Annotated in this window: 227 protein-coding genes, 1 tRNA gene and 1 riboswitch (1 of these 229 cut by a window edge); of the genes, 106 read left to right on the forward strand and 122 right to left on the reverse strand. The window is 55.3% G+C overall.

What is annotated here, in order from left to right:
- Positions 1 to 101: 101 nt before the first annotated feature.
- The 3 genes from ACFQPC_RS10795 to apaG form a co-directional block, all read right to left on the reverse strand.
- Entirely contained in the window at positions 102 to 878 is a 777-nt protein-coding gene (locus tag ACFQPC_RS10795; protein WP_382271908.1) for an enoyl-CoA hydratase, read from the reverse strand.
- Positions 879 to 933: 55 nt separating this feature from the next.
- Positions 934 to 2112, reverse strand: coding sequence for a murein transglycosylase A (mltA, locus tag ACFQPC_RS10800; RefSeq protein WP_382271909.1), 1179 nt, complete (start codon positions 2110 to 2112; stop codon positions 934 to 936).
- 163 nt (positions 2113 to 2275) lie between these two features.
- Positions 2276 to 2650 (reverse strand): Co2+/Mg2+ efflux protein ApaG, encoded by a 375-nt coding sequence (apaG, locus tag ACFQPC_RS10805; RefSeq protein WP_382271910.1) that lies wholly within the window; start codon positions 2648 to 2650, stop codon positions 2276 to 2278.
- A gap of 172 nt (positions 2651 to 2822) precedes the next feature.
- Between apaG and rpe the strand changes: the two genes are divergently transcribed.
- The 6 genes from rpe to trpC all read left to right on the forward strand — a co-directional run bounded on the left by rpe (position 2823) and on the right by trpC (position 8343).
- Positions 2823 to 3488 carry a ribulose-phosphate 3-epimerase gene (rpe, locus tag ACFQPC_RS10810; RefSeq protein ID WP_382271911.1) on the forward strand — a complete coding sequence of 222 codons (666 nt, stop codon included), beginning with the start codon at positions 2823 to 2825 and terminating at the stop codon, positions 3486 to 3488.
- A 26-nt stretch (positions 3489 to 3514) separates the two neighbouring features.
- The gene (locus ACFQPC_RS10815; protein WP_382271912.1) at positions 3515 to 4186 is read left to right on the forward strand and encodes a phosphoglycolate phosphatase; all 672 of its coding nucleotides are present in this window, start codon (positions 3515 to 3517) and stop codon (positions 4184 to 4186) included.
- A 183-nt stretch (positions 4187 to 4369) separates the two neighbouring features.
- Complete coding sequence (gene trpE / locus ACFQPC_RS10820) at positions 4370 to 5866, forward strand: anthranilate synthase component I (protein WP_382271913.1); 1497 nt, start codon at positions 4370 to 4372, stop codon at positions 5864 to 5866.
- Complete coding sequence (locus ACFQPC_RS10825) at positions 5867 to 6430, forward strand: aminodeoxychorismate/anthranilate synthase component II (protein WP_076592547.1); 564 nt, start codon at positions 5867 to 5869, stop codon at positions 6428 to 6430.
- A gap of 43 nt (positions 6431 to 6473) precedes the next feature.
- Complete coding sequence (gene trpD / locus ACFQPC_RS10830; RefSeq protein WP_382272926.1) at positions 6474 to 7508, forward strand: anthranilate phosphoribosyltransferase; 1035 nt, start codon at positions 6474 to 6476, stop codon at positions 7506 to 7508.
- 34 nt (positions 7509 to 7542) lie between these two features.
- Positions 7543 to 8343: an indole-3-glycerol phosphate synthase TrpC gene (gene trpC, locus ACFQPC_RS10835; RefSeq protein WP_382271914.1), complete on the forward strand. Its 801-nt coding sequence runs from the start codon at positions 7543 to 7545 to the stop codon at positions 8341 to 8343.
- 48 nt (positions 8344 to 8391) lie between these two features.
- Here the strand turns inward: trpC and ACFQPC_RS10840 are convergent, their stop codons facing one another.
- The 3 genes from ACFQPC_RS10840 to ACFQPC_RS10850 form a co-directional block, all read right to left on the reverse strand.
- Positions 8392 to 10191 (reverse strand): M61 family metallopeptidase, encoded by a 1800-nt coding sequence (locus ACFQPC_RS10840; protein ID WP_382271915.1) that lies wholly within the window; start codon positions 10189 to 10191, stop codon positions 8392 to 8394.
- Positions 10192 to 10333: 142 nt separating this feature from the next.
- Positions 10334 to 11056 carry a DsbC family protein gene (locus tag ACFQPC_RS10845; RefSeq protein ID WP_382271916.1) on the reverse strand — a complete coding sequence of 241 codons (723 nt, stop codon included), beginning with the start codon at positions 11054 to 11056 and terminating at the stop codon, positions 10334 to 10336.
- Between the two features lie 43 nt (positions 11057 to 11099).
- Complete coding sequence (locus ACFQPC_RS10850; protein ID WP_382271917.1) at positions 11100 to 12290, reverse strand: UbiH/UbiF family hydroxylase; 1191 nt, start codon at positions 12288 to 12290, stop codon at positions 11100 to 11102.
- A gap of 128 nt (positions 12291 to 12418) precedes the next feature.
- Here ACFQPC_RS10850 and ACFQPC_RS10855 point away from each other — a divergent pair.
- Positions 12419 to 12494: transfer RNA gene (locus ACFQPC_RS10855), tRNA-Phe, on the forward strand.
- A 334-nt stretch (positions 12495 to 12828) separates the two neighbouring features.
- Here ACFQPC_RS10855 and ACFQPC_RS10860 read toward each other — a convergent pair.
- The 5 genes from ACFQPC_RS10860 to ACFQPC_RS10880 form a co-directional block, all read right to left on the reverse strand.
- On the reverse strand, positions 12829 to 13755 hold the full coding sequence (locus ACFQPC_RS10860) for a hypothetical protein (RefSeq protein WP_382271918.1): 927 nt from the start codon (positions 13753 to 13755) through the stop codon (positions 12829 to 12831).
- Between the two features lie 165 nt (positions 13756 to 13920).
- Positions 13921 to 14886 carry a PDR/VanB family oxidoreductase gene (locus ACFQPC_RS10865; protein ID WP_382271919.1) on the reverse strand — a complete coding sequence of 322 codons (966 nt, stop codon included), beginning with the start codon at positions 14884 to 14886 and terminating at the stop codon, positions 13921 to 13923.
- 27 nt (positions 14887 to 14913) lie between these two features.
- Positions 14914 to 16263 (reverse strand): nucleobase:cation symporter-2 family protein, encoded by a 1350-nt coding sequence (locus ACFQPC_RS10870; protein WP_382271920.1) that lies wholly within the window; start codon positions 16261 to 16263, stop codon positions 14914 to 14916.
- A gap of 128 nt (positions 16264 to 16391) precedes the next feature.
- On the reverse strand, positions 16392 to 17465 hold the full coding sequence (locus tag ACFQPC_RS10875) for a sugar phosphate isomerase/epimerase family protein (RefSeq protein WP_382272927.1): 1074 nt from the start codon (positions 17463 to 17465) through the stop codon (positions 16392 to 16394).
- Between the two features lie 39 nt (positions 17466 to 17504).
- Positions 17505 to 18632, reverse strand: a complete 1128-nt coding sequence (locus ACFQPC_RS10880; protein WP_382271921.1) for a Rieske 2Fe-2S domain-containing protein — start codon at positions 18630 to 18632, stop codon at positions 17505 to 17507.
- A gap of 116 nt (positions 18633 to 18748) precedes the next feature.
- Between ACFQPC_RS10880 and ACFQPC_RS10885 the strand changes: the two genes are divergently transcribed.
- Positions 18749 to 19459: a GntR family transcriptional regulator gene (locus ACFQPC_RS10885; protein WP_382271922.1), complete on the forward strand. Its 711-nt coding sequence runs from the start codon at positions 18749 to 18751 to the stop codon at positions 19457 to 19459.
- A gap of 22 nt (positions 19460 to 19481) precedes the next feature.
- On the opposite strand, the gene ACFQPC_RS10890 is transcribed toward ACFQPC_RS10885, so the two are convergent.
- Positions 19482 to 20519, reverse strand: coding sequence for a GlxA family transcriptional regulator (locus ACFQPC_RS10890; RefSeq protein ID WP_382271923.1), 1038 nt, complete (start codon positions 20517 to 20519; stop codon positions 19482 to 19484).
- Positions 20520 to 20744: 225 nt separating this feature from the next.
- Here ACFQPC_RS10890 and ACFQPC_RS10895 point away from each other — a divergent pair, with 225 nt between their 5' ends.
- The 4 genes from ACFQPC_RS10895 to ACFQPC_RS10910 all read left to right on the forward strand — a co-directional run bounded on the left by ACFQPC_RS10895 (position 20745) and on the right by ACFQPC_RS10910 (position 23785).
- Entirely contained in the window at positions 20745 to 21851 is a 1107-nt protein-coding gene (locus ACFQPC_RS10895) for an S-(hydroxymethyl)glutathione dehydrogenase/class III alcohol dehydrogenase (RefSeq protein WP_195876418.1), read from the forward strand.
- A gap of 19 nt (positions 21852 to 21870) precedes the next feature.
- Positions 21871 to 22722 carry an S-formylglutathione hydrolase gene (gene fghA, locus ACFQPC_RS10900; RefSeq protein ID WP_382271925.1) on the forward strand — a complete coding sequence of 284 codons (852 nt, stop codon included), beginning with the start codon at positions 21871 to 21873 and terminating at the stop codon, positions 22720 to 22722.
- Between the two features lie 176 nt (positions 22723 to 22898).
- Positions 22899 to 23318 carry a YidB family protein gene (locus ACFQPC_RS10905; RefSeq protein ID WP_382271927.1) on the forward strand — a complete coding sequence of 140 codons (420 nt, stop codon included), beginning with the start codon at positions 22899 to 22901 and terminating at the stop codon, positions 23316 to 23318.
- Positions 23319 to 23470: 152 nt separating this feature from the next.
- A complete protein-coding gene (locus ACFQPC_RS10910) occupies positions 23471 to 23785 on the forward strand; it encodes a PsiF family protein (protein ID WP_011979444.1) in 315 nt (104 codons plus the stop codon).
- A gap of 100 nt (positions 23786 to 23885) precedes the next feature.
- On the opposite strand, the gene ACFQPC_RS10915 is transcribed toward ACFQPC_RS10910, so the two are convergent.
- The gene (locus ACFQPC_RS10915) at positions 23886 to 24050 is read right to left on the reverse strand and encodes a hypothetical protein (RefSeq protein WP_187148345.1); all 165 of its coding nucleotides are present in this window, start codon (positions 24048 to 24050) and stop codon (positions 23886 to 23888) included.
- A gap of 438 nt (positions 24051 to 24488) precedes the next feature.
- Here ACFQPC_RS10915 and ACFQPC_RS10920 point away from each other — a divergent pair, with 438 nt between their 5' ends.
- From ACFQPC_RS10920 to prmC, 7 genes are all read left to right on the forward strand, one after another.
- Complete coding sequence (locus ACFQPC_RS10920) at positions 24489 to 25178, forward strand: response regulator transcription factor (protein ID WP_011979443.1); 690 nt, start codon at positions 24489 to 24491, stop codon at positions 25176 to 25178.
- 32 nt (positions 25179 to 25210) lie between these two features.
- Positions 25211 to 26641, forward strand: a complete 1431-nt coding sequence (locus ACFQPC_RS10925; protein ID WP_382271928.1) for a FecR family protein — start codon at positions 25211 to 25213, stop codon at positions 26639 to 26641.
- A 16-nt stretch (positions 26642 to 26657) separates the two neighbouring features.
- Positions 26658 to 29036, forward strand: coding sequence for a CHASE2 domain-containing protein (locus ACFQPC_RS10930; RefSeq protein ID WP_382271929.1), 2379 nt, complete (start codon positions 26658 to 26660; stop codon positions 29034 to 29036).
- 73 nt (positions 29037 to 29109) lie between these two features.
- Positions 29110 to 30399, forward strand: coding sequence for a glutamyl-tRNA reductase (hemA, locus tag ACFQPC_RS10935; protein WP_382271930.1), 1290 nt, complete (start codon positions 29110 to 29112; stop codon positions 30397 to 30399).
- Between the two features lie 106 nt (positions 30400 to 30505).
- Positions 30506 to 31588 (forward strand): peptide chain release factor 1, encoded by a 1083-nt coding sequence (prfA, locus tag ACFQPC_RS10940; protein WP_382272928.1) that lies wholly within the window; start codon positions 30506 to 30508, stop codon positions 31586 to 31588.
- A 68-nt stretch (positions 31589 to 31656) separates the two neighbouring features.
- The gene (locus tag ACFQPC_RS10945) at positions 31657 to 32130 is read left to right on the forward strand and encodes a disulfide bond formation protein B (protein ID WP_382271932.1); all 474 of its coding nucleotides are present in this window, start codon (positions 31657 to 31659) and stop codon (positions 32128 to 32130) included.
- On the forward strand, positions 32130 to 32972 hold the full coding sequence (gene prmC / locus ACFQPC_RS10950; protein ID WP_382271933.1) for a peptide chain release factor N(5)-glutamine methyltransferase: 843 nt from the start codon (positions 32130 to 32132) through the stop codon (positions 32970 to 32972). Before ACFQPC_RS10945 ends, prmC begins: the two co-directional genes overlap by 1 nt.
- 14 nt (positions 32973 to 32986) lie before the next feature.
- On the opposite strand, the gene ACFQPC_RS10955 is transcribed toward prmC, so the two are convergent.
- The 8 genes from ACFQPC_RS10955 to ACFQPC_RS10990 form a co-directional block, all read right to left on the reverse strand.
- Positions 32987 to 33508 carry a TlpA disulfide reductase family protein gene (locus tag ACFQPC_RS10955; protein ID WP_382271934.1) on the reverse strand — a complete coding sequence of 174 codons (522 nt, stop codon included), beginning with the start codon at positions 33506 to 33508 and terminating at the stop codon, positions 32987 to 32989.
- An 88-nt stretch (positions 33509 to 33596) separates the two neighbouring features.
- Complete coding sequence (locus ACFQPC_RS10960) at positions 33597 to 35576, reverse strand: M48 family metallopeptidase (RefSeq protein WP_382271936.1); 1980 nt, start codon at positions 35574 to 35576, stop codon at positions 33597 to 33599.
- 78 nt (positions 35577 to 35654) lie between these two features.
- Entirely contained in the window at positions 35655 to 36245 is a 591-nt protein-coding gene (locus tag ACFQPC_RS10965) for a LemA family protein (RefSeq protein ID WP_382271937.1), read from the reverse strand.
- Between the two features lie 107 nt (positions 36246 to 36352).
- A complete protein-coding gene (locus tag ACFQPC_RS10970) occupies positions 36353 to 37870 on the reverse strand; it encodes a BCCT family transporter (protein WP_382271938.1) in 1518 nt (505 codons plus the stop codon).
- 84 nt (positions 37871 to 37954) lie between these two features.
- Complete coding sequence (locus tag ACFQPC_RS10975) at positions 37955 to 38605, reverse strand: BON domain-containing protein (RefSeq protein WP_382271939.1); 651 nt, start codon at positions 38603 to 38605, stop codon at positions 37955 to 37957.
- The gene (locus tag ACFQPC_RS10980) at positions 38598 to 39194 is read right to left on the reverse strand and encodes a phosphoheptose isomerase (protein WP_011979431.1); all 597 of its coding nucleotides are present in this window, start codon (positions 39192 to 39194) and stop codon (positions 38598 to 38600) included. Before ACFQPC_RS10980 ends, ACFQPC_RS10975 begins: the two co-directional genes overlap by 8 nt.
- 54 nt (positions 39195 to 39248) lie before the next feature.
- Positions 39249 to 39620 (reverse strand): YraN family protein, encoded by a 372-nt coding sequence (locus tag ACFQPC_RS10985; protein WP_382271940.1) that lies wholly within the window; start codon positions 39618 to 39620, stop codon positions 39249 to 39251.
- Between the two features lie 8 nt (positions 39621 to 39628).
- Positions 39629 to 40909 (reverse strand): penicillin-binding protein activator, encoded by a 1281-nt coding sequence (locus tag ACFQPC_RS10990; RefSeq protein ID WP_382271942.1) that lies wholly within the window; start codon positions 40907 to 40909, stop codon positions 39629 to 39631.
- Between the two features lie 12 nt (positions 40910 to 40921).
- Here ACFQPC_RS10990 and rsmI point away from each other — a divergent pair, with 12 nt between their 5' ends.
- Positions 40922 to 41845, forward strand: a complete 924-nt coding sequence (gene rsmI / locus ACFQPC_RS10995; RefSeq protein ID WP_382271943.1) for a 16S rRNA (cytidine(1402)-2'-O)-methyltransferase — start codon at positions 40922 to 40924, stop codon at positions 41843 to 41845.
- On the opposite strand, the gene ACFQPC_RS11000 is transcribed toward rsmI, so the two are convergent.
- The 6 genes from ACFQPC_RS11000 to ACFQPC_RS11025 form a co-directional block, all read right to left on the reverse strand.
- On the reverse strand, positions 41842 to 42852 hold the full coding sequence (locus ACFQPC_RS11000; protein ID WP_382271944.1) for a septal ring lytic transglycosylase RlpA family protein: 1011 nt from the start codon (positions 42850 to 42852) through the stop codon (positions 41842 to 41844). The two genes, rsmI and ACFQPC_RS11000, sit on opposite strands and share 4 nt — an antisense overlap.
- A 64-nt stretch (positions 42853 to 42916) precedes the next feature.
- Positions 42917 to 44032: a rod shape-determining protein RodA gene (gene rodA, locus ACFQPC_RS11005; RefSeq protein WP_382271946.1), complete on the reverse strand. Its 1116-nt coding sequence runs from the start codon at positions 44030 to 44032 to the stop codon at positions 42917 to 42919.
- Positions 44029 to 45936 (reverse strand): penicillin-binding protein 2, encoded by a 1908-nt coding sequence (gene mrdA, locus ACFQPC_RS11010; protein ID WP_382271947.1) that lies wholly within the window; start codon positions 45934 to 45936, stop codon positions 44029 to 44031. The genes rodA and mrdA overlap by 4 nt, the downstream gene beginning before the upstream one ends.
- A gap of 43 nt (positions 45937 to 45979) precedes the next feature.
- On the reverse strand, positions 45980 to 46495 hold the full coding sequence (gene mreD, locus ACFQPC_RS11015) for a rod shape-determining protein MreD (RefSeq protein WP_382271948.1): 516 nt from the start codon (positions 46493 to 46495) through the stop codon (positions 45980 to 45982).
- Positions 46492 to 47484 carry a rod shape-determining protein MreC gene (gene mreC, locus ACFQPC_RS11020; RefSeq protein ID WP_382271949.1) on the reverse strand — a complete coding sequence of 331 codons (993 nt, stop codon included), beginning with the start codon at positions 47482 to 47484 and terminating at the stop codon, positions 46492 to 46494. Before mreC ends, mreD begins: the two co-directional genes overlap by 4 nt.
- Positions 47485 to 47638: 154 nt before the next feature.
- Positions 47639 to 48682, reverse strand: coding sequence for a rod shape-determining protein (locus ACFQPC_RS11025; protein WP_382271950.1), 1044 nt, complete (start codon positions 48680 to 48682; stop codon positions 47639 to 47641).
- A 250-nt stretch (positions 48683 to 48932) separates the two neighbouring features.
- Between ACFQPC_RS11025 and gatC the strand changes: the two genes are divergently transcribed.
- The 3 genes from gatC to gatB all read left to right on the forward strand — a co-directional run bounded on the left by gatC (position 48933) and on the right by gatB (position 52285).
- Complete coding sequence (gatC, locus tag ACFQPC_RS11030) at positions 48933 to 49235, forward strand: Asp-tRNA(Asn)/Glu-tRNA(Gln) amidotransferase subunit GatC (RefSeq protein WP_011979421.1); 303 nt, start codon at positions 48933 to 48935, stop codon at positions 49233 to 49235.
- 73 nt (positions 49236 to 49308) lie between these two features.
- Positions 49309 to 50766, forward strand: a complete 1458-nt coding sequence (gene gatA / locus ACFQPC_RS11035; protein ID WP_382271951.1) for an Asp-tRNA(Asn)/Glu-tRNA(Gln) amidotransferase subunit GatA — start codon at positions 49309 to 49311, stop codon at positions 50764 to 50766.
- A 58-nt stretch (positions 50767 to 50824) separates the two neighbouring features.
- A complete protein-coding gene (gatB, locus tag ACFQPC_RS11040; protein WP_382271953.1) occupies positions 50825 to 52285 on the forward strand; it encodes an Asp-tRNA(Asn)/Glu-tRNA(Gln) amidotransferase subunit GatB in 1461 nt (486 codons plus the stop codon).
- A gap of 67 nt (positions 52286 to 52352) precedes the next feature.
- On the opposite strand, the gene ACFQPC_RS11045 is transcribed toward gatB, so the two are convergent.
- The 3 genes from ACFQPC_RS11045 to pyrE all read right to left on the reverse strand — a co-directional run bounded on the left by ACFQPC_RS11045 (position 52353) and on the right by pyrE (position 54349).
- Positions 52353 to 52880, reverse strand: coding sequence for a CC0125/CC1285 family lipoprotein (locus tag ACFQPC_RS11045; protein ID WP_382271954.1), 528 nt, complete (start codon positions 52878 to 52880; stop codon positions 52353 to 52355).
- A 176-nt stretch (positions 52881 to 53056) separates the two neighbouring features.
- Positions 53057 to 53659, reverse strand: a complete 603-nt coding sequence (locus ACFQPC_RS11050; RefSeq protein WP_382271956.1) for a DUF4124 domain-containing protein — start codon at positions 53657 to 53659, stop codon at positions 53057 to 53059.
- Positions 53660 to 53683: 24 nt separating this feature from the next.
- Positions 53684 to 54349 (reverse strand): orotate phosphoribosyltransferase, encoded by a 666-nt coding sequence (gene pyrE, locus ACFQPC_RS11055; RefSeq protein WP_382271957.1) that lies wholly within the window; start codon positions 54347 to 54349, stop codon positions 53684 to 53686.
- A 197-nt stretch (positions 54350 to 54546) separates the two neighbouring features.
- On the opposite strand from pyrE, the gene ACFQPC_RS11060 reads away from it, so the two are divergent.
- From ACFQPC_RS11060 to ACFQPC_RS11070, 3 genes are all read left to right on the forward strand, one after another.
- Positions 54547 to 55329 (forward strand): exodeoxyribonuclease III, encoded by a 783-nt coding sequence (locus ACFQPC_RS11060; RefSeq protein ID WP_382271958.1) that lies wholly within the window; start codon positions 54547 to 54549, stop codon positions 55327 to 55329.
- A 180-nt stretch (positions 55330 to 55509) separates the two neighbouring features.
- Positions 55510 to 57471: a PhoX family protein gene (locus ACFQPC_RS11065; protein WP_382271959.1), complete on the forward strand. Its 1962-nt coding sequence runs from the start codon at positions 55510 to 55512 to the stop codon at positions 57469 to 57471.
- 142 nt (positions 57472 to 57613) lie between these two features.
- Positions 57614 to 58768, forward strand: a complete 1155-nt coding sequence (locus ACFQPC_RS11070; RefSeq protein ID WP_382271960.1) for an MFS transporter — start codon at positions 57614 to 57616, stop codon at positions 58766 to 58768.
- A 2-nt stretch (positions 58769 to 58770) separates the two neighbouring features.
- On the opposite strand, the gene opgC is transcribed toward ACFQPC_RS11070, so the two are convergent.
- The 3 genes from opgC to ACFQPC_RS11085 all read right to left on the reverse strand — a co-directional run bounded on the left by opgC (position 58771) and on the right by ACFQPC_RS11085 (position 61677).
- Positions 58771 to 59904, reverse strand: coding sequence for an OpgC domain-containing protein (opgC, locus tag ACFQPC_RS11075; protein WP_382271961.1), 1134 nt, complete (start codon positions 59902 to 59904; stop codon positions 58771 to 58773).
- 107 nt (positions 59905 to 60011) lie between these two features.
- The gene (locus ACFQPC_RS11080) at positions 60012 to 61040 is read right to left on the reverse strand and encodes a DUF6352 family protein (RefSeq protein ID WP_382271962.1); all 1029 of its coding nucleotides are present in this window, start codon (positions 61038 to 61040) and stop codon (positions 60012 to 60014) included.
- 55 nt (positions 61041 to 61095) lie between these two features.
- Positions 61096 to 61677 (reverse strand): SAM-dependent methyltransferase, encoded by a 582-nt coding sequence (locus tag ACFQPC_RS11085; protein WP_382271963.1) that lies wholly within the window; start codon positions 61675 to 61677, stop codon positions 61096 to 61098.
- A gap of 213 nt (positions 61678 to 61890) precedes the next feature.
- Between ACFQPC_RS11085 and ACFQPC_RS11090 the strand changes: the two genes are divergently transcribed.
- On the forward strand, positions 61891 to 63237 hold the full coding sequence (locus tag ACFQPC_RS11090) for an AmpG family muropeptide MFS transporter (RefSeq protein ID WP_382271964.1): 1347 nt from the start codon (positions 61891 to 61893) through the stop codon (positions 63235 to 63237).
- Between the two features lie 3 nt (positions 63238 to 63240).
- Here ACFQPC_RS11090 and metW read toward each other — a convergent pair whose 3' ends face one another.
- Entirely contained in the window at positions 63241 to 63846 is a 606-nt protein-coding gene (metW, locus tag ACFQPC_RS11095; RefSeq protein WP_382271965.1) for a methionine biosynthesis protein MetW, read from the reverse strand.
- On the reverse strand, positions 63843 to 65000 hold the full coding sequence (metX, locus tag ACFQPC_RS11100) for a homoserine O-succinyltransferase MetX (protein WP_382271966.1): 1158 nt from the start codon (positions 64998 to 65000) through the stop codon (positions 63843 to 63845). The genes metW and metX overlap by 4 nt, the downstream gene beginning before the upstream one ends.
- A gap of 28 nt (positions 65001 to 65028) precedes the next feature.
- On the opposite strand from metX, the gene ACFQPC_RS11105 reads away from it, so the two are divergent.
- The 6 genes from ACFQPC_RS11105 (at position 65029) to ACFQPC_RS11130 (ending at position 69908) form a co-directional block, all read left to right on the forward strand.
- Positions 65029 to 65304, forward strand: a complete 276-nt coding sequence (locus tag ACFQPC_RS11105) for a hypothetical protein (protein ID WP_382271967.1) — start codon at positions 65029 to 65031, stop codon at positions 65302 to 65304.
- A gap of 165 nt (positions 65305 to 65469) precedes the next feature.
- Positions 65470 to 66324 (forward strand): glycosyltransferase family 2 protein, encoded by an 855-nt coding sequence (locus ACFQPC_RS11110; protein WP_382271968.1) that lies wholly within the window; start codon positions 65470 to 65472, stop codon positions 66322 to 66324.
- Positions 66325 to 66335: 11 nt separating this feature from the next.
- A complete protein-coding gene (locus ACFQPC_RS11115; protein WP_382271969.1) occupies positions 66336 to 67622 on the forward strand; it encodes an O-antigen ligase family protein in 1287 nt (428 codons plus the stop codon).
- Complete coding sequence (locus tag ACFQPC_RS11120; protein WP_382271970.1) at positions 67622 to 68593, forward strand: glycosyltransferase; 972 nt, start codon at positions 67622 to 67624, stop codon at positions 68591 to 68593. The genes ACFQPC_RS11115 and ACFQPC_RS11120 overlap by 1 nt, the downstream gene beginning before the upstream one ends.
- A gap of 128 nt (positions 68594 to 68721) precedes the next feature.
- Positions 68722 to 69327: a chromate transporter gene (locus ACFQPC_RS11125; RefSeq protein WP_382271972.1), complete on the forward strand. Its 606-nt coding sequence runs from the start codon at positions 68722 to 68724 to the stop codon at positions 69325 to 69327.
- A gap of 20 nt (positions 69328 to 69347) precedes the next feature.
- Positions 69348 to 69908, forward strand: coding sequence for a chromate transporter (locus ACFQPC_RS11130; RefSeq protein ID WP_382272929.1), 561 nt, complete (start codon positions 69348 to 69350; stop codon positions 69906 to 69908).
- A 36-nt stretch (positions 69909 to 69944) separates the two neighbouring features.
- Here ACFQPC_RS11130 and ptsP read toward each other — a convergent pair whose 3' ends face one another.
- The 8 genes from ptsP to ACFQPC_RS11170 form a co-directional block, all read right to left on the reverse strand.
- On the reverse strand, positions 69945 to 71693 hold the full coding sequence (gene ptsP, locus ACFQPC_RS11135) for a phosphoenolpyruvate--protein phosphotransferase (protein WP_382271973.1): 1749 nt from the start codon (positions 71691 to 71693) through the stop codon (positions 69945 to 69947).
- A gap of 95 nt (positions 71694 to 71788) precedes the next feature.
- Positions 71789 to 72058 (reverse strand): HPr family phosphocarrier protein, encoded by a 270-nt coding sequence (locus ACFQPC_RS11140; RefSeq protein WP_011979400.1) that lies wholly within the window; start codon positions 72056 to 72058, stop codon positions 71789 to 71791.
- 24 nt (positions 72059 to 72082) lie between these two features.
- Positions 72083 to 72490: a PTS sugar transporter subunit IIA gene (locus ACFQPC_RS11145; RefSeq protein WP_382271974.1), complete on the reverse strand. Its 408-nt coding sequence runs from the start codon at positions 72488 to 72490 to the stop codon at positions 72083 to 72085.
- Positions 72491 to 72553: 63 nt separating this feature from the next.
- On the reverse strand, positions 72554 to 73510 hold the full coding sequence (gshB, locus tag ACFQPC_RS11150) for a glutathione synthase (protein WP_382271975.1): 957 nt from the start codon (positions 73508 to 73510) through the stop codon (positions 72554 to 72556).
- 143 nt (positions 73511 to 73653) lie between these two features.
- Positions 73654 to 74952, reverse strand: coding sequence for a glutamate--cysteine ligase (gene gshA / locus ACFQPC_RS11155; RefSeq protein ID WP_382271976.1), 1299 nt, complete (start codon positions 74950 to 74952; stop codon positions 73654 to 73656).
- A gap of 225 nt (positions 74953 to 75177) precedes the next feature.
- Positions 75178 to 76584, reverse strand: a complete 1407-nt coding sequence (locus ACFQPC_RS11160) for an ammonium transporter (RefSeq protein WP_382272930.1) — start codon at positions 76582 to 76584, stop codon at positions 75178 to 75180.
- Positions 76585 to 76600: 16 nt separating this feature from the next.
- Positions 76601 to 76939, reverse strand: a complete 339-nt coding sequence (glnK, locus tag ACFQPC_RS11165; RefSeq protein WP_011979395.1) for a P-II family nitrogen regulator — start codon at positions 76937 to 76939, stop codon at positions 76601 to 76603.
- Between the two features lie 26 nt (positions 76940 to 76965).
- Complete coding sequence (locus ACFQPC_RS11170; RefSeq protein WP_382271977.1) at positions 76966 to 77703, reverse strand: TorF family putative porin; 738 nt, start codon at positions 77701 to 77703, stop codon at positions 76966 to 76968.
- A gap of 230 nt (positions 77704 to 77933) precedes the next feature.
- Between ACFQPC_RS11170 and ACFQPC_RS11175 the strand changes: the two genes are divergently transcribed.
- The 4 genes from ACFQPC_RS11175 (at position 77934) to ACFQPC_RS11190 (ending at position 80745) form a co-directional block, all read left to right on the forward strand.
- The gene (locus ACFQPC_RS11175; RefSeq protein ID WP_011979393.1) at positions 77934 to 78173 is read left to right on the forward strand and encodes an accessory factor UbiK family protein; all 240 of its coding nucleotides are present in this window, start codon (positions 77934 to 77936) and stop codon (positions 78171 to 78173) included.
- A gap of 122 nt (positions 78174 to 78295) precedes the next feature.
- Positions 78296 to 78688: an aminoacyl-tRNA synthetase gene (locus ACFQPC_RS11180; RefSeq protein ID WP_382271978.1), complete on the forward strand. Its 393-nt coding sequence runs from the start codon at positions 78296 to 78298 to the stop codon at positions 78686 to 78688.
- A 48-nt stretch (positions 78689 to 78736) separates the two neighbouring features.
- Complete coding sequence (locus ACFQPC_RS11185; protein WP_382271980.1) at positions 78737 to 79204, forward strand: Rid family detoxifying hydrolase; 468 nt, start codon at positions 78737 to 78739, stop codon at positions 79202 to 79204.
- Between the two features lie 17 nt (positions 79205 to 79221).
- Positions 79222 to 80745 (forward strand): YifB family Mg chelatase-like AAA ATPase, encoded by a 1524-nt coding sequence (locus ACFQPC_RS11190; protein ID WP_382271981.1) that lies wholly within the window; start codon positions 79222 to 79224, stop codon positions 80743 to 80745.
- Positions 80746 to 80991: 246 nt separating this feature from the next.
- Here the strand turns inward: ACFQPC_RS11190 and ACFQPC_RS11195 are convergent, their stop codons facing one another.
- The 3 genes from ACFQPC_RS11195 to ACFQPC_RS11205 are packed head-to-tail and all read right to left on the reverse strand — an operon-like array spanning position 80992 to position 82360.
- On the reverse strand, positions 80992 to 81279 hold the full coding sequence (locus ACFQPC_RS11195) for a hypothetical protein (RefSeq protein WP_382271982.1): 288 nt from the start codon (positions 81277 to 81279) through the stop codon (positions 80992 to 80994).
- 19 nt (positions 81280 to 81298) lie between these two features.
- A complete protein-coding gene (locus ACFQPC_RS11200; RefSeq protein WP_382271983.1) occupies positions 81299 to 81544 on the reverse strand; it encodes a hypothetical protein in 246 nt (81 codons plus the stop codon).
- Between the two features lie 30 nt (positions 81545 to 81574).
- The gene (locus tag ACFQPC_RS11205) at positions 81575 to 82360 is read right to left on the reverse strand and encodes a 5'-3' exonuclease (protein ID WP_382271984.1); all 786 of its coding nucleotides are present in this window, start codon (positions 82358 to 82360) and stop codon (positions 81575 to 81577) included.
- A gap of 350 nt (positions 82361 to 82710) precedes the next feature.
- Between ACFQPC_RS11205 and ACFQPC_RS11210 the strand changes: the two genes are divergently transcribed.
- The 10 genes from ACFQPC_RS11210 to trmB all read left to right on the forward strand — a co-directional run bounded on the left by ACFQPC_RS11210 (position 82711) and on the right by trmB (position 92420).
- Positions 82711 to 84417 (forward strand): methyl-accepting chemotaxis protein, encoded by a 1707-nt coding sequence (locus ACFQPC_RS11210; RefSeq protein ID WP_382271985.1) that lies wholly within the window; start codon positions 82711 to 82713, stop codon positions 84415 to 84417.
- A 104-nt stretch (positions 84418 to 84521) separates the two neighbouring features.
- On the forward strand, positions 84522 to 85076 hold the full coding sequence (locus ACFQPC_RS11215) for a hypothetical protein (protein ID WP_382271986.1): 555 nt from the start codon (positions 84522 to 84524) through the stop codon (positions 85074 to 85076).
- A 102-nt stretch (positions 85077 to 85178) separates the two neighbouring features.
- Positions 85179 to 85523, forward strand: a complete 345-nt coding sequence (locus ACFQPC_RS11220; RefSeq protein ID WP_382271988.1) for a DUF1840 domain-containing protein — start codon at positions 85179 to 85181, stop codon at positions 85521 to 85523.
- A gap of 302 nt (positions 85524 to 85825) precedes the next feature.
- Positions 85826 to 87142: a 16S rRNA (cytosine(967)-C(5))-methyltransferase RsmB gene (gene rsmB, locus ACFQPC_RS11225; RefSeq protein ID WP_382271989.1), complete on the forward strand. Its 1317-nt coding sequence runs from the start codon at positions 85826 to 85828 to the stop codon at positions 87140 to 87142.
- A gap of 118 nt (positions 87143 to 87260) precedes the next feature.
- Positions 87261 to 87800 carry a DUF4390 domain-containing protein gene (locus ACFQPC_RS11230; RefSeq protein WP_382272931.1) on the forward strand — a complete coding sequence of 180 codons (540 nt, stop codon included), beginning with the start codon at positions 87261 to 87263 and terminating at the stop codon, positions 87798 to 87800.
- Positions 87797 to 90088: a sensor histidine kinase gene (locus ACFQPC_RS11235; protein ID WP_382271990.1), complete on the forward strand. Its 2292-nt coding sequence runs from the start codon at positions 87797 to 87799 to the stop codon at positions 90086 to 90088. Before ACFQPC_RS11230 ends, ACFQPC_RS11235 begins: the two co-directional genes overlap by 4 nt.
- A 57-nt stretch (positions 90089 to 90145) precedes the next feature.
- Positions 90146 to 90862, forward strand: a complete 717-nt coding sequence (locus tag ACFQPC_RS11240; protein ID WP_382271991.1) for a response regulator — start codon at positions 90146 to 90148, stop codon at positions 90860 to 90862.
- Entirely contained in the window at positions 90859 to 91224 is a 366-nt protein-coding gene (locus ACFQPC_RS11245; protein WP_382271992.1) for a GTPase, read from the forward strand. The genes ACFQPC_RS11240 and ACFQPC_RS11245 overlap by 4 nt, the downstream gene beginning before the upstream one ends.
- A 184-nt stretch (positions 91225 to 91408) precedes the next feature.
- Complete coding sequence (locus ACFQPC_RS11250) at positions 91409 to 91666, forward strand: BTH_I0359 family protein (RefSeq protein ID WP_011979379.1); 258 nt, start codon at positions 91409 to 91411, stop codon at positions 91664 to 91666.
- Positions 91667 to 91745: 79 nt separating this feature from the next.
- Entirely contained in the window at positions 91746 to 92420 is a 675-nt protein-coding gene (gene trmB / locus ACFQPC_RS11255) for a tRNA (guanine(46)-N(7))-methyltransferase TrmB (protein WP_382271994.1), read from the forward strand.
- 7 nt (positions 92421 to 92427) lie between these two features.
- On the opposite strand, the gene phnN is transcribed toward trmB, so the two are convergent.
- On the reverse strand, positions 92428 to 93810 hold the full coding sequence (gene phnN, locus ACFQPC_RS11260; protein WP_382271995.1) for a phosphonate metabolism protein/1,5-bisphosphokinase (PRPP-forming) PhnN: 1383 nt from the start codon (positions 93808 to 93810) through the stop codon (positions 92428 to 92430).
- A 242-nt stretch (positions 93811 to 94052) separates the two neighbouring features.
- Between phnN and ACFQPC_RS11265 the strand changes: the two genes are divergently transcribed.
- Positions 94053 to 94820, forward strand: coding sequence for a class II glutamine amidotransferase (locus tag ACFQPC_RS11265; protein WP_011979376.1), 768 nt, complete (start codon positions 94053 to 94055; stop codon positions 94818 to 94820).
- Between the two features lie 32 nt (positions 94821 to 94852).
- On the opposite strand, the gene metH is transcribed toward ACFQPC_RS11265, so the two are convergent.
- The 3 genes from metH to rocD all read right to left on the reverse strand — a co-directional run bounded on the left by metH (position 94853) and on the right by rocD (position 100893).
- Complete coding sequence (gene metH, locus ACFQPC_RS11270; protein ID WP_382271997.1) at positions 94853 to 98611, reverse strand: methionine synthase; 3759 nt, start codon at positions 98609 to 98611, stop codon at positions 94853 to 94855.
- 174 nt (positions 98612 to 98785) lie between these two features.
- A complete protein-coding gene (locus ACFQPC_RS11275; RefSeq protein WP_382271998.1) occupies positions 98786 to 99670 on the reverse strand; it encodes a dimethylarginine dimethylaminohydrolase family protein in 885 nt (294 codons plus the stop codon).
- Positions 99667 to 100893 carry an ornithine--oxo-acid transaminase gene (gene rocD, locus ACFQPC_RS11280; protein ID WP_382272000.1) on the reverse strand — a complete coding sequence of 409 codons (1227 nt, stop codon included), beginning with the start codon at positions 100891 to 100893 and terminating at the stop codon, positions 99667 to 99669. The genes ACFQPC_RS11275 and rocD overlap by 4 nt, the downstream gene beginning before the upstream one ends.
- Before the next feature lie 122 nt (positions 100894 to 101015).
- Here rocD and ACFQPC_RS11285 point away from each other — a divergent pair, with 122 nt between their 5' ends.
- Positions 101016 to 101483, forward strand: coding sequence for an Lrp/AsnC family transcriptional regulator (locus tag ACFQPC_RS11285; RefSeq protein ID WP_382272001.1), 468 nt, complete (start codon positions 101016 to 101018; stop codon positions 101481 to 101483).
- On the opposite strand, the gene ACFQPC_RS11290 is transcribed toward ACFQPC_RS11285, so the two are convergent.
- The 3 genes from ACFQPC_RS11290 to def form a co-directional block, all read right to left on the reverse strand.
- Entirely contained in the window at positions 101484 to 101897 is a 414-nt protein-coding gene (locus ACFQPC_RS11290) for a COG3650 family protein (RefSeq protein ID WP_382272002.1), read from the reverse strand.
- Between the two features lie 36 nt (positions 101898 to 101933).
- Entirely contained in the window at positions 101934 to 102884 is a 951-nt protein-coding gene (gene fmt, locus ACFQPC_RS11295; RefSeq protein WP_382272003.1) for a methionyl-tRNA formyltransferase, read from the reverse strand.
- Between the two features lie 99 nt (positions 102885 to 102983).
- Entirely contained in the window at positions 102984 to 103520 is a 537-nt protein-coding gene (def, locus tag ACFQPC_RS11300) for a peptide deformylase (protein WP_382272004.1), read from the reverse strand.
- Between the two features lie 177 nt (positions 103521 to 103697).
- On the opposite strand from def, the gene ACFQPC_RS11305 reads away from it, so the two are divergent.
- From ACFQPC_RS11305 to ACFQPC_RS11330, 6 genes are all read left to right on the forward strand, one after another.
- The gene (locus ACFQPC_RS11305; RefSeq protein WP_382272005.1) at positions 103698 to 104798 is read left to right on the forward strand and encodes a LysM peptidoglycan-binding domain-containing protein; all 1101 of its coding nucleotides are present in this window, start codon (positions 103698 to 103700) and stop codon (positions 104796 to 104798) included.
- A 22-nt stretch (positions 104799 to 104820) separates the two neighbouring features.
- A complete protein-coding gene (gene dprA, locus ACFQPC_RS11310; protein WP_382272007.1) occupies positions 104821 to 105936 on the forward strand; it encodes a DNA-processing protein DprA in 1116 nt (371 codons plus the stop codon).
- Positions 105937 to 106164: 228 nt separating this feature from the next.
- On the forward strand, positions 106165 to 106641 hold the full coding sequence (locus ACFQPC_RS11315; protein WP_011979366.1) for a Smg family protein: 477 nt from the start codon (positions 106165 to 106167) through the stop codon (positions 106639 to 106641).
- 239 nt (positions 106642 to 106880) lie between these two features.
- Entirely contained in the window at positions 106881 to 109526 is a 2646-nt protein-coding gene (locus tag ACFQPC_RS11320) for a DNA topoisomerase III (RefSeq protein WP_382272008.1), read from the forward strand.
- A 174-nt stretch (positions 109527 to 109700) separates the two neighbouring features.
- Positions 109701 to 110045 (forward strand): DUF4870 domain-containing protein, encoded by a 345-nt coding sequence (locus tag ACFQPC_RS11325; protein ID WP_382272009.1) that lies wholly within the window; start codon positions 109701 to 109703, stop codon positions 110043 to 110045.
- Between the two features lie 56 nt (positions 110046 to 110101).
- Positions 110102 to 110680: a peroxiredoxin gene (locus tag ACFQPC_RS11330; protein WP_382272011.1), complete on the forward strand. Its 579-nt coding sequence runs from the start codon at positions 110102 to 110104 to the stop codon at positions 110678 to 110680.
- Here the strand turns inward: ACFQPC_RS11330 and ACFQPC_RS11335 are convergent, their stop codons facing one another.
- From ACFQPC_RS11335 to ACFQPC_RS11355, 5 genes are all read right to left on the reverse strand, one after another.
- A complete protein-coding gene (locus tag ACFQPC_RS11335) occupies positions 110681 to 111175 on the reverse strand; it encodes a methylated-DNA--[protein]-cysteine S-methyltransferase (protein WP_382272012.1) in 495 nt (164 codons plus the stop codon).
- A 13-nt stretch (positions 111176 to 111188) separates the two neighbouring features.
- Complete coding sequence (locus ACFQPC_RS11340; protein ID WP_382272013.1) at positions 111189 to 112682, reverse strand: AlkA N-terminal domain-containing protein; 1494 nt, start codon at positions 112680 to 112682, stop codon at positions 111189 to 111191.
- Between the two features lie 124 nt (positions 112683 to 112806).
- Positions 112807 to 113274: a hypothetical protein gene (locus ACFQPC_RS11345; RefSeq protein WP_041296298.1), complete on the reverse strand. Its 468-nt coding sequence runs from the start codon at positions 113272 to 113274 to the stop codon at positions 112807 to 112809.
- A 75-nt stretch (positions 113275 to 113349) separates the two neighbouring features.
- The gene (locus tag ACFQPC_RS11350) at positions 113350 to 113589 is read right to left on the reverse strand and encodes a DUF1289 domain-containing protein (protein ID WP_382272014.1); all 240 of its coding nucleotides are present in this window, start codon (positions 113587 to 113589) and stop codon (positions 113350 to 113352) included.
- Positions 113590 to 113685: 96 nt separating this feature from the next.
- Positions 113686 to 116007 (reverse strand): FdhF/YdeP family oxidoreductase, encoded by a 2322-nt coding sequence (locus tag ACFQPC_RS11355; RefSeq protein ID WP_382272016.1) that lies wholly within the window; start codon positions 116005 to 116007, stop codon positions 113686 to 113688.
- A gap of 283 nt (positions 116008 to 116290) precedes the next feature.
- Here ACFQPC_RS11355 and ACFQPC_RS11360 point away from each other — a divergent pair, with 283 nt between their 5' ends.
- Complete coding sequence (locus ACFQPC_RS11360) at positions 116291 to 117763, forward strand: aminotransferase-like domain-containing protein (RefSeq protein WP_382272018.1); 1473 nt, start codon at positions 116291 to 116293, stop codon at positions 117761 to 117763.
- 139 nt (positions 117764 to 117902) lie between these two features.
- A complete protein-coding gene (locus ACFQPC_RS11365; RefSeq protein WP_382272019.1) occupies positions 117903 to 118190 on the forward strand; it encodes an ArsR family transcriptional regulator in 288 nt (95 codons plus the stop codon).
- Positions 118191 to 118207: 17 nt separating this feature from the next.
- On the opposite strand, the gene ACFQPC_RS11370 is transcribed toward ACFQPC_RS11365, so the two are convergent.
- Both ACFQPC_RS11370 and ACFQPC_RS11375 read right to left on the reverse strand, forming a co-directional pair.
- Complete coding sequence (locus tag ACFQPC_RS11370; RefSeq protein ID WP_382272020.1) at positions 118208 to 118537, reverse strand: YnfA family protein; 330 nt, start codon at positions 118535 to 118537, stop codon at positions 118208 to 118210.
- Entirely contained in the window at positions 118530 to 119009 is a 480-nt protein-coding gene (locus ACFQPC_RS11375) for a GNAT family N-acetyltransferase (RefSeq protein WP_382272021.1), read from the reverse strand. Before ACFQPC_RS11375 ends, ACFQPC_RS11370 begins: the two co-directional genes overlap by 8 nt.
- A 505-nt stretch (positions 119010 to 119514) precedes the next feature.
- Between ACFQPC_RS11375 and ACFQPC_RS11380 the strand changes: the two genes are divergently transcribed.
- From ACFQPC_RS11380 to ACFQPC_RS11390, 3 genes are all read left to right on the forward strand, one after another.
- Positions 119515 to 120663 carry a TRAP transporter substrate-binding protein gene (locus tag ACFQPC_RS11380; protein ID WP_382272022.1) on the forward strand — a complete coding sequence of 383 codons (1149 nt, stop codon included), beginning with the start codon at positions 119515 to 119517 and terminating at the stop codon, positions 120661 to 120663.
- Between the two features lie 114 nt (positions 120664 to 120777).
- The gene (locus ACFQPC_RS11385) at positions 120778 to 121404 is read left to right on the forward strand and encodes a TRAP transporter small permease subunit (RefSeq protein ID WP_382272023.1); all 627 of its coding nucleotides are present in this window, start codon (positions 120778 to 120780) and stop codon (positions 121402 to 121404) included.
- On the forward strand, positions 121401 to 123347 hold the full coding sequence (locus ACFQPC_RS11390) for a TRAP transporter large permease (RefSeq protein WP_382272025.1): 1947 nt from the start codon (positions 121401 to 121403) through the stop codon (positions 123345 to 123347). Before ACFQPC_RS11385 ends, ACFQPC_RS11390 begins: the two co-directional genes overlap by 4 nt.
- A gap of 76 nt (positions 123348 to 123423) precedes the next feature.
- On the opposite strand, the gene ACFQPC_RS11395 is transcribed toward ACFQPC_RS11390, so the two are convergent.
- From ACFQPC_RS11395 to ACFQPC_RS11420, 6 genes are all read right to left on the reverse strand, one after another.
- The gene (locus ACFQPC_RS11395) at positions 123424 to 124353 is read right to left on the reverse strand and encodes a hydroxymethylglutaryl-CoA lyase (protein ID WP_382272026.1); all 930 of its coding nucleotides are present in this window, start codon (positions 124351 to 124353) and stop codon (positions 123424 to 123426) included.
- 83 nt (positions 124354 to 124436) lie between these two features.
- Entirely contained in the window at positions 124437 to 125456 is a 1020-nt protein-coding gene (bioB, locus tag ACFQPC_RS11400; protein WP_011979349.1) for a biotin synthase BioB, read from the reverse strand.
- Positions 125457 to 125498: 42 nt separating this feature from the next.
- On the reverse strand, positions 125499 to 126209 hold the full coding sequence (gene bioD, locus ACFQPC_RS11405) for a dethiobiotin synthase (protein ID WP_382272027.1): 711 nt from the start codon (positions 126207 to 126209) through the stop codon (positions 125499 to 125501).
- Entirely contained in the window at positions 126193 to 127395 is a 1203-nt protein-coding gene (bioF, locus tag ACFQPC_RS11410) for an 8-amino-7-oxononanoate synthase (RefSeq protein WP_382272029.1), read from the reverse strand. Before bioF ends, bioD begins: the two co-directional genes overlap by 17 nt.
- The gene (gene bioA, locus ACFQPC_RS11415; RefSeq protein WP_382272030.1) at positions 127392 to 128744 is read right to left on the reverse strand and encodes an adenosylmethionine--8-amino-7-oxononanoate transaminase; all 1353 of its coding nucleotides are present in this window, start codon (positions 128742 to 128744) and stop codon (positions 127392 to 127394) included. Before bioA ends, bioF begins: the two co-directional genes overlap by 4 nt.
- A gap of 24 nt (positions 128745 to 128768) precedes the next feature.
- Positions 128769 to 129155, reverse strand: coding sequence for a YchJ family protein (locus ACFQPC_RS11420; RefSeq protein ID WP_382272932.1), 387 nt, complete (start codon positions 129153 to 129155; stop codon positions 128769 to 128771).
- A 134-nt stretch (positions 129156 to 129289) separates the two neighbouring features.
- Here ACFQPC_RS11420 and ACFQPC_RS11425 point away from each other — a divergent pair, with 134 nt between their 5' ends.
- Positions 129290 to 130354 carry an MBL fold metallo-hydrolase gene (locus tag ACFQPC_RS11425; protein ID WP_382272031.1) on the forward strand — a complete coding sequence of 355 codons (1065 nt, stop codon included), beginning with the start codon at positions 129290 to 129292 and terminating at the stop codon, positions 130352 to 130354.
- 7 nt (positions 130355 to 130361) lie between these two features.
- A complete protein-coding gene (locus ACFQPC_RS11430; RefSeq protein ID WP_382272033.1) occupies positions 130362 to 131345 on the forward strand; it encodes a DUF2971 domain-containing protein in 984 nt (327 codons plus the stop codon).
- Positions 131346 to 131625: 280 nt separating this feature from the next.
- On the opposite strand, the gene ACFQPC_RS11435 is transcribed toward ACFQPC_RS11430, so the two are convergent.
- The 16 genes from ACFQPC_RS11435 to ACFQPC_RS11510 all read right to left on the reverse strand — a co-directional run bounded on the left by ACFQPC_RS11435 (position 131626) and on the right by ACFQPC_RS11510 (position 146076).
- Positions 131626 to 132417, reverse strand: coding sequence for an SDR family oxidoreductase (locus ACFQPC_RS11435; protein WP_382272034.1), 792 nt, complete (start codon positions 132415 to 132417; stop codon positions 131626 to 131628).
- Between the two features lie 85 nt (positions 132418 to 132502).
- The gene (locus ACFQPC_RS11440; protein ID WP_382272035.1) at positions 132503 to 133162 is read right to left on the reverse strand and encodes a thiol:disulfide interchange protein DsbA/DsbL; all 660 of its coding nucleotides are present in this window, start codon (positions 133160 to 133162) and stop codon (positions 132503 to 132505) included.
- 14 nt (positions 133163 to 133176) lie between these two features.
- A complete protein-coding gene (locus ACFQPC_RS11445; RefSeq protein ID WP_382272036.1) occupies positions 133177 to 133800 on the reverse strand; it encodes an SPOR domain-containing protein in 624 nt (207 codons plus the stop codon).
- Between the two features lie 10 nt (positions 133801 to 133810).
- On the reverse strand, positions 133811 to 135544 hold the full coding sequence (argS, locus tag ACFQPC_RS11450; RefSeq protein ID WP_382272037.1) for an arginine--tRNA ligase: 1734 nt from the start codon (positions 135542 to 135544) through the stop codon (positions 133811 to 133813).
- Between the two features lie 76 nt (positions 135545 to 135620).
- Positions 135621 to 136019, reverse strand: a complete 399-nt coding sequence (locus tag ACFQPC_RS11455) for a gamma-glutamylcyclotransferase family protein (RefSeq protein WP_382272039.1) — start codon at positions 136017 to 136019, stop codon at positions 135621 to 135623.
- Between the two features lie 171 nt (positions 136020 to 136190).
- Positions 136191 to 136967, reverse strand: coding sequence for a GntR family transcriptional regulator (locus ACFQPC_RS11460; protein WP_382272040.1), 777 nt, complete (start codon positions 136965 to 136967; stop codon positions 136191 to 136193).
- Between the two features lie 22 nt (positions 136968 to 136989).
- Positions 136990 to 137904, reverse strand: coding sequence for an ACP S-malonyltransferase (locus ACFQPC_RS11465; RefSeq protein WP_382272041.1), 915 nt, complete (start codon positions 137902 to 137904; stop codon positions 136990 to 136992).
- Positions 137901 to 138770 carry a triphosphoribosyl-dephospho-CoA synthase MdcB gene (mdcB, locus tag ACFQPC_RS11470; RefSeq protein WP_382272043.1) on the reverse strand — a complete coding sequence of 290 codons (870 nt, stop codon included), beginning with the start codon at positions 138768 to 138770 and terminating at the stop codon, positions 137901 to 137903. The genes ACFQPC_RS11465 and mdcB overlap by 4 nt, the downstream gene beginning before the upstream one ends.
- The gene (mdcG, locus tag ACFQPC_RS11475) at positions 138746 to 139432 is read right to left on the reverse strand and encodes a malonate decarboxylase holo-[acyl-carrier-protein] synthase (protein ID WP_382272044.1); all 687 of its coding nucleotides are present in this window, start codon (positions 139430 to 139432) and stop codon (positions 138746 to 138748) included. The genes mdcB and mdcG overlap by 25 nt, the downstream gene beginning before the upstream one ends.
- 7 nt (positions 139433 to 139439) lie before the next feature.
- Positions 139440 to 140141 carry a biotin-independent malonate decarboxylase subunit gamma gene (locus ACFQPC_RS11480; protein WP_382272045.1) on the reverse strand — a complete coding sequence of 234 codons (702 nt, stop codon included), beginning with the start codon at positions 140139 to 140141 and terminating at the stop codon, positions 139440 to 139442.
- Entirely contained in the window at positions 140134 to 141033 is a 900-nt protein-coding gene (locus ACFQPC_RS11485; RefSeq protein WP_382272047.1) for a biotin-independent malonate decarboxylase subunit beta, read from the reverse strand. Before ACFQPC_RS11485 ends, ACFQPC_RS11480 begins: the two co-directional genes overlap by 8 nt.
- Entirely contained in the window at positions 141030 to 141344 is a 315-nt protein-coding gene (gene mdcC / locus ACFQPC_RS11490) for a malonate decarboxylase acyl carrier protein (RefSeq protein ID WP_011979331.1), read from the reverse strand. Before mdcC ends, ACFQPC_RS11485 begins: the two co-directional genes overlap by 4 nt.
- A gap of 6 nt (positions 141345 to 141350) precedes the next feature.
- The gene (mdcA, locus tag ACFQPC_RS11495; RefSeq protein ID WP_382272048.1) at positions 141351 to 143009 is read right to left on the reverse strand and encodes a malonate decarboxylase subunit alpha; all 1659 of its coding nucleotides are present in this window, start codon (positions 143007 to 143009) and stop codon (positions 141351 to 141353) included.
- The gene (locus ACFQPC_RS11500; protein ID WP_382272049.1) at positions 143006 to 144514 is read right to left on the reverse strand and encodes a tripartite tricarboxylate transporter permease; all 1509 of its coding nucleotides are present in this window, start codon (positions 144512 to 144514) and stop codon (positions 143006 to 143008) included. Before ACFQPC_RS11500 ends, mdcA begins: the two co-directional genes overlap by 4 nt.
- Positions 144515 to 144551: 37 nt before the next feature.
- Positions 144552 to 145058 carry a tripartite tricarboxylate transporter TctB family protein gene (locus ACFQPC_RS11505; RefSeq protein ID WP_011979328.1) on the reverse strand — a complete coding sequence of 169 codons (507 nt, stop codon included), beginning with the start codon at positions 145056 to 145058 and terminating at the stop codon, positions 144552 to 144554.
- A gap of 13 nt (positions 145059 to 145071) precedes the next feature.
- Positions 145072 to 146076: a Bug family tripartite tricarboxylate transporter substrate binding protein gene (locus tag ACFQPC_RS11510; RefSeq protein ID WP_382272051.1), complete on the reverse strand. Its 1005-nt coding sequence runs from the start codon at positions 146074 to 146076 to the stop codon at positions 145072 to 145074.
- A gap of 683 nt (positions 146077 to 146759) precedes the next feature.
- Between ACFQPC_RS11510 and ACFQPC_RS11515 the strand changes: the two genes are divergently transcribed.
- From ACFQPC_RS11515 to ACFQPC_RS11535, 5 genes are all read left to right on the forward strand, one after another.
- Complete coding sequence (locus tag ACFQPC_RS11515) at positions 146760 to 148055, forward strand: ABC transporter substrate-binding protein (protein WP_382272053.1); 1296 nt, start codon at positions 146760 to 146762, stop codon at positions 148053 to 148055.
- A gap of 72 nt (positions 148056 to 148127) precedes the next feature.
- Positions 148128 to 149009, forward strand: a complete 882-nt coding sequence (locus ACFQPC_RS11520) for a branched-chain amino acid ABC transporter permease (protein WP_382272054.1) — start codon at positions 148128 to 148130, stop codon at positions 149007 to 149009.
- Entirely contained in the window at positions 149006 to 150037 is a 1032-nt protein-coding gene (locus ACFQPC_RS11525) for a branched-chain amino acid ABC transporter permease (protein ID WP_382272055.1), read from the forward strand. The genes ACFQPC_RS11520 and ACFQPC_RS11525 overlap by 4 nt, the downstream gene beginning before the upstream one ends.
- Positions 150034 to 150801 carry an ABC transporter ATP-binding protein gene (locus ACFQPC_RS11530; RefSeq protein ID WP_382272056.1) on the forward strand — a complete coding sequence of 256 codons (768 nt, stop codon included), beginning with the start codon at positions 150034 to 150036 and terminating at the stop codon, positions 150799 to 150801. Before ACFQPC_RS11525 ends, ACFQPC_RS11530 begins: the two co-directional genes overlap by 4 nt.
- Positions 150801 to 151508 carry an ABC transporter ATP-binding protein gene (locus ACFQPC_RS11535; RefSeq protein ID WP_382272058.1) on the forward strand — a complete coding sequence of 236 codons (708 nt, stop codon included), beginning with the start codon at positions 150801 to 150803 and terminating at the stop codon, positions 151506 to 151508. Before ACFQPC_RS11530 ends, ACFQPC_RS11535 begins: the two co-directional genes overlap by 1 nt.
- On the opposite strand, the gene ACFQPC_RS11540 is transcribed toward ACFQPC_RS11535, so the two are convergent.
- The 3 genes from ACFQPC_RS11540 to ACFQPC_RS11550 all read right to left on the reverse strand — a co-directional run bounded on the left by ACFQPC_RS11540 (position 151505) and on the right by ACFQPC_RS11550 (position 154847).
- On the reverse strand, positions 151505 to 152647 hold the full coding sequence (locus ACFQPC_RS11540; protein ID WP_382272059.1) for an MFS transporter: 1143 nt from the start codon (positions 152645 to 152647) through the stop codon (positions 151505 to 151507). The two genes, ACFQPC_RS11535 and ACFQPC_RS11540, sit on opposite strands and share 4 nt — an antisense overlap.
- 192 nt (positions 152648 to 152839) lie before the next feature.
- A complete protein-coding gene (locus ACFQPC_RS11545) occupies positions 152840 to 154078 on the reverse strand; it encodes an iron-containing alcohol dehydrogenase (RefSeq protein WP_382272060.1) in 1239 nt (412 codons plus the stop codon).
- The gene (locus ACFQPC_RS11550) at positions 154068 to 154847 is read right to left on the reverse strand and encodes an alpha/beta fold hydrolase (protein ID WP_382272061.1); all 780 of its coding nucleotides are present in this window, start codon (positions 154845 to 154847) and stop codon (positions 154068 to 154070) included. Before ACFQPC_RS11550 ends, ACFQPC_RS11545 begins: the two co-directional genes overlap by 11 nt.
- Before the next feature lie 181 nt (positions 154848 to 155028).
- Here ACFQPC_RS11550 and ACFQPC_RS11555 point away from each other — a divergent pair, with 181 nt between their 5' ends.
- The gene (locus tag ACFQPC_RS11555) at positions 155029 to 155712 is read left to right on the forward strand and encodes a GntR family transcriptional regulator (RefSeq protein ID WP_382272062.1); all 684 of its coding nucleotides are present in this window, start codon (positions 155029 to 155031) and stop codon (positions 155710 to 155712) included.
- Between the two features lie 47 nt (positions 155713 to 155759).
- Here the strand turns inward: ACFQPC_RS11555 and ACFQPC_RS11560 are convergent, their stop codons facing one another.
- Positions 155760 to 156578 (reverse strand): sterol desaturase family protein, encoded by an 819-nt coding sequence (locus ACFQPC_RS11560; protein ID WP_382272064.1) that lies wholly within the window; start codon positions 156576 to 156578, stop codon positions 155760 to 155762.
- 307 nt (positions 156579 to 156885) lie between these two features.
- Between ACFQPC_RS11560 and ACFQPC_RS11565 the strand changes: the two genes are divergently transcribed.
- Positions 156886 to 157653, forward strand: coding sequence for a TerC family protein (locus tag ACFQPC_RS11565; protein WP_382272065.1), 768 nt, complete (start codon positions 156886 to 156888; stop codon positions 157651 to 157653).
- Positions 157654 to 157713: 60 nt separating this feature from the next.
- On the opposite strand, the gene ACFQPC_RS11570 is transcribed toward ACFQPC_RS11565, so the two are convergent.
- On the reverse strand, positions 157714 to 159393 hold the full coding sequence (locus tag ACFQPC_RS11570; RefSeq protein ID WP_382272067.1) for a SulP family inorganic anion transporter: 1680 nt from the start codon (positions 159391 to 159393) through the stop codon (positions 157714 to 157716).
- A 126-nt stretch (positions 159394 to 159519) separates the two neighbouring features.
- Between ACFQPC_RS11570 and ACFQPC_RS11575 the strand changes: the two genes are divergently transcribed.
- Positions 159520 to 159735, forward strand: coding sequence for a DUF3717 domain-containing protein (locus tag ACFQPC_RS11575; RefSeq protein ID WP_382272068.1), 216 nt, complete (start codon positions 159520 to 159522; stop codon positions 159733 to 159735).
- A 24-nt stretch (positions 159736 to 159759) separates the two neighbouring features.
- Here ACFQPC_RS11575 and ACFQPC_RS11580 read toward each other — a convergent pair whose 3' ends face one another.
- Positions 159760 to 161259 carry a B12-binding domain-containing radical SAM protein gene (locus ACFQPC_RS11580; protein WP_382272069.1) on the reverse strand — a complete coding sequence of 500 codons (1500 nt, stop codon included), beginning with the start codon at positions 161257 to 161259 and terminating at the stop codon, positions 159760 to 159762.
- Between the two features lie 90 nt (positions 161260 to 161349).
- On the opposite strand from ACFQPC_RS11580, the gene ACFQPC_RS11585 reads away from it, so the two are divergent.
- Both ACFQPC_RS11585 and ACFQPC_RS11590 read left to right on the forward strand, forming a co-directional pair.
- A complete protein-coding gene (locus ACFQPC_RS11585; RefSeq protein WP_382272071.1) occupies positions 161350 to 162222 on the forward strand; it encodes a M15 family metallopeptidase in 873 nt (290 codons plus the stop codon).
- Between the two features lie 103 nt (positions 162223 to 162325).
- Entirely contained in the window at positions 162326 to 163291 is a 966-nt protein-coding gene (locus ACFQPC_RS11590; protein WP_382272072.1) for a magnesium and cobalt transport protein CorA, read from the forward strand.
- Between the two features lie 9 nt (positions 163292 to 163300).
- Here the strand turns inward: ACFQPC_RS11590 and ACFQPC_RS11595 are convergent, their stop codons facing one another.
- Both ACFQPC_RS11595 and ACFQPC_RS11600 read right to left on the reverse strand, forming a co-directional pair.
- Positions 163301 to 164998, reverse strand: a complete 1698-nt coding sequence (locus ACFQPC_RS11595; protein ID WP_382272073.1) for a methyl-accepting chemotaxis protein — start codon at positions 164996 to 164998, stop codon at positions 163301 to 163303.
- Positions 164999 to 165189: 191 nt separating this feature from the next.
- A complete protein-coding gene (locus ACFQPC_RS11600) occupies positions 165190 to 166815 on the reverse strand; it encodes an NAD(P)/FAD-dependent oxidoreductase (protein ID WP_382272075.1) in 1626 nt (541 codons plus the stop codon).
- A 460-nt stretch (positions 166816 to 167275) separates the two neighbouring features.
- Here ACFQPC_RS11600 and ACFQPC_RS11605 point away from each other — a divergent pair, with 460 nt between their 5' ends.
- The 3 genes from ACFQPC_RS11605 to ACFQPC_RS11615 all read left to right on the forward strand — a co-directional run bounded on the left by ACFQPC_RS11605 (position 167276) and on the right by ACFQPC_RS11615 (position 170395).
- Positions 167276 to 167770: a chemotaxis protein CheW gene (locus ACFQPC_RS11605; RefSeq protein WP_382272076.1), complete on the forward strand. Its 495-nt coding sequence runs from the start codon at positions 167276 to 167278 to the stop codon at positions 167768 to 167770.
- 117 nt (positions 167771 to 167887) lie between these two features.
- Positions 167888 to 169594 carry a methyl-accepting chemotaxis protein gene (locus ACFQPC_RS11610; protein WP_382272077.1) on the forward strand — a complete coding sequence of 569 codons (1707 nt, stop codon included), beginning with the start codon at positions 167888 to 167890 and terminating at the stop codon, positions 169592 to 169594.
- Between the two features lie 273 nt (positions 169595 to 169867).
- A complete protein-coding gene (locus tag ACFQPC_RS11615; RefSeq protein ID WP_382272078.1) occupies positions 169868 to 170395 on the forward strand; it encodes an SET domain-containing protein in 528 nt (175 codons plus the stop codon).
- A 47-nt stretch (positions 170396 to 170442) separates the two neighbouring features.
- Here the strand turns inward: ACFQPC_RS11615 and sugE are convergent, their stop codons facing one another.
- Together sugE and ACFQPC_RS11625 are read right to left on the reverse strand one after the other, a co-directional pair.
- On the reverse strand, positions 170443 to 170757 hold the full coding sequence (sugE, locus tag ACFQPC_RS11620; RefSeq protein WP_041296289.1) for a quaternary ammonium compound efflux SMR transporter SugE: 315 nt from the start codon (positions 170755 to 170757) through the stop codon (positions 170443 to 170445).
- 737 nt (positions 170758 to 171494) lie between these two features.
- Positions 171495 to 172067 carry a DNA-3-methyladenine glycosylase I gene (locus ACFQPC_RS11625; RefSeq protein ID WP_382272080.1) on the reverse strand — a complete coding sequence of 191 codons (573 nt, stop codon included), beginning with the start codon at positions 172065 to 172067 and terminating at the stop codon, positions 171495 to 171497.
- Positions 172068 to 172285: 218 nt separating this feature from the next.
- On the opposite strand from ACFQPC_RS11625, the gene ACFQPC_RS11630 reads away from it, so the two are divergent.
- Positions 172286 to 173527, forward strand: a complete 1242-nt coding sequence (locus ACFQPC_RS11630; RefSeq protein WP_382272081.1) for a TIGR03862 family flavoprotein — start codon at positions 172286 to 172288, stop codon at positions 173525 to 173527.
- Between the two features lie 4 nt (positions 173528 to 173531).
- On the opposite strand, the gene ACFQPC_RS11635 is transcribed toward ACFQPC_RS11630, so the two are convergent.
- Both ACFQPC_RS11635 and ACFQPC_RS11640 read right to left on the reverse strand, forming a co-directional pair.
- Positions 173532 to 174545 (reverse strand): AI-2E family transporter, encoded by a 1014-nt coding sequence (locus ACFQPC_RS11635; RefSeq protein WP_382272082.1) that lies wholly within the window; start codon positions 174543 to 174545, stop codon positions 173532 to 173534.
- Between the two features lie 21 nt (positions 174546 to 174566).
- Positions 174567 to 175046, reverse strand: coding sequence for a CreA family protein (locus ACFQPC_RS11640; protein ID WP_382272084.1), 480 nt, complete (start codon positions 175044 to 175046; stop codon positions 174567 to 174569).
- A gap of 169 nt (positions 175047 to 175215) precedes the next feature.
- On the opposite strand from ACFQPC_RS11640, the gene ACFQPC_RS11645 reads away from it, so the two are divergent.
- On the forward strand, positions 175216 to 175518 hold the full coding sequence (locus ACFQPC_RS11645) for an antibiotic biosynthesis monooxygenase family protein (RefSeq protein WP_382272086.1): 303 nt from the start codon (positions 175216 to 175218) through the stop codon (positions 175516 to 175518).
- Positions 175519 to 175595: 77 nt separating this feature from the next.
- Here ACFQPC_RS11645 and ACFQPC_RS11650 read toward each other — a convergent pair whose 3' ends face one another.
- The 7 genes from ACFQPC_RS11650 to ACFQPC_RS11680 form a co-directional block, all read right to left on the reverse strand.
- Positions 175596 to 175934 (reverse strand): DUF3144 domain-containing protein, encoded by a 339-nt coding sequence (locus ACFQPC_RS11650; RefSeq protein ID WP_382272087.1) that lies wholly within the window; start codon positions 175932 to 175934, stop codon positions 175596 to 175598.
- Between the two features lie 148 nt (positions 175935 to 176082).
- The gene (locus tag ACFQPC_RS11655; RefSeq protein ID WP_382272089.1) at positions 176083 to 176535 is read right to left on the reverse strand and encodes a YiiD C-terminal domain-containing protein; all 453 of its coding nucleotides are present in this window, start codon (positions 176533 to 176535) and stop codon (positions 176083 to 176085) included.
- Positions 176536 to 176568: 33 nt separating this feature from the next.
- Positions 176569 to 176997 (reverse strand): VOC family protein, encoded by a 429-nt coding sequence (locus tag ACFQPC_RS11660; protein WP_382272091.1) that lies wholly within the window; start codon positions 176995 to 176997, stop codon positions 176569 to 176571.
- Positions 176998 to 177054: 57 nt separating this feature from the next.
- Positions 177055 to 177693: a DUF2238 domain-containing protein gene (locus ACFQPC_RS11665; RefSeq protein WP_382272092.1), complete on the reverse strand. Its 639-nt coding sequence runs from the start codon at positions 177691 to 177693 to the stop codon at positions 177055 to 177057.
- Between the two features lie 70 nt (positions 177694 to 177763).
- Positions 177764 to 180220 (reverse strand): TonB-dependent siderophore receptor, encoded by a 2457-nt coding sequence (locus ACFQPC_RS11670; protein ID WP_382272094.1) that lies wholly within the window; start codon positions 180218 to 180220, stop codon positions 177764 to 177766.
- 120 nt (positions 180221 to 180340) lie between these two features.
- Positions 180341 to 181354, reverse strand: coding sequence for a FecR domain-containing protein (locus ACFQPC_RS11675; RefSeq protein WP_382272095.1), 1014 nt, complete (start codon positions 181352 to 181354; stop codon positions 180341 to 180343).
- Entirely contained in the window at positions 181351 to 181866 is a 516-nt protein-coding gene (locus ACFQPC_RS11680) for a sigma-70 family RNA polymerase sigma factor (RefSeq protein ID WP_382272097.1), read from the reverse strand. The genes ACFQPC_RS11675 and ACFQPC_RS11680 overlap by 4 nt, the downstream gene beginning before the upstream one ends.
- 226 nt (positions 181867 to 182092) lie before the next feature.
- Between ACFQPC_RS11680 and ACFQPC_RS11685 the strand changes: the two genes are divergently transcribed.
- From ACFQPC_RS11685 to ACFQPC_RS11710, 6 genes are all read left to right on the forward strand, one after another.
- The gene (locus ACFQPC_RS11685) at positions 182093 to 182491 is read left to right on the forward strand and encodes a DUF2946 domain-containing protein (RefSeq protein WP_382272098.1); all 399 of its coding nucleotides are present in this window, start codon (positions 182093 to 182095) and stop codon (positions 182489 to 182491) included.
- 84 nt (positions 182492 to 182575) lie between these two features.
- Positions 182576 to 182809, forward strand: coding sequence for a hypothetical protein (locus tag ACFQPC_RS11690; RefSeq protein WP_382272099.1), 234 nt, complete (start codon positions 182576 to 182578; stop codon positions 182807 to 182809).
- 32 nt (positions 182810 to 182841) lie between these two features.
- Positions 182842 to 183279 carry a copper chaperone PCu(A)C gene (locus ACFQPC_RS11695; RefSeq protein WP_382272101.1) on the forward strand — a complete coding sequence of 146 codons (438 nt, stop codon included), beginning with the start codon at positions 182842 to 182844 and terminating at the stop codon, positions 183277 to 183279.
- 28 nt (positions 183280 to 183307) lie between these two features.
- Positions 183308 to 185464 carry a TonB-dependent receptor gene (locus tag ACFQPC_RS11700; protein ID WP_382272102.1) on the forward strand — a complete coding sequence of 719 codons (2157 nt, stop codon included), beginning with the start codon at positions 183308 to 183310 and terminating at the stop codon, positions 185462 to 185464.
- An 11-nt stretch (positions 185465 to 185475) separates the two neighbouring features.
- Positions 185476 to 186996 (forward strand): PepSY domain-containing protein, encoded by a 1521-nt coding sequence (locus ACFQPC_RS11705; protein ID WP_382272104.1) that lies wholly within the window; start codon positions 185476 to 185478, stop codon positions 186994 to 186996.
- Positions 186997 to 187184: 188 nt separating this feature from the next.
- Positions 187185 to 187997, forward strand: coding sequence for a ParA family protein (locus ACFQPC_RS11710; protein WP_382272105.1), 813 nt, complete (start codon positions 187185 to 187187; stop codon positions 187995 to 187997).
- Here the strand turns inward: ACFQPC_RS11710 and ACFQPC_RS11715 are convergent.
- On the reverse strand, positions 187962 to 188171 hold the full coding sequence (locus tag ACFQPC_RS11715) for a hypothetical protein (RefSeq protein WP_041296286.1): 210 nt from the start codon (positions 188169 to 188171) through the stop codon (positions 187962 to 187964). The two genes, ACFQPC_RS11710 and ACFQPC_RS11715, sit on opposite strands and share 36 nt — an antisense overlap.
- Positions 188172 to 188512: 341 nt before the next feature.
- On the opposite strand from ACFQPC_RS11715, the gene ACFQPC_RS11720 reads away from it, so the two are divergent.
- The gene (locus tag ACFQPC_RS11720; protein ID WP_382272107.1) at positions 188513 to 188764 is read left to right on the forward strand and encodes a DUF6139 family protein; all 252 of its coding nucleotides are present in this window, start codon (positions 188513 to 188515) and stop codon (positions 188762 to 188764) included.
- Positions 188765 to 188919: 155 nt separating this feature from the next.
- A complete protein-coding gene (locus ACFQPC_RS11725; RefSeq protein ID WP_382272109.1) occupies positions 188920 to 190059 on the forward strand; it encodes a PQQ-dependent sugar dehydrogenase in 1140 nt (379 codons plus the stop codon).
- Positions 190060 to 190065: 6 nt separating this feature from the next.
- Here the strand turns inward: ACFQPC_RS11725 and ACFQPC_RS11730 are convergent, their stop codons facing one another.
- From ACFQPC_RS11730 to ACFQPC_RS11740, 3 genes are all read right to left on the reverse strand, one after another.
- On the reverse strand, positions 190066 to 190941 hold the full coding sequence (locus ACFQPC_RS11730) for an EF-hand domain-containing protein (RefSeq protein ID WP_382272111.1): 876 nt from the start codon (positions 190939 to 190941) through the stop codon (positions 190066 to 190068).
- Positions 190942 to 191082: 141 nt separating this feature from the next.
- Complete coding sequence (locus ACFQPC_RS11735) at positions 191083 to 192159, reverse strand: ATP-binding protein (RefSeq protein WP_382272112.1); 1077 nt, start codon at positions 192157 to 192159, stop codon at positions 191083 to 191085.
- Positions 192156 to 192872: a response regulator gene (locus ACFQPC_RS11740; protein ID WP_382272114.1), complete on the reverse strand. Its 717-nt coding sequence runs from the start codon at positions 192870 to 192872 to the stop codon at positions 192156 to 192158. The genes ACFQPC_RS11735 and ACFQPC_RS11740 overlap by 4 nt, the downstream gene beginning before the upstream one ends.
- A gap of 189 nt (positions 192873 to 193061) precedes the next feature.
- Here ACFQPC_RS11740 and ACFQPC_RS11745 point away from each other — a divergent pair, with 189 nt between their 5' ends.
- The 5 genes from ACFQPC_RS11745 to ACFQPC_RS11765 all read left to right on the forward strand — a co-directional run bounded on the left by ACFQPC_RS11745 (position 193062) and on the right by ACFQPC_RS11765 (position 197383).
- Positions 193062 to 193340, forward strand: coding sequence for a hypothetical protein (locus ACFQPC_RS11745; protein ID WP_382272116.1), 279 nt, complete (start codon positions 193062 to 193064; stop codon positions 193338 to 193340).
- A gap of 13 nt (positions 193341 to 193353) precedes the next feature.
- Positions 193354 to 193557: a DUF1653 domain-containing protein gene (locus tag ACFQPC_RS11750; RefSeq protein ID WP_382272117.1), complete on the forward strand. Its 204-nt coding sequence runs from the start codon at positions 193354 to 193356 to the stop codon at positions 193555 to 193557.
- 90 nt (positions 193558 to 193647) lie between these two features.
- Positions 193648 to 194331 carry a response regulator transcription factor gene (locus ACFQPC_RS11755; RefSeq protein WP_382272119.1) on the forward strand — a complete coding sequence of 228 codons (684 nt, stop codon included), beginning with the start codon at positions 193648 to 193650 and terminating at the stop codon, positions 194329 to 194331.
- Complete coding sequence (locus ACFQPC_RS11760) at positions 194321 to 195565, forward strand: sensor histidine kinase (protein WP_382272121.1); 1245 nt, start codon at positions 194321 to 194323, stop codon at positions 195563 to 195565. Before ACFQPC_RS11755 ends, ACFQPC_RS11760 begins: the two co-directional genes overlap by 11 nt.
- A gap of 108 nt (positions 195566 to 195673) precedes the next feature.
- A complete protein-coding gene (locus tag ACFQPC_RS11765; protein ID WP_382272933.1) occupies positions 195674 to 197383 on the forward strand; it encodes a phosphoethanolamine transferase in 1710 nt (569 codons plus the stop codon).
- Between the two features lie 4 nt (positions 197384 to 197387).
- On the opposite strand, the gene ACFQPC_RS11770 is transcribed toward ACFQPC_RS11765, so the two are convergent.
- Entirely contained in the window at positions 197388 to 198488 is a 1101-nt protein-coding gene (locus ACFQPC_RS11770; protein ID WP_382272123.1) for an acyltransferase family protein, read from the reverse strand.
- 189 nt (positions 198489 to 198677) lie between these two features.
- On the opposite strand from ACFQPC_RS11770, the gene ACFQPC_RS11775 reads away from it, so the two are divergent.
- Positions 198678 to 199169: a hypothetical protein gene (locus ACFQPC_RS11775; protein WP_382272124.1), complete on the forward strand. Its 492-nt coding sequence runs from the start codon at positions 198678 to 198680 to the stop codon at positions 199167 to 199169.
- 20 nt (positions 199170 to 199189) lie between these two features.
- On the opposite strand, the gene ACFQPC_RS11780 is transcribed toward ACFQPC_RS11775, so the two are convergent.
- From ACFQPC_RS11780 to ACFQPC_RS11815, 8 genes are all read right to left on the reverse strand, one after another.
- Positions 199190 to 199420, reverse strand: a complete 231-nt coding sequence (locus ACFQPC_RS11780) for a hypothetical protein (RefSeq protein WP_382272126.1) — start codon at positions 199418 to 199420, stop codon at positions 199190 to 199192.
- A gap of 1 nt (position 199421) precedes the next feature.
- Entirely contained in the window at positions 199422 to 200171 is a 750-nt protein-coding gene (locus ACFQPC_RS11785; protein ID WP_382272128.1) for a PIG-L deacetylase family protein, read from the reverse strand.
- On the reverse strand, positions 200171 to 203299 hold the full coding sequence (locus ACFQPC_RS11790; protein ID WP_382272130.1) for an efflux RND transporter permease subunit: 3129 nt from the start codon (positions 203297 to 203299) through the stop codon (positions 200171 to 200173). The genes ACFQPC_RS11785 and ACFQPC_RS11790 overlap by 1 nt, the downstream gene beginning before the upstream one ends.
- Positions 203300 to 203307: 8 nt before the next feature.
- Entirely contained in the window at positions 203308 to 204504 is a 1197-nt protein-coding gene (locus ACFQPC_RS11795; RefSeq protein WP_382272132.1) for an efflux RND transporter periplasmic adaptor subunit, read from the reverse strand.
- Between the two features lie 32 nt (positions 204505 to 204536).
- The gene (locus tag ACFQPC_RS11800; RefSeq protein ID WP_382272134.1) at positions 204537 to 205991 is read right to left on the reverse strand and encodes an efflux transporter outer membrane subunit; all 1455 of its coding nucleotides are present in this window, start codon (positions 205989 to 205991) and stop codon (positions 204537 to 204539) included.
- Positions 205988 to 206725 (reverse strand): CerR family C-terminal domain-containing protein, encoded by a 738-nt coding sequence (locus ACFQPC_RS11805; protein ID WP_382272136.1) that lies wholly within the window; start codon positions 206723 to 206725, stop codon positions 205988 to 205990. Before ACFQPC_RS11805 ends, ACFQPC_RS11800 begins: the two co-directional genes overlap by 4 nt.
- 178 nt (positions 206726 to 206903) lie before the next feature.
- Positions 206904 to 207062, reverse strand: a complete 159-nt coding sequence (locus ACFQPC_RS11810; protein ID WP_382272138.1) for a hypothetical protein — start codon at positions 207060 to 207062, stop codon at positions 206904 to 206906.
- 133 nt (positions 207063 to 207195) lie between these two features.
- Positions 207196 to 207402, reverse strand: coding sequence for an oxidoreductase-like domain-containing protein (locus ACFQPC_RS11815; protein ID WP_382272140.1), 207 nt, complete (start codon positions 207400 to 207402; stop codon positions 207196 to 207198).
- A 160-nt stretch (positions 207403 to 207562) separates the two neighbouring features.
- Between ACFQPC_RS11815 and pnuC the strand changes: the two genes are divergently transcribed.
- Both pnuC and ACFQPC_RS11825 read left to right on the forward strand, forming a co-directional pair.
- Positions 207563 to 208168, forward strand: coding sequence for a nicotinamide riboside transporter PnuC (pnuC, locus tag ACFQPC_RS11820; protein WP_382272142.1), 606 nt, complete (start codon positions 207563 to 207565; stop codon positions 208166 to 208168).
- 1 nt (position 208169) lies between these two features.
- A complete protein-coding gene (locus ACFQPC_RS11825) occupies positions 208170 to 208700 on the forward strand; it encodes an AAA family ATPase (RefSeq protein WP_382272144.1) in 531 nt (176 codons plus the stop codon).
- Positions 208701 to 208756: 56 nt separating this feature from the next.
- Here the strand turns inward: ACFQPC_RS11825 and ACFQPC_RS11830 are convergent, their stop codons facing one another.
- The 6 genes from ACFQPC_RS11830 to ACFQPC_RS11855 form a co-directional block, all read right to left on the reverse strand.
- Positions 208757 to 210943, reverse strand: a complete 2187-nt coding sequence (locus ACFQPC_RS11830) for a TonB-dependent siderophore receptor (RefSeq protein ID WP_382272146.1) — start codon at positions 210941 to 210943, stop codon at positions 208757 to 208759.
- Positions 210944 to 211003: 60 nt separating this feature from the next.
- A riboswitch (TPP riboswitch) is annotated at positions 211004 to 211107 on the reverse strand.
- A gap of 108 nt (positions 211108 to 211215) precedes the next feature.
- Complete coding sequence (locus ACFQPC_RS11835; RefSeq protein ID WP_382272148.1) at positions 211216 to 211512, reverse strand: hypothetical protein; 297 nt, start codon at positions 211510 to 211512, stop codon at positions 211216 to 211218.
- Positions 211513 to 211575: 63 nt separating this feature from the next.
- Positions 211576 to 212103 carry a GreA/GreB family elongation factor gene (locus tag ACFQPC_RS11840; protein WP_382272150.1) on the reverse strand — a complete coding sequence of 176 codons (528 nt, stop codon included), beginning with the start codon at positions 212101 to 212103 and terminating at the stop codon, positions 211576 to 211578.
- A 115-nt stretch (positions 212104 to 212218) separates the two neighbouring features.
- Positions 212219 to 213316, reverse strand: a complete 1098-nt coding sequence (locus tag ACFQPC_RS11845) for a DNA glycosylase AlkZ-like family protein (RefSeq protein WP_382272152.1) — start codon at positions 213314 to 213316, stop codon at positions 212219 to 212221.
- Positions 213317 to 213390: 74 nt separating this feature from the next.
- Positions 213391 to 213651 carry a 4-oxalocrotonate tautomerase gene (locus ACFQPC_RS11850; protein WP_382272153.1) on the reverse strand — a complete coding sequence of 87 codons (261 nt, stop codon included), beginning with the start codon at positions 213649 to 213651 and terminating at the stop codon, positions 213391 to 213393.
- On the reverse strand, positions 213623 to 214381 hold the full coding sequence (locus tag ACFQPC_RS11855) for a class II aldolase/adducin family protein (protein WP_382272154.1): 759 nt from the start codon (positions 214379 to 214381) through the stop codon (positions 213623 to 213625). Before ACFQPC_RS11855 ends, ACFQPC_RS11850 begins: the two co-directional genes overlap by 29 nt.
- Before the next feature lie 333 nt (positions 214382 to 214714).
- On the opposite strand from ACFQPC_RS11855, the gene ahpC reads away from it, so the two are divergent.
- From ahpC to ACFQPC_RS11900, 9 genes are all read left to right on the forward strand, one after another.
- Positions 214715 to 215278, forward strand: coding sequence for an alkyl hydroperoxide reductase subunit C (gene ahpC / locus ACFQPC_RS11860; protein ID WP_011979265.1), 564 nt, complete (start codon positions 214715 to 214717; stop codon positions 215276 to 215278).
- 95 nt (positions 215279 to 215373) lie between these two features.
- A complete protein-coding gene (gene ahpF, locus ACFQPC_RS11865) occupies positions 215374 to 216969 on the forward strand; it encodes an alkyl hydroperoxide reductase subunit F (protein ID WP_382272155.1) in 1596 nt (531 codons plus the stop codon).
- A gap of 261 nt (positions 216970 to 217230) precedes the next feature.
- On the forward strand, positions 217231 to 218073 hold the full coding sequence (locus ACFQPC_RS11870; RefSeq protein WP_382272156.1) for a GntR family transcriptional regulator: 843 nt from the start codon (positions 217231 to 217233) through the stop codon (positions 218071 to 218073).
- On the forward strand, positions 218070 to 218849 hold the full coding sequence (locus ACFQPC_RS11875) for a transporter substrate-binding domain-containing protein (RefSeq protein ID WP_011979262.1): 780 nt from the start codon (positions 218070 to 218072) through the stop codon (positions 218847 to 218849). Before ACFQPC_RS11870 ends, ACFQPC_RS11875 begins: the two co-directional genes overlap by 4 nt.
- 82 nt (positions 218850 to 218931) lie before the next feature.
- On the forward strand, positions 218932 to 219603 hold the full coding sequence (locus ACFQPC_RS11880) for an amino acid ABC transporter permease (RefSeq protein ID WP_382272157.1): 672 nt from the start codon (positions 218932 to 218934) through the stop codon (positions 219601 to 219603).
- Positions 219600 to 220256, forward strand: coding sequence for an amino acid ABC transporter permease (locus tag ACFQPC_RS11885; RefSeq protein ID WP_382272158.1), 657 nt, complete (start codon positions 219600 to 219602; stop codon positions 220254 to 220256). Before ACFQPC_RS11880 ends, ACFQPC_RS11885 begins: the two co-directional genes overlap by 4 nt.
- The gene (locus ACFQPC_RS11890) at positions 220237 to 220968 is read left to right on the forward strand and encodes an amino acid ABC transporter ATP-binding protein (RefSeq protein WP_382272159.1); all 732 of its coding nucleotides are present in this window, start codon (positions 220237 to 220239) and stop codon (positions 220966 to 220968) included. Before ACFQPC_RS11885 ends, ACFQPC_RS11890 begins: the two co-directional genes overlap by 20 nt.
- A 25-nt stretch (positions 220969 to 220993) precedes the next feature.
- The gene (locus ACFQPC_RS11895) at positions 220994 to 222268 is read left to right on the forward strand and encodes an allantoate amidohydrolase (RefSeq protein ID WP_382272160.1); all 1275 of its coding nucleotides are present in this window, start codon (positions 220994 to 220996) and stop codon (positions 222266 to 222268) included.
- Positions 222269 to 222302: 34 nt separating this feature from the next.
- Positions 222303 to 223535 carry a M20/M25/M40 family metallo-hydrolase gene (locus ACFQPC_RS11900; RefSeq protein WP_382272161.1) on the forward strand — a complete coding sequence of 411 codons (1233 nt, stop codon included), beginning with the start codon at positions 222303 to 222305 and terminating at the stop codon, positions 223533 to 223535.
- A 19-nt stretch (positions 223536 to 223554) separates the two neighbouring features.
- Here the strand turns inward: ACFQPC_RS11900 and ACFQPC_RS11905 are convergent, their stop codons facing one another.
- Entirely contained in the window at positions 223555 to 223920 is a 366-nt protein-coding gene (locus tag ACFQPC_RS11905) for a hypothetical protein (protein WP_382272162.1), read from the reverse strand.
- Between the two features lie 193 nt (positions 223921 to 224113).
- On the opposite strand from ACFQPC_RS11905, the gene ACFQPC_RS11910 reads away from it, so the two are divergent.
- Together ACFQPC_RS11910 and ACFQPC_RS11915 are read left to right on the forward strand one after the other, a co-directional pair.
- Positions 224114 to 225055, forward strand: a complete 942-nt coding sequence (locus ACFQPC_RS11910; protein ID WP_382272163.1) for a GGDEF domain-containing protein — start codon at positions 224114 to 224116, stop codon at positions 225053 to 225055.
- Between the two features lie 130 nt (positions 225056 to 225185).
- The gene (locus tag ACFQPC_RS11915) at positions 225186 to 225914 is read left to right on the forward strand and encodes an OmpW/AlkL family protein (protein WP_382272164.1); all 729 of its coding nucleotides are present in this window, start codon (positions 225186 to 225188) and stop codon (positions 225912 to 225914) included.
- Here ACFQPC_RS11915 and pncB read toward each other — a convergent pair whose 3' ends face one another.
- Positions 225915 to 227108, reverse strand: a complete 1194-nt coding sequence (gene pncB, locus ACFQPC_RS11920) for a nicotinate phosphoribosyltransferase (protein ID WP_382272165.1) — start codon at positions 227106 to 227108, stop codon at positions 225915 to 225917.
- A 313-nt stretch (positions 227109 to 227421) separates the two neighbouring features.
- On the opposite strand from pncB, the gene ACFQPC_RS11925 reads away from it, so the two are divergent.
- Together ACFQPC_RS11925 and ACFQPC_RS11930 are read left to right on the forward strand one after the other, a co-directional pair.
- A complete protein-coding gene (locus tag ACFQPC_RS11925; protein ID WP_382272166.1) occupies positions 227422 to 229410 on the forward strand; it encodes a methyl-accepting chemotaxis protein in 1989 nt (662 codons plus the stop codon).
- Between the two features lie 173 nt (positions 229411 to 229583).
- Positions 229584 to 230686 carry the 5' portion of a DSD1 family PLP-dependent enzyme gene (locus ACFQPC_RS11930; RefSeq protein WP_382272167.1) on the forward strand. Its footprint extends 37 nt past the window's final position, so the window shows 1103 of its 1140 coding nt (coding positions 1-1103); the start codon lies at positions 229584 to 229586; its stop codon lies beyond the right edge, outside the window.

Consider the following 230686-nt stretch of genomic DNA (forward strand, 5'->3'; position numbering starts at 1 on the left):
TTCTGCGACGGGAGCCGAACTATAGCAAAGCTTCTTTGAAGTTGGCAAGCGCTTTCCTGAAATAATTTTGAAATACTTCAATTTAGTTTTTTCAGGCGCTATTAACTGTTCTTGAAATGCGCTGCGCGCTTCTCTATAAACGCCTGCATTCCTTCCTTCTGGTCCGCTGTAGCAAAGGTGCTGTGGAATAAACGGCGCTCGAACTGCACACCTTCGGCCAGCGTCGTCTCGTATGCACGATTAATAGACTCTTTGACCATCATGACCATAGGCAGGGACATATTGGCAATAACAGTTGCCGCCGCCAATGCTTCTTCATGCAACTTATCTGCAGCCACTACGCGCGAAACCAAACCCGCACGTTCTGCTTCCGCCGCATCCATCATGCGCGCAGTCAGGCACAGGTCCATCGCTTTCGCTTTGGACACTGCGCGCGGCAAACGCTGCGTACCACCGGCGCCGGGAATAATGCCGAGCTTGATTTCAGGCTGGCCGAACTTGGCCGTATCCGCCGCAATGATGAAATCGCACATCATTGCCAGTTCGCAACCACCACCCAGTGCATAACCGGCAACTGCCGCGATAACCGGCTTGCGCACACTGCGGATTTGCTCCCAGTTACGCGTGATGTAGTCGCCTTTATATACATCCATATATGTATAAGTAGCCATCGCACCGATATCAGCACCGGCCGCAAAGGCTTTTTCACTGCCGGTAATGATCATGCAGCCTATATCGTCATCGCCATCGAAGGATTGCAGCGCCAAACCCAGCTCATCCATCAATTTGTCATTGAGCGCATTCAGCGCAGCAGGACGATTCAAGGTGATCAAGCCAACCTTGCCGTGGATTTCGACCAGAATATTTTCGTATTGCATGAAATCGCTCCTTATATAGATGGACTGCGTAGACTACATTCTTATTATTCAGACATCACTTAGGCAATAGCACCCACATCGTACCGCGCTGCTTCATGCGGCCAGCCTGCTCACCGGCCTGCGCGCCAAAACCCCAGAAGTAATCAGCACGCACGGCATTCTTGATGGCGCCGCCGGTGTCTTGTGCCATCACCAGGCGTTGCAATAAGGCATTACTGTTCGGTTGCGTCGTCGAGAGGAAGACCGGCGCACCCATCGGTATATATTGCGGATCGATCGCGATTGAGCGTTGCGGCGTCAAAGGTACGCCCATCGCACCTTTCGGCCCGACACTTGGATCCGTCACTTTTTCTTCCTTGAAGAAGACATAGCTAGGATTCGCATTCAGCAATTCCTGCTGGCGCGTCGGATTGGCGATCACCCAGGCCTTGATGCTCTGCGCCGAAGCCTGGTCCAGCGTCATTTCACCTTTGTCGACCAGGTAGCGACCGATGGATTTATACGGCTGGCCATTCTGATCTGCATAGGCGACCCGCACGATTTCCTTGCCGTCGGCCAATTGCACGCGGCCCGAACCCTGGACTTGCAGGAAGAAAGCTTCAATCGGGTCATCGACCCACAGGATTTCCTTGCCGGCCAGCGAATTCGATTGCGCCATTTCCGCACGTGATGGATAGGCCACGACTTTATTGCCGACCAGGCGGCCGCGCAAACGCATGCCTTTGAGTTCCGGATAGACGCTGGCCAGTTCAATCGTCAGGATATCGTCCGGCGTACGATGCAAAGGCGTCTGGTATGGACCGCCGCGTTTACGCGAGCCACGCAACAAAGGTTCGTAGTAACCGGTCACCAGGCCATTATCCGAGCCATCCGGATTACGCACTTCGTACGGTGTGAAGTAAGTTTCAAAGTACTGGCGGATTGCTTCGCTATTATTAGTGTCTACATTCGCTGCTGCAGTACATGCGCTCTTCCAGTTCACACGACGTATCAGCACCGAGCACGATGACGCGTAAGCAGGCCATGCTTCGCGCAGATTATCCTGACGCCATCCCGGCACGGCGGCATAGGTAGTCGGGCGCAGCGTCGGCCCGATCTCGGTTTTCGGCAAATCACCCGGCGTGACTACTGGTTTCGGCGGCACCACCGGTTTTTCCGGCGGAGGCGGAAGCGTGGAACAGGAAACAAGGCCGAGCAGGAGGGATGCGAGTAAACTAAGGCGAATAAATGACATAGGGGTAATAAGCAATGTGGCTATTATTGGTTGAAGCGGGAATCGCGCTGTTTTTACTGTTCTTTATAGTGTGGTGGACCATGTTTTCCGGCAGAAAGCCAACACAGCCACCAGCACAAAAGTCTTTACCGCCGCAGGAAGACGGCCAGAACAAGTCGCAGGATTAATGCAGGGTACGCGGCAGGGACAAGACAAACTCGGGAATTTTCACTTCAAACTGCTCGCCATCCTCGGCAACGCAGAAATAATCCCCGGCCATGGAACCCTGCGGTGTCGCCATCGACATACCGCTGGTGTATTCATACTGCTCACCCGGCTGCAATAAAGGCTGATTCCCCACCACCCCAAGGCCGCGCACTTCCTGCACATGGTTGTTGGCGTCTGTAATCAGCCAGTGGCGCGAAATCAACTGCGCCGCGACCTGCCCCGTATTCTTGATCGTCACTGCATAGGCAAATACATAATTGGAACGGGCCGGATCGGACTGTTCCTCCAGGTATTGCGTATTGATAGTCACGGTAAATTCATAAGATGCCATTTGATTCCTTTTGCGCTGCAAGTTCCCTGCTTCTCTTATATAGGTCGTTCCGCCGCTGCCCAGGTTCATATATATAGGGCAACAAGCCATTGCACACGAAATTCCCGCAGCATGCAAGGCGGCACGGCGGAGTCGCGGGTAAAATAGCGGCTTCTTTAGCAAAGTCACGACCATGCCAAACTACCGCATCGCCCCCAGCATCCTCTCCGCCGACTTCGCCCGCCTTGGCGAAGAAGTACGCAATGTCGTCGCGGCCGGCGCCGATATCATCCATTTCGACGTAATGGATAACCATTATGTTCCTAATCTGACCATCGGGCCCCTGGTCTGTGAAGCGATCCGCCCGCATGTGCAAGTGCCTATCGATGTGCACCTGATGGTCAAGCCGGTAGACCGCATTATTCCTGACTTTGCCAAGGCCGGCGCCAATATCATCACCTTCCATCCGGAAGCGTCCGAGCATATCGACCGCACGCTGCAATTGATACGTGACAACGGCTGCAAAGCCGGCCTGGTCTTCAATCCGGCCACACCCTTGAACCACCTGGAACACGTGATGGACAAGCTCGACATCATCCTGATGATGTCGGTCAATCCGGGCTTTGGTGGTCAATCCTTCATTCCGCACACACTGAAGAAAATCGAAGCAGTCCGCAAAATGATCGATGAATCCGGCCGCAACATCATGCTGGAAGTTGATGGCGGCATCAAAATCGACAATATCGAAGCGGCTGCACGCGCCGGTGCCGATACCTTTGTCGCCGGTTCCGCAATTTTCGGCAAGCCGGATTACAAAGCGGTGATCGACGCGATGCGCAGCGAATTGGCGAAAGTCTGAGCTTGAGCACTGTAGCTGAAAATAAAATGTTGCACGGCATACGCGGCGTCATTATTGATCTCGACGGCACCATGCTGCATACCGCGCAGGACTTGCACATTGCCATCAATCGCATGCGTGCAGGGCTGGACCTCGCGCCATTGGACCTCGAAACGGCGATCAGCTTTGTCGGCAAGGGTGCAGAGAACCTGGTGCGCAAGACCATAGGTGTTGATTTCTCTGAAAGCGAGGTCGAGCGGCGCTTCGCAGAAGCCATGGCCTTGTTCGAGCAGCATTATTTCGATGTGAATGGTGAATTTGCCACCGCTTATCCCGGTGTGCATGAAGGTTTGCAGGAAATGCGGGCCAAAGGTTTGCGCCTGGCCTGCGTCACCAACAAGCCCATCGCCTTCACGCTGCCGCTGCTGAAAAAGACCGGCCTGCACGATTACTTTGAAATCATTTACGGCGGCGACTCCTTTGCAAAAAAGAAGCCGGACCCCATGCAATTGCTGCAGGTCTGTGCCGATTTTGAGCTGGCACCGGCGCAAATCGTCGCCATCGGCGATTCGGTCAATGACTCGCAGGCCGCACGGGCTGCGGGTTGCAAGGTTCTGGCGGTGCCGTATGGCTACAACCACGGGCAGGCTATACAAGACGTCGATTCGGATGGTATAGTTTCTTCGCTGCTCGAAGCAGCCCACCTAATTTCAACATAAACATCATGTTTCTCAACAAAAAACGACTCGCATCACCAGGCGCCCATGAGGCTTGGCTATGGCGACGCTGGCAAATCTGGTCTTAAACACCAATTGCCGCTGATCGCCTGCGCCCATTGCGCGATCAGCAACGTTTTTTGAACTACCACGCCGCTCGACTACAATAGCGGTCCGGAGAGAAACATGACTGAACTCGAATTCAAATCGTTGGCCGCGCAAGGCTATAACCGTATTCCACTGATCGCTGAAGCTTTTGCCGATCTGGAAACACCGCTCACGCTCTACCTGAAACTGGCACAAACCCAGAATGGCGGGAAGAATTCCTTCCTGCTGGAGTCTGTCGTCGGCGGTGAGCGTTTCGGTCGTTATTCCTTCATCGGCCTGCCCGCAAATACCCTGATGCGCAGCTTCGGCACGCGCATAGAAGTCGTCAAGAATGGCGCCGTAATCGAAACCAAGGAAGGCAATCCACTCGATTTCATCGCGGAATTCCAGGCTCGTTACAAAGTAGCTATCCTGCCCGGCATGCCACGCTTCTGCGGTGGCCTCGCTGGTTACTTCGGTTACGACACGGTACGCCACGTTGAAAAGCGCCTCGCACATACGACGCCGAAGGATGATCTGGGCCTGCCGGAAATCCAGTTATTGCTGACCGAAGAACTGGCTGTCATCGACAACCTGTCCGGCAAGCTGTATCTGATTGTGTATGCCGACCCGACCCAGCCGGAAGCCTTCAGCAAAGGCCGTCAACGCCTGAAAGACTTGCGCGCCATGTTGCATCGCGCTGTCGAGTTGCCTGTCACCACCGCTTCGGTACGCACTGAAACGATACGTGAGTTCGATAAGGAATCGTATCTGGCGGCGGTTGCCAAAGCCAAGGAATACGTGATGGCAGGCGACCTGATGCAGGTGCAGATCGGTCAGCGCATCAAGAAACAATATGTTGATTCGCCGCTCACGCTGTACCGCGCGCTGCGCTCGCTGAATCCATCCCCGTATATGTATTTCTATAATTTCGGCGATATGCAAATCGTCGGTTCATCGCCGGAAATCCTGGTCCGCAACGAGACTGCTTCGGAAGATAAAAAGAAAATCACGATACGTCCGCTGGCTGGCACCCGTCCGCGCGGCGCGACACCGGAAAAGGATGCGGCACTGGCCAAAGAATTGCTGGCTGATCCGAAAGAGATCGCCGAGCACGTGATGCTGATCGACCTCGCACGCAATGACATCGGCCGCATCGCGGAAACCGGTAGCGTGCAAGTCACCGATAAACTCGTGATCGAGAAATACTCGCACGTACAACACATCGTTTCCAATGTCGAAGGCACGCTGAAATCAGGTTTGTCGAATCTGGATGTATTAAAAGCGACCTTCCCGGCCGGTACCTTGTCCGGCGCGCCGAAAGTGCGCGCAATGGAAATCATCGATGAACTGGAACCAACCAAGCGCGGCATCTATGGCGGCGCTTGCGGCTACCTGTCCTTTGGTGGCGAAATGGACCTGGCGATTGCGATCCGTACCGGCGTCATCAAGGATGGCATGCTGTATGTACAGGCCGCCGCCGGCATCGTCGCCGACTCGGTGCCCGAGATGGAATGGCAGGAAACCGAGAACAAGGCGCGCGCGGTATTGCGGGCAGCGGAGCAGGTACAAGACGGTTTGGACGGGGAGATTTAAATGTTACTGATGATCGATAACTACGACTCGTTCACCTACAACCTGGTGCAATACTTCGGCGAATTGGGCGAAGACGTGCACACCGTGCGTAATGACGAGATCACACTGGAACAAATCGCAGCGCTGAATCCTGAGCGTATCTGCATTTCGCCCGGCCCTTGCACACCGCATGAAGCCGGTGTGTCGGTACCTATCCTGCAGCAATTCGCAGGCAAGCTGCCTATCCTCGGCGTCTGCCTGGGGCATCAGGCGATCGGTGCGGCATTCGGCGGCAAGGTAGTGCGGGCACAGCAAGTCATGCACGGCAAGACCTCGCAGATCACACATACCGGTGTCGGCGTATTCAAGGATTTGCCATCACCATACACCGTGATTCGCTATCACTCGCTGGCGATCGAACGCGCATCGCTGCCGGACTGCCTGGAAGTCACCGCATGGACAGACGACGGTGAAATCATGGGCGTACGCCATAAGGAATTCGATATTCAGGGCGTGCAATTCCACCCTGAATCGATCCTGTCCGAACACGGGCATGCGCTGCTGAAAAACTTCCTCGTACGCTGAGATGGATATTGCAGCGAGTCATTTGAATACAGAAAGCATCGTCATGCCGATCACCGAACAAGAAGCTTTATTGCGCTGTATCGATCATCGTGAAATTTTCCACGATGAGATGCTGCATTTGTTCCGCAAGATCATGAGTGGTGAAATGTCGCCGGTCATGATCGCCGCATTGACGATGGGCCTGCGCGTCAAGAAGGAAAGCATAGGCGAGATCGCAGCAGCGGCTCAGGTCATGCGCGAATTCTCTACCAAGGTACCGCTGACCGATACCACCAATCTGCTCGACATCGTCGGCACCGGTGGCGACGGTGCCAACACATTCAATATCTCCACCGCATCGATGTTTGTCGCAGCCTCGGCCGGTGCGCGCATCGCCAAGCATGGCGGCCGCAGCGTCTCGTCATCGTCAGGTAGTGCCGACGTGCTGGAATCGCTGGGCGCGAATATCAACCTGAAGCCGGAACTGGTCGCCGAATCGATCGCGCAGACCGGAATCGGCTTTATGTTTGCCCCTAACCACCATGCTGCGATGAAACACGCCGCGCCGGTGCGCAAGGAGCTCGGTGTACGGACCATCTTCAATATCCTCGGACCGCTGACCAATCCTGCGGGTGCGCCGAATATCCTGATGGGCGTTTTCCATCCGGACCTGGTCGGTATCCAGGTACGCGTCCTGCAACGCCTCGGCGCGCAACATGCGATCGTGGTCTGGGGCCGTGACAATATGGATGAAGTGTCGCTGGGTGCTGCCACCATGGTGGGTGAACTGGTGAATGGCGAAATCCGCGAATATGAAATCCATCCGGAAGACTTCGGCCTGCAAATGATCGCCAGCCGCAACCTGAGGGTCGCGAATTCGGTGGAATCGAAAGCCAAGATATTTGAAGCACTGGATAATGTCGACAGCCCGGCGCGCGATATCGTGGCGCTGAATGCAGGTACCGCCCTGTATGCTGCCGGCGTCGCCAGCTCCATCACCGACGGTTTGGCAAAAGCGCGCGCGGCCATTGCATCGGGTGCAGCACGCGCCAAGCTCGAACAATTCGTGCAGGTTACGCAAGCGCTCGGCAAAGCCTGAGCAGCACCCGCCATTTAAGGTAGCAATAACATCTATGTCCGATATCCTCAATAAAATCCTCGACGTCAAAGCCGACGAAGTCGCTGCTGCGAAAAAATACCGCAGCCTGGCCAGCCTGCGCGACGAAGTGGAAGGCAATAAAGAAGCGCGTGCAGCTATCCGTGGCTTTGAAGCCAGCCTGCGCGCAAAGATAGCCGCAGGACAGGCCGGCATCATTGCCGAAATCAAAAAGGCTTCGCCATCCAAAGGCGTGATACGCCCCGACTTCCATCCGGCCGATATCGCTGCCAGTTATGAAAAGAATGGCGCAGCCTGTTTATCGGTGCTGACCGACGTGCAGTTCTTCCAGGGCGCACCGGAATACCTGAAGCAGGCGCGTGCCGCCTGCGCCTTGCCCGCACTGCGCAAGGATTTCATGATCGATCCGTATCAATTGTATGAAGCGCGTTCCTGGGGTGCCGATTGCATCCTGCTGATCGTCGCGGCACTGGATCACGGCTTGATGGCAGAGCTCGAAGCCTGCGCGCATGAACTGGGTATGAATGTTTTGGTGGAAGTACATAATGCAGAAGAATTGACTGCTGCATTGAAACTAAAAACCAGCCTGCTCGGCGTTAACAACCGCAACCTGCGTACCTTTGAGACTTCATTGCAGACGACGCTGGATTTGCTGCCGCGCATTTCGCCGGACAAACTGGTCATTACCGAATCGGCGATTGTTACGCCCGATGATGTGAAGAAAATGCGTGATGCGGATGTACACGCCTTCCTGGTCGGTGAAGCCTTTATGCGTGCGCCGGATCCGGGCGTCGAACTGGCCCGCCTGTTTAACTAACAAGCACCTCATTCAGGTGCGCGTCGGTCGCGCACCTGCTTCCCTGCCTTAATCCTGCAAATTCAGCCATGCTTTACGCAAGCGCAAAGCCGCTGCCGGCTTGCCGTCACCCTTCAGCGTAACTGCCGGCACATCCGATGCTGCCAACACTGCATTAAAGATCATCAATTCATCGCGTCGGAAGGCATGTACGCCTATCGTTTGCCCAACCCGATAACGACCCAGCAAGCTATCCAGATTGGTCGCGGACACGCGCAAGCCATCGATGGCCACCAGCACGTCACCGGCAGACAGGCCGGCCTTGTGCGCAGCACCACCTTCATACACGCTGGCCACCTTGCAGTCGTTGCCTTCACGCACCGTGCGCAAGCCCAAACCCGGTTTCGCATTCTTGCGTTCATCGCTAAAGTCGACGCCGAAGGGTGCGAGCAATTTAGCCAGCGGAATATCTTCGGTACCACGTACCCAGCGATCCAGTACCCGTTTCAACTTGAGGCCGGTAACGCTATCGAACAGTGCATCGACTTCCGCTTCAGTTACGCCACGCCCGGCTTTGCCATCCTGATAGAAATCACGCCCGTATTGCTGCCACAAGGCTTGCATCACATCATCCAGCGATTTCTTGCCCTTGGTTTGCTCGCGTATGGTGAGGTCGAGTGCCAGGCCGACCAATGAACCTTTGGTGTAATAGCTGACGATGGCATTCGTCGCATTTTCATCCTGGCGATAATATTTAACCCATGCATCGAAGCTGGATTCCGCCACGCTTTGCTTGTGGCGGCCACTGCCGCGCAATACGTTATTAACGGTTTTTGCCACCAGTTTGAGATAGGCCGCCTCATCTATCACACCACTGCGTACCAGCATCAGGTCATCGTAATAACTGGTGAAGCCTTCGAACAGCCACAGCAATGGCGTATAGCCTTCCTGCGTCAGGTCGTAAGGTGCAAAAGCGGCAGGCTTGATGCGTTTGACATTCCATGTGTGGAAATACTCATGGCTGCAAAGACCGAGGAAGGTGCGATAACCATCGGTCATTTCCTTCTGCCCCTTAACCGGCAGGTCAGCACGTGAACAAATCAGGGCGGTCGATGCCCGATGTTCAAGGCCGCCGTAACCATCGCCCACCACCATCGTCATAAAGACATAGCGATCTACCGGTGCCCTATGCGTCTTGGGTTCAAATAGGGAAATCTGTGCTTCACATATCTTCTGCAAATCTGCCCCCAGGCGCTGCAGATCCAGATTCGGCACACGGCCGGTGAACACCATATCGTGCTGCACACCATGCGCCTTGAAACTCGCTAGGGAGAAGGTACCGAGCTCAACCGGGTGATCGATCAATTCATCGTAGTTCGATGCAATATAGGAACCGAAGCCATAACGCTTGGCTTTCAACTGACGCATCGCGGTGGCCACACGCCATTTGGCATAGGCTTCGCCTTGCGGCTTCTGGATATCGACTTCATGCACGCGCTGTTCCTGGCCATCCACTTGCAGGAAGACACTGGTGCCGTTGAAGAAACCATGCGTCTGATCCAGATGCGCGGTACGCACCGATAAATCCCATGCATAGACTTCGTAGTAAACGGTCAATGGACCAGTGCAGACATCCGCCAGCCAGGTATGCTTGTCCAGCTTGTTCAACGCAACTTCATAGCCACCTGACTCAGCACGTATGCGCACGATGTTCCTGGCGAACTCGCGGATCATGTAGCTGCCAGGTATCCACGCCGGCAAGGAAAAGCGCTGGCCCGCAGGATCAGGCTGGTTCACTGTCACGCTGACTGCATATAAATGCGCTGCCAGATCTTTCGGGACTATCGTGTATTGGATTGCGTTTTTCATGCTGTGCCGCCGTTAAGTGTAAGTACGCTAGTTTAGCTGTATCTGCCGCGCCGCGCAGAGTATGCGCCAGCAGTCGTCCGAAGAATGCGGATACAAAAATGGCCACGCAAGCGTGGCCATCGGAAAATCTGTAGCAGCGTGATTACTGTTTGATCGAAGACAGCTTGGCTTCCAGTGCCTTCGCATCTATCGCACCCGGAATGCGGGAGCCGTCAGTGAAAATAATGGTCGGCGTACCGGTTACACCCATTCTTTGTCCCAATGCCAAAACCTTTTCATGCGGTGTCGTGCATTTATCAGACGCTGGCGCCGGTGCTTTGCCATTCAGCATCCAGTCATCCCAGGCTTTATTGCGATCGGCCGAGCACCAGACATTGCGTGACTTGGCGATCGAGTCCGGCGACAGGATGTTGTACATGAAGGTATAGACAGTGATGTCATTGATGCCTTCAAGGGTCTGGCGGAAACGTTTGCAATAGCCGCAGTTCGGGTCTTCAAACACGGCAATGACGCGCTTGCCATTGCCCTTGACCTGCTTCATCGCAGCTTCCAGCGGCAAATCGCTGAATGCAACCTTATTGATTTCTTCCAGGCGTGCCTTGGTGTAATCCTGATAGGTCTTGGTATCAACGATACGACCTACGAATAAAAACTGCGCCTTGGCATCGGTATAAATGATGTCGCCGTTCACTTGCACTTCAAACAAGCCGGAATACGGGGTTTTGCTCACAGCCACCACTTTGGCATCTTCGCCCAGACGTGGTTCGATTGCTTTACGTACCGCAGCTTCCTGTGCAGTTTCCGCAAAAGCAGAGACACAAGCCAAGCCCAGCAATGCTGCAGCGGCAGCCTTGATTAATTTCATATTGATTCCGTTTAAGATTTTTTAACTGAAGTTACGGCAACTTTTACAGGGACTTGCCCAGTGCGTGCCCTATCAGGCGTCTTTTTAAGACAGGCAATTGGTTCACCAAGTTCAAACCAAAATTGCGCACTACTCGCAAAGGCTCCAGATCCGTGCCAAACAATCGTGCCAGGCCATCAGTGGTTAATTGCATCAGCAGTATATCTTCCTTGCGCGAACGTGCATAACGCGACAACACGCGTGCATCACCGCAATCCCGATGCTGCCCACGCTCGCTGACCGTTTTGATCAAAGCGGCAACATCTGCAAACCCGAGGTTCATGCCATGTCCGGCCAAGGGATGCACCACGTGCGCCGCATCACCGATCAGGGCCACACGCGGCGCGGTAATCGCATGCGGACGCAATAGAGATAAAGGAAATGATTTTACGGCTTCAGGTTGCAAAGGCGACAAGGCACCGAGTTTATCCCCGGCCAGTTGGGTCAGGCGCGCTGCAATTTGCGTCAGCGGCTCTTTCAGCAAGGTGTCGGCCAGCGCATCCGGCGCCGACCATACCAGTGACAAGCGTTGACCGGGCAGGGGGAGCAGGGCAATGATACCTTCCGCCGCCGAAAACCATTGGTAGGCGACGCCATGGTGCGGCTTTTCACAAGTGAAATTGGAAACAATGGCACGCTGGCCATATGGCCGGTAATCGAAATCGATATTGCATTGCGAGCGCACCCAGGATTGTCCGCCATCGGCACCAACCACTAATTCGGCATCCAGGGTATCGCCATTCGCCAATTGCACGCTGGCGACCGTATCGCTTACTTGCAGGCTGCTGGCGCGACCCTGCACGACTTTTACATTGGAAGCGAATTTCAGCGCGGCATCCAGCGCCTGGTTCAGATTGCGATCTTCCACTATCCAGGCCAAGGCACCCACCCGTGCCCCATATGCATCGAAGGCCAGTTCACCGGCAGTCGCACCATCGCCATTGACCACCATCGCATCAACCGGCGCGACGCGCGATGCGTCCAGTGCTTCCCATACTTTGACCGAGGACAGCAAGGCATGTGCGACATGATTGACCGCATACACGCGCACATCCCAATCTTCCTTGGGCGCAGTGGCAGGGGCTGACGCCGGGCTCAATAAGGCAACCTTCAGTCCGGCCTGCGCAAAACCAAGCGCGGCCGCTTTACCGATGGCACCATCGCCGATAATACAAACGTCGCTTTGCACATGCATAAAGCAGAATATCCGTGAAAAGAAGAGGTAGAAAACTACTAGCGTGCGCTCATTATAGCGGCTGCCAACAATTTAAATTGCATCTAGTACTTGCAAATCCCAACAGCTTTGCTATACTTGCGCGCCTTGGCCTGGTAGCTCAGTCGGTAGAGCAGAGGATTGAAAATCCTTGTGTCGGTGGTTCGATTCCGCCCCGGGCCACCAAGAAAATCAAGCACTTAGCCCATCCTCACCGGTGGGCTTTTTGCTTTCTGGCATTTGCTGTCCATCCACGCATTTTTGCGCCAGTCGCTTCCTTCGCATAAAAAATTAAAAAATTTCTCCATCCTTGATCCTGGCGGAAATATTTTTAATATTGCCATTGCCAAAAAGATATTTGCTTCAATACCGCAGATAAAAAAACAGGCCGACGCAAAGCGACAGCCCGTCAAACCTGAAATGCACCACCACATCCGCATCGACCTGGTGCAATCAAGTGGAACACACGAATACAAGCATTACCCGGCCGGATCGCCGGAACCTATGCATGGCAGGAAAATTAGAAGTGCGCCTCCAGTTGCACTATCGGCGTCGATACATGCCCCGCCTTATTGACCATGCCCTGATAACCGGCGGCACCTTCATCGGTACCAAACTTGTTGTTCCAATAGCGATAACCGATGCCCGCAAAGAAGGTGTCTTTTTTGCCGGCCAGCGAACCGATATCAAACATCACCGTTGTATCCAGCAAGGTTTCGGTTTTGGTCAGCATGCCCTTGGGACCGGTCACCGCAAGGAAACCCTGCAGCTTGGCCGGGATGCCGGCATGAAACGGCACGCTCCAGGCAGCAGCGAGCTGTGCAGTCCAGTCATAACTCACACGCCCCGGCGGTGATAAAACTTTTCCGCTGGTGTCGGTTATGCCGAAGGCTGTATTGTTCGATTCCTTATACGCCAGCAAGCCGACATTGAAGAATCCGGCGGGCAGCGCGAAATGAAAAGTCGGGCCCAGCGCCACAGCACGTGTCGCCGCACCGTTGAAATCATTCTTGGTACTCAGGTTAAAGCCCGCCGTCAAAGAAATATCCTTGACCGGGCCGAATTTCAAATCCCGTCCGCTGACTGCACCCAGGCTCAGGTTGTGCCGGTACATACCGAACACTTCCACCGCACCGCTACCGGTGCCGGGAGCCGGGCCAAAGGGCAAGGTCCCGTCGTCGGCCGGATTATTGTTATCCGACTTGATAAAGTTAACATCGAAAAAATTGCTGCCGTATTTGTAGCCGCTGACATGCGTTAACTGGATGATGCTTTTTGCGACATCCAGGGGCCGGTTATTACTATCCAGGCTGAAGCCACTTTCCTGCGGCAGGTAGCGATAACTGATAGAGGTATCACTCCAGTCTGCGGCATATGCCGGCAGTGCGCCGGACAATAGCAGGCTGCCGCCCAGCGCCATCAGGCGCGGCCGTATCATTGTTTTCATCTTTGTCTCCTACAATCACTCGAAATAGAACTGCTTTTTTTTATTCATAGTTGATTGCACAAGACACCGGCGCCAGTGTCGTCTCAATCACAGGGTTGGAATATGACTCTGGTCGGCGCACCTCCTGTTCTTATGATTACCTGCGTCAATAAGTGCAATGGATACTCAGAGATCCAGCACAAGTTCATCACCACGGCAGCGCGAGACGCACAAGAGCATTTGTTTGCCACTCGCCTTTTCTGCATCCGTCAGGTACAGGTCTCGATGTTCAGGCTGCCCGGACAAGACATTTGTCAGGCAGGTACCGCACACACCCTGTTCGCACGAAGTGGCAATCGCCAGCCCGGCTTCCGCCGCCGCCTCGACGATGCTCTGTCCGACCGCCACCTGGAATTCCAGCTTGCTGTTGGCGCAACGCACACGGAATGGCCGTTCGCCGCCATGCTCCACCTGATTGCTGAAATACTCGACATGGATGGCGTCTTCCGGCCAGCCACATGCACGTGCGGTATCTACCACCGTTGCTATCATCGGGCCCGGCCCACAGGTATATACATGTGCACCTTCCGGCCTTTGCTGCAGCAGCTGCCTGATGCGCGTTGCCGTTGCATCGACATCGGCGCCATACACCATGCCGTCCGCCTGTTGCAGTGCCGCGATCTCTTTACTGAAGGCGGCATGCAAAGGAGAACGACAGAAATAGTGCAGTGCATACTTCTCCCTGCACGCAGGATCGGCCGCCAAGGTCCGTGCCATCGCCAGCAAGGGTGTAATGCCGATGCCACCGGCAATCAGCAAGGTCGGCCCACCCGTTTTCCGCAGCGGGAAGTTATTGCGTGGTGGCGATATCTGCAAAACGTCACCTTGTTTGACCAGCTCATGCATCGCAGCCGAACCACCGCGCGACTTGGGTTCACGCTTGACACCAATCACATAGCTGCAGGCACCGGCGCGGCAATCCGTCAGTGAATACTGCCGCACCAAACCGTTCGGCAGGTGCACATCAATATGTGCACCTGCTTCAGCAGGCGGCAATGGCGCGTTTTCATCATCGGCATTCACCAATTCGAATGCCGCCACTTCTTCTGCGCACTGCCATTTGTTTTTGACTCTTACTCGCATTGTGCTCATATTGCTCACCTTGGCTTTACTCCTGCATTAATGCGAAGTCGTCGCGCTATCGCGTATCACTTGCTCTGCTTCCGCCGCCGAAATACGCCCGTTGGATAGGTAATTCAGCACAATCGCGGAAATGGCACAGAGCGCCACACCACTGTTGAGCAAAGTGCCGATATCGCTCGGGAAGCGTGCGAAGAATTTGTCCGACACCATCGGGATCATGCCCATACCGAGGCTGACCGCGACGATCATGACGTTATGCCGCTTGGTACGGAAGTCGACCGATTGCAGAATGCGCACACCGTTGGCCGCCACCATGCCAAACATCACCAGGGTTGCGCCGCCCAAGACAAAGTCCGGGATCGACGCGACAAAGATCGCCAGCTTCGGTATCAAGCCGAGCAAAATCATCATGAAGCCGGCAGCGACGCAGACGAAGCGACTGCGCACACCGCTGACATCGACCAGGCCTATGTTTTGCGAGAAGGTGGTGTAAGGAAAAGTATTGAAAATGCCGCCTATCAGCGCACCCAGTCCATCAGTGCGCAAGCCGCGTTTGACATCATCCTGGGTCGGCTTCTTGTCGATGATTTCACCCATTGCAAATATGCCGCCCATGGATTCGATCAGCGTCACGATCATCACCAGCGTCATTGACGTGATCGCCAGGATATCGAACTTGGGCATGCCGAAATGGAATGGGAATACCGGCGCAAACCACGCTGCTTCCGACAAGCCACTGAAGTTCACCATGCCCAGCGCCGCAGTCAATGTAAAGCCTATCGAAATCCCGACCAGTACCGAAATATTGCCGATGAAGCCGCGCACAAAGCGACTGATCAAGACTATCGATACCAGCACGAGGAAGGCGATGCCTATGTATAAAGGCGAACCGAATTCCTTGGCACCATATCCGCCTCCGGCATAAGTAATGCCGACCCCCATCAGCGAAACGCCGATGACGAGGATGACGGAACCGGTTACCACTGGCGGGAAGAAACGCATCAAACGGCTCATCAGTGGCGCAATCAGGAAGCCGATGACACCTGCCACCATGACGGAGCCGAAGATGCCTTGCAAACCCAGCTCGGGATTTAGTCCTATAGCGATCATCGGGCCGATGGCGACGAAGGTAACCCCCATCATCAACGGATAGCGAATGCCGAATATCCCGAAACCCAGTGACTGGATGATGGACACTACGCCACCCGCAAACAGATCGGCGCTGATGAGCAGGGCCGTGGTTTCCTTGGGCAAACCCAGGGCTCCTGCCAGTACCAGGGGTACTGTTACCGCACCTGCATACATTGCAAGTACATGCTGCAAACCAAGCATGATTAACTTGACGAGAGGTAGCCGCTCGTCAACGGGATGTGCTTTGCTTTCCATGTCTCCACCATTTTGGTTAGTTATATTTTGAAAAACTGCTGCATCAAACTTTGGAATGAACGGCTGCCTGCTGCCAGCCGCGATCTTTGCCTGCTCCTTTATTTACAGGCTTACTGAACCGGCCATACTCATGGCCGATACTGATTGATGAATGCAGCCGCTGACCCGGCCTGCTCGCGTGCTGCCGCTACCGCCATCCGTTCCGCGTACAGCTCCCTGACATACCGTCCAAGTTCACAGCTGTCTTCATACATGTTGTACTTCCAGCCCACGCCATAGGCAGACAGGTTGATGTTGTCTATGGTCATGATGCGCATTGCCGAATCCGGATTGCCGATGTAGTCATCGATGACCTTGCGCAAGGCTTCCTTGGTGCACGAGAGTTTGTAAGCATGCCAATCGGTATCCAGCCATTCATCCGGCCCCGGCTTGCGGAATGGGTACTGGATGCTGCGGCCGGGGCGATCATTGCCGATACCTTCAAAAGGACCGCTTTCAAATGCGAGCCAGTTGCGCGGACCATTCGGCGCCGCCGGGCGTACCTGGGTCCAGTGCACCATGTTTTGCGCCAGCCATTCATCGCAAAAACTGTCGTCATTGAAGGGATCAAGCCTGCGTCGCGCTTCGGCATCGCGACGTATGCCAGAAACTGCTTGCTCGACTTCATTTTCAATCTTGAAAATGCAATGGCTGTAATCCATACAAAAGTTGAACGGCACACCATGCTTCCTGACTTCTTCCGCCACCTCGGTGATACGGCGTACATCTTCCGACCACATATCGACGTGCACTTCATATGTAATGGTGATGCCCAGGCGCTCGGCTTGTGCATAGACGTCCAGATAGGATGCGACGATTTCCTGATTGCTCAGGATGTGGCCGTCAGCATGGCGCGCCCACACCATCAGGTTGTGATATTTCGAATCAACCTTCTTCGCGCGTTGCAGATTGGCGGTGATAACCGCTTCATCTTTTCCCAGCTGATAAGTCCAGCTACCGGACAGCACAGGCACATCATATTTTTCTATCGCTTTGACGAACTCATCCAGATTGTCATCGGTCGGGATGCGGTCAAAGAAATCCCAGATGCCGGCTTCCTTCACCAAACGGAACTGGGTATCCACCGGCAATTCGTCTTCACTCACCGGATGGCTTTTCGAAGAGGGCTGTATTCCGCGACCGGCACATGCCATTAAAAACATTTTTTTCACATTCATTCCTTTTAGCTGATCAATGCCAATTCAGACGGCGGCTACCTGGGCTTGCGCCACACTTGCGATTGGTGGCTCGACGATGTCGGTGAGTAGCGCGCGTTCGAATTGCTCTTTCCCTTGTAAGGCGGCCGAAGCCAGTTCACGCTGCCATTTGCGGTACTGGATTGATACCTTGTCCGTCACGACCGAGATCTCTTCAGTACAGATGTGGTGTGGGAATTGCGATTCGATTACCGGCTGGTCTTCAGCCAACACCTGCTTCTGGAACGCGACATGGGTAGCGTCATCATCGTCGGTGTCGGCGCGTGCAATGATCATGAAATTGCGGCATGTCATGTCATCGATAGGGCATGAGGTGGTCCACAGGACGAAGCGCTCCGGCTTCCGATACAGCGCAATTTCAAGATTGACCGTATATGGCATGGTGCAACGATAGTTGAACGCACCCAGTGGCGAATGCTCAGGTAACTGTTCCAACATTTCCTTCGGCGGTTCTATCGAAAAGCGAAGTTCCCCATTTACCCGGTTGACCGGCGCCATTGGCGGCCGCGCAAATGCCGAGTCGTATAAGGTGCCGGGATGGACAAAAGCAAAGTGCGAGAAGTCCGTGAAGTTTTCCCAGCGACGCTCGGCCGAGGTTTGCCATACATAAGAGTCGACCACCACCACCCGCATGCCTTCCTCTTCCCAGTCACTGAAGAGCGGGATCTCGGTAACACCGAAGGATGCATCCAGCCGCACCCAGACAATGTCATAACGGACTTCGCACTCAAAAGCATCGCTGCGTGCCTTTTTAGGTATCGGCAGTTCAGGACAGGCAGGGATAGTGCGACAAGCCCCGTCCTTGTCATATTGCCAGCCGTGATAAGGACATTCGAGACGGTCGCCGGCTGCGCCCTGTTTCACACAACCTTTTGATAATTTGGCAAAGCGGTGGGCGCAGCGATCGCGCATGGCAGCAATCCTGCCGTCCAGTTTCGCCAGCACGATATCTTCGCCGAGCAATTTGACTGCCATCGGGCCGATTCCCGCAGGCGCTGATTCTGTAAATTCCTTGAGGGTGCAAACCGGGTGCCAAAAATGGCGCAGATAGGACTTATCCGCTAAAAGCGCTGTAAAGCTCATTTCATCTCCTTTGTTGTCGATCCATAACATTTTGCATACTATTTTTATGTATTGTATGCAATTTAAACGGATAGTCAAACAAATTGTGGAAAAACTGCACAAGGAGTTATCATGGCTACATCGTTCAGCACTTCTTTCTATCCCTTATGCCCAGTCCGGATTTAGCTACCCCCACCCAGCGCATCGTCGATGCCGTCACCGAAGCCGTACTGGCACAACGCCTGGTTCCCGGAACCAAGTTGAACGAAGCCGAAATGGCGGATATTTTTGGCGTAGGCCGGACCGTGATACGGCAGGCATTGATACGCTTGTCGCAAGACAAGCTGGTGACGATCGAACACAATCGCGGCGCGCACATCACCGAATTGAGCGACCTGGAAATCAGGGAAACATTTGAAGTGCTGGCGATGCTGGAATGCGCAGCGCTGGAGAAATTCATCAAAACCATTACGGCTTTTGATATCGCGAAGTTACGCCAGCACATCGCCCACCAGAGCGGTGCGCACCAGCATCACGATATCGACCAGGAATTCAGGTTGGGTCCGGATTTTCATGTGCTGATCGTAGGTTTGGCGCATAACCGCGTGCTGGAAGATATCCACGGCAAGCTGACCGCACAGGAACGCCTGATCACTTCGCAATACTATGGCGAATTCGACCATGTCCACCTGTGCCAGGATCACTCGCAACTGATAGACCTGATTGAAAGCGGGGACCTCGCACGTGCACAGCAACTGCTGATCGGGCACTACCGCACGCTGGAAAGTTATTGTATAGGACGCAAGCAACGCAAGGCCATGATCCCGCTGAATGTAGCGTTTCGCGACTTGGTCGATACAGGCAATAACGCGGCGTAGTTAAACGCTGTCGTTCAGGTAATCAGGAAATTACAGCCGGCATTGCACCGGCGTTACCCTCATTAATCCCGGTTGTCGCAAAACGTTCGCGATACACCTTGGGCGTAATCCCAAGTCGTTTCTGAAATACGCGCCGCATGTGATCGTCATCGGTGAAGCCACTCAGCGCCGCGATTTTTTTGATCGGCAAAGCCACATCTGCCAATAATTGTTTGGCCAATTCGAGGCGACTCGCCTCTATGAATTCCTGCGAACTCTGCCCGACTTCCTGCTGGAATACGCGCGCAAAGTTGCGCACGCTCATCATCGCTTTTTGCGCCAGCGTTGTCGACGACAAGCGCTGATCGAGGTTTTCCAAGATCCAGTTCTGCACTTCGCGGATATTCGGCCTTGCGGTTTTCTGGCTCAGCAAATGCGTACTGAATTGCGACTGTCCACCCGGACGTTTCAGATACACCACCATATCGGTCGCCACATCAAGTGCCAGTTCACGACCAAAATCTTCTTCGACAAAAGCCAGCGCCAGATCAATCCCGGCAGTCACACCGGCCGAGGTCCACAAGTTACCGCTACGCACAAAGATCGCATTGGCATCAACTTCGATTGCCGGGAATTGCTCCTGCAACATTTGCGCCACGCTCCAGTGCGTAGTCGCGCGCTTGCCTTCCAGCACACCAGCCGAAGCCAAAAAGAAAGCACCGGAACATAGGGCTGCGAGACGATTGATGTGCGGATGGACTGCGACTACCCAGTCGACGATAGGTCCTGCATTTTCCAGTGCTCCCTGGATATTCCGCGCACCAACGATGATGGCGTCATCCGGCAGGGCCAGGTTGCTGACCGCTTTCGCCGCATGCAAGACCATCTGGGTATCTGATTGGACCGGTCCGGCGCTGGTAGATACGAAGCGCACATCATAACCATTGCCTTTGCGCTGCCGCTGCAGGTGCAGGTTGGCGTATTCGAATACCGACAGCGGACCGATGGCTTCCAGCGCCTTGAAGCCCGGATAAATAATGATGTCGACAGTTCTGGGAGTGTGCGGTTTCAATGCATTCATGGCTTGTTGGTCGCAGTACAAATGCGCGGTGTGGATTATTGCCCGGGAGCAGAAATGTGCAGTTGCACATCACGGCGTCACAGTTCATCGGCCATTAAATTCGGGTCATTATGGCAGCATTTTCGGCCATTCATGCATAGGCTTTCCCATATATCGGAATTGATCAATGACAATCACTGACGTTCTTGTAGCTGATTCTTTTACCGATAATAAAGAGGCAAAAAAATGAAAACCAAAGCAGCCGTTGCGTGGAAAGCTGGCGCGCCATTGACCATCGAAGAAGTTGACCTGGCCGGACCAAAAGCCGGCGAAGTATTGGTCGAAATCAAAGCCACCGGCATATGCCATACCGATTACTACACACTGTCCGGTGCGGACCCGGAAGGTATCTTCCCCGCTATCCTCGGCCATGAAGGCGCCGGCGTGGTAGTCGATGTCGGTCCCGGCGTGACGACGCTGAAGAAGGATGACCATGTCATTCCGCTGTACACCCCGGAATGCCGCCAATGCAAATTCTGCCTGTCGCGCAAAACCAATCTATGCCAGGCCATACGCTCGACCCAGGGTCGCGGCCTGATGCCGGATGCAACCAGCCGCTTTTCGCTGGATGGCAAGCCGCTGTTCCATTACATGGGTACATCGACCTTTTCAAATTACATCGTGGTACCGGAAATCGCACTGGCAAAGATACGCGAAGACGCACCGTTCGATAAAGCCTGCTACATCGGTTGCGGCGTCACCACCGGTGTTGGTGCGGTCGTGTTTTCGGCCAAGGTCGAAGCCGGTGCCAATGTGGTGGTGTTCGGGCTCGGCGGTATCGGCCTGAATGTGATCCAGGCGGCGAAGATGGTTGGTGCCGACAAGATCATCGGCGTTGATATCAATCCGGGCCGCATCGAAATGGCACGTAAATTCGGCATGACGCATTTCGTCAATCCGAAAGAAGTCGAAAACGTCGTCGACCACATCGTGCAACTGACCGATGGCGGCGCTGATTACTCGTTTGAATGCATCGGCAATACCACCACCATGCGCCAGGCGCTCGAGTGCTGCCACAAGGGCTGGGGCCAATCCTTCATTATCGGCGTCGCCGCCGCCGGCCAGGAAATCAGCACCCGTCCGTTCCAGCTGGTGACCGGTCGTGAATGGAAAGGTTCGGCATTCGGCGGCGCACGCGGTCGTACCGATGTACCGAAAATTGTCGACTGGTATATGGAAGGCAAACTCAATATTGACGACCTGATTACCCACACCTTGCCATTGGAGCGCATCAACGAAGGTTTCGACCTGATGAAGAGCGGCGAATCCATACGTTCCGTCGTCCTGTATTAAGAAACCGACGGAGGCCGCGATGTTAGAACTGATCAGCGAACATGGCTGCTATGGCGGGGTGCAGAGGTTTTATCGGCACCAATCCACTGCTACAGGATTACCGATGCGCTTTTCGGTGTTCTTGCCGGCACAAGCCAGCGCTGCCCAGGTCCCGGCCCTGTTTTATCTGGCCGGGCTGACCTGCACTGAAGAAACCTTCGTCATCAAGGCAGGGGCACAGCGTGTCGCGGCCGAGCTCGGCATGATCCTGATCGCACCGGATACCAGCCCGCGCGGTGCCGGTGTTCCGGGTGAAACGGATAACTGGGATTTGGGTGTCGCGGCCGGTTTCTATCTTGATGCCACTGCAGCACCGTGGAATACGCATTACCGGATGTATAGCTACCTGCTAGAATTGTATGAGCTGGTCATCCGGGAATTCCCGGTACAAGCCAATCGTATCGGTATTACCGGTCATTCGATGGGCGGCCATGGCGCACTTGTGATGGCCTTGCGCAATCCGGACAGGTTCCGCAGCGTCTCCGCCTTTGCACCGATTTGCGCACCCAGCCAATGTCCGTGGGGCATCAAGGCTTTCTCCGCCTATCTCGGCAGTGATCAGCAATCCTGGCGTCAATATGATGCCAGCGCACTCATGCAGCAAATGAAAACACCATTCCCCGGCGGCATACTGATCGACCAAGGCTTGAGTGATCAATTTTTTCCTGATCAGTTATTGCCGCAAGCCTTCAAAGCAAGCTGCCTGCACGCGCAACAATCGTTAACCTTGCGCCGGCACGCCGGCTATGACCACGGCTATTATTTTATTTCCACCTTCATCGAAGACCACCTGCGCTTCCACCATAAAAATTTGCAGGCGGATCGCAAATAAACCACCTCACCTACAGCGACATCTGCGCTTTACTCCCGGGCAATTAACAATTGTTAATTGTAATGAGAATGCCATCTTTTTGATTTAGTATGGCCGAAGTGGGACGGACTCGCGCCCCATTTCGTGCCGACACTATGCCGACACGACCGGTATGGTTTGTTTTTTCGGAGGGTGTGATGGGATTACTCGATCAACTGGCAGGACAGGTAATGGGCTCGCTCGGCGCGCAAAAGCAGGATCCGGTACCGCAGGGCGATTTGATGGGCAGCATCATGGAACTGGTAAACCAGGCAGGTGGCGTACAAGGTTTGCTGGAAAAACTGCAAAGCGGCGGCCTGGCCGAGCAAGTCGCTTCATGGATAGGCACTGGTGAAAACCAGCCGGTCTCCGGCGACCAGATCAAGGATGCATTGGGTGCCGACAACATCCAGCAAATCGCACAGCAGGCAGGCATCGCACCGGAACACGCAACAACCGGCCTCGCGCAACTTTTGCCGCAAATCATCGACCAGCTCACACCGAATGGACAGGTGCCGCAAGGTGATGACCTGTTGCAACAAGGGCTGGGCTTACTCAAGGGTAAATTCTTCGGTTAAGCCTTGTTCCGGGCAAAGTTGCAGGTCGCGACAGAAATTGTGGTGCCGACGTCAACTGGATAGAGTTTCAGGTCGTTGTAGTCTAGGCAGCATCGTTGTTTTCATATCAATACTAATAAATGTTTTCCGACTCCCTTTCTTGAGAGGTTCCAATGAATAAAATTCTAGCGTTTCTCATCTCAGCCGCCTTTGCCAGCTGCGCGTTTGCAGCCGATCCTGCACCAGCCGCTCCGGCCAAGGAAAAAACCGCGCAGCAAACCAAGATGACGACCTGTAACAAGGATGCCGAAGGTAAAAAGGGCGACGATCGCAAAGCCTTTATGAAGGATTGCCTCAGCGGCAAACCAAAAGTCAGCGCCGCGCAACAAGCGCAACGCGACAAAATGGCGAGCTGTAACGTGGATGCAAAAGATATGAAGGGCGACGATCGCAAGAAATTCATGAAAACTTGCCTGGCTAAAAAATAAGCCGGCTGGCCGTCACCGTACGGCCTGGTCAAAGCAAAGGGCGGAACTGCGAGCAGTTCCGCCCTTTTTCATTTCAGTTCAAAGTAAGCTGTGTTGCAGCCTATATCGCAAACAGGATTTCGAGGAAGGTAACGGCTCCCAATGTAACCAGTGGGGCGCCGACCACAAAAGCGGCAATTGGAGCAAGGTCGCCGTCTGCATCTACTTTTTTGGCGGATTGGACAACGTCAGTCAGGTGCCATGAATTCAGGTCTTTAAATTTCATGATTGCCTCCGGTTTGTTCCAACGTTAACTTTCTCGGGATTGCATCTTTAGTATAGGAAATAAATATGCGGAAACAAGTGTTTTCCTTTTCTGCCAACGTATGTTGACGTGATAAATGTGAATCCACCCGCTTAACAATTACGTATATCAAGAAGACACACATTTTGCGTATGTCACAGAAAATGTGCATCACTGCATGCTGAACTAATGCACTCTTGTGCAGTATTTGAGTCTATTTTTCACGAACGTTAAGGTAACTTTTATCGTAGGCATGAGTCAGAAAAAGACTGACATGATGCAAAAAAACCATAAATGTTTGATATTCACGCTCGTATTTTGTGAAATATTGTCACATCGCAATCCTTGAAGACCCAGCATGGGAATACTTTGTTAAATTAGAGCAACGAAATACAACTCGCTGTCCAAAGCGCCAAAAATATGCGAATTGCCGTACTCGATGATGACCGCAGCCAGACAGACTTAGTCTGTCAAGTGCTCAGTGCCGCCGGCCATTTCTGCCATCCCTTCCAGAGTGGCAAGGAATTGTTGAATCAATTGCGCCGTGAAAGCTTCGATATGTTAATTATCGATTGGCAGGTTCCAGATCTGAGCGGTGCCGACGTTTTGCGCTGGGCACGCGAAAAGCTGCCGACCAATCTGCCGGTGCTGTTCATGACCAGCCGCTCGGGTGAAGATGATATCGTGGCCGGCCTCGCAGCCGGTGCAGATGACTACATGATCAAGCCTATCCGCCGCGGTGAGTTGCTGGCACGCGTACAGGCCTTGTTGCGCCGGGCTTATCCGAGCCAGAATCCGATTGAGCAAATCCAGTTCGGCAATTTCATTTTCGAAGCACGTACCGGTCGCCTGACCATGTCCGGCGCTCCGATCGAAGTCACGCAAAAGGAATTCGACCTGGCCTTGCTGTTCTTCCGCAACCTGGGTCGCCCGCTGTCACGCGCCTATATTTTGGAAGCAGTGTGGGCCCGCGATGTAGAAATTCCATCGAGAACCATGGATACCCATGTATCCAGAGTCCGGAGCAAGTTACAATTGCGTCCAGAACATGGTTTTCGGTTGGCTCCGGTGTATAGCTACGGCTACCGCCTGGAGCAAATGACAGGCTAGCAAGGCGCACCAGGGTTGCGCGGAGAACAAGCATGCGCATTACCCTTCATAAATTGATGTTGGTTCTGGCACTGGCGATAGGGCAAACCCCTATCGTATGGGCGGCTGCATCCACGGCCGCACCAGGCAGCATTACTGTCCAGTCATCCGGCATTACCTATTACGCCCAGGCCGGCGACACCCTGATGTCGATCGCGCAGCGCCTCACCACCAAAACCGGCAATTGGGTCGCCCTCGGCACCATCAACCGTATCAGCAAAGACAGCAATATCCCGATCGGCACCGGCATTATCATCCCGACTGAATTGCTGGCTGACGAGCCGACCGATGCAACTGTCATTGCACGTAACGGCAATATCATCGCAACCGCAGCGGATGGCCGCGCCATGACAATCGATATCGGCAGCAAGGTTGCCGAAGGCATGCGCATCACGACCGGCAGCAATAGCTTCCTGACACTGTCGCTGGCCGATGAGTCACGTATTTCGATACCGTCGAACAGCAATGTACTGCTCGCCAAATTACGCAAATCACTTTACACCGCCAGCCCGCGCACCGAGGTCAAACTGCTGCGTGGCCGCGTGGTCTCACGCGTCTCACCGCTGGATACCAACAAGGGCCGCTTTGAAGTGCGGACTCCGGCCTCGGTTGCCGGTGTGCGCGGCACGCATTTCCGCGTCGGCCTGAATGGCGACAAGGTGGCGACCGAAGTATTGGATGGTCACGTCGCGGTCGGCTTGCCGCAGACTCCCGAAGCCCGCATGCTCGACAGCGTGAAAGGCAATATCATCGCTGGCCATTCAGTCGGTCGCGCGGTTGACTTGCTGCCTGCACCGCAATTGGCGAACATGCCGTACCGCCTGAATGGCAATGCGCAATTCACGTTTACCCCGGTGAAAGGTGCACGCGCGTATCACGTACAACTGGCACAGGATGCCGAAACCCTGCACATGCTGGCCGAGACCAAAGGCAATTCACCAGAAGTCGTACTGGAAAATATCCAGGAAGGCAATTACTTCGCACAGATATCCGCCATCGATGAGCGCGGCCTGGAAGGCATGCCGCGCACGCTCGCCGTCACCATCAAGAATCGCCTGGCGCCGCAGAAGGAAGCCGCAGCGCAGGATGCACCGTCGGTCGTCAACAACTACAGCAAGGAACTCGAATTGCGCTGGAACGGCTCCGCCACGCAAAAGTACAATATCCAGGTGGCACGCGATGTGGAATTTACCTGGTTGCTTTTCAACAGCAATGTCACCGGCAATGAAATCAAACTGCCGCGTCCTTCATTCGGCACGTATTTCACGCGCGTGCAAAGTGTGAATGCGGATGGCAGCAGCAATCCTTACTCCTCTGCACAAACCCTGATCGTTACCGATCAATGGATCATCAACGACGGCCACCCATTGCGCGGCAAAGAAGCTGCAGCGCGCGACGGTAACCGCGCGACAGACCGTCAGTAAGCGCCAGTACCAACTGATGAAAATCCGCTGGCTCTCTCCACTCGTGCGGCGCCTGGCACTGCGCGAATGGTTAATGCTGTTCATCGGCCTGCTGACGCTGGCCATTGCATTGGGTTGGCAAAATGGTTTGGGCCGTCTCGACCAATCGCTCTACGATTTATTCCTTTCCATTGATGACAACAAGCCGGTACGCGAAGACATCATCATCGTTGCCATCGATGACTATAGCCTGGCCGAACTAGGGCGCTGGCCCTGGCCCCGTACACTGCACGCCGACCTGATCAACAAACTAAATAAAGCAAAGCCGCGTGCCATCGGCCTCGATGTCATCCTGTCCGAAGAATCAACAACACAAGCGGATGGCCAGCTGGCAGCCGCCATCATGCAAAACCAGCATGTCGTGCTACCGGTGGTCCTGAGCAATGCCGGCCAGGGCTTAAGGGCAGGCTTGCCGATATCCTTGCTGGCAAATTCGGCGCACGCCCTTGGCCATATCAATCTCGAACACGATAGCGATGGCGTCGTGCGCAGCGTGTTCCTGCGCGAAGGGCAGAATGGCAAAGATTGGCTGCATTTTTCCGCCGCCATATTCAGTACCGGCAGCGGCATGCAATACAGTGGCACCACGGCTTTGCCCGTCCCGAAGACCGCATCGCTGATTGACACCTGGCAACGCGGCGACCAACTGTATATTCCGTACGGAGGCGGCATCGGTCATTTCAAATCCGTCCCTTATGTCGCGGTATTGCGCGGTGAAGTGCCGGATGAATTTTTCACCGATAAATATGTGCTGATAGGCGCGACTGCACTCGGCATGGCCGATTCTTATCCGACCCCGGTTTCCGGCAACGCGGGCGCGATGCCGGGTATCGAGATCAATGCGCATGTCCTGGCCAGCCTGATCGATGGCGAAGAAATCCATATTGCGGCCGCGTGGCAAACCGCCTTCTTCAATGCGATCCCGGTATTCATGGCCTTGCTTGGCTACTTGCTGCTGTCACCGCGTTTTTCCCTGTTTGCGACCGGCATCTGGATATTGGTCACGCTGGTCGCCAGTTACATCGGCTTGCGCATGGGGATCTGGATCGCACCGGCAGCAGCGGTCATCACGCTGATTATTTCCTACCCGCTGTGGAGCTGGCGTCGACTGGAAGCGGCGATTACCTACCTGGGCCAGGAATTTACCCGCCTGGACCAGGAACCACACTTACTGCCGGAAGAAAAAACCACGGTGTCGCAAAATGAAATGGCCGACGTACTCGAACAACGCATCACCGCGATGAAGAACGCGGCACGCCGTGTACGCGATTTGCGCCAGTTCGTATCTGACAACCTAGATAACCTGCCGGATGCAACGCTGGTCACCTCGGTCGAAGGGCAGGTGCTGCTGGCAAACAAGCATGCGAATGACTACTACCGCTCGCTCGGCATCGATAATGTACTGGGTCACAATATCATCGACCTGCTGGCACAACTGAAGAACCCGCAGCCGGTTGACCAGGCCGCCAACCTGTCTTTCGACTGGCCCGATTTACTCGACATCCAGGCTTCACAAACCCTGCACAACGGCATTTCGACGCAAGATCAAAAAGGCCGCGACCTGCTCGTAAAAAGCAGCCCCTGCAATTCGGCGACCAATCTGTTGACTGGCTGGATCGTCAGTGTGCTTGATATCTCCACGATACGCGCCGCCGAACGCAGCCGCGATGAAACCCTGCGCTTCCTGTCGCACGATATGCGCGCACCGCAGGCATCCATCCTGGCGCTGCTGGAGCTGCAAAGTGAAACTTCATCCGCCTTGCCACAGGCGGAATTGTTTTCCCGGATTGAAAAAGCCTCGCGCAAAACATTGGGACTGGCAGATAACTTCGTGCAATTGGCGCGCGCCGAATCGCATGAATACCGTCTTGAAGAAGTCGACTTCCAGGACGTGCTGTTCGATGCCACCGATGAAATGTGGTCACTGGCGAAGAGCCGCCACATCAGCGTGGAAATGGCAATCAGCGACGGTGAATACCCGGTCAAGGTTGACCGTACGCTAATGACGCGTGCGCTGGCCAATTTGCTGTCCAATGCCATCAATTACAGCCCGGACCATACCAGCATCGAGTGCTCGGTCTGGCTGGAACGGGATGGCCCGCAGCAACACGTGGTTTGCCGCATCTTGGATCACGGTTACGGTATCGCCGACGCCGACCAGGGCAAGCTGTTCCTGCGCTTCCAGCGTGTCGATTTACCGAACCAGCCACGCCATGATGGCGTAGGCTTAGGATTGGTATTCGTTAAAACAGTCATCGAAAGGCATCAGGGTGATATAAGCTTCATGAGTCAGGCCGGAGTAGGAACGAGTTTCACGCTAAAGTTGCCGGTCTGTCACGAAGTCGAACTGCCCTGAGGCAACAGCCTCGTGCCAAAGTGCAACAGGCTATAATGTATCGCTATTCAACCACTGAATATTTGTGCCATAAATGCAACTCCTCGCCGTCGGCCTTAACCACACTACCGCGCCTGTCTCACTGCGCGAAAAGGTAGCCTTTCCCGCTGACCAGCTCGGTCAGGCGGTGGCTTCCGCACGTAGCTGGTATGGCCGCAGTGATGCCACCACTTATACTGACGAAGCGGCGATCCTGTCGACCTGCAATCGCACCGAGTTATACGCTGCCAGCAATTTGCCGGGCGGCGTGAACGAAGCGATCGATATCACCGCACACTTCCTCGCCGATTATCACAAACTGCCTTACGCGGAACTGCGCCCTTATCTGTACGCGCTGCCGCAAGACAATGCAGTACGCCATGCCTTCCGTGTCGCGTCCGGCCTCGACTCCATGGTCCTCGGTGAACCGCAAATCCTCGGCCAGATGAAAGATGCAGTACGCCAGGCGGAAGCTGCCGGCGGGCTCGGCACCTATTTGCACCAGATGTTCCAGCGCACCTTTGCAGTAGCAAAGGAAGTACGCAGCACCACTGAAATCGGCGCGCACAGCGTATCGATGGCAGCCGCCTCGGTACGTTTATCGCAGCGCATTTTCGACAAGATTTCGGAACAGAATGTATTGTTCATCGGTGCCGGCGAAATGATCGAGCTCAGCGCCACTCATTTCGCAGCACAAAATCCGAAGTCGGTCACCATCGCCAATCGCACGCTGGAGCGCGGCCAGACCCTCGCACATCGCTTCAATGGCAAGGCCATCCGCCTGGCGGATCTGCCGGATCAATTGGCCACCTATGACATCGTCATTTCCTCGACGGCTTCATCCCTGCCTATCATCGGCCTCGGCATGGTGGAACGCGCGATCAAGGCACGTCGCCACAAACCGATGTTCATGGTCGACCTCGCCGTGCCACGCGATATAGAAGCCGAAATCGGGCGCCTCGACGACGTCTTCCTGTACACCGTGGATGACCTCGGCAGTTTTGTACAGACCGGCGTCGAAAATCGCCAGGCGGCAGTCGCACAAGCCGAAGCCATCATCGAAACCCGCGTACGCTCCTTCATGCACTGGATAGATGCCCGCGCCGTGGTACCGGTAATCCAGGATTTGCATGAAACCAGCGAAGCCATGCGCATGATAGAACTGGAACGTGCACGCAAGCTGCTGGCCAAGGGGGAAGATATCGATGCGGTACTCGAAGCCCTGTCCAAAGGCTTGACCGCAAAATTCCTGCATGGCCCGCAACAGGCCCTGAATAACGCCCAAGGTGACGAACGCGCCCGTCTCGCCGCCTTGCTGCCACAGCTGTTCCGCACCAAGCGCTAGCGACGCTCTTCCTGCCGGTCAGCCCTTGCGCCGACCACACCATTGCATCCTGTCCGACACGGCGATGCACAGCAACAAAATCAACCAGAACCAAGATAAAAATATGATGAAACCATCGATGCTCGCCAAACTCGATCAATTGACCGAGAGACTGGACGAATTGAATGTGCTGCTGATGCAGGAAGACGCGACGTCCAATATGGACAACTACCGCAAGATGACACGTGAACACGCCGAGCTCGGGCCACTGGTCGCGCTGTATGGCAACTACCGGCAAGCCGAAAGCGACATCCAGGATGCGCAGGGCATGTTATCCGATCCGGATATGAAGGAATTTGCACAGGAAGAAATTGCCGCCGCCAAAACGCGCATGGAGCAGCTGGAAATCGATTTGCAAAAAATGCTGTTGCCGAAAGATCCGAATGACGACCGCAATATCTTCCTCGAAATCCGTGCCGGTACCGGCGGCGACGAAGCGGCACTGTTTGCCGGCGATCTCCTGCGCATGTACAGCCGCTTTGCCGAACGCAATCGCTGGCAGATAGAAATGGTGTCGGAGTCGGCGTCCGAAGTCGGCGGCTACAAGGAAGTCATCGTACGCATTATCGGTTTCGGTGCTTACTCGAAACTCAAATTTGAATCCGGCGGCCATCGCGTGCAACGCGTGCCGGCAACGGAAACGCAGGGGCGCATCCATACCTCGGCCTGTACCGTCGCCATCATGCCGGAAGCTGACGAAGTCGAAGACGTCAACATCAACCCGGCGGATTTGCGCATTGATACCTATCGCGCGTCCGGCGCCGGTGGCCAGCACATCAATAAAACCGATTCCGCGGTCCGCATTACACACCTCCCGACCGGCATCGTGGTCGAATGCCAGGATGACCGCAGCCAGCACAAGAACAAGGCTTCCGCCCTGAAAGTGCTGGCGGCGCGCATCAAGGATGTCCAGTTGCGCGAACAGCAATCGAAGGAAGCGGCCACACGCAAATCATTGATCGGTTCCGGTGACCGCAGCGAACGCATACGCACCTATAATTTCCCGCAAGGGCGCATGACCGACCATCGCATCAACCTGACTTTGTATAAACTCGACTTCATCATGGATGGCGATTTGACCGAGTTGACCAATGCACTGGCAGCGGAACATCAGGCAGAATTGCTGGCGGCGCTCGGCGATGCAAATTGATGCAATGATCCGGCAACTATTTCGGTAATCCTTACTCTTAACGTGCATCCTTTTTTGAGAATCCAGCAATGAAAAACTCCAAACCCGTGCTGCTCGCCGTTGCCTTTGTGTCACTGGCCCTGTTGGCGGTCGCACTGTATCTGCAACATGTAGAAGGCATGCTGCCTTGCCCGCTGTGCGTGATCCAGCGCTATGCCTTCGCCGCGATTGCCATCATCTGCCTGATCGCAGTCTATCTGCCACGTGGCGCAGCCAAGGTCGCCACCGGCCTGGCAGCACTGTCGGCGATAGCCGGAGCCGGTGTCGCCGGCTGGCACATCTATATCAAGGCCAATCCGACCGTATCCTGCGGTATCGATCCGCTGGAAACATCGTTGAATACGATACCGACCGCCAAGCTGCTGCCTTTCCTGTTCCAGGCGGATGGCCTGTGCACCACCGAGTACGCACCGATACTCGGCTTGTCTTTGCCACAATGGGCATTGGTCTGGTTCGCCGTGATCGCTACTTATCTGATTTACACCACCATCAAGAAGAATTAATGAGCGCCAAGGATGCAAGCGTCGCTGCCGGCACCACCATCGCTGCGATCATGCAGCGGGCGCCGATCGCACAATTGGAAGCACGCATCCTGCTCGGGTATGTCACGCAACTCTCGCGCGTGCAATTGATTACCCAATCGGAACGCGCACTGACGGCAAGCGAAGCGCAACAGTTATTGCAACTATTTGCGCGCCGCTGCGCCGGTGAGCCGATCGCCTACCTGACCGGGGAGCGCGAATTCTTTGGTTTGTCGTTTGACGTCAACCCGGCCGTACTCATCCCCCGTCCTGATACCGAATTGCTGGTTGAACTGGCGATACAACACCTGCCACCACAAGGCCGCGCGCTGGATATGGGTACCGGTTCCGGTGCGATTGCGATTGCACTGGCACATGCACGCCCCGATGCCAGCGTCACGGCACTGGATGTCAGTGCTGAGGCACTCACCATTGCGACAGGCAATGCCAATAAAAACCAGGTCAAAGTGGATTTCCTGCGGAGCGACTGGTTCAGCGCACTGGATGCACAACGCTTTGATTTGATCGTGTCGAATCCACCCTATATCGTCGCAGGCGATCCGCATTTGTCCGAAGGTGATTTGCGCTTTGAACCGGTCGATGCACTAACCGATCATGGCAACGGTTTATCCGATCTGCAAACCATCACACGCGGCGCAAGGCCATACCTGGCACCAGGAGCGTGGCTATTGATGGAGCATGGTTACGACCAGGCGACGGCCGTACGTGAAGCACTAAGCGCGCACGGCTACACGGAAGTGCAAAGCTGGCGCGACCTGGCAGGTATAGAGAGAGTCAGCGGCGGCAGGTACAGCGCTGTTTGATTAAGCTGACAGCATCAAGCTGCCAGCGCTTTTTCCAGCAATTTATGCAAGGCGGCAAAATCGGGTTCACCGACATAGCGCTTGATGACGTGGCCATCTTTATCGACCACTAGGGTCGTCGGCGTCAGTTTGATATCACCAAATGATTTTGCCAGATCGCCCTGGGTATCGAGTGCGACCTGGAACGGCAATTTGCGTGTCTCTACAAAATTCAATACATAGTTAGGTGGATCGTAAGCCATCGCCACCGCGATGAATTCCAATCCATTGTCCTTGTACTTATTGTAGGTGTCGACCATCTCCGGCATTTCCTTGACGCAGGTCACACAGGATGTCGCCCAGAAATTAATCATCACTACCTTGCCACGCAAATCCTGCGAAGTAAATTTCTTGCCTTGCAGATTGGTAAAGGTCACGTCCGGGATCGCATCCTTTTTGGATACCGACATATAGCCGACCACTGCCAGCGCCACGATAACGAGGGCGGCCAGGACTTTAAGCCAGGTACGCTGGGGTGCGGCAGGAGATGCTTGCATGATCGACAATCCGAAAAATTCAGTGTGCCTATTATAGTCAGGTCCTGTGTTGCATGTTTAATCGAAAATACCGACACATGCAGTACGCTCAGGACAGGGAGGCGGCAGGCCAGCCGGTATTCGTATACACCGCGGCAACTGTCGGCGGCATAGGCGCTTCCAGTGCAGCGCAAATGGCGCGCAAGAGATCGGCCAGAGGCAAGGGTAGTGCTGCCTGCTCGCCGGCTATAGCCAGCAGGGATTTGATCAATGCCGGATTGGCCAGGGGCGCCAGTTGATTCAGTTTATCCAGCGCGAGCTTGATGCGGCTGTAACTCAATGCATCTATCCCGGACACATCTTTTTCCGACAGCGCCAACGTCGGCGACGCATGGGCTGCGCGCATGAATAAGGATGCGACAGCTTCTTTGCGCAAGGGTGCGGCCACATGTGCCAGCAACGAGAATAACACCAGGCACTCTGCCCTCAATTCATTAACAGTCGCATACTTAATCCGCACTGCACGATTCGCCTGCGCCGCCAGGCGTCGCACCAATACCGTTTGCAGTACAAATTCATGCAGGCTCACACGCTTGTCACTCGCGATCATGCGCTGGAATTGCGCCAGCATGGCGTCACGTTCCGGTACCGATAACTGCCGCAAGGCCGGCATCATCAAGTCAAGCAAGGGTAGACGCGCATTCTCGGGTAATTGCACGATGGCAGCAGCCAGCCGCTTTACCTGTGCAATCTGATTCGGCATATGTTCCAGCAAGTATTGCAACTGAGGACTCCGCTCGTCGGCAGGATTCAGAAAAAGTGCATACAGCAGCAACGGTGCTTCAGCCGGATCATGCGCGACCCTATCTATCTCCGGGCTCAATCGGATCTGCGCCAACGTGCCATCGCCATATGCGTGCGCCGCCGCCAGCGCGATCGCCGTACTCGCTTCCTGCAAGTCCGTCCGCATGGCTCTCAATGGCGTGCTGGCATAAGCGAGCGCCGGCAAGGCATCAGACGGAACGGGAAAGTTGCGCACATCTTGCACACGCAACTCCTGCTCATCCGGCATCTCGACTTCTCGGCCATAGATGCGTCGCAAGCGTTCCTGCAAGGGTGGATGCGTGGCAAAGAAGCCCGCCATCAAATGCGGCCGCACCGCACTCACGAATAGATGCGATAGCTGCTCTGCATTGCGATGACCGATATATGCGCCGGAAAAACCCTTATCACTCAACGCAGCAATCTTGCGCAAGGCATTGCCGAGACCATCCGGATTCCGCGTGAATTGTATGGCACTCGCATCGGCCAGATATTCCCGTTGGCGTGAAACAGCGAACTTAATGACGCGGCCAAAAAACAAGCCGATATAACCAATCACAAAAAATGCAAAACCAAATATGAAAGCGATAATGCGAAACACTGCCAGCTTGAAGCCAGCCTCGATGCCATCCGAGTTGTACCAGGCAAACTCCAGCGCCTGCCGGCCGAAGTCACCCACCATCTCGATACCGAAGGTCACACCGAGCAACTTCAGGTTCAGGCGCATATCGCCATTCAGGATGTGACTGAACTCATGCCCGACCACGCCCTGCAATTCATCACGCGTGAGACGCGTCAATGCCCCTTGTGTCAGCACTACAACCGCTTCATTCGGGTTATAACCTGCGGCAAATGCATTGATCGACTCTTCCTTTGCCAGCAGGTAAACCTTGGGGCAAGCAATACCGGATGCCAACGCCATCTCTTCGACGATATTGAGCAGGCGGCGCTCATGCAGGTCTATCGTATTTGGTGATACCTGGCGCCCACCCACCATGCGCGCGACAGCATCACCGCCGTCACGGAGATTGAAGATCTCTATCATCGTGCCACCACAAATCAGGAGCACGGTAATGCAGGTATTGGTAAAGAAGAAACCGTGCGGATAATGATGCGCACCAGCCAGTGGCTGGCCTTGCAACAATATCCATAGCAAGGCCATGACAATATTCACTGCCAGCACGATGGCGATGACAGCCAGTGCGAACAGCAGCACCAGCATCCTGCTCTGCCGCCTGGCGTGATCCTGTTGCTCGAAGAAATTCATTTCAATTGTGGTTTCAACTGCAAACAGGAACGAAACACATGCATGTCATCGGAAAGAGAATTGAAGGCGGGACTAAGCTCAGAAAGTAACCTTGATGGCTTTGCGTTCTTCCGGCGTTTCCGTCGACTCCAGCAATCCTGCCGTCTTGAAACCGAAGGAATTCGCGATCATCGAACCAGGGAATTGCTGGATTGCGACGTTGTATGACATCACGCTATCGTTGTAAGCCTGCCGCGCAAAAGCGATGCGATTCTCGGTGCTGCTGAGCTCTTCGCTCAATTGCATCATGGTGTGATTGGCCTTCAAATCAGGATAGGCTTCCGACAACGCAAAAAATTTACCCAAGGTCGCATCCAGCGCGTTATCCGCGATCACCATGTTTTTAAACGCCGCGGCATCAGCCGGATCGCCGTCGACCTTTTTGTTAGCATCGACCGCATGGTTGCGCGCTGCAATCACCGCTTCCAGTGTGTCGCGTTCGTGCGCCATATAAGCTTTGGCGGTTTCCACCAGATTCGGGATCAAATCATAACGACGCTTGAGTTGCACATCGATTTGGGAAAAGGCATTCTCAAAGTAATTGCGCAAAGCGATGATACGGTTGTAAACACCGACACCCCAGAATACGACGATAGCAACAATAGCCAGGATAACGAGCACTGCTGTCATGGTTTCTCCAAAAAGAAAAAGCCGCGTAACAATTGTCACGCGGCCTCAATATAGCATTACACAAAAGCAAGTTGTTAAGCGGCAAGCATTTTTTCAGCGCCTGGCCCTTATTTGGAAACCAGTTGCCGCATGCGCTGGCGTAGTTCCTTCTCTATCCGTTGCTCTTCTTTCCAGTCTTCACGTACCGCGCGCCACAGGGAAATCGCCATCAACGCGACCACTATCGTGAACGGCAAGGCAAAGACAATAGTCGCAGTCTGCAGGGCGTCAATACCGCCGGCCAGCAACAGGCTGGTGGCAATCCCGGCAATCAGGACACCCCAGGTGATCTTGATGCGTGCCGACGGATTGCTGTCACCACCGGTACTCATCATGCCCAGCACCAGTATCGCCGAATCGCCGGAGGTGACAAAAAACACCAGCACCAGCAGCGTCGCAACCACCGACATGATCAGACCAAAAGGCAGTGCATCCAGCATCGTAAACAAGGCCATCGACAGGTCCGCCTTGGCCGCTGCCGCTATCGGCACCCCTTGCCAGATTTCCATATGCAGCGCGGTGCCGCCGAATACCGAGAACCAGATGAAAGCCGCAATCGAAGGTGCGACTACGGTGCCGACAATGAATTCACGTATGGTCCTGCCGTGCGAAACGCGGGCGATAAAAAGTCCGACAAAAGGCGACCATGACAACCACCAGGCCCAGTAAAACACGGTCCACTCGCCGACCCATTCGCTATCGCGGAAAGGCATCATGCGCAAACTCATGCGTACCAGCTCACTGATATAACTGCCCAGCGTATTGGTGAAGGTATCAATAATCACAACCGTGGGGCCGAGCACAAATACCATTAGGGTCAGCAAGGCCGCCACCAGCATATTGATGGATGACAGCCATTTGACACCCTTGGCCACACCACTGACGGCAGAAGTAATAAACAGGGCGGTTGCAAAGATGATGATGCCGACCTGCACATACTGATTGATCGCCACGTGGAACACGGCAGCCAGGCCACCGTTGATCTGCATTGCGCCCATGCCCAGCGAAGTGGCGACGCCAAAGGCAGTAGCAATTACGGCCAATCCATTAAACAATCCGGACATGCGCTGTACCGGGCGCCACGGCAGGGATTTGGTCGATTCACTGATCAAGGCCACACCCTGGCGTCGATACTGGAAGAAAGCAATTGCCAGTGCCACGATGCTGTAGACCGCCCATGGATGAATGCCCCAATGGAAGAAGCTGTAGCGCATCGCCATATTGGCGGCTTCCGGCGTGCGCGCGATCGTGCCCGGTGGACCTTGTGTGAAATGTGACAAAGGCTCGGCGACGCCCCAGAACACCAGGCCTATGCCCATGCCGGCGGCAAACAGCATCGCAAACCAGGCAGGCAATGAAAATTCCGGTTCATCGTCGTCCTTGCCCAGCTTCAGGTTGCCGTAGCGACTGAAGGCGAGGAAAGCGGAAAACAGGACCAGCCCCAATACCACCCACAGGTAGAGCCAGCCGAAATTTTTGGTAATCGCATGCATCGCGACATGGGAGATCGTACCCAATGACTCCGGGGAAAATATTCCCCACAGGACCACGATCAAGATCAATCCGACAGGAAAAATCAGTTGCATCTTTTCTCTCCCCAAAAGAAAAGCCGCGCAGCAATTTGCTGCGCGGCTTTAATATACACCCCGCATGAATCTGGCAGGGAATGATTACTTCTGTTGCGACTCCGGCGTCGTCGTCAGCATGCGATATTCATCATCGCTGATGTATTCGAATACTTTCACGACTTTTTGCACACCGCTCACACCACGTGCGATATTCGCTGCCAGGTCGCCTTCTTTTTCCGTGACACGTCCCATCAGGTAGACGATGCCGCGTTCGGTTACGACCTTGATCGAGTTTGCGTACAAGGTACGGTTATCGACGATCGACGCTTTTACCTTGCCGGTGATCAGGGTATCGTTGGAACGCGATCCGAAACCGGATGCACCCGATACCGCCAACTCGTTGACAACCGATTGCACGCCTTCAATCTTGGCTACTTCACGCGTCGCGGCTTCTTTCGCTGCTTCACTCGGTACTTCGCCGGTCAGCAAGACTTTACGGTTAAAGCTGGTTACATTCACGTGACCGGCATCGCCGACCACCTTAGGAATTGCGATTTCACCTTTGACGGCAATCGATTTATCTTCCGTCTGCGCACCGAGAGTACGGCGATCAGTCGCTGCCAGCGTACCGGCCACGACACCACCGACCATTACGCCGACGCAACCCTGCAGGCTGATAGCCAGTGCGCCACCGACCAGGGCCAGCGCCAACGGGCGCTTTGCAGCATGCATCAAACTCTTCAAATCAGTCATTCTCATCTCCTCCAAATAGTGCAACGTCGATGCCGTCACACAAACAATGTATCGTTAATAAATGTACTTCCTGTATCCGTGCAGTCCTGTCATGCGGCACGCAAATATGCACGTCCGCATCGGTCAATAACTTGGCTGTAGCGCCACCGCCTTTACCGGTGAGCGCCACTACGCGCATATCGCGTTCCAGCGCGGCTTCAATCGCGGCGTTAACGTTGGCTGAGTTACCGGAAGTCGACAATGCCAGCAACACATCGCCGGATTGTCCAAATGCCTGGACTTGCTTGCTGAAAATTTCCTGATAACTATAATCGTTGCCGATCGCAGTCAGGATGGAAGTGTCGGTCGTCAGCGCCATGACTGGCAGCGGCAAACGTTCACGTTCGAAGCGCCCCACCAGTTGTGCTGAAAAATGCTGGCAATCTGCTGCCGAACCGCCATTGCCGCAAGCAAGAATCTTGTTCCCATTAGACAGGGCGCCGAACATTAGTTCCACAGCCTGCTCAATTGGACGCGCCAATACCGAGGCGGATTGGATTTTCAGCTCGGCACTTTCATGGAAGTGACTAAGAATACGTTGATTAATCATGGTGGGGGAATTATAGAGCAGTCCATCGCCAAGAGTGGCGCAAGACCAGGGATTTCAGGTTTCAATTGCATTTTTCAGCCATGTCATTTTCTTGTCATCAAAAGCAATGACATCGAAGCGACACGGCGGTGGCATCTTGTAACGTTGCAGATAAATCTGCGCGGCAATGATCAGGCGTTTTTGCTTGGCGCTGCCGATACTGGCGGCGGCACCGCCAAATTTTTGCTCGCTGCGCATCCTGACTTCGACAAAAATCAGGCTTTTGCCATCCTGCATGATCAGGTCGATTTCGCCACCCTTGCAACGGAAATTCCGCTCCAGCAATTGCAAACCTTGCTGCTGCAAGTAGGCCAATGCCTGGTCTTCACCGATCTGTCCGGCCAGTTGTTGCGCAGTGCGCGGACGCAGGAAAGCCGGTAGCCGCATGCGCGGGCTTACTGCACTTCCAGCGGCTGCACCGTACCTTCACGATAGGTCGCAGGCTGCAATACCCGCTCAAAGTAAGGTGCGCCACGACCAAAGCGGACTGTCAGCTTGCCGGTTACGCCGTCCAGGCTGAATTCATTTTGCTTGATCGCGATATTCGCCGCCACCCGGTATGCGTCTATACCCAGGGCATACAGGCGCTCGACGTCCGGACTGCTGCGCTGACCGGTAGCTTTTGGCAAACGCGGATAAGCCATCACCGCGGCATGATCGGCCTGCAATTGCCACGGCATATCGACCAGACGCACACCTTCCAGATCGACGATGCGATCGGCATTGGCCCAGTCATCCAGCGCAAACGGATTCAATTGCGAAACGCCGTACATGGTGACTTCACCACCGATCGCCAGGCGCAATTGAATTGCCTGCGCCGCATCCAGCGCGACAAAAATCAATGCCGGTTTTTCTGTCTGTATGCGTTTTTTCAGTTGCACCAGCGCGTTGGCATTCATAAAGCCACCGCTCATCGTGAGCTCCATGACTTCCGCTGTCATACCGAGCTGGCTCCATTGCCCAGCAAAAGCGCTGACGGCACGGCGTTGCCATGCGACATTGGTAGAGAGGGCGAACGCCTTTTGCTTGTTGCGATTCTTGCCAACCCAGTTCGCCACCTGGCGCGCTTCGTCTTCAATCGACAAACCCATGACCAGCATATTGGTTGGCACCTTTACTTCAGGCTCGCCCGCTGCATTCAGTTGGGTCAGCGCAATCGTCGGCTTGGTGACCGCGTGGTTTTGCACAATTGCCGTGGCGCCGCTACGTGTCAGGGGGCCGACCACAATGTCATTGCCTGCGGCTGCTTCGGTATAGCCGGCAAGCACGTCTTGCGCGGAATCGCCGGTTTCAACCAGATTGACAACATTATTGCCGGGCTCATGCTGGAATGCCGCCATAAAACCGGCGCGTACTGCATCCGAAACCTGCGCCAGCGATTCTGAGCGGCGTGGCAACAGCAGTGCGATCCGTACCGGTGGCAAGCGGGTCGTGATGACAGGCACTTCAATTGGCTCGACGATAGGCTCGTCGAGTGGTGCACTCATGGCTTCAGGCAGGGCCAGATCAGTTTGCGCCAATTGCATCTGGTCCAGCGATGACCGCTGGGCCTGAATGCCGGGTACACTGGCAAAGCTGTCAACGGCCACGTCGGCAGTTGTATTTGCCAGCACAGGCGAGCACAATCCGCTGATGAAGCTTGCCAGCACGAACATTCTCGCTAAATTTCCCAACATCCGACTCTCCCAATGACTGAACCAAGCAACAGCCTTTCCACACTCTTGCCGATTATGCACGATGTGTCACATCAGACCTATCCTTCGGCAACATTATATGTGGTGGCTACCCCGATCGGAAATGCAGGCGATATATCGTTGCGCGCTTTGCACACTTTATCGATAGTCGATGCGGTCGCTTGTGAAGATACGCGCAATACCGGCCATCTTCTGACACGTTACGGTTTGTCGAAGAACCTGATTGCCGCGCACCAGCATAATGAGCGCGAAGTCGCGGACAAATTGATAGCCCGTTTGCAGGCAGGTGAACGCATTGCGCTGGTGTCCGATGCCGGCACCCCTGCCGTTTCCGATCCCGGTGCCCGCATCGTCGATGCAGTACGCAATGCAGGTTTGCGCGTGATACCACTGCCCGGCGCATCCGCTGCAGTGACTGCACTATCGGCCAGCGGCTTGCTGAACGATCAATTCTATTTTGTCGGCTTCCTGCCGGCCAAAGCCAAACAGCGCGAAACCGTCCTCTTCGGTTTGCAGGCAATTGCGGCAACCATGGTGTTTTATGAAGCCCCGCATCGCATCACGGAAACCGTCGCGGCACTGGCTGCTGCCTTCGAGCCGACCCGGCATATTGTTTTCGCGCGTGAACTCACCAAGCTGTTCGAAGAAACACATAGATGCACGCTGGCCGAAGCGGTCACATGGATCAATGCGGATCCAAACCGGCAAAAAGGTGAATTTGTGCTGTTATTGGAAGGTGCAGCCAACGCCGGCGATCAGGATCAGATCGAAGCTGAACGCATACTCGGCATCCTGCTCGAGGAATGTTCAGTCAAGCAGGCGGCCGCCCTGGCCGCCCAGATCACCGGACAAAAGAAGAATGCCCTGTATGAACGTGCACTGCAGATGAAAAACGCGAGCGAACAGGGCGAAGATTAACGCTGCACGATAAATGGTTTGTTGACGCCGCTCTGCTCCACTTGCAAGGCGGCGGCAGCTGCTTCACCACGGCTGGCAAACGGACCGCTATACAAGCGGTACAGATTATTCGATGGCTCCACCTTCAGTTGCGGCAGGCTCTGCCCGACATTCTGCATCAGGCGTGTTCGTACCGCCTCGGCATTCGCCACCTGCGAAAAAGCACCAAACTGCAGATAGAAACCAGCCGGCAAAGCTGCCTGCGTTGCCGGGTCCTGTGGTGCAAGCGCTGTACTATTTTGCGGCAGCGGTGCCAGGGCCACTGCCTCTACCGCAGGCGGCTGTACCGGCGACGCATCCGAAACCAGCGTTGCAGCACCCTTGTTCGCATTGATACGTTCGATATCCGCCGGCAATAAACGCTCGACTTCCAGCTCCGCGCTACCGTGTCCGATGTAACCCAGCTTCAGGGCTGCGGTATAAGACAGGTCGATCACGCGGCTCGAATGGAAGGGGCCACGGTCGTTCACGCGCACAATCACTTGCTTGCCATTGCTCAGGTTGGTGACGCGTGCATACGATGGAATCGGCAGGGTCGGATGTGCCGCCGACATCTGGTACATATCGTAAGGCTCACCGGATGAAGTTTTCTGGCCATGGAATTTCTTGCCATACCAGCTGCCACGTCCACGCTGTTTGAACGGGCGCTCGTCGCTGATCGGTACATATTGCTTGCCGAATACGACATAAGGTTTATTGCCGCGATTCGCATACGGTTCTACCCGTGGTTCCGCGTCCGGCAAATTTTCCAGGCCGTCCGGGATGTCATCACCCGGGCCATCGTCCTTGTAGTAGCCGCCGCGACCGGAACCGGCAGGCGGCAGCACCGGTGTTGTCGACGAACGTGTGGCAGAACTGCCGGATGGGGATTTGCTGCCGGATGGCGTGGTAAGCGGAGTGGTACTGCAACCGGCTAAGGCGACGATAAATGATATCGCCAGGACTTGTAATACGCTGCGAAATTGCATCGCTTGCTCCTGATGATGACGGCCCCGCGTACGTTGCACGCAAGGCTATCGATAAACGGTGACATCAGCTTTGCATTAATTTCCTGTGCCGCTGAATGCTCATCAAAATGCCGACGCCCAAACCGAGCGTGACAAAGGCGGTGCCGCCATAACTGAAAAAAGGCAAAGGTACGCCGACGACCGGAAGAATACCACTGACCATGCCCATATTCACAAATGCGTAAGTGAAGAAGATCAGCGTAATCGCGCCAGCCAGCAAACGACTGAACAGGGTCGGTGCATTCGCCGCAATAATCATGCTGCGGCCAATCAGCAGCAAATACAGGAAGAGCAGCACACAGTTGCCGATCAGGCCGAACTCTTCGGAGAATACGGCAAAGATAAAATCGGTAGTGCGTTCGGGGATGAATTCCAGATGTGCCTGCGTACCGTTGAGCCAGCCTTTACCGGTAATACCGCCGGAGCCTATCGCAATGGTCGACTGGATGATATGGAAACCTTTACCCAGCGGATCGGTGGTCGGATCGATCAATGTCAACACACGTCCACGCTGGTAATCATGCAGCATCGACCACACTACCGGCAAACTGGCCGCCACCGAGATTGCAGCCGCGACCAGGACTTTCCATGACAAGCCGGCCAGGAAAATCACATAAAAACCTGCCGCCAACACCAGCAACGATGTGCCCAGATCCGGCTGGCGCATGATCAGGCCGACTGGTGCAATCAGCATCAGGCCGGCCACCAGGAATTCGCGCCAACGCGTCACGCCTTCGCGCTTCTGGAAGAACCAGGCCAGCATCATCGGCATCGCGATCTTCATGATTTCCGATGGTTGCACGACCACGCCCAGATCGACCCAGCGTCGCGCACCATTACGAATCAGGCCGAACTGTGCGACCGCCACCAATAAAACAATACCGGTGACATATAAAGGTACGGCAAAACGCATCAGGGTCTGCGGTGGAATCGCTGCGGCGATCCACATCACGACGAAGGCGATCACGATGTTGCGCACATGGTCTTCGACGCGCCCCGGGAAATCGATGCCGGCCGAATACAGGGTCACCGTTCCGACCGCCAGGATCATGCTGACGATCAGGATCAGCGGCACATCAAACATCTGGATGTAAGGCTGGATGATTTGCCCGAGCGAGCGCTTGTTCATCTGGTCACTCATTCGACGAACTCTTCCTTCACTTCTTTCTTCGGCTTGGCCGGTGTCTTGTCGTCAGGACGCTTGCCCAGCAGGTAGAAATCCATCGCCTGTTTCGCAATCGGCGCTGCGGCAGCGCCACCGAAACCACCGTTTTCCACAATGATGGCCAAGGCTATACGCGGATTGTCGGCAGGTGCAAACGCCGTGTACAAAGCGTGATCATGGTGACGATCGGAAATCTTGCTGGAATCGTATTTCTCGTTTTTCTTGATCGCAATCACTTGTGCAGTACCGGTTTTGCCTGCCGACACATACTCGGCTCGCGCAAATGCACGCGCACCGGTACCTTCCTTATTGACGCCGACCATTGCATTCTTGATGACGTCGATGTTTTCCTGCTTCAGCGGGATGCGGTAACTTTCTTTCGGCACCGTCAGCGTGCGCTGGCGGGTAGTGCCGTTCTCGATCATTTTCACCAGATGCGGCTTCATCACTACGCCGTTGTTCGCCAGGATTGCGGTCGCGTGCGCCAGTTGCAAAGGCGTGAACGAGTTATAGCCTTGTCCAATACCGATGGAAATTGTTTCACCGGCATACCATTTCTTTTGCTCCGGCTTGCGATAAGCCGCGGCCTTCCATGCGGTCGATGGCAACACGCCGGTGCGCTCGAAGCGCAAATCGATGCCGGTCTTCTGGCCGAAACCGAATGGCTTCATGAAGTCATGGATCGCATCGACGCCGAGATCGTTCGCCAGCATGTAGTAATAGGTATCGCAGGATTGCACGATCGATTTATACATATCGACGAAACCGTGTCCGCCTTCTTTATCGTCACGGAATTTATGGTTACCGAACCAGAAATAACCCGGATCGGAAATCGCATCCGACGGCTTGCGCTTGCCCAGCTCCAGTGCGGCCAATGCCATGAATGGTTTATACGTCGAGCCGGGTGGATAGGCACCGGACAGCGGACGATTCAGCAAAGGATGGTCCGGCGAATTATTCAGCGCGTCCCAGTTTTGCTGGTCGATACCTTCAACAAACAGGTTGGGATCAAAAGTCGGCATCGACACATAGGCCAGCACGTCACCGGTCGATGGCTCAATTGCAATCAAGGCACCACGACGGTCACCAAAGGCTTGTTCAACCACCTTTTGCAATTCAATATCGATAGACAGGATCAGGTTGTCGCCCGGTGTCGCCGCGGTACGCGACAAGGTGCGGATAGGACGACCACCCGCCGACACTTCGACTTCTTCGTAGCCGGTGCGACCGTGCAATTTGTCTTCGTAATTCTTTTCTACGCCTTCCTTGCCGATATGCTCGGTACCGCGATAGTTGGTGGCGTCGTCGCCCTCGTCAATTTCCTTTGCTTCACGCTGGTTGATGCGGCCGATATAACCGATCACATGGGAAGCAACCGAGCCGAGCGGGTATTGGCGGAACAGGCGCGCCTGGATTTCAACGCCGGGGAAACGATAACGTTGCGCGGAAAAACGTGCGACCTCTTCATCGGTCAGGCGCACACGTATCGGCGAACTGGCGAGATTACGAGATTCTTCCTGCAGTTTCTTGAAGCGCCTTCTGTCCTTCGGCTGGATATCGACCAGCGTCGCCAGCTCGTCGATCAGCGTTTCCAGGTCACCATTGATTTTGGACGGGGTGATTTCCAGCGTGTAAGCCGAGTAATTGCGCGCCAACACCACGCCGTTGCGATCGACGATCAGGCCACGATTCGGCACTACCGGCACCACCGAGATGCGATTGTCTTCAGCTTGCGCTACATAGTCGTTGTGTTTATATACCTGCAACCAGATGAAACGCGCCAGCAGACAGCCAAACAAAATGAACACCACGAAGCCCGCCACCGACAGGCGCAGGCGGAACAGGTGTAGTTCGCGTTCGGTATTTTTTAATTCAGTCATGCGGTTTCAAATACCGGATAAACATCAGAACAGCAGTGGCCGCTTACAGCGGGCGCGTGTCGTCGCGATTGATCGCACGACGTTGCGGTGCCAGCAAGATCCAGGTCACGACCGGCCATAAGAGGGCGGCGACGGCGCTTTCGGCAAAATACAGCCAGCCGGGGAAATTCCCGCCGACAAACAGACGCACGATCAATTGCACCAATTGCGTTCCCAACAACAGCAGGAAGACGTGCAAGGCCTGCGTTCCATTCGGGAACCACAGTACGCGCCGGTGGATCATGATCGCGAAATACGACAACAGCGTGTACGCAAGCGCATTCTCACCCAGTACCGCAGCATCATGTACATCCATCATGATGCCCATGAAGAAAGCTACGCCGATACCGACTTTGCGCGGCTGGTGCATGCTCCAGAACACCAGCAACAGGGCGACAAAATCAGGCACGCCTATCCATTGTCCCCAGGGCAGCAAGTTCAACAGGAAGGCGACGATCAGGCTCAGCGCGATAAACGCCGGACTCGCGGGCAAAAGAATGTAATGGGGCTGGTGGTTCATCGCGGTGCGGTCGCTGGCTGTGCTGGCGGTGGAGGAGCGGGTTGTAGATCGATACCCTTGCCCGAAGTTCCATTGGTGCGGCTGGCAGCATGACGCAGGATGCCTGCCATCTTGGCATTCTTGTCTTTTGTATCATCTGCTGCGCGCGGTTCCAGTTTGTTCTCCGTCAACAGGATCAACAACTGGCGGTTCCGATCTATGCCTGCCGTCGGCTGGCAAATGATGCGAGCAAAAGAATCAACCGATTTATTTTCCACCTGCGCGACAGTCGCAACGGCCAGGCCCGGCGGGTAAATACCGTCGATACCGGACGTCACCAACACATCACCCTTCTGGATATCGGCATTGGTCGGCATGAAGCGTAAATCCAGTACATTCGACTGCCCACGTCCGTAGGCGACGCTGCGCAAACCATTGCGTACCACTTGCACCGGGATGGCCTGGTTCTTGTCGGTCAGCAGCGTCACTTCCGAGCTGAACGGGAACACGCGCGTCACCTGCCCGACCACGCCGACATGATCGATCACCGGCTGCCCGAGTGCGACGCCATGCTGCGTACCGCGATCAAGCACGATCTTGCGGGTGAAGGCATCGCGGGTGTCATACAGGATTTCACCGAGTACCGATTTGACCGGCAGGCGTTCGCTGGTACCCAACAATTCTCGCAGCTGCGTATTCTCGGCCAGCAATTGCTGTCCTTGCTGCAGGGTACGCGCGTTGAGGGTTTGCTGTTGCTTGAGCTTTTCGTTTTCCGTCTTGATGTCGGACAGCGAGGTGAAGTAATCACCAACATAATAGAGTGCGTCGCGTGGGGCGAGGGCAACCACCTGCAGCGGATAGAGTGCCGTCGAGATGACCTGCCGCACCACCGCGAGTGAGCGCATATGCGAGTCCACTCCCAGCAGCACCAATGCGATCAAGGCGAAGAACACCATCTTTGCACGTGCCGAGGCACCTTGTTTGAAGAGTGGTGGTGGACTGTATTCCATGTATTACTTGTTGGCGAACCTGCCGAGGATGTCCACAACAAACCGCGCTGCCGGGACGATGTGTCCGGCAGCGGCAGCCTGTGTTTCGAAATGTTGTGCTTTCATGACATTGTTCATGTCAGCCAGTCGGATGGGTAATGCGGTTAGAGAGCGATTATTCGTAAGAGAAAATCGAACCCAGCTTATCCATACGTTCCAGCGCCATGCCGGAACCGCGCACCACGCAAGTCAGAGGGTCTTCGGCCACGATCACCGGCAAGCCTGTTTCTTCCATCAACAGACGGTCCAGGTCGCGCAGCAAGGCGCCACCACCGGTCAGCATCATGCCTTTTTCAGCAATATCGGCACCCAACTCCGGCGGGGTTTGTTCCAACGCGTTTTTCACGGCGGAAACAATGTTGTTCAGCGGGTCGGTCAGTGCTTCCAGGATTTCATTGCTGGAAATCGTGAACGAACGTGGGATGCCTTCGGACAGGTTACGGCCCTTGACTTCCATTTCACGCACTTCGGAGCCCGGGAAGGCCGAACCGATTTCTTTTTTGATCGCTTCCGCGGTTTGTTCACCGATCAGCATGCCGTAGTTGCGGCGGATGTAATTGACGATCGCCTCGTCGAATTTATCGCCACCAACACGGATCGAGCCTTTATAGACCATACCGCCCAGTGAAATGATGCCGACTTCGGTGGTACCGCCACCGATATCGACCACCATCGAGCCGGTTGCATCCGATACCGGCAGACCGGCACCAATCGCGGCTGCCATCGGCTCTTCGATCAGATAGACCTGCGCCGCACCTGCGCCCAGCGCGGATTCACGGATCGCACGGCGTTCCACCTGGGTGGAGCCGCAAGGGACGCAAATGATGATACGAGGGGAAGGTTTGAAGAGTTTGGTGTCGTGCACCATGCGGATGAACTGCTTGAGCATTTGCTCGGTAACGGTAAAGTCGGCAATCACGCCGTCTTTCATCGGGCGGATCGCCTCGATATTGCCCGGTACCTTGCCCAACATCTGTTTGGCTTCCTTACCGACGGCCATGATGGTTTTTTTGCCATTTGGGCCGCCTTGCTGGCGAATTGCCACTACAGAAGGCTCATCCAGCACGATTCCTGCGGTACGAACATATATCAGGGTGTTGGCAGTACCCAGATCGATTGCCAGATCATTCGAAAAATAACTACGTAAAAATCCAAACATGAATTGTCCTGGTGCGCAGCAGTGGTGCGCTTAAGTAAAAAAAGGGGTTTATGGCCGCGGCGACCCCAATATCGGCGCCAGCAAGGCATTAACCCGATATTCTACCTTATAATTTACCTTAATTTAGTCGTCTAAAAAGGCAAAAATATCCGCTGGATGCGCTATTTTGCAAAGCTTTTGCCAACACTAGAAGACTTTTGCACCTTCCGATTTTCTTAACATTGAACAGCGGCCCGACCGCAATCCGACCATGTCCCTCGAACTTTCCGATGTCAAACGCCTGTCAACGCTCGCTCAAATCGAGCTGACCACCGAGCAATCCGCGCAAACGCTGGACAAGCTCAATGGCATTTTTGCGCTGGTTGAACAGCTGCGCGCCGTCGATACCACCGGCATCGAACCCCTGAACCACCCGATCGCGACCATGCTGCCGGATCTCGCACTGCGCCTGCGCGAAGACGTTGTCAGCGAAGCGAATCGCCGCGACGATTACCAAAAAGTCGCGCCGGCCACGCAGGACGGCCTCTATCTGGTACCAAAAGTCATCGAATAAATCGCCGGCACGCCATACAGATGTGCACGCGGGGTAGCGCGCTGCCCCACCCACCGAACACCAGAAATTGATTATGCATACCAAGACCCTAAAAGAATTATCTGCACTGCTGCATAGCAAACAGATTTCCGCGACCGAGCTGGCGCAACTATTCCTTGATCGCATTGCGCACAGCGACCTGAATGCATTCCTGCACGTTGATCCTGCGCTGACACTGAAGGAAGCGGCATTGGCCGACCAACGCCTGGCCAGCGGTGACACGACTGCGTTGACCGGTATTCCGATTGCACACAAGGATATTTTCGTGACGCGCGACTGGCGCTCGACTGCCGGTTCCAAGATGCTGGAAAACTATGTCAGCCCTTTCGATGCAACCGTAGTCGAACAATTCAAGCAAGCCGGTATGGTGCATCTGGGCAAACTGAATTGCGATGAATTCGCGATGGGTTCTTCGAATGAAAATTCCTATTTCGGCGCAGTGAAAAATCCGTGGGACAAGACAGCGATCCCGGGCGGCTCATCCGGCGGTTCTGCTGCCGCGATTGCTGCGCGCCTGACGCCGGCGTCGACCGCTACCGATACCGGCGGCTCGATCCGCCAACCGGCCGCACTGTGCGGCGTCACCGGCATCAAACCAACCTATGGCAGCGTCTCGCGCTTCGGCATGATTGCGTTTGCATCGTCGCTGGACCAGGGCGGCCCGATTGCAAAAACTGCAGAAGATTGCGGCTTGTTGTTGAACGCGATGACCGGTTTCGACCCACGTGATTCGACCAGCATCGAACGCGCGAAAGAAGATTTCACACGCGACCTGAACCAGCCATTGCAAGGCTTGAAAATCGGTTTGCCACGTGAATACTTTGGTGACGGCCTGGCCGCCGATGTCGAACAGGCGGTACGCGCCGCACTCAAGGAATACGAAAAACTGGGCGCAACCCTGGTCGATATTTCGCTGCCGAAAACCGAACTGTCGATCCCGACCTATTACGTTATCGCACCAGCCGAAGCATCGTCCAACCTGAGCCGTTTCGACGGCGTACGTTACGGTTATCGCGCCAAGGATTACAGCGACTTGTCCGACATGTATCGCAAGACACGTGCCGAAGGTTTCGGTGAAGAAGTCAAACGCCGCATCCTGGTTGGCGCTTATGTACTGTCGCATGGTTACTATGATGCTTACTATCTGCAGGCACAAAAAATCCGCCGCCTGATCGCGCAGGATTTCCAGCAGGCATTCACACAATGCGACGTCATCATGGGGCCGGTATGCCCGACCGTGGCATGGGATCTCGGTGATAAAGCAGATGACCCTATCGCCAATTACCTGGCCGATATCTTCACGCTCTCGACCAGCCTCGCAGGCTTGCCGGGCATGTCGATTCCTTGCGGCTTCGGCCAGGGTGAAAAGAATTCCAAACGCCCGGTCGGCCTGCAAATCATCGGCAATTATTTTGCCGAAGCGAAGTTGTTGAATGTTGCGCACCAATACCAGCAAGCAACCGACTGGCACTTGCGCCAGCCAGCCGAATAAACGCTATCAAGTACATCGCGAAAACAGTTAATACGCTAACAAGCGAGTAAGGAAATATATGCAGTGGGAAGTGGTAATCGGTCTGGAAACGCACACGCAGTTGACGACCCAGACAAAAATTTTCAGCGGCTCACCGACCCAGTTCGGCGCTGAACCAAACACCCAAACTTCACCGGTCGACCTGGCCTTGCCAGGCGCATTGCCGGTCATGAATCGCGGTGCAGTCGAACGCGCGATTCAATTTGGCCTCGCCATCGGTGCCACCATCGCGCCGCATTCTGTGTTTGCACGCAAAAACTATTTCTATCCTGATTTGCCGAAGGGTTACCAAATCAGCCAGATGGACCTGCCTATCGTACAAGGCGGTCGCGTTTCCTTCGCACTCGAAGTCGACGGCAAAACCGAAATCCGCTCGGTGCAACTGACACGCGCGCATCTGGAAGAAGACGCCGGAAAATCGCTGCACGAAGACTATCAGGGTATGACCGGCATCGACCTGAACCGCGCCGGCACGCCACTACTGGAAATCGTGACTGAACCGGATATGCGTAGCGCGGCCGAAGCAGTCGCCTATGCGAAAGCCCTGCACACGCTGGTAACCTGGCTCGGCATTTGCGACGGCAATATGCAGGAAGGTTCATTCCGCTGCGACGCCAACGTCTCGGTACGCCCGGTCGGACAGAAGGAATACGGCACCCGTTGCGAAATCAAAAACCTGAACTCCTTCCGTTTCCTCGAAGATGCGATCAACTATGAAGTGCGTCGCCAGATCGAATTGATCGAAGACGGTGGTCGCGTGGTGCAAGCAACCCGTTTGTACGATCCGGACAAAAAAGAAACCCGCGAAATGCGCAGTAAGGAAGACGCGCACGATTACCGCTACTTCCCTGACCCCGACTTGCCGCCACTGGTCGTCAGCGCGGAATGGATTGCCCGTGTACAAGCTGCGATGCCGGAATTGCCTGGCGCAATGCGTGAACGCTTTGTCCGTGACTATGCATTGTCGGAATACGATGCCGCAGTGCTGACGCAATCGAAAGGCATGGCAAATTATTTCGAAGCGGTGGTTGCCGCCGCCGGCAAGGAACAGGCCAAACCTGCAGCCAACTGGCTGATGGGCGATGTTGCATCAACGCTGAACCGTGAAGGCATAGAGATCGCCGCTGCACCAGTCGCTGCTACGCAACTCGCATTGCTGCTGCAACGCATAGCGGACGGTACGATTTCCAACAAGATTGCGAAGGAAGTATTCGGTGCAATGTGGGAAGCCAAATCGGATAGCACCAAGCTGGCGGATGACATCATCGAATCCAAAGGCCTGAAACAAATCTCCGACAGCGGCGCACTGGAAAAACTGGTCGACGATGTATTGGCAGCGAACGCCAAATCAGTCGAAGAATTCCGCGCTGGTAAAGAGCAGGCGATTAACGCATTGATGGGTCAGGCGATGAAAGCCAGCAAGGGCAAAGCCAATCCGGCACAGCTGACTGAATTGCTGAAGAAAAAGCTGACTGCTTAATTCAGTCTGCCCATAAAAAAACGCGCTCCGTAAAACGAGCGCGTTTTTTATTGCAGCAATCAACTATCTAGATTACGCCCTTAGAAACAGGGGTATCCGTAGCGGCTGGAGGAAATAAGTATTTCTTTATGTGAGGACACACATTCTCCATGTCGCATTTCTTTTCGCCTTTTACATGTGGCTCTAGTTCTGCTTTAAGTTGAGTAGCATTGAAAATCTTAGGTGGATTTGCTTTTATCGGAGCTTTAAGCAAACGGATATCTGCTTCAAAGTATGGTTTTGGCGCCGTCTCCATCGGGATAAATATCATCTGAGCTTTGATAAAGGGTGAAGATTCTTCCACCCGTCCCAAGGCAATCGGAGACAGTATTTCAAAACCGTCAAATCCCTTCTCCAATGTCAGCTCTGTGGCCCTGTATAACCAATAAGTCTGAGCAGTTTCACGAGTGGCATAGCCATTTGCTGAAAAAGAGACCCGGTAGACGTCCTCGGCAACATGTTTGTCTCTATATCCCCCGGATAAGCTAGAAGACTGATAACTCGTGGCACAACCAGCAAGTAAAACCGAAACGACAATAAAAAATATATTCTTCAAATGCTTCTCCCTGTTGCGAATTAGTATTATTAAAGTATTGGCTCAATGAATCTGAGGCTTGTTCAATATTACTCGACAACACACATACCTTTCCACACGCCAAGAAAATTCGCAGCAAACAATTCAGCACTTCGGGTTTTCTCTGATATCACGAAAGGACTTTAAAAATCCCATCATCAATTTGAAGCCGTCGTCGTAATCTCACGATAGCGCCGCAAGATCTGATCATACTTTTCATTCATCTGCGCCAGCTCCGCCTCGCCGTCCTTGATGTGCTTGTGCAAATCACGCACGCTCTGGTCGTTGCGATCCAGTTTCGCCTGCATAGACGGTGACAGATTGCCTTTTTGTTTGCGCTCCAGGCCTGCAGCCTGTTCTTTCTCTGCACCATGCAGCGCAGCTTTGTATTGCGTGATCTGGATGCTGACCAGGTCGGTATCGCGCTTACGGGCGGCGGCAATATCGTCTTCGCTGCGATAGCGGGCCGAAAGGGCGCGGTCAGATCTTTTTTGTTCAGCTGCGGCCAGCTGTTCTGCTTTTTTCTTTTCTTCCTGCAATTCCAGCGCCCGCTTTTGCTCGGCCGTCAGTGGTGCCGCGAGCTCTTTGCGGGTATTGCCGTTATTGCTGTACTCACGCACGGGGCGGTCCGCACATTCCGGAATCGGGCGGTCGGAGGAGAGTGTCTTGCCTGATGCATCCTTGCACATATAAATCTTGGCATGGGCATGTATCGCTATCCATATCGAGAGAAAAAACAGTGTCTTGACTGCACCTTTCATTCCACTCCCCGAGAAAAAAGTTTGTTATGCCACGCCGTACCTCTGGCGGTAAGCAGCGACGGCTTCCTTGTATTTCGCCTGTTCCGAATCCGCACCGGCATTCGACAGGTATTCAAACAAATCCGACAGATTGCCGATCGACACTACCGGCATGCCGTAGGTATTACTGACTTCCTGCACCGCCGAATGAGCAGACAAGGCACCGTCTGCACCCGAGCGTTCCATGCGATCCAGCGCAATCATGACCGCGCATGGTGTTGCACCGGCAGCGCGGATCATGTCGACCGATTCACGCACCGAGGTACCGGCGGAAATCACGTCATCAATGATCACCACGCGCCCTTGCAATTTGGCCCCGACCATCGTGCCGCCTTCGCCATGGTCCTTGGCTTCCTTGCGGTTGAACGCGAACGAGACGTCACGCCCCTTGTTCGCCAGCGCCACTGCGGTCGCCGAAGCGAGCGTGATGCCTTTGTAGGCCGGGCCAAACAACATATCGAATTCGATACCCGAATCGATCAGGGTTTGTGCATAAAACTCGGCCAGCGTTGCCAGCGTGCCACCCTGATTGAACAGGCCGGCGTTAAAGAAATAGGGCGATGTGCGACCAGCCTTGGTCACAAACTCGCCGAAACGCAATACGCCGGTCTCAACCGAAAATTTGATGAATTCTTGCCGTAAATTGTTCAAAACGACTCCATAACGGATAAAAGTGACGAAAATTGTCGTTATTTGCTCGACTGAGGCCACATTTTAAAGCGTTATCGGGTCTGTATGCCTGTAAATGCAAAGGATATGCCTGCTCCCGACGACAGCCGCAAGCCTGAAGGCAAGCCACACTGCGGCGAATCGGTTATCCTGATCGCCTCATTTTTTTGAACGACGCTATGTTGAAAATTGTCTCCGCCAACCTGAATGGCATACGCTCAGCCGCTAAAAAGGGCTTTTTTACCTGGATGGCCAGGCATGATGCAGACTTTATCTGTGTACAGGAACTGAAAGCCCAGGCACCTGACATGACACCCGAATTCCTGACGCCACCGGGCTATACCGGCTATTTCCACTATGCCGAGAAGAAAGGCTATTCCGGTGCCGGCGTGTACTGCAAAACCGTACCGGACAACGTGCAGATCGGTTTCGGCTGCGCCGAGTTCGATGCCGAAGGCCGCTATGTGCAATGCGATTTTGGCAAGTTGAGTGTGATTTCGGTGTATTGCCCGTCCGGTTCGTCCGGCGAGGAACGGCAACAGGCCAAGTTCCGCTTCATGGATGTGTTCCTGCCGCACTTGCTGGAACTGAAAGCGCAAGGACGTGACTTCGTCATCTGCGGCGACTGGAATATCGCGCACAATGAAATCGACCTGAAGAATTTCAAAGGCAATCGCAAGAATTCCGGCTTCCTGCCAGAAGAACGTGCATGGCTGTCACGCGTATTTGATGAAGTCGAGCTGGTCGACGTGTACCGCCGCCTGCATCCGAATACCACCGACGAATGCTACACATGGTGGAGCAACCGCGGCCAGGCATATGCGAAGAACGTAGGCTGGCGCATTGATTACCAGGTGGCAACACCGGCACTGGCAGAGACTGCACGTAGCGCCGCCATCTATAAAGATGAGCGCTTCAGCGATCACGCGCCGCTGACAATAGATTATGACTGGAAACAGTGATGACATGGCCGCTTTTCACGAAGCGGTCATAAAGCATTTTTATAATCCCCGACTACGCGGGGGATCGCACGACAATTTCCAAAAACTCATTTCAACCCTATCCGTACATGCGGATAGGGTTGACAAGGGTTAAGCTTGCGGCCACCGGCGCATCGCAACTCAACCATCCTGGAAATAGCCATGTCCGATCAGCCACAGCCATCACGTCGTCAAGCTCTTAAGTTCCTCGCCAGCGCACCTTTGTTGCCGCTGGGTGCATCATCCGCTTTCCTCGCTGCCTGCAGCACAGCCGCACCATCCAGCGCCAAAGAATACGTCGCCACCAGCTTCACGCCTATGGCAGCACCATCACTGGCCGATGCAGCTGCGATGGCGACCACAGCAGTGGGCTCCACCATGAATGTGCACTATGCCGACAACTCGGTATTAGGCTACCGCCTCGCCTATCAACCATTCTTCATCACTGGACAAGCTGTGCCGGATGGCAAGGGCGGCACCATCATCAGCGGTGGCTACTACGACATCAATAACAAGCCCATCATCGATCGTTCGGTCGCGGGCAAGGAAAGACAATTTTTCTCCGACTCGCCGGACGGCACTTCGCTGCTCGCGCTGCCGGATGCGAACGTTGCCAACATCAAGGGCAAGGCCGTGTTCGGCGTCGTGCAGTTTGAATACACCACCCGTGACCAGGCAGGTGCAGCCAGCGGCAAGAATAATGCATACGGCACCTTGCCATCACCGATAGCGGTGCTGACGCTGGACCAGGATCAAAGCAACGGCAAACTGTCGCTGGTCAAATATCATAACGTCGATACCTCTTCGGTACATGGTTTGTGGATCACCTGCGGTGCCAGCCTGTCGCCATGGAATACGCACTTGTCGAGCGAAGAGTACGAACCGGATGCGCAATTCATCAACGACAGCCCCTTCTTCAAAAAATTCAGCAAGAATTTGTTTGGTGATGAGAACAAAGCCAATCCATATCACTACGGCCACTTGCCGGAAATCACCGTGCATGCAGATGGCAGCGGCAGCATCAAGAAGCATTTCTGCCTCGGTCGCATTTCTCACGAATTGATACAAGTAATGCCGGACAATCGCACAGTGTTGATGGGTGATGACTACACCAACGGCGGCTTGTTCATGTTCGTGGCCGACAAGGAGAAAGACCTGTCAGCCGGCACTTTGTATGTCGCCAAGGTCGGCGCAGGTTTCTCGGTTGATCCTGCTGCACCAGGTGCCGCACTGAGCTGGATTAAATTGGGTCATGCCAGCAGCGCAGAAATCGAAAAACTGGCGAACACCTTGAAGCCGTCCGACATCATGCACAGCGTCAAAGCTGATCCGAACGACGCCAGCTACACCAAGCTATATGCCGACGGTATCGCGAACTGGGTCAAGCTGAAACCGGGCATGGAAAAGGCTGCAGCCTTTCTCGAAACACATCGCTACGCCAACCTGGTTGGTGCCAGCATGGGCTTCACCAAGATGGAAGGCACGACTGTCAACATCAAGGACAAGATCGCGTATTCTGCCTTGCAGAATATTCAGAACTCGATGGTGAAGAATGATCCGGCATGGAATCCGGCCAGCAACATTACCGTCAACAAAGCCATCGTTGCCGGCGGTGTATTTGCACACAAGCTGACAGGCGGCCAACGCGACACCAGCGGCACAGCGATAGTCAGCGAGTGGGTACCGGTACAAACCCGTGCCTTGTTGATCGGCGAAGATATCGCCGCAGACGCTTTGGGTAATCTGGCGAATCCGGACAAAATTGCGAATCCGGACAACCTGAAGTTTTCAGAAAAAATGCGCACATTGTTCATCGGTGAAGACAGCAGCACACACGTCAACAATTTCTTGTGGGCCTACAACGTAGACACTAAAAAACTGGCGCGCATCATGTCTGTACCAGCAGGTGCCGAATCCACCGGTCTGCACGCGGTCGATGAAATCAATGGCTGGACTTACATCATGAGTAACTTCCAGCATGCCGGTGACTGGAGCGGCAAATTGCACAGCAAGGTCAAGGACAAACTCGATCCATTGATCAAGGCCAATTACAACGACAGGTTCAGCGCAGCAGTGGGTTACCTGACGGCGGAGCCTATGCAACCGAAATTGTCCAAGGCTTGAGCCTGATTGAGATAAGCAATCTTGCAAAAAAAAACAGGCGCACAGTTTGCGCCTGTTTTTACATCTGCCATACGCGATCAGGCTGAACGCAATACAATTCAGCATTGCGTGCAAACGCAACCTTTCTGCGTCTAGTTATCCGATGTCCACTGAATCCCTTATATCCGCTGCACCCCGCTTTGCCCGCTTGCGCGCTGCCGCCACGCCCTTTCTCTTTATCTTGCTGGGTGTGATCTATGCGTCATGGGCGGCGCGTATACCGGCGATCCGCGATGCCTTGCAATTGAATCCGGCGCAACTGGGTATGGTATTGCTCGGCGGCGGTTTCGGCGCAGTCGCGTCCTTTCCCCTGGCAGCATGGCTGGTGGGCCGCTTTGGCGGCCGGCGTGCCGCCTGGTACTCCGGCCTGGGCCTGATCGTCGTTTTGCCTGCATTGGCATTGGCACCCAGCATGACATGGCTGGTGATCGTCGCGGTCGCACTGGGTGCAGGTTCCGGGTGCTTCGATGTCGCCATCAATGCCATCGGTACCGAGCAGGAAAAACAGGCAGGGCGCTCAACCATGTCGCTGTTGCATGCGTGGTTCAGTGTCGGTGCGGTCAGCGGTGCCTTGTTCGGCAGCCTGATGGCAGGCATAGGGATTACACCGACCGTACACTTTACCATCGCCGCCATCGCACTATTACTGCCTTTGTATGTGGCTTATCAGGCATTGCCGCCGGATCAGGTAGAACATGTGGCCAGCAAGCAATACTTCGCGATTGCACACGGTCCTCTCGTGGCGCTCGGCATCATCGGTTTTTGTGGTGCGGTCGCAGAAGGCTCGATAGCTGACTGGAGCGGCGTCTTCATGAAAGACAGGATGGGTGCGCATGACGGTGTCGCACCCTTGGCCTATGCCGGCTTTGCTGCACTGATGCTGGCGGCGCGCCTGGTGTGCGATCGTTTCAAAGACCGCTACGGCGCACGTCGCGTAGTGGCCTTCGGTGCATCGCTGGCTGCGTGTGGCATCTTCATTGCGGTTTCGGCCGTCAACATCCCGCTCACCATCCTCGGCTTTGCACTGGCCGGGGCCGGCTTTGCTTCGGTCTTCCCCTTTGTGTTCAGTTCTGCCGGTCGACATGGCGCAACGGCATTGGCGGCGGTAGCCACCTTCAGTTATAGCGGCGGCCTGATCGGGCCGCCGGTGATAGGCTTCCTGGCACAAGGTTGGGGTATGCAAGTCGCGCTTGGCCTGATCGGTGTCATGGCTATCGCGATTGCCATCTCGGCCAGCCGTGCACGTTGGCTAGAATAAAATCAATGACGTTTGGATACACGTTGCCGGTTTCTGAACCGCAAGGCAGCGGCTGCCGATAGATACAGCAAGACCAGTCCGCCGCTCAACAACAATTCATCCATCCAGTCAAAGCGCTCATCAAATGCATCACCGATGATCGCGAGTGTCAGCAACACCAGGACCAGGTGTGCGCAAAATACCGGCAATGAAGCAGCACCCATCGTCTCCAGGAATTTGAAGCGGGGAAGTTCTATATGCCTGGCACTGCCGACATGCATCACGATCACCAACAGCGCCAAAAAATTCAACAACCGTAATGGCCCGACCTGCCATTTATCCAGCCAGAGATTCAACGTTTCATTACCCGGGAACGGTATCTGCCCGACCATATGGCGCCACGCGAAAAACGTAAGCGCCAGTACGACTGCAGTCCACACCAGGCGCGGTGAAAATGATTTGCGCCGCTGCAAAACGCCACTTGCATCCAACGATCCCAGCCACAAACCAAATACCCACAACAATTGCCAGGCAAACGTTTCAAATGATCCGGTCTCGCGAAATGGTATGGGCAAACCCGTCACGGCAACCAATATGCCGTACAGGAAAGATGACAGGCCGAATTGTGCCGCCAGCCATAAGGCTGTGCTGACGATAAAAATGCCACGCCAGCCATGCCGCATGCCATGCGCCAGTATCCATGGGCTAATCAGCAACAACATCACATACAGCGGCAGGATATCCAGCAAGGGCGGGTTGTAAATCAATAACATGCCGCCCAGCAAACCCGACACTGGATTTTCCAGGTAGTAGCCAATCAGGTTTTTCAAACCGGGCTGATCAAATTTCAATCCCAATGCGGCAATCAGGGTAAATAGCAGGAGCAGGCAAGCGACGTGACAGGCGTAAACCGTCAGCGTGCGCCTGAAGAAAGCCTGGCGCATGGCGTCCACGCCATTCCTCAAAGCCTTGCCGGTATAAATCATGCCGGCCATAAAAGCAGACAGCATGACAAAGCCTTCCGCCGCCGACACATAACCCAGCGTCTGCCCGAATCCGATACTGAAACGGGTCGGCAGATGGGTGGAAAACATCATGACCAACATCAAGCCGCGCAGGGCATCGAGCTCCCAGCGGCGCTGTATTACTGTATTCATGGATAGCGGCAGGCATATGCCGAGAGGCAACAGCAATGCCCGCTTCGTTCAGTCAAGAACGACGGTAGACCTGTGTGTGCATCCAAGGTTCACACAATATGGAGAAATCAGGAGATAGATGCGAGCGGCAAGTTCAACAATAAATTCTGCGGCTTGATACGCAACAACTCTTCACTATTCATCGCGCAAGCCATATACACGGGACGACCGGCGACATCGGCACGTACGACTGCAGGATCAACGAAGTCGAGCTGGAACAGCGACAGGATGCGGCGATTACGTTCTTCTTCCAATTCGGTGCCGGCGTACAAATCATTCAGGATGGCGCTGGCTTCCGCATCCAGGCCTATATGCCAGGCCCAATGTTTGGCTTCGATCGCGCGCAAGGGACGCACCACCACGGCGACGCCGTAGAAGTGTTGTATCCATTTTTCCACGACGCGACAAAATGCGGTTAAAGCAGCACGGCCGTATGCAAAGCTGACGACCGTATCATGTCGCTCGTTACGCGCCCAGTAAGTGTCAGCATTCTCCTGGTCCAACACATCCAGCTCGACGCGACGCGGTTTGGTATTGGCTTCTATCAGCAAGCGCCCTATATCACCGTAATTTCCGCCCGTCGCGTGCAACTCTACGGTGTCCGCATCGGCCAGCATCACGGCACCGTTTTCTATCGCCACTTTTTGTTTGCGGAAAAATAATTCGGCGGCACGTACTTGCAATGCTTCTTCGCTGCCATCCAGCATGCCATGCACGATCATCTGCGTCAGTTGATCGATGAAAACCGGCGGCACATTGATGCTACCCGCGCGGAACAGATCGAGATACGCTGCTTCCAGCGTAGGCGCTGCCAGCAAACGATCGCGCCATGCCAGCAGAATGCGATAGTTATCCTGCGCATCAGCATCCTGCAAGGCGCTGATTTCTGCGTCCGTGACGACACGACGCGGCTCTGCCAGCAAAGCAGTATGCAATGCACGTTCGCGTTCGCAGGATTCATCTATAGGCGCCACTTCCGGCCGGTGCCACCAGGCACGCAACAGATCATCGCTTAACAGCAAACGGCTGTCGCCATCGCGACGGGTCAGTTTGTAACCGGAATGCGGCCAGAACTCCTGCCGGAACTGGGCCGCCATTATTTGCACGCCCTTAGATCGTCTGTTGTCAGCTCACAGTGCACACGGCTCTCCATTACAACAAATCATCCGGCGGCTCATCGCCGGCCAATACACCATAGTTGAACGGCAAACCTTCGCCCTTGCGGATCAACTCGTCGGCCGTTTCGTACACATTGGGGCAACCTGTTTCCGCAATCAGCGCCTGCACAATGGCGACTTTCCAGGCATCGACGCCTGCCGACTGGAATTCGCAAATCAGGTAGCCCTTCTGGTCACCATACCAGTCCACCAGCAAACCCGACAATTCATCTTCATCGCCGATTACCAAAGGCAAACGTTTGGCCGCGCCAACCCGCTTGCCCTTGGCCGCAGCGACGCGTTTCTGGATTGCTGCCTTGACACGGCGCTTGATCAGCGCGTGATCGACCGGCTGCGCCTCATCGAAAGTCCAGACCCGTGCCTGGATCTGTGATTTTGGTGCGTGCGCAGCACGTGCCAGGAATTTACCCGACGACGAACGCACCAAAGCCGTTGCGCCGGCCTTCATGCGCTCCGCCGGCTTGCCGTCGACCCGTTCCACCGCTGACGCATAAATCCATGGCTGGCGTTCGAGCAGGCTTTTTTCTTTGCCTTGTTTAATGGTGATGATCAGCATAGGGGTAAATACACGTCGGTAACAAGAAGGCCTCCATGATAAACCGCCCACAGCCCGAATGCGTCGCTGCTTTGATGCTTGCGGCGTAAAAGCAGCCAAACACGGCATTCCCGCGACAAGCGCCGTCGCATCGCTTGCTGCACGGCCGCTCTTGTGTCAGCATCTCAGCCTGTCGGCACAAGGTCGGCGCTCCCTTCTTCAAGGTCTTAAAAGATGATTTTTCGCAACAGCGATGCAAGCCGGCGTTCATGGTCAGACACGTTCAAGGTCTATCTGGAAACCGCCACCCTGCGCATGCTGTTGCTGGGTTTCTCGGCCGGATTGCCGCTGATGCTGGTACTCGGCACCCTCAGCTTCTGGCTGCGTGAAGCCGGCATCGACCGCAGCACCATCGGTTACCTGAGCTGGGTAGGCCTGGCCTATGCGTTCAAATGGATGTGGGCACCGCTGGTCGACCGCATGCCGATCCCGCTGTTGACACGCTGGATGGGGCGCCGCCGCAGCTGGCTCCTGCTGTCGCAACTGGCGATCATGGCCGGCCTGGTCGGGATGGCGATGAACGATCCGCATCTGGCACTGCAACCCGTCGTCTGGTGCGCACTGATGGTCGCCTTTGGCTCCGCCACGCAGGATATCTCGCTCGACGCCTTCCGCATTGAATCCGCCGATACCGACCGCCAGGCTGCATTGGCCGCCAGTTACCAGACCGGTTACCGGCTGGCGATGATCTGGGCCGGTGCCGGTGTGTTGTGGATCGCGGCACGCGCGGAAATTACCGGCAGCGGCAGTTACCAGCCGGGCGCATGGCGCGTCGCCTACCTGGTGATGGCGGCCTCGATGCTGGTCGGCGTGATCACGGTATTGTTTTCGGCCGAGCCGGCACGCCGCATCCTGCCGCCGGCCAAGAATGTCGCAGCCTGGCTGGATGATGTATTGATAGGCCCGTTCCGCGAATTCATCGTGCGTTATCGCTGGCAGGCGCTGTTGATCCTGGCCCTGATCGCGACCTATCGCATCAGCGATGTCGTCATGGGCATCATGGCGAATCCGTTTTATGTCGATATGGGCTATAGCAAGGACGAGGTTGCAGCTGTAACCAAAATCTTCGGCATCATCATGACGCTGGTTGGCGCGTTTATTGGCGGTGCCTTATCGATGCGCTTCGGCATGATGCGCATACTTGCACTCGGCGCCATCCTGAGTTCGGCCAGCAACCTGCTGTTCGTCTGGCTGGCCGGACATGGCCATGATGTACAGGCTTTGGTATTGGTGATTTCAGCTGACAACCTGGCCAGCGGCATCGCCAGTGCCGCATTCATCGCCTACCTCTCCAGCCTGACCAATATCAGTTACTCGGCCACGCAATATGCCTTGTTCAGTTCGATGATGTTGCTGCTGCCGAAATTCATCGCCGGTTACTCCGGTGCTTATGTCGACAGCTTCGGCTACGCCAGCTTCTTCACCGGCACCGCCTTGCTCGGCTTGCCGGTGATCGTCCTGCTGTGGTTCGCGGCGCGGACAGCGCCAAAAACTGCCGCGACGACGACACAGGACAGTTAAGCCTTATCGCTTTTTACGCAGGCGGAATACGGCGAGGCTGCCGCGCCAATTCGGCAGGAAGTCGACCGGCTGGCCCTCATTCAGGGCGACGCATTCGAGCACTTCGAGCCCGACTTCATTCGCCAGTTCTTCAAAATCCTTGATCGTCGCGCAACGCAGGTTGGGCGTGTCATACCATTCGTAAGGCAGGCTTTTCGATACCGGCATACGACCGCGCAGCAAAGCAAGGCGATGCGGCCAATATGCGAAATTCGGGAAAGACACGATCGCATCCCGGCCAACGCGTGAAATATCGCGCAACACGCCTTCGACATCCTTCATCATTTGCAGCGCCGACAAACACAAGACCGTATCAAATGCATTGTCGGCAAAGATTGCCAGGCCGGCTTCCAGGTCACGCTGGATAACGGATACGCCGCGTTCGATACAGAGCGGGATTTCCTTGTCATCGATCTCTATGCCATAACCACTGCATTGCTTGTCCGATTGCAGGTAATCCAGCATCACGCCGTCACCGCAACCGAGATCCAGCACCTTGGTGCCGGGCTTGATCCAGTGCGCGATAAAAGCGAGGTCGGGACGCAATGCGCTTAATTGTTGGAAGTTCATGCGCTTGCTCCTGCTTTCAGACTGCCGCCATCAATTTCTTCATACGCCCGTTCAAAATAAGAACGCACGACATTCATGTAACGCTGATCGTCGAGCAGGAAGGCATCATGTCCGTGCGGTGCATCGATCTCGGCATAGGTGACGGTGCGATTATTGTTGACCAGCGCCTGTACCATTTCATGGCTGCGCTCAGGAGAAAAACGCCAGTCTGTCGTAAACGACACCAGCAGGAATTTCGCGAGGGTATTCGACAGGGTCTTGGTCAGGTCGCCGCCGAAATCCTTGGCCGGATCGAAATAATCAAGCGCTTTGGTAATCAGCAAATAAGTGTTGGCGTCGAAATAGGTCGAGAATTTATCGCCCTGATAACGCAGGTAAGACTCAATCTCGAAATCGATGCCAAAGCCAAATTGGTAAGAGCCGGAACGCAGCTCGCGACCGAACTTGGCCGCCATATCATCATCCGACAAATAGGTGATGTGACCCAACATGCGCGCCACGCGCAAACCATTCTTGGGCACCACGCCGTGCGCATAGAAATCACCGCCGTGGTAATCCGGATCGGTCAGGATCGCCTGCCGTGCCACATCATCGAAAGCGATGTTCTGTGCTGTCAGCTTGGGAGTCGACGCAATCACCACGCAATGACGCAAACGTTCCGGGAACAGGATGCTCCAGGCCAGCGCCTGCATGCCGCCCAAAGAACCACCCATTACCGCGGCAAATTGCTTGATACCCAGCGCGTCGGCCAGGCGTGCCTGCGATTGCACCCAGTCTTCCACCGTCACGACCGGAAAATGCGCGCCATATTGCTTGCCGGTGGCCGGATTGATATGCATGGGCCCGGTTGAACCAAAGCAGGATCCCAGGTTGTTCACGCCGATAACGAAGTATTTATTCGTATCCAGCGGCTTGCCCGGACCGACCATATTGTCCCACCAGCCGGTGGTGCCGGCATCTTCGCTATAGGTACCCGCGACGTGGTGTGATGCATTCAGCGCATGGCAAACCAGCACTGCGTTCGAATGATCGGCATTCAGCGTGCCGTAGGTTTCATACACCAGCGTGTAGTCGGTAATTTGCGCGCCACTCTGCAAAGGCAGCGGCGTATCAAAAAACATGGATTGCGGTGCAACGATTCCGATTGAGGTCATGTTATCTATTCAGGAGAAGGGCGCTTGCATGCACTGGTTTCTCTGGCATTACAAAAAACAAAAGCCCGAAAGCGATCCGCTTGTCGGGCTAAATTCGAGACTCAGTTTTGAGCACGCTTTAGCCGTATTTATTATGCGCCCGCAAGCTGATGTCAAATCGGCGCAATGCCATAAGAATAAACAAGTCGCCCCGCGCCGTCAAACGACAGCGCGATTCGGCCCTGAAATCGATGTGGAAGCTAAGTTTCCGAGAAAAATCACTATAACAATGGCAAGAATCCCGCATACACTCACACAAAATTGATGACATCAATACAACATAGTGCCTCGCTAGCAGCGAACAATAGCCATATAATCACGGGCACTTCGGAGCGAATAATGCTTGTTGTAGACTAAAAACCAGCCCCGGATGAGATACTGTATATACCAGCATCAGCGAATGAATTTTGGATTGAAATAGGCAAAAGGTATGGAACATAAGAAGACGCTGAATTCCACCCCACCTGAAAGTGGGCAAAAAAGCAAAGCGCTCGCAACAGCAATGCCGTCAACACCAACCCTGACGATCGCCGTTCTGACCAAGAATGAAGCGCGTCGCATCAGCAGTTGCCTGCAAAGTGCAGCCTTCGCGGATCAATGTATCGTAGTTGACAGCGGCAGCACTGATAACACCCGTGAATTGGCGCAAGCCGAAGGCGCTGAAGTTTTCAATTATCCGGATTGGCAGGGTTTTGCCGTGCAGCGCAACAGGCTGTTGCAGCACGCCACCGGGGACTATATTTTTTTCCTTGATGCCGACGAAGTCATCACCCCTGAACTGCAAGACGAATTACTAAATGCAATAAAATCCGGTCCACGGGCAGTATGGAAAATCCAATGGCGCATGGTGGCGTTCGGCCATGAACTGAAATATTTCCGTTCACCATCCAAGGTGGAACGTCTATTCCGCCGCGAGCTGCTGCGTGAATACACCGGAATCATACATGAGCAGGCCATCCTTACGACGGAACCTACGCCGCGCCTCCTGCTGGACAGCCCGCTGTTGCACTACTCTCGCGATACCGTGCACGACAGCCTGGAAAAACTGGTGCAATACGTCATGCTTGGTGCCGCCAAACGTGCGGAAAAGGGCAAGCGTGGCGGCGTACTACGCGGCCTGGCGTCCGGCACGTCCATGTTTCTGCGTTTATATATAGGCCAATTGGGCTTCCTTTGTGGCGGTGCAGGTTTCCTCTATTGTTTTTTTGTGGCGCTGGAAGGATTCCTTCGTTACGCCGCACTAGAATATGATCGCGACAGCTTGCGCGCGTACATCGTCCGTTGAGCAAGCATGGCATGAGTATCCTTACCAGCAAGCGCAGCACCTTACAAAGTGCGGGACTATATTTATTTGCCGTCCTGGTAGCATTGGGTCCGCTGAACTCTAAAATTCTTGCGGCAGCGTGGTTGTTTTTTTGGGCATTTGGATTCTGGAGCGCATTCAAAGCGCGTAGTACTCCCCCCTCGCTTGCCAACGCCGATACGCTTCCCGCCGCATCGGCGTGGCTGATCGCTTGTATCATCTCCTTTGTTCTGGCCAGCATTTGGGCATTAATTTGGAGTGAACCAGTCGATACCCTCAACGCACAATTCCGCTTGTTGCTACCGGCTGCAGGCGCATTGTTTTTAGTGCGTCTGGGGCGCCCACTGTCCACAGATGTACGCACCACCTTGTTACATGCGATTGCATTGGCATGCGCAGTTGCATTTGCATGGACGATCATCTTGACGGTACAAGGCTCAAGTGTGCGGACCTCATTGGCTACCAACGCCATTCCATGGGCCGTCGTCATCAGCTTCTATACTTGCCTGTTATTGCCCGCCGCGTTAACAGAAAAAAATTCCCGACTTTATCGACTGATCTGGTTGTTTGGCGTCACATGCGGCTTGGGCGCCGTATTGCTGTCGCAATCCCGCGGCGCATTCCTGATCATTCCCTGGTGCGCACTGGTATATGCGTGGTTCTGGTACCGCAAATGCGCTCAGGGCGGAAGTTTGCGCCGCACATTGGTGCGACTGGTCAGCGCCATAGTTGTTGTGCTGATCTGCTCATGGTTCGGCCCCGGCGATATATTGCGCATGCATCAGGCGGCACAAGACATCAAGCAAGTCCAATTGAGCGAAAACTACAATACTTCCACCGGGGCTCGTCTATATCTGTGGGAAATGGCCTGGGATGGGATACAGCAATCGCCGTGGATAGGCATAGGCAGTGCCGAGCGCATACGCCGCATAAAACATGCGGGAGAAGGCGGAACGGAAGAGCAACTGAATAAACTCCAGGGTGTGCGCGTACTCAGCCATGTACATAATCAATACCTTCATTCTGCATTGGATGGCGGCCTGGTCGGACTAGCGGCGTTTTTGTCCCTTTTGATCGGTCTTTTAATCGCAGTTCTCCGATTAAGATCGGTCGACCCTATCGCTGCATGGCAGTTGGGCGGCGTGCTATTCATGCACGCCACTTCAAATCTGACCAACGTGAATTTTTTACATAATTACTATGTCGTTGCACTATCACTAGCGGTGGTACTGCCACTGCTCGGTGCGCGTCGAGGCTGCGCTGACAAAAAGATTTCCTAATGCATATATTGATCGTAAACCGCAGCCCCATTCCAGTCTTTGCCTACGGTGGCACCGAACGCGTTATTTGGGACCTGGGACGTGCGCTGATAAGGGCGGGACATCGCGTCAGTTATCTGGTGCCCTTAGGTTCGCATTGTGATTTTGCGCCGGTATTTCCATTACAGGAAGACCTGTCCTGGGAACAGCAAATACCGGATGGAATTGACATAGTACATTTTCAGTTTAATCCCGGCACCGAGGTAAGCGTCCCGCATTTGATGACACAGCATGGCAATTCACAGGAAAACGTGCCGTTGCCACTCAACACCGTGTTTGTGTCACGCGACCACGCACAGCGCCATGACTCGCAGGCCTTTGTCTACAACGGCCTCGACTGGTCGACCTATGGCGCAGTGGACTGGAAACAGCCTCGTGACTATTTCCACTTCCTGGGTAAGGCGGCCTGGCGCGTCAAGAACGTGCGAGGGGCCATCAATGTGACACAGGATGCGGGCATGCCGCTGGCCGTGCTCGGCGGTGACAGGCTTAATATCAAATGTGGCTTTCGGTTTACCTGGTCACGCCATGTCTCCTTCCATGGAATGGTAGGAGGCACGGAAAAGCTACGCCTGCTCAATGCTTCACGTGGCTTGGTGTTTCCGGTTTTGTGGCATGAGCCATTTGGATTGGCGGTAATAGAAAGTATGTATTTCGGCAGCCCCGTATTCGCGACACCTTATGGCGCATTGCCAGAACTCGTCACTTCGGAATGCGGCGTTCTATCGGCAAACCGGACAGCCTTGGCCGAGGGAATCAGGTCCAGCAATTTTGATCCGCATGCCTGCCACGCACGCGCACTTACTTTTAATGCGGATACCATGGCGGAAAATTATCTCGCTGTTTATAAAAAAGTCTGCGCCGGTGAAACATTACATACTTCATCACCGGTACTACAGGGCGAAATCAAACATTTGCCCTGGATAGAATAACGCTCATCCGGATAATCGCCTGCGAAATCCGGTAAGGCAAGTACCTGTCCGGCCCCAAGGCGGGCTACTCACCGCATCACAGGATCGACTATCATTGTCCATCATCCCTCATCCTCCCACTTCTTTAAATGAACAAACTACCAGACGAAGATGGGCGCTTCCATGAGGGATTAACTCCCTCGAGAGCCGGGCCGGCATCGCTGGCCGACCTCTTCATCTCTTTCACACTGCTGGCACTGCAAGGCTTCGGTGGCGTGCTTGCCATCGTGCAGCGTGAACTGGTGGAAAAGAAGAAATGGCTGACGCCGGAAGAATTTGTCGAGGACTGGGCGGTCGCGCAAATCATGCCAGGGCCGAATGTCGTGAATATGTCCATCATCGTCGGCGGCCGTCACTTCGGCTTGCCCGGTGCCATGGCAGCCTTGGCCGGCATGTTGTGTTTGCCCTTGCTGCTGATACTCAGCATCGCCATCGTGTATGCGCCGTTTGCGCACTATCCGCCGGTGGTCGACGCCTTGCGCGCGATGGGCGCGGTTGCGGCCGGACTGATCCTCGCCACCGGCGTCAAACTGGCGCGCGCCCTGAAAAACAATCCACTCGGCCCACGCTTGTGCGCCCTGCTATGCCTGCTGTGCTTTAGCGGCATCGCCTTGCTGCGCCTGCCCCTGGTTTATCCATTGTTCGGCCTCGGCTTCATCGGCTGCCTGCTGGCTTACCGAAAGCTCGCACCGTGAACAATACTTTGCACCTCACGATGCAAGCCAGCGACTGGCTGCACCTGTTCCTGCATTACGTGTCGCTCTCCTTGTTGTCCCTCGGCGGGGCGATTGCTGCCGCGCCAGAGATGCATCGCTACCTGGTAGATGAACAGCACTGGCTGACCGACGCCCAGTTCAGCACCTCGATCACGATTGCACAAGCTGCGCCCGGGCCCAATGTATTGTTCGTTGCCTTGATGGGATGGAATATAGGTTTGAATGCCGGCGACATGAGCACGGGACTACTCGGTATGGCAGTGTGCATGGTAGGGATCCTGCTGCCCAGCACCACCTTTACTTACCTGGCGACACGCTGGGTGCATCGCAATCGGGAATTGCGCTCCGTGCGTGCATTCAAGTTGGGGATGGGACCTATCGTGGTCGGCCTGGTGTTTGCAACCGGCTGGATACTTGCCAGCGCACACAGCAAACCATCCGAAGACTGGCCGCTATGGCTGATCACGGTTGTCACCGTGTTGCTGATGTTGAACACGCGCATCCACATCCTGTGGCTGCTGGCAGCGGGTGCCCTTATCGGTGCGCTGGGCTGGACTTAAAGAAAACAGGCAGTCACAACTGCCGGTGCGAGCGGATTACAAAGTACGCAGTTTTTCCACCGCTTCATTAATCGCTTTCGGCTCGAAGATACGGGCGATTTTGCGCGTCACCGGTTCCAGCACGCTCAGGTCGCTGTTCAGGATTTCATTTTTCACAGACAGCAATTGCGACGGATGCATCGAGAATTCGCGCAAGCCCATGCCCAGCAAAAGACGCGTCATATTGGTATCACCGGCCATTTCACCACACACCGAAATCGGCACACCGGCTTTGGCGGCAATCGCTATCGTGCTCGACAACAGGTACAACACCGCCGGATGCAAAGGATTGTACAAATGCGCCACTTCGTGATCGACGCGATCGATGGCCAGCGTGTACTGGATCAAATCGTTGGTACCCAATGACAGGAAATCCATGCGCTTGATAAACAGCGGCAGGGTTAATGCCGCGGCCGGAATCTCAATCATTGCACCGACTGGCAAAACCGGATCAAACTTGATTTTTTCTTCGCGCAGCTGCGCCTTGGCCTGCTCTATCATCAGCAGCGTCTGGTCGATCTCAAACGCATGCGCGAGCATCGGCACGAGCAATTTGACCGGACCAAAGGCGGAAGCACGCAGGATCGCGCGCAATTGCGTCAGGAACATTTGCGGCTCGGACAGGCAAAAGCGGATTGCGCGCAAACCCAGCGCCGGATTAAGCGCTGTCTGTTCGGCAAAATCCAAAGGCTTGTCAGCACCGATGTCCAGCGTCCGTATCGTGACCGGACGGCCCTTCATCGCGATCACCGCGCGTTTATAGGATTCAAATTGTTCATCTTCCGACGGCAGTTTGTTTGCATGACCGGTGCGGCCCATGAACAGGAATTCGGAACGGAACAAGCCTATGCCATGCGCACCGGCATCCATCGCATGCGCGCAATCGTCAGGGAATTCGATATTCGCCAGCAGCGTGATCGGCGTGCCATCCAGCGTCAGCGACGGTGTTTTTTTCAGCTTGCCGAGTTTCTTGCGGTCGCGGACCTGGCGCGCCTGTTTCTCGCGGTACTGGTCCAGTACTACCGGCGTCGGGTCTACCACCACTACACCGGCATCGCCGTCGATGATCAGCCAGTCACCTTGCACGATCAACTCTGAAGCATTGGAAACGCCAACTGTCGCCGGAATATCCAGGCTACGTGCAACGATGGCGGTATGCGAGTTTTGGCCGCCAACATCGGTGATGAAACCATTGAAGGCACGATTGCGGAATTGCAGCATATCGGCCGGCGAAATATCGTGTGCCACGACGATCATGCTGGCATTGCCTTCGCTGCCATCCACCTTTGGCAACAGGTTGGCGCTGCCGGTCAAGACCTTGAGCACGCGCTCGCCGACTTGCTGGATATCGGCACGGCGTTCGCGCAGATAAGGATCTTCTATCTCTTCAAATTGTGCGGACAATTCCTCGATCTGCGTAACCAGCGCCCATTCGGCGTTGTAGTAACGTGAACGAATGATATCCAGCGGCATTTCTGAAATCATCGGATCGGACAGGATCAGTGCATGCACATCGATGAATGCACCAAGCTCGGCCGGTGCATCCTGCGGCAATTCATTCCAGATGGTTTGCAACTCGGCGTGCACAGCAGCGATGGCGGATTGCAGACGCGAGACTTCGGCTTCGACCTGATCGTCAGCAATCAGGTAATGCTGTACATCGAGCGCTGCCGGCGCAAGCAGATGGGCGCGGCCGATTGCTATGCCGCGCGATACTGGAATGCCGTGTAGCGTGAAAGAAGTCATCGGGGTCGGTCCGAAGCTAGGGAACAACAATACGGAATGAAGGCTAGGGAAATACGGCCCATCTTACAAGCAAGGTGCTTGCCAAGTTTATCGGCTTATTCGCCTTCGCCGAATTTATTTTGAATCAGCAACTCTAGCGCATCAAAGCATTCTTTTTCATCCGGCCCGTCCGTCTCCAGTGTGACCTTGGCGCCCTTGCCGGCGGCCAGCATCATCACGCCCATGATGGACTTGGCATTGACGCGGCGCTTATTGCGCGTCATCCAGACTTCGCTTTTATACTTTGCTGCCAGTTGTGTGAGTTTGGCTGATGCGCGCGCATGCAAGCCGAGTTTGTTGATAATTTCGATTTCTTGTTCGATCATTTTTCTTATAGATTTGAGTTCAAATTAATTCGGCGAAAGTCGAACACGGTTGTCTACCCTGACCGCGCCGCCCTGGCCACCCGCCAGCGCCATTTCCACTACAACATCAAGGGTGTCTTGCCGATAGGTAATTGCGCGCAACAACATCGGCAAGCTGATACCTGCAATGACGGCCACATTCTCGACATTGCACAAACCCAAAGTACAGTTGGATGGCGTACCGCCCATCACATCGGTAATGACCAATACACCGGAGCCATCGTCCAGGCCGGCAATGGCTTTCTTTGCCAGGCGCTCAACTTCGCCTGTGTCCTGGTCCGCATTCACATCGACTGCGTCCAAATGTTCCGGACGCGTGCGGAAGACATGGGTCGCAGCCGAGATAAAGGCTTGCCCCAGCGGTGCGTGCGTCAATAACAAAATACCGACCATCTATTTAATCCGAACCTTTTTCACGCCAGAATCCACCCGGCAAGGGCAAATTCTATCAATTACTCAGGAATTCCAGGTTTCAACATTTTTTTCCAGCGCATCAATAAACATTCCGGCAACATCAAAGCCGGTTTGCTGTTTGATTTCCTGGAAGCAAGTAGGGCTGGTTACATTTAATTCAGTCATGTAACTACCAATTGCGTCCAATCCTACCAGTAACAAGCCTCTTTTTAACAAAAGTGGCGCCAAAGCCTCACCGATTTCACGATCACGCGCCGATATTTCACGCGCCACGCCGATTCCGCCCACTGCCAGGTTACCGCGTATTTCAGTCCCTTGCGGAATGCGCGCCAGGCAGTAAGGCACAACTTGTCCACCTATCAACAGGATACGCTTGTCGCCGTCCGTGATTTCCGGGATGTAACGTTGCACCATGATGGTCCGGCTGCCGTTATCGGACAGGGTTTCGATGATGGAACCCAGGTTCAGCGCATCGTCCTTGACGCGGAAAATCCCGGCGCCGCCCATGCCGTCCAGTGGCTTCAGGATGATATCGCGATGTTCCGCATGGAAAGCGCGGATGCGCGCGGCATCGCTACTGACCAGCGTCGGCGCTATATATTGCGGGAATTGGGCAATCGCCAGCTTTTCATTGAAGCTGCGCACCGCTTCCGGTTTATTGAAGATGCGCGCACCTTGTTGCTGCGCCAGTTCCAGCAAATACGTCGCGTAGATGTATTCCATATTGAAAGGCGGATCGGTACGTTCCAGGATCGCGTCGAACGCAGTCAATTCCTGTGCCGTCGGTGCATCCTGCCGATACCAGTCTTCCTGTCCGCCGCCGGTCAAGGTCACGCGCGAAACATTGGCGACGACTTTGCCGCCTTCGAAAGCCATATCCTTGTGCTGGAATACATGGACGGTATGGCCACGCCGGGCCGCTTCGGCCATCATCGCGTAAGTAGAGTCCTTGTAGATCTTAAAACCCGCGAGCGGATCGGCAACAAAGGCTATTTTCATTCAACACATCCTGAAAAGCGCGCTGCCCGACTGAGCCGGGCAAGCAGGTAATTGGTGGACACTGCAAAGGACTCAATTGTGACACCAAGTCGGATTTTTCACCGAAAGTGAAATCGCCACCGGCGAGGGTGGCGATTCGGGTCTTAATATACTTCCGGATTGGGATCGGTCTTTTCCATCTCCAGCGATGCTGCCAGCAAGGCCAGGCGGGCGACCACACCGTACATATAGAAACGGTTGGGCGCCACAGTGCCCGGCTTGGCCTGGTAATCCGGCAAGGCATGCTGATGCGCAAAGGCCAGCGGCACGAAATGCGCGCCCGGCGCATTCAGGTTTTCATGATTGCCGCGCTCGGAATGGACGCGGTAGAAACCGCCGACCACATAGCGATCGATCATGTAGACCACCGGCTCGGCGACCGATTCATTGATACGCTCGAAAGTCGGCACACCTTCCTGCAAGATGACATCAGTCACTTCCAGGCCATCCTTGACGACCGACATCTTGTTCCGTTGCTTACGGTTCAGGTCTTTGACTTCACTCGCATCGTGCACGGTCATGATACCCATGCCGTAGGTACCGGCATCGGCCTTGATGATGACGAAGGGCTTTTCCTTGATGCCGTATTCCTTGTACTTCTTGCGCATCTTGGCGAGCAGGGTATCGACATTCGATGCCAGGCAATCTTCGCCGGTATTGTCATTGAAGTTGATGCCTTCGCATTTCATGAAAAAAGGATTCAGCATCCATGGATCGACATCGATCAGCTTGGCGAATTTCTTCACCACTTCATCGTAGGCGGCGAAGTGATTGGTCTTGCGACGCACCGCCCAACCGGCATGCAAAGGCGGCAGCAGGTTTTGTTCATTGACGTTTTGCAGGATGGACGGCAAACCGGACGACAGGTCGTTGTTCAGCAGGATGGTGCAGGGATCGAAGTTTTTCAGGCCGACACGGCGACCATTTTGCGAGCGCTCAAGCGGCTCCAGCGTCAGGGTCGTACCATCCGGCAATTCTATCGGCGTCGGTCCGGTCACATCCGGCGACAAGGAACCGAGACGTACATTCAAACCGGTCTGGCGGAAGATTTGCATCAGGCGCGCGACGTTTTGCAGGTAGAAGGTATTGCGCGTGTGGCCTTCCGGCACCAGCAAGAGATTCTTGGCATCCGGACAATATTTCTCAATCGCTGCCATCGCCGCCTGTACCGCCAATGGCAGCATTTCCGGTGAAAGGTTGTTAAAACCACCAGGAAACAGATTGGTATCGACCGGTGCCAGCTTGAAACCGGCATTGCGCAAATCGACGGAACAATAAAAAGGAGGGGTATGTTCTTGCCATTCCAGCCTGAACCAGCGCTCGATGGCGGGGGTGGCGGTCAGGATTTTCTTTTCAAGGTCAAGCAGCGGACCGTTCAAAGCCGTGACGAGATGCGGAACCATATAAACCTTTTGTGCTGAAACTATCGTTAATTGAAGCTGATTCTAACGGGAAATGCCGCTTGCGTCGTCCGCATTGCGAGCAGATTTGCTCAATTTGGCACACGTAGATTAGGGCTGAAAGGCGTTTTTAAAGTCCCAAACAAGCCCGTAAATGAAAAAAGCGCCCCCCGAGGAGGCGCTTTTTTGGAGCCCCGCTTACGCGGGGCCATCACGTAAGAACTGTTATCAGGAGTGATAAGCCGTTTCACCGTGGCTGGTAATGTCCAGGCCTTCGCGTTCTGCTTCATCCGAAACACGCAGACCGATGACCAGGTCAACCAGTTTGTAGATGATGAAGGCAACCACAGCCGTCCACACTACGGTGATCAACACAGCTTTGAACTGCACCATCACTTGGTGAGCGATCGAGAAGTCCGCTGCGCCGGTACCACCAAACGATGGAGCCGCCAACACACCGGTCAGGATCGCACCGACGATACCGCCGACACCGTGCACACCGAATACGTCGAATGCATCATCCGCACCCAGCAGGCGTTTCAGACCACTGACACCCCATACGCAGACTGCACCAACGATCAGGCCGAGGACGATGGAACCCATAGGACCGACGAAACCGGCAGCCGGCGTGATACCAACCAGGCCAGCAACCGCACCCGAAGCAGCACCCAACATCGAAGCCTTGCCTTTGAGCATGGATTCAGTAGTAATCCAGGCCAGGGTTGCAGCGCCGGTTGCAAGGATGGTGTTGATGAATGCCAGGCCGGCGATCGGGTTTGCACCCAAAGCGGAACCGGCATTGAAACCAAACCAGCCCACCCACAGCAGCGATGCACCAACCATCGTCAATGTCAGCGAATGCGGAGGCATAGCTTCCTTGCCGAAACCGATACGTTTGCCAACCATGTAAGCACCCACCAGGCCAGCTACACCGGCATTGATGTGAACCACGGTACCGCCCGCAAAGTCGAGTGCACCGTCAGCGAACAACAGGCCGGTAGGAGCCCACACCATGTGAGCGACCGGGATGTAGCTGAAGGTGAACCACAGGATGCTGAAAGCCAGCACTGCAGCGAACTTCATGCGTTCCGCGAAAGCACCTACGATCAGTGCGCAAGTGATGGCAGCAAAGGTCGATTGGAAGGCAACGAATACATACTCAGGAATCGAGCCCGACAAGGTGTCTGGTTTGATGCCATTGAGGAAGAGCTTGCCAAAGGTTCCGACGAAGGAGCCACCATCCGCAAATACCAGGCTGTAGCCGTACAGGCACCACAACACGGTAATCGTCGAGAAGATCACGAAGACCTGCATCAGTACCGACAACATATTCTTCGAACGGCCCAGGCCGCCGTAGAACAATGCGAGGCCAGGGATGGTCATCAGGATAACCAGCATGGTCGATGTCAGCATCCAGGCGGTATCACCTGTATTCAATACAACCTCAGGTGCTGCCGGAGCCGCTGGCGCGGCAGCAGGTGCCGTTGTTTGTGTTTCGGTGACGACCACTACCGCTTCAGCCGCTGGCGCAGCTGCCGGAGCTGCTGCATCTTCCGCCGCCATCGCCGGCGCCGAGAATCCGACTGCCAGCAACAGAGCACCTGTGGCAAGGGCACTTGTGAACATTTTCTTCATACTCATCTCATTCCCCTTAAAGTGCTTCTTTACCGGTTTCACCGGTGCGGATGCGGACGACTTGTTGCAGGTCATAGACAAAAATCTTGCCGTCGCCGATTTTGCCGGTTCTTGCCGCAGTCTCGATTGCTTCGATCACGCGATCAACGATCGCATCATCCACAGCAGCTTCGATTTTTGTCTTAGGCAGGAAATCAACGACATACTCAGCACCGCGATACAACTCGGTGTGACCTTTTTGGCGACCGAAACCTTTAACTTCGGTAACGGTGATACCTTGCACGCCAATCGCAGACAAGGCTTCCCGCACTTCATCCAGCTTGAAGGGCTTGATAATGGCAGTAATCAGTTTCATGGGAACCTCTTACGTTATTTTTAAAATTAGAATGCTTTGGAGATCGACAATACACCGGTAGTGCCGGCAGTTTTCTTCGATTTCCCGCTTGGGCTGGTCACTACGCCGTCACCACTTACGTCAGTACCGACGATAGCCAGGCCAATCGTTGCGAAACCAAAGTCACGAGCCAGCGAGACTTTATAGTCGGTGTAATCCAGGTCACTGTAATGACGCACTTTTTGATGACCAACGTGGAAACCCAACGTGGTTTTCTCTGCGACTTCAAACGCTGCGTTCAACTCGAGGTAACCCGAGCCTTTTGAATCTGGCGTACCGAAGAAATCCGAAACTGTGCTGCTGTATTTGGCGGTAAACCATTTGTAGCCGATCGAACCGTACAATTCAGTCGTGTTGTAACGTTTGCCGCCAACGATCTGCGCGCCTGGGTAGTAGTAGTACAAAACACCGACATCAGCGGTTACGTCAGGTGTAATATTGAATTTGTAACCACCGTACAGATCCATCTCGATGGAGCCGTCGGTAAATTGGTTGCCACTTACGTTCGAGTTCCAGTTGCCGACGTAAAAGCCGCTCGAGTGTGCGTAATCGAAACCGCCTTGTACGGCTGGTTGTTTAAAGGTTTGTGAAACACCACGGAAACGATAGTCGCTGACTACAGAAAGGTTGCCCGTGAACGAATGTTCTGGAATGACGTCCTCAGCGTGCGCCATACTACCGGCGAATGCACCCATTACAGCAACCGCGATAATCAGTTTTTTCATGATCTTCCCTTTAAAGTTGAATGTAGAAACCAAACGTTGGTTATCTTCGATACCTATTTAGCAGGACTCATGCCAGCCTTCTTTGGGCTGCTTGTACTATCATTTTTATCGTTTACGGTTGCTGACTGATATATTCCCTCCCGGAAAATACAGAAATATGCACTTTTATAGCACGCGCAAAAGCAAATCGCACTGTTATGGTGCTAAATAATTTTTACTCAGAGGATCACATGGAAAAGCCTAACTTCTTTAATGAAATGCAAGACAAGATCAATCAGGTACTGGAGAACTCACCAGCCAAGGATATTGAAAAAAACGTGAAGGCCATGATGAGCCAGGGCTTCTCCAAGCTGGATCTCGTGACCCGCGAAGAATTCGATGTGCAGGCACAAGTGCTGGCCAATACCCGCGCCAAACTCGAAGCACTGGAAGCACAGGTTGCGGCCCTGGAAGCGCAACTGAAAAAGTAAGACACTATTAATAACCGTCGCATACGATACAGGCAGGTCCGGCATCCTGCCCTTATCGTTTGCGGCAGGCAGTATCGATTCAAAGTCGGCATCGGCATCCCATTCTTATAAAGGAGCAAGCCATGCGTATGAGCGATGAAGAGTACTTCCGTAGCTGCGTCTCCAAGGAACGCCATCTGGCCCAATTAATGGGTTGCCATAATGTTGAAGAGTTTTATGAAAATGCCGGCTCACTATGGAACAACGGCAGACAAATCCCAAAATGGACGCGCGACTGGCAAGCCTGCGGTCCCCTGATTGCAACTTATGAGTTAGCAATCACTTACCAGCAATCCCCCTCCGATCCTCACGGCAAAGCCATCCACATCGGCAACACCGTAGTCCACATCTCAGACCACCCAAGTAAAGACCAAGCCTTGATGTTTGCCATCGTCAAGGCGACCATCGCACATCTGGAGCATCTCAAACACTGCAAGCACCAACAGGAGTTACAAACTCAACTATCAAAAGCATGAGTACCACCGCTGACTTTTACAAGTAGATAACCCTTCAGGAGATACAAGATGACCGCTTCCTCATCCCGCTTCGCCTTGGTATTGATGTTGGCAGTGACAGCGCTTTTGAGCGGCTGCGCCGCACCGGCACAACCCGGAAAGCAAATCCTCTCAAGCAGCAAAATGTATCCGGCGGTCGGCCCGTATTCGCAGATGGTGGCACATGGCGACACTATCTATTTGTCCGGTGTACTGCCATTGAATGCGGCTGGTAACGCGATTCAGGGCAGCACTATCGAGGAACAGACAAAGGCCGTGCTTGATCACATCGGTGAGAAACTGAGATCGCAAGGTCTGACGCATGACGATGTCCTGATGAGTACTGTCTATATGAAAGACCTGAATGACTTTGCCGCAATGAATCGCGTCTATGGCGAATACTTCAAAACCAATCCGCCGGCCCGCGCCACGGTACAGGTAGCGCGCATTCCAAGGGATGCCCTGATTGAGATTGCTGTCATCGTGGGCAAGCGCTAAAGAAGCACAGGGGAGCTATGAGCCTGGCAGTTTTGACGAGTCGTGGCTTAAGCGGCATGCAGGCACCGGAAGTCACGGTAGAAGTGCATCTGGCGAATGGTCTCCCTTCCTTCACTATCGTTGGCCTGCCGGAAACCGAGGTCAAGGAATCCAAAGACCGCGTTCGCGCCGCCTTGCAAAATGCCGGCTTCGAATTCCCGGCGCGCCGCATCACCGTCAACCTCGCACCGGCAGATCTGCCGAAAGAGTCCGGGCGTTTTGATTTACCGATAGCACTTGGCATCCTGGCAGCCTCACAACAAATGCCGGCGGATACACTGGACCAGTATGAGTTTGCCGGAGAGTTATCGTTGTCAGGTGAACTACGCCCGATACGCGGCGCGCTGGCAATGACTTTTGCGATGCACCGTCGTGGTGACAAAGGTGGCCAACAACGTGCATTTATCCTGCCACGCATGAATGCCGACGAAGCGGCACTGGTTGGCGAAGTACGTATCCTGCCTGCTGATTCCTTATTGCAAGTCTGTGCCCATTTTGCCGCCCATGATCCGGGGGCACGCCTGGATCGGCACATTGCCGCTCCCGCCAGCGCACGTCCCGATTATCCGGACATGGCCGAGGTGAAAGGACAGGCGCAAGCCAAACGGGCATTGGAAGTCGCGGCGGCGGGAGGACATAGTTTGCTGATGGTCGGGCCGCCGGGAACAGGTAAGTCCATGCTCGCTGCGCGCTTCGCCGGAATCCTGCCACCGATGACAGATGAAGAAGCGCTCGAATCCGCCGCAGTGCAATCGCTGACCAGCGGTTTTAGCAGCGCTCGCTGGAAGCTCAGGCCATTTCGCGCACCGCATCACACCGCGTCCGGCGTCGCCCTGGTCGGCGGCGGCGGAACTCCACGTCCCGGTGAAATTTCACTGGCGCACCGCGGCGTACTCTTCCTCGATGAACTGCCGGAATTCAATCGCTCCGTGCTGGAAGTCTTGCGCGAACCGCTGGAGTCCGGCCGCATCACGATTTCACGTGCCGCACGCCAGGCCGATTTCCCCGCGCAGTTCCAACTGATTGCGGCAATGAATCCTTGCCCCTGCGGTTACCTTGGCCATGCGTCCAATAAATGTCGCTGCACGCCCGATCTCATCACCCGTTATCAAGGCAGGATTTCCGGCCCCTTGCTGGATCGCATCGACATGCAAATCCAGGTTGGTGCACTGGCACATGAAGACTTGCTGAAGCAATCTGACGGCGAAGCATCTGCCGATATCGCACAGCGGGTTGCGGCCGCGGCAGTGAAACAAACCGCACGCCAGGACAAGAGCAATAACTTGCTGTCCGGCAGCGAGATCGAACTGCACTGCACGCCGGATGACAGCGGTGAACAATTGCTGCGCACCGCGATGACGCGCCTCAACTGGTCGGCACGTGCCTATCATCGCGTACTGAAAGTCGCACGCACCATAGCCGATCTCGCCGATGCGCCGGCCATCAGCAAACAACATGTCGCGGAAGCGATCCAATACCGCAGGGCACTACGTGAACAATAACGTTCACAATCAACCCTGACATGTCACTGGCATAGTAATTGCTAACTCAACGAGCGATGTCTTCCAATGAAAGTCTTCGACGAAATTGGAATGAGTGAGAATTGCCTGCGTGTTCGCACACGCCGTGAGAATGTGCAAGCTGCCGGGTATGTACCGGCCTTGAAACAAGTTTTGCGTGATGACGTTGCCGGTCGATATTCTTCCCTTTTATCGACCGGCAATCGAGCGCTTTCGATTTGTGCGCTATTAACGGGCGTCGACAATCTCCGGCTCACCGTTCGGATAAGGATGCAGGCAATACACTTTGCCGGTCTTGCCCTGCATATGCGCCTGCGGCCACTTGCCGCGTATCTTGTACAGGATGTCACCGGCAAACAGCACCGGACCTTCAATTACTTTCGGATTTTTCAAGCCACTTTTTTGCAAACAAGCTTGCTTCGTCGAGCTGTATAAGGCATCCCATGCCGCAGGTGAAGAAGCTGCCGCCGGCAGGCTGAAAGCGGCAACGATACCGAACAATAAAATGTGACGCATAGCTGGCCCTTACACTTATTTAGTCGACTGGAACGATCCTTGTTTCATACAGCCTGGCCAAAGGCTTCTTCGCCTTGGCCCATGCCACTGCCTGTTGCGCTTCGGCCAGGCTCATGATCGTAGCCTTGTCTTTGCTGCGGATGAAAGAGACGCCTTCAAATACGCCTTCCTTGCTCTTCATCAGCTTCGCATATACCGGCAAGTCTTTTTCCTGCGGGCCGAGTTTGCGTTGTTCGATGAAGTAGCGTTGTTCTGTATCAGTCATAAAAATTCTTTAAATTAAGTGCTCGGGTAACTAGCCCACTTTGCTTGCATCAAACGCCAGCATATTCCAGGTCACGCCCATACGTACATCATCTTTCAGTGCGACCAATTGTCGCGACATATAAAGCTGGTCTTTATCCCTGCGCAGCTTTTCACCGAGCGTGTCCTTGAGGATGCCGGCACCGGCCATGATGCGATCTATATTGCCGTAGCTTTGCAATAATTTGGCTGCGGTCTTCACGCCCACTTTGGAAACACCCGGGATGCCGTCCGATACATCGCCCATCAAAGCCAGCAAATCAGTCAGCATTTCCGGCGGGACGCCAAATTTGGTTTCCACCCATTTGCTGTCGTGCCATTCACCCTTGAAGTGATCCCAGACCACCGCGCCATGCTCGATCAGGGTATGCAAATCCTTATCGGTGGAAGCGATGATCGCTTCGCCGCGTCCTTCACCCAACCAACGCAGTACGCCGGTCGCAATCACGTCATCCGCCTCAACTTCGGGCACGGACACCACGTGCAAACCCAGCTCCGCCAGTTGCAGGTAAAAATCAGGCAAACGCTCCTTCAAACCATCCGGCATCGGCGCCCGGTTTTCGCGATAGCGTGGGTACAGATCATGGCGCCAGGTATGGCCGCCAAAATCGAAAGCCGGCAAGACGTGTGTCGGCAAATGCGTAGTCAACAGTTTGCGGAAGGAAGCGAGGGAATGGCGCAAGGCGGCGTCCGCTTTGGCAGCCGAGTCTTCTTCCATATTCGCTTCATAAACCCGCCGCACAATATTAAGGCCGTCAATCGCGAGCAGTTTTCCCATGAGTCGAAGCCTTATGCAAAACGAGCACCTGAAATTCCGGCGCGGGTAAAAATTGGCATTCTACAAGCCTTTATCCGGCATACCCGGGCTATGGATTGTAAATAACATAAGAAAACTCCGACATATATGTTGCATATATGGTGAAATTTTACAAAACTTAATGTTTCCACATGGAAATATTACTTATTTCCGTCGATAATACCCATCGATTTACTGCAAAGCCACGCCATCTTCCGGCATCGGCTAACTTCTTGTACATCCCGTCGCAAGACAGTCGCAAGCAATCCACCAGCTTCAACGTACGCCACGCAGCTTTACCCTTCACCCTGCCGTACCTTTGGAACACACATATGAAAATTACGAATCTAAAAATCAGTACGCGCCTCAGCTTCGGCTTCGCCTTACTGCTTACCCTGATGGTCATGATGACCGTCGTTGGCATCCTGCGCCTGCAGGAAGTCGGCACCTCGGCTGACGTCATGACACAAACCATGCTGCCGAAAGAACGCCTGGCACAGGAATGGCTGTCAGCTGTAGACGTCAACGGTGCACGGACGCTGGCTTCGGCCAAAACGACCAGCGCCGAAGACCAGGCGTTCTTCCAGAAGCAAATGGATAAAACCAGTGTCCGCGCCACCGAGTTGCAGAAGGAAATCGAAAGCATGATCAAGACGCCGGAAGACAAGCGCTTGTTCGAAGAATTGGTAGTGGCACGAAATGCATATCGCGACATCCGCCAGGCTGTTTTCAAGCTCAAGGCAGACGGCAAGATGGCCGAAGCACAGTTGTTGATCAACGAAAAAATGCTGCCGGCAATGAATGCCTATAGCAAATCGATCGACGCTGTATTGCAAAATGAAAAGAAGATGATCGATGAAGCCGGCGCGAGCATACAAACCGCCTTCCTGTCCGGCCGTAGCTTGCTGATTGGCTTGCTGGCTGCGGCGGTAGCACTCGGCGTTTTCTTCGCATGGCGGCTGGCGATCAGTATCACACGCCCATTGAATCGGGCAGTCACGGTGGCTCGTACCGTGGCTTCCGGTGATCTGTCGGCGAAGATTGAAGTCAGTTCCAACGATGAAACCGGCCAGTTGATGCAGGCATTGAAAGATATGACGCAAAGCCTGAACAAAACGGTTTCCGAAGTACGCAGTGGCACCGAAACTATCGCCACCGCATCGCGCCAGATCGCATCCGGCAACCTTGACCTATCGTCGCGCACGGAAGAACAAGCCAGTTCACTCGGCGAAACTGCGGCATCGATGGGGCAACTGACTTCGACTGTGCGCCAGAACGCAGATAATGCACGCCAGGCCAACAGCCTGGCAAGGTCGGCATCCGACGTTGCCGTGAAAGGCGGCTCGGTCGTCTCCGAAGTTGTGGACACGATGGAATCGATCAATGAATCGGCCCGCAAGATTGTCGACATCATCAGTGTCATCGATGGCATCGCCTTCCAGACCAACATCCTCGCATTGAACGCCGCAGTCGAAGCAGCACGTGCGGGTGAACAAGGCCGCGGCTTTGCCGTAGTCGCTACCGAGGTACGCAACCTCGCGCAACGTTCGGCCGCGGCCGCCAAGGAAATCAAAATACTGATCGGTGATTCGGTCGGTAAAGTCGAGGCCGGTAGCAAACTGGTCAATGAGGCCGGTAGCACAATGAATGAAATCGTCGATAGCGTGAAACGCGTGACCGACATCATGGCGGAGATCATGGCGGCCAGCCAGGAACAGAGCTCGGGTATCGATCAGGTCAATCAGGCCATCGGACAAATGGATCAGGTCACGCAACAGAATGCCGCGCTGGTCGAAGAAGCAGCCGCAGCAGCTGAATCATTGCAAGACCAGGCCGGCAACCTGGCGCGCGTGGTCAGCCAATTCAAACTCGATGGCAATCACCTTGCCTACGCCAGCACGCTGGATGACATCCCACTGGTACGCAACACTAAGCCGGCTATCCGTACGCAAGCCGCCAAGCCCTTGCTGTCCAATCCGGTGCACGCACCGAAGCGTGAAAAGGCAACGGCCGGAGCCGATGACTGGGAAGAGTTTTAATCGCTCCTTCGAGCATGTTCAAGGCCAGCCTCGCGCTGGCCTTTTTTATTGTCGCCTTCTGCGGTGTACCATAGCCATCCAATTGCCTTCATCCGCCAACGTTCATGAAACCTGTCCTTCGCTCCCTTTGCAATATCGCATTGCTCGGCACCGCTTTTGTATTGACGGCCTGCTCACCCAAATTTGACTGGCGTGAAATCCGCAGTAACGATGCGCCGTATGCGGTAGCCATGCCCAGCAAGCCCAACACAGTGACACGTCAGATTGATTTGAATGGCACCCAGGTTGCCATGACGATGACGGTATCCACCGTTGACGGCGTGACATTCGCGGTAGGCAGCGCAGAGCTGCCGGATGCCACGCAAGCACAAGTTTCATTGAACTCTATGAAAACTGCGCTGGTCAAAAATATCGTCGGCACCGTCAAGGAAGAAAAAGTGCTGACGATGCCGCACGGCACGGCAGGCGGCCAGTTGGCCGTGACGGAAATACAGGCGCTCGGCGCTGCCGGTGCCAATGGCGACGACCAGGTACGGGTGCTATTTGCCAGATTCGTGGCAAAAGATAAACGGGTATATCAACTGGTCGTTACAGGTGCAGAAAAAGTCGTCAAACGTGAATTGGTGGATACTTTCTTTTCATCCTTTAAATTGAACTAAAAACCACCGTTAACCATCGCCACACAGCAAACATAACTTCGCTACAACACTTACAAAAATCGTGCTAAGGTTTAAGCGTCGTTCACTTCAAGGAGGCTGCTCATGTTAATTACGTTCAAATCCAAAGCCGCAGCCGAGGTACTGATGTATGAAGAGCATGCAAAACGCATACTCGACCTTCTGCATAAAGACCATAAGCGTGGTGTCATTACCGCAGCAGAAACAGCAAATGCCATCAAATTGCTGGAGCAGGAAATCACCGAAAGCAAAGCCCATTTCGCCTCTGAAGCAGTACAACGCGATGTCGTCGCACATCATGGCGAAAACGGCGACGACAATGAACACGAACAACCGGAACCGGTACGTTTCTCCTCGCGCGCCTATCCTTTGCTGGAAATGCTGCGTGCCGCCCGCGCAGAAAACCAGGATGTGATGTGGGGCGTGTAATACTGACAGGGCTTGAATAAAGCCTTCCTTCCAGGCAAAACCAGTCTCCAACGGCAAACGCGGAGCAGTTTGCATCCGGCAACTGACTCCGCGTTTTCTATCCAGCCGACCGCAATAGCCCCCTCTGGCCCTGATATTCCTGCTTTTTTTCGATTTATCTGGGCCGCAAACGCGTTTCGTGCGCACACCCCGCTACAATCACGTCATTGAAAAATTCAGGAACCGGTATTTATCGGTTCTAGCTGGACCATGTAGCGCAGATAAATCATGCGCGTACGCATCAGCTTTAACGAAAATCTAACGTGACCACCATCAATTTAAAGCCCGATTCCCTCGCCTTCAGTTTGCATGGCGCAGCACAAGCGGTGGCTGCCGTCGGACGCGGCGTTGCCTTGCCGCAGGCACTCGCGCAAATCTTTGCGCAAACCCATGCGACACCACAGGCGCGCGGCGCGATCCAGGACCTGTCCTATCACTGCATGCGTCATATCGGCCGCGCCGAAGCCTTGCTGAATGCGATGACCACCAAGCAAACCGAACCGGCAATCCTGCATGGTTTGCTGTGTTGCGCATTGGCCCTCATTTCAGATCCGAATGAGCCGGAGTCGGAAGCACGCTATAGCGCCTTCACCGTGGTTGACCAGGCCGTGACCGCGGCGGCAGCCGATCCCGATATGGCGCATGCCAAAGGCATGGTCAATGCTGTCTTGCGCCGCTTCCTGCGTGAACGCGACGCGCTATTGAAGAGTGCCGGTGGCACACAATTCGCGCGCTGGAATTATCCGGACTGGTGGATAGACCGCATGCGCTCGGCGTATCCGCAAAACTGGCAAGCCATACTCGAAGCAGGCAATGCCGCGCCGCCGCTCACCTTGCGCGTCAATCGTCGCAAGACTACGGTCGAAGCTTACCTGGCCATGCTGGCCGAACAATCGGTCGCAGCCAGTCGCATCGGTCCGGATGCCGTCAAACTGGCGCAGCCGACACCGGTCAGCCAGATTCCCGGCTTCAATGACGGCCTGGTCTCGGTGCAGGATGCAGCGGCGCAATTGGCCGCGTCATTGCTGGATCTGCGTGACGGCATGCGGGTGCTTGATGCCTGCGCCGCACCGGGTGGCAAAAGCGGGCATATTCTGGAAAGTGCCGATGTCGAACTGATCGCGCTGGATAATGAAGTCCGTCGCATGCCGCGTATCGCGGAAAATCTGGAGCGCCTGCAACTGCAGGCAAGCTTGTTGACCGGCGATGCCAGCGGCACCGACTGGTGGGACGGCAAACCGTTTGATCGCATCCTGGCCGATGTGCCATGTACCGCTTCCGGCATCGTGCGCCGCCATCCGGACATCCGCTGGTTGCGCCGTAAGGGTGATACAACACAACTTGCGGCAATTTCTGCCACAATCCTCGACAATCTTTGGCAGATGCTGCAAGCGGATGGTAAATTGCTGTTTGTCACTTGTTCGCTATGGCCGCAAGAGTCGGAAGCACAGGCCGCCGCATTTGCCGTACGTCATAATGCGACCCGCCTGCCTGCGCCCGGCCAGCTATTGCCGACAGCGAATGCAGAAAACGATCACGATGGTTTGTTTTATGCGTTGTTTCAAAAGACCATGTCCTGATCCTGTACTCTGATTTTGTTTTAGCTCAAGCAACTTAACTTATCGGGCAGTTTGTTCTGCCTTCCCAAGACGCGTGAAACGAAAACTTTTCTTTCCCCTCTACTGGCTGTGCGCCATCATGTTGCTGGCGTTCTCGCTGCAACATAGCAGCGCACATGCGGCGGAAAGCATAGAAATCGTCGAAGCCCACCTCGAAGACAGCACCGAAGGCTATCGCCTCGCAGCAACTTACTCCTTTGATTTGAGCCGCGGCCTGGAAGATGCATTGACACGCGGCATCCCGCTTTACTTCACCACCGAAATCGAAATCAACAAACCGCGCTGGTACTGGTTCGACGCCAAAGAAGTCAGCGAAAGCCAGACCATACGCATTTCCTATAACGTCCTGACCCGCCAATACCACGCCGCCATCACCGGCCGGCTGCAACAAAGCTTTGCCACGCTGGACGATGCCTTATCCATGGTGCGCCGCCCGAATCGCTGGGTGATTGCCGACCGCAATACTTTGAAGGTCGGCCAGACCTACGAAGTCGCGGTGCGCATGCAACTGGACGTGGCCCAATTACCCAAGCCCTTCCAGGTCCATGCGATGAACAGTAGCGACTGGCGCCTGTCATCGAACTGGAAACGCTTTACTTATACGGCGGAACGTCAGTGACCCGACTCCTTCGGTATCTGCTGGTGGTCGGCGGGGCGGTAGTCAGTATCTTGTTGTTCCTGCTCGCGTCTGCCTCTGAAAATTCCAACCTGTTTGAACAAAACTATCCGTGGCTGCTGATCCTCAACGCAGTCGTGGCCGGCGCCTTGCTGCTACTGGTGATCCTGTTGCTGGTACGTTTATACAAGCGCTACAAACGCGGCAAATTCGGCTCCCGCTTGATGGCGCGGCTGGTACTGCTGTTTGCCGTCATCGGCATCCTGCCGGGCGCCGTGATTTATACGGTATCGGTGCAATTCGTTTCACGCTCTATCGAATCCTGGTTCGACGTGCGGGTTGAGTCGGCGCTGGAATCCGGCCTCAACCTCGGCCGCGCCGCCCTCGATTCTTCGCTGAATGATTTGCAAACCAAGGCGCGCAATATGGCGCTGGAACTGTCCGACCTGTCGGATGCCATGCAAATCACGCAGCTGTCGCGCATGCGCGACCAGAACCTGCAGCAGGAAGCCGTGATTGTGACCAGCAACGGGCAAATGATCGCCAGCTCCGGCTCGCAATTAAGTTCGCTCTTGCCCGACCTGCCGACTGCGGCGATGTTGCGCCAGGCGCGCGTGGCCCGCTCCTACGCGACGATAGAAGGCAATAACGAATTCCAGGATGACAGCGGCAAATCCGCGACCAATACCACGCCGGTCGCCAATACCGCCAACAGCATGTACCTGCGTGTCGTGGTTGAAATCCCTACTTCAAGTAAGGCCTTGTTGCTGCAAACCGATAGCCGTTACCTGCAGCTACGGCAGCCGGTCCCCGAACAATTGGCGACCAATGCGGAAGCCTTGCGTGTTGCGTATAGCGAATACCAGGAGCGTTACCTGGCCCGCACCGGCCTGCGCAAAATTTATATCGTCACCCTGACGCTGACCCTGCTACTGGCAATCTTTGGCGCCATCGCCGGCGCCTTCCTGATCGCCAGCGATTTGGCAAAACCGCTGCTGCTGCTGGCGGAAGGGACCAAGGCGGTGGCGGAAGGTAACCTGTCGCCAAGGCCTATCGTCGCTACCTCGGATGAGCTGGGCACGCTGACGCAGTCATTTAATACGATGACGCGGCAGCTGTTCGATGCGCGGGCGTCGGTGGAAAAGAACCGTTTCGAACTGGAAAACGCCAAAGGCTATCTGGAATCGGTGCTGGCGAATATGTCAGCCGGCGTGATGGTCCTCGATCGCAACTTCAAATTAGTCACATGCAACGAATCCGTTGAGCGCATACTGCAGCACGACTTTGCCCAGCACATAGGCAAACCATTGAAAGACATTGAAGGTCTCAGCACCTTTGCCCAAGTGATCACGCAATCCTTTTCCGAACAGAGTGCGCAATCCGCCGCCGGCCGCGCCGGCAAGGAAAGCCTGCATTGGCAGCACCAGATCGATGTCCCGCGCCGCATGGGCGGGCCGGAAACCGAGAACGATATCTCACTACTGGCACGCGGTTCGCGCCTGCCGGGAGCGCGGGAAGGTAGTTATGTCGTCGTGTTCGATGATATTTCCGATGTGATTTCGGCGCAGCGCTCGATCGCCTGGGGTGAAGTGGCACGACGCCTGGCGCATGAAATCAAGAACCCGCTGACGCCGATCCAGTTATCCGCGGAACGCCTGCACATGAAGCTGGAAGGCAAGTTGAGCGACGCCGATGCGCAAGTGCTGGAACGCAGCACCGCGACCATCGTCAACCAGGTCACGGCGATGAAACGCATGGTGGACGATTTCCGTGATTACGCGAAAACACCACCGGCAGTATTGTCTTCACTGGATTTGAATGCACTGATAGAAGAAATCCTGCATCTCTACCTGAGCGGCGATGACAGGGATATCATCCATGCCAGCCTGGCGCAGGACTTGCCACTGATTATGGGTGACCCGACGCAGCTGCGCCAGGTCATCCACAACCTGCTGCAAAATGCGCAGGATGCGGTGGCCGACCGCGGCGAGCAGGCAGCACCGGCGCGCATTGATATCATTACAGAAGAGATTCATTACCGCAGTTCAGACGGTGCCGTCAGCAATGCAGTGCAGTTGACCATCACCGACAATGGGCCGGGCTTCACGCCGAAGATCCTGGCGCATGCATTTGAACCGTACATCACGTCGAAACCGCGCGGCACCGGCCTCGGTTTGGCGATGGTGAAGAAAATCATCGAAGAGCATGGCGGGCGCATAGATATTCAGAACCGCAGTGATACGAACGGTGCGAAAGTGGCGATTTTGCTGTTAAAGTTATCCTCCGAATGAAAGCTGAAATAAAACACAGCACATTGGGAGGGCAATCAAGATGAGGGAGGGAAACAGATGGCAAATATTCTAGTTGTTGACGACGAAATGGGCATACGCGAATTGCTCTCCGAAATCCTCGGGGATGAGGGGCATGTCGTGGCAACCGCAGAGAATGCACAACAGGCGCGCGAACTGCGTGCCGCCGCCAAACCCGATCTGGTCCTGCTGGATATCTGGATGCCCGATACCGACGGCGTCACCCTGCTCAAGGAATGGCAACGCGATGGCATGCTGACCATGCCCGTCATCATGATGTCCGGCCATGCAACAATAGACACCGCCGTCGAAGCAACCCGCATCGGTGCCCTCAACTTCCTCGAAAAACCGATTTCGCTGCAGAAATTATTAAAAGCGGTGCAACAGGGCCTGACCCGCGGCCAGGAAGTCACGCGCATTGCCAGCATGCCGGTGCGGGCGCCTATCGCCACCACGGACAGCCATCACCTGCCGCAAGACAAAGTGCTGCCAACCAGCTCCAGCCAAATGTATCCGCCTATCGCCAGCACGCCGCTGATGTCGGCCGATACCCAATTCTTTACCGCTTCCTTCGAGCTGCCTTTGCGCGAAGCACGCGATGCCTTTGAACGTGCCTACTTCGAACACCATCTGGGCCAGGAAGGCGGCAGCATGACGCGTGTGGCGGAAAAGACCGGTCTCGAGCGTACCCACCTGTACCGCAAACTCAAGCAACTCGGCGTCGAACCCGGGAAAATCGCAAAAAAAGGGGTATGACACTCACCTCGCTGGTGCTGGGCGGACGCGCCGCCTCCCGTGAAGCCGCGATACACAGTCGTATTGATGCCAGTCAAGATACCGCCATCATCCTCGAAGGTTTGCCCGACGGGCGCAGCGACCTCGACGCACTGCCAGCTTCACCCCTCCTGAAAATCGTCCGCATCGCCCCCGGCTGCATGCATTGCACCGGCAACCTGGTCATGCGCGTCACCCTCAATCGCATCTTGCGCGACAAACCGGCACGGCTCTACATCAGCGTCGCCAACACCGAACACCTGGACCAGCTGCGACTATTCCTGACACAAGCACCTTATGACGCCTGGCTCACACTGGATGCTGACCTGGTGTGTGAAGCGTAAGCGGTCCTCCCCGCGGCATTTGTAGAAGATAGTTAATCTTTCCCGCAGGAACTTTATTTCTTTTGTTACGTGCCGTTACCAACTTATGGGCGGAATCCCTGTCCAACACTTGAAATTGCTCCGAACAACGCCATTTCCCTATCAACGCGATGATTTCTTCATTGCAATAGCGACAGGAGATTATATGAACGTGATCTACAACAGCGAGCAGTACAGCGTCGTAGAATTCGGTGCTGATGACGGGCAGGACGCCCTGCGTTTTGGTGGCTATGAAATCATGGATAAGCCAGCCAAACGTGAAATATTCATCGCCGGTGCCTCGGCCGAGTCTTTCCGCAAAAATGTGCGGGACCTGATCGCAACCGAACCCAGCGTCGAAGAAATTGATGACTTCCTGGCAAATTACGATGCTTTCATGAGCCAGGCCCTGACGATACATTAAGCCGCTGTTTTGATGCCTGCATAGTTCTTTGCGGACTATGCAGGCATAATTTCGTCTTCTTCCATAGCGTTTCATCGCGATGCACGCGAATTCCCATTTCATCGTCAGCCGACAAACCGATGCCCACGCACAATTGCATGCGCAAGTTGAGCGGCACGCTAAGCACCAGTTCCAAAAACCGATCACGGCCTACAACCGCAGCGCCTTCGAGCACAGCATCGCGCGCTGGCAAGCCGTCGGCGGCAAACCACTGATCCTGGACGCCGGCTGTGGCGTCGGCCTCTCCACCTTCAACCTGGCCACGCAATTCCCGAATCATTTCATCATCGGCGTCGATCAGTCAGCTGATCGCATCGCACGCAATACACAGTGGCCAGGTGCGATTCCAGACAATTGCCTGCGTGTACGCGCCGATCTGGTCGATTACTGGCGCCTGCTGCTGGACAGCGGCATACGCCCGGCCCGGCATTACATCCTGTATCCGAATCCATGGCCGAAGATAGGGCACCTGACGCGGCGCTGGCACGGCCATGCGATCTTCCCGACCATCGTTGCCCTGGGCGGTACGCTCGAATGCCGCAGCAATTGGGAAATTTATATAGAGGAATTTGCGGCCGCCCTGCGATTGCTGACGCAACAGCAGGTGGCCAGTGAACCGTACACGCCGGAACATTGCATCACGCCGTTCGAGCAAAAATACCTGGCGTCCGGCCATGGCTTATGGCGCTGCCGGATAGAATTCGCCCACACCTGATTGCCGGTTATTTCCGCTCGCGCAGGATGTTGAGCAGCTTCTGTCCACCTACTTCCAGTGCACCGCTGTTATCCAGTCGTATCACCTGCGCCTGTTCGGATGGGGCAAATTCCTTCGCACGCTTGAGGCGCTTCAATAAGGCCGGACCTTGCTCGCGCTGGCGTGCTTCCAGGCGTTCACGCAACAGGTCTTCATTCGCCTCTATCCAGATCACTATCGCATCCGGAAAAGCCTGCAAGAGTTGCGGCACGTAGGCGCGCGAACCATTCACAACCACATCGCGCCCGGCTTTCAGGTCCGCTTCTATCCCGCGCCGTACGCCGTAGCACAGGTCATTCGCCTGCCATACCATCGCGAACTGGCCACCCGCCGCGAGCCGCCAAAAGCTCGCGGTATCGACGGCTTCATGCGCTTCATTGGCTTGAGTCGCGCGGGTAATCGTCCTTTGCGCAAACACCAGTTTCTCGTCACCTGCGCTATGTTCACGCACCCAATTCAACAAGCTATCCTTGCCAACACCCGATGGGCCGACACAGAAAAATATGCGCCCACTGTGCGGCATCGTTGCACGTTCACTTAGACCGGAAAACGGAATCCTTTGCCATTCGACGAAAGGCGCACCCGGATATTCTTCGCGTGCTATGGTCAGCGCATCTATGGTCAGCGGTGCCGCAGCAATGGCGGCTGCGAAGTGTTGCTCGGCCGCCTTGCGCACCGTAAAGATCACGTCGGCATCAGCATGCATCAACGCATCCGTCAGCGTCATATGGAAGCGGTAAAACTCTTCGGTGTATGGATAACCCCAGCGTTGCAGCAATGCGCTCTGGCGCGCGTTCAGGCCGGCACGACGGCGCTTGGCCAGTTCCGGCTCGGTCAGCGGCGCCCGCAAAAGGTCGAAGTAAGTCACGCACCGCATCGCCAGCCCGCCTATCTCATCCAGCGGACCATTCACCTGCAAGGCGAGGAAATCCATCAGAGGACGCACGCGCACTTCATCCAGCACGATTGCTTTCTGCGCGGAACAGAACGCACGCGCCATCTGCAGCAAATGTTCTTCGTTAAAACCTTCGAATAAACGAAAGGGCGCCTTCAGCGTCGCATGGAAACCATAGCGACGTGCATCTGCAGTCAGGCTGGACAGCAGTAAGCGGGGAATGCCGGGGACATTGACTTGCGGTACCGGCTCGGGACTCGCAGGATGACGGCCCAGCCAGCTGCTGCCGGCCTGCGCCCATGGCGAGTCGTCAACAGGCGTAAAGTAAAGGGCATAACGTGTCATGCTTTCAGATGATACTCGCGCGACCGGCAAAGGGTTTGCCTGATCGTCGGCAGGACGTGTGCCCTGCACGAAACCGGTACTGCCATGCATCAGCATATCCCGAGTGCGCATACGTCACCTGAATGTGGGTTGGTTGCAGCCATGCTAATCGCCGATTATGACAACACTTTGACATCGGACCACCATTCAGCCGCATTTCGCCTCGGAGTGAAATAAATACGACAACGCGCTTGGCCAAGACGGCAGTCACATGTCCGTCATAATATCGGCTGTTGCCGGCAGGCAGCCCTGCAGTCGTGATACTGTGTGGATTAATCCTGATTAAGCAATTATTAAGAGCGTAACGAAAATTCATGTGCCAGCTTCTTGGAATGAACTGCAATGTCCCGACTGACATTGTGTTCAGCTTTACCGGCTTTGCCACCCGTGGCGGCCGTACCGATGTCCACAATGACGGGTGGGGCATCGCATTTTTTGAAGGTGCAGGTGTGCGCCACTTCGTCGACCACCAGGCGGCGATCGAGTCGCCGGTAGCCGACCTGATCCGACGCTTCCCGATCAAATCAAAGAATGTCATTGCGCATATCCGCAAGGCGACCCAGGGTCGGGTCGCGCTGGAAAACTGCCATCCGTTCGTACGCGAACTATGGGGCCGCTATTTTGTATTCGCCCACAATGGCGACCTGAAGGATTTCAATCCTGAATTGAACGGCCCTTACCAGCCGGTCGGCACCACCGATAGCGAAGCTGCGTTTTGCTACATCCTGCAGGAATTACGCCGCCGCTTTGATGATGCCTTGCCGATGCTGCCGCAATTGACGGCTGCCATCGCTGACCTGACTAAAGAAATCTCGCAGCACGGCACCTTCAATATGATGCTGTCGGATGGCTCTGCGCTATTCGCGCATTGCTCGACCAATCTGCACTACATCGTGCGCCAGCATCCATTCGCCGAGGCAACCCTGTGCGACGAAGATGTGAAAGTGAATTTTTCGGAAGTGACGACGCCGAATGACCGCGTCGCCATTATCGTGACGGAACCGCTGACCACGAATGAAACATGGACCGCGTTCAATAGCGGGGAACTGAAGGTATTTATCGATGGGGCACCGCTGGACTGAACGGATCTGACCGTCCAGCCCGGCGGTTTGCATCAGGACAGGTTAGGTGCGAGCCAGCGTTCTACATCTTCCTTGCTAGCACCGCGTCGCTCGGCCATATCGACGACTTGGTCGTCGCCTATCTTGCCGACCACAAAGTATTTCGCTTCCGGATGCGCGAAGTAAAAACCCGACACCGCAGCACCGGGGAACATCGCATAGGAATCGGTCAGCATCATGCCGATCTCTTCCGCCTGCAAGGTCTGGAACATTTCCTTCTTGACCGTATGTTCCGGGCAAGCCGGATAACCGGGAGCAGGGCGGATACCGCTGTACTCTTCCTTGATCAGCGCTTCATTCGTCAGCTTCTCGTCGGCCGCATAACCCCACAAGTCTTTACGCACGCGTTCATGCAAATGCTCGGCAAAAGCTTCCGCCAGGCGATCCGCCAGCGACTTCAGCATGATCGACGAATAGTCATCGTACGCATCTTCAAAGCGCTTTTCATACTTTTCGATACCGAGGCCGGCAGTGACAGCGAACAAGCCTATGTAATCAGCCACGCCGGATGACTTCGGTGCAATGAAATCGGCCAGGCATTGATTAGGGCGCGCAACGCCATCGATCACCGGTTTCACGGTTTGCTGGCGCACGCCATAGTAGGTGAATGCGACTTTGCTGCGCGTCTCGTCGGTATAGATTTCGATATCGTCGTCATTCACTGTATTCGCCGGCAGCAAGGCGATCACGCCATTGGCTTGCAGCCAGCGACCTTCAATTACTTTCTTCAGCAAGGCCTGGCCTTCGGCAAATACCTTGGTCGCCGCTTCACCGACTACTTCATCCTTGAGGATCGCAGGATACGGGCCGGCCAGATCCCAGGTCTGGAAGAACGGACCCCAGTCTATGTACTGTGCAATCGTCGCCAGGTCGACATTCTTGAACAGGCGACGGCCTATGAATTTCGGTTTGACCGGTGCGTACTTGCCGGTGAATTCCAGCTTCATCTTGTTTGCACGCGCTTCAGCCAGTGTCAGCATAGGCACGGCTTTTTTGTTTGCATGCTGTTCGCGTATGCGTTCGTAATCGGCCGCTATTTCCGCGATGTAGGCATCACGCTGTTCCGGCGTCAGCAGCGATTGCGCAACTGACACCGAACGTGATGCATCCGGCACATACACGACCGGGCCATCATAGTTGTGTGCAATCTTGACCGCGGTATGCGCGCGGCTGGTGGTTGCACCACCGATCAGCAAAGGCGTTTTCAAACCACGGAAGTATTCGTCCCGTTGCATTTCCTTCGCGACGTAAGCCATTTCTTCCAACGAAGGTGTGATCAGGCCCGAGAGGCCAATGATGTCTGCATTCTCTTCCTTGGCCTTGGCCAGGATTTCCGAACACGGCACCATCACGCCCATGTTGACGACTTCGAAGTTATTACATTGCAGCACCACCGACACAATGTTTTTGCCGATATCGTGCACGTCACCTTTCACGGTGGCGATGACGATCTTGCCCTTCGGCTTGCTGACGATGCCGGTTTGCTCTTGCAGCAAACGCTTTTCTTCTTCGATGAATGGAATCAGGTGGGCCACCGCCTGTTTCATCACACGCGCGGATTTCACCACCTGCGGCAAGAACATCTTGCCCTGGCCGAACAGGTCACCGACGATGTTCATGCCGTCCATCAACGGACCTTCGATCACATGGATAGGACGACCGCCATTGCCCAGTAATTCCTGCCGCGCTTCTTCGGTATCTTCGACGATCCACTGCGTAATACCCTGCACCAGTGCATGCGCGAGGCGCTGCTGCACGGTACCGCTACGCCATTCGAGCGTCGCTTCTTCTTTCTTGTCACCAGCTTTCAGTGTCGATGCGATTTCGATCATGCGCTCGGTCGCATCTTCGCGGCGGTTCAGCACGACGTCTTCCACGCGTTCACGCAATTCTGCCGGCAGATTATCGTAGACGCCAACCATACCGGCGTTGACGATACCCATCGTCATGCCGGCCTTGATCGCGTGATACAGGAATACCGTGTGGATCGCTTCACGCGCCGGATCGTTGCCGCGGAAGCTGAAGCTGACGTTGGATACACCGCCGCTGATTTTTGCGTGCGGCAGGTTTTCCTTGATCCAGCGTACCGAGTTGATGAAATCAACTGCGTAGTTATTGTGTTCTTCGATACCGGTCGCAATCGCGAAAATATTCGGATCGAAAATGATGTCTTCCGGCGGGAAGGCGACTTCATTCACCAGCAACCAATAAGCGCGTTCGCAAATTTCAATTTTGCGTTCGAAGGTATCAGCCTGGCCTTTTTCATCGAAGGCCATGACGATCACGGCAGCGCCGTAACGACGGCACAGCTTGGCTTCATGCAGGAATTTCTCTTCGCCTTCCTTCATCGAAATCGAGTTGACGATGGCCTTGCCCTGCACGCATTTCAAGCCGGCTTCAATCACCGACCATTTCGATGAATCGATCATGATAGGGACGCGTGCGATGTCCGGCTCGGAGGCAACCAGGTTCAGGAAGCGCGACATCGCCGCCTGCGAATCCAGCATTGCTTCATCCATATTGATATCGATGATTTGCGCGCCGTTCTCTACCTGCTGCCGTGCCACCGCCAATGCTTCATCGTATTGCTCGTTGATGATGAGGCGTGCGAATGCTTTCGAGCCAGTGACGTTGGTACGTTCACCGACGTTGACGAACAAGGACTGGTCATCAATGATGAAAGGTTCGAGGCCGGACAACTTCAGGGTCGGCTCTACCGTCGGTATCACGCGTGGCGCGATCGTCTTCACAGTTTCGGCGATCGCCTTGATGTGGTCGGGCGTGGTACCGCAGCAACCACCGGCAATATTGACGAAGCCGCTCTCGGCAAAATCCTTCAGCAGCGAAGAAGTGACGTCCGGCGTTTCATCAAAGCCGGTATCGCTCATAGGGTTGGGCAAACCCGCATTCGGATAGATACAGACATAGGTGTCGGCAATCTTCGACAACTCTTCCGCATACGGACGCATCAGTGCCGCACCCAGCGCACAGTTCAGGCCCACGGTCAGTGGGCGCGCATGGCGGATCGAATGCCAGAAGGCAGGTACGGTTTGCCCGGACAGGATACGGCCCGAGGCATCGGTCACGGTACCCGAAATCATGATCGGGAAACGCTTGCCGGATTCTTCAAAGAATTGATCGATCGCGAACAGGGCCGCCTTGCAGTTCAGCGTATCGAAAATGGTTTCGACCAACAGTACATCGGCACCGCCTTCCACCAGGCCACGCGTCTGGTCCAGGTAGGCAGTGACCAATTGATCAAAAGTGACGTTACGTGCCGCCGGATCATTCACATCCGGCGAAATCGAAGCGGTCTTCGGTGTAGGGCCAAGGGCGCCGGCAACAAAGCGTGGCTTGTCCGGCGTTGAATACTTGTCGCATGCAGCGCGCGCCAGGCGTGCCGACGCCACGTTCATTTCATAGGCCAGGTGGCCCATGTGGTAATCGTCCTGCGCCACGGTGGTGGCACCGAAAGTATTACTTTCGATCAGGTCGGCACCGGCGGCCAGGTATTGTTCATGGATCTGGCTGATGACGTCGGGACGTGTCAGCGACAGCAATTCATTATTGCCCTTGACGAAAATTTCCTTGCCCGGCACCGCGAAGTCGGCGAAGCGCGTACCGCGATAATCCTCTTCCGTCAGCTTGTATTGCTGAATCATGGTTCCCATTGCGCCATCCAGGATCAGGATGCGGCGCGCCATCAGGTCGCGCAAGAGAACTTCGGTAGGGCAGAGTGCGTCGCGTTTCATCGTCAATTCTTTATCAATTCGTTATCGGTACAGCCACATAAAGACAAAAACCCGGACACAGGCTGCGCCGGGTTGTACATGCTTGAAAACTAAGGACAAATTATACGCCAAAGCCCCTGCTCTTAGCCGCTTCCTGCCTTGTATATTGGTCTTTTCCCAACATATGGCAGGACTCTAAAATACCGGGCTGGGCTCCGCCACGAGGCCATTGCCGGCAGCTACTTGCTGCGCCGGCCGTGGCTCATTCATTTTCAGGGTCAGGCATTTGGCGGCACCGCCGGCCTTCATGAACTCGGTCAGCGCGATTTGGCTCACGCTGAAACCCCATCTTTCCAGTTGGGCATTCAGCGCCGGCGAAGCCTGGTTCAGAAACACATGTTTGCCGCTGTTGACTGCGTTGCAGGCAAAGTTGAGTGCATCCTGCTGCGTTACCGCAAAACGCTTATGCGACGGGACACGTGCGGCAATGCGCTCCTGCGCCGCCACATCAAAAGCCGCCGGGTAGTACAGCAGGTAACCACCCTGCAATGGACAAAAGCAGGTATCCAGATGGTAGAAGCGTGGATCGACCAATTGCAGCGGCTGCACTTCGATGCCTAGCATGTCGGCAATCACCGGCGCACAAGCCAGTTCCGAACGATGGCCGTAACCCAGCCACAGTAAGTCACTGCCGCGATCCAGCAAGGCATCGCCGGCTCCTTCGAAGTGCAAACCGTGCGGCATGCGCAACACCTGCAAACCGCGCGCGGCAAACCAGGCGGCGAAGTGTGCTTCTTCCGGCTGCCGTTCCACATGTTTGAAAGCCGACAGGATCACCTTGTCACCCAACACCAGACCCCCGTTTGCGGTAAACACCATATCCGGCACGCCGGCTGCGGCCGGCATGCAATCGACGCGTGCCACCGTACGCAAGGCATGCACGAGTTCCTGCCACTGCCCTTGTGCAGTCAGGCGGTCGCCATGGGCAATATTGCCCTCCATCCAGGGATTGATGATGTAAGCCACCTCGAAATGTTCAGGGGCGCACATCAGGAAGGTGTCGGGCGCGAGTGTTGTCATGTGCAAGCCTCCATATGTGGCGTGGGCAAAGTTGCGAATACGTGTTCGATGATGCGCAGCGCCGCATCGATTGCCTCAGCAGTGATAACCAGCGGCGGCGCAAAGCGCACCACCGTGTGATGCGTCTCTTTCGATAGGACGCCGTTTTCCATCAGTCGTTCACAGAAGCTGCGCGCCGTAATCACTTGCGGGTCCAGTTCCAGTCCGATCAGCAAACCCTTGCCGCGCACGCTGCGTATCGCCGGATGCCGCAACGCATTCAGGCCCTCACGCAAACGCTGTCCACGTTGCTCCGCGGCGGCGATCAATTCGCCGTCACGCAATAGCGACAGGGCGGCATAGCCGACTGCAGCAGCCAGGGGATTACCGCCGAAGGTGCTGCCGTGGTCGCCAGGTGTAAACACATCCATCACCTCGCTGCGCGCGAGGAAAGCGGAAACAGGCAACAAGCCGCCACCCAGGGCCTTGCCGAGTATGAGGCCGTCCGGCCGGATGCCTTCATGGTCACAAGCGAGCAAACGTCCGGTGCGTCCCAGCCCGGTTTGCACCTCATCGCAAATCAGCAGGATATTGCGACGTGTACAAATCTCACGACATTGCGCCAGGTAAGCGTCCGGCGGCACGATGATGCCGCCTTCGCCTTGTATCGGCTCCACCAGGAAGGCTGCGGTATGCGGCGTGATCGCCGCTTCCAGCGCGGCCGCATCGCCATATGGAATCGTCACGAAGCCGCCATCGAAAGGACCAAAACCTTCGCGATACTGCGCTTCCGAAGAAAAGCCGACGATAGTAGTGCTGCGGCCGGCGAAGTTACCGGCACACACAATGATCTGTGCTTGCTGGTCGGGCACGCCTTTGACTTTGTAAGCCCATTTACGCGCGGCTTTCAATGAAGTTTCCACCGCTTCGGTGCCGCTATTCATCGGCAAGGCTTTGTCCATGCCGGTCATCTCGCACAGCAATTGCAAAAACCTGCCGAGCTGATCGGTATAAAAGGCACGTGAGGTAACCGCCAGTTGCCCGGCCTGCTGCGTCAGCGCCTGCACCAATTGCGGATGACTGTGGCCGAAACTGACCGCGGAATAGGCGGACATCATGTCCATATAACGCTTGCCGTCTTCGTCCCACAACCAGATGCCGCGCCCCTTGCTCAAGACCACCGGCAAGGGTGCATAGTTGTGCGCGCAATAGCGATCTTCCAGTGCAATGCGTAGGCTGCCCACGATAGCGCTCTCCACAGAAGGATTCACCCTTACATGCTAAAGCCAAAGCAGTGAAATGTTTCTGCGTTATTGCACGGCATTCAGGTATAAAGTGAATGAATCGTGCATCCAAGGAGGCATTCATGGAGAAATTCGACCGTTACGACCGCATCCTGCTGGAAACCCTGCAGGGCAAGGGGCGCGCCTCGAATGTGGAATTGTCCGAGCGCGTCAATTTATCGCCGCCGCAATGCTATCGGCGCGTGCAAAGGCTGGAACAGGAAGGGGTGATCCGCGGCTATAGCGCGCAAGTCGATGCGGCTGCCATCGGCTTGGGTGTGACCGCTTTTGTGAACCTGAATATTGCGCGCGAACAATTCAAGCAGGTACGTGAACTGGAAAAGGCGATCCGGCAATTTCCGGAAATCCTTGAGTGCTACACCATCTCCGGCGACTTTGATTATTTGCTGAAAGTCGTCGCGGTTGACCTCAAATCACTATCGTCTTTCTTGACCGACAGGCTGATGCAGGTACCCGGCGTGGCCGGCGTACGTTCTATGGTCTGCCTGGAAGAAATCAAACCGGCCAGCCCTTTGCCGCTGCCGGATTAATTACTCCATCAAGCGACCACGCTCGCCGCAACCCTGCAGCTTGCGCTTGCCCAATGTGACTTCGGCGGTCCATGGATACTGCGCACCCGACATATTGTCGATACATGTTTGCTGCAGCATACGGATTTGTATCGAGGTGCGTGCATTCTTCGCCGCGAAGGTACGCGCAGTGCCATCGTTATCGAACTGCTTATAGCTGAAGTATTCCGGTTCCTCGCCCAGGCTCTCGAAACGCAGCTTGCCGGAATCGGCAGTGAACTTCCAGAACGGCTCATTGCCATGCGCCCACCAGATCACGACATTCGCCATCAAGAGATTTCGTTCCGGCACTGGCTCGGTATTTTTTTCACGAACCGCATCCGGGTTTTGACAGGCCGCCAGCAACAAGGTGAGTACTATCAGCAAAGCGCGCATCGCATATCTCCAATCAATACCGATTGAACAAATTGTCTATTGGAAGCGCTTGTCTTCCAGCGTAAAACCTTTGAGGAACTCTACCGCAGACAAGCGCTTGCCACCCGGTTTCTGCAATTCGGTCACGCGCAATGCGCCGTCACCACAAGCCACCAGCACACCGTCATGCGGGTTCGCCGCAATCACCTGGCCCGGCGGCAATTGATTCGAAGCCGGTACCGCTTGCGCATGCCAAAATTTGATCAGCGTACCGTCGCAAGTCGCTGCCGCACCGGGGAAGGGATTGAACGCACGTATCTTGCGCGCCAGTTGTTCGGCCGGCTGCGTGAAATCCAGCGTCGCTTCTTCTTTCAAAATCTTGGCTGCGTAATTCGCGCCATCCGGCTGCGGCACTGCATGCAAATCGCCTTGTTCCATCTGGCGCAAGGTTTGCACGATCATCTCGCCACCCAGCGTCGCCAGTTTGTCGTGCAGGCTGGCCGTCGTGTCATCAGCTGTAATCGGTAAGCGCTGCATCGCCAGCATCGGCCCGGTATCCAGGCCTAATTCCATCTTCATGATGGTGACCCCGGTTTCCGCATCGCCGCTTTCTATCGCACGATGGATAGGTGCGGCACCGCGCCAGCGTGGCAAGAGCGAAGCATGGATATTGATGCAACCGCGCGGCGGGATATCGAGTATCGATTGCGGCAGGATCAGGCCATAGGCGGCGACCACCATCACATCATGCGGCGTCGCCTGCAGCAATGCATGCGCTTCTGCTGCGACTTCCGGATATTTACCGTCGAGGCGCAGCGATACCGGTTGCGCCACCGGAATGTCATGCGCCAATGCAAACTGTTTGACCGCCGACGCTTGTAATTGCATACCGCGACCGGCAGGCCGATCCGGCTGCGTCAGTACCAGCGGGATTTCAAAACCTGCTGCGTGCAATGCCGCAAGGGCGACTGCCGCGAATTCCGGGGTGCCGGCAAAAATGATTTTCATGGGAAGGATTGTAGTACGGGCAGCGTCGGATGCGAACCCATATGTGCCCGCTGGTATTGCAGGGAAACACGAACCCGGGACAGGGCTCGCGGACAGCTATCAGCGTTGCGCGACGCGCTGCTTGTTGGCGCGCGTCAATTCACGCTCTTCCTTCAGCATCTTGGCCTTGATGCGATTGCGCTTGAGCGGCGACAGGTATTCGACGAAAACCTTGCCTTTAAGGTGATCCATTTCATGCTGGATACACACCGCCAGCAAGCCGTCGGCATCCAGTTCAAATTGTTTGCCATCGGCATCAAAGGCGCGCACCTTGACTTTGGCATGGCGCTCCACGCCGTCATAGACGCCGGGCACCGACAGGCAACCTTCATCGTAGACCTGCATTTCCGGGCTGGCCCAGATGATTTCCGGGTTGATATAGGCGCGCAGTTCGGTATGCGTTTCCGAGGTATCGATCACGATCACCTGCTCATGCACATCGACTTGCGACGCGGCCAGGCCCACGCCGGGGGCGTCGTACATGGTTTCCGCCATGTCGGCGACCAGGGTTTTGATGCGTTCGTCGAACACGCTGACTGGCTTGGCAACTTTATGCAGCCGTGGATCGGGGTAACGCAAGATATTTAATATGGACATACGTGCTTTTGCGCAACAAGGCGGCAGGTTGGGAGCGTGGTTCTTCTTGCTACTTCAATGATTTATGTGCAAAATTTGATTCAATTTGGCAAGTTTTTTTACGAATTACTTGATTCGTTATTAACATGCAGCAGCACAGTAATGGCGTCACAATTGGTCAAGCTCACCGGACAAACCATGAAAAATTTTAGCACAGCTGCACTCTTCCTCGCATTTGTCTCAGCCGTAATACCCGTCAGCGCACTATCCCAAACGCCAGCCAACGCCACTTCGGGCACTGCCCGCTGCGCTTTTTTGCCGAATGCACCTGACCAGCACGTGGTTGTCCGTGGCGATACCTTGTGGGACATTTCTGGAAAATTCCTGCAACGCCCATGGTGCTGGCCACAAGTCTGGGACATGAATCGTGAGCAAATTCGCAACCCGCACTGGATCTATCCGGGCCAAACCGTGTATTTCGACCGCGTCGCCGGTCGCCTGCGCCTGGGCAAGGAAGTCGGCGGCGATAACAGCGGCATGCCTACCGTACGCCTGTCACCGCAAGTGCGCTCCACCGATGCCGCTTCGGGGGCGATTACCACCGTTTCCTTTAAATCAATCGAACAATTCCTGACCAAACCGCTGATCGTCGAAGTCGATGAATTGAAAGATGCGCCACGCATCGTCGCCACACAGGAAGGCCATGTCTTCCTCGCCAGCGGTGACAAGGCCTATGTGCGCGGCGACCTGAAAGATCACGCGACATTCGAGGCCTTCCGTCCGGGCAAGCCATTGAAAGATCCGGTCAGCAAAAAGATTATCGGCTACGAAGCAATGTACCTCGGCACCCTGAAGGTACAGCGCACCAGCAAGGTCGAACTCGAACCGCATACGCTCGTTGTGCTGACTGCCAAGGAAGAAATGGGCGTGGGTGACCGCCTGATCCCGACCGAACCGGTACCTTTCATCAATTACGTACCGCACGTACCGCCGCAGCAGACTGATGCGCGCGTGGTCTCGGTTTATGGTGGTGTCTCGCAAGCCGGGCAGAACCAGATCGTCGCCATCAATCGCGGCAGCAAGGACGGCATCGATGTCGGTACCGTGCTGGACCTGCGTCGCCTTGGCCTGATGGTGCCGGATCGTACCGTCGGCAACGGCCGCGGCCTGATCAAGCTGCCGGATGAGCAATACGGCGAACTGTTTATCTTCCGCGTCTTCAACAGCATTTCCTACGGCCTGGTGATGCAGGTACAGGATACGGTGCAGGTTGGCGACATCGCCACGTCACCGGAATAAACCACCTCAACGGGTAGCAACGATGCCTGCACCGGACGATCTCGCACACTGGCTCAGGCTGGAGCGGGCGCCCGGTGTCGGAGCCGGAACGGCACGCAAGCTGCTGACGGCATTCGGACCGCCGCAAAATATCTTTTCAAGCAGTCTCTCCGACCTGCAGGAAGTCGTCGTTCCGGCAATCGCACACGCATTGCTGGCCACACCTTCTGCGGCCACGCTGGCCCTGATAGAACATACGCAAGCATGGGCGGCGCAAAGCGAAAACCATATCTTCACGCTGGCTGACGCCGACTATCCAAGCGCGTTGCTGGAAATCCACGATCCGCCTATCCTGCTGTACGCCAAAGGACGCATCGCCTTACTCTCCCATCCCGCCATAGCCATCGTCGGCAGTCGCAACGCCAGCGCTCAAGGCATCACCAATGCAGGGCAATTCGCCGCCAGCCTCAGTTCATCCGGCCTCACCATTATTTCCGGCCTCGCACTCGGTATCGATACCGCCGCCCACCAGGGCGCGCTGCAGGCACTGCAAACGAGTGTCAACGCAGGCTCCACCATCGCCGTGATCGGGACCGGCATGGACATCGTCTATCCGGCCCGCAATCGCCAGCTCGCACACCAAATCGCGGAAAACGGCTGCATCCTCAGCGAATACCCGCTCGGCATGCCGGCCGTCGCCGCCAACTTCCCGCGTCGCAACCGCATCATCAGCGGACTCGCGCGCGGCGTACTGGTGGTGGAAGCAGCGCTGCAATCCGGTTCACTGATCACGGCGCGCATGGCGGCCGAGCAGGGACGCGATATGTTTGCGATCCCGGGCTCCATCCATTCGCCGCTGGCAAAAGGTTGTCACCTGTTAATCAAGCAAGGCGCGAAACTTGTGGAAACGGCACAGGACATCCTCGAAGAGCTGGAGTATGCCGTCATACCGGCCACATCAGGCGAACGCGCCACGCCGCCTGCGGATGCGCCGTACGCGCATGGCTTGCACAGCATGGGCTATGACGCGGTCGACGCGGACACACTGGCGCAACGTTGCCAACTCGATATTGCCGAAATCCATACACATCTGTTGACACTTGAACTCGACGGCCATGCGGAAATATTGCCCGGCGGTTTATACCGGCGCATTGCCTGAAGTGCATTGCTCATTTCAATTTGTCATTGCCTGACGCAACAAAAATTCCGCGCCCTATAGTCAGCTTCATTTTTAGTGGTATCCTTCTTCTCAGTAAGCGCTGTTTTTGATCTGCCGCTGTCGTAACACCTCTTTGTAGTGTGTGTTGTGTAAAGAGCGTGATTCATACGCATCCGATCCTGACGGCACCAAATGGTGACGTCTTAACCCAAGCGCTACGGTGAAGCCATGTTTGACGTCCTAGTCTATCTGTACGAAACCTATTACCGGCCCGATGCCTGCCCGGACTCCGAGGCGCTGGTAAAGAAACTGTCCGCTATCGGCTTTGAAGAAGAAGAGATCGCGAAGGCTCTCGGTTGGCTGACTGCGCTGGCTGAGACCACCAACGAACTCTCCGATTCCTATCCGCACCAGACGGCGTTCTCGTTCGGCATCCGCATCTACGCAACACAGGAAATGGATGTGCTGGGCACGCCTGCAGTCGGCTTTATCCAATTCCTCGAATCGGCCAAGCTGATTAATCCGGTGCAACGCGAGATTGTCATCGAACGCGCACTGGCGGCCGGCGAGTCGCCAATTTCGCTCGAAAAGCTGAAAGTCATCGTGCTGATGGTGTTGTGGAGCCAGGGCAAGGAACCTGATGGCCTGATTTTCGACGAGCTCTTCGTTGACGACGAAGATGCGCCGCCACGGATGTTGCACTAAGCGACAGGCCCGACAGGCATGCCCGTCCACGCCGGACATGCCTCTTCAACAACACCCGTTTTTGTCTCCCGCTTGCGGATTTCCCAGCAACGCGCTTATCATTGGCCGCTTGACGGCTATGCAATTATTATATTAGGCGGCTTTTTCATGGGAAATTGCCTCTGCAATATGCTGCAAGTCGCCGCATATTGCGCACATGGCGCCTATATAGACGTCCCCCTTTCGAGATCCTATTTACTATGACAAAGACCCTCATCATTGCCGAGAAGCCATCCGTCGCGAACGATATCGCGAAGACGCTCGGCGGCTTTACCAAGCACGATGAGTACTTTGAATCCGACGAATACGTCCTTTCTTCCGCGGTCGGCCATCTGGTCGAAATCACCGTGCCGGAAGAATATGACGTCAAACGCGGCAAATGGACATTTACCCATTTGCCGATGATTCCGCCGCATTTCGCACTCAATCCCATCGCCAAGACTGAATCCCGCCTGAAAGTGCTGAACAAGCTCATCAAGCGCAAGGATGTCACCGGCCTCATCAACGCATGCGATGCCGGGCGCGAAGGGGAATTGATTTTCCGCCTGATCGCGCAATACACGAAGGCCAAGCAACCGATCAAACGCCTGTGGCTGCAATCGATGACGCCGGGCGCGATCCGTGAAGCATTCAAGAATTTGCGCAGCGATGAAGAAATGCTGCCGCTGGCTGATGCTGCACGTTGCCGCAGCGAAGCCGACTGGCTGATCGGCATCAACGGTACCCGCGCGATGACCGCTTTCAACTCGAAAGAAGGCGGCTTCTACCTGACCACCGTCGGCCGCGTACAAACGCCGACGCTGTCCATCGTGGTGGAACGCGAAGAAAAGATTAAGAAGTTCGTCCCGCGCGATTACTGGGAAGTGCGCGCCGAATTCATTTGCGCCGCAGGTATCTACCAGGGGCGCTGGCTGGACACCGCCTTCAAGAAGGATGAAACCGATCCGGAGCGTCGCGCCGAGCGCCTGTGGAGCAAGGCTGCCGCCGAATCCATCGTCGCCGCCTGCCGCGGCAAGCAGGGCAACGTCACCGAAGAATCGAAACCGACCACTTCGATGGCGCCGGCACTGTTCGACCTGACCAGCCTGCAACGCGAAGCCAATGCACGCTTCGGTTTTTCCGCCAAGAACACGCTGGGCCTGGCGCAGGCGCTGTATGAAAAGCACAAGGTCCTGACTTATCCGCGTACCGATTCGCGCCACCTGCCGGAAGATTACCTGCCGACCGTGTTGCAGACGCTGGACGTGATTGCAGAAAACAATAATTACCACCAGTTCGCAAAACAGATCACAGACAACAAGTGGGTCAAGCCGAACAAGCGGATTTTCGATAACACGAAAATCAGTGATCACTTTGCGATCATCCCGACCACGCAAGCACCGAAGAACCTGTCCGAACCGGAACAGAAACTGTACGACCTGGTGACGCGTCGCTTCATGGCGATCTTCTTCCCGGCTGCCGAGTTCCAGGTCACCACGCGCTTTACCGAAGTTTCCGGCCATCAGTTCAAGACTGAAGGCAAGGTCATGACCAACCCGGGCTGGCTCGCAGTCTACGGCAAGGAAGTCATCGACGAAAAAGATCCGGAAAACAGCGGCACGCTGGTCCCGGTCGCCAAAGGCGAGAAAGTCAAAACCGAATCGGTCGTGGCCAACGGCCTCGTCACCAAACCGCCGGCACGCTATTCTGAAGCGACGCTGTTGTCGGCAATGGAAGGCGCCGGCAAGCTGATCGATAACGATGGCTTGCGCGACGCGATGGCCGGCAAGGGCCTGGGTACACCGGCAACCCGCGCCGCCATCATCGAAGGCTTGCTGAACGAGAAATACCTGCTGCGCGAAGGCCGGGAAATGATCCCGACCGCGAAAGCATTCCAGTTGATGACCTTGTTGCGCGGTTTGGGTGTGAGCGAGCTGACCGCACCCGAGCTGACCGGTGAATGGGAATACAAGCTGTCGGAAATGGAACGCGGCAAGATCAGCCGTGAAGAATTCATGCGCGAAATTGCACAGATGACGCAAGTCATCGTCAAGCGCGCCAAGGAATACGACAACGACACCATCCCCGGCGATTACGCGACACTGAAAACGCCGTGCCCGAATTGCGGCGGCGTGGTGAAAGAAAACTATCGTCGTTTCGCCTGCACCAAGTGCGAATTCTCGATGAGCAAAACACCGGGCAGCCGCCAGTTTGAAATCGCCGAAGTCGAAGAATTGCTGGCCAATAAAACGATAGGACCGCTGCAAGGCTTCCGTTCGAAAATGGGCCGCCCGTTCGCCGCAGTACTGAAGATTTCGCGCGACGAAGAAATCAAGAACTACAAACTGGAATTCGATTTCGGCCAGAACGACGATGACGAAAACGCTGAAGCAGTCGACTTCAGCGGCCAGACTTCGCTCGGCCCTTGCCCGAAATGTGCCGGCGGCGTGTATGAACTGCCTTTGTCCTACGTCTGCGAAAACTCGGTAGCGAAACCAAAGACTTGCGATTTCCGCAGCGGCCGCATCATCCTGCAACAGGAAATTCTGCCGGAACAGATGAGCAAATTGCTCAATGAAGGCAAGACCGATTTACTGCCTGGCTTTGTCTCACAACGCACACGTCGTGCGTTCAAGGCTTACCTGGTGCGCGGCAAGGATGGCAAAACCAGTTTCGAATTTGAGCCACGCAAGGAAAAAGCACCGGCCAAAGGCAAGGCTGCGGCCGTCGCTGACGACGCAGCAGAGGCGGGCGACGACACTGCGGTAGCAGCGAAACCGGCGAAGAAGGCTGCGGCCAAACCCACCGCCAAGAAAGCCGTAGCGAAAAAGAAAGCCCCGGCTAAAAAAGCCGCCGCCAAAGCCTGATAAAAACCGGCAATACTGCGCATCGTTCCGCGATGCGCAGTACACTCTTTGTATCTGGTCAGATAAAAACAAGTACGCGCATACGCAATACACGGCTTTGCAGCATCCGTCCACGACGGTATATATGCATCTGTTTCGACGTTAATCTTGTATCAGCTACCGAGGGGAATTCTCATGGATCAACTTGAACCACGCGTCCCAAGCAAAGACGAATGCAATATCGCGATGCTGGCCCACTTGCTGGGTATCTTCACCGGCTTCCTCGGCGCACTCATCATCTGGATCATGAAAAAGGATGATTCCGCCTATATCTCCGAGCAGGCAAAAGAAGCGCTGAATTTCCAGATCACCATCACCATCGGCTTTGTCATTGCCTGGGTGCTGGCATTTATCCTGATCGGCCTGATCTTCTTTCCTATCCTGCTGGTCCTCAACCTGATTTTCTGCATCATCGCCGCCATGGCCGCATCCAAAGGACAGGCGTACCGCTACCCGTTCACGCTACGTTTGGTACAGTAGAGCCTTGCCGGGCAGCGTCACCTGCGCTGCCCATCCACTCTTTCATATCCAATACCATGGCCGATAATCTGCTCGCCCTACCTACCGACCTGCCCGTGCCACAAGACGACGGTGCCTGTGGCCACCTGCGCGGCATGCAACTGCCTGCGTTGAATCTGCTATCGACTTCGGGCGCAACAGTAGATTTGGCGCAGCAGGGTAATCCATGGGTCGTCGTGTATTGCTATCCGCGTACCGGCCAGCCGGGCCAGGAATTACCCGGTGGTGCAGATGCCTGGAATGCGATCCCGGGCGCACGCGGTTGTTCGCCGCAATCCTGTGCCTATCGCGATCACTACAGCGAATTGCAAGCGCTGGGCGCAACTGTATATGGCCTCAGTACGCAAGACAGCGATTATCAAAAGGAAGCGGTACAGCGGCTGGAATTACCCTTCCCTTTGCTCAGCGATGCACAACTTGAATTCGCGCACGCCTTGCGCCTGCCAACCTTCAGCTTCGCCGGACTGGATTTGATTAAACGCCTGACGCTGATCATCCGCGCCGGCAAGATAGAAGAAGTGTTCTATCCGGTATTTCCATCCGACTCCGATGCCGGACATGTGGTAGCCTGGCTCACAGCCCACCAGGGCAAGTAATCAATTTACCACCACGCCTTCCAGCGCCAGCAGGAAGCGTTTGCGTTCCAGCCCGCCGGCATAACCGGTCACCGCACCGGATGAACCGATCACGCGGTGGCAGGGCACGATAATCGATACCGGATTCTTGCCGATGGCGGAACCGACGGCGCGCAAGGCCTTCGGATTGCCGAGGCGTTGCGCGTGCTGTGCATAGCTGACGCTGGCACCAAACGGGATCGCACTCAACTCATGCCAGACTGAACGCTGGAACGCTGTGCCGCTCATATCCAGCGCCACATCAAACTCGGTGCGCCGGCCGGAGAAATACTCATCCAGTTGCCGCGCCGTCTCCTGCAAATGCTTGTTTGCAGCTGATTGTGCAGACGCAGCTTGCCAGCCATCCTTGCCTTTGAAATGCTTGTGTTCTTCAAAGTAGATACCGGCAATACCTTGCCCGGTCGCAGCCAGCAGCAGGATGCCCACCGGGCTCGGGTGTTCAATGTAATAAATCATGATGCTTCCTTTATCAAAGCGAATGCCATAACAACAAAGCCGTATATGCACGCCATGGCGACCAGCCGGCAGCGCGCAGCAGCAATTGCTTTTCCTTCAGGCGCGTACCGCCTGTCACTTCCACCGCGGCCTTTTGCAAACCCAGGTCGCCGGCTGGAAAGGCGTCAGGAAAACGCAGTGCGCGCATCGCCACATACTGCGCAGTCCACTCACCGATACCGCGCACGGTCTTCAGGCTGCTTACACATTCATCCAGCGACGCTCCCGGCTTCATCTGCAAGCCACCCTGCACCGCGAAGCGGGCGACGTTCTGGATGGTCTGTGCACGTGAACCAGGCATGCCCAGCGCGGCGATCTCGCCGATGTCCGCGGCGGCCAATCTTTCCGCCGTTGGGAAATGATGATTAATACCGATGAAAGGCGTATCGGCCGGTTCACCAAAGGCTTTCACCAAACGACCGGATACCGTGGTCGCACCCGCCACACTGACTTGCTGTCCAAGCACCGCACGGATCGTCAGTTCAAAAGTATCGAAGGTGCCCGGTACGCGCAAACCCGGTGCCAGCCTGATCTGCTTTGCCAGCAAAGGATCTGCCGACAGGTGGGCGGCAATGATTTCCGGATTCGCATCAAGGTCGAACTGCTTGCGTACACGTGCAAGCAAAGGCATGAGTACCGGTGCAAGATTGGCCGGCAGCGACAATTCCAATTGCTTGCGCGCCGGCAAATGCGTTACACGCAACCAGCCTGCGGTGTTATTCAGCATGACGCTGCGTACATAAGATAAATTGCCGGGCGCTTCCTCGACCACGCCCTCCACACCCGGTATCGCACGCCCGGCCAGATATGTCAGCATGGGCTCCCAGGCATACGGCGGGCGATAGGCCAGGCGCAGCGTGATCGCATCTTCGCCCAGCTTGGATGGCACGCCTGCGGCGCGTCGTATGCTGGTCGGCGCCATGCCATAGCGTGCCAGGAAGAGTGCATTGAAACGCCGTATGCTGCCGAAGCCCGCCGCGTAAGCCACATCACTCATCGGCAAGCCGGTTTCCTGCAACAACTTCTTCGCGAACAGCAGGCGCTGTGTTTGCGCCAATTCAACCGGTGTCACACCGAAGTGTTCGAGCAAGACACGGCGCAATTGCCGCGATGACAAACCGACTTCAGCCGACAGCCTTTCGGTATCGCCGTCATTCAAGGCACCGGCGGCTATCCTTTGCCACACCGCATAAGCCAGGTTTTGCTGCAGGGCATACGGCGCGAGTTCGGGACGACAACGCAGGCAGGGGCGGAAACCGGCAGCCTCGGCAGCCGCTGCGGTGCTGAAGTAAGTACAGGATGATTCGCGTGGGGTTTTGACGGAACAGACAGGGCGGCAATAAATGCCGGTCGTTTTCACGCCGACGAAAAACACACCGTCGAAACGCGCATCCTTGGCCGCCAATGCACGATAGCAACTCGCCGGGACGAGTTGGCTGGTATCTGGCACAAGGTGGGGGTTTTGCATATCCATGGCGTATTTATACGCGTTGACATATGCATCGTCTAGCCGTTTTCGGACAAGATCCCCGGACGGCTTATTGCAGGCTTATGCGAGCCGACCAGATAAAAGTAGGTTGAGTGCCCGGTAATTATTTATCGGCGCCAGCCTGCTTCTGCATCTGGAAAGCCAGGGAGATATGCGCAAATTCAATCAGGATGGCTTGTGTGCCGCCATTGAAAGTGCTGAAGGAATTGCCGGTGCGCACCACCAGCCGCGGCGGGAACAACCAGCTGACAAATGGTATGCCTATCATCTTCGCACTACGGACATCACGCCATTCGACCTGGCGGTTATACAACCAGGTTTGTGTAATACCTTTTTCATCTATCGTAATCGTCGAACGCAGGAACCAGTAATAACTGACGATCAGCATCAGTGCTGCACACAGCAGCAATGCCTTCACGCTGAAGCCATATTCCAGCAGTGGAAAGCGACGTGTAATATCGATCGCGTAGACGAACAGGCCGATGGAAAATATCGTGGCAAAAATTTTGAAGCCGAAACTGTAGGACGGGCCGGTCACGGTTTTTTCCGGCTTGTAGAAATTCATTGTCATATTATTACTGATCGATTCATGGACGTGGCCGCATCATCGCACATCTGCCCGCCGCAGTCGAAAATACCATCCGCTTCAGCGTCGCAGCGCATCGCGCCGCCGGATTACCTCGGTCCAGATTTGCCGCCTGCGCTGGTCGTCAACAGCACCCCATACGGTAATTTCGTCTATGGTGCGCATGCAGCCGGTGCAAAACGTCGTGCGCGCATCCACCCGGCAAATACCTATGCAGGGCGAAGGCACAGGCGTCGCGTCCGGATCAAGGTAAGAGATCAGGGTGTCGAGATCTTCGGGACGCGCGGGTTTCCTGCGCATGGTGGATGGCCGGGATGATGGTAGATGCCCGATAGTATAAGCGGCCGCCGGCCGGAATTGGCGGGCAACCGCTTAAAGTAAACAAGCGCAAATGCGTCAGGCAGCGATGGCCAGCGGCAAGGAAGGACGCAACAAGACCGGTATCGATTTCGAGGTCGGCGTATTGCACACATCACCAACGCTATTCAGCGGCACCAGCGGATTGGTTTCCGGATAATAGGCACCGATACAACCGCGCGGGATATCGTATTCGACCAGCAGGAAGCGATTCGCATGGCGTTCTATGCCATCGTCCCACACCGTACTCATATCGACCCAGTCACCAGCCTTGAAACCCAGCATCAGCAAATCCTGCGGATTGATGAAGACCACACGACGCTGACCGAAGACACCGCGATAGCGATCATCCATCGCGTAAATCGTGGTGTTGTACTGGTCATGCGAACGCGTTGTCATCAAAGTCATCAATTGTTCGCCATGCTGTTGCTTGGCACGACGGATAGGCGTGTCCTGTTCAACATTGTGGACAATGAAGTTCGCCTTGCCGGTCTCGGTCAACCACTCACGTTCACGTGATGCGACACGCAAATGGAAGCCGCCCGGTTGCGCAATCCGTTCGTTGTAATTTTCAAAACCGTCGAGCACGCTTTCGATCGCATCGCGCACCAGCGAATAATCGGCGGCATAGCCGAGCCAGTCGACCTTGCCGGAGCCCAGCGTAGCATGTGCGATATTCGCGACGATGGCGGTTTCCGACATCAGGTTCTTCGACGCAGGTGTATTCATACCGTAAGAGATATGCACCATGCTCATCGAGTCTTCCACCGTCACGCCTTGCGCCACGCCGTTTTGCTTGTCGATCTCGGTGCGACCCAATGTCGGCAGGATCAAGGCATCCGTGCCATGTACCAGATGGCTGCGATTAAGTTTGGTCGTGATGTGCACGGTCAGATTGCAGGAACGCAGCGCATCGAAGGTACGCGGCGTATCCGGCGTCGCCATCACAAAGTTGCCGCCGAGGCCGATGAATACCTTGACATGGCCTTCCAGCATTTCATGTATGGTTTCAACCACATCGTAACCATGACCACGTGGTGGTTCGAAGTCGAATACCTTGCCGAGACGATCGAGGAATTCCTGCGACGGCTTTTCTTCGATACCGACGGTACGATTGCCCTGCACGTTCGAATGGCCGCGTACCGGACACAAACCCGCACCTTCACGACCGATATTCCCGCGCATCATCATCAGGTTGGACAACATGTGTACGGTTTGCACCGAATTCTTGTGCTGCGTAATACCCATGCCCCAGGTTGCGATCACGCGCTTGCCGTTGACATAGATGCGGCTCAGCTTTTCGATATCGTCACGCGACACTCCGGACTCATCCACCAGTTCCTGCCAGTCCTGCATGCGCAAGTCGGCGGCAAAGGCTTCAAAGCCCAGGCAATGCTCTGCAATGAATGCCGTATCCAGCACGCGTTCCGTACCCATCGCTACCGCTTCATCGTCGAGCTCCAGGGTACGTTTGGCGACACCTTTGATCAATGCAAAGTCACCACCCAGCTTGGGCTGGATAAAGGTCGATGCAATCTTGGTGCTCGACATGGTCAGCATCTCGACCACGCTTTGCGGATCGGCAAAACGCTCGAGGCCGCGTTCGCGCAAAGGATTGATCGATACGATCACCGCACCGCGCTTCGAACATTCACGCAACTCACCCAGCATGCGCGGATGATTGGTGGCAGGATTCTGGCCGAAGATCAGCAAGGTGTCCGCATGTTCGAAATCGTCCAGCGTCACGGTACCTTTGCCGACACCCACGGTAGACGGCAAACCACGGCTGGTCGCTTCGTGGCACATATTCGAACAGTCGGGGAAGTTGTTGGTGCCGAACATGCGCACGAACAATTGATAGACAAAGGCCGCTTCATTACCGGCACGACCCGAAGTATAGAAAGCGGCTTGATGCGGGTTGTCGAGTTGATGCAGATGCGATGCGATTAGCTTGAATGCATCGCTCCATGCCACCGGCACATATTTGTCGGTCTTCGCATCGTAGCGCATAGGTTCGGTCAGGCGCCCATGCTGCTCCAGCTCGTAATCGGATTGCTCGAACAATGCCGCGACCGTATTCTTTTCAAAGAAGGCAGTCGTCACGCGCTTGCTGGTTGCTTCAGCTGCTACCGCCTTAACACCATTTTCACAAAACTCGAATGTTGACGCATGCTGACGATCCGGCCAGGCACAACCGGGGCAATCAAAACCCTCGGGTTGATTCTGCTTGAACAGCGTACGGTAATTACCGCCGGCGACTTTTTCCTTGATCAGGTTAATGGCGACATATTTCACCGCCCCCCAGCCACCGGCCGGATGATCATAGGTTTCAATAGTGCCTTGCGACTTCGACTTTTCCACTTTTATTTCCTTTGCTTCGGCACGCCGCCACGCATATTGCTTCATGCATGATCAGCTTGGGTGCCATGTAATCGAAGCTTAGGGCGCAAGGTCGTTTTGCAAAGCGTACACATAGCTTGAAATAAAAAGAGTACAGTTTGAATAGCGACGAATCTGTACTTGATTTCCTGCTTGAGTAAACAGCAAGAAACATTGGAGAGCCGCATGGATACTAGGTTATTCGACCAATGAATATAAGTCATTACAGGCGAAAAAATTAACATGACAAGCATCAGGGGCATTTGTGAAGCTGTATGAAAAGCTGGCAAAAGATATTGAAGAACTGATAGCGAACGGTGTGTTCCGACCGGGTGAACGCCTGCCGTCGATACGCCAGACCAGCCAGCATCATCGCCTCAGTATCACCACTGTCGTGCATGCGTTCCTTTTACTGGAAAGCAAAGGCGTGATCGAAAGCCATCCGCAATCAGGTTACTTCGTGCGCGTCACACCACAAACGGCAAATGGCAAAGTGCCGCAGGAGTTGCGTACCTCGCAACCGCTGGCAATCTCGTCGCAAGTCGACGTCAGCCACCTAGTGCTATCGACGCTACGTTCGATCACCAACGATGCAGTTCCACTCGGCTCACCGTACCCTGATCCCAGCCTGTTCCCGTCGGAAAAAATCAATCGCTACGCCTACGGCATTACACGAAGGAAAACCAAGTGGGGCGTTACCGATGCGTTGCCGCCCGGTCATCCGGACCTGATCCGCCAGATCGCGCGACGCTATCTGGAAAACGGCAGCGCAATCGACCCGAATGAAATCGTGGTCACGGTCGGCGCCACCGAAGCCATCAATCTTTGCCTGCAAGCGGTGGGCAAAGCCGGTGATATCGTCGCGGTCGAATCGCCGACCTTCTATGCGATGCTGCACGCGATCGAACGCATGGGCATGCGCGCGATTGAAGTGGCCACGCATCCGCGCGATGGCATAGACCTCGCAGCGCTGGCGGAAATACTCGAACAGCACCAGATTGCCGCTTGCATGGTGATGCCGAACTTCCAGAATCCACTCGGCTTCCAGATGCCGGATGAGAAGAAGCGCGCCCTGGTCGAACTGATCACCAAACACCAGGTGCCGGTCATCGAGAATGATGTGTATAACGAGTTGTACTTCGGTGACGCGCATCCGACTTCGCTCAAGTCCTATGACACCGAAGGCCTGGTCCTCCACTGTGCATCGTTTTCCAAGAGCCTGACGTCCGCCTATCGGATCGGCTGGGCGATGCCGGGGCGGTACCGCGACCAGGTCGAGAAACTGAAATTCCTCAATACCCTGACGACGCCGACCATCCCGCAATTGGCGATCGCCGAATACCTGGAACACGATGGCTACGAGCACCATCTGCGCCATATCCGCAAAGTCTATGCGCAACAAGCGAACATCATGCGTGCTGCGGTCAAACGTTTTTTCCCGGAAGGGACGCAAACCTCGGAACCGAAAGGCGGGTATGTATTGTGGGTCGAATTGCCGCCACAAGTTGATTCGATGAAGCTGTACGAGCTGGCCTTACAGCAGGGCATCACCATCGGTCCCGGCTATATGTTCTCGGCCGCCAAGGGCTATAACAACTTCATCCGCCTGAACTATAGCTATCCATGGTCGACCGGCATCGAAGACGCGATCAGGACCGTCGGCAAACTGGCAGCCGATTGCATACGGCAGGCGGAACGCGCGGTTGCTGCGCGCACGCGCGAAAACTATAATATCTAGCAGCACCCGGCGTGAATGCGGGTGCAAGGCTGACGCTCCACAGAGGGCGCAGCGGAGACGGGATGTTCGATGGCAATACTGGTCGCTTGTCGGCCGGATCGGACATCAGCACATGTGCATAAAAAGGACGACCATCATCATGGCCAACGCGGATAACCCATCGCAACACGAGGACGAACTGGATCCTGTCAAAGTCACCATCCTGCGCCACTTATGGGAAGCGTCGCAAGAAAGCGATGGCAAATCGTGGTCGCTGGCCAAACTCAGCAAACGCTCATGCATACCGATGAGCACCTTGCGCCGCACCCTCAGCGAATTTGAAGATGCCGGCATCGTCGACGTTAGCACGCATGAAGACGGACGTATTTTTGCGACGCTGAATGCGACCGGAATCGAAATTTTCCCGACGCTGTTTAGTACCCAATAAGCCGGGGCCGCCTGCTATCAGGTACGTGGCGCAAACAGGATGATGCCCATGCCCGCCAGCGTCACAGCGACGCCGACGAAATCCCAGTTGCTCGGCTTGATGCCGTCAACCACCCACAGCCAGGCCAGTGCAACAGCAACATAAGCTCCGCCGTATGCCGCATACACACGGCCCGCAGCTTCCGGATGCAGCGACAGCAACCAGACAAATATTCCCAACGCAAAAGCAGCCGGCACCAAGAACCAGATTGAAGCACCCTGGCGCAGCCACAAGTAAGGCAAATAACAGCCGACGATTTCCGCGATCGCGGTCAATACAAATAGTGCTACGGTTTTAATTTCAAACATTCTGCTTTCCTAATACAACTTGATCATTCGTCAGTTGCCATGTCCACATCTGACCATCTTCCGGATGCTCGAATGCACCAACAAAGCGGAAGCCCAGTTTCTTCAATATTGCATTCGATGCATTTTCTTCATTCGCCGTATGCGCAACAAGCTTCAGTTGCGGCTGCTCGGCACGCGCGATTTGCAGCAATTGTCGCACCATCGCAGTCGCCACACCTTGCCCTTCAAAACCGGGGAAGGTGAGATAGCCGATTTCCACTGCATCATCCGCCGGTGCTGCCTTGAACGCACATGCACCGACCAGCTTGCCATTCTTCTGTGCGAGATAACCGCACCATGGCGCGACAAAGCCCGCATCAGCATACAAGCGCGTCGTCGCGGCACATACCTGCCGTGCAATGTCGTTCAAGGTACCGACCTTGCCCTGCGGTTTTCCGTGCACATTGATTTGAATCAGATTGATATCGGACATGGCTTGGTATCCACTCACTTTTTGTAAGCGTCGCGTAAGGAAATAGACAGCAATGATCGCACGCAAAAAATATTTGGACCATTTAAGCAGAATAACTGCAGCGCGCCAAATGCATGTTTATGACATCTCAGTGCTCGCCACTTTGGTGCACACAAGCTGACATGAAGCTGACACGATGTAATTAACAGCCGCAAAAAATGAGGCATGAAAATTTGTATTTCCCCCTATGAAAAACGGCACATTTCCGACATGAGAAATAATGTGACAAATGACGATTCAAATGTTGATGGATGGCGCGAAAAATATTTAACAGATCAATTTTTTGTATCGTTTCTTCAAAAAGAAAATTGAAAAACCAGGTCCCACTTGTTGCGATGCAACTTGACTTATGCACACGAAAGCGCATTCTACGCACGTCAGTACTGCCGCCATTAAAAATCAATGGATGCTACCTGTCGGTTGATGAATCAAAGTGATTTCTAAAAAATATAAAAGGAGATACACAATGAAGAAAAGCCACAAGCAGAGTCAGACGCCTACCTCCTCCCGCCGCAAATTCCTGGGCACAGCAACAACAGCAAGCGCAGCAGCCGCACTTAGTTTCCCAATGATTTCGACAGCGCAGACTGTCACCCAAATGCGTTTCCAAAGTACCTGGCCTAGCAAAGATATCTTCCACGAGTACGCACAGGATTTTGCGAAGAAGGTCAATGATATGACCGGCGGCGAACTCAAGATTGAAGTCTTGCCGGCAGGTGCGGTGGTACCGGCCTTCGGCCTGCTCGATGCAGTCTCGAAAGGTACGCTCGACGGCGGCCACGGTGTGATGGGTTACAACTACGGCAAACAAAGTGCAATCGCGCTCTGGACTTCGGGTCCGGTGTTCGGCATGGATGCGAACATGGTATTGGCCTGGCATAAATACGGCGGCGGTAAGGAATTGCTGGAAAAACTCTATACCTCCATCGGTGCCAACGTCACTTCCTTCCTGACCGGTCCGATGCCGACCCAGCCACTCGGCTGGTTCAAAAAGCCGATCACCAAGAAAGAAGATTTACAGGGCCTGAAGTTCCGTACCAACGGCCTCGCAATTGATTTGTTTACCGCAATGGGCGCTGCAGTGAATGCGCTGCCAGGTGGTGAAATCGTACCGGCGATGGACAGGGGCTTACTGGACGGCGCCGAGTTCAATAACGCCAGCTCGGATCGTGTACTCGGCTTCCCTGATGTCTCCAAGGTCTGCATGCTGCAGAGCTTCCATCAAAGTTCCGAGCAATTCGAGATCAGCTTCAATAAAACCAAGTACGAAGCACTGCCACCGAAAATGAAAGCCATCATCGCGAATGCGGTGGAAGCTTCATCGGCAGACATGTCATGGAAAGCCATCGATCGTTATTCGAAAGATTATCGCGAGATGCAAACCAAGGACGGTGTCAAATTCTACAAAACACCGGATGCGATCCTGCAAACCCAGCTCAGCATCTGGGATGATGTCGTCGCGAAGAAAGGCGCCGACAACCCCTTGTTCAAGGAAGTTGAGAAGTCGCAAAGAGCCTTCGCCGAACGTGCCATGAAGTGGGACATGGACACCAACAATAACAGGCGCATGGCATACAACCACTATTTCGCGCGCACCGCTCCAAAGAAAGCTTAAGCGGCATCGATCGCGTTTCTCATCACACCATCCAGAACACCGGATGGTGTTTTATTGAGCGCAGACAAACGTCGCACATGCGACTACATCCCCTGTCTTTGAATCGGAGCCTTTATGCAGAACCTTTTATTCTTCATCGACAAGGTCAGCAGCTGGGTAGGCCAACTATTCTCCTGGCTTATCGTTATTTTGACCTTTCTTATTAGCTGGGAAGTATTCGCTCGTTATGCGCTGAACAGCCCGAACCCCTGGTCTTTCGACCTGATGATCATGGCTTATGGCACAGCCTTCATGATGGCCGGTGCATACACACTGGCAAAGAACGGCCACGTACGCGGCGACGTTCTATACGGTTTCTTTCCGCCTCGCCTGCAAGCGGGACTGGATCTCACACTGTACTTCGTCTTCTTCATTCCGGGCGTGATTGCACTGGTCTGGGCTGGTTACACTTATGCCGCCGAGTCATTGGCCATCAAGGAACACTCGACCCTCACCGCGAACGGTCCGCCGCTCTATCCGTTCAAGATGGTGATTCCGATCTCCGGCGCCCTGTTGTTAATGCAAGGCTTTGTCGAAATCATCCGCTGCATCATTTGCCTGAAGGAAGGCGAGTGGCCTTCACGTGAGAAAGACGTGGAAGAAGTCGATGTCGACAAACTCAAGGCGATGGTGCACGTAAAAGACAAAGACATCGCCGAAGTCGACCAACTCATCGTCAACAACGCAGGAGGCAAGCCATGAGGAAAGAAGTCTGGTTCGGCCTATCCATCCTGATTGCCATTGTTATTGGCTTGTTCGTCCTGATGCCGTCGCCCGAGCATATGACCAATGGTCATCTTGGCTTGCTGATGTTGGCGCTGGTAGTGGTTGCCATCATGCTGGGCTTCCCCACCGCCTTCACACTGATGGGCATGGGTGTGATGTTTGCGTGGTTTGCCTTCTACAGTCGGGACCCCAATCTCGCCACGCAACAGACGCTTGACCTGATGGTGCAACGTGCTTACTCGGTCATGGCCAACGATGTCCTGATATCCATCCCGCTATTCATTTTCATGGGATACCTGGTCGAGCGCGCCAACCTGATCGAGAAGCTGTTCAAGAGCCTGCATATTGCCATGGCACGTGTGCCGGGTTCACTGGCCGTCGCCACCATCGTTACCTGTGCCGTGTTCGCGACGGCAACCGGCATCGTCGGCGCAGTGGTCACGCTGATGGGCTTGCTCGCTTTGCCGGCCATGCTAAAGGCCGGCTACAGCACACAGCTGTCAGCAGGTGCAATCACTGCCGGCGGTTGCCTGGGCATCCTGATCCCGCCGTCGGTCCTGCTGATTGTGTATGGCGCGACAGCCGGCGTTTCGGTAGTCAAACTGTATGCTGGCGCCTTCTTCCCCGGCATCATGCTGGCAGGCCTGTACATCGGCTACGTGATCGTCCTCGCGAAACTGAAACCCAGCGTCGCTCCGCCCCTGTCGGCGGCGGAACGGCACGTGGACCTGCCCGGTTTTGCGGAAAAAATCTCCACCACCATCAGCAACAATGTTCTGCCCGGGCTGCTGGGTGCGCTGAAGGGACGTCGCAACGCAGATGTCCCGACCCGAACTTTGTTGCAGCAGCTCGGCATCGCCTTGTTGCCGGCGCTGGCCTTCGCACTTGCCATGGGCCTCACCTATCGCATGGTGACCAGCCCTGAAGCAGCTCCGGTGGAAATCATGGAGATGGGCGTAGGCGCTGAAGATCTCGGTGGCGAATCGACTTCCCTGAACGATGGTTTCGGTGAACCACCGGCGGAAGGCGGACTCAGCGAACCACCGTCAGAAGCTGCTCCGATGGCCCAGTCCGGGGGAGGCGAGCCGAAAGCGGCAGCGCCAAGTGCTCCGGCTGAAGCCGCCGCACCGGTAACGACTGCAGCACCGGCGGCACCACATGCCAAGGCTGCACCGACCAGTTACTGGATCGCCTTCGGCATAGGCTTCGCGGCAATGGTGGTGTTCTATGCCTTCTTCACTTTTGCCCGCCTGGAAATCTTCAAGATGTTGCTGGGATCCCTGTTCCCACTGGCATTCATGATTCTTGCCGTATTGGGCAGTATCGTGTTCGGCCTGGCGACACCAACGGAAGCTGCAGCCATGGGTGCATTCGGCGGCATCGTGCTGGCTGCATGCTACCGACGCTTCAACTTCAGCATGTTGAAAGAGTCCGCCTATCTGGCGACCAAAACCAGCGCGATGGTGTGCTGGCTGTTTGTCGGCTCCAGCATTTTCTCGGCATCGTTCGCTTTGCTCGGCGGGCAGGAAATTATCAATGACTGGGTGCTGTCGCTGGATATGACGCCTTTGCAATTCATGATACTGGCGCAAGTCATTATCTTCTTGCTGGGCTGGCCGCTGGAATGGACCGAGATTATCGTGATCTTCATGCCTATCTTCATTCCACTGCTGCCGCACTTCGACATCGATCCGCTGTTCTTTGGCTTGCTGGTTGCGATGAACCTGCAAACAGCCTTCCTTTCACCACCGGTGGCGATGTCAGCCTTCTACCTGAAAGGTGTAGCACCGGCACACGTGACATTGAACCAGATCTTCCTCGGCATGATGCCTTTCATGGCGATACAGATTTTTGCCCTGATCCTGCTGTACATGTTCCCGGCCATCGGTTTGTGGTTGCCGCAGGTGCTGTACAACTAAGCAAGCACGCAATACAAAAACGGGATGCAAGCTTAAAGCTGCATCCCGTTTTTTATTGGAACTACGCTTGCCTTGATCAGTTGCAGCCCGGTGTGCGTTTCGCGGCGATTGCATTGCCGGCACGGCTGACGGCCTTGCGTCCCAATTTATCGGAAATGAACTGTCCCGCATCCACCACCGCATCAAGGTCGATGCCGGTTTCTATGCCGAGGCCCTGCATCATGTACAACACGTCTTCGGTGGCGACATTGCCGGTCGCACCTTTCGCATACGGGCAACCACCAAGGCCGGCAACCGACGCGTGGTAAATCGAAATGCCGACTTCGAGGCTGGCATAAATATTCGCCAGTGCCTGGCCATAGGTATCGTGGAAGTGGCCGGATAAACGCTCTATCGGGAATTCATCTATCGCACGCCGCATCACCACTTGCACATGACGTGGTGTCGCCACGCCTATGGTGTCGGCGATATCGATCTCATCACAGCCCAGCTCACGCAACTGCCGTACTACATCAGCCACGCTATCAGCTGTCACCTCGCCCTGATACGGACAGCCAAAGGCACAGCTCAAGGCACCACGCAAACGCAGATGATGTTGCTTGGCCGCTTGCGCGACGTCGCGGAAGCGCGCTATCGATTCTGCGATCGAGCAATTGATATTTTTTTGCGAAAAAGCTTCCGATGCCGCCGCGAAGATCACCACTTCATCGACACCTGCCGCCAGTGCGGCTTCAAAGCCCTTCATATTCGGCACCAGCGCCGAATAGAGTGTGCCGGGACGGCGCGTAATACCGGCCATCACTTCGGATGAAGTCGCCATCTGCGGCACCCATTTCGGCGAGACGAAAGAAGCCGCTTCCACATTCGGGAAGCCGGCTTGCGACAAGCGGTTCACCAGTTCTATCTTGGTCTCGGCGCTGATGGTTTGCTGCTCATTCTGCAAACCGTCGCGCGGGCCGACTTCGATGATTTTGACGGATGCTGGCAGTGGCTGGGCAAGATTCAATTGAGGAACCTCAACATGGCGGTGGAAGGAAAAACGGCCGGTCGAAAGTATCAACCGGCCGCATCAATTTCAAACGTTACGAATTACGACGGTGTCACATCGCAGCGCGCATCGATAGCTGTGCTGCGGGTATGCATGCCGAGTTTTTCCAGCAATTCCTGATCCGCCATCGCTTCCGGATTACCGGTGGTCAGCAATTTATCGCCGTAGAAAATCGAATTGGCACCAGCGACAAAGCACAGTGCCTGGATTGCTTCACCCATTTCGCGACGACCGGCGGACAGGCGCACACGTGCCTTGGGCATAGTGATGCGGGCCACTGCAACGGTACGCACGAATTCCAGCGGATCGATAGGATCGGTGCCATGCAGAGGCGTACCTTCAACCTGCACCAGGTTATTCACCGGCACCGATTCAGGGTAAGGATCCATATTGCACAATTGCGCGATCAGGCCGGCGCGTTGCAAACGCGATTCGCCCATGCCGACGATACCGCCACAGCACACCTTGATACCGGCACCGCGTACACGGCCGAGCGTGTCGATACGGTTTTGGTAATCGCGGGTCGAAATTACGTTCGAGTAAAACTCGGGCGCGGTATCCAGGTTGTGGTTGTAATAGTCGAGGCCGGCATTTTTCAATTTCTCGGCCTGGCCTTCGCCCAGCATGCCAAGGGTGGCACACGTTTCCAGGCCCATGGCCTTCACTTCGCGCACCATCTCTTCGACTTTTTCCAGGTCGCGGTCTTTCGGTTCACGCCATGCCGCGCCCATGCAGAAGCGGGTCGCGCCGTGTGCCTTGGCTTCACGCGCTGCGGTCAGCACTTCTTCCAGTGGCAGGATTTTTTGTGCGGTGACGCCGGTATCGTAGCGCGCTGCTTGCGGGCAATAGCCGCAATCTTCCGGGCAGCCGCCGGTCTTGATCGACAACAAGGTCGCCAATTCAACTTCCGTCGGATCGAAGTTTTCGCGATGCACAGTTTGCGCACGGAAGATCAAATCGTTGAACGGCAGGTTGAACAAGGCCAGCACATCATCCACCGGCCATGCGGTTGGAATGATAGGTGCGACAGGCGCTTGGAATGTTACTGGTTGCGACGACATCGAAAAACTCCTGACTATAATTTAAATCGGGTATCCGCCAGATCAGGCTTTGGGCCAGTTCGGCAAACACGAAAAATCCAGATACGCGGCAGCAGCGGCTGGCAGCGGTGCCGCCAAGCGCGGCACACAACCCAGCAGCGGCGCGGATAAACGCGCGGCCAATGCAGCTACATTATCCTCGGCAAACGGCATGCCGGCATCAACTGTATTTGCCACCCAGCCCACCAGTTTCAGGCCACCCGCGGCAATCGCATCAGCGGTCAGCAGGGCATGATTCAGGCAGCCCAGCCGCAGCCCGACCACCATTATGACGGGCAAAGCCAGTTCCCGGGCTAAATCCGCAGTATCAGCATGGTCGGACAAAGGCACGCGGAAACCGCCCACACCCTCGACCACCACCGCCTCCGCCATCTCACACACCTGCGCATAACAGCTCTTAATATGCGCGATATCTATCGCAACGCCCTGCAACTCCGCCGAAACATGCGGCGCGCAGGCTTCACGCAACAAATACGGCGTTGCCAATTCACGCGGCAAAACCACATTTGCAGCCTGCGCCAGCGCGTCGGCGTCGTCATTGTGCCAGACCTCACCCTCATTTGTCTGAATTGCCGTCGCTCCCGCCGCCACACTTTTGATGGCCGCCGCCTTTACCCCTTGTTGCACCAGGGCATGCAGCAGGGCGGTGGAAATCATGGTTTTACCGATTTCGGTATCGGTCCCCGTCACAAAACAATTAAAAGTCGCTGTCATTGCTATCCTGTTGTTCCAGTTGTTGCAGCACCCCGACCAGTTGCGTGACCTGCTCGGCGGTATGCGCCGCCGACAGGGTCACGCGCAGTCGCGCCGTACCGGCCGGCACAGTTGGCGGCCGGATCGCCGGTACCCAGATATTTTGTTCATACAAGGCGGCGGCGATCTTCATCGCTTCATCATTCGCACCAATCACGACCGGCTGGATCGCGGTATCCGAAGCCAGCGCCTGCCAGCGCTGCAATTGCAGCGCACTACGCCATTGCGCAATCAGTGTTTGCAAGTGTGCACGGCGTTCCGCGCCTTCCGCGCCACCGATAATCTCCAGGCTGGTCAGCAATGCATGCGCGACTGCCGGTGGTGCTGCGGTGGTATAGATGTAGGGACGCGCGCGCTGCACCATCCACTCGATCACGCTCTTGTGCGCAGCGACAAATGCGCCGGCTACACCAGCCGCCTTGCCCAGCGTGCCCATATAAACCAGGTTGGGCGAACGCAGTGCAAAGTGTTCCAGCACGCCGCGACCATGCTCACCCAGCACGCCGAAACCATGCGCATCATCGACCACCAGCCACGCACCATGCTGTTCGCACAAGGCCAGCAATTGCGGCAGGGCGGCCAGGTCACCATCCATGCTGAAGACACTATCGGTCACCACCATCTTGCTGTCGGCAGTGCTGGCCGCCAGTAGGGAGGCGAGTTTATCCAGGTCACCGTGCGGATACACCTGCACATTGGCACGCGACAAACGCGCACCATCAATCAGCGAAGCATGGTTCAGCGATTCTGAAAACAAGTCGGCACCACTACCGGACAGCGCGCTGAGTATCGCGATATTCGCCATATAGCCGGTACAGAAATACAGCGCACGCGCATCGGCGATCTGTGGCGCGACAAATTCCGCCAATCGCTCCTCGAGTTCCGCATGCGCACGCGAATGCCCGCTGATCAAATGCGAAGCACCGCTGCCGGCACCGTACAGGCTGGCACCTTGCTGCAAGGCGTCGACGATGCGCGGATGCGCGGCCAGGCCGAGATAATCATTGCTGCAAAAAGCCAGCATCGCACGACCATCGACTTGCACGCGTGGTGCACACGGCGATTCCGTCGTACGACGGCGACGCCGCAGGCTTTGCGCATCCAGTTGCGCGAGTTGTTGCTCCAGTCCTGCAATCAACTTGTTCATCCGCGCATAACCTTTTCAAAGACGGTTTGCGTACGTGCGGCCAGGCCATCGATCTCTTCATTGTTCAGGATGTAAGGCGGCATCAGGTACACAGTCGAGCCGATAGGGCGCAACAACAATTCATGTTCCAGTGCAGTCGTGAAAAAGCGGCGCGAGAAAGTCGATGCAGCTTCCGCGTTATCAATCACCGCATCGAAAGCCCAGATCATGCCGCGCTGGCGGAAATTGCTGACTTGCGGATGCGCAGCCAGCGGTGCGAGGGCTTCCGTCAATCTCGCTGCACGCAAGCGGTTTGCATTGATGACGTCGTCTTCTTCAAAGATAGCCAGCGTCGCCAGTGCGGCGCGACAAGCCAATGGATTGCCGGTATAGGAATGCGAATGCAGGAAGCCGCGCGTCACATCACCGTGATAAAAGGACTGATAAATTTCATCGCGTGTCATCACCAAAGACAAAGGCAGGTAGCCGCCGCTAATACCTTTCGACAGGCAGAGAAAATCAGGCCAGACCGCCGCCTGCTCACAGGCGAAAAAAGTACCGGTACGACCACAACCAACTGCGATCTCATCTGCGATCAGATGCACCTGGTACTTGTCGCACAAGGCACGCACTTCCTGCAGGTAAACCGGGTCATACATCGCCATGCCGGTCGCACATTGCACCAATGGTTCGACGATCAGGGCGGCAATATGTTTCGAACGTTCCTGCAGCAGGGTTTCCAGCGCGGCGGCGGCGCGGCGCGCCACATCGGCGGCAGTTTCACCATCGCGTGCAGCACGTGCATCCGGACTCATCACCACATGCGCATGCTGCAACATCGCGTCATAGGCATCGCGGAAGATAGGGACATCGGTCACCGCCAGTGCACCTATGGTTTCACCGTGATAACTGCCTTTCAGGCAAACGAATTCACGTTTGTCACTCAAGCCATTATTACGCCAGGAATGGAAGCTCATCTTCAAGGCGATCTCAACCGCCGACGCGCCATCCGAAGCGTAGAAGCAATGACCGAGTACATGATTGGTACGTGCTGCCAGTTGCTCCGACAATTGCACCACCGGCTCATGCGTGAAACCGGCCAGCATCGCATGCTCCAGCATATCGAGCTGCGAGCGCAGTGCGCTATTGATGCGCGGATTCGCGTGGCCAAACATATTGACCCACCATGAACTGATGGCATCCAGGTAACGCTGGCCATCGGTGTCGTACAACCATGCACCGCGACCGTGGCTGACCGGTATCAGCGGCAGGGTTTCGTGGTGCTGCATTTGCGTGCAGGGATGCCAGACGCTGCGCAGGCTGCGCGCGACCAGATCGCTGCCAGGTATTTTATTGACTGCACCCGTCATGGATAGTCGCCTCTCTGCAATAATTTATTCGGGGAATACGCCGTCTATATAAAACCAGCGCCCATCTTCTTTTACGAAACGGCTGACTTCGTGCAAACGTTGCGCACGGCCGCCGGTTTTCGAGCGTGCCACAAATTCCACCGTCGCCTCGTCAGCTCCCGGTGCAAACTTGCGCACTTCGAGTCCCAGCCACCTGGTCGATGCGTCATGTACGAAATCGGGCAATGGTGGTCGTGTCGATGCATGCCAGCTCGCGTGCACATAGTGCATCAGCCCCAACGCATACGCGCTGTAACGCGAACGCATCAACGCTTCGGCAGTCGGCGCAGCCGTACCGTCATGATACGGTTTGCAGCAAGTTGCATAATCGCCTTTGCCGCAAGGGCAGGCACTCGTCATTGTTTTTGCCATCATCTGTCCTGCTTGTTCAAGTTGCAATGACGGAATCCGGGCGAACACCGTAGAATGACGTCATGCATTTCCGTCGGCTATTGTAGGCGCGCCCACCGGGAATGTGAATCTTATTGCCTTGACACGGGACCGCGATGAATTTGCTTGAAGCACAACTAGCCTATCCATTTGACGACACGTTGCCAGACGTTGGCAGCACGTTCGAGATTATGCCCGGCATCAAGTGGCTACGTATGGGCTTGCCCTTCGCCCTCAACCACATCAACCTGTGGTTGCTGGCCGATGAATTCGAAGGTGAGAACGGTACGGTGCGTGGCTGGACCGTCATCGACTGCGGCATCTCCAACGATGCCACCCGCGCCGCCTGGGAAAGTGTCTTCGCCACGCAATTGGAAGGCTTGCCGATAGTGCGCGTCATCGCCACCCATTGCCATCCCGACCACGTCGGCCTGGCTGACTGGATCTGCAGTCGCTGGAACGTACCACTGTGGATGACAACAGGTGAATACACCTTCGCTCGCATGATGTCGGCCGCCTTGCCCGGCTCGGACGGCACCTCGATGTTCCCCTTCTTCAAACGCCACGGCCTGGCTGATCCGCAAATGCTGGCCGAGCTGGAAGGCCGTCGCAGCTATTACCCGACGCTGGTACCGAGCGTACCGACGTCCTACATACGCATGCATGACACGCAAAGCTTCCGCATCGGCGGCCACGCATGGCGCGTCATCACCGGCTTCGGTCACGCACCGGAACATGCGGCCCTGTACTGCGCAGACCTCAACCTGCTCATCTCCGGCGACATGGTCTTGCCGCGCATCTCGACCAATGTCTCGGTCTTTGCAGTGGAACCGGAATCGAATCCGGTACAGCAGTATCTGGATTCCTTATTGAAGTACAAGGACTTGCCGGAAGACACACTGGTCCTGCCATCACACGGCAAACCCTTCCGTGGTTTGCATACACGGATACAACAGTTATTCGATCACCATGCAGCGCGACTGGAAGAAGTATTGAAAGCCTGCGTCACACCACAATCGGCAGCGGACATCGTGCCGATCATGTTTGTGCGCAAGCTGGATTCACATCAGCTGAGTTTCGCGCTCGGTGAGGCGCTCGCGCATTTGCACAAGCTTTGGAAGGATGGGATGTTGAAGCGGATTATTGGTTCGGATGGGGTGATTCGATTTCAAACATACTAGGAAATTTATGGACGATATCAGTTCAATTCATCAAGAATTTCAAAGACTTTTTTCAGACATACATAGCAGTGACACATTTCCAGAAAATCGCCCTTTATTGGCGCACTACACATCCATAGCTACTCTTGAATGCATCATGAAAAATGATGAAATGTGGTTGAGTAATCCACTTTTAATGAATGATTTCCAAGAGTTACGCTTTGGAATTATTGAAGCAGCGCGTGCTTTCAGATTACATGATGGTATTCGTGCGGCCTGCGGTGGAGGTGAAAACTCCAACTATCAAACACTACTTAGCATCTTTGAAGAGAAGTTAGCAAAAGTTAGTAGTGAAGATTCTTTTGACACATATCTTGTATGTTTTTCAGAACATCAAAGAAACAATAAAAATTCTGATGGTCTACTTTCCATGTGGCGCGGTTATGGAGCAAACGGCACTGGTGCCGCCATTGTCTTTGACACTGAAAAAATTACGGCATTAGAAGAATCTCCACTTATCTTAGGCAAAGTTAAATATGCTTCAACAAATGATCGTCTTCAATGGATAACCGAAAAGCTCAACCAATTTGCCGATCTTTTGAAGGAATTGAACCTCTCTCCTGATAAGTTCTATATTGCTATCCATGTATTACTTGAGCGATTCAAACTGTTTTCGTTATTTACAAAACATGATGGCTTCGAGGAAGAACAAGAATGGCGCTTGGTTTACCTTAAGGATAGAGACAGAAGTGGGAAATTAGAGGGCATGCTCGACTACGCGATCGGACAGAACGGCATTGAACCAAAGCTAAAACTAAAAATAGGGCCTGTTGAAGGCATTATGGGCGGCCCACTTTCACTAAGAAGCATAGTTAGCCAAATCATTCTTGGGCCATCGATTTCCAATGTCCTGACATTAATGACCGTTAAACGCATGCTGCGAAAGTTAGAAAAAGATGAGCTTGCCGAACGAGTAGTAATGTCCACGACCCCATTTAGAGCCACGACCTAAAGAGTCACGAATCACTTGCTCTTGTTTTTGAGTTCCGCTTTGACGCTGCCGTTTGTGCGAGACAAAAAATGGAAAAAGAAGTGGACGTTGTTTGAGCGTAGCGAGTTTCGTCCGCTTCCCATTTTTTGACTTGCACAGACGGGAACCCCGAAGGGGCTGCGGCTTCGCGGTCGCCTTTCTTTGCTTACTTTCTTTGGCGAAGCAAAGAAAGTGAGTGGCCGCCGGGCCACCCCCGGCAAGTCACCACGAAGAGCCTACGCATCTAGCTAACTAGGAAGTACTAAAACTTCCGAGCCTTCCTCGGCGCATTAGCAAACAAAAAATCATAAGCCCAGTTAGGCAGCAACCTAAGCACCTTAGCCACCACCCCCATCTGCCAAGGAATCACCCGATAGCTACGCCCCGCAGCTATCGTGGCAGTCGCCACTTCAGCAAACTTTTCCACCGGCATCAGGAAGGGCATCGCATAATCATTCACCTGCGTCATAGGCGTATCGATGTAGCCGGGCGCTATCGTCACGACCTTGATCCCTGACTTCTTCAACTCCACCCGCAGCGATTCGCAGTAGCTGATGACAGCAGACTTCGACGCACTATAAGCACCCGCCCCCGGCAAACCACGTATCCCCGCAACACTGCCTATGCCGACCAGGCGGCAGTTAGCATGCCCCGCAGCGGCTTGCGCCTGCATAGTCGGGATGAAGGGTGAGAAGGTAGCAACAGTAGCCGTGACATTGGTAGCAAACACCTGCTCAAAGACTTGCAGGTCTTCCGCATATTCAGTCAGCGTACCGCGCGAGATACCGGCATTCGCGATGACGATGTCTATCCCTTGCGCATGACTGATGAAGTCAGCAGCAGCCTGCGCCAGTGCCGCATGGTCGTTGACATCGAGTGCATAGACTTGATGCTCAGCCGCATTCGGCAACGCAGCTTTCAATTCCTGCAGCACTTCATTACGCCTTGCGACCAGGCCTAGCACCGCGCCTTGCTGCGCATATTGCCGTGCGAGGGCGGCACCCAGTCCGCTGGATGCACCTGTAATGAATACGCGTTGCCGATTAGCCGTCATATCAATTCCCAATAAAAAATCCGCAATCTTGCGAGTTGCGGATTTTAATCATACTGCGATGTGCTGACTATTCAGCACAGTGATTTTATTTTGCCGATTTGGTAACCAGCCAGTCCATGACCTGCAAGGTTGCTTCGTGCAGGATGGCTTCCGGTCGGTTGCCCAGCGATGCGCCGACGATGGATGGCGAAGTGATGTAACGGCCGTCAATCGCGATCATAGGAACACCGTCAACCTTGTAAGCGCCTTGCAGTTGCGTCGCGCGCTGTACCTTGGACTGGATGCCGAAGGAGTTATAGACTTCGGCGAATTTCTTCGCGTCCACGCCTTGCTTGGCGATGAAGTCGGCGATTTGCTTATCCGTGTCCAGCGGCTGGCGTTCTACGTGGATGGCGCGGAATACTTTACCGTGCAGGGAGTTAACCAGGCCCAGTGCTTCCAGCGAGTAGTAGAGCTTTTGCTGTGGAATGAAGGAGTCGCGGAAAGCCACCGGTACGCGCTTGAAGTTGATTTTGTCACCCTGCTTTTTCACCCATGCTTCGAGCGATGGTTCCAGCGCGCTGCAATGCGGGCAGGAGTACCAAAAGAATTCGGTTACTTCGACTTTCTTGCCGCTGTCGACTTGCTGGGCTTTTTCCAGCGTACGGTAATCGGTGCCATTGACCGGTGCGGTCGGCGAAGCGCCGGCGGTCGCGGCAAACAAACTCAGACTTGCGACTGCCAACAGGTGTTGAATAAAACGCATGTGATCCCTTTCAGTTATTTGCCGATGCGCACCACTGCGACATCGACGCCGTTATCAGACAGCTTGCCACGCACTCGGTTCATTGTTTCCAATTGGCCGAACGGACCGATACGGACACGGTGCAGTGCACCGGTATCGGCTTGATAGGCAGAGACGCTTGCTTCGAAACCCAATAATGCCAGTTTTGCCTTCATGTTTTCTGCATCGGCACGTTCACGGAAAGCGCCCGCCTGCAGATAATAAATCCATTTTTCGTCGCTTTCAGCCTTGGCAGCAGCTTCGACCTTGGCCTGGGCTTTTTCCTTGGCTGCTGTCGATTTGTCTACTACCGGTGCACCCGGCGTAGTCGCCGTGGCCGGTGCCGCAGGTGCGGCCGGCTCGGTCGCTTCTGCCGGTTTCGGCTGCTTCTTGCCATACAAAGGCTTGTTCGGATCGGACAAGTCATTGGTGGCCGGTGGCAGCTGCGTCGAGCGTTCCGGTTGTGCACCGGTTTTATTGGTGAACGGCAGCGGCGTTTTGGAAATCATCAGCGCCACGCCGACCGCAATACCCAAACCGATAATCAGGCCGAGGATGAGGCCGAGCAAAGTACCGCCGGCCTGCTTTTTGATATCCCGGTGTTTCATATTCTTAATCATAAATTTCCTGTTACATGCGTGCCGGCGCGGAAACACCGATCAGGGCCAGGCCGTTACGCAATACTTGTCGTGTTGCACTCATGAGGGCAATACGCGCCATTTTCAGTGCTTCATCATCTACCAATACACGTTCTGCATTGTAGTAGCTATGCAATTCGCCTGCTAAGTCGCGCAGGTAGAAAGCGACCTGGTGCGGGCCGAGTTCTTCCAGGGCTTTTTGCAGGGTTTCCGGATATTCGGCGAGCTTGGCCAGCAGGGCGGTTTCGCGCGGCGCGGTCAATGGCGACAGATCAACTTTATCGAGGCTGGCTTCATCGCCGTCCGTCCATTGCGCGAGTACCGAACAGATGCGCGCATGGGCGTACTGCACGTAGTAGACCGGGTTTTCATCGCCTTGTGTCAAAGCGATATCGACGTCGAACACGAATTCGGTGTCGGCCTTGCGCGAGATCAGGAAGAAACGCACCGCATCGCGGCCACGGGTCAGGTCACGCACTTCGCCATCCACTACTTCACCATTCGACCATTCGATCAGGTCGCGCAAGGTGACGTAGGAACCGGCACGTTTGGAAATTTTCACTTCCTCGCCGTTACGCATGACGGTCACCATTTTGTGCAGCACGTAGTCGGGGTAACCTTGCGGGATACCGATGTCGAGTGCCTGCAAACCGGCGCGTACACGGGCAATGGTGCCGTGGTGATCGCTGCCCTGCACATTGATCGCTTGCGTAAAGCCGCGCTGCCATTTGACGGTGTGATAAGCAACGTCCGGCACGAAGTAGGTATACGTACCGTCGGATTTTTTCATCACGCGATCTTTGTCATCGCGGTAGTCGGTGGTGCGCAACCACAGCGCGCCATCGAGTTCATAGGTCTTGTCAGCCTTGATCAATGCGTCGACGGTTTTCTCAACCTTGCCATCCGCGTAGAGCGAGGACTCGAGGTAGTAGTTGTCGAACTTGACGCCAAAGGCCTGCAAATCCAGATCCTGTTCGCGACGCAGATAGGTCACCGAGAACTGGCGTATCGATTCGATGTCGTTGATGTCGCCGCTGGCGGTGACCGGCTCGCCATTGCTGGCCGAAACAGTTTTCTTCGCCAGGAAGTCGTTCGCGATGTCCTGGATGTAGTCGCCGTTATAGGCCGACTCCGGCCAGCCTTCGACGCCCGGTTTCAAACCCTTGCCGCGTGCCTGTACCGACGTTGCCAGCGTGGCGATTTGCACGCCGGCATCGTTGTAATAAAACTCGCGGGTAACGTCATAGCCTTGCGCCTGGAATAGCGAGGACATCGCATCACCCAATGCGCCCTGACGTCCATGACCGACGTGCAGCGGACCAGTCGGGTTCGCGGAAACGAATTCGATGATGACTTTTTTATCGTTGCCGAGATTGCTTTTGCCGAACTCGGCACCTTGCTGCAATACGGTTTTGACCACGGCCTGGCGCGACGCTGCGGTCAGGCGCAGGTTGATGAAGCCCGGACCGGCGATGTCTGCCGCTTCGATCAGGTCACGGTTGGCCGGATTGTCGAGCAGGGCAGCGACCAGCGCCTGCGCTACTTCGCGTGGATTTTTCTTGAGCGGTTTGGCAATTTGCATTGCTAGGTTGCAAGCAACGTCGCCATGGCTGGAGTCGCGTGGACGTTCCAGCGTGATGGTCGGCTGCAAATCGGTGCCGGCCACCAAAGGGGCGACGGCGGCTTGGAAGAGTTCGGTGAGGCGTTGTTTTTGTGCTGCGAGCATGGTTTGTTTCTGACGGTACAAGACCGAATATTGAATTGGAATAAACGTAGACGGAATTATACTGGCTAGCCAGCCCTCATCCGCCCAATTTGTCGCTGCAATACGTCCCGATAAAACGCGACATCTGGAAAGCCTGCGGTTCCCACGGCAAGCCGGAAAGACGCTGTTCAGCCAAAAAGATGTAAGTACACGCTATCGTGGTTTCGCCTGATTCTATTACAACATTGACTGTTTCGCGGCGATATTCGTTACCTTCGAAAGCATCCAGCGCAGCGAGGTCCTGCGGCGCCACATCATAATAAAGTACGCCTTCCACCGAGGCTTCGGCCTGCGCCACCATGCCGGGGTAAGTATCGTCGGCCAGCGCATAGCGGGCAAAACCGGGCAGCGTTGCCGTTGCCGAACGGTAATTGCCGCGCACAACGCGCTGCCAGATCTCCGGAAACATCAGGGAGCCGTAGGTGAATATATGCATAGGGACGAATACGCTGATTAGTTGGCGGAACCGGGCGAAGCACCGCCGCCGACTTATGACCGGATATTCTAAGGGAAGTGCCCTACCGCAGTATGACAATGCGGAAAGCCATACAAATAGGGGATACAAGGAAATGGCACACGCAGGACGGGCCGCATGTGCCGGTGTTTCTTAATGCGCGGCCGGATCCGGCAGGATGGCCTCATGTTCGGCCAGCACGCCTTGTTGCGCCGCGACCTTGCGCGCCAGGCCCTCTGCGCTATCGACCAGGCGCTCGGTCGCTTCGCTCACCAGGTTCACATTGCCATAAGCTATCGCTTCGGCCACGCCCGCATGCAGCAGCGCGGTGACTGACAGGTAATCGAAACTTTTGTAATGGCAAAACCAGAAGCGCCGTGACAAGCCCTGGATGGAACGCAGGCTGTCAGTAAGGAATTCATTACGCGCGCAGTTCAGGCACAGCTCATTGAACTCTTTATCGTTACGGATGAAGAGCATTTTGTCAGCGGCCTGTGATGCGCGCCGGAAATTTTCACCGAGCAGTGCGAACTGGCGGCGCTGTTCAGGTGTGGCGCGACGCGCTGCATTCTGGAACACCAGGCGGTCTATTTCACGGCGCACTTCCAGCAGGCGCAATTGCGCGACCGGATCAACTTCCGTCACATATATACCGCGCTTCGGCTTCACCACCAGCAAATGTTCGAAACACAGCTTGCGCACCGCTTCACGTACCGGCGTGCGACCGAAACCGGCGACATCGCTGAGGAAGGCTTCATTCACATCACTGCCCGGCTGGATTTCCATCGTGACGATGGCTTCCTCTATCCGCAGGTAGGCGCGCTCGGCTGAACTCGCGACCGAAGGCCGCGGCGATGGCAACGCTTGCCGCGCCGGTTTGAAGTCGGGGCCGGCGGGAACAGGTTTAACGGGAATGCGGTTGGTCGACATGTATTTTTCTCTGCAATCTAAATCAGGCAAGTCTGGTCTCCACCCATTTGACGATACCGTCCAGGGTGCGGAAATCTTCTGCCGAGCGCGCCTCCACTGCAACGCCCAACTCATCAAACATGCGGCTCAAGGCGCGGCCGGGGCCCAATTCCAGCACCACGGTAACGCCGCGTTCCACTGTCGTATCCATGCAATCCTGCCAGCGCACCGGCTCGGCAATTTGCGCCGACAGGGTATCCGCTATCGTGCGTTCCGGTTCGGACAAACCATTGATGCCGGCCAGCACCGGTGCCGTCAGTGCATGTGCGGGTGTGGTTTTCAATAAATGCCGGAACGGTTGTACTGCTGTGCGCATGAAGGAAGTGTGCGATGGAATCGCGACATCCAGCACCTTGCACCAATGCCCCGCTGCGGTGATATCTGCCGACGCGGTTTCGATATTGTCGCGTACGCCACCCAGCACGAAGTGATCCTCAGCATTGATGATGGCCAATTCCAGTCGATAACGTTTGCAGATGTCATCTATCGCCGCGGCACCCACACCCTTGATCGCCAGCATGCCGGCATTCTTCGGTGCGACCTGGTCCATCAGCAAGGCACGTTGCGGTACCAGCAAACCCAGCTCCTTGACTGTCCATGCACCGGCGCAACCATATGCCGCCAGTTCACCGACGCTATAACCGATGAAGAGTTCCGGTGGCGGCAAGCGTTCCTGCAATGCGGTCCACGTCGCAATCTCGGCGCCGCATATCAATAACTGCGCGTTACGATTGCTGAATAAATCCTCACCTTGCGCAGCCAATGCGACGACATCCACCCCGGTCGCGGCCGAGTATCCGGCCAGCCAATCGCGCGCACGCTCCGACTGCAAGGCCAGCTCGAACATCTTTGGATGTTGTGCACCCTGCCCCGGACAGGCGATCGCGAGCCCGCTCATGCACCGACCGCCCGTTCCGTGACAGCAGCGATGAAGAGGGTCGCCGCCAGCAAGTCAGCCGAACCACCCGGGCTTAAACGTCGAGCGACAAAAGCATGATGGATCTGCTTCGCACGTTGCAGCCAGTTCGCGGCGAACACGCCGCCTTCCGCCAGGAAGGAAATCGCCGAGGTGCGCGCATAGTGCAAACCTTCAACACCGGCGCGATGCAAGAGATTGGTATCTTCCAGCGCCGCCATGATGGCAAAGAAAGACTGGCAACGCGCAGCACCGACACTGCCATCGGCCAGCCGGATCGCGGTGAGCGTCGGCAAGCCGATTTTAAAAACGTGCGGGAATCCTGCCGCTGCTTCACCGCGTGCACCACCGACTGCATACTTGCGGCACACCAGGTTGCCATGGCTGGAGCTCCGGTCCTTGCTGTCCGCCAGTTTGATATCGGCACCCCAGCTATCAACCACGATCTGCGCCAGGTCCGCAGGCTCGTCGGCAACGTCGGCTTTACCCAACGCGGCGCACAGCAAACCAAGATTGAAGATCGCGCCACGATGTGTGTTGACACCTGAAGTCGCACGCAACATCGTGGCTTCTGCCGCCAGCCCCAGCCGCGTCAGTTCGGCAAAGTCGGCATTGCGCGCACCGGCTTCATAAATCGCTGCGAAGTAATGGCGCAGGCTGAACAGGCTTTTGATGAAAGTGGCCGCCTGCATATCATCGTGGCTGCCGTTATCTGTCTTGCTGACCAGGCCCGGCTTCGGGTACAGGCACATTTCATCGTACAGGGCGCGCACCGCCGCGCGCGCTACCTGCTGCGTGCGTAGTGGGTGTGCCGCGTTCGCTATCAATGCCATGCCGATTGCTTCCATACTGATTCCAGCGTTGCCAATGCGATGCCTTCCGCATTCTTGACCATGACCAGGCGCGTATTCGCCAGTAATTCTTTCCATGCGACCGCACGTCCGTCCGGGAAAATCATTTCGCCATCCAGTCGTACGCGGCCTTCTTTTTCCACCGCTTCCAGCAAACGCAAACCGGCATGCGCCTGCTCCAGCGAAGCGGGTGCCAGCAACAAATCGATATCCGAGTTATCCGCCAGGTAAGGAGTACCTGTCGCGCATTGCCAGGCCAGCGAACCGTAGATGCGCAAGGTCAAATCCAGTTGTGCCGCATCCGCCTGCAAATGCATCAAGGTCTCATACCAGCCACCGGGCAAAGGTGTTTGCTGCGACAAGGCTTCCGCCAGGCTCAGCGCATCTGTCGCTTCGCGCACTGCGGACGACGGCACACAAAAGGCCAGCGAACGCGGGCTGCTACTGCGCGGCAGGCGCAAACCCAGTGCCACCATGCCGGGCAGGTCGCCGGGTTGACGGCTGCGCGCGACGAAAGGCAAGCCGCGTGCAGCGTGTTGATGGATCGCATCAAGCTGTACGCCATCCTGCAAATGTATCAGCCCGGCGGCTTCCGGCCAGTTAAGCCAGACCCGCGCATGGCGCTTGAATACGTAGGAAGATGATTGCGGCGCGATCATGGCGGCCTCAGTGTTCGCGCACCAATTGCGCAATTCGTGCCGCACCGGTACGACCGCCACGGCTGGCGCCCAGTTCACGCCGTTTATCCAGATTGTTTTTCTTTGCCAGTGCCGCCAGCAGGCACTGGTCCAGCGGACCTTCCCAGATTTCTTCGACTGCACCCAAGGCGACAAAGTTATGCGCTCCGGGTCCGAGGATAGGTGAAGTGCGGCACAGGGCTTCCAGTTCTTCCAGCGGCAGCTTGGTAATGCGCGACATTGCAGGCAAAGCCATCACGCGTATCTGTGCACCCGGCACTGCGTAGGTTTCATCCGCAATCATGCCGAGCGAGAGGAAGCCACCGCTGACCGCTTCGCTATACACCACGCTCAATAATTGATGGCCACGGGTGCGGGCAACGGCAAAGCATTTCGCCAGGTGTGCGAGGAAAGGACTGTTGCCCAGTAATTCATCACGCCGCGACAACTGTTGACCCTGGGTATCGACCAGCATCAGGATAGGTACACCGGGCTGCCGGTTCATGATGTCGATCACGGCTTCGGATAACTGCAAGGCGATATCGACACCGATGGCGGCATGATCCCGGGTACCGACCACGGCGACGGTTTCATCACCTACGCGTCCCTGTCCTGTAACAACCTGACCGTCGGCTTTTACCGTATGTCCCTGCGGGAACAACTGGTCACATAATTCTTTCCACTCAAGCATGTTCTTCCCTCCGCACATGTGCGCTCATTTCCAGGAATTCGGGTATCTCTGCCAGCGGTACATTCTTTGCATCCGCCACGCCCAGCTCTTGCCAGATTTGCGTCGCATCGGCACAGGCGGAGAAACGCTGCATGCGGCTTTGCAATGCCTGGTGTTCCTGCGTAATACTTTCAAGTGCCAATGGACGCGAAGCGCCGAGCAGGCTGATCGCAGCATCACGGAAAGCCGCAATATCATCAGGCACGATGAGGTCGGCATCACCCATCAGGTAACGATGCTTGCCACCCATGGTGCGCCAGACCAGCGCGCGATCACGCGCATCGAACTCTTCGACGCCTTTCGCCGCTTCTATGACTTCCGGCCCCGAGACCGACAAACGGCCTTCTTCCGAGATGATCATGTGATCGCAGCATTTGGCGACGATGCCTATGCCGCCATAGCAGCCATTCGAACCGCCGATCAGGACGATCACTGGAATACCGGCATGCCGGACTTCAAATACCGCGCGCTGGATTTCTGAAATCGCAATCAGGCCGGCATTCGCTTCATGCAAACGGACGCCACCGGTATCGAGCAACAGCAATACCGCAGCAGGGCGCTGCTGCACGGCGCGTTCCAGTAAACCGGTCAGTTTGGCACCGTGGATTTCACCAACCGAACCACCCATAAAGGCTGGCTCTTGCGCCGCAATCAAGACCTTCGCACCACTGAGCAAACCGGAACCGATGACGATGCCGTCATCAAACGCGACCGGCTGGCCGAGTACCGGCAGGTGCGGACTGAAGTGACGTTCCGCCGGTGGCAGGATTTCGCTGAAACTGTCGCTGTCGAGCAGGTCGGCAATGCGCTGGCGTGCGGTTCGTTCAAGGAAGCTTTTATGTGCACCGCTCATAGCCCGCTCCGGAATTCTTCGACCGCCTGCATCAGGCGCAGGCTGACAACCGCCGGCGTCGCACCGGCATCATTGATGGTGATGACCAGGTTCGCGAGGCGATAACGTTCGGCACAGCTGCGTGTAACGGCTTGCCAGGTTTCATCGAAGCCATGTACCGAGGTTTCGATGACGAACTTCACTTTGTCATTCAGTTCCGCCGGTTCGAACAGGACTTCCAGGTTGCCGGAACCGACGACGCCGACCAGGCCGCTGCCTATGCTGCGATCAGGGTTGGCACAAGGACCGACTTCAAATTCGAGTGTTTGCATGGTTGCCTACCAGTTTCTGAATCTGTTTGGTGGTTGATAGAGATTGCCGGACCATCTGACCAAATCTTTCATGGACTTGGCGGCCAGCAGATCACGTGTCGCCAGTGATACATCGACGCCTATGTCTTCCGGTCGCTGGATCACACCGCGATCGCGCAGGTTGTCGACGGCACGCTGGTCGCGCTTCATACCGACCGCGGTAAAGCCGGCGACGCCGCGCACCGCCTGTTCACGTTCTTGCGGATTGCTGCATTTATGCAAATGCGCAATCCCTTCTTCGGTCACGATTTGCGTGACGTCGTCGCCATAGATCATGACCGGCGGCAAGTCGAGCGAGAGGTCTTCCATCAGCTGCCATGCATCGAGCTTTTCGGTGAAGGTCGGGCTCATTTTTTCGCGGAAAGACTCCACCATTTGCACCACCAGCTTGCGGCCGCGCGGCATGGTGGCACCCGTTGCTTGCGCCGACTCCTGGCCGGCCTTCAACCACGGATAACTGACATGGCGACGGGCGCGCGATTCGGAACCGAAGTTCGGCGCACCACCGAAACCGGTGATGCGATTCAGTGTCGCGGTCGAGCTATTGCCTTGCGTATCGACCTGCAATGTCGAGCCGATGAACAAATCGGAGTAATGACCGGCGATCTGGCAAAACACGCGGTTGGAACGCATGCTGCCATCCGGCCCGTTGAAGAAGACATCGGGACGTGCCCGCACATATTCTTCCATGCCCAGTTCGGAACCGGCGCAATGGATGCCTTTGACGAAACCGGATTCAATTGCCGGGATCAGCGTCGGGCATGGATTGACCGTCATGTAATTGCAGATCTTGCCGCGCAGGCCGAGCGATTCGGCATAGGTCGGCAGGATCAATTCAATCGCCGCAGTATCAAAGCCGATGCCGTGGTTCAGGCGCGTCACCCCATAGGGTGCGTACAAACCCTTGATGACCATCATCGCCATCAGGATTTGCGTTTCGGTAATCTGCGCCGGATCGCGGGTGAAGATAGGCTCGATGTAATGCGGCTTCGGCGCCTGCACCACATAAGACACCCAGTCACCCGGCACATCGACGCGCGGTACCTGGTCCACGATTTCATTGACTTGCGCGATGATGATGCCGTTCTTGAAGGCGGTACCTTCGGCCACTGCCGGCGTATCTTCGGTATTCGGGCCGGTGTACAGATTGCCGTTGGCATCCGCACTCTGTGCCGCGATCAGCGAGACGCGCGGCGTCAGGTCCATGAAGTAGCGACCATACAATTCCAGATAGGTATGGATCGCACCGACATTGATCTTGCCCGCCTTGATCAGGCGCGCCAGCCGCACGCCCTGGTCACCGGAGTAACAAAAATCCAGGCGTGAAGCGACGCCGCGTTCGAACACATCCAGATGCGAAGCCAGCGCGAGGTTGGATTGAATAATGTGCAGGTCGTGCACCAGGTTCGCATCCATCTTCGACAAAGCCATAGCCAGGAAATCGGCATGCTTCTGGTTATTGCCTTCGACACAGACACGGTCACCGGATTCAATCACCGCATGCAGCAGGGCGGCAATGTTTTCTGCTGCGACGACCTTGCCGTTGGCGTGCGACGCACCGCGCTTGAGGCGCGTCGCAGTGTTGCGGGCCAGCGTATCCCAATGGAAGTCCGGGGCCATTTTCATGCTGGTACCTCCGCCACCTTGACGCGCTTGCTGAACAGGCCGGAGATGACTGGCCACATCAACGTAATCAATGCCACGGTCGTGATGGTACCGACCAGGTAGTTGGACCAGAAGATTTCCATGCTGCCGTGCGACAACAACATGGTTTGACGGAAGGCGTCTTCCGCCTTGTCACCCAGGACCATGGCCAGCACCAGCGGTGCCAGCGGATAGTCGAGTTTCTTCAGGATGTAACCCACCACACCGAATACCACCATCAGCCAGACATCGAACATCGCGCCGTGTACGGTATAAGCACCGATCGCACACAAGAGGATGATGACAGGAGCAACGATGGTGAACGGTACGCGCAGGATCGCAGCAAAGAATGGCACGGTACTCAGCACCACAATCAGGCCGACGATATTACCCAGGTACATACTGGCGATCAGGCCCCAGACAAAATCCTTTTGCTCCACGAAGAGCATAGGACCCGGTTGCAAACCCCACACCATCAAGCCACCCAACAACACTGCAGCAGTTGCCGAACCCGGGATGCCGAGTGCCAGCATAGGCAGCAATGCGGTGGTACCGGATGCGTGCGCTGCGGTTTCCGGTGCGATCACGCCTTCCAGGCTGCCCTTGCCAAACATGTCTTTCTCTTTCGAGAAACGACGTGCGATGCCATAGCCCATGAAGGAAGCCGCAGTGGCACCACCCGGTGTCACGCCCATCCACGCGCCGACCACCCAGCTGCGCACCAGTGATGCCCAGTAGCGTGGCAGTTGACGCCAGGTTTGCAAGACCACCTTCAGATTGATACCTGCCTGTTTGCCACGGAAGGCCAGGCCTTCTTCCATCGTCAACAGGATTTCGCCGATACCGAACAAGCCGATTACGACGATCAGGAAATCAACGCCGCGCAACAACTCATCGAAACCGAATGTCATGCGCAAGCCGCCGGTGATGGTATCCATACCGATGGTGGCGAGGCCAAAACCGAGCATCATCACGAGGATGGTCTTGAATGGCGAACCGCCACCCATGCCGACAAAGCTGCAGAAAGTCAGCAGGTACACCGCGAAGAATTCCGGCGGACCGAACTTCAGTGCGAACGAAGCCACCAGCGGGGCCAGGAAGGTGATCAGTACCACCGAGAAGAAGGCGCCGATGAAGGAACCGCTGAAAGCGGCCGTCAATGCTTCGCCGGCCTTGCCTTTTTGCGCCATCGGATAGCCGTCGAAGGTGGTTGCCACCGACCACGGTTCGCCCGGGATGTTGAACAGAATCGAAGTAATCGCGCCGCCGAACAATGCGCCCCAGTACAGGCAGGACAAGAGGATGATGCCGGCGGTCGGCTCCATCGAAAATGTCAGCGGCAACAGGATCGCCACACCGTTCGGGCCACCCAGTCCCGGCAGTACGCCGATCAGGATGCCCAGCGTGACGCCTATGAACATCATTAAAATATGCTGTCCCGTGAGGGCGACAGAAAACCCGTGCATCAAATAACCCAGCTCTTCCATGAATGTCTCCTTCTATGGATATCTTTATTAGCGAGATTCAGTAGCCGAATGCCGCTTCAAGTGGGCCCTTGATCAACGGAACCATGAATTGAATTTCGAACAACCAGAACACGACTGCGGTGACGGCCAGGCCGACGCCCAGCGATTTCAGCCAACTATATTTCCCCAGTACTTTCATGAAGCCGGCGATGAGTGCCAGCGCCGCGATGTACATGCCGAGGAATTGCGCCACCACGACGAAACCGAGGATAGGTGCCAACACCTGCAACACCGGTTTGATTTCGCCGCGCGTGACGAATGAGGAACTGTTGATTGCCCGGCTGCGCGTCGCGTTGAACATCACGACTGCAGCGGCAATGCACATGATGATGCCGATGCGGAAAGGGAAGTAACCGGACTTCGGTCCGGCACTACCCCAGCCTGCGCCCCGGTGGTAGCTGTCCCAGATCAGCAAACCACCGGCAATCATGAATGCCAAGGCGCAGGCGAACTCCGCCACACCGTGCTTGATGAGGACACGGTCTTCTTTTTGATTGCTATCCATGTTGCTGCTCCGTTTATTTGCCGTCGGCCAGGAAGCCGGCTTTTTTCAGCAAGTCGTAATGCATGTCGGCATCGGTTTGCAGGAATTTTTGCAGGGCCGGACCGGTCATGAAGGCATCCTTGAATGCATTGCGATTCGAGAATTCTTTCCATTCAGGTGTCGCCACGATTTTCTTCATTTGATCGACGTAGTAGGCAACCTGGTCAGGTTTGACGCCGGACGGCAGGAACACACTGCGTTGCATCAGGTAGGTGACGTTGAGGCCGGCGGATTTGCAGGTGGGAATGCTGGACCATGATTCGGTCTCGGTGACCTTGTCGGTTTGCGCCATAGGCTTGTCATCGAATACGCACAATGGACGCAGTTGACCCGCACGCCATTGCGATACTGCTTCGACCGGATTATTGACCGAGACGTCGATGTGATTGCCGACCAGTTGGGTCGCTACGTCACCGCCGCCTTTGTATGGGATGTAATTGAATTTGACGCCTGCCGCTTGTTCAACGGCTGCAAACAGAAGATTGTCTTCACGCTTGGAACCTGCGCCACCGGCACGGATCTGGCCCGGTTTTGCTTTTGCTGCTGCCAGCAATTCACCCGCTGTTTTATATGGCGAAGCGGCATTCACCCACAGGATGAATTCATCCATCACCAGGTTGGCGACCGGTGTCATGTCTTTCCAGGTGAAAGGCACATCCGCTGTCAGCGGCAACATATACATATGCGAAGCAGAGATCAGGATCTTGTGCGGATTGCCCGGCGAGGTTTTCAAATCGATGAAACCTTCGGCGCCGCCGGCACCACCTTTAGGTGTAACGATGTATGGCTTTTTTGCGAGGCTATGCTTGACCACGATGCTGGACATCAGGCGTGCCATCTGGTCGGTACCGCTGCCACTACCGGATGGCAAGACCATTTCTACTGCCTTGGTCGGTTCCCAGGCGAGGGCCGGGGTGCAAAGCATGGTGGCCGCGACGACAGATAGCGACGCACGTGCGACGTTGAGGCGATTGAACATTTTTGTCTCCTAGTTTTTATTAACGACGTTTTCTTAACTTCGTTTTTAGCCGCGCAAACTCGTGATGCACGGTCTGGTTGGTGACGCTTTCTGCGTCTGATTGATATATTCTGCTCATATATTAGTTGTGTCAATCAAATTTGCAGAGTTTTCTTATTTTGTTGACGCAAGGCCAAAATGCGGGAAGTATCTGGATTAGGAATTGACGCCTGGAAACAGCCCGGCTTTACCCTTGCGGCAGCACACGGGCCGACCGGCAATGGCAGCCGCCCCCCAGGCCAGGAGTCAACAGGCATGCGGCTTTTCAAGGAATTGCAAGATAAGGCGTCGTAATTAAACGCACTCAAAAAATATCTGGACAGCGCCTTTTTAATGCACCGCGGGCAACAAAAAACGGTTTAAAAAGTGCGCAGGAATGAGCGATAAACGGGCGCAATTTGCATGCAAAAAACGGCGCATATCTGCAACAGTTTTTTCACCTTCACCCGGATTTTTGGGACACGAACAGAGGGAAAACCAGCTTATCAAGACATATGGTCAATTATTGCCTGATAGCAATGGAATGACGGGCAAAAGGCGCTGGATGTCAAATAAATCGCACAAAGAAATATTTGTGATATCTTAGATGAACATAATTAATATATAAAACGTTTCGAGACCATTCCCATCCCCTGGAGGAGACTATGAAAAAGCCCGTTTCATCAGTTCACGTTTCATCGCTTCAGCGCCGCACCGTTTTAAAAGCCGCAGGCGCCGGCATCGCAACCGGATTACTTGGCATGCCGGCCTTCGCACAAAACAAACCTTTACGTGTCGGCATCGTTGCGCCGCGAGGTGGGGTCGCCGGCACTATCGGCGAATGCGGTTTGCGCGGAGTGGAATGGACCACCGCCCGCATCAATGCAGCCGGCGGCATCGGTGGCCGCAAAGTCGAGCTGGTGATCCAGGAAGAAACCTCGCCGAAAGACACCATCGATCGCTTCCGCAAACTGGTATTGCAGGAAAAAGTGGATTGCGTACAGGGTATCGTGTCCTCCGGCGTCAGCCTGGCACTGGCACCGGCGGCCGAAGATTCGCGCATGCCCACCATTTTCTGGGACGGCACGACACAGGACGGCGTGAAGGAAACCATGCCGAAGCCCAAGTATGTATTCCGCAGCACCGATAATGAGTGCGAAGCGGTGATGGCCTCGCTGTTGGCGATCAAACATTTCAAAGGCAAGTTCAAGCGCATCGCTTGCGTCAACCCTGATTATTCATATGGCCGCAATACCTGGACCGCGTTCCAGGCACTGTTGAAGAAATACGGTATTGAACACGAAGTGGTGTCCGAACAATGGTCGAAGATCGGTAACCTCGACCTCACTTCCAACGTGGCCGCCCTCAAGGCTGCCAAACCTGATTTGATTTTTTCATCCCTGCTGTTTGCAGATTTGCCGGTCTTCATGAAACAGGCGCACAACGCCGGTTTGACTGAAGGCACGCGCTTCGTCTTGCCGGCCGCCGGCTGGCAACACACCGCGATGAAGAAAGAGTTCACACCTGAAGGCATCGTCTGGGGCCACAACACGATGTACTTTGATGATCCGAAGGCATCGGCAACACAGAAGGAATTCGTCAAATGGTATGCCGACAAGTACAAGGATTACCCGCACTGGGAAGCTGACCGTGCTTACTTTTCGATGATGGTCTACAAGGCCGGCGTTGAAAAGGCATTGGCTGCGAAAAAATCCTGGCCGACAGCGGAAGAAATTTGCGCGGCAATTCCAGGCGTACAGATCGAGTCGCTCGGTGGCAAAGGTGCAATGCGCGCCGACCATATTGCCAACCAGACTTTCCATCAGGGCTTGTCGACCAATAAGAATAACTACGACTTCCCGACGCTGGCATCAGTTGAAACCATGTATTCAGACCAATTGCAGAAACCGACAGGTGCGGATTTCTGGGAATGGCTGAATACCGCAAACTTCAAGATCTAAACCCTGACAAAGAGGAGGGAACTTCCCTGGCCGATACTTAGCAATTAGTATGGGTCAGGGAGGGGTGTATCTATGGCTCCGTTTTTCAATATCATTTTGGCCGGCATATTCCAGGCAGCTGTTTTGTTCCTGGTGGCGTCCGGCTTGCAACTCATCTTCGGCGTACAGCGCATCATCAACCTGGCGTGCGGATCGATTTATGCGCTTGGCGCATATTTCGGCATCTTCGTCACCTCATGGGCATTGAGCAAAGGCTTGCCGGTTCATTTATTTCCATTCGTCCTGCTCGGTGCCGGCATCGTCATCGGCCTGATCGGTATCCCGCTGGAACGACTGATCCGCACTATTTATAACCGTCCTGAATCCTTCCAGCTGCTGCTGACCTTCGCAGTGATGCTGATGTTCCAGGATGTACTGCGCTTCTTCTGGGGCGCGGATCCGCAGCAATTGCCGAACGTATCGATGACCTTCGGCACCATGTCCGCCTTCGGCGTCAGCATGCCTACCTATAACGTGATGGTGATTGCAGTTGCCGTCACGCTCGCGATCGGCATGGCTTACTTCCTCGGCAAAACCAAAACCGGCAAGATCCTGCGCGCCACTGCAGAGAATCGCGAAACCAGCGCCGCGATGGGCATCAACGTCACCCGCGTCTATGTGATGGTGTTCACACTCGGCACCATGCTCGGCACGATAGGTGGCGCACTGGTGATCCCGAATGCAGCGGCATCGCTGGAAATGGGCGTCGAACTGGTGGTCGAAGCGTTCGCAGTAGTCGTGATCGGCGGCCTCGGCAGCATGAAAGGTGCCGCCGTCGGTGCCCTCATCGTCGGCCTGATACGCGCACTCAGCGCGATGTATTACCCGGAAGCTGAAATCCTGGCTATCTATGCAATTGTGTTGGCGGTCCTGATCTGGAAGCCGGCAGGTCTCTACGGAAAGGCTGAAGCATGAGAACCGATACCGTACACAGTGCGCCTATTACGGCGCCGGAAGAATTGGAGTTCGTGGCACCACCGGCCATCTCGCGCGTCAAACTGATCGCCGGCGGCGTGATCGTCGCCTTGCTGGCAATTGCACCACTGTTCGTCAGCCAGTACTACATGACGCTGTTGATTCCATTCTTTGCCTATGCCGTGATCCTGCTCGGCTTTAACCTGTTGTTTGGTTATGGCGGCCTGCTATCCTTCGGCCATGCACTCTTCATTGCGATCGGCGCCTATGCAGCGGCGGCAATGGTGGCCAAGACCGGCATGATTTCATTCGAGATGATGCTGCTCACCGCGGTCGTCGCATCCTTCATTATCTCGATCCCGATTGCATGGCTGGCGAGCCGTTTCACCGGCATCTTCTTCGGCATGCTGACACTGTCTTTCGGCATGCTGTTCCATTCCTTCCTCAATAAGTTTTACTACATCACCGGCGGTGACAGCGGCATGCGCGTGCCACGTCCCAGCCTGTTTGGCATGGAACTGGATCAGTTCGACAAGACGGCCTTCCTCGGCGGACCGTTCTATTACTACTGCCTGGTGATGGTGCTCTTGCTGACCTGGGTGATGTGGCGCATCGTGCGTTCACCTTACGGCATCCACCTGATGGCTTCGCGTGACAATGCAGTCAAGGCACTCTATCTGGGCGTGAAGATTCGTAGCGTACGTGCGATTGCCTTTGTGGTCTCGGCGGTCTATGCATCCATCGGCGGCGTGATCCTCGGCGTCAATACCGGCCTGGCCGATCCCGAGCTGGCTTACTGGACGCACTCCGGTCACCTGGTATTCATGGCGGTACTCGGTGGCTATCAGGAATTCCTCGGCCCGGTACTCGGTGCCTTCGTCTTTATCCTGCTGCAGGATGAATTGTCGTCACTGACGCAATACTGGCGCTTCTTCCTCGGTGCGATCCTGGCGATCCTGGTGGTGGTACTGCCGGGCGGCATCATGGGAGCGATCCGCAAATTCAAATCGAAAGGAGAGCAAGCATGAGTACCAATGATGTATTGCTCCATGCAACGCAGATCTCGCGCCACTATGGCGACTTCATCGCCTTGCACAATGTCGATCTATCTGTCTCGCGCGGTGAATTCGTTTCGGTGGTCGGCCCGAATGGTGCCGGCAAAACCACCCTGGTGAATGTCTTGACCGGCTTGCACCAACCGACTACCGGCAATGTCCATTTCGATGGCGCCAATATTGCCGGCGTCGGTGCGGTCGATCTCGCCACGCGTGGTCTCGCACGTGCCTTCCAGCTCACCAGTATTTTTCCCGAGCTGACCGTGCGCGAAACGATAGCGGTCTCGGCCTGCTCTTACCTGAACCAGCGCTGGAATGGCTTTGGCCATTTGTTTGGCAGCCACAAGATCAACGATATCGTGGTGCGTACCGCCGATGCTTTCGGCCTGTCGCCATGGCTGGATACCAAGGGTGGTTCACTACCGCATGGCCGCCGCAAATTGCTCGATGTGGCAAGTGCTTTTGCGCTGCATCCGAAAGTCATGCTGCTGGATGAACCGACCGCCGGCGTCTCCACTGCAGATAAACACGGCGTCATGGAAACCCTGTTGCGTGCCGCCAAACATATGGGAATTGAAGCCATCATGCTGGTAGAACACGATATGGATTTGGTATCGCGCTATTCGACACGCATCATTGCGATGCAGGGCGGCAAGAAAATTGCCGACTTGCCGCGCGATGAGTTTTTTGCCAATGAAGAAGTGGTCTCCATTGTCGTTGGTAAAGGAGCGCACTGATGTCCCTCGCACTTGAAAACGTCAATGTCATCCTGGCCGGCAATCCGGTCTTGCGCGATATCTCGATGCGCATCAATCCGGGCGAACTGGTGTGCCTGGTCGGTCGCAATGGTGCCGGCAAATCCACTACCTTCCGTTCCATCATGGGTTTCCAGGCACTGAAATCCGGTGCGATCAAATGGAAAAACAGCGCGATCAACGGTATGCAAACGCACAAGATCGTCGAACTCGGCCTCGGTTATACGCCCGAGGGCAGCGATGTGTTCGGCGACCTCACGGTGGAAGACAATATTGCGCTGCCAACCTGGACCCGCAAGTCGGCCCGCAGTGCACAGGAACGCATCGATGAAGCATATGCAGTGTTCCCCAAGCTCAAGCAATACCTGCATCGCGGTGGACAGCAGTTATCCGGCGGCGAACGCAAGATGGTTTCCATCGCCCGTGCACTCGCACTCGATCCTGAACTCCTGTTGCTGGATGAAGCCTTCGAAGGTTTGTCGCCGGCCATCATCCCGACCATCAGTGAAGGCTTGCAAAGCATCCTCAAGCAGGGACGTGGGGTATTGCTGGCCGAATCCAACTTCTACCACTTGCCGCCTTTTGCCGATCGCCTGTATGTGATCGAACGTGGTGAGATCGTATTTGAAGGAACGCTGGCGCAAGCAGAAGCGGATGCAGCGACGATGAAAATCATCAAGGGTACCTAAGGCGCACGCTTCCAGTAAGGCAACACACTCAGCAAGCCAGCCATGGCCAGCGCAAACCCGAGCCACAAGGGTGAACGCAAGCCATAGCCGGCTGCAATCCCGAGGCCGCCGAGCCAGGAACCCAGGCCCAATCCCATATTGATCACGGAAGAATGCATGGTGTGCACCAGTGCACCCGGATGCGCGGCTTTCAGGATGCGTGAAATCATCGCCGGATTCAGTGCGACGCCTATCAGGCCGATGACGATCAGTGCCAGCACACTGATGATTTGGTTTTGCGCAAAAAAAGCAAACACGGCCAGCGCCGTAGCCAGCCCTGCCAAACCCCAGCCCAGGATAGGGAAAGTGTATTTGTCCGCATAGCGACCGATGACCATATTGCCGACCACGTTCGCCACGCCATACAGTGCGAGCAACCATGGAATCGCAGCTGCGCCAAAACCCGTGACCTCGGTCAGGATAGGTGCGAAGTAACTGAAGGCCGCGAAAGCCGCGCCTATGATGAGGCCGCTGGTGAGGTAGGCGGCCCACAAGGCAGGCTTTTTGAATTCCGCCAGTTCGGCATCCAGGCTGGGTGCGGCCGCAGCGTGTGAGCGTGGCACCAGGAAAATAATCAGCAGGCTGCACACCGCTACCAACATCACCACCAGCCAGAAGCTTGCGCGCCAACCCCAGTACTGATCGATAAAAGTGGCGGCAGGCACGCCGACTACATTCGCCAGCATTAAACCACCAACCACGATAGAGGCAGCACGCCCCCGCGCCCCGATGGCAACGACCTCACCACAAATTGCCAATGACGCGCCAAAGCAGGCGGCGGCAGCTACGCCTGTGACTAAGCGCGCAAGCGCCATGATGTCGTAACTGCTGGATGCGGCAGCAACCGCCTGTGCCAATCCATACAGCAACAGCAGGCAAAGCAGGGCCTTTTTATTCGATACGCGCAGCTTGAGCAAGCCGACCGTCAATACCGGTCCGCCTATCACCATACCAATCGCATAGTAGGAAATCAGGTAACCGATTTGGGTTACCGAGACACCGAAAGCCTGGGTCAGCGACGGCATCATGCCTGCCACCATGAATTCGGAAGTGGTCAGTGAAAATATCGTCAGCCCGAGGATATAAACAACTAAAGGCATGCGTATAAAATTCCGTGAAAAATATACTGCCGTTAGCAGGACACTTCAATTGGCAGTGCGTGGAATCCTAACACCAGGGCAAACGGGGCAAGACAGCTTGTTGCCGCCTTGCCCCGCTTAGTTACTATATACATACCGAACTATTATTCCACCCGGAATGGCTTACAATTTATCCCCTCAAATTCGGGGCGTTCACTCTCCCAGCTTGCCATGCCAGGCCGCATTGATAATGCGCTCGTAAGTGGCAGGCACATCCGCCACCGGAAAGGCTTTGGCCAGGCGGGTAACTGCCAGCGCATCACGTGTCAGGTCGGCCAGGTGTTCTTGGCCTACGCCAAATTCGCGCAAATTGGTCGGGATACCGAGTTGTCCGATCAAGTCGCGGATCAGGACCGGCAGTTGGCGCACGGCAGCCGCCTGGTCTTTGGTATCTATGCCGAACAGGCGCGCCACTTCGAGCAATTCGGTCGCACGCACGCTACGCAAGGCATCCAGCACATACGGCAACATCACGGCATTGGTACTGCCATGCGTCGCATGCGTCAGACCGGCTACCGCATATGCGATACCGTGCACCGCGTTCAAGCCGGCACCGCCGTATGACAGTGCCGCATAGTGGCTGGCGTATGCCATGCCTATGCGTGCTTCGGTATCCGCACCATCCTTGTAAGTACGCATCAGGAAACGCGCGCACAAATCTATCGCTTCGCGTGCAAACAGCATGGTCAGCGACGAACGTCCGCTGTAACCCGGATCAACCTGGCCGCTCCGGTCGAACTCGGAAGAATCCAGCGTCAGGTAAGACTCGACTGCATGGGTCAGCGCATCAACGCCGGAATCAGCGGTGACGCGTGGCGGACAGGTGTAGGTAAATTCAGGATCGATCAATGCAATCACCGGTCGCAGGACGTTATCCATCACCGCGACCTTGGTGGCATTTGACGGATCGATCAGGATCGCGCCGGGCGTTGCTTCGGAACCGGTACCGGCGGTCGTCGGCAATGCAATCAAAGGCAGGGCCTTGGGCGCAGCCGGCAGGGCACCGATAAAGTTTTTCACCGGCAAGCCATCCGGTATCGTCACGCACAAGGCTTTCGCGAGATCGATATTGCTGCCACCGCCAAGGGCAATGATGTGGTCCGGCTGGCGCTCGCCGATTTGCGCGCGGATCAGCTTGGTCGCGTCATCGCATAGCGTGGTGGTCGGATCGGCCGCACCGCCGTCGAAGACGATGGTCGAAATACCCAGTGCTTCTGACGCTGCAATGTATTCGCGCACCCATGGTGTGTGTTGGCTGAAAAAGGTATCCGTCACCAGTACACCGGATTTATAACCGAGGCGTTCCAGCAAGGCGGGCAGTTGCGCGCGGCTGCCGCAACCGAGGACGACCCGTGCAGGCGGACAAAAATGGATCAGGTCATTACTTCTCATGGGAACTCCGCAAGGTTGGGATATCAGAAATGAAGGCGCGCATCGCTTCCGCGACCTGCGCCGTGTTTTGCGTCAGTATGCTGTGCATCGCTTGGTCTATCGTGTACAAACGGGCTTGCGGCAAACCGTCTGCCAGCATCCTCGCATGCGCATAAGGCGAATCTTCGTCGGCACTACCATGCACGATCAGGACTGGCAAATCCATGGTCGGCAGCAACGCGCGCTGATCCGTCTGGCTGATGCTGTGCCAGGTCCAGGCAACCGCATCGCGGTCCGCCGCATCGCGCAAACCCAGCCTTTGTTCACGCGTAGCGATTTCCTGCAACAGCGCTTCATGCCCGTCGGCATGGAACCAGCTGGTTTGTTGCAACACCGGGCTGCCCGACATCAGGATCAAGGCCTGCGGCAGGGGTACACCCTGTTCTTTCAGTAGCGCCATGGTCGCCAGTGTGACCGAAACACCCATGCTCCAGCCGGCCAGCACATAACGCGGCGTAGTTACATAGCAGGCGATGACCCGGGCGATGTCCGCCGCAAACTCTTCGAGGCTGTAATCCGCGCTGCCCTGCCCGCGAAAAGCCGCGGCGCGCCCGCGCATATTCGGTAAAACCCAGCGCACTTGCTCGCCCAGCGCCTCAGTCAGCGGTTGCCAGCTGGCCCGGGTTCCCTGGATTCCATGCAGGGCCACTATGGTTATTCCGCCACCGCCGCGACAAACGACATCCATCGCCGGCACTGCTTGTGCCGGAAGCTTATTGAAATTGTTCATACTAGCCATATATAAGATGAATTACAGTAGGCAAAACCATTTTTTAAAACCATAATTGCAGACATGTACAACAAGCTGCACCTCCCATCCAGACTGACCACAACCATTTGATCGCCCCATGACAGCCACTAAAAAAGCGCCACGCAAATCAGGTGCCACAAAAACTGCAAAGCAGGCAAAAATGCCCTCCCCTCAATCTGCGATCCAGGACATGGCCGAACCCAAGGTAAAGCTGACCGATATCGCTTACGAGCAAATCGAAGAAGCCATCATTACCTTGCGCATCCCGCCGGGCTCGGTGATTTCCGAACTGACGCTGAGCGAAATGCTCAACATCGGCCGTACCCCGATCCGCGAAGCCATCCAGCGCCTGGCGCGTGAACATTTGCTGCTGGTGCTGCCACAACGCGGCTTGCTGGTGCCTGAAATCGACCTCCGCAAGCAACTCAAGCTGCTGGAAACCCGGCGCGAAGTGGAGCGCCTGATCTGCAAGAGCGCCGCACGCCGTGCCTTGCCGGAAGAACGTGAACGCTTTACGCGCCTGCATGATGAATTCATCCATGCCGCCGCTACCGATGATGACGTTGCGTTCCTGCGCGCCGACCGGGAATTCAATGAGTTGTCGCTGGTTGCAGCGCGCAATGAATTTGCCGAAGGTGCGATGCGCCTGATGCATGGTCTGTCACGTCGCTTCTGGTATTTCCACTACAAACAGGCGGCCGACGTACCTGAAATGGCGCGCCTGCATGCCGCGGTTGCCGGGGCCATTGCCAAAGGTGATGTGAATGCAGCCGGTGAAACGCTGGACCAGTTGCTGGACAACATCGAAACCTTTACCAAGGCCACGCTGATGTCGGACATGTAATCAGCAATACGCACTAAAACGCCGGGTACTCCCGGCGTTTTTTTTGATCAGAGGACGAGGCCGCGATCAATGCTCGCTTCTTCTTCCTTGGTCAGTTGCGGACCGTCCAGCGTCACCCGTGAATCGTCGTAACGGAAACGTTTGATGATAGGTTTGAGCTCTTCCTTAATGTGCTTTTCGCTATAGCCGTTGAACAGGTGGCCAAGCAGGCCGCGGTCGAGGTCGGTGCTGCCCATCGCCCAGTCGGCAATCGGGAAGGTCAGGTTCATGTTGTACTTCATCATGATGCCCTGGTTGTGATGCGCAGTATGGTGGCGGCGTATCGTATTGATGAATGGCATATTGCGCACGAACCAGTTCTCGTGCACATGGCAGCAATAGTGGAAAGTTTCATAAATCAGGTATTGCGCCACCATCGTAATGAACAGGATGTAACCGGCGTTCGCATTGATCAGTATCGATACCAGGTAACCCAAGGTCAGGCCACCCACACCCAGCGTAATCAATACGCGCCACGGGAAAAACACAATACGGAATTCACGCGTGGTATCGATCGTCGCTTCATTGTCGGTGAAGTACTGGTGATGCTGGCGTGTGTGACGATCGTAAATCGCGCGCAACGCAAACACATCGATCTTGCGATGCATGACGAAGCGGTGCATCGCCCATTCAACAAAATTACCTGCCAAAAACACCGGGATGACGATCAGCCACTCCCAGCCCGCATTCTGCAACTGCGATACGCAGTACCAGATTGCCGCGATTCCGGTCGCATACATCACGCCGATATGCAGCAAGCCGTTGTAAAGCGGACTGATGTCAGCCTTGTATGCTTCGCGGAATTTCCGCTGGCGTTCACTCATCATGATAAATCTCCTGAAGTAGATGAATTATTCTTATTGTGTATGACTGACATATTAGTAGTATCCGAAAGCACTGTCAAGCGCCGCTTTGGGATTCTGTTGGCGCGGCGGCTTTTACCTGCTAATGTGCAATTGCATGGTCAATATGCAAACAAGAAATAGAAGAGATAGGTAATGCTGGCGCGCCTCTCCGCAATTGATGGCCAAAACGGCAAGCACTTGTGATGACGTCCGGCAACGCCAAAAAAACAACAACTTTCAGACAAAACAAGACCGCCACTTCCACCCGAAAGTCACTGGAGATTTGCCCATGCTTGAACTCATTTCAGACCCACAGATCTGGCTTGCCTTCATTACCCTTACCGCGCTGGAATTGGTACTGGGTATCGACAACATCATTTTTATCTCCATCCTGGTCGACAAACTGCCGGTCGAGCGACGCGAATTCGCGCGCAAACTCGGCCTGTTCATCGCCATGTTCATGCGTATCGGCTTGCTGATGGTATTGGCGTGGATCATCGGCCTGACAGCACCGCTGTTTACCGTGATGGGGCAGGAAATTTCAGGGCGGGACCTGATCCTGATCGGGGGTGGGCTCTTCCTCATATGGAAGAGCACCGGCGAGATCCATCAATCGCTGGAAGGCGAGGAAGGGCACTCGTCCAGCACGGTGAAGGCGACTTTCACCGCAGTCATCCTGCAAATCATGGTGGTGGATATGGTGTTTTCGCTGGACTCCATCATCACCGCAGTCGGCATGGTGGATCAGATCGAAGTGATGGTGGCGGCCGTGATCGTCTCGGTCGGCCTGATGATGCTGTTTGCCGGTCCTATCGGCCGTTTCGTTTCACGCCATCCATCGATCAAGATCCTGGCGCTGGCCTTCCTGGTGGCGATAGGCGTGGTACTGATTGCAGAAGGCTTCGATCATCACATTCCAAAAGCCTATATCTATAGCGCAATGGGCTTTGCACTGATAGTGGAAATGATCAATATCCGCATGCGCGCACGCAACACCAAGCCGGTGCACCTGCATGCGCAATATGCGAGCGATGACAGCGCGCCGCAAGAGAAGTAAAAGGAATTGATTACGATAAGGTGACCGCAGCGCAAGCTGCGGTCACGTCTGCGAGTTGCTTCAGGCCGGCTTGCGCATCGCGAGGATAGCTTCGTGGTCGGTCATGAAAATATGATCATCACCCAGCGCCGTGATCCATCCTGCATGATCCAGCACATCCCACACCTGCTTTTTGATATTCGATGCATAGAGCTCTATACCCAGGCCCTGCAAGGTAATCTGCAAGGACTCCAAGGTTTCAACACCGGTCGCATCTATATCATTGACCGCGCCCACACATAGTAAGACCCGGCGTATCCCGTGATCGCTACCGCATTGCGTCACCACAAAGCGTTCCAGCGCAGCACCCGTCAGGAAGTTGAGTGCGGCATCTATGCGCACGGCCAGCACATCCGGTGCCAGCCGCGGCAAATCGAAACGCTGGCTATCGCGCAAGGTACCGTCGCCGTGTTCGCTGACTTCAATTATGCGCGGCTGCATATGGCGATACAGGTAAGACACCATGGTCAATGTGATACCGGCGACGACGCCCCAGTGCAAGCGCGGCATCGCGATAATCGTGACGACGAAAGTCACGATGGCAATTGCCGCATCGTCGCGCGAAATCATGAATAAACGTTTGAATGCCGAGAAATCAAACAAGCCGAATACCGGCACGATAATCAATGCCGCCAATACCGAACGCGGCAGGTAATACAAGAGATCCGCCAGAAAAATCAGGCTGAATAAAACACAGAGTGCGCTGAACAGGGTCGACCAGGCGCTGGTGGCACCGGCATACAGGTTCAGTGCCGAACGCGAAAAAGAACCGCTGACCGGGAAGGCGCCGCTGAAGCCACTCGCCATCTTGGCCAAACCCTGGCCTATCAATTCCTGGTTTTCATCCCAGCGTTCACGACGCTTGCGCGCCAGCACACGGCAACTCGACATCGCTTCGGTAAAGCTGATCAAGGCCAGCACCAAAGCCGCCGACCACAAATCACGATGATGTTCGAACGGGATCGCGGCAGGCAAAGCCAGCGGCGGCAAACCCTTGTCGATATCGCCGACGATGGCCGCGCCGGTCGCCGAGTAGCCAACAGCCCAGCTGAGGAAGGTGCCGAGTATCGTCACCAGCAAAATACCCGGAAAGCGCGGGAACAACCGCTTGGTAAGGACCAGCATAATCAGGGTGCCAAAGCCAAACGCACTGGTCATCAACATGATGGCAGGCGCATCCATCACACGTGTCACCACCTTGCCGATATCCGCCACGAACAAATCCGGCACACCGATCAGGGCCGGCAATTGCGACATCATGATGATGATGGCAGCGGCATTGATAAAACCGATGATGACCGGTTGCGATACCAGGTTGGACAAGCGCCCGAGCCGGAATGCACCGAGCATGAATTGGATCACCCCAGTATAGATGGAGAGCCAGATCGCAAGCGTCACCCATTGCATGCTGGCCGGTGCCGCCATCGGCGACAGCGAACCGAACACCAGCAGGCTGGTCAGCGCCGCCGGTCCGACTGCGAGCAGGGCGGATGAACCCCACAGGATGCCGATGACACTAGGCAGCAAAGCCGCATATAAACCGGTCGCCGCCGGCATGCCGGCCAGGGTCGCATAGGCCACCGCCTGCGGGATCAGGACCAGGCCCACGCTGATACCGGCCCAGGCATCACTCTTGAGCGAAGCAACCGTCGGCCGTGGCCAGTTCAGGAAGGGGAAGAAACGCTTGATATCAAAACTCATGATGAAAAACTATGCCTTGAAAGAGTGTGCCCATCAAATCAATACGCACCAAACCCGGCTTGCCGTAATGCAATAACTGCCGCTACTTCGTTTTACCGCAAGAATCACGGCGCGTACAATAGCCACATGGATATCACACTGCCCGAGCTGGAAGAAGCAATCAACTATTGGCGTGCGCTGCGTCCTTCGCTGGGAGAAGAACGTGCACTATCACCAGAGGTGAATGAACTGGCGAAACTATATGCACTCATGATCTTCCATCAGCAACGATCCACTCCGTTCGAATCCCTGGATGCAGTCAACCGCCAATTAATAGAAACCTGGCGCAAACAAGCCGCCTGAACTCACAGTTCGCCAAACCACCTTTTAACCGACCGCCATATGCCGCGCTTGCCGTTGCAATACGGTTTGTTCCGCCTTGTGTATGGCCTGCGTTTTCAGCTTGGTATTGGCCTGCCCCGCATAATCGCTGCGCACGACTTCGGCTGCCACTTCTTCATCCATGCCTTCCAGCACCAGCCATTGCCGCACCAGTACCGCCAGCCGTTCGAGCGCAATGCGGTTGGTCGCATCAGTGGTCGCATACAGCCAGTTCGATAAACGCATGAAATTGGCAAACGGCGACTCGCGCAGGATCAGTGGCAAGGTATGCGCAAAGCGGCCGGAATTGGCAATCAGATCCCAGTAACGTGCAAAGCGCACCAGCTGCTGCATTTCATTGAAATCGATGCGGTCCGTCGCGAGAATCGTATAGGGCGGATAAGGATCAAACACCAGGCCGTATTCCTGCGTATGGCGGATGATAGGCGTGCCGCGCAAACGCTTGAGGATGCCGAACTGGATTTCATGTGGCCCCAGTTCCAGCAGGCGATCAAAGCCTCGCGCAAAGCTGGCCACGTCTTCACCCGGCAAGCCCGCGATCAGGTCGACGTGCAAATGCGCATGTGAGTTCTCGCATAACCAGCGGATATTCTCTGCGGCTTTTTCATTATTTTGTTTGCGGCTGACCAGGGTCTGCACTTCCGGATTGAAACTCTGGATACCGATTTCAAACTGCAGGGTACCGGCCGGGAATTTCTTGATGCCTTCTTTCAAGGCATCCGGCAAATGGTCAGGCACCACTTCAAAGTGTGCATAAACCGGGTCTTCCGGATGCGCTTCCAGCTTGTCGAGGAAGAACTGCATGATCTTCAGACTGGATTTGATATTCAGGTTGAAAGTACGATCGACGAATTTGAACAGGCGCGCACCACGTGCATGCAGCGTTTCCAGTTCACCGAGGAATAGATCGAGATCGTAAGGCCAGGCCGTTTTGTCCAGTGCCGACAGGCAGAATTCGCATTTGAACGGACAACCGCGCGATGCTTCCACATACAGCGTGCGGTTTTTGATGTCTTCATCTGAATACAGGCTGTAGGGCATGGTCAGTTCGGCCAGCGGCGGCTGTACGCCTGCGTGTATTTTCATCAAGGGCTTCGGACCATGCAAAATCTGTTTGCATAGCTGCGGGAAAGTGACATCACCCCAACCGGTAATCAGGTAATCGGCCAGCTGTACGATGTTTTGCTCGCCCGACTCATACGACACTTCCGGTCCACCCAGCACGATGACCACTTCCGGCGCCACGCGCTTGAGCAGGGCGACCAGCTTGGTGGTTTCTTCCACATTCCAGATATAGACACCGAAACCGATGATGTGCGGCTTGCTCTGCAAGAGCTTTTCCGCCATATCGGTGGTACGCGCGCCAATCACGAATTCCTGCAAGTGTGTAACGTCCTGCAAGTCGCCCATATTGGCTTGCAGGTAGCGCAAACCCAGGGATGCATGCGTGTAGCGGGCGTTCAGCGTGGAGAGCAGTATGGTCATGAGGCGAAGACAACGACGAAACGGCCATTTTACGCCGCTATAGTGGAAACCAGCGCGGATTTGGCATATCTGGCAACATCGGCTCGTATAATGAAACAGCTGGTCCACAGCATCCCAGAGCCCCATCACGCATACATGACACCATTCCCGCTACTACATCGTTATATCGCTACCGTCTTGCTGTGCGCAGCAGTGACAGCCCATGCCGGCTCAGCTATCTCCGAAGTCAGTGACACCGCTTGCAACAAGATGCGCCGGCAAGGCGTGCTGCAAAAAAATGCACCTGTCACCTGCGCCCAATTGCGCATCGTCCAATTTTCTTACCTCGACTTTGACGGCAAGCTGCGCAACGATGGCGAAATCATGGTGCTGGCAGCCGTCGCCGAACACGTGCAAGCCATCTTCGATACCCTGCTGCAACGCAAATTCCCGATCGCCCGCGCCCGTTTGATGGATCACTATCGCGGTGACGATGCCGCATCCATGCGCGACAACAATACCTCGGCCTTCAATGACAGGCGCATCACCAACGGCAAGGCAGCGTCATTGCATGCCTATGGCGTAGCGATAGATATCAATCCGGTACAAAATCCCTTCCTGCAGTTTGAAGCCGATGGCAAAGCCATCTACAGTCCGCCGACGGGCAGCAAGTACGCCAATCGCCTCACCGTGCGACCGGGCAAGGCAACACGCCAGGGTATGGCGGAAGAGGTAGTGGAAGTCTTTGCCCAGCACGGCTTCCTGGGTTGGGGCGGCAACTGGGATGCACCTATCGATTACCAGCACTTCCAGGTCAATCGCGCGCTGGCGGAACGTATGGTCGCTTTGCCGGTGCCGGAAGCACGCAAGGCATTTAACGCTTATGTAGAGCGTTATCGTAGCTGCGTACAAACCCGCAAGGAAACAGACCGCACGGTCGCCCAGGCCACTTGTGCAACTTCAGTAGAACGCAGCGGTCAATAAGCAAACAGCATATACACAGAAAACTTGACGAAGCTACACAGTGAGTGTGTACTCTCAGCTAAGCATAACTATATGCAGCCAAACAATTTCGGAGACTTTATACATGCTGATCAATTGCGTCGTCTATCAGGACGGCAATAAACTATCCGACATCCCGATTGAAGAAATCAGCGATTACCTGCAACGCCCGGATTGCTTCGTCTGGGTCGCACTGAAAGATGCGGAGCCGGCCGAACTGGCGCAGATGCAAGAGGAGTTCAACCTGCATGAACTCGCGGTCGAAGATGCCCGCAACGGCCACCAACGGCCAAAGATAGAGGAATACGGCGACTCACTGTTTACAGTCGTGAAAACAGCGGAAATGATAGATGGCGAATTGCATATCGGCGAGATCGATATCTTCACCGGCAAGAACTATGTGCTGTCCGTGCGTAATCGCAGCAACCAGGGTTTCCTCGGCGTACGTGCACGCTGCGAACAGGAACCGGAACAATTGCGCAAAGGCTCGGCCTTCGTTTTATACGCCTTGATGGATGCAGTGGTGGACCGATACTTCCCGGTGGTGGAAAGCCTGGAAGCCGAACTGGAAACGATTGAAGGCAAGATCTTCGACAAGGGACTGGCCCGCCTGAACATCGAACGCCTGTACGACCTGAAACGCCAGGTCGTGATGCTCAAACATGTGGTTGCACCATTGATGGAAGCGGTCGGAAAATTATCCGGCGGCCGTGTACCGGCCTTGTGCGAAAGCACACGCGATTACTTCCGCGATGTCGGCGATCACCTGTACCGCATCAATGCGCTGACCGATGCGATCCGCGATACGGTCGCCACTGCGATCCAGGTCAACCTGTCGATGGTCACGATTGAAGAGAGTGAAGTGAACAAGCGGCTCGCTGCATGGGCCGCCATCTTCGCGGTCGCCACCGCCTTCTTCGGCCTGTGGGGCATGAACTTCAAAGTCATGCCGGAACTGGACTGGAAGTATGGCTACCCGGTGGCGGTGCTATTGGTAGTCGGCGTCTGCGGCTATCTGTATTACCGCTTCAAGAAATCCGGCTGGCTGTAGTCAAACTCCTCAGAACTGCTCCCACTCATCGCCCATCGGTGTCGCACCGTTAGCCCTCAATTTTGGCTGCGGTGCCGGCACTGACATGCCGGATGATTTCGCCGTTGCCTTGCCTAACTGAACCACAGTCGCTGCACGCGGCGCAAATGCTTGCTGCTCATTGCTGAGTTTGAACGCGCCGACTACTTGCCCCAGCTTGCGTGCCTGATCCTGCATGGATTCTGCGGCCGCCGCAGCTTCTTCCACCAGTGAGGCATTTTGCTGGGTGACATGATCCATCTGGCCTATGGCCTGATTGATCTGTTCTATACCCGCGCTCTGTTCCTGGCTGGCCGCCGTGATCTCACCCATGATGTCGGTGACACGACGTATGCTGCTGACGATTTCATCCATGGTCGCGCCTGCTTCGGTGACCAGCTTGTTGCCGGTATCCACCTTGCCGACCGAATCACCGATCAGCGCCTTGATTTCCTTGGCTGCGCTGGCTGAACGTTGTGCCAGGCTCCGCACTTCAGTCGCCACCACCGCAAAGCCACGCCCCTGCTCACCGGCACGTGCTGCTTCAACTGCTGCATTCAGGGCGAGGATATTGGTCTGGAAGGCGATACCGTCGATGACGCTGATGATGTCCACGATCTTGCGTGAAGATTCATTGATCGAGCTCATGGTCTCGACCACTTGCGATACAACCTCACCACCCTTGCTCGCCACTTCGGATGCCGACGCTGCGAGTTGATTCGCCTGTCGCGCATTATCTGCATTTTGTTTGACGGTCGAGGTCAGCTCTTCCATCGACGAAGCAGTTTCTTCCAATGAACTGGCTTGTTGTTCTGTACGTGACGACAGGTCCATATTGCCTGCGGCAATCTCGTTGGATGCGGTGGTAATCGCATCGGTACCCAGGCGGACTTCACCGACTATGCGTTGCAGGCCATCGTTCATGTCTTTCAGCGCAGCGAGCAACTGGCCACACTCATCTTTGGATTCCACCTTGATGTCATTTGTCAGGTCACCACCCGCCACCCGACGTGCTGCGTCGACAGCTGTTTTCAGCGGACGCGTAATGCCTATAGTCAGGCGCCATGCGCAAAACATGCCGAATGCCAGCACCAGTGCCGACAGCAGCATCAGCTGGCGCGCACTCGCCGCTTCGACATCGCTCAGTTGCGCGGTACCGGCATCCATCTGTTTACGTTCCAGCTCAACAAATTCGGTGAAGTGATTCTTGAAACTTTCTGCCGCCGGCAGGAAAGTCGCATCGAAGTATTTCGCCGCTTCCGCTTCCTTGCCTTCGGTCTTCAGCTTCATCACGCCTTCGCGCCCGGCCAGGAAGGTTTTACGCACGTCGAGGATTTTTGCGTACAACTCTTTTTCCTGTTCGGTATTCAGCAAGGGTTCCAGCTTCTGGATGATCTCCATCGATTGTTTGCTGTCATCAGCCGCAAACTTGGCCGAGAATTGTGCCAGCGCGGGATCTGCGCTCTTTGCCACGCTAATGGTACGTGTGATGCTGGCTTTGGTAATCGCAGACCAGTCACTGACCATGCGTTCCTTCGCAATCGGCATTTCCAGCATGCTGCGCGTGATCGCAGACACCGCGTGCAGCTGGCGTATGCCATCCGCTGCAATCGCGATGGACAAGGCCAGGACCACACCAAACCCCAACATGAGTCGGGTACCGATTTTCATATTTGAAAAATTAATCATTCTTTATCCCTTAGGTGGTGGGTCTTGTTACGACCAGCTAAGCGGATAACTTGATGCGACTTGAGCCCCGGCAAGCCTATACGCACTATTCACGAAAATGATAGTGAGCAATCATGCGCTGCGGAGCCAGGAATGACGCGCCGTGCATGTATATATACATGCACGGGCAGGACTACAGAATGGATAAATATTTAACGCGTGGTACCGCGGCTGACGCTATCAAGCATGCTGAGTGCCACTGCTTCAGCCACGCGGATGCCGTCTATCGCCGCCGACATGATACCGCCGGCATAACCGGCACCTTCCCCGGCCGGGAACAGGCCACGTGTATTCAGGCTTTGCAAATCATTGTCGTTGCGCTTGATGCGTATCGGCGATGAAGTGCGGGTTTCAACACCCGTCAACACCGCATCCGCCATGGAGAAACCCTTGATCTGTTTCTCGAACGCCGGTAAGGCTTCGCGTATCGCTTCGATCGCATACGAAGGCAGGGAAGTATTCAGGTCACCCAGTTTTACGCCCGGCTTGTACGACGGCAGTACCGAACCGAATGCGGTCGAAGGACGGTCTGCAATGAAGTCACCCACCAGCTGGCCCGGCGCATCATAGTTACCGCCGCCCAGTTCAAAGGCACGCGTTTCCCACTGGCGCTGGAATTCCATGCCGGCCAATGCATGACCCGGATAATCCGCTGGTGTGATACCGACCACGATGCCGGCATTCGCATTACGTTCATTACGTGAATACTGGCTCATGCCATTGGTCACGACACGACCCGGTTCCGAAGTCGCCGCCACCACGGTACCGCCCGGACACATGCAGAAGCTGTAGACCGAACGGCCATTCTTCGCGTGATGCACCAGTTTGTAATCGGCGGCGCCAAGGATTTCATTGCCGGCATTCGGACCGAAGCGGCAACGATCGATCAGCGATTGCGGATGTTCGATGCGGAAACCCATCGAAAACGGTTTCGGTTCTATATACACACCGCGTGCATGCAACATCTGGAAAGTATCACGTGCACTATGGCCGATGGCCAGCACCACGTGGTCGGTCGCGATATGCGTGCCGTCAGCCAGTTTCAGGCCGCGTACCTGGCCATCTTCAATTTCAATATCGTCGACCTTGCTCTGGAAGCGGAATTCGCCGCCCAATTCTTCTATCGACGCGCGCATCAATTCGACCATCTTCACCAGGCGGAAGGTACCGATGTGCGGTTTGCTGACGTACATGATTTCATCCGGTGCATCGGCTTTGACGAATTCGGTCAAGACCTTGCGACCGTAATGTTTGGGATCCTTGACCTGGCTCCACAGCTTGCCGTCCGAGAAGGTACCGGCACCGCCTTCGCCGAATTGCACATTCGATTCCGGATGCAATTCGCGCTGGCGCCACAAACCGAAAGTGTCCTTGGTACGTTCGCGCACCGCCTTGCCGCGCTCAAGGATGATGGGATTGAAACCCATCTGCGCCAGGATCAGGCCGGCAAAAATCCCGCAAGGTCCGGTGCCGATCACGACCGGACGCATTTTCAGGCCGGCCGGCGCCTGAGCAACGAAGTGGTAACTGGTGTCAGGAGTCGGGCCTACATGGCGATTGCCGGCCAGGCGCTTTTGCACCCTGGCTTCATCCTTTACTTCCACATCCAGCGTGTAGACGAGTGTGATCGCACTTTTCTTGCGCGCATCATAGCCACGACGAAATATCGTAAAGGCAATCAAATCATCTGCAGCAACACCCAGGCGCGCGAGTACCGCGGCCTTGAGGTCTTCTTCTTGATGGTCGAGTGGGAGTTGAACGTCGGTCAATCGCAACATGCTTGTTTCCAGCCAGGCCCTGTAAAAAACTGTGCTGCCGCCAGGGTCGTGCGGTCGGCAGCGCGCTATTTTACTCCAGGCGTTTATAAGCTATGCGGCTATACGGCAAATCCGCCGGATAAAGCCCGCCATCCACGCAAATTGGGGCATGGGCCACATTTTTGCCGGATTTAACAATCTGTTGCACTCGAACGAAGATGCCATGGATGTGAAAACTCTTCGCGTATTACCTGAGTTTTCGTCTATGAGACTGACGAACAAGCCCGTCAAATCGGCGGATTACCGCGCCAGTCCTCGTTCCCAGACTTATTGACGCACGGAAACTAATTGTTTATGGTGGCTGAACAAGACTGCAGCGGCTAGTCTGGTCTTGTGGCAATCGCTCTATATGCATTAAAAAATCGCCGTTAATAAATAGACGTTCAAAGAACGCTTAACAGAGACAGCAAGGGGAGTGCACATGACCACACATAGCACGCAATCCGCCATTCCCATTCATGGCGAATCACTGGAGTACCTGGCATTCACGCTGGGCCACGAAGAGTACGGCGTTTCCATACAAAAAGTGCAAGAACTGCGCGGCTATGACGCCGTCACACACATTGCCAACGCGCCGGAATTCATCAAGGGCGTAGTCAACCTGCGCGGCATCATCGTTCCCATCATCGATATGCGTATCAAGTTCAATCTTGGCACGCCCACCTATGACCAGTTCACGGTTGTCGTCATCCTCAATATCAACAATCGGGTAGTCGGGATGGTGGTCGATAGTGTGTCCGATGTCATTACGCTGACGCCGGAGCAAATCAAGCCGGCACCGGAAATGGGTGGCGCAGTCGACACCAATTACCTGGTCGGCCTGGGCACCGTCGATGAGCGCATGCTGATCCTGGTCGATATCGACCGACTGATGTCCAGCAACGAAATGGGCCTGATCCAGCAACACGCGGCGTAACTCTGCTTGCGGTCACTCGCAGTCCATCCGTAGGGGTGGGCACGCGCCTGTATGCCCGTTTCCAGAAACATTCCGGCTATTCCCGCTCCTGCAACAATTCACTTGTTTGAGAGAATCATGTTGAAGAACCTAACCATCAAATCCCTGCTCCTGACCGTCATGAGCATCCTGTCCGCCTTGCTGGTCGGTACCGGCATACTCGGCCTGAGTTCCTTATCCACCACCAATGACGCATTGAAAACCGTGTACGAAGACCGTACCGTCGCATTGGGTGAATTAAATACCGTCATTACGCTGCTGACCATCAATCAGCTCGACCTCGCGGCTTCCATCTATGGCGATCCGAACCTGGTCTTGCCGAAGATGGATGCAATTGAAAAGCGTACGAAAACCATAGCCGGCACCTTCAGCGCCTATGCCCAAACCAAGCTCACCACGGAAGAAAAAGCACTCGCCGAGAAGTTCAGCACCGATTACAAGAAGTTTGTCGATAAAGCCCTGGTGCCGGCCATCGCCGCCTCGCGTGGCGGCAATGTCTTGCGCGTCACCGAAATCGTGAACGAGACCATGGAAGGATTGATATTGCCGGTGCGCGCCGATGTCACCGGCCTGATCGATATCCAGTTACAGGAAGCGAAACGCGAATTCGAAGCATCGCAGGCACGCTTCGCGCTGGTACGGAATATTTCCATCGCAGCGATTATCTTCGGCGTCCTGATTGCCGCCTTCATGGCGTTCTGGTTGCTGCGCCTGATCGTGCGTCCGCTGCGCGAAGCGGTGGACGTCGCCCGCAGTGTGGCAGGCGGCGACCTGACGCAACAGATACAGGTACGCTCCAGCAATGAAACCGGACAGCTGCTGCAAGCCATCAAGGATATGAACGACAGCCTGGCGCAAACGGTCAGCGCGGTACGCCACGGCACCGAAACGATTACCCTCGCATCCGGTGAAATCGCATCCGGCAATGCCGACCTTTCCAGCCGTACCGAAGCGCAAGCCGGTTCGCTGGAAGAAACCGCCAGTTCGATGGAAGAGCTGACCTCGACCGTACGCCAGAATGCCGACAATGCGCGCCAGGCTAATCAACTGGCAGCCTCCGCATCCGAAGTGGCAGTGAAGGGCGGCGTGGTGGTAGCAGAGGTGGTGCAAACCATGGGCTCCATCCAGGATAGTTCACGCAAGATCGTCGACATCATCGGCGTCATAGACGGTATTGCTTTCCAGACCAATATCCTGGCGCTGAATGCAGCGGTGGAAGCAGCACGCGCCGGTGAGCAGGGCCGTGGTTTTGCGGTGGTTGCCGCCGAGGTGCGTAACCTGGCACAACGGTCTGCTGCCGCTGCGAAAGAAATCAAGGTCTTGATTGGTGACTCGGTCGACAAGGTGGAAGCGGGCAGCAATCAGGTTAGCCAGGCCGGCAAGACCATGGATGAGATCGTCAGCAGCGTCCGACGCGTGACCGATATCATGGCCGAGATCACCGCCGCCAGCCAGGAACAGACTTCCGGCATCGAGCAAATCAACCAGGCGATTACGCAAATGGATGAGATGACGCAGCAAAATGCGGCGCTGGTAGAGCAAGCTGCGGCGGCCGCAGCCTCGCTGCAGCAACAGGCGAACGGCCTGTCGCAGGTGGTCGGCGTATTCAAATTAAGCGGTGCGGAGCACAAGCTTGCCCGTGATTTACATAGCTACACCGCAGAGCCGCAAGTACAAATCGAAAGCAGGCCGGCACCCAAAGCGTTGGCGACACAGGCTGCCGGCGCCAAGCCACAGAAGGCCATGAGCACCGAGCGCGGCGGTGATGATTGGGAAGAGTTTTAAACAGCGGCCGATGCGATGCCGGTGGGCCTGAATTACACCGGCATCGTGTCACACAGCTGTCATCAAAACCCGTATTTGCATCCTCATTCACTACAGCACACATGCAGGCTGTAGCGTATCTGCACCAATCCTCCGGTAAACCGACACTGTCAATTGTTCTTGCACGCGTATTGATAGACAATAGCGCGCGTAGCCAGTGGAACGCTTCTTGCAGAATGTTGTCGGACTCAAGCAAGCCTGAATTTACTCATCCTTTTTGCCTTTAGATTCAACATGACCAAATTGAGCAAGACCCCAGCATCGTCGGACAAACCTGCATTCCTCGTCAGAAATTCCCCGGTACACGGACGCGGTGTATTCGCCACGCGCAACCTCAAGGCTGACGCGCTACTGATCGAATATGAAGGCGAACGTATCAGCGACAAGGAAGCGCTCAAGCGCCACGGCACCGATCCGGAAAATCCGTATCACACCTTCTTCTTCAGCCTCGAAAACGGAAAAATGATCGATGGTGGTGCAGACGGCAGCGATGCGCGCTGGATCAACCACGCTTGCGAACCGAATTGCGAAGCACGCGAAGAAAAAGGCCGCGTCTATATCTACACGTTGCGCGATATCAAACGTGGTGAAGAATTCAATTACGACTATGGCCTGATCGTCGAAGACCGCCAGACCAAGGCACTGAAAAAAGCATACGAATGCCGTTGTGGTGCGGAAAGCTGCCGCGGCACCATGCTGGCGCCAAAAGAAAAGAAAGCCTCGAAAAAGAAAAAGAAGAGCAGCAAGAAGAAAGACAAATAAAAAACGGAGCCTCGGCTCCGTTTTTTATTGCAGCAGTGGCTACGTATTTAGCTGAAGTATTTCAAGCCTGCGATACCGGATACGATCAGCATGATGCAGAGGATACGTACCACGGTGACCGCATCGCCCAGCAAGACCATGCCGAGGATCACGGTACCGACGGTACCGATACCGGTCCATACCGCATAGGCGGTTCCTACCGGCAAGGTCTTCATCGCCACGCCCAGCAAGGCAACACTGATCACCATTGCCACTACGGTACCGACGGTAGGCCAGAGGCGGGTAAAGCCCTCGGTATATTTCAGGCCGATCGCCCAGCCAATTTCAAACAAGCCCGCAATAATCAAAATAGTCCAAGACATGGTTCTACTTCCTATAGTGTCGAGGCCGTCCTCAATTGTTGGTGGAGCGGTGGGGTCGTCCCCACTTCCTATTTCTTTGCGGCCCGGCACATAGGCATATGCGGCACCGATAACGATGCATAAGCTGCATCATTTTTGAATCAGCCTGTGGATATTAACAAAAATTGCAGAAGTGCACCGGACGCAAAAAGTGCATTCCATCTAGTGAAAAGATCCCGGGCTGACATATCTAAGGGGCTTTTTGTTCGCGGAAAGCGACAAAAATGAATGCAGTATGTGAGCAGTTACTGTGTTTTAGAGACTGGCTGTAAGGGACTTTAGAGGCAAAAAGTTGCCATATATGAATATTCTATATCTGATATGCGAAAAGGAAATTGGTGCGACGCGACAAACCTTCATATACTTCAGTTGTCTCCTCTATGTCTCCTCCTTTGATATAGATTTAGCCCGCCTCCTGCGCGGGCTTTTTTTTGTCCAAGAATAACTGATTAGGCTGCTTCGTTCAATTTCGTGCAGCAAATCACTGACATATCAAAATCACCATTTTCCATGGTATTCACATTGGAAATATCGGATATCAGAAATGGAAAGTAGCCTGCAAGCAGCCACATCCATATACTTCAGTTGTCTCCTCTATGTCTCCTCCTTTGATATAGATTCAGCCCGCCTCCTTTGAGCGGGCTTTTTTTTGCCTGTCGTCCGGACAGCCGCATCAAACCTGGCTCCGGCCACCGATCTTACTTCTTCGGCCCCTTGTAGCAAAAGCAATCCACCGTATGATCGTTCACCAGGCCTATCGCCTGCATATACGCATACATAATTGTCGATCCGACAAATTTGAAGCCGCGTTTCGCCAAATCTTTCGACAATTGGTCCGATAAAGCGGTCTTTACCGGCGCTTGCTTGATATTTTCCCAACGATTCTTGATCGGCTTGCCGCCGACATAAGCCCACAGGTAAGGATCCAGGCCGCCGACTTCATCGCGCAGGCGCAGGTAAGCCTGCGCATTACCTATGGTGGCCGCCACTTTCAGCTTATTGCGTATGATGCCGGGATTGGCCAACAGCTCCGCCACCTTCTTCGCATCGTAGCAGGCGATTTTTTCCGCATCCCACTGGTCGAAAGCTGCACGATAGCTTTCACGCTTATTCAGTACGGTCAGCCAGCTCAGGCCGGCTTGCGCACCTTCCAGGTTCAGCATTTCAAACAAACGCGTTTCATCATGGCAGGGCACACCCCATTCTTCGTCATGATAGGCAACATAAAGGGCACTATCGGGATTCACCCAGCTACAACGTGTACGTGTCATGATTACTCCCAATTGATTTTGACGAACTGCATTAGCGCAGACGGCATTATCGCCGATCACAAAGTTTTGCTTTAAACCCTATTCAAGCTTGAGAAATTTCCGCCCTTGATCAAGAATGGCGCCTTCCGCAATTGCAGCCTGACCCCATCCACAGTCCATGTACACAGCCGCTTACCATTCGATCCACTGCATGGCTTCCCCGCAGACAGGAAGCGCAGATGCCTGACCTGCACACATACACGGTCGCCGTCATAGGCGGCGGGCCGGCTGGTTTGATGGCGGCTGAGGTCTTGATTGCGCAAGGCGTGCAAGTCGACCTCTATGATGCGATGCCATCGGTCGGACGTAAATTCCTGCTGGCCGGCAAAGGCGGCATGAACCTGACACATACCGAAGCGCAGCCTGCCTTCGTCGCACGCTATGGTGCACGCGCCGCACAGCTCACACCCATGCTGCAAGGCTTCGATCCCGACACCTTGCGCAATTGGGTGCATGCCCTCGGCATCCCGACCTTCGTCGGCAGTTCCGGACGCGTCTTCCCGACCGATATGAAAGCCGCACCTTTGTTGCGCGCCTGGCTCAAGCGCCTGCGCGATGCCGGTGTGCGCTTCCATATGCGACATCGCTGGCGGGGTTGGGCTGAAGACGGCAAGCTGCGCTTCAACACACCGCAAGATGAATTACATATCCAAGCCGACGCAGTGGTACTCGCATTGGGTGGCGGCAGCTGGGCCCGCCTCGGTTCCGATGGAAAATGGCTGCCGGTGCTGGAACAGCAAGGCATTCCAAGTGCGCCCTTGCAAGCGGCGAATTGCGGCTTCGAAGTGGAATGGAGCGCACATTTCCGCGAGCGCTATGCCGGTCAACCGGTCAAGCCGGTAGTCGCCTCCTATCTGGACCGACAAGGTCAACAACTGCAAAGACAGGGCGAGTTCGTCATCAGCGAGAGTGGTGTGGAGGGCAGCCTGATTTACGCCTTGTCCTCTGCCTTGCGCGAACAAATCAATGCCGAAGGATCAGCCACACTGACACTCGACCTTGCGCCCGGCAAGTCAGCTGAGCGCGTACTGGAAGAAGTGTCCCATCCGCGCGGTTCTCGTTCGATCGCCAGCCACCTGCAAAGCAAGGTCGGCATTGCCGGGGTCAAGGCTGGACTATTGCACGAATATTTATCGAAGGAAGATTACGCCCGTCCGGAAAAACTGGCAGCAGCGATCAAAGCCTTGCCGCTGCGCCTGACAGCTGCACGTCCTATCGACGAAGCTATCAGCAGCGCCGGCGGCGTGCTGTTTGAAGCGCTGGATGAACACTTGATGGCATTGAAGATGCCGGGCGTATTTTGCGCCGGTGAAATGCTGGATTGGGAAGCCCCTACCGGCGGCTACCTGCTCACCGCATGCTTCGCCAGCGGTCGTACCGCAGGCCAGGGCGTACTGGCCTGGCTGCGTGCCCTCGCCTAAGTCTTTACACCAGGCCTCTGTCCATCAATTCCTTTTTGACATAGGCGTAGAAGACCGGCGCGGCAATCACGCCTGGTATACCGAATATCGATTCCATCACCAGCATCGCCGTCAGCAATTCCCAGGTACGTGCATTAATGTGCGAGCCTATGATCTTCGCGTTCAGGAAATACTCGAGCTTGTGTATCACCATCATGAACACCAGCGAGCTCAATGCGACATGCACCGAGTGCGACAGCGCGATGACGACCAGTATCGTATTTGATATCAGGTTACCGATCACCGGTAGCAGGCCAACGATGAAAGTCACCACCACCATGGTCTTGCGCAAGGGCAAATCAATTCCGGCCAGCGGCAAAATCACGATCAGGTAAATGCCTGTCAACACTGCATTGATGGCAGCGATACGCACCTGCGCAAAAACCACATTACGGAACGAAGCATGCAAGGCGATCATGCGTTCGTGCAACGCTTTTGCCAACGGTTGATAGACCCGTGTCGTGGTGGTGTCGTACAAACCGGCCATCGCGCCTATGATCATGCCGATCAGGATATGCGCAAGGATACGGCCCGCTTCGCTACCCATGGTGCGCGCCTCCAGCGCATGCGAGTGTAACCAGCCGGTGATCATGGTGCGCAAGGCTTCGGCGTCCACCGGTATATACGCGGCGATCCAGCCCGGGATCTGGCTGCGCGTCGCCTCCAGGATGTCGGCCATCTTTTGCAGCAGTACCGACAACCTGCCGACATCGCTGCGAAAAAAAGCAATCGAACCCCAGACCAGGGCAAACAGGATGATAACGATCAAGCCGCTAAGCAAAGCGACAGCGGCAACCTTGCCTTTCTGTCCGACCAGCTTCCCGCCCAGTCTCGGCGCCAGCATCTGCACCAATGAATACACCAGCAAGCCGGAAAACAAAGCTGCCAGCAAACCCTGGTGCATCACCAGCAGCAGCGCGAACGCTGCCAGGAAATAGGAAGCAGTAACTATATGGGAGTTCTTGATCGGGGTAGACATGGGACTCCGGGTGTCTATGGCTTACTTAATGGGGATGGGATTGCTGCGCGGTACCGGCACCGCCGTCACACCATTCTTCGGACTGCCGTCTATCAATTTATCCGAGTAAGTCAGGTAGACCAGCGTGTTACGGACCGGGTCGACGATGCGCACGATATGCAGGCGCTTGAACAATATCGACTGACGCTCGGAGAAGACATCTTCCTGCTTCGGCAATTTACCCTTGAAACTCAGGGTGTCACCGACCTGGCGACAGGCAATCGACGCGTCCGCCGTATCTTCGGCCAGGCCGACCGTGCCGCTCACGCCGCCGGTGCGTGCACGCGAGACAAAACAGGATACGCCGACCACCTTCGGATCGTCATACGCCTCAATCACGATACGGTCATTCTTGCCGAGGAAACGGAAAGCCGTGCTGACTTCGCCTATCTGTTGTGCATGCAGTGGCAGTGCCGCCAAGGTACTGCCGGCCAAAATGATGCCGGCCAGAATTGTTCGCATACGTTTTCCTTTCGTGGGTATCATGCAGACAGAGTACGCATATCGTTGCAAACTGAACAGTAACAAGGGTATTTATTCTTCCCGCCGCCAAATCGCAGCGAACTGATGCACTCCGGGAACCAAAATGTAATAATCCCGCATCTCCCCAACACTACTACAGGAAGCAAACATGATTCTCGAACTCGTCGATCTTCGCATCCAGCCAGGCCAGCAAACCGAATTTGACGCTGCCGTGCAGCGCGGCCTGGAACAGGTCATCGGCAAAGCCAAGGGCTATCAATCGCACGTCATCAACAAATGCATAGAAACACCGGAACGCTATGTCCTCCAGATTTACTGGGCGACACTGGAAAATCATACCGTTGATTTCCGTGGCTCGCCGGCCTTCCTCGAATGGCGCGCCATCGTCGGTCCATTCTTTGCATCACCGCCAGTCGTCGAACACTTCAACATCCTGGCAAAATCTGCCTGAAGCAGTATCGCCCGGCACAAAAAAGCCTCGCCCTGTTATGACAGCGGCGAGGCTTTTTTATCAGCTGAATTTAAGCATCAAGGCTTTTCAGGGTGATAGCTTTTGTAGTTCTCTGCGTAATCCCTGAAGTTTTCGCGCAACATCTTTTCAAACTCGTTACGGAAGTAGGCAATCGCCGGTTCCAGCTCGGACTTGAAGGTCGCAGCGTTCGGTGCATCGACCGAAGCGGTAAAAGCATTAAAACGTGCCGCCGCATACATCATTGCCGCACAAACCTGGCCGCGTTCTGCGCCCTTGCAGTTTTCATTCGCCAGGTGGACGAAGGTATCCGCAACATCCCAGAATTTGGCATTTGGATCCGGTGCTTTGCCGGTCGGACGGGTGACGTCCCTTGCATTGAAATTGTCGTCGCTCATGATTTAAAAGTGATATTTGATTGTAAATATTGCGTATTCATTGCCGAAAGGATGGCAGGTCGGAACATGCCGCTTTCTTGCGTGTGCAGCACTATAGCTTAAAAATGGCAAAACCCGCGCCAGGCACGATCACAGCCGGGATAGAAAATCAGGGCGCTTCCGGTGCCAGCGCGACGAATTCCCCATGTAATTTCCCCGCTTGCTGTCCTCCATATTCCAGTACCGAAGTGACCGCAATACGGGCGCGCCCCTTGCGTGCCAGCGTACGCAGGAAGCGCGGCCAGTCTGCATCCGGCTCCAGATAAGAACGGGCGCTAAAGCCGCCGGCAATCGGCAATTCATACTGCATCGTATTGCTCTGGATCACGAGGCGACTGCTGATGCCTTCGTGTTGCAGGCGTACGTGCAGTAAAGACCAAGCCGCCAATATCGCCACCGCGGACGCACTGCCGCCGAAGATGGTTTCCTGATGATTGATATTCGGCGGCAGCGGCGCGGTGAGGATGACACCATCCGGCTGCGCGTCGATAACATCCACCTGCATTGCCTGCGACAAGGGAATGTGGTCGTATAAATACTGCCGCAATATCTGTTGATCCAAGCTCTGCTCCTTGCGCTTACAAACGCCCACACATCACTGCCATGGATCGTAAGTACCTATGCTCCACAAACGTCCTTCGAGGTCACGGCAACTAAAACCGCGTCCGCCATAGTCTTCAAATTTGATATCGATCACAATCTCGGCACCAGCCGCCCGCGCCCGTTCATACACCACATCGGCATCGGCGACGATCAGGTAAGGGCTCTGCGTTTCATCGCCGCCGATTTCATCCGGCTGGCGTATCAGCTTGCCCCATTCACTGTCTGCCACCACGGATCCGATCATGATCATACCGCCACCCAAAACCAGCTGCGCATGCGCGACGCTGCCATCCGGGTTGGTATAGACCGCCTGCTTTTCAAAGCCAAAGACTGCACATAACCAGTCTATTGCGGCCAATGCATCGCGATAACGCAGGCAGGGGATGATGCTGGATCTGGTCGCTGTTACAGATTTACTCATGCTTGTCTCCTCTGGTTTGTACTATGACAGGTGACAACAGCAGCTTGCCACAGTTCCTCAGCGGCTACTGCCGATGGCGGCGATTTGCCTGTCGTGCCATTTGGCAAGCAGGAGCACCGCGATCATGGCACCGATGAAAGCCATGCACATATCGGATTGCGTATCCCACTGGTCGCCCTGCGTGCCAAGAAATTCATCCGCGCCTTGCCCCATGATGACGGCAGCCCACCATTCAATCAATTCATACCAGGCACTGATCGCCATCGCCACGCAGATAGCCAGGAAGGCAACCATTTTTTTGCCCGTGACAAAGTGCCTGCGCACGAAGATTTCCTTCGCGACCAGCGCCGGCACCAGGCCCTGCCACAAATGTCCGAGCTTATCGTAAGGATTGCGCGCCAGGCCAAACACGTCCTGCACCCAAAAGCCGACCGGTACATGGGCGTAAGTATAGGTCCCACCGACTATCAGGATCAGCGCATGCAGGAAAATCAGGAAGTACAGAAGGGAGGTCAGTGGGAAACGCCGGTAAGTGAAGGCCAGCAAGGGCAAGGCTATCAGCACCGGCATGACTTCCATCAGCCAGGTCAGGCGATCATGCGGATCGATGAAAGAGACCAGCAAGGCCAGCACTATCAGTGCGGCTGCCACCAGCAAATAGCGGGCTTGATGCGGAGGGGGATGATACGTTTGCATGGACGGGTATGGTGAATGAGCCAGCATCAACCATACCCTTTTTTGACTTGCTATTGCATAACAGGCGGTATTACCAATGCATACGCACTGTAGCGACGACGGTACGACCCTGGCCGTAGTAACACTGAATCATCGCATTACAGCCGGCAACATAAGTTTTGTCACCCAGGTTGTAGCCATTGATCTGGAAGCTGTACTTGTCGATGTCATAGCGCAAGAAAGCATCCACCAGTGTATAGGACGGTACAAAGAAGGTATTCGCGGTATCACCGGCGGTTTTTCCTATGCGGCGTGCACCACCACCTATCGTCAATTCACCGCGCATATCCTGTGGCAAGGACAGCTTATAGCTGGCGAACAGCGATTGCTGGGTTTTAGGCACGGTGTAAGGCAGCTTGCCTACTTGCGCCGGCGTGACGCTCTTTGTGACTTCAGGGTCTTGCACACTCAGTGCCGCGGTTACATTCAGGCGCTTGGACAAGGAAGCAACGGCTTCCAGTTCGATACCGCGTACCTGGACTTCGTCAGTTTGATAGATAACCCCACTGACACGATTCACCACATTTTGTTGTGTCGCTTCAAATGCCGAGAGCGTGACCGAATAGTCTTTATCCAAAGGAGCATATTTGAGGCCGACTTCCTTCAGCGTACCTGTCGTTGGCTTGAGGGGCGTTGCATTCGTCGTCAAGGTCGGCAGGAAAGAAGTCGAGTACAAGGCATACGGCGCAAAGCCGGAATCAAACAGATAGGAAGCACCGATCTTGCCGGTCGTCTTTTCCGGATCCTGCTTGAAAGGCGTCACGACACCTGTAGCCAACTTGGTGTTGTCCGTCGTAACGCGCACGAAATCCTTGCGCAGGGCAGCCAAAACATTCAATTTCCCCAGCTTCACCTGGTCTTGGATATAGATACCTGTCTGGTATTGCTCCTGCTCTGAGCGGTCTATAAAAGCGGTCGGCACCAACGGTTTCGTATAAATAGGGTTAAACAAATCTTGCGTAGGACCCGCCGCATTACCGGTGTTGTTCACCAGTTTCTGCCATTGCAGATCCAGGCCCGCCAGCAAGGTATGCCTGGCGACGCCGGTATTGAATCTGGATTCCAGTTGCGTATCGATCGCGAGCGCATCCAGTTCCGGCTGCGCATTGTAGTTGGCGCGACTAATCGTTCTTTCATCCGCCGCCAAACCCGATGTGTACAGATTGCGGTAATCCGTTTTCAGTTTGGAATAACGCAGATTGTTCCGCAGCGTAAAGGTATCGTTAAAGGTATGTTCAAAGCGATAGCCGATATAACTGATTTCCTTTTTGTAGATCGCATTGCGCGGATCGCCATCAGAGAAATTGGACGGGATAGTCAAACCCAGTTTGTTCGGCAATACGCTGCCCGTGGCCGGGACGATGACGCCGGCCTGGCCGATATCATCTTTCATATAGCCTGCTGAAACGATCAGGCTGGTGTTCGCATCCGGACGCCATGCAATGCTGGGATTGATCGCGATACGGTCATTTTTGCCGAAGGCATAAGAAGTATCGGCGTCGCGCACTATGCCGTTGACACGGTAAGTGAGGCGCGGATCGTTATTGATCGGACCGGTCATATCGAAACCGATTTCCTTGCGATCATAACTACCGACGCGTGCATAGACTTCACCCGAAGGTGTCGCCTGCGGATCCTTGCTCACCATATTCACGATGCCGCCGACATTGCTTTGGCCAAACAAGGCCGAGCTTGGACCGCGCAACACTTCCACCCGGTCCAGTGAAAACGGTTCGATCAGGAAACCGGCATAACCTCCGGTCTGGCTCGCGATTTGCGGCACGCGCAAACCATCGAGGTACAGGTCAGAGTTGAAACCACGTATGGTGAAGTAATCGGAACGTGTATCGGCACCGTAACGCTGGCCGTTCACATTGGCGCTATACAGCAATGCTTCGCTGACTGACTGCACCTGGCGATCCACCAGGTTTTCCTGCGTGATCACCGAAATTGATTGCGGGGTTTCTACCAGTGATGAATTGGTTTTGTTGGCAGTACGGCTGCGGCGCGCGACGTAGCCGGTAATGCCGGCGGCGTTCTCGTTCGCGGCAGTGGATGACACTTCCACCACCGGCAAGGTGGACTCCATCACACCCGGCGCCTTGCGCAATGTGTATTCGCCATTACCACGCGGCGCTGCTTCCAGTCCGGTACCGGCCAGCAAGGCGGAGAAACCGGATGCCACGGTGTGACGGCCCTTCAGCCCAGGGCTGTGCAAGTTCGCGGTCACTGCAGCATCCACCGACAATTGCACACCGGCTTCGGCCGCAAAACGCGACAAGGCGCTGCTCAATTGACCGGCAGGGATTTCATAGCTGCGGACTGCAGCGGCATTGCCAACAGATGTTTGCGCCAATGCCGGCACGGCAGGCAGCAATGCGAATAAAGGCAGGGCGACGAACAGCGCCTGTATGGTTTTGACGAGTAATGTGTGCTGCGGTAAAGCGCACGCCCGAGTCGGGCCGTTCAATGGTGAAGATAAAGACATTGCAACATCCTTTTTACGATTTTATCGATTGAGCTTGCTTTCAATCGGTATGCCAATCGAAGACCGCAAAAAGGGAACCACGATAGAAAATTAATTTTGAAATTTAGTACGACAGGGCGATCAGCGCGCTTCTGCCACCACCCACCATGACATCGTGCGGCGTATGCGTATCGGCAAGGTTGCTTCCAGCGCAGTGAGGATACGTTCAGGATCATTCAGGGAATAAGCACCGACCACGCGCAAATCGGCGACCGCAGGATCGCAGCCGAGATGGCCGCGCCGGTAACGTGAGAGCTCGGCCAGCAAATCTTCCAGCCGCATATTGTCGGCCACCAGCATGCCACCGCTCCACGCTTGCTGCGCAAACTGCGCCGGACTCACTTCGTCTATACCTTGCGCGGTAAAACGCACCTGTTGATTGGCGCGAACAACTTTCGTCTCACCACCGTCAGCCGGGCTCACTTCCACCGCTCCCTCGTATACCGCAAGATGGCTGGCACCATCGAGCTGGCGTACGCTGAAGCGTGTACCCAAGGCACGCATGCGTCCTTGCAGCGTGTCAACGACAAAAGGTCGTGCCGGCGTATTGCTGTCGTGTGCGGTCTGGATCAGGATTTCACCGGCATACAGGCGGATGCGGCGCAGGCTCTCGCCATACTCGGCATCCATGGCACTCGCGGTATTGATCCAGATATTGCTGCCGTCGGCCAATTGCACCTGGCGCCGTTCGCCGGTGGCGGTGCGGTAACTGGCACTCCATGCCTGCCATGGCATTACCTGGCTCGCCAGCCAGCTGGCGCTGCCTGCGGTACAGAGCAGGGTCAGCATTTTCACTGCGCGACGGCGACTGCGCTGGCGTTGTGCCGCGATATCAAGCGTGGCTCGCGTGTGTGGTTTGTCTACAGCCGGCAACTGTTCGAAGCGTCCGCTGATTTCCTCGACGCGGGCCCAGGCGATACGATGCATGCTGTCGGCATCACACCAGTCGCGCCATTGCTGCACATCGCTGGCACTGACACTGGCTGAACGCAGCACGGCAAACCATTCGGCCGCCTGCTGCAAGACCTTGAAATCAGGCTTGCTGCGCAAAGCCTCATCCAGCGGCTTGCCGTTCTCAGCCAGGATGGAACTCACGCCTTGTCCCCGGCAAACTGCAGACAATGCAACATCGCCTGCGCCATATACTTTTTCACCATGCGCTCGGATACGCCTATGCTTTCCGCAATCGCACCGTAAGTCAGGCCATCCAGCTGCGCCATCAGGAAAGCACTGCGTGCCTTTGGATTGAGCTGGTCCAGCATCGCATCGATTTCACACAAGACTTCCAGCAACAGGGCCCGCTCTTCCGGCGACTGCGCCATTTGCTCCGGGACAGTGGCCAGCATATCGAGGTAAGCGCGTTCGATTTCCAGGCGACGCCAATGATTGACCACCAGGCCGTGTGCTATCGTCGTCAGGTAGGCACGCGGATCGCGCAACAAAGGGCGATCCAGCTTCAGCAGCAGGCGTTCGAAGGTGTCGTGCGTCAGGTCTGCCGCATCGAAAGTATTGCCCAGCCTGGCACGCAACCAGCCCTGCAACCAGCCGTGATGCTTGCTATACAGCGTATGCATTTCCTGTTGTGGGAGAGGGGCCAAAGCGGACAAAATGACTCCAGATAGTAAATAAGAACTATTCTCATTTTAATCGAACAATCAAGTAACGCGCAATTCCGGCGTGTGTTGGCGTGCATACAGCGTGGCAATTTCGCCATGCTTTATATCAAAGTAGCTATATCTTTCATTGCCAGCCCGGCTATAATCAGCCGCGATAAGTCGCCAGCCGTCAACAAGATGGTTGTGTACATTGCCCCTTTTCCTTGATGCCCGCGCCATGCGAATGACGAAAGCCAAGCATAGATGGACCACCTGGATCGCATGTTTTGCGATCCTGTTGGCATCGCTTGCGCCTTCGATTTCACATGCGGTTGCTGCCGCCAAAGGCGCACCCAATGCATGGGTTGAAATTTGTACGGTGGATGGCAACAAGCTGATGATGGTCGACCAGGGCCAGAATACGCAGATGCCGAAACCGGCAGAAAAAACCACCCACTTCGAACACTGTGCGTTCTGTATGACGCACGCAGGCTCGGTAGGCTTGCCACCGCCGGCCGACTTCGTGATGCCGGTTATTAGCGGCGATCACATCCTTCCTCCGCTGTATTACCAGGCATCGCGTCCGCTGTTCGCCTGGGCTGTTGCACAACCCCGCGCTCCCCCGGCTTTTTCCTGATCCTTGCTGAGTACCGCCAGCACGTTGGCCTGATGGCCTGCGTTCGCCTGGCGCTGTGTCTTCATCTCGAAACAGGAGTTTGCCATGTCAACTCGCCGTAAATTCGTCATCACCCTCAATCTGCTTGCGCTCGTGATTGCTGCGCTGCTGGTCAGCATCCAGCGTTACGCATCTGTCGCGGCCTCGCCCGCCAAAACGTCGGCCATCGAACTGCAACTGGTCGCGCTGCCGGTGTTGGCCAGCGCCAGCCAGTGCGGCGCTTCCTGCGTCGTCACTAGTCGCGCTGCGCTGGGAATATCAGAACAAGTCGCGCAGTAATCCGCACACATCTTCCATCAGAGGACATCCTTATGAACAAGTTTTTACTCGCTTCATTGCTGAGTCTCGCCTGCGCATCGGCTATCGCACAAGTCACCGTTAACGATGCCTGGGTACGCGCCACCGTGCCGCAACAGAAAGCCACCGGCGCCTTCATGCAACTGAACAGTGTCAAAGGCACACGCCTGATAGACGCGCAGTCACCCGTTGCGCGCACAGAAATCCATGAAATGGCCGTACAGGATCATGTCATGCGCATGCGCCAGATAAGCGGCCTGGACCTGCCTGCAGGCCAAAACGTCGCGCTCAAGCCGGGCGGCTATCACATCATGTTTTTCGACCTGAAGCAGCCGGTCAGGGAAGGCGATGTGATTCCGCTCACGCTGACATTTGAAGACAAAGACAAGAAGCGCGAAACGCTGGAACTGCAAGTCCCGGCCCGCGCACTCAATAGCGCCGCCAAACACTGAGCGCTTCTTCAACTATTTTGGATAAACAATGAAACTCGTATTTGAATCTGATTCCCTGCCGCGCCGACTCGCACGTGCAGTCCTGTACACCCATTGCACACTGGGCTGCCTGCTGGTGCTGAATCCGGCAAGCGCGGCCGATACCACCACCTTGCCCGGCATTACCGTCAGCCCGGAACAAGCCGGCACTTTAAAATCCCCTGCATCTACCGGCTCCAACCTCGACCTGACACCCATGCAGACCCCGGCCAGCGTCAGTGTCATCACGCGTGAACAACTGGAGCAACGCGGCGATGCCAACCTGGTCGATGCCATCACCCGCAGCGCCGGCATCAGCGGCATGGGCCATCCCGGCAATAGCGGTTCTTCGCTGTCGGCACGCGGCTTCACCGATACCACTTCCGTCATGCGCCTGTATGACGGCACCCGGCAGTATGGCGGCGTAGGCGTGTCCTTTCCTTTCGATACCTGGTCTATTGATCGCATCGAAGTACTGCGTGGCCCGGCCTCGGTGATTTATGGTGATGGTGCGATCGGCGCAGTGGTGAATGTGATCCCGAAAAAACCGACACGCGGCCCGATACAAAATGAAGTACAAGCCACCATAGGCACTGACAACACGCAACGCCTCGGCTTTGGCAGCGGCGGTGCAATCAATGACAAACTGTCCTACCGCGTCGATCTCAGCGGCGACCGTTCCGATGGCTGGGTCGATATGGGCGACTCCCGCAACCTGAGTTTTTCCGGTGCCTTGCAACTGGATGTGTCGGCCGACTTCCGCCTCAAGCTCAGTTATGCACAAGGCCGGCAGGAACCGATGCGTTACTTCGGTACGCCACTGGTCAACGGACAACAGCTGGAAGCGCTGCGCAAGAAAAATTACAATGTCAGCGACAGCAAGATCCAATACGATGACCGCTGGACGGAACTGTCCGCCGAGTGGACACCGAATGCCGACACGACGGTGCGCAGCAAGCTGTATTACATAGACAGCAAACGTCACTGGCGCAATGCGGAATCCTACGTGTACAACCCGGCTACAGGTTTGATTGACCGGCCCGCATCCAGTGGTGCGACTGAAATCATGCATGACCAGACCCAGATCGGAAACACGACCGATGCGACATTCCGCGGTCGCCTGTTCGGTTTGAAGAACCAGGTCTCGGTAGGTTTTGATGTGAGCGCCAGCTCGTTCCAGCATACCAACAATACCTATACCGGCGCACTGCCTTCAGTCGATCCATACAATCCGGTGCCTGGCACTTTCTTCAGTGCGATACCGACTATCCCGCGCTATCGCAACAAAGCCGACCAGTACTCCGTCTTTGCCGAGAACCGGCTGGAGCTGAACGATAAATGGTCGGTACTCGGCGGCCTGCGTTACGACCACGCCGATGTATCGCGCACCGACCTGGTGAGCGGCGCACCTGCCTTCGATCAAAAGTATTCAAACGTAGGCTGGCGTCTCGGCACCGTTTACAACATCGAACCCGATACCGCGCTTTACGCACAGTACTCTGAGGCGGCGGATCCGGTTGGTGGTTTGCTGATGATTACGGCTGCCAACAGCAAGTTCGACCTGTCTACCGGTAAGCAAATCGAAGTCGGCGTCAAACAGGCCTTCTGGAGCAAGAAGGGTGAATGGACGCTGGCCGCTTACAACATCAAGAAAAACAATCTGCTCAGCCGCGATACGACCAACCCTGCCGTGCGCATCCAGGTCGGGCAGCAGTCATCTACCGGCCTCGAAGGAACACTGGCACTGGCCTTTGCACCGGGCTGGCAACTCGACGCAAACGCCGCCATCCTGCGCGCCAAGTTTGACGACTTCAACGACTCCGTCGGAGGCGTGGCCGTATCGCGCGCCGGCAATGTCCCGCCGAATGTCGCCGAACGCCTGGCCAATGTCTGGCTCAGCTGGAACTTCGTTCCTGACTGGACTGCCAGCGGCGGCCTGCGTTATGTCGGCAAGCGTTATGCCGATAATGCGAACACACTGGTGATGCCTGCTTACACCACGACCGACCTTGCACTGCAGTGGAAAGCATCACGCGATACGACGCTGACGCTGCGCGGCTTCAATGTGTTCGACAAGCAGTACTTCACGACGGCTTACTACTCCGGCACGCAATGGTTTAACGGCCCCGGACGTCGTATCGAGCTGACCGCGAACTACCGCTTCTGAGAAACGAAATCATGAGCATAGCCGCACGCGCCAAACGCCTGACCTATTTGTTCCATCGCTGGACAGGCGTGGCTGCGTGCGTGCTGATGGCTTTGTGGTTTGTCAGCGGGATAGTGATGCTCTTTGTCGGCTATCCAAAGCTGACGCCGTGGGAAAGGCTGCAAGCATTGCCCACGTTACAGATACAGGATTGTTGTGTGCCGCTGGATAAGGTACTGGCACACAGCAAGGCACCCGGGGCCGTGCAGGAAATCGTCCTGACTTCAATCCGCCAGCACTCGCACTACCGGCTGCGTGAAGGCAAGGGCGCCTATCTGGTGATCGATGCGCAAAGCGGCAAGTTGGCCCCGCCTATGGATGCACAGGCGGCACTGGATGGTGCGCGCGCATTCATCCCGCATGCAGACGCACATTATCTCGGCACGGTGCACGAGGACCGCTGGACCCATGCACGTTCACTCGATCCGCATCGACCCTTGCACCAGGTACAAATGGATGATGCAGCACACAGCCTGTTGTACCTGTCGGATGCGACCGGGCAAGTGGTCATGGATGCGCCACGCGCACAAAGGATGTGGAATTACGTCGGCGCATGGCTGCATTGGCTGTATATGTTCCGTGACCAACCGGTGGACCCGGTCTGGAGCTGGATCGTCATCGTGCTCTCCGCGATCGGTACGGTGACGGCCGTTACCGGCACGCTGGCCGGCATCTGGCGCTGGCGTTTCCGCGGACGCTATAAATCCGGCGCACGCACACCCTATCGCGAAGTCTATCTGCACTGGCACCACATCATAGGTTTGAGCTTTGCCGCAATTATCTTTACCTGGATTTTCAGCGGCCTGATGTCGATGAATCCGCTTGGCGTCTTCGATGCGCGCGGTGAAAAACCAAACAGCGCTGCCTATCGTGGTGCAACACCAGGTGCAATGCACTTGCCACTCAATGCAACACAGGCACTCGGCCTGCTGAACGATGCACATTTTCGCGCGAATGAAATCGAATGGCGTGTACTCGATGGCCGCCCCTATCTGCTGGCGCGCAATGCTGCAAATGCGACCCGCCTGATCGTCAATGAGGGTGGCAACTATAAAGTGCGCGAACGATGGAGCGATGTGGAATTGCTACAGGCGGCAAAACGTTTATTACCTGCCCCCGTCCTTGACCACCAGGTGCTTGAGCATTACGACACTTATTACTATGGTCGCCAGCAGGAAGCGATGATGGGTGCCGCCGAACGACGCCTGCCTGCATTGCGCATACGCTTTGACGAAGCGCACCAGACCTGGGTACATCTCGATCCGTTTACCGGCGATGTCGAAAGCAGTTCGGATAATGCGCAACGCGTAGGACGCTGGCTATTCGCCTTCCTGCATAGCTGGGATTTGCCGGTGATGCTGCAGGCAAATGTACTACGCGACGCAATCCTGATTTTTTTAAGCCTGGGCGGACTTGCGCTCTGTATTACCGGCGTCGTCATCGGCTGGCGTCGCCTGCGCATTTGGTTGGGGCAACGCCACACATCGCATTGACATGTCAAAGCCACTGTCGAGATAGATCAGTTCCGCTAAATCATGGTGTTACTATTATGTAACCTTAAATACCGCTGTTGCCGGTTCTTGTGATCGAACGCAAACGCTGCGGTATGCGAGCCAGTCACGAGAAACCGGTATCACCAGATTGATATCGGCGATGCGCGAGCATCGAATCCGGGAGGGTTATGACGATAGTCACGGTATTCAACCAGAAAGGCGGCGTGGGTAAAACCACGACGGCATTGAATCTCGCCGCTGCATTGGAACGGCGCGGTTGCAGCCCCTACGGCATCGACCTCGACCCGCAAGCGCACTTGAGTTCCATTGCCGGCATTACCGCGCAATCCGGCGACGACACCATACTCAGCCTGTTCCAGCGTGACCGTCCGTTACAGGAACTGGTACAGCGTTCACCGACCAGCGGCCTCGGTGTGATTCCTTCACATATGGAATTGTCCAAGGTCGATACACTGTTCGGCAAAGGCTATGACATCGTCAATCGCCTGAACGCCACGCTGCGCGCGGAAAAATTCAACACTGAAAACACGCCGGTCATGATTGATTGTTGTCCGCTGATAGGCGTGCTGTCGCTGAATGCCATCTTTGCCTGCGACTGCATCATCGTGCCGGTATCGGCCGACCACCTGTCTGCCAAAGGTGCGATGCAGATCGAGAAAACCCTGCGCGCGCTGGAACCCGTCTTGAAACGACGCGTGAATCGCCGCTACCTGCTGACGCGCTTCGATGGGCGTCGCGGCATGGCGTGGGAAGTACTGAAAGTGCTGGAGGAAAAATTCGGTGCCGATGTCTGTCGCACACGCATCGCAGAAAACGTCAGTCTCGCGGAGAGTCCTGCCCATAACAAAACGATATTCGAACATGCGCCCAACAGTCGCGGTGCCCAGGACTATGAAACCTTGCTCGATGAATTGCTGGCTGACGGCTTTATCCAGCAACCGGCCTTAACGCGAAATGAGCGAGAGGATATCGTCAACTGAATGTGCAATGCCCGGACGCTGCACCGCACCTTTGATATCACAACGCAGTACTTCGCAATGCCGGTACATCTGTCGCAGCTTGCGCTCCGCATCACTACGATCCATACCGCCAATGACTATGCTTTCCAGCCTCTGGCCTTCGCGCGTCTTCACAGAAAAATCATATTTCAACATGAGCACCTCCTCTACATCGCACAAATGGAGCAGTTCGCATTGCGCTATAAAGGGGCGCAACGAATTGGCAGATTAGCACGCGTTAACAAATTTGGTTGCCAAAACGTAACACCGGGCAATAAAAATGGGCTTATTTTGTGCAAAAAAGCCACTAACTACGCCTAAAACCCGGATTTACAGCCCGCCACCGCCAAAAAGTCTTACGAAAAGCTTAACTGGAGGAAATCCATAGCAAGTATCACGCCATCGTCCTGCTTTTAGATCGGCTATGCTGGTGGCGCAACCTTTGTAGTGAAGCCTGGTCACAAAAGACCTTACCCTCATTTTTCCAAGGACTTGTCATGCGCATAGATATATATCGAAGAGCTGAAAATGCAGGCCATTTTTCTTACCTCGCCGTACCGGAAGGCAAGTTGCTGCCGGAAGAAGTCGTCAATACCGATTGGGAACCTACCGATCGCAGCGTTGACCTGGAAGACAATGCCAAGCACCTGGCGGATTTTGCGATTGATGATCCAATCGAACAAATCAGTGCCAAAGGGTATGCCATCACCAGCGTGAAAAACCTGGCGAACGAACCGCCGCGCTCCTGACAAAAAGAATACTGACAAGCTGATTCATCAGCTTGTTTCATGATCAGCCCCTGCAATGGAATATCACTTCCTACGCTGATCGCCCGTCTGTTTAAACCTTCTCCCGCCCGGCACCCACCGGGCGGTTTTCAAATCAACTACGCGGACAGCTTCGTATGGATATCCAATCTTCATGTACCCGCCTGCTGGCAAGCATATTGATGCTCGCGCCAGCCTGCGCACTCGCGCAAGGCAGCAGCAATCTGCGCACCGAAGTGTTGGCACAAGACCTTGAGCACCCGTGGGCGCTCGCCTTCATCGGTGACGGCCGCATACTGGTGACCGAGCGCACCGGGGACATGCGCATCGTGCAGCCAGGTGCACCGGTATCCGCCCCTTTGAGTGGCTTGCCGAAAATAGAGGTCGGCGGACAGGGTGGCTTGCTGGATGTGATCACCGACAGCAAGTTTGCGGAAAACCGTACGATTTATTTTTGTTATAGCGAAGAAGCAAATACCCGTACCGGCGGCAGCGGCAACTCGACCGCACTGGCATCGGCGCGCCTGTCGAATGATTTGAAGAAACTGGAACAGGTGAAAGTCCTGTTCAGCCAGAAGCCGAAATTTGCCAGCCGCGCGCACTTCGGTTGCCGCATCGTCGAGCGAGCTGACGCTACCTTATTCCTGACACTGGGCGACCGCTTCAGCCGCATGCAGGATGCACAGACCCTGGACAACCATCACGGCAAAGTCATACGCATCCGCAAGGACGGTTCGGTACCGCCGGACAATCCCTATGTCGGCAAAGCCGGTGCGCTGCCGGAAATCTGGAGCATAGGGCATCGCAACTCGCAGGGTGCGGCACTGGGGCCGGATGGAAAGCTGTGGACGCATGAACACGGTCCGCAAGGTGGTGATGAAATCAATCGACCGGAAGCAGGGAAGAACTATGGCTGGCCGGTCATTACCTATGGTGAAAACTACGGCGGCGGCAAAATCGGGGCCGGCCTGACCACGCAGGCGGGGATGGAACAGCCGCTGTATCAATGGACACCATCGATTGCGCCGTCCGGCATGGCCTTCCTGCATAGCACGCGTTATGGCAAGGCCTGGCAGGGCAATCTGTTTATCGGTTCGCTCAAGTTCCGTTACCTGGCACGACTGGAACTCAAGGATGGCAAGGTCGTGCGCGAAGAACGCTTGTTGCCGAACCTGGAGCAACGGGTACGCGATGTGCGCGAAGGACCGGATGGCTTACTCTATATCCTGACCGATGAATCACGCGGGCAACTGATACGCTTGCTACCCGCGTCCTGATATCGTTCAGGCCATTTCGGAAATGGTATTCACACTGCTGGTGGCATTCGCAATACTGGAATCGAACTGCCCGTAGGTTTGCGTCAGCTGCGCCATGATCTTCTTCACGGCATCCATGCTGGTTGTATTTTCCGCCTGCGTATTCGCCTTGGCCGCCTGGCTCAAGTCATAGATCACCTGCTCCTGCAGGCTGACCGTGCCATCCTGGTTGGTGTCGGCAGCTTCATAGGTCGTCGCCGTGCTGTCTTCCGCAGCACCTCCGCCGCCACGTGCCGGTGGTGCGCCTTTCGCCTGCTGTGCCGCGCCGCTGGCATCGGTACCAGCCGCAGCTTGCGGTGCCGCCTGCTCGATACCGGCCGCCAATTCTTCCTTGCTAATTTTGCTATCGCCGTCGGTGTCCAGCGCCTTGAACACTTCTTCCACCTTGGCCGCATTGGCTTCGGTATCTGTTGAGTTTTTATCGAAGGCCGCCTGCAGGGATTCCTTGTCGATGTAACCCTGGTTCTTCGTATCGATGCTGGCGAAGATATCGTCGGCCGATGGAGGCGGCGGCGGGGCCATGCCGCTTTCGGCCCGGCTCACGCGGGCGCTGTCGAATTGCGCATCCAGCTGGTCGGCCAGTTGCTTGACGCCATCCGTTAATTCCTGCTTGGTGATCTTGCCATCGTTATCAGCATCAATTTTGCTGAGGAATTGCCCAAGCTCGGTGGATGTACCCGACTGGCCGTTGCTGGCCTGTTCCAGCGTAGCCTGCAGCTCCGCCTTGTCGACGTAGCCCTGGTTCTTGGTATCGACCTTGGCAAATAAATCACTCGCGATCTTGCTCGCGTCCGGGCGCTGTATTGTTGTCCAGCTACTGCTGCTCACTCCGCCGATTGCCATCTTTTTCTCCCATTGATTTGACGCCGGCAGAGACAGCTATTCCCGGCAGGCAACTGCAGCATCGCAGTTCAATGTATCCATGGCATGTACGCTTTGTATCAGGATTGATACATTCGGCAAATTCGCAACAATGAGCAAATGTCAGCGGGTGATTGCAATGCTGGCAATCAGGCCGCCATCGACGGCATTGCGCAGGGCAAGACGACCATCGCACTGGATCGCCGCCTCGCGTGCGATCGACAGGCCGAGGCCGACCCCACCGAAGGCCTTGTTGCGCGAACCATCCAGACGAACGAAGGGTTCCAGCACGGCCGCCATCTTGTCTGGCGGGATGCCCGGGCCTTTATCGCGAATTTCGATCAGCAACACATCCTGTGCATCATGCAGCGAGATGACGGCTTCGTGTCCATAGCGCAAGGCATTTTCCAGCAAGTTGGACAGGCAGCGCCGCAACGCCATGGGCTTGGTGATCAGGGGTTCGGCGCGACCCGCCATACTGACTTTATCGCCATGCGCACAGGCATCTTCGACCATGACTTCGATCAAGGCCTGTACATCGAGCAGTTGCAGGGGTTCGGTCGCAACCCGCTCGCGCAGATAGTTCATGGTGGCGTCCAGCATATTTGCCATTTCGCCGATGTCGTCGCGCAGCTTTTGTTTGGCGTAGTTTTCACCGAGATTTTCGATACGCAACTTCATCCGCGTCAGCGGTGTCCGCAAGTCATGTGACACTGCCGCCAGGAAGCGTTCGCGCTCTTCGATCTGTTCGCGCACCTTGTATTGCATATGGTTAAAAACATGCGCCGTCTGGCGCGCCTCATCCGGCCCCTGTTCTTTCATCGGCACGCTGTACAGATTGTTCGCCAATTGTGCCGACGCATGCGCGACCTGTTGCATCGGCCGCGCCAGGAAGCGCGCGCCAAACCAGGCGGTTGCAGTCAGTGTGATGAACTGGACGATCAAGCCTATCCACAAACCCGGCGGCAATGGCGGCAGGGTATAGCCACCGATTTGCCACATCGGTGGCGGCGGGCGCCGCATGTATCCATCCGCAGCAACCATTTGTCCGGCTTGTGCACGCATATGCGGCGGCCGCGGTGGGAAATCGCGATCAAAAAATTTGAAGAGCAGGATAAAAGTCATAATGTGGCTGACCACAATCGCCATCACCACCAATGCAAACAGACGTGCGAATATCGTATTCGGTATCAGTTTCATCGTACGACCTTGGCATCGAACATATAGCCTTCGCCGCGTATCGTCTTGAGGAATTTCGGGTCTTTCGGATCTTCTTCCAGCTTTTGCCGCAGGCGTGACACCAGCAAATCAATACTGCGATCAAAGGCCGTCGCATTTTGCCCGCGCGCTGCATCCATCAATTGATCGCGGCTGAGTACCCGGTAAGGACGTTCGATGAACACCGATAGCAACCTGAATTCGGCATTCGACAAGGGCACCACCATGCGTTGCGGCGTCACCAACTGACGCGCCACGCGATTGATAGTCCAGCCGTCGAAATGCCAGACATCGGAACTGTCCGCCGTGTCGCGCTGCTTGCCATCACGCGTACGACGCAGGATGGTGTGTAAACGCGCCACCAGTTCACGCGGATCAAAAGGCTTGATCACATAGTCGTCCGCCCCCAGCTCCAATCCGACTACCCGGTCCGCCGATTCGCCACGCGCCGTCAGGATGATGATAGGGATATCCGTGGTGCTACGTAATTCACGACACAGCGACAAACCGTCTTCGCCCTGCAACATCAGGTCGAGGATGATCGCGTCGAAATTCCGCTGGCTCATCGCCGCCCGCATTGCGGCGCCATCCGCGACGGCATGTGCAGAGATGGAAAAGCCGACTAGGTAATTTGCCAATAAATTACGAATTTCCTCGTCGTCATCGACGATCAGCACCGTGGTTGCATCTGTCATTTTTGCTTTGTGTCTTGTGTGTTAGCGGTATCCGACTCAACCGTCAATTGCGCAGATAATCTCACAAGCCGATATTGCTTGCCAGCTTGAGCGATCAAAGCTTGCTTATTGCCGGCCGGCCCGGCACGCATTAAAACCATGCATCCCGCCTTACTCACTTACAATAGCGACTCTACAAATGGAGTCATTATGTTTTCAAGTAAATCGCTGGACGAACTGCTGGCACAAAAGAAAGTCCGGCTCGCACTGACCGTGATGTGTACCTACTTTGCAATCATGGGTGCTTATCAATTATTCACAGGCGTGAATCAGGTGGATTGGTTGCGCGGCGGCGGCAATTTGCTGGTGTGGGGTGGATTTGCAGTATCCAATGCCATGAAGGCTTACGGTCGTACCCAGCCCGGCATCAATATTCCTATTAATATCGGCGTGGTCCTGGTAGTGGCAAGCTGGATCGTCCGGATGTAAGCGAGGAGTCCTCATGCAATTCAGACATTTCAAAGGCGGCATCTACGATTTCATATGCGCCGCCAAACTGGAATCCGATCCGACGATAACGATGATCGTCTATACCGCAGCGGATGGTTCCTACTGGACACGTCCGGAAAGCGTGTTCTTTGAAAAAATTGAACATGACGGCAAGACCGTACAACGCTTTACCCCGATCGACGATACAGCCGCCTGAAACAGGTATTACGATGCGATATCCGCGGCACGTTACAATCGTTACATACGCCCAAGAATTTCCCACCTGCCGGCTGACTGAAAAGACAACGTGTACGCACTGATCATCGAAGATAACCCCGATATCGTCGCCAATCTCTACGGCTTCCTCGAGCCTTTGGGCTATACGCTGGATGTCGCGATCAACGGCCCGGCCGGCGTCGCACTGGCCACCAGTTCACACTACGATGTGATCGTACTCGACCTTGAATTACCGGGCCTGGACGGCGTTGAAGTCTGCCGCAAGTTGCGCAAGGAGCAACGACTGGCGACACCGATACTGATGCTGACCGCACGCGATACCGTGAAAGACAAGTTGGTCGGCTTCGAAGTCGGTGCCGATGATTACCTGGTCAAACCTTTTTCCCTGGTCGAACTCGAAGCCCGCCTCAAGGCGCTGGTCAGGCGGGCGCGCAATGAAACGGTGGAACACATCCTCGAGTTCGGCGAACTACGCCTCGACCTGAGCCGGGGCGAAGCCCGCCGAGCAGGACACAAACTGGCGTTGACGCCGACCGGCTATAAACTACTGGAAGCACTGCTGCGCAAAGCACCCGCACTGATTTCGCGGGAAGAAATCCTGCGTGAAATATGGGGCGATGACCCGCCCGACAGCGATGCACTGCGCACCCACATCCATGCCCTGCGGCAAGCGATGGATCGCCCCTTTGCCAAACCCATGTTGCATACCCTGCCGGGTAGCGGCTACCGCCTGATCAATAACGATGAAAGCTAGGCTATCCCTCAAGAACCGCATCGCCGGATCCTTTGTCCTGCTGGCATTTGTCCTGTGCAGCTTCTTTACGCTGGCCGCATATACCGCTGTCGAGCTGGCTGAATCGCAACTGATAGACCACAACCTGGATAAGCTGGCGACCAATCTGATCGCCCAGCACATCAATAAGATCACGCTCGAATTACCGCCCGATATCAGCTTTTACGTTGATGAAGATATCCCGCCTGCCTTCCGTCATTTGCCGGTCGGTATCCATGAAATTGAAACCGGCGACACCGAAGTCCACCTGGTGGTGCGCAACATCGGCGAGCAGCGCTTCGTCGTGGTCGACGACACCAGCGATTTTGAAGACACCGAATTGCTCATCTTCATTTCGCTGGGCGTGGGTTTCGTTACCAGTATCCTGCTTTCGATTGCACTTGGCCTGACTTCGGCCAAACGCCTGGTAGCACCAGTGACGGCATTGGCTGCGGCGGTAGAGCGCAACGACGCACCCGCTGACCTGCCATCCCTCGATAAAGAAAATGAAATCGGCATCCTGGCGCGCGCGTTTGCCAAGCGTACCGATGAACTGCAACGTTTCCTCGCCGATGAAAAGCTGTTTACCGGCGACGTCAGCCATGAGTTGCGTACGCCGCTGACCATCATGCTGGGCGCATCAGAACTGTTGAAGACCAAACTGGCTGATACCCCCGATGAACTGGCGGTGGCCGAACGCATACGCCGCGTCGCCAGCGAAGCGTCGGAACGGGTAGGTGCGCTGCTACTGCTATCGCAATCACCGGATATGCTGGGCGGCTCGCAATTGTCGCTGGTGCATCTGATAGAACGTGAAATTGAGCGTTGCCAGCAACTTTTGGCCGACAAACCCGTGGAATTGTTATTCCATGCGCCGCAAGATGTCTGGGTCTACGCCAGGTCGGAATTGGCCGGGATCGCGATCGGCAACCTGCTGCGCAATGCCTGCCAGTACACTGATAAAGGCAGCGTCAGGGTCTGGTTAACGGCTGACAATTTAACAATTGAAGATAACGGCCCCGGCATTCCGGAAAATGTGCGCACCCGATTATTCGATCGCTTCGTCCGGGGCCACGACAATCAGCACGTAGGTTCAGGCCTGGGCCTGGCAATTGTTAAACGGGTGGTCGATCACATGGGATGGGATATCCGGTACGAAACGCCGGCTGACGGCGGCAGTCGTTTTATTGTTACTTTTGCACATTCCCCGCAATAAGCGCAACGCTACTGCAAAGCGGGCTGACGCAATCGAGAAGCATTCCACGACCTTAACGCGGCATTAACGGCGCTCTCGATAGCGTAGCGGCTTCATTCCTTGAAGTCGGTGCTCGCCTTGAAACTTCCCCTGGCTGCCGGTACTCCCGGTGCAGTATTAGAAATCCGTGGCCCTCGCGATTACATTAGCGCGTTCTTTGCCCGCCTGCCCGCAATCCGGGTCGAATGGCTGGCCATATTCGCGAGCCTGTTTTTCTCGCTGAGCTGCAACTATTTATTCTTCTCTGCCGCATTGGCAAACCGCGACTGGAGCAGCTCGTCTTCGTGGGTATTTGGCGCCGGCTTGTTCGTTTCCATCACCGCGCTGCAAGCGATCGGCCTGTTGGTGCTGCTCAATCGCTGGACCAGCAAACCCTTGTTGACCGTACTGTTCATCGTGACTGCGGCAGCGAGCTATTACATGAATAAGTACACCGTGTTCTTCAACACGGAAATGGTTAGAAACATCCTGCGTACCGACGTCAAGGAAGCCAGCGAACTGTTCTCGCTCAATTTTTGCATCCACATGCTGGTCTTCGGTGTACTGCCCAGTGTGCTGGTCTGGAAGCTGCGCCTGCGCACTACCCCTTTCCGTCGTGCGATCCCGATACGCCTCTTATATATAGTTGCTGCAATCGTAGTCGCGGCCGGTTCCACCATGATGATCTTCCAGGACTTCTCCTCTTTGATGCGCAATCAAAAAGAAGTGCGCTTCCTGATCACACCGAGCAATTACCTGTTTTCCCTGTCGCGCGTGGTTGCGGCGGATACAGCCCAGGCCAATGTTCCCAAGATCAAAATCAGCGACGACGCCAAACTGGCGGCAGGCTGGGGGGCTCGTACCAAGCCCATGCTGTTTGTCCTGGTGGTCGGTGAAACCACGCGTGCGGCAAACTGGGGCATGAACGGCTATGAACACCAGACCACGCCTGAACTCAGCAAACTGGATGTCATGAATTTCCCGCATGCGACTTCGTGCGGCACTAATACCGAAGTATCGGTACCCTGCATGTTCTCCATCTACGGTCGTCGCAATTACGACGAAGCCAAGATCCGCAGCCATGAATCGCTGCTGCATATCATAGACAAAGTCGGCATCAACACCGTATGGCGCGACAATCAATCCGGTTGCAAAGGCGTATGCGACGGGCTGGAAGAACAAATGCTGGGAGCCAGCAAAGATCCGAAACTGTGCGATGGCGAACGCTGCCTGGATGAAATCATGCTGGAAGGTATGGATGGCGTGGTGCAGAAAGCCAAGAACGGCAATCTCTTCGTCGTCATGCATCAACTGGGTAATCATGGTCCCGCCTACTACCGCCGCTATCCGGCAGCAATGCGTACCTTCACCCCGACTTGCGATACCGCCGACCTGAGCAAATGTACACGCGAACAAATTACCAATAGCTACGATAACGGCGTGTTGTACACCGATCACTTCCTGGCCAAAACGATTGCATTCCTGAAGACACAAAGCGACTCATATGACACAGCGATGCTGTATCTGTCTGACCATGGTGAATCGCTGGGCGAAAATGGCATCTACCTGCACGGCTTGCCGTACTCAATCGCACCGAAGGAACAAACTGAAGTACCTATGGTGATGTGGATGTCGTCCGGCTTTGCATCCAGCTTCGGCGTCAACAAGGATTGCATGCAACGACGCGCCGGCAATGCCGTCAGCCAGGATAATCTGTTCCACTCGATCCTCGGCATGCTGCAAATCGAATCCAAGTACTACGATAAAGCACTGGATATGACAGCAGGCTGCCGCGCCTGAGCAATCAGGTGATCTGGTGGGCGACGATCATGCCGCCGACCAGGAAGCCGGTCGGGGCCAGCAGGCGTTTCTTGTCACCCGGCCGGTTCTCGACCCAGCGGAACAACAAGGCACCGCCAGCTATGCTGACGCATACCGCGACCAGCATGCCGATGATATTCGCCACCGGTTGCTGCGGGAAAAAGTGGAAGAACACGGCGTTCACCACCATGCACAAAGGGAAGTGGATCAGGAATACCGAATACGAAATCCGGCCCAGGTAAGTCAGGAAGCCGGGCATGACCCAACGTTCCAGCGCACCGGATTGACGCGCCACACCCAATAACAGCATCACGCAACCTGCCACCAGAATACGCCCGCGGAATTCCACCAGTAGCGCAGCCAGTACCACCACACACAGCAACATCAGCCACGCCATGCCGTGGCGTCGACGGGTCGCCCAGTAAGCCAGCGCACCCAGGCCGTAAGAACCGAAGAAGTAAAGCGCGGTTTCATCCAGCCCCTGGTTACGGTTGAATACAAACAGCGAGGCCAGTGTCAGCAGCGTAATAAACAGCGGCCCGAGTATGCTCAGGCGCGGATAACGCATTTCGATTTTTCCCGCCAGCCACAAGAGCAAGGCAGCTAGGGCAAATAACTGGAAATCAATGGCGACATACCAGACGCCGGCTGACAAGGCGTCCTGGTCCAGCAAATCCTGCAAGAGGAAGATATGCGGCAAGAGTTGTGCAAAGCTCGGCGCGTCCGGAATTGAGTCACTGCTCACCCATTCACGTGCCAGTGCGGCACACAGGATGGCGAATACCAAGGCCACCAGGTAAGGAATGACGAGGCGCAGGTAACGCTGGTAAATCGCGTTCAGCGGGCGACTCACGACTGCCGCACCATCCGGTGCAAACTTGGTCGCCAGCAGGAATCCGGCAATCACAAAGAAGGCTTGTACCGCCATCCGGCCATATTGATAAAACAGGTCGATCACGGTTGGCATGAGTGGATAGGCAATATCCGACATCGGGCCGTAAAACGCGAGGTGATGAAAAACAATCAACAAACAGGCAACCGCCTTGAGCGCATCGACGCAAGGCATTCTTGAAGCAGTGGACATGAATTCTGACTTATTGGGATTAATTCTTGAGCCTGCCGCCCCATACGACAACAGACCGCGACAAGCGCCGCAAGGGCGCAAGTCTACACGCTGTAAGGCTTTTTTGCAGGATTGATGACCACCACGCACCGCCAAGGGCAAATCCAACTATGATATGCACCCCTGAGCCATTAAACCGAGTGATATCTGATGCACAACGACGAAGCAGAAGTCGACCACGACTCCACCATCAATGAAGCACGCCTGTGGCGCGACAATGGCTGGACCGCGCGCGTCATCAAGAATGAAGATGACGAAGGCTGGGCGGTGGAAATGATCAAGGATGGTGAATCCGAACCGGCGCTGGTCGGTCCATGGACCATGGGCCGCGACAAGAAGAATCCGAAACCGCTGGATACCCCGGCCTTCCATACCCTGGTCAAAACCGCATCAGAAGTCATACGGCGTCATGAGCAGCAACTACATGCCGACCTGCACAAGAGCGTGACCGTCAATACCGCAACGGCCAGCATTACGGTCAACCTGGATATCGTGCCGGATGAAGACGATCCTTATGCGACGCTGAGCGCCATCGATGAAAACGGCGAACAAATCGCCGAAGTCCGGGTAGCACCCAACTTCAAGCTGACACGCAGCAGTGCATCCGACTGGATAGACGCGGAATACCGCAAACCCCGCTAAGCAACGTTACAAGGCGCGCATTACAGCCTGGCGTACAGACGCTGGAATTCCTCTTCCAGCGTATTTTTCGGCAGGCTGCTATTGCCACGGCCATACCAGTAACGCGCATTGCCGAGGTCACCTTCGACGCGGTGCAGGTAACCGTGGATCTGGCATGAAAACTCATCGCCATGCACTTGTACCAGCGCATGCGCTTCTTCCCAGTGTCCCGCTTTTTCCAGGTCCAATACTTTTTTGTGATCGCAAACCATTTCAATTCTTTCCTGTTGATTCCATACCGTAAGGCTCCAGTTCGAAGGCCTCTGCATATTCCGCATTGAGGCCTTGCCCGGTTTTGCGATTGACGGCCAGCACGCGCTCATCAAAACCCTGCGCGCGTGTATTCAAATTCCTTTGCTGCTGCGATGCATGCAGGCGCAGCAACTCGGCTTTCCATGCCGCATCTCCTGCCGCGAACGGGGTGTAAAGATCAGTGCGCATCGCGACCGTCTTCGCATCCTGGTTCAACACCGCCCACATTTTCCAGCCTTCGGCCAGTGCCACCGCATGGAACAAGGCATAAGTACGCTGATGTGTGACATTGCTGTCATTCCCGTGCGGCATGAACACCAGGTCGGGTTGACGTGCCGCCAGGTAGTCACGTATGCATAGTCGATTGGCATCATCCAGGCGCGGATTACCTTTTTCATCCGGCGGCAGGCGCAGGAAACTCAGGCGTTCCGCCGGCAAGCCAAAGAAAGCACAACTCGCTGCCTGTTCCTTTTCACGCAAGGCCGCCTTGTCATCAGCAGTATACGCGTCGGCATAACCGTCTTCCACCCCGCTGGCACCGGTAGTCAGTACCGCCAGGTGGATCGCGTCACCGCGCCGGTGGAAATAGCGCAAGGTGACGGCAATCGCATCGAAATCATCCGGATGCGGTGCCAGTACCACCAGCGTCAGTGGCGCTGCCGGCATCAATTGCTGCAACTGTAGCGGACGTTCAGCAGGTAGTTGCAACATCAATGCTTCTCCGTCCCCAGCTGTTCTGCAGGCGGGATGGGCTCATGGGCATCATGATGCCCGAGACCACGGGCCTTGCGCATCATGCGCTTGAGCCATTGCTCGAGATCATCAATATAGGTAAATACCGCCGGCACTACCAGCAAGCTCAGCAAGGTCGATGTGATCAAGCCGCCGATCACCGTAATCGCCATTGGCGAACGGAAACTAGGATCAGCGCCCCAGCCCAGTGCCAGCGGCAACATGCCCGCTCCCATCGCAATCGTCGTCATGATAATCGGACGGCTACGTTTATGACAGGCGTCAACCAATGCATCGAAACGATTCATCCCTTGCTGGCGCGCCAGGATTGCATAATCCACCAGCAGGATCGAGTTCTTCGTCACGATACCCATCAGCATGATCAAGCCGATCATCGACGGCATCGACAAGGCGCGGCCGGTGATCAGGAGCGCCACGAAGGCTCCGCCGATAGAGAGCGGCAAGGCGGCCAGAATCGTGATCGGTTGCATGAAGTCCTTGAACAAGAGCACCAGCACGCAGTAGATACACAGGACACCGATCGCCATCGCCAGGCCAAAGCTATTGAACAGCAACATCATCTCTTGTGCATCACCCAGTTCGGCAATTTTCACCGCAGGCGGCAAATTGCGCATTGATGGCAAGGCGCGTGCTTCCGTGTTCAACTCACCCAGCGAACGCGAACCCAACTCCACATCCAGCGTGACGTTACGACTGCGATTCAGGCGATCGATCTGGGCCGGTCCGCTGTCCATATATACCGATGCGACATTCCCCAGCATGACCGGCCCATTCCGGCCCGGCACCGTCAGCCGTTCGATGGCGGCGATGTCGGCACGCATATTGTCCGGCAGCTTGACGCGTATCGGCACCTGGCGTTCGGACAGGTTCATCTTCGGCAAATTCATATCATAGTCACCGGCCGTCGCCACGCGCACCGTTTCACCAATGCTGGCCGTGGTTACACCCAGGTCACCGGCGCGCGCCGGATCAGGACGCACGATGATTTCCGGGCGTACCAGTGAAGCACTGGACGTCACATTACCGATGCCCTTCAAGCCACGTAATTCACGTTCCACTTTTTTTGCCGCTTCCGACAAGGCCACCGGATCTTCACTGCGCAAGACCAATTGCATCTTGACGCCGGTATCCGGCGTGCCGACGGTGAAACGGGCACCAGGAATATCGGCGATGCGTTCGCGTATCTTGGCTTCGATATCCGAAATTTTTTCCTTGCGATCATTACGATGCACGGTCGTCAAGGTCATCACCGCACGCCGCGCCTCGGCCGAAGCACCCGGTGCAAATGCATCGCCGCTGGAACCGCCGCCGATAGAGCTGAAAATACTGAGGATGTTTTTATCCTGCGCTACCGCCAGACGCACCCGCTCTGTGATCGCCATGGTTTCCTTCAGCGTGCTGCCAGGCGGCAGTTCAATATTGATTTGCGTCTGCGCACGATCTGTCGGTGGCACAAAGCCGGTCGGCAATAAGGGCACCAGCATGATGGAACCAATAAAGAACACAGCGGAAGCAATGGCGGTCTTCAGCCTGTTGGTCAGGCACCAGCGCATCACCTTGATATAACGCTGCATCAGCCAGCCGTCTTCTTGCACCTGCTGCTTTTTCGGCTTCAAGATATAGGCCGCCATCATCGGCGTCAGCAAACGCGCGACCACCAGCGAAGCCAATACAGCAAGCACCGCGGTCCAGCCAAACTGTTTAAAGAACAGCCCCGGGATACCCGCCATGAAAGCGGTCGGCAGGAACACGGCAACCAGCGCAAAGGTCGTCGCAATCACCGCCATACCGATTTCATCGGCCGCTTCCATCGCCGCCTGCATCGGTGTCTTGCCCATGCTCAAGTGGCGTTCGATATTTTCAATTTCCACAATCGCATCATCGACCAGCACCCCGACCACCAATGCCAGCGACAGCAAGGTCACCATATTGAGTGTGTAGCCAAAGTAAGCCAGGCCGAGGAAGGTCGGGATCACGGACAACGGCAGGGCGGCGGAAGCCACCAGCGTTGCACGCCAGTCGCGCAGGAACCACCAGACCACCAGCACCGCAAGCAGTGCGCCTTCATACAGCAGGGACATGGAGCCGTCAAAGTCTTCCTTGATCGGCTTGGCGTTGTCGATGGCTTCCTTGAAGACGATATTGCTATGGTTCTTTTGCAGTTCCGCCACCGCTTCCTTGGCACCCTTGGCAACTGCCAGTTCACTGCCACCCTTGGTACGGAATACTTCAAAACCGACTACCGTCTGCCCATCCTGCGATGCCGACGTACGTCGCTCGGCGATGGTGTCCTTCACGGCGGCAACCTGGTCCAGGCGGATATGGTGGCCATCGCTCAGTGGTATATCCATCTTCGACAATTCGTCAGCCGTCTTCACGGTCGCGATGGTACGCACCGCCTGTTCGGCACCGCTGACATCACCACGACCGCCCGGCGCTTCCTGCTGCACCTGGCGCAGACGGCGCGATACATCGGCCGCCGTCACATTCAGCGCAGCCATTTTTGCCGTATCCAGTTCCACCCTGACTTCACGCGTCACCCCGCCGACGCGCTTGACCGAGCCAACGCCCGGTACCGCCAGCAGGCGCTTGGACACCGTGTTATCAACGAACCAGCTCAACTCTTGTTCATCGACCTGGCTGCCTGGTGCGGCCGCTGCGGTGAACGTGGTGATCACGCGTCCCGCGGTCGAGACCTTGGTGACCGAAGGATCGCGCAAGTCGGCGGGCATGTCGGCGCGTACCAGGGCAACCGCATCGCGTACGTCATTGACCGCGTCCGAGATATTCTTTTCAAGGATGAATTCCACGGTCACGGTGACTGTGCCATCGAGTACCTTGGTGTAAATATTCTTGATGCCTTGCAGCGTCGCGACCGAGTTTTCTATCTTGCGTGCGACTTCCGTTTCCAGCTGCGCTGGTGCCGCACCGGGCAGGGAAGCGTTGACGATAACAATAGGTAATTCAATATCAGGGAAATCCTGTACTGCACTCGACTTGAAGGCGAGCAAGCCTCCCAATCCCAGCAGTGCAAACAACATGATTGCCGGAATCGGATTCTTGATGGAAAACGAGGAAAAATTCACGCGTACTCCTATTTGGTCGCTTTAGTGGCAGGCGCCGCGTCTACCGGCGGCGTCGCTGCTTTTGGTTCCGGATTGGCAGCAGCCGGTGGCGCTTCGGTAACGACCTTGACCAGGTCGCCATCGTTCAGGAAGCCTGCACCGTTTGCCACCAACACTGCGTCGGTCGGGACGCCGGAGATAATTTCAATCCTGTCGGCCAGGCGACGGCCCGGCTGCACCTTGAGTTGCGATACGCGGCTATCTGCATTCATACGGAATACATAACTGAAGCCATCACGGATCACGATGGTTTGTTGCGGTACGGTGACGGCATTCGAGTTACCGAGCTCAAACTGACCGGTTGCAAACATGCCGGCACGCACCGGTGCGGTATTCGGCGCAACCGGTGCGAGATCGACATATACCAGCGCCATGCGATTTTGTGCATCGACAGTTGGTGCAATCATGCGTACCTTGCCTTTAACCTGTGTACCGTTCGCTGCCGTGATCAAGGCCGATGTGCCGGTCTTCAATTGCCCCAGTTCGGACGAAATCACTTCGGCACGCCACTCCAGTCGGCCCTGGCGTATCAGGCGGAACAGTTCAGTACCTGCACTGACAACCGCGCCCACGGTAGCGTTACGCGCGGAAATCACACCGTCATCCGAGGCCAGCACCTGGGTTTGCGACAGGCGCACTTCCTGCACTGCCAGCACGGCCTTGGCCGCTTCGGCTTTCGCTTTGGCTGTTTGCTCGGTAGTCAGGTATTGATTGATTTGCTGTGTACTCAGGGCACCGGTGGTTTCCAGTGTGCGCGCACGCTCGGCATTGTTCTTGGCATCCGCAGCATTGGCTTCGGCTTCCATCAGGCTGGCACGTGCCTGCGCCACATCGGCCCTTACCGAGGCAATCGAGAAGGTCGCCAGTACCTGGCCGCGTTTGACGACGTCACCGACGTTGACGCGTACTTCAGTCAACTGCAAGCCATTCGATTCACTGCCGATGATGGCTTCCTGCCATGCCGTCACCGTACCGTTCGCTGTCATGTAAATAGGCAAGCTGGCTTGGGATGGCTGGACGGTGGTAACTGCCAGCGCCGGCTTCGGGCCGGTTTCATCTTTCTTCTTCGCATCGGATTTACCGCTACTGACTGCGAACACTATCCCCGCCAGCACCAGTACGGCGGCTACAGCGATAACTATGGTTTTTTTGTTGAAACGTTTCATGTATGCGTCCGTCAATTTAATTCAGGATGGTTTTATTTCGTTGCTGTTGCAGTCGTACTTTGCGGATTCACCCAACCGCCGCCGGCGGCCCGGTACAAGGCAATCCACGCCGACATCCGCTCACGTTCCAGCGAGGTGGCGTTCAATTCAGCGGCAAGGCGGGTACGACGCAAATCTTCCAGGTCGATCAGGCTGGCCAAACCGTTTTGATACAAGCTCTGCGTACCGTTGAACGAAGCGCGATATCCTTCCACGGCAATGCGCGCATCTTCACTACGGGAGGCGGTACTTTGCAGGTTCACCAGTGCCTCTTCCACTTCACGCACCGCCTGCCTGACGCTGGCACGATAAGCGACCACGGCTTCTTCGTAACGCGCTTTGGCAGCTTCAACATTCGCGACCCGGGTACCACCGTCAAAGATAGGCAGGGACAACGACAACGGTCCGACCGACCAGGTTTGCATATCGGTAGTCGTACCGCCGGAACGGAAACTGCCGGCACCAATCGAGCCGCTCAGGCTGAGACGGGGATAGCGTTGCGCCTGCGCGTTGCCGACTTCGGCACTGGCTGCCGCTACCTCACGTTCGGCAATAAATACATCCGGACGTTGCGACAGGGTTTGGGCCGGCAAGCTATCGATGTTAAGCAGCGTTGCAGCTACCGGCGCGGCACTGCTGCCGGCCATCTTGCGACGCACATCCGCTTCGTCCATCGCCGTCAGGTAAACCAATGCTTTCACATCCAGATCGCACAAGGCACTCTGTTGCGTTGCACGACCATTGCCTTCGGCAGCACTGGCACGTGCCAAAGCTGCTGTCGCCGGTGCCTGGAAACCCGCTTTCGCGCTCAGTTCGGACAGGCGCGCAGTTTCAGCACGTGAATCGGCGTCAGCCCGTGTCACTATTTCCAGCTTGTTGCAGGTACGCAGGCTGTAGTAACGATTCGCCACTTCAGCGGCAACCGATACGCGTGCGTCATGCCAGTTCGCCTGCGCGCCTTGCAGACGTGCTTGCGCCGCACGACTGGTCGCACGATTGGCACCGAACACATCTATTTCCCATGAAGGCTGCAAAGCGACTTGGGACGTCGTGCCCAATGGCAGTGGCGGCTGTGTATTGTTACGCTGGATGCTGCCGGTCACATCCAGCTTCGGGCCCAGTGCCGCACCGGCCGATACGCTGCTTGCACGCGATTGTTCGATGCGTGTAACCGCGGTCGCCACGGTGGGGCTGACGGCTTGCGCCGACTGGATTAACTCAAGCAGCAAGGGATCGTTTTGTTGCTCCCACCATTTTGACAAATCAGTCAGCGTGCCGTGATGCGGCAGGTTCTCGACTTCAGGCGCGGACGCTACCGGTGTTGCCGGCAATGGCGCAAACCATTTGTTCGGCGGCTGTACGCTCACCGTATCTGGTGGTGCAGTCAACGCGCAACCGGCAAGCCAGAACGGCAAGCCGAGGCTGGCGAGCAATTTAGTTTTGTTCATGATTTTTTCTTTTGGATAAGCGCAGCGCGGCGATTGGCTTCAAATGCAACCATGGCTTCTGCGTATGCGGTCATTTTCGCAGCCCACTGATCAATTGCGGCAGGGGTATTCATCAAATTAGGACGAATCGCATCAATCACATCGCGTGCGACAAACATGTGCAATGGCAGGCTGACTATGGAAAAAGCCAGTCTATGGATTTCATCGTCGATTTCGGACGCACCCAGATGACGGGCCAGCATGGCCACCATTTCAGCGTGTGCCGGCTTGATATTGTTATCGATGTCTTCCGCCCACAAACCGGTTGGCTCCAGCATCTCGCGGAAATGCAGGCGCACGCAAAGCTGGACCAGGTCGCCTTGTTTAAACGGTTCGAGGAAACCGGTAAAGAAGCCCGCCAGTGATTCCTGCAAGGTCTGTTCACTGTGACCGGACATATACATGTAATCGCAGGTATTACCCATAGGTTCGGTAAACACCGCGCGGTACAGGCCGGCCTTGTCACCGAAATAGTATTTGATCGCAGCGATATTTACGTCGGCAGCCAGCGCAATTTCACGCGTCGAGGTCTTGCTGAAGCCCTTGTCGGCAAACAGCCGTAAAGACGCCTGCAGCAAACGCGTACGCGCCTCGGCACCATCGGAACGTTGCTTGCGCACGTCCGCATCGGCATGGGAAGACTCGGCACCTTGCTGGGCGGCTGGGGGAGGGGTTTTATGGTCGGCAGAATTCATAGTCCGCATTAAACCACATAAATCAAACGTTTGATTTAATTAAATCGTTTGATTGTGTTTTTTGCGAATAAGTGAATATTTCCAAAAGGAAATTATCTGCAGGAATGGACGTACCGGAAGTGCGCGCGATCGTGCGTCTTTAGTTCTATGTATATTGATGCAACAAACGGCAGCATGATTAACGTGTGCTGTCTGCGCGTATAGGCAGAAAAGTGATCATCAGTGCGGAGAGCGACAGGATGCCGACCAGCACTGCAGCGAAATCCGGCTTCATGGCAAACCAGCCCATGGCGAAAATAACCCCGGCAGTAGATAAAAGTTTTGCAAAAGCCAGCATGTTGTCCCCACTTCAATAAGGCCCATCTCAATCAAGATGCCAATGTATCGAAGATGGAAGGGGGAAACTATAGGATTAGCTGCCGACCGTGTGTCGGTGCAGTCCTACACAGCAAACAGACTTTGCATCGCTTTCACGCACCGGAGGAAGATGGCGCGGGCTTTTTGCCCGCTTTGCGTGCCGGCCGTTCCTGCTCCCACTGTGCCAGCGCCGCGCGATACTTATCCATCTCCAATTCATACAAATCGAAGATACAGGGTTCGCAACCGCTATGACAGCATTCATCATTGTCGGGGCGTACAGGTGGCAAAGGTGCCTTCGTATCAGTGCTTTTGACCATATGGGTAAATGTGCCCGGCAGTGCCGCAGCGGAAATAATATTCGTACTCCGGTTTTCTTTAATATACTGCGGTCTCTTATGCCGGAGCGCCTGTCGTTCCGGGCCGCCATCCCGGCAATAGCGCCTTCACCTTGCGCATACCAACACTAGTCTACTGCGCATGAACGACACGTTTACGCTTTTCGGCCTGGTCGATACCTCGGCACTGGAGCTCGCCTCCTTCGCGCTGGCGCTGTGCATGGTCATACTGAATATCCGCCAGTCGCCGTGGGCCTGGCTATTCTCCATCCTGTCGGCCGCCATGTATGCGGTAGTGTTCTACGACAGCAGGATATATGGCGATATGTCGCTGCAATTCTTTTTTATCGCGGTCTCATTATGGGGCTGGTACCAATGGTTATTCGGCGGTGCCACGCATCAGGGTGTGCAAGTATCGCGCATGTCGCCACTCGCTTATCTGTATTCGGGGCTGGCCTGGCTCATCGGTTTTATTGCGATTGCCGCTTTCCTGCGCATGTTCACCGATACCGATGTGCCGCATATCGATGCCTTCCTCACCGCCGGCAGCCTGGTCGGCCAGATCCTGCTCTCGCGCAAGAAGCTGGAAAATTGGTATGTGTGGATAGTCATAGACCTGATTTACATAGGCTTGTACCTGCACAAGGATTTGTACCTGACCGCCTTCCTGTTCGCCATCTTCGTCGTGCTGGCCGTGATCGGTTTGCGTACCTGGGATAAATCGCTGCGCACGCAAGGACTATCCTGAGATGCATAGCGCTCCGTTACGCATAGCCCTGCTGGGCGCGGAATCAACCGGCAAGTCGACCCTGGCAGCAGCTTTGGCTGCACACTACCAGACCGTATGGGTACCTGAATACCTGCGTGAGTTTGTCGAAACAAGGCAGCGTACGCCGCAAGCGCATGAACAAATCCTGATCGCCCATACGCAAATTGCACGTGAAAACATCGCAGCCGCGCAAGCGCATCGCTTCCTGTTTTGCGACACGACACCGCTGATGACTGCGCTGTATAGCCAGTACTATTTTGGCGAAGTCGAGCCGGCACTCAGCCAGCTCGCGCTGACGCATCGCTATGATTTTACGATCGTGGCGGAACCAAGCAATCCCTGGGTGGCCGACGGTTTGCAGCGGGAATCCGATAGCGTGCGACAGGAAATACATCGACTCCTGCTACAGGCACTGGATGCTGCAGCGATTCCTTATCTGTTGGTATCCGGCGATACCGGACAACGCGTACAACAGGTCAGTGCTTATTTGTCGACGCAAGATACGGAATAAAAAAATGCCACCGGTCAAAGGTGGCATTTTGTTTGATATTGGCCCGTCGAGCAGGATTAGAAATCCACCTGTACCGACAATCTGGCCAGGCGTGGCGCACCCGGAATCAGGTAACCGCCAAAGGCATTCGCCGCATCACCCCAATAGAATTTATCGAATACGTTATCGATACCGAAACGGAAGGTAGTCGTCTTGCCGCTGATCTTGGTTGCATAACGCGCACCAATGTTCAGTACATGGTAGCCATCTACGCTTTTGTTCAGGGAAGCGATTTGGCTATTCGGTGCAAATATCTTGCTGGTCGAATAAATCCATGTCGCATTCAATTTCACGGCAGGCATTTGCGGCAATGCATAGTCTACATAGACCGCTGATTTGAACTTCGGCACATTGCCGACACGTTTGCCTTCGATATCCGGATCACCGGTTCCGACCGCCTTCGCTTCCATTGCGGTAAAGCTGGCACCCAACATCAAGTCGCGTGTCACACGTCCCTGCGCCGCAAACTCGAGCCCACGATTTACCTGTTCACCCGCTGCCACATAGGCTCCTACCCCCGCAGTTGCATCCGAGCTTGAAGCTTTCACGTATTCGTTACGGCGTTTGATCTGGAACAGGGCTGCAGAAACGCTGACATCAGGTGTGATGTCGGCCTTAACACCGACTTCAATCTGCTTCGACTTATATGGATCCAGCACGGACTCTGAGTTAGGCAAGCCCGACGGGATTTCTCCGCCTGGCTCCATCCCTTGTGCATACGATGCATAGAAAGAGAGATTCGCTTTCGGGCTATACACCAAAGCGACGTTAGGCAAAACAAAGTCTGAATCGGTGTTGCGGATATTCGATCCATCCGCAGCAAACTGAACACGCTTTAGTTTCGTATAACGTACGCCTGCATGCACTTTGAACTGTTCGTTCAATGCCATCACGTCTTGCACGAAGAAGGACTGTTCATCATCCTTGCGACGCAAGGCAACCGGCAATGCCTGCTCCTGGGTTAATGCCCGTTGCGGCAGGGTATAGATGTTACCCGGCAAGCCACCGACTGTCGGCGTGAACAGATAGTCTGCATAGTTGTCCCGTCGGTTCAGTGTCGATACGCCAGTGGTCAAATCATGCTTCACACTACCCGTCGCAAACTTACCTTGCAACAAAGCCTGCGTAGTCATGACGGAGCGCTTGTCATTTTCACGACGCAAGTCATACAAGCCAAAATCACCGTTTGAGCAATACCCGAAGTTCAGGAGTTGCGCCGGGCAGCCGGATGCCAGCGCCACTGCATCATCACGCCGCAATTCAAACTTGTTGGCTTGCAAGGTGGTGCGCCAATTGTCATTCAACTCGTATTCAAATTTAACGCCGAGATTGTTGGTGTCATCGGTGACCGGCAAACTCCATGTCTGGTTATTCAGCATAGTCTTGCCGCTGACGCCGGTAGGAATGCGTTGTTCAGGGCCGAGCAACTGGAAGCCGGGCACTGTCAGCTGCGACTTGTGCTGGTAATCCATATCCACCTGCAGCAAGGCACGCGGGCTGATGCGCCAGTCAAAGGAGCCGGAAACAAAACGCCGGTCGCCATTCGAACCTTTTACATAGGACTTGATATCTTCCGCCGCCGCATTAATGCGATAACCAAAGCGCTTGTCATCGGAACGACCGCCAAGGTCTATTGCACTGTAAACGGTACCGCGCTCGCGCACTTCAAAGGTCGCCGAACGCAGCGGGGTGTCGGTAGGACGCTTGGTTACGTAATTAAGGATGCCGCCGGCAGAAGCAATACCCGCCTGCATGCCTGCCAGACCTTTGAGGATTTCGAGGCGTTCCTTGTTTTCCATCGGAATCGCCGAATGCGCCAGGATCACCATGCCATCCTTGCGATAGTTGGAACCCATGTCCAGCGTAAAGCCGCGGATCGCAAACCAGTCGGACAGGCCGACTGCGTTATAGGAATTCTGTACGCTGGCGTCGTATTTCACCGCATCGGTCGCGGTGCGTATGCTGCGCTCCTGCATCTGCTCGGCGGTGATGACGCTGATCGAAGCCGGTGTCTGCAGCAAAGGGGTATCGGAGAAACCGCCGACGCTTGCATTGCGCGCAATACCGTCCGGTGCCGACCCGGAAGTCACAACCACTTCAGGCAAAACATTTTCGGAAGTCTCCGCCATCGCAACAGGTGCAAACGCACAAGCTTGCGCAACGGCCAGGGCTATCAGGGAACGACGGGAGTGGGGTACAGACATGTTTTGTTCAATCAATCGCGTTAGAAAAACGAATGCGCGCGAAGGAATGGACAAAGAAATTGCGTGGACTTTGCGCTTCCCTACGCTGGCATTATCCAGGTCAGGTACGGAGGGTTTTTTCTCACCCGAAGACGTTTAACTCTTCAGGACCCCTAGCGTGGCCGAATGGTAACACGAAAGAAGAAGAGCACGGAATGGCATTTTTGCCGCAAGTTGTGGCAAATTTCGCCGATCTTAACCGAGGTCAACAAATCGCCATACAGGCATATGACTTATTTGATTTTCTTGGTGATAGCAGATTTACCCTGCCGGATGCGCGTAATACCCGACGTCACCGAGATGGGATCGCTGGCGGGAAAGCTCAGGTCCAGTGCCGTATCGAGCAATTCGTCCTTCGCTTTTTCCTGCCTGGAAGGCGCGCTGTCAGTTGGAATTTCCGCCACCGGATCACTGGCTGGGAAGGTCGCCTCCAATGCATCGTCCAGCAAGTCTTCGTCATGTGTATGCGGCTCTACGTCGGACGGCTTTCCTGCAACGGCCGGCTTCGCTTTGGACTTATGCTCTGTCATGTGAGACTCCTTGCGATAGTGGATAGTGCGATTAACTATAGGACAACTTCCAACACCAGGCGTTCAACTGCTGTGCGGGTAACGCACTGTCAACACTTGCAACTCTTCATGACCGGCCGGGCTTTGCAACGATACCGCATCTCCCTCATGCGCACCGAGCAGGCTTTGCGCGAGCGGTGATAGCCAGCTGATCCGCCCTTGCGCCGGGTCCAGTTCATCCAGTCCCACTATCGTCACTTGGTGCTGTTCACCTGCAGCATTTTCGTATTCCACCGTGGCACCAAAGAATATCTGCTCACCATCTGCATGCACACTGGCATCAACTATCTCTGCCGTTTCGAGGCGCGTTTGCAGGTAATGGATGCGTGTATCAATTTCACGTAGCGATGCTTCCGGCGCGGATTCCAGATCCGCACTTTCAGTATCTGCCTGCAACGCCGCAGGCCGTGCCACATCCAGCAGATGCTGCAATTCCGTTTGCAGTGTGTGATAACCACCCGGAGTAATGTAGTTCCTGACGCCGACCGGCATCTCCGGCACCGGTGATACGGCGTCGTCGTCATTCGATTCTTTTACAAATGCCTTGTTCATGATCGCACTCCTGCACTGCGCATGCGTGAACGACTACCTTAACGCATTCGCAGGGAGGCTGCTGTGCGTTACAGCACCAAGGGAAGAGCTCGCGCTCCTGGCTGACAGTCCAGCATCAACGCGGACTGAGGAATTGCTGCATGCGCTGCAATTCCTCATCTAATGCATTGCGGAAAGCCGCCCCTTTGGGTGTTGCGCCTGCCACATAGCCGAATGTAGCGTCCAGTTGAGCATCACGCGTCGACACATTAGCCCAGCCTATCACCTGATCACGCCAGAGCATGGGCAGCGCGTAATAACCGAACTGGCGTCGGGCTGGCGGTGTATAGGCTTCGAATTTGTAAGTCCAGTCCCAGAGCAGGGCGAAGCGACGTCGATCCCAGACCACCGGATCAAAAGGAGCGAGTAATCGCACACTATCGTCGACCGCGTAACGACGCGAACGCGGGTTTTCATCGGCGGGCCAGTACCAGGTCGTTCCATCGATACGACAACTGGCCACGTGTTCGCGTGCAAGTCGCAGTGCTGCCTGCGTCTGCACTGCCAGATGTGGTGCACCGTAGCCTAGCAGGCGCGCCAGGTAAGTCAGGCTGGCCGCTGGTAATGGCGCGTACTTGCGCAGCACGAGTGCTATCAGGGCGGCTGCACACCGGGCACTGGCAGCCGGGCTGTCATCCGACGGTTGATGCGTCGCCACTTCATAGACACGGGTGCCGCTATCGCGCCGTTTTACCCGCAACAAACCACGGTAGTGCATGCCGTCCAGCAATTGCGTGCTGGCATTACTCGAACCACCCCAGTAGTTCTGCACGCGTCCGTGCGCAAAATGCTGTTCGACCTCGCGTGGATGGACCACGCCGCGCTCACGCACAAAGGCCAGCACGTCAGCAGCCTTGCGCCGGGTCTCGGCATTCCAGGTTTTCCGGGGTTGGCGTGGATGCATCAATGCCAGATGCTCGCGCGGCAGGAAGCCATAGTTGACGAAACAATCTTCATCTATCGCGAGACGCGCATAGCGGCGTTCCAGATCACCGGCGCGATAATCCTTGACGCGATGACGCAGCGTCAAATCCTGCGCCCGGGCTGGCGCACGTATAGGGTCAGCTTGTACGAAGCCCAGGCGCTGTATCGCTGCGGGCAAGGTAGTCGGTGTAAATAAGGTACGCGCGACCGCATAGCGGCGCAGGTCTTCCAGACTCGATTCAGTGGGCATGGGGGGAATGAAAGTGCTGATGTACTGCGGGCTGCTGGTGTGCGCTTAAGGACGCGTGTACATCAGCGTCGAGCTTAAACGTCAGACCACAGTTTGCCGCCGGTTGCCCAGTTTTCACGTTTCACGTCTTCGATGATGATATCGACGGATTCAGCACTGGAGCCCAGGGTGGCGACGGTTGCTTCGGTTACGGCTTTGACGAAAGCGCGTTTTTGTTCAACGGTACGGCCTTCGAATAATTGCACATTGATAGTTGGCATGGGTTTTCCTTTTTGGTTAGTAAGAATAATAAAGCGATCTATTAGATCAATGACGATAAGACGGCGAGACCGCATCCAGCTTGCGCAGCAGCGCCGGCCATTCGAGTATGCCTTCCGGCGAACCGTCACCGAGCAGTTCCTTGTAAGTCTTGGCGCAAATCTCAGGCGCCGGAATGTTTAGCGGACCGCCGCCGGATTGTGCCTTCAGCTGGAAGGAGCAGGCTTTGTCCAGCGTATCCATCAAGACGTAGGCTTCAGCTATCGTGCGGCCGCTGATCAATGTGCCGTGGTTGCGCAAGAGCATGGCCGGATAATCACCGAGGCGTTCTATCAGGCGCACCTGCTCGACCGGCGACAAGGCCAGGCCTTCGTAATCGTGATAGCCGATCTGCCGGTAGAAGCGCATCGCATGCTGCGACAAGGGCAACAAGCCCCCTTGTTGCATGCCGACTGCGACCCCATTTTCATTATGCAGGTGCATGACGCACATCGCATCCGGACGCGCTGCATGGACTGCGCCGTGGATCGCGAAGCCGGTGACGTTCACGCGGTAGGTCTGGTCGCCGATGATATTGCCCTGCAAATCAATCTTCACCAGATTGGATGCGGTGATTTCATCAAAGCGGAAACCGAAAGGGTTGATCAGGAAACGACCTTCTTCGCCGGGTACGGTGGCGGAGATATGCGTGTAGATCAGGTCATCCCAGTTCTTCAACGCGCATAAATGGTAACAGGCGGCGAGGTCGATGCGGACCTGCCATTCGGCGGCACTGATGCCGGCCGGAGGGTTTGCTGGGGTAGTCATATCACCTTGCCAAGAATTTGAAGCAAAAGACACCGCTGGGGCGTCACAAGCGTGAAATTATAAAGTCTTAGAGTGGTGCATGCCGATTTCGCATGAAATCCGGCGAATTCATGTCAAAGCAGTACTAAAACCGGCTTGTCACACCACAGTCGCAGTAAAACTGCATAATAGAGCATTCGATATTGGCTATGGCGTCGTCTTTCCGATAGCGAAAACAAATTGATTTTGTAAATTAAATCAATTATGCAAATGACGGATTCTTGTCTATCATTCGTACCTATGCACTAAGCAAACCAATTAGTACTCTTTTTTAACCCAACCAAAGGAAACGACATGTCCCTTATTAATACTCAGGTCCAGCCTTTCAAGACCCAAGCTTTCCACAACGGCAAGTTCATTGAAGTTACCGAACAATCGTTGAAGGGCAAATGGTCTGTACTGATTTTCATGCCGGCAGCGTTCACATTCAACTGCCCAACTGAAGTTGAAGATGCAGCTGACAGCTATGCAGAATTCCAAAAATTGGGTACCGAAGTTTATATCGTTACAACCGATACCCACTTCTCGCACAAAGTTTGGCACGAAACATCGCCAGCAGTTGGCAAAGCTAAATTCCCATTGGTTGGCGACCCGACTCACCAACTGACCAACGCATTCGGCGTACACATTCCTGAAGAAGGCCTGTCGCTGCGCGGTACGTTCGTGATCAATCCAGACGGCGTGATCAAAACCCTGGAAATCCACTCGAACGAAATCGCTCGTGACGTTTCGGAAACACTGCGCAAGCTGAAAGCTGCTCAATACACCGCAGCTCACCCGAACGAAGTTTGCCCGGCCAAATGGAAAGAAGGCGAAAAAACCCTGGCTCCATCGCTGGACCTGGTAGGCAAAATCTAAGTTGTAGTGAATAAGTAGTTGCAGGACTGTCCGGGCCGTGTGGCCCGGACATGCAGGACTTTATTGTTAAAACTGAAAAGAAAGCAGGGACCATCATGTTAGATGCCAATCTCAAAACCCAATTAGCCGCTTACTTGGAAAAGATCGTGCAACCGATCGAGATCGTTGCGTCACTCGATGGCGGCGACAAATCTCGTGAATTGCAGGAGTTGCTGCAAGAAATCGTAGTGCTGAGCGACAAGATCACACTGATCGAACGCACCGATGATAACGAGCGCAAACCTTCTTTTGTTATCAAGCGCCCGGACGCACACGCAGGCATTCAATTCGCCGCGATCCCGATGGGACACGAATTCACTTCACTGGTGCTGGCCTTGCTGCAAACCGGCGGCCACCCATTGAAACTCGAAGACTCCGTAGTTGAGCAGATCCGCAACCTGGACGGCGACTATACCTTCGAAACTTATATGTCCTTGTCGTGCCACAACTGCCCGGAAGTCGTGCAGGCGTTCAACGTCATGGCCTTGATCAACCCGCGCATCCGCGCCATCACCATCGATGGCGGTTTGTTCCAGGATGAAGTCAAGGAACGCGAAATCATGGCCGTGCCAACGACCTTCATGAACGGACAACCGTTCGAGTCCGGTCGTGTCAGCATCGAACAGATCCTGGCCAAGCTCGACACTGGCGGCAATAAACGCAAAGCGGAAGAGCTGAGCGCGAAAGCCCCCTATGACGTGCTGATCGTCGGTGGCGGACCTGCAGGTGCGGCAGCGGCTATCTATGCTGCACGTAAAGGCATACGCACCGGTGTCGTGGCTGAACGCTTCGGCGGCCAGGTGCTGGATACGCTGTCGATTGAAAACTTTGTATCGGTACAGGAAACCGACGGTCCGAAATTCGCCGTCGCGCTGGAACAGCATGTACGCAGCTACGAAGTAGACATCATGAACATACAGACGGCGTCCGAGCTGATACCGGGCAAACTGATCGAAGTGAAACTGAAAGACGGCGGTTCGCTGAAAAGCAAAACGGTGATCCTCTCAACCGGTGCACGCTGGAAAACCATCAACGTGCCGGGTGAAAACGAGTACCGCAACAAAGGTGTTGCCTATTGCCCGCACTGCGACGGCCCGCTGTTCAAAGGCAAACGCGTAGCAGTAATCGGTGGTGGTAACTCCGGCGTCGAAGCAGCAATCGACCTGGCAGGTATCGTCGGTCATGTGACCCTGATCGAATTCGGCGCAGAATTGCGTGCCGATGCAGTCTTGCAACGCAAATTGCATAGCCTGGTAAATGTCACCGTGATCACGTCGGCACAAACGACTGAAATCACCGGCGACGGCAAACGTGTGAACGGCCTGGTGTACAAGGATCGCAAGACCGAAGAAATCAAATCGGTGGAACTGGAAGGCGTCTTCATCCAGATCGGCCTGGTGCCTAACACCGAATGGCTGAAAGGCACGGTCGCTTTGTCACGCCACGGCGAAATCGAAGTGGATGCGCATGGCCGTACCTCGGTACCGGGTGTGTTTGCAGCTGGCGACGTCACGACTGTGCCGTACAAACAAATCGTGATCGCAGTCGGCGAAGGTGCAAAAGCATCGCTGAGCGCCTTCGATTACCTGATCCGCAGTTCGGATACGGATGAAGTCGAAGCACCCGCCACCAGCGAAGCCGTCACAGCATAAGCTTGCTGATAAGTAGTCTCCAAAAAAGCCGCAGCGATGCGGCTTTTTCTTTGCCCGATCGCTTCAGGTTACACGCACCAAAACCCATCATTGCACCGCAATGGTGAAGTAACTTGCCCCTGAGTTGCCGCTCACTTCCACACCACCTTCCTTGCACATCTGTCCGGGCTTTTCATAGGGAAGAAGCACCCAAACACCGCCCCAAAATCTTGTATACAAGACTTGTCCACCAGATTGGCATACAACTTGCTGAACATGGGCATGACTTCCGAACAAACACTCAAATCATCGATCCAGATCGCGGCGCGTATTACCGAATCGATACTGGCCAAGCAACTCGCACCCGGTACCCGGCTGGGTGAGCAGCAGCTGGCGGATCTGTTTGGCGTCTCGCGCACACTGATACGCGAAGCACTGATGCGCCTGGCAACACGTGGCATCGTGATGGTCAGCGCACGCCGCGGCTGGTTCGTCATCGAACCGACGGCCAGCGAGGCACGCGAAGCGTTTGAAGCACGCCGCGTGATCGAACTCGGCCTGTTACGCCACGCACGACCGCTCAGCAAGCATGCGATCGGCCAACTGCGTGAACACATCGCCCGCGAACAAGCCGCGATTGCCGGTGACGACGTCGGCGCACGCAGCTATCTGTTGGGCGACTTCCATGTCTGCCTGTGTGAATGCCTGGGCAATAACCTGCTGTCCGACACGCTACGCGATCTCACGGCTCGCACCACGCTGACCGCCATGTTGCGCCAGTCTTCATCGCAAGCGGTCGACTCATGCGAAGACCATGTACACATCGTCGCCGCACTGGAAAGCGGTGATATCGATGCAGCCGAACGCCTGATGCTGGAACACCTGCAAGTCGTGGAAAGCACGCTGTACGAGCTGGCACCCAGCGATCCGCTGAATGCCTTGCGCACGGCATTGACGCCGGTCGCGGCGGCAAAGGTATCGAAAGCCAATTCTCCCGCTGCAAAGCCGGTGAGCAAAAAATCTACCGCACGGGCACAGACGAGCCGGGCGGCCAATGCAGCAAACATCTCGTCATCCCTGTCGCTCGCATCTTCGTATTCACCTGGAAAGGAAATGAAAAAATGAAGCTCTCCACAATCCTGATCGGCCTGATGGCTGGCGCCCTGTTGTTAACAAATGTCGCACGTGCCGATGCACTCGACGATATCCAAAAGAAAGGCGTATTGCGCGTCGCCGTACCGCAAGACTTCCCACCTTTCGGCTCCGTCACCACCGATATGACACCACAAGGCCTGGACATCGACGTTGCCACCCTGATCGCCAAAAAACTCGGCGTCAAAGTCGAACTGATTCCGGTTACCAGTGCCAACCGCATCCCTTACCTGCAAACCAAGAAAGTCGACCTGGTGATTTCCAGCATGGGGAAAAATCCCGAGCGTGAAAAAGTCATCGACTTCAGTGCCGCTTACGCACCGTTCTTCAATGGCGTCTTCGGCCCGGCCGATCAAAAGGTTGCAGCACCGGCTGACCTCGCCGGCAAAACGATAGGCGTCACGCGTGGTTCGGTTGAAGACCTGGAGCTGTCGAAGATCGCACCGGAAAGCGCGACCATCAAACGCTATGAAGACAATAACGGCACGATCAGTTCCTTCCTGTCGAACCAGGTGCAACTGGTCGCTACCGGCAATGTCATTGCGGCCGCCATCATTGCAAAGAATCCGCCGAAAAAGCCGGAAACAAAATTCCTGATCAAGAACTCGCCATGCTCGATCGGCTTGAACAAGGGTGAAGAGAAACTATTGGAAAAAGTGAACGCCATCATTGCGCAAGCGAAGAAAGACGGCTCACTCAATACGCTGACCGAAAAATGGTTGGGCCTGCCTTTGCCGGCCAGCCTGTAAAGCAGGGGCATCCGCAGCACACTGCGGATGCCTGCTGCAACACCATTCGGAACGCACATATCGTGCAGGAAGTGGAGCTATCGTGGCTTATCAATTTGAATTTCTGTCTACCTTCGATTACAGCGGCGTACTCGTCAAGGGTGTGCTGACGACGGTCGAACTGATCGCGGTCGGCGGTGTGCTGGGCGTGGCGGTCGGCATCTTCGGTGCCTGGGCCCGCACGCAAGGGCCGCGCTGGTTGCGACCGGTAGTGAGCGCTTATGTGGAGCTGATCCGCAACACACCCTTCCTGATACAACTGTTCTTCATTTTCTTTGGCTTGCCCAGCATCGGTGTGCAGATCACCGAAATGCAGGCCGCCATCCTGGCCATGGTCATCAACCTCGGCGCGTACAGCACGGAAATCATCCGCGCCGGTGTGGTCGCGGTCGCACGTGGCCAGATTGAAGCGGCACTCAGCCTGTCGATGACACGGGTGCAAATTTTCCGCCACATCATCCTGCGCCCGGCCCTGCAAAAAATCTGGCCGGCCCTGTCCAGCCAGATCGTCATCGTCATGCTGGGTTCCGCGGTGTGTTCGCAAATTGCCGTGGAAGAGTTGTCATTTGCCGCCAACTTTATCCAGGGTCGCAACTTCCGTGCATTCGAAGCCTACCTGATAGCGACCGCAATCTATCTGTTGCTGGCGATCCTGCTGCGGCAAATATTGCGCCTGGTCGGCGCCCGCTTCATTTTCGCAAGGAGCAGCACATGATCTCCTTTTCATTGTGGGACATCCTGCGCAACCTGCTGTTGGCCGGGCGCTGGACCGTTGTGTTGTCACTTGTCACCTTCTTGCTGGGCGGCATGCTGGGCTTGTTGATCCTGTTTTTCCGCACATCGAAATCAGGCGCGCTGCGCAATGTGGCGCGCATCTATATCGAAGTATTCCAGGGCACGCCTTTGCTGATGCAATTATTCCTGGTTTTTTTCGGCATCGCCTTGTTCGGCGTCGAAGTACCGGCATGGCTGGCGGCAGGATTAACGCTAACCTTGTGGAGTGCGTCCTTCCTCGCAGAAATCTGGCGCGGCTGCGTCGAAGCGATTCCGCGCGGCCAGTGGGAAGCCTCTTCGGTACTGGCGATGAACTATGTGCAACAGATGCGTTATGTGATCCTGCCGCAGGCATTGCGCATTGCTTTGCCACCGACCATCGGTTTCAGCGTGCAAATCATCAAGGGTACCGCCGTGACCTCCATCATCGGCTTCGTCGAATTGTCGAAAGCGGCAACCGTCATCACCAATGCCACTTTCATGCCGTTCACCGTGTATGCGGCAGCCGGCCTCTTTTATTTCATCCTCTGCTGGCCTTTATCCAAATACAGCCAATTCCTGGAAAGGAAATTCCATGCCACTCATAGCCATTGATAATGTCAAGAAAAGTTACGGCAGCAACCAGGTACTCAAGGGCATCCGGATGGATGTCGAGCCCGGCGAAGTGATTGCCATCATCGGCAAAAGCGGTTCCGGCAAGAGCACACTCCTGCGCTGCATTAACGGTCTCGAAAGCATAGATGAAGGATCGATCAGCGTGGCCGGTTCGCATCTCGGGAAAAGTGAACTCGAACTGCGCAACCTGCGCCTGAAAGTCGGCATGATTTTCCAGCAGTTCAATCTGTTTCCGCATTTGAGCGTCGGTCGCAACATCATGATTTCACCGATGATCGTCAAGGGCGTCCCGGAAAAGGATGCGCGCGCGCTGGCCATGAAGAACCTGGAAAAGGTCGGCCTGAGTGAAAAGTTCGACAGCTTCCCGGACCAGCTTTCCGGTGGCCAGCAACAGCGTGTCGCGATCGCCCGTGCCCTCAGCATGGAACCGCAAGCGCTATTGTGTGATGAAGTCACTTCCGCACTCGATCCGGAACTGGTCAATGAAGTATTGAACGTAGTACGTGGCCTCGCGCATGAAGGCATGACATTGATCATGGTGACGCATGAGATGCGTTTCGCGCGCGAAGTATGTGACCGCGTGGTTTTCATGCATCAGGGCAAAGTACATGAAATCGGCGCGCCGGAAGATATTTTTGCCAAGCCTGCGACGCCGGAACTGAAACAATTCCTGGGCCTGGCTACAGCCTGATCAGAACTGAAACGATACAAAGAATATGAGTCTTAGCAGCAAAGCCGGCCAGCCCGACATCGGCCATGAAATCATCGAACGCCTGCATATACTGGCGCAGCACACCGAGCAGGAAGGCATGATGACACGCACCTACCTGACGCCAGCCCATCGCGGTGCGGCCGGACAGATCGCGGCATGGATGCGGGATGCCGGCATGACGGTGCGACGCGATGCAGTCGGCAATGTCATCGGTCGTTATGAGGGGACAGAGGCTGGCAAACCCGTATTGATGACAGGTTCGCATTTCGATACCGTGCGCAATGGCGGTATCTATGACGGCTTGCTGGGAATTTTGCTTCCCATCACTTGCATTGCAAAATGGCACCGGCAGGGACTACGCTTTCCATTCCCGCTTGAAGTGGCGGCATTCAGTGAAGAAGAAGGCGTGCGCTTCAAGGCGCCGATGCTGGGCAGCCGCGCGATTGCCGGCACCTTCGAACAACGCGTACTGAGCCATACCGACAACCAGGGCATCACCATGCGCGATGCAATGAAGGCGGCCGACCTCAATCCTGCGCAGATCGCTTCGGCAGCGGCGGCACGTGACAGCATCGCGGCATTTGTCGAAGTCCACATTGAACAAGGCCCGGTCCTGCTCAATGAGGATTTGCCGCTGGGCGTAGTTACGGCGATTGCCGGTGCCACGCGGTATATGCTGGAACTGGAGGGCCTGGCCGGTCATGCCGGCACCGTGCCTATGCACATGCGCCAGGATGCAGCGATGGCGGCAGCCGAGTTTGCATTGTTCGTCGAACGACGTTGCAGCAACAGGCCGGACCTGGTCGGCACCATCGGCCAATGGACGGTACCGAATGGCGCCACCAATGTGATCCCGGGGCGCGCCATCCTGTCACTCGATGTACGCGCCGGCGACGATGCAGAACGCCTGGCCGCCACGGCCGATATCACGCTGGAACTTGAACATATCTGTGCCCGTCGCAAAGTACGCAGCACACTGACCAAGACTTATGAAACACCGAGCGCCGTCTGTGCCGACTGGCTGCAAGAAGGTTGGCACGCGTCGCTGGCGCGGAATGGCTGTGCCGTACGCAGCCTTCCATCCGGCGCCGGCCATGATGCAATGGCAATTGCCGCCGTCGCACCAATAGCCATGCTATTCGTACGTTGTGGCAATGGCGGCATCAGCCATCACCCGACGGAAACCATGACAATGGAAGATGCTGCATTGGCGTCAAATGTTTTTATGGATTTTGTCGAACATTTTGATACGCTGTCTGCAAGCAGGAAAGCGACTTGAGCTTACGGCTCCATTATTGAATTGAAACTATCCCATGGACAAAACCTTACTCAAACAAAAAATCGCCGCATGGATAGATGAACATGCAGCCGAGCAAACCGCATTCCTTGCCAAAGTCGTGCAATGCCCATCCGACAATCCTCCCGGCAATTGCGCACCGCATGCGCTGATGACGGCAGCCTTGCTGGAAGAAATGCACTTCACCGTCGAACAACATGCGGTACCGAATGAATTTGCCCGCAGCACGGGACTGGAAAGCGCGATCAACCTGATCGTGCGCGAGAAATTCGGTGACGGTCCGACCGTCGCACTGAATGCACATGGCGACGTGGTACCTCCGGGTGCCGGCTGGAGCGTCGATCCCTATTCCGCGACGGTGCGGGATGGCTGGATGATAGGACGCGGTGCGGCAGTATCGAAATCTGATTTCGCCACCTATGCATTTGCCTTGCGCGCATTGAAGGAATTATCGGTTCCCTTGCGCGGCCAGGTCGAATTGCATTTGACCTACGACGAAGAAACCGGCGGCCTGGCCGGTCCCGGCTGGCTCTTGCAACAAGGCTTGAGCAAACCGGATTACGCGATTTGCGCCGGTTTTTCCTACAATGTCACCACCGCACACAATGGCTGTTTGCACCTGGAAATCAAGGTGCACGGGACTTCGGCCCACGCCGCACGTCCCGATACCGGACACGATGCGCTGGAAGCCGCCACCAAATTATTAAGCGCGCTCTACAACTATCGTGACAGCCTGCAGCAACGCAGATCGGCTATCAGCGGTATCACTTCGCCATCATTGGTAGTCGGCATGATCAATGGCGGCATCAATACCAATGTCGTGCCGGACGAGGTCACCTTGCGCCTGGACCGGCGCATCATCCCGGAAGAAATCCCGGAAGAAGTGGAAGCGGAGTTGCGCGCCGTCATTGAAAATGCCCTGCAAGGCATGCCGGGTATACGCGGTGAGGTAAAGCGCATCCTGTTGGCCAGCCCCTTCAAACCCGTCGGCGATGCAGCACGTTTGCGCGATATCGTCTGTGCCGAGGGTTCCGCCGCATTGGACGAAGCGGTAACGCCTATCGGCGTGCCGCTGTATTCCGATGCGCGCCTGTATGCCGAAGCCGGGGTTGCCACCGTGATGTATGGTGCAGGCCCACGCACATTATTGGAAGCCAACGGCCATCGCGCCGATGAAAAGGTCCCGCTGTTTACGCTAACAGTTGCAAGCAAAGCAATTGCCTGGAGTTTGCTGGAACTGCTGGCATAAACCTTCCGGTGCACTACGCTCAGAAGTTGTATTCACCGAATACATACTTGTCGAAACTGAACTTGCTGCCGCCCGGCAGCGTATCGACCAGGCGTTTGGCATTCTTCGCCGAGATAAAGACATCCGCCATCTGATCCTTGCAACGGAAGCGCGTTGCCGGGCTCAGGATGGTATTGGCCTTGATCCGGATATGGCGGAAGCTCCTGGCTTTTTCACTGCAAATCAGGAAGTGCTGCTCTTGCCGGAAACCGGACAGCGGGATCTTCAACCACCAACCCTCATCGCCGGCGTACGGCACCACGGTCGCCCACAAGGTATTTTTATCATTCAACAGGTTTGCCCGCAGCTCTTCATTGATCCGCTTGATGGCGTCATTCTTTGTCATATTTATTCCAGCAACTTGAATACCGACAGCTTATCCATTTTTCCATCGGAAAAGCATGCAACACATGATATTTAATGGCTTTCCGCGTGATAGAGTTATTCGCAGAAGTACTTCACCGCACAATATAAAAGCTGAAAAAGTCGGTTAGATGCTGCGTACCGACCATCAGGCTAACCAATCGAAGCTGGATAAGATGACTGATATAGCACCAAAGATGGAGCCTGACAGCGCCGTCTATAAAACCTTGCTTGAATCAACCAAAGCCATACCGTGGAAGATAGACTGGGCCACCATGCAGTTCACCTATATCGGGCCGCAGATCGAAGGCGTGCTCGGCTGGCCGCAAGACAGTTGGGTCTCTGTGAACGACTGGGCCTCGCGCATCCATCCGGATGAGCGCGAAGCGATTGTCAACTTCTGCGTCGCGCAATCGCAAGCCGGCACCGATCACGAAGCCGACTACCGGGCACTGGCACAAAATGGTGAATTCGTCTGGATACGCGACGTGGTGCACGTCGCCCGCAAACCGGATGGTTCAGTCGATGCGCTGATCGGCTTCATGTTTGATATCAATGAACGCAAGAAAACCGAAGCCAAGCTGATAGACCTGCAAAAGGAACTGGAAACACTGTCCTTCAAGGATGGTCTGACCGGGGTGGCGAACCGGCGCATGTTCGACTCGGTCATGGAGCTGGAGTGGGCCAATGCCAAAAGCAACAAACGGCCAATTTCCGTGATCATGCTGGATATCGATTATTTCAAGCAATATAACGATCACTACGGCCACATCCAGGGTGACCATTGCCTGAAGCAAGTCGCGACCACCCTCAGCCATGCAGCATCCCGCTCGCGCGATTTCTTTGGTCGTTTTGGCGGCGAAGAATTCATATTGATCCTGCCGGAAACCAGTGAGCAATCGGCACTGACCGTCGCAGAACGTTGCCGCAAACTGATTTATGACGCGCAGATCCCGCATGAAAAATCCGAGATCGGCCAGCGACTCACCATCAGCCTCGGCGTACATACCGTCATTCCTTCGTATGGCGATGAGCCCATCCCTTTCATCGAAGAAGTGGACCGCAGGCTGTACCTGGCGAAACAAAAAGGGCGCGACTGTATTGCCGTCGACGCATAAGTTTCCAATTGTTGACTGTTGCGAAATCGCTTAATACGCAATCAAGATGTTGTACAACTTTTTCGAAGAGGGTAATGTAAAGGCGCAAGCCAAAAATCTGCCGAAGCATAACAATATGAGGGGACAAATAATGACAAAACCTTTTAGTGTGCTATCCAAACTTGCCGCCGTCTCTGTACTTGCGGCAATTTCTTTACCTGCAGCAGCACAAAGTGCCGGCGATAATATTGTCAATATAGGTTGGTTCCACCTGCGGCCAAATGAATCAAGTGAGCCGCTCTATCGTCGTATGCCGGCTCCCGTTGGCCCGCTAGCCGGTAGCAGTGCCACCATCAGCAATGCAGATACCCTCGGCATTGCCTTCACGCACTTCTTTACCGATAACTTTGCCCTTACCGCCGACTTGGGCATACCTCCAAAGTTCAAGCTGTATGGCGGAGGAACCTTGTCGCCGCTTGGACAACTCGGAGAAGCCAAACAGTGGAGTCCTGCGCTTATTGCGAAATGGTATTTTGGTGACAAGAATTCAAAACTGCGTCCGTTTGTCGGACTTGGCGCAACCCGTGTCTGGTACACAAGCGTTAATTTGTCCTCATCCTTGCAACGCCAGGTTACCGGTGGGCTGCCGGGTGGCACTGCAACAGCTGACCTCAGCTCTTCGTGGGCACCTGTTGCGAATGTCGGCCTCACATATAACTTCACAGACAAATGGTCACTGGGCTTTTCGGTCGCTTACATCCCACTTAAAACCGATGCCGACATTACCGGACGTATCGGTAATACGGTGATTTCGAGGAACACCACCACGTTGACCCTGGACCCACTCGTCACCTTCCTCTCGGTCGGTTACAAGTTCTGATCAGTTAAGCGCCGGATGATGGAACACCTGGCGCAGGTAGGCCAGGAAGGTTGCATCGGTGCATAAAGTCTTGCCTGCGGAATCGGACAGCTTGGCGACAGGCTGTCCGTTGCAGGACATCAGCTTCATCACGATATTCAAGGTTGCGATACCGGTATCGTTCGACAAATTCGTTCCTATGCCGAAACCCGTCATCACTCTATCGGCAAAGTGTCGATAGAGTGCAAAGGCCGTTGGCAAATCCAGCGCATCGGAAAACACCAGGCGCTTGGTCGTTGCATCCACCCGCAGCTTTGCATAATGTGCGAGCGCTTTCTCGCCCCATACGACCGGATCACCGGAATCATGGCGCAAGCCATCGAACAGCTTGGCGAAGTACAAATCAAAATCGGCCAGGAAGGCATCCATGCCGACCACATCGGTTAAGGCAATACCAAGGTCGCCGCGATATTCCTGCACCCAGTCTTCCAGTGCCGCCTTTTGAAAATCACGCAAGCGCACGCCGAAGGATTGATAGGCTTGCAGGTATTCATGCGCCATGGTGCCTATGGGCGTCAGCCCGTATTTCTTCGCCAGGTATACATTCGAGCTGCCTTTGAAGTATTGCGGCACTTCCCGCGCCAGGGTCACCACGACTTCCTCCTGCCATGCGGCGGAGAAACGACGTCGCACGCCAAAGTCGAAGAATTCAAACGGGTTCTTCTTTTCAGCTTCACTGCCAAATGCATGCAGCATCGCAATCTTTGCTTGCAAGCGTTTACGTCCCTCGACCAAAGCAGCCTGCTGGTCAAAGCGACGGAAATACAATTCGTTGACGATATACAGAACGAATATCTCAAATCCCGTCACATGCACCTGCGGACCGACCGCATGGATGTTCAGGAGCTCGCCATCCGTGCTGACCGAAATGAATTTGCGCTGGAAACGGAAAACCGCGAGGAAATCGACAAAGTCGCTTTTCATGAAACGCAGGCCGCGCAAATAAGCCAGCTCATCTTCGGCAAAGAATAGCGTGCACAAATGATCCAGTTCGCGCTCGACATCCGCTTTCAACTCGCTCAGCGGATAGGCCGGCGTATTGCGGCAGACGAAGACATATTCGGCTTGTGCGCCGGGATGACTATGCAGCAATGCCTGCCACATCGTGAACTTGTACAAATCGTTTTCCAACAGGCTGCGGACAATAGGATTCATTTGATTTATATCAAGAGTTGGGCGGGACTTGCCCGCTATTGTTGCCGAAATTAATGCCGATAATAAATATATAAGGCATTAACAAAGCTCTCCCTGTTCCGAAACATTACACGCTAACTGTTTGAATCGTCGGCTTTTAATGCCTGCCCGTGGTACGAGTAGGCTGCGATTGCCGTGCGGACGCACAACATCGTGCAATGCAGCATTGCTTGATTCCTGCTGAAATCAGCCGTTATACAGTTATGATGTTTCCACAGGGAATCATCGTCGGTCGCAGTTTTTCGTACAACCTCATCATGGATGGAAGTAAGAAATGAACAGCCTTAAGCGTTACCTAGCCAAGCTAAGTGTCGGTGTCCGACTTTCCGCCATCTCCTTCCTGCTCATCGCCCTCAGCTTTGGCGCATTCATCTGGATCAGCGCGCAAGCGAGCTCCGATATGCTGCTGCAACGTGCAACTGCCGACGTCAATGCCAAAGCACAGCTGGTACTCGGCCTGAGCCAGGATCCAGCCCTCATCAAACAGAAGTTGCTGGCACTGAAGGTCGGGCAAAGCGGCAACTACACCGTGCTGGATGCGACCCCGGGCAAGGACCTCGGCAAGCTGGTAATCGCAGCGCAGAAGGAAGGGCAAAATGTGCTGGGCAACCAGGCTGCTGACGGCCGTGAATTCATCAAGGATATCCTGGCACAGAAAGAAGGCAGCTTGCGCTATACCGATGCCACCGGTGCGGAACACATCGCCAGCTTCACTTACGTGCAGGATAAAAACTGGGTCGTAGTCGGCGATACCTACACCAGTGAATTCACGCAGGAAGCGACTACCCTGCGCAACATCTCCGCAGCGGTGGCACTGTTTGCCACCCTGATCCTGGCCGCGCTGTTGTATAGCGCGATCCGCAGCATGTTACTGCGTCCACTGGCACAGGCGACCCACACCGCACGCAAGCTGGCGACCGGCGACCTGACGATACGCATGGAAAACAAGCGCACCGATGAAGTCGGGCAATTGCTGGCATCGATCAATAGCATAGGCCAGGGCCTGGCAAATGTGGTCTGGAATATCCGCAACGGTACCAAGACCCTGTCTACCGCGACCAATGAAATTGCGGCCGGCAACCTGGACCTTTCTTCCCGTACCGAACAACAAGCCAGTTCCCTGGAAGAAACCGCATCAGCGATGGAAGAGATGACTTCCACCGTGAAGGAAAATGCGGCAAATGCTGAACAGGCAAATCAACTGGCTCGCACCGCATCCGAAGTCGCGGTCAAAGGCGGCAATGTCGTCGCCGAAGTCGTCAACACCATGGATTCCATCAACCAGTCGTCGAAGAAAATCGTCGACATCATTAGCGTCATCGATGGCATCGCCTTCCAGACCAATATCTTGGCGCTGAATGCAGCAGTGGAAGCAGCGCGTGCCGGCGAACAGGGACGTGGCTTCGCCGTGGTCGCAGGGGAGGTACGCAGCCTGGCGCAGCGCAGCTCCGCCGCAGCACGCGAAATCAAAGGCTTGATCGAAGACTCGGTGAATAAGGTACAAAGTGGCAGCAAGCTGGTGGCGCATGCGGGTGACACCATGAACGAAGTCGTCGCCAGCATCAAGCGCGTCGACAATATCATGACTGAAATCAGTTCTGCCAGCCGTGAACAAAGCATAGGCATCGAACAGGTCAACCAGGCCATCGCACAAATGGACCAGGTCACGCAGCAAAATGCGGCACTGGTCGAACAGGCCGCCGCTGCTGCCGAATCGCTGCAAAGCCAGACCACCGAACTGAACAATGTCGTCGACGTCTTCACGATCAAGAGCGGCAGCCATGGCTCGGCGGAAGAAGCCACTGAAATGGTCACGCGGGCCATCGCCAGCATGCATGAAAAAGGCAGGGACACGACCTTTGCCGATATCAATAACAAACTCGGCCCTTTCTGCGACCGCGACCTGTATGTGGTGGTCTACGATATGCACGGTAAAAACCTGGCCCATGGCGCGAACCCGGCATTGATAGGCAAGGACCTGATCAACGCGAAAGACGGCGCCGGCAATCTCTTCATCCAGGAACGCCTGTCCATCATCAAGACGCATGGCAAGGGCTGGCAGGATTACCTCTTCCTGAATCCGATCTCGAAGCAAATGGAAGCCAAATCCATGTATCTCGACAAGTACCAGGACCTGATCATAGGTTGCGGCGTCTATAAGGAACAAGGTGATGCAAAGAAGCCCGAGAGCAAGAAGATCGGCGCTAGCAATACCTTGCGTATCAGCAGCGATACCAAACGCCTGGAACGCAAAGCCGCATAATTCACCACTGTTTCTATATAAGCCGCTGCCCCCCGGGCCAGCGGCTTTTTTATATTCCAGCCATGCAATCTGCCTGTAACATATGAAAACGATTTTGCACGTACAGTAGCGATTAATCCGCTCGCACCGCGCACAACAATCCCTCTCACATAGATCCGGGTATCAAGGAAGACATGGGCCACAAAGAATTATCGTTTGCTTCACAAGCTGCACCGGCTTTGCCGGGAGACCGACTTGATCACGTCGATACACCGGCCTTGCTGGTCGACCTCGACGCCTTTGAAGATAACCTGGGCCGCGTACATACGCGCGTGCTGCAGGCCGGCTTGAAAGTGCGCTCGCATGGCAAGGCACACAAGAGTCCGGCGATTGCCCATAGACAACTGGCAGCAGGCGCCACCGGCATTTGCTGCCAAAAAGTCAGTGAAGCCGAAATTTTTGTCGAAGCAGGGATAACGGATGTACTGATCACCAACCAGATCGTCGGCTTGCGCAAAGTGGCACGCGTAGCCGCGCTGGCAGCCCGCGCCAAACTCGGCATCTGCGTTGACCATCCGATACAGGTAGAACAAATTGGCGATGCGGCCAGCAGGCAGGGCAGCCACCTCGATGTCTTGATCGAAGTTGACATCGGTCATCAACGCTGCGGCATCAGCAATGCACACCAGGCGATCGACCTCGCGCGCACGATACAGCAATACAGTCCGCACCTGCGCTTCGCCGGCATCCACGCCTTCCGTGGTTCAGCGCAACATATGCGACTACCGCAGGAACGCGCGGCAGCTGTCACCAGCGCAGTGGAAAAAGTGCGCGGCATCATCCACGAACTGGAAGCTGCCGGCTTTCCCTGTGCCACGATTACCGGCGGCGGCACCGGCACCTATATGCTGGAAGCCGGTTCTTCGCTCTATACCGAGGTGCAACCGGGCTCCTACGTATTGATGGATACCGACTACGCGGCCAATACACCGGAAGCTGATAGTGCGCCGCTGCGCCATGCCTTGTTCGGCTTATGTACGGTGATCAGTGTGCAGGAGAAACACGCCGTGCTGGATGGCGGCTTGAAAGCTTTTGCCGTCGACCACGGTTTGCCGCGCCTGCAGTTGCCGGGCTGGTCGGTACAAACACTGTCGGATGAACATACGACCATCGTGCCGGAAGCGGGTGCCGCACCAGTGAAAGTCGGCGACAAGGTGCGCTTGATTCCCAGCCATTGCGACCCTACCGTCAACCTGCATGACTGGCTGATCGCCTACCGCGGCCAGACCGTGCAGGA

The sequence above is a fragment of the Herminiimonas glaciei genome (genome assembly GCF_042664955.1).
Lineage (GTDB): Bacteria > Pseudomonadota > Gammaproteobacteria > Burkholderiales > Burkholderiaceae_D > Oxalicibacterium > Oxalicibacterium glaciei.

Coding starts and splice junctions, on each gene's coding strand:
- gatA (WP_382271951.1), top strand. CDS start 49,309: ATGCATACCAAGACCCTAAAAGAATTATCTGCACTGCTGCATAGCAAA.
- ACFQPC_RS10915 (WP_187148345.1), bottom strand. CDS start 24,050: ATGAAATTTAAAGACCTGAATTCATGGCACCTGACTGACGTTGTCCAA.
- ACFQPC_RS11340 (WP_382272013.1), bottom strand. CDS start 112,682: ATGCAAAACCCCCACCTTGTGCCAGATACCAGCCAACTCGTCCCGGCG.
- pnuC (WP_382272142.1), top strand. CDS start 207,563: ATGAACGACACGTTTACGCTTTTCGGCCTGGTCGATACCTCGGCACTG.
- ACFQPC_RS11200 (WP_382271983.1), bottom strand. CDS start 81,544: ATGACTGATACAGAACAACGCTACTTCATCGAACAACGCAAACTCGGC.
- ACFQPC_RS10875 (WP_382272927.1), bottom strand. CDS start 17,465: ATGTTTTTAATGGCATGTGCCGGTCGCGGAATACAGCCCTCTTCGAAA.
- phnN (WP_382271995.1), bottom strand. CDS start 93,810: ATGCGCACTCGGGATATGCTGATGCATGGCAGTACCGGTTTCGTGCAG.
- ACFQPC_RS11725 (WP_382272109.1), top strand. CDS start 188,920: ATGGATATCCAATCTTCATGTACCCGCCTGCTGGCAAGCATATTGATG.
- mdcG (WP_382272044.1), bottom strand. CDS start 139,432: ATGATCGCGCCGCAATCATCTTCCTACGTATTCAAGCGCCATGCGCGG.
- ACFQPC_RS11615 (WP_382272078.1), top strand. CDS start 169,868: ATGACCAAATTGAGCAAGACCCCAGCATCGTCGGACAAACCTGCATTC.
- ACFQPC_RS11635 (WP_382272082.1), bottom strand. CDS start 174,545: ATGTCTACCCCGATCAAGAACTCCCATATAGTTACTGCTTCCTATTTC.
- ACFQPC_RS10910 (WP_011979444.1), top strand. CDS start 23,471: ATGAATAAAATTCTAGCGTTTCTCATCTCAGCCGCCTTTGCCAGCTGC.
- ACFQPC_RS11830 (WP_382272146.1), bottom strand. CDS start 210,943: ATGTCTGTACCCCACTCCCGTCGTTCCCTGATAGCCCTGGCCGTTGCG.
- ACFQPC_RS11855 (WP_382272154.1), bottom strand. CDS start 214,381: ATGACTACCCCAGCAAACCCTCCGGCCGGCATCAGTGCCGCCGAATGG.
- ptsP (WP_382271973.1), bottom strand. CDS start 71,693: ATGACTTCTTTCACGCTACACGGCATTCCAGTATCGCGCGGCATAGCA.
- ACFQPC_RS11505 (WP_011979328.1), bottom strand. CDS start 145,058: ATGGATAGCAATCAAAAAGAAGACCGTGTCCTCATCAAGCACGGTGTG.
- ACFQPC_RS11335 (WP_382272012.1), bottom strand. CDS start 111,175: ATGATTTATTACATTGAACACCCGAGCCCGGTGGGCATCCTGCTGCTG.
- ACFQPC_RS11365 (WP_382272019.1), top strand. CDS start 117,903: ATGGCCAACGCGGATAACCCATCGCAACACGAGGACGAACTGGATCCT.
- ACFQPC_RS11085 (WP_382271963.1), bottom strand. CDS start 61,677: ATGCTGATCATCACCATTAAACAAGGCAAAGAAAAAAGCCTGCTCGAA.
- ACFQPC_RS11885 (WP_382272158.1), top strand. CDS start 219,600: ATGATCTCCTTTTCATTGTGGGACATCCTGCGCAACCTGCTGTTGGCC.
- ACFQPC_RS11325 (WP_382272009.1), top strand. CDS start 109,701: ATGGATCAACTTGAACCACGCGTCCCAAGCAAAGACGAATGCAATATC.
- ACFQPC_RS10965 (WP_382271937.1), bottom strand. CDS start 36,245: ATGACAGCAGTGCTCGTTATCCTGGCTATTGTTGCTATCGTCGTATTC.
- sugE (WP_041296289.1), bottom strand. CDS start 170,757: ATGTCTTGGACTATTTTGATTATTGCGGGCTTGTTTGAAATTGGCTGG.
- ACFQPC_RS11050 (WP_382271956.1), bottom strand. CDS start 53,659: ATGAAAGGTGCAGTCAAGACACTGTTTTTTCTCTCGATATGGATAGCG.
- ACFQPC_RS11735 (WP_382272112.1), bottom strand. CDS start 192,159: ATGAAACTGATACCGAATACGATATTCGCACGTCTGTTTGCATTGGTG.
- ACFQPC_RS11900 (WP_382272161.1), top strand. CDS start 222,303: ATGGACAAAACCTTACTCAAACAAAAAATCGCCGCATGGATAGATGAA.
- ACFQPC_RS11315 (WP_011979366.1), top strand. CDS start 106,165: ATGTTTGACGTCCTAGTCTATCTGTACGAAACCTATTACCGGCCCGAT.
- mdcB (WP_382272043.1), bottom strand. CDS start 138,770: ATGGAAGCAATCGGCATGGCATTGATAGCGAACGCGGCACACCCACTA.
- ACFQPC_RS10975 (WP_382271939.1), bottom strand. CDS start 38,605: ATGACTGATTTGAAGAGTTTGATGCATGCTGCAAAGCGCCCGTTGGCG.
- ACFQPC_RS11500 (WP_382272049.1), bottom strand. CDS start 144,514: ATGGAAGAGCTGGGTTATTTGATGCACGGGTTTTCTGTCGCCCTCACG.
- bioB (WP_011979349.1), bottom strand. CDS start 125,456: ATGTCGTCGCAACCAGTAACATTCCAAGCGCCTGTCGCACCTATCATT.
- ACFQPC_RS11480 (WP_382272045.1), bottom strand. CDS start 140,141: ATGCTTGAGTGGAAAGAATTATGTGACCAGTTGTTCCCGCAGGGACAT.
- ACFQPC_RS11570 (WP_382272067.1), bottom strand. CDS start 159,393: ATGAGTTTTGATATCAAGCGTTTCTTCCCCTTCCTGAACTGGCCACGG.
- ACFQPC_RS11220 (WP_382271988.1), top strand. CDS start 85,179: ATGTTAATTACGTTCAAATCCAAAGCCGCAGCCGAGGTACTGATGTAT.
- ACFQPC_RS11875 (WP_011979262.1), top strand. CDS start 218,070: ATGAAGCTCTCCACAATCCTGATCGGCCTGATGGCTGGCGCCCTGTTG.
- trpD (WP_382272926.1), top strand. CDS start 6,474: ATGCCGATCACCGAACAAGAAGCTTTATTGCGCTGTATCGATCATCGT.
- ACFQPC_RS11785 (WP_382272128.1), bottom strand. CDS start 200,171: ATGTTGCAACTACCTGCTGAACGTCCGCTACAGTTGCAGCAATTGATG.
- ACFQPC_RS11810 (WP_382272138.1), bottom strand. CDS start 207,062: ATGCTGGCTTTTGCAAAACTTTTATCTACTGCCGGGGTTATTTTCGCC.
- hemA (WP_382271930.1), top strand. CDS start 29,110: ATGCAACTCCTCGCCGTCGGCCTTAACCACACTACCGCGCCTGTCTCA.
- ACFQPC_RS11425 (WP_382272031.1), top strand. CDS start 129,290: ATGAATTTGCTTGAAGCACAACTAGCCTATCCATTTGACGACACGTTG.
- ACFQPC_RS10860 (WP_382271918.1), bottom strand. CDS start 13,755: ATGAAAACAATGATACGGCCGCGCCTGATGGCGCTGGGCGGCAGCCTG.
- ACFQPC_RS11275 (WP_382271998.1), bottom strand. CDS start 99,670: ATGACAACACTCGCGCCCGACACCTTCCTGATGTGCGCCCCTGAACAT.
- ACFQPC_RS10885 (WP_382271922.1), top strand. CDS start 18,749: ATGCCCAGTCCGGATTTAGCTACCCCCACCCAGCGCATCGTCGATGCC.
- ACFQPC_RS11320 (WP_382272008.1), top strand. CDS start 106,881: ATGACAAAGACCCTCATCATTGCCGAGAAGCCATCCGTCGCGAACGAT.
- ACFQPC_RS11915 (WP_382272164.1), top strand. CDS start 225,186: ATGACAAAACCTTTTAGTGTGCTATCCAAACTTGCCGCCGTCTCTGTA.
- ACFQPC_RS11750 (WP_382272117.1), top strand. CDS start 193,354: ATGCAATTCAGACATTTCAAAGGCGGCATCTACGATTTCATATGCGCC.
- ACFQPC_RS11730 (WP_382272111.1), bottom strand. CDS start 190,941: ATGGCAATCGGCGGAGTGAGCAGCAGTAGCTGGACAACAATACAGCGC.
- ACFQPC_RS11245 (WP_382271992.1), top strand. CDS start 90,859: ATGACACTCACCTCGCTGGTGCTGGGCGGACGCGCCGCCTCCCGTGAA.
- ACFQPC_RS11585 (WP_382272071.1), top strand. CDS start 161,350: ATGAAACAGCTGGTCCACAGCATCCCAGAGCCCCATCACGCATACATG.
- mreC (WP_382271949.1), bottom strand. CDS start 47,484: ATGGAATACAGTCCACCACCACTCTTCAAACAAGGTGCCTCGGCACGT.
- ACFQPC_RS11250 (WP_011979379.1), top strand. CDS start 91,409: ATGAACGTGATCTACAACAGCGAGCAGTACAGCGTCGTAGAATTCGGT.
- ACFQPC_RS11120 (WP_382271970.1), top strand. CDS start 67,622: ATGCATATATTGATCGTAAACCGCAGCCCCATTCCAGTCTTTGCCTAC.
- ACFQPC_RS11770 (WP_382272123.1), bottom strand. CDS start 198,488: ATGTCCACTGCTTCAAGAATGCCTTGCGTCGATGCGCTCAAGGCGGTT.
- ACFQPC_RS10815 (WP_382271912.1), top strand. CDS start 3,515: ATGTTGCACGGCATACGCGGCGTCATTATTGATCTCGACGGCACCATG.
- opgC (WP_382271961.1), bottom strand. CDS start 59,904: ATGAATACAGTAATACAGCGCCGCTGGGAGCTCGATGCCCTGCGCGGC.
- ACFQPC_RS11700 (WP_382272102.1), top strand. CDS start 183,308: ATGAAACTCGTATTTGAATCTGATTCCCTGCCGCGCCGACTCGCACGT.
- prfA (WP_382272928.1), top strand. CDS start 30,506: ATGAAACCATCGATGCTCGCCAAACTCGATCAATTGACCGAGAGACTG.
- ACFQPC_RS11190 (WP_382271981.1), top strand. CDS start 79,222: ATGAGCCTGGCAGTTTTGACGAGTCGTGGCTTAAGCGGCATGCAGGCA.
- ACFQPC_RS10970 (WP_382271938.1), bottom strand. CDS start 37,870: ATGCAACTGATTTTTCCTGTCGGATTGATCTTGATCGTGGTCCTGTGG.
- ACFQPC_RS10955 (WP_382271934.1), bottom strand. CDS start 33,508: ATGCAAGCATCTCCTGCCGCACCCCAGCGTACCTGGCTTAAAGTCCTG.
- ACFQPC_RS11660 (WP_382272091.1), bottom strand. CDS start 176,997: ATGAGTAAATCTGTAACAGCGACCAGATCCAGCATCATCCCCTGCCTG.
- mdcA (WP_382272048.1), bottom strand. CDS start 143,009: ATGAAAATGGCCCCGGACTTCCATTGGGATACGCTGGCCCGCAACACT.
- rpe (WP_382271911.1), top strand. CDS start 2,823: ATGCCAAACTACCGCATCGCCCCCAGCATCCTCTCCGCCGACTTCGCC.
- trpC (WP_382271914.1), top strand. CDS start 7,543: ATGTCCGATATCCTCAATAAAATCCTCGACGTCAAAGCCGACGAAGTC.
- gatB (WP_382271953.1), top strand. CDS start 50,825: ATGCAGTGGGAAGTGGTAATCGGTCTGGAAACGCACACGCAGTTGACG.
- bioF (WP_382272029.1), bottom strand. CDS start 127,395: ATGAACAAGTTGATTGCAGGACTGGAGCAACAACTCGCGCAACTGGAT.
- ACFQPC_RS11140 (WP_011979400.1), bottom strand. CDS start 72,058: ATGATCGAACAAGAAATCGAAATTATCAACAAACTCGGCTTGCATGCG.
- ACFQPC_RS11610 (WP_382272077.1), top strand. CDS start 167,888: ATGTTGAAGAACCTAACCATCAAATCCCTGCTCCTGACCGTCATGAGC.
- ACFQPC_RS11105 (WP_382271967.1), top strand. CDS start 65,029: ATGCACTGGTTTCTCTGGCATTACAAAAAACAAAAGCCCGAAAGCGAT.
- ACFQPC_RS11210 (WP_382271985.1), top strand. CDS start 82,711: ATGAAAATTACGAATCTAAAAATCAGTACGCGCCTCAGCTTCGGCTTC.
- ACFQPC_RS11205 (WP_382271984.1), bottom strand. CDS start 82,360: ATGGGAAAACTGCTCGCGATTGACGGCCTTAATATTGTGCGGCGGGTT.
- ACFQPC_RS10890 (WP_382271923.1), bottom strand. CDS start 20,519: ATGAATGCATTGAAACCGCACACTCCCAGAACTGTCGACATCATTATT.
- ACFQPC_RS10960 (WP_382271936.1), bottom strand. CDS start 35,576: ATGAATTTCTTCGAGCAACAGGATCACGCCAGGCGGCAGAGCAGGATG.
- ACFQPC_RS11800 (WP_382272134.1), bottom strand. CDS start 205,991: ATGAACAAAACTAAATTGCTCGCCAGCCTCGGCTTGCCGTTCTGGCTT.
- ACFQPC_RS11550 (WP_382272061.1), bottom strand. CDS start 154,847: ATGAACAATTTCAATAAGCTTCCGGCACAAGCAGTGCCGGCGATGGAT.
- ACFQPC_RS11665 (WP_382272092.1), bottom strand. CDS start 177,693: ATGCAAACGTATCATCCCCCTCCGCATCAAGCCCGCTATTTGCTGGTG.
- ACFQPC_RS11370 (WP_382272020.1), bottom strand. CDS start 118,537: ATGTTTGAAATTAAAACCGTAGCACTATTTGTATTGACCGCGATCGCG.
- ACFQPC_RS10795 (WP_382271908.1), bottom strand. CDS start 878: ATGCAATACGAAAATATTCTGGTCGAAATCCACGGCAAGGTTGGCTTG.
- ACFQPC_RS11080 (WP_382271962.1), bottom strand. CDS start 61,040: ATGGCGGCCCAGTTCCGGCAGGAGTTCTGGCCGCATTCCGGTTACAAA.
- mrdA (WP_382271947.1), bottom strand. CDS start 45,936: ATGACTGAATTAAAAAATACCGAACGCGAACTACACCTGTTCCGCCTG.
- ACFQPC_RS11215 (WP_382271986.1), top strand. CDS start 84,522: ATGAAACCTGTCCTTCGCTCCCTTTGCAATATCGCATTGCTCGGCACC.
- ACFQPC_RS11430 (WP_382272033.1), top strand. CDS start 130,362: ATGGACGATATCAGTTCAATTCATCAAGAATTTCAAAGACTTTTTTCA.
- ACFQPC_RS11440 (WP_382272035.1), bottom strand. CDS start 133,162: ATGCGTTTTATTCAACACCTGTTGGCAGTCGCAAGTCTGAGTTTGTTT.
- ACFQPC_RS11720 (WP_382272107.1), top strand. CDS start 188,513: ATGCGCATAGATATATATCGAAGAGCTGAAAATGCAGGCCATTTTTCT.
- fmt (WP_382272003.1), bottom strand. CDS start 102,884: ATGAAAATCATTTTTGCCGGCACCCCGGAATTCGCGGCAGTCGCCCTT.
- ACFQPC_RS11910 (WP_382272163.1), top strand. CDS start 224,114: ATGACTGATATAGCACCAAAGATGGAGCCTGACAGCGCCGTCTATAAA.
- ACFQPC_RS10880 (WP_382271921.1), bottom strand. CDS start 18,632: ATGTTATGGATCGACAACAAAGGAGATGAAATGAGCTTTACAGCGCTT.
- rsmI (WP_382271943.1), top strand. CDS start 40,922: ATGACTGAACCAAGCAACAGCCTTTCCACACTCTTGCCGATTATGCAC.
- ACFQPC_RS11775 (WP_382272124.1), top strand. CDS start 198,678: ATGCACAACGACGAAGCAGAAGTCGACCACGACTCCACCATCAATGAA.
- ACFQPC_RS11895 (WP_382272160.1), top strand. CDS start 220,994: ATGAGTCTTAGCAGCAAAGCCGGCCAGCCCGACATCGGCCATGAAATC.
- ACFQPC_RS11240 (WP_382271991.1), top strand. CDS start 90,146: ATGGCAAATATTCTAGTTGTTGACGACGAAATGGGCATACGCGAATTG.
- gshA (WP_382271976.1), bottom strand. CDS start 74,952: ATGGTTCCGCATCTCGTCACGGCTTTGAACGGTCCGCTGCTTGACCTT.
- ACFQPC_RS10930 (WP_382271929.1), top strand. CDS start 26,658: ATGAAAATCCGCTGGCTCTCTCCACTCGTGCGGCGCCTGGCACTGCGC.
- bioA (WP_382272030.1), bottom strand. CDS start 128,744: ATGACGGGTGCAGTCAATAAAATACCTGGCAGCGATCTGGTCGCGCGC.
- ACFQPC_RS11445 (WP_382272036.1), bottom strand. CDS start 133,800: ATGATTAAGAATATGAAACACCGGGATATCAAAAAGCAGGCCGGCGGT.
- ACFQPC_RS11185 (WP_382271980.1), top strand. CDS start 78,737: ATGACCGCTTCCTCATCCCGCTTCGCCTTGGTATTGATGTTGGCAGTG.
- mreD (WP_382271948.1), bottom strand. CDS start 46,495: ATGAACCACCAGCCCCATTACATTCTTTTGCCCGCGAGTCCGGCGTTT.
- ACFQPC_RS11590 (WP_382272072.1), top strand. CDS start 162,326: ATGCTGATCAATTGCGTCGTCTATCAGGACGGCAATAAACTATCCGAC.
- ACFQPC_RS11070 (WP_382271960.1), top strand. CDS start 57,614: ATGTCCACTGAATCCCTTATATCCGCTGCACCCCGCTTTGCCCGCTTG.
- argS (WP_382272037.1), bottom strand. CDS start 135,544: ATGCTCGCAGCACAAAAACAACGCCTCACCGAACTCTTCCAAGCCGCC.
- ACFQPC_RS11390 (WP_382272025.1), top strand. CDS start 121,401: ATGAGGAAAGAAGTCTGGTTCGGCCTATCCATCCTGATTGCCATTGTT.
- bioD (WP_382272027.1), bottom strand. CDS start 126,209: ATGACAGCGACTTTTAATTGTTTTGTGACGGGGACCGATACCGAAATC.
- ACFQPC_RS10945 (WP_382271932.1), top strand. CDS start 31,657: ATGAAAAACTCCAAACCCGTGCTGCTCGCCGTTGCCTTTGTGTCACTG.
- ACFQPC_RS11640 (WP_382272084.1), bottom strand. CDS start 175,046: ATGCGAACAATTCTGGCCGGCATCATTTTGGCCGGCAGTACCTTGGCG.
- ACFQPC_RS11565 (WP_382272065.1), top strand. CDS start 156,886: ATGCTTGAACTCATTTCAGACCCACAGATCTGGCTTGCCTTCATTACC.
- ACFQPC_RS11175 (WP_011979393.1), top strand. CDS start 77,934: ATGGAAAAGCCTAACTTCTTTAATGAAATGCAAGACAAGATCAATCAG.
- ACFQPC_RS11485 (WP_382272047.1), bottom strand. CDS start 141,033: ATGAGCGGTGCACATAAAAGCTTCCTTGAACGAACCGCACGCCAGCGC.
- ACFQPC_RS11780 (WP_382272126.1), bottom strand. CDS start 199,420: ATGGTTTGCGATCACAAAAAAGTATTGGACCTGGAAAAAGCGGGACAC.
- ACFQPC_RS11025 (WP_382271950.1), bottom strand. CDS start 48,682: ATGTTTGGATTTTTACGTAGTTATTTTTCGAATGATCTGGCAATCGAT.
- trmB (WP_382271994.1), top strand. CDS start 91,746: ATGCACGCGAATTCCCATTTCATCGTCAGCCGACAAACCGATGCCCAC.
- ACFQPC_RS11465 (WP_382272041.1), bottom strand. CDS start 137,904: ATGAGCGGGCTCGCGATCGCCTGTCCGGGGCAGGGTGCACAACATCCA.
- ACFQPC_RS11380 (WP_382272022.1), top strand. CDS start 119,515: ATGAAGAAAAGCCACAAGCAGAGTCAGACGCCTACCTCCTCCCGCCGC.
- apaG (WP_382271910.1), bottom strand. CDS start 2,650: ATGGCATCTTATGAATTTACCGTGACTATCAATACGCAATACCTGGAG.
- ACFQPC_RS11000 (WP_382271944.1), bottom strand. CDS start 42,852: ATGCAATTTCGCAGCGTATTACAAGTCCTGGCGATATCATTTATCGTC.
- dprA (WP_382272007.1), top strand. CDS start 104,821: ATGCCTGCACCGGACGATCTCGCACACTGGCTCAGGCTGGAGCGGGCG.
- ACFQPC_RS11110 (WP_382271968.1), top strand. CDS start 65,470: ATGGAACATAAGAAGACGCTGAATTCCACCCCACCTGAAAGTGGGCAA.
- ACFQPC_RS10985 (WP_382271940.1), bottom strand. CDS start 39,620: ATGCGGCTACCGGCTTTCCTGCGTCCGCGCACTGCGCAACAACTGGCC.
- ACFQPC_RS11520 (WP_382272054.1), top strand. CDS start 148,128: ATGGCTCCGTTTTTCAATATCATTTTGGCCGGCATATTCCAGGCAGCT.
- ACFQPC_RS11195 (WP_382271982.1), bottom strand. CDS start 81,279: ATGCGTCACATTTTATTGTTCGGTATCGTTGCCGCTTTCAGCCTGCCG.
- ahpC (WP_011979265.1), top strand. CDS start 214,715: ATGTCCCTTATTAATACTCAGGTCCAGCCTTTCAAGACCCAAGCTTTC.
- ACFQPC_RS10840 (WP_382271915.1), bottom strand. CDS start 10,191: ATGAAAAACGCAATCCAATACACGATAGTCCCGAAAGATCTGGCAGCG.
- ACFQPC_RS11580 (WP_382272069.1), bottom strand. CDS start 161,259: ATGACCATACTGCTCTCCACGCTGAACGCCCGCTACACGCATGCATCC.
- ACFQPC_RS10925 (WP_382271928.1), top strand. CDS start 25,211: ATGCGCATTACCCTTCATAAATTGATGTTGGTTCTGGCACTGGCGATA.
- ACFQPC_RS11065 (WP_382271959.1), top strand. CDS start 55,510: ATGTCCGATCAGCCACAGCCATCACGTCGTCAAGCTCTTAAGTTCCTC.
- ACFQPC_RS11630 (WP_382272081.1), top strand. CDS start 172,286: ATGCCTGACCTGCACACATACACGGTCGCCGTCATAGGCGGCGGGCCG.
- ACFQPC_RS11575 (WP_382272068.1), top strand. CDS start 159,520: ATGGATATCACACTGCCCGAGCTGGAAGAAGCAATCAACTATTGGCGT.
- ACFQPC_RS11545 (WP_382272060.1), bottom strand. CDS start 154,078: ATGAGAAGTAATGACCTGATCCATTTTTGTCCGCCTGCACGGGTCGTC.
- gshB (WP_382271975.1), bottom strand. CDS start 73,510: ATGAAAATAGCCTTTGTTGCCGATCCGCTCGCGGGTTTTAAGATCTAC.
- ACFQPC_RS11555 (WP_382272062.1), top strand. CDS start 155,029: ATGCCCTCCCCTCAATCTGCGATCCAGGACATGGCCGAACCCAAGGTA.
- ACFQPC_RS11530 (WP_382272056.1), top strand. CDS start 150,034: ATGAGTACCAATGATGTATTGCTCCATGCAACGCAGATCTCGCGCCAC.
- ACFQPC_RS11180 (WP_382271978.1), top strand. CDS start 78,296: ATGCGTATGAGCGATGAAGAGTACTTCCGTAGCTGCGTCTCCAAGGAA.
- mdcC (WP_011979331.1), bottom strand. CDS start 141,344: ATGCAAACACTCGAATTTGAAGTCGGTCCTTGTGCCAACCCTGATCGC.
- ACFQPC_RS11455 (WP_382272039.1), bottom strand. CDS start 136,019: ATGCATATATTCACCTACGGCTCCCTGATGTTTCCGGAGATCTGGCAG.
- ACFQPC_RS10920 (WP_011979443.1), top strand. CDS start 24,489: ATGCGAATTGCCGTACTCGATGATGACCGCAGCCAGACAGACTTAGTC.
- ACFQPC_RS11090 (WP_382271964.1), top strand. CDS start 61,891: ATGATTTTTCGCAACAGCGATGCAAGCCGGCGTTCATGGTCAGACACG.
- ACFQPC_RS10990 (WP_382271942.1), bottom strand. CDS start 40,909: ATGTTGGGAAATTTAGCGAGAATGTTCGTGCTGGCAAGCTTCATCAGC.
- ACFQPC_RS11560 (WP_382272064.1), bottom strand. CDS start 156,578: ATGATGAGTGAACGCCAGCGGAAATTCCGCGAAGCATACAAGGCTGAC.
- ACFQPC_RS11605 (WP_382272076.1), top strand. CDS start 167,276: ATGACCACACATAGCACGCAATCCGCCATTCCCATTCATGGCGAATCA.
- ACFQPC_RS11710 (WP_382272105.1), top strand. CDS start 187,185: ATGACGATAGTCACGGTATTCAACCAGAAAGGCGGCGTGGGTAAAACC.
- ACFQPC_RS11815 (WP_382272140.1), bottom strand. CDS start 207,402: ATGGTCAAAAGCACTGATACGAAGGCACCTTTGCCACCTGTACGCCCC.
- ACFQPC_RS11845 (WP_382272152.1), bottom strand. CDS start 213,316: ATGCCCACTGAATCGAGTCTGGAAGACCTGCGCCGCTATGCGGTCGCG.
- ACFQPC_RS11645 (WP_382272086.1), top strand. CDS start 175,216: ATGATTCTCGAACTCGTCGATCTTCGCATCCAGCCAGGCCAGCAAACC.
- ACFQPC_RS11115 (WP_382271969.1), top strand. CDS start 66,336: ATGAGTATCCTTACCAGCAAGCGCAGCACCTTACAAAGTGCGGGACTA.
- ACFQPC_RS11510 (WP_382272051.1), bottom strand. CDS start 146,076: ATGTTCAATCGCCTCAACGTCGCACGTGCGTCGCTATCTGTCGTCGCG.
- ACFQPC_RS11825 (WP_382272144.1), top strand. CDS start 208,170: ATGCATAGCGCTCCGTTACGCATAGCCCTGCTGGGCGCGGAATCAACC.
- ACFQPC_RS11160 (WP_382272930.1), bottom strand. CDS start 76,584: ATGAAGAAAATGTTCACAAGTGCCCTTGCCACAGGTGCTCTGTTGCTG.
- ACFQPC_RS11535 (WP_382272058.1), top strand. CDS start 150,801: ATGTCCCTCGCACTTGAAAACGTCAATGTCATCCTGGCCGGCAATCCG.
- prmC (WP_382271933.1), top strand. CDS start 32,130: ATGAGCGCCAAGGATGCAAGCGTCGCTGCCGGCACCACCATCGCTGCG.
- ACFQPC_RS11740 (WP_382272114.1), bottom strand. CDS start 192,872: ATGACAGATGCAACCACGGTGCTGATCGTCGATGACGACGAGGAAATT.
- ACFQPC_RS11650 (WP_382272087.1), bottom strand. CDS start 175,934: ATGAGCGACGACAATTTCAATGCAAGGGACGTCACCCGTCCGACCGGC.
- ACFQPC_RS10845 (WP_382271916.1), bottom strand. CDS start 11,056: ATGAAATTAATCAAGGCTGCCGCTGCAGCATTGCTGGGCTTGGCTTGT.
- ACFQPC_RS11745 (WP_382272116.1), top strand. CDS start 193,062: ATGTTTTCAAGTAAATCGCTGGACGAACTGCTGGCACAAAAGAAAGTC.
- ACFQPC_RS11690 (WP_382272099.1), top strand. CDS start 182,576: ATGTCAACTCGCCGTAAATTCGTCATCACCCTCAATCTGCTTGCGCTC.
- ACFQPC_RS11905 (WP_382272162.1), bottom strand. CDS start 223,920: ATGACAAAGAATGACGCCATCAAGCGGATCAATGAAGAGCTGCGGGCA.
- ACFQPC_RS11795 (WP_382272132.1), bottom strand. CDS start 204,504: ATGAAACGTTTCAACAAAAAAACCATAGTTATCGCTGTAGCCGCCGTA.
- ACFQPC_RS10850 (WP_382271917.1), bottom strand. CDS start 12,290: ATGCATGTGCAAAGCGACGTTTGTATTATCGGCGATGGTGCCATCGGT.
- ACFQPC_RS11375 (WP_382272021.1), bottom strand. CDS start 119,009: ATGTCCGATATCAATCTGATTCAAATCAATGTGCACGGAAAACCGCAG.
- metX (WP_382271966.1), bottom strand. CDS start 65,000: ATGACCTCAATCGGAATCGTTGCACCGCAATCCATGTTTTTTGATACG.
- ACFQPC_RS11345 (WP_041296298.1), bottom strand. CDS start 113,274: ATGACAATGAATTTCTACAAGCCGGAAAAAACCGTGACCGGCCCGTCC.
- metH (WP_382271997.1), bottom strand. CDS start 98,611: ATGAAACGCGACGCACTCTGCCCTACCGAAGTTCTCTTGCGCGACCTG.
- ACFQPC_RS11265 (WP_011979376.1), top strand. CDS start 94,053: ATGTGCCAGCTTCTTGGAATGAACTGCAATGTCCCGACTGACATTGTG.
- ACFQPC_RS11460 (WP_382272040.1), bottom strand. CDS start 136,967: ATGTCGACCAACCGCATTCCCGTTAAACCTGTTCCCGCCGGCCCCGAC.
- ACFQPC_RS11540 (WP_382272059.1), bottom strand. CDS start 152,647: ATGCCTTTAGTTGTTTATATCCTCGGGCTGACGATATTTTCACTGACC.
- ACFQPC_RS11350 (WP_382272014.1), bottom strand. CDS start 113,589: ATGCGCAGGAAACCCGCGCGTCCCGAAGATCTCGACACCCTGATCTCT.
- ACFQPC_RS10865 (WP_382271919.1), bottom strand. CDS start 14,886: ATGAGCACAATGCGAGTAAGAGTCAAAAACAAATGGCAGTGCGCAGAA.
- ACFQPC_RS11595 (WP_382272073.1), bottom strand. CDS start 164,998: ATGATTAATTTTTCAAATATGAAAATCGGTACCCGACTCATGTTGGGG.
- gatC (WP_011979421.1), top strand. CDS start 48,933: ATGTCCCTCGAACTTTCCGATGTCAAACGCCTGTCAACGCTCGCTCAA.
- pncB (WP_382272165.1), bottom strand. CDS start 227,108: ATGAATCCTATTGTCCGCAGCCTGTTGGAAAACGATTTGTACAAGTTC.
- ACFQPC_RS11890 (WP_382272159.1), top strand. CDS start 220,237: ATGCCACTCATAGCCATTGATAATGTCAAGAAAAGTTACGGCAGCAAC.
- ACFQPC_RS11230 (WP_382272931.1), top strand. CDS start 87,261: ATGTTGCTGGCGTTCTCGCTGCAACATAGCAGCGCACATGCGGCGGAA.
- ACFQPC_RS10825 (WP_076592547.1), top strand. CDS start 5,867: ATGTTACTGATGATCGATAACTACGACTCGTTCACCTACAACCTGGTG.
- def (WP_382272004.1), bottom strand. CDS start 103,520: ATGTCCATATTAAATATCTTGCGTTACCCCGATCCACGGCTGCATAAA.
- ACFQPC_RS11285 (WP_382272001.1), top strand. CDS start 101,016: ATGGAGAAATTCGACCGTTACGACCGCATCCTGCTGGAAACCCTGCAG.
- ACFQPC_RS11305 (WP_382272005.1), top strand. CDS start 103,698: ATGAAAAATTTTAGCACAGCTGCACTCTTCCTCGCATTTGTCTCAGCC.
- ACFQPC_RS11060 (WP_382271958.1), top strand. CDS start 54,547: ATGTTGAAAATTGTCTCCGCCAACCTGAATGGCATACGCTCAGCCGCT.
- ACFQPC_RS11435 (WP_382272034.1), bottom strand. CDS start 132,417: ATGACGGCTAATCGGCAACGCGTATTCATTACAGGTGCATCCAGCGGA.
- trpE (WP_382271913.1), top strand. CDS start 4,370: ATGACTGAACTCGAATTCAAATCGTTGGCCGCGCAAGGCTATAACCGT.
- ACFQPC_RS11685 (WP_382272098.1), top strand. CDS start 182,093: ATGCGAATGACGAAAGCCAAGCATAGATGGACCACCTGGATCGCATGT.
- ACFQPC_RS11840 (WP_382272150.1), bottom strand. CDS start 212,103: ATGAACAAGGCATTTGTAAAAGAATCGAATGACGACGACGCCGTATCA.
- ACFQPC_RS11805 (WP_382272136.1), bottom strand. CDS start 206,725: ATGAATTCTGCCGACCATAAAACCCCTCCCCCAGCCGCCCAGCAAGGT.
- ACFQPC_RS11870 (WP_382272156.1), top strand. CDS start 217,231: ATGACTTCCGAACAAACACTCAAATCATCGATCCAGATCGCGGCGCGT.
- ACFQPC_RS11600 (WP_382272075.1), bottom strand. CDS start 166,815: ATGTTGCGATTGACCGACGTTCAACTCCCACTCGACCATCAAGAAGAA.
- ACFQPC_RS11625 (WP_382272080.1), bottom strand. CDS start 172,067: ATGACACGTACACGTTGTAGCTGGGTGAATCCCGATAGTGCCCTTTAT.
- ACFQPC_RS11695 (WP_382272101.1), top strand. CDS start 182,842: ATGAACAAGTTTTTACTCGCTTCATTGCTGAGTCTCGCCTGCGCATCG.
- ACFQPC_RS11835 (WP_382272148.1), bottom strand. CDS start 211,512: ATGACAGAGCATAAGTCCAAAGCGAAGCCGGCCGTTGCAGGAAAGCCG.
- ACFQPC_RS10905 (WP_382271927.1), top strand. CDS start 22,899: ATGGGATTACTCGATCAACTGGCAGGACAGGTAATGGGCTCGCTCGGC.
- ahpF (WP_382272155.1), top strand. CDS start 215,374: ATGTTAGATGCCAATCTCAAAACCCAATTAGCCGCTTACTTGGAAAAG.
- fghA (WP_382271925.1), top strand. CDS start 21,871: ATGTTAGAACTGATCAGCGAACATGGCTGCTATGGCGGGGTGCAGAGG.
- rodA (WP_382271946.1), bottom strand. CDS start 44,032: ATGAGTGACCAGATGAACAAGCGCTCGCTCGGGCAAATCATCCAGCCT.
- ACFQPC_RS11670 (WP_382272094.1), bottom strand. CDS start 180,220: ATGTCTTTATCTTCACCATTGAACGGCCCGACTCGGGCGTGCGCTTTA.
- ACFQPC_RS11525 (WP_382272055.1), top strand. CDS start 149,006: ATGAGAACCGATACCGTACACAGTGCGCCTATTACGGCGCCGGAAGAA.
- ACFQPC_RS11330 (WP_382272011.1), top strand. CDS start 110,102: ATGGCCGATAATCTGCTCGCCCTACCTACCGACCTGCCCGTGCCACAA.
- ACFQPC_RS10895 (WP_195876418.1), top strand. CDS start 20,745: ATGAAAACCAAAGCAGCCGTTGCGTGGAAAGCTGGCGCGCCATTGACC.
- ACFQPC_RS11850 (WP_382272153.1), bottom strand. CDS start 213,651: ATGCGGTCTCGCCGTCTTATCGTCATTGATCTAATAGATCGCTTTATT.
- mltA (WP_382271909.1), bottom strand. CDS start 2,112: ATGTCATTTATTCGCCTTAGTTTACTCGCATCCCTCCTGCTCGGCCTT.
- ACFQPC_RS11385 (WP_382272023.1), top strand. CDS start 120,778: ATGCAGAACCTTTTATTCTTCATCGACAAGGTCAGCAGCTGGGTAGGC.
- ACFQPC_RS11125 (WP_382271972.1), top strand. CDS start 68,722: ATGAACAAACTACCAGACGAAGATGGGCGCTTCCATGAGGGATTAACT.
- ACFQPC_RS11715 (WP_041296286.1), bottom strand. CDS start 188,171: ATGTTGAAATATGATTTTTCTGTGAAGACGCGCGAAGGCCAGAGGCTG.
- ACFQPC_RS11420 (WP_382272932.1), bottom strand. CDS start 129,155: ATGGCAAAAACAATGACGAGTGCCTGCCCTTGCGGCAAAGGCGATTAT.
- ACFQPC_RS10870 (WP_382271920.1), bottom strand. CDS start 16,263: ATGGAAAGCAAAGCACATCCCGTTGACGAGCGGCTACCTCTCGTCAAG.
- ACFQPC_RS11515 (WP_382272053.1), top strand. CDS start 146,760: ATGAAAAAGCCCGTTTCATCAGTTCACGTTTCATCGCTTCAGCGCCGC.
- ACFQPC_RS11925 (WP_382272166.1), top strand. CDS start 227,422: ATGAACAGCCTTAAGCGTTACCTAGCCAAGCTAAGTGTCGGTGTCCGA.
- ACFQPC_RS11760 (WP_382272121.1), top strand. CDS start 194,321: ATGAAAGCTAGGCTATCCCTCAAGAACCGCATCGCCGGATCCTTTGTC.
- ACFQPC_RS11290 (WP_382272002.1), bottom strand. CDS start 101,897: ATGCGCGCTTTGCTGATAGTACTCACCTTGTTGCTGGCGGCCTGTCAA.
- ACFQPC_RS11130 (WP_382272929.1), top strand. CDS start 69,348: ATGCAAGCCAGCGACTGGCTGCACCTGTTCCTGCATTACGTGTCGCTC.
- ACFQPC_RS11170 (WP_382271977.1), bottom strand. CDS start 77,703: ATGAAAAAACTGATTATCGCGGTTGCTGTAATGGGTGCATTCGCCGGT.
- ACFQPC_RS11705 (WP_382272104.1), top strand. CDS start 185,476: ATGAGCATAGCCGCACGCGCCAAACGCCTGACCTATTTGTTCCATCGC.
- ACFQPC_RS10980 (WP_011979431.1), bottom strand. CDS start 39,194: ATGATTAATCAACGTATTCTTAGTCACTTCCATGAAAGTGCCGAGCTG.
- glnK (WP_011979395.1), bottom strand. CDS start 76,939: ATGAAACTGATTACTGCCATTATCAAGCCCTTCAAGCTGGATGAAGTG.
- ACFQPC_RS11145 (WP_382271974.1), bottom strand. CDS start 72,490: ATGGTCGGTATTTTGTTATTGACGCACGCACCGCTGGGGCAAGCCTTT.
- metW (WP_382271965.1), bottom strand. CDS start 63,846: ATGAACTTCCAACAATTAAGCGCATTGCGTCCCGACCTCGCTTTTATC.